This is a genomic window from Pseudidiomarina salinarum (genome assembly GCF_000753715.1).
Lineage (GTDB): Bacteria > Pseudomonadota > Gammaproteobacteria > Enterobacterales > Alteromonadaceae > Pseudidiomarina > Pseudidiomarina salinarum.
This window is the reverse complement of sequence record NZ_JPER01000001.1, coordinates 172,722-403,407: the sequence shown is the minus strand read 5'-3', so window position 1 is coordinate 403,407 and position 230,686 is coordinate 172,722. Positions and strand designations below refer to the sequence as shown.

The window sequence follows — 230,686 nt, the reverse complement described above, 5'->3', positions numbered from 1 at the left end:
GACAGTCGCTGTTCGTCGAACAGCTCATGAAAATCGTCCGAGCGGGTATTCAGCGCTGCAGCTATGGCTGCCACCAGCGTTTCACGACTGCGTTCCACCCGCCCCGCCATGCGACCATGCACCCGGAATGACAACGATGCCTGCTGTTGATCGAACAACAGATGAATATCCGATGCGTTGAGCGTCAATGCCTGCTGGACTAAGTCTTCGAGTGCCTGTTGCGCACGGGTATGATCCAGTTGCAGTTGATGTCCCTGATGCCTTTGCTGGCGCCTTTTTGCGTCCGCATCATGTAATAAGGTTCTCAACTCCCTGGCATCACCGAGCAGAAAAAAACGGCTGCTTAAGCCTTGCTGAGCCATCAGCATGGCCAGATTGCCAATGGCTAGCTGAGCGCTTTGCCAGGCAGCGGCCGATGCAATAATCAGCCCTTCTTTACTGACAATCACCGCGACGTCTTCACTGACCTCGCCTTCCGTAATCGCCAGACATGCATCCAACAGTGATTCCGGAACCTGACACTGGCGCAGTTCCAAAGGATCCATAATCTTCATGTCACCATCCTCTTGGCAGCGGTAACAGGCGATGTTTGCCTGCCTTGCTCAGTCGTACTGCGGTACCCGTAACCTCAGCGTAAAGCCCGCTGGCATCAGGAATACCGGTGGTTAACCTGATCAGTTGCTGATGCAGGCGCAATAACACCAGCGAAGATCCTTCGCCCTGCACCACCCCGACGAGCTCATAGTCGGTCAATCCCGGGCCGCTTGGCGTTACTGTGGCACCAGGCTGCTGCCCCAGCGAGCGAATCGAATGCTCGGCTTCAGCCACCTGTAGTTCATGCTGCATCTGCCGCGCTCGCGATGCCGCCTGAAGCTCCGCCAGCTCCTGCGCCCGCAAACTTTTAATCCGTTCGTATTGTTGTTGCAGCGCCACCGCCGGTGGCGGGCTGCCAGCAGTATCAGCCGCTCCGAGCAGCAGACTAAACAGGGCCGTTATCATGGGCGATTTCCTCCGGGATAATGTTGTCGGGCGATGAATTGCAGTTGAATGGTGGAGCGGGCCGGTGAGCCGGGATCAATATGCGCCTGGTGCAGGCGCACAGGCGCATCCCGCAGCAATAGCGCCAGTAGCTCGAGTTCCGGCAGCTTGAAATCGGTAATATTGAGCGTCAGATTTTGCCAGCGCCAGTGCTTATCGCTATCCGCTTCAGCAAGCTGCACCCGGACCGATGGCAAATAATCAGGCAATGCCGCACTAAACGCCCGCTGCGCTGCTTCGTAATCCTGTGCTGGCTGCGCAACCCCGGATTGGTCCGCTGATTTGGCTAATGGTAGTTGCAGTTGCGCTTCCTGGTGGCTGAAACTAACCTGCCAGCGCGCATCCAACTGGGCTGTTAGTTCCTGATTTAAACCATAGGTGCGTCCGATCGTTGCTTGCAGCCCCTGTTCAGTAAGCATGATCTGCTGTAATCGCCATCCCGCCAGCGCTGTAAGCTGGTGCATAGCATATTGCAGCTGGGTGAGCTGGCTTACCCCCAACCCGGGCAGTTCAACCTGGACTACCTGTGGTGCTACCGGTATCGCTGCCGGAGCAGGCCACCACAGCCATGTCAGATAAGCGCCAACAGAGAAAGCTGCTACCGCTGCGGTCAGCCATAATCGCTGCCGTTGCCAGCGCGGTAATTTACTTATGACCCGGAACCGTGCAGCAGCAGGTATCTTTTCCTCAAGATAAACCCCGGAGGAAATGTTTTCCCATGGCTCCCCTATCGCGCTGATCAGCTCGGTCAGGAAAGCGGGTGCCTTACCGGCCAGAAGCAGCTTGCCGGGGGTCTGTCCCGTCGTCTCTGTTTGTTCAGCCAGACCCTGGCACAACAAACGAAAGCGCGCTTGCCCCTGCTCATCAGTGCTCAAGGCAATACAGTTGCGCAGTTCGAAATCTTGCCAGCTGACACAGACCATTTGCGCCGCATCAAATTGCAGATAAAGTAACTGCGACTCCGTTTTAAATCGTTGCTGCAGCATAATTGCTATATCAACTGCTCCACCGGGCCGCATGCCCCCTGTAATGCAGCATAGCCAGTAGTGCTGACGAACCCGGTGCAGCGTGTAGCCGTTGAATCCGAGCTGCCGGGCCTCCGCCAGCCAACGCTCGATCTGCCGGCGATCGGTGGTCTGCTGCCGCCAGCCATTAATCACCACGCTGGCGCTCACAGCGTCTTGCTCCGGTTGACGATGCGCGGTGTCAGTAATAACAGGGTTTCACTACGACGATGCTGATGCCCCTGGCCGCCGCCAAGCAACAGGCTCAGCCAGGATTTTTGCTCAAGATGTTGATTCCGTTCATTTCGCAATCCCGTAAGCAGCAAGGTCTGGCCGTCTTCAATCAGCGCTTTCATAAAGAATTTTTTACGGTTCGTATGCGGGGTCTGAATCAGCTGATCGCCGGAGCGGATTTCATCAATCCGCTCAAGATCAGACAACTCAGTAGATAATTGCAGAATCACTTCACCGGCCCGGATACTGGGCAGCACATAGAGCTCGAAGCCAGTGGTTACGACACCTGGTTGCAGGGTTTCCGTGGTGCCGACATTGGGTGTGCTGGTGGAACCCGCAGCGGCCAGATAAGTTGCGTTGTCTTCCAGCACAATCTTGGCGATTTGATTATTCAGACTGATCAACCGCGGATGGTTGCTCATCTGCACCAGTCCCTGCTGTTCAAGTGCTTCAAGAAATACTTTTGAGCCGCGCGCCGACCCCGATTGTTGTTCCCATGTCAGCCTGGTGCCGGCAGTCCCTCCGATCGCACTGAACGAGGCTGAATCGAGGCCGAGTACGCCCTCACCACCAGCGGTGCGCAATAATGCCTGCCAGTCGACCGCAAATTGTTCTTCGTCATTAAAAGTGACATCGATAATCTGTACTTCGATGGAGACCTGACGCATCAGCCGTTCATTTTGCTGTTCCAGATAGGATTCAACCTGAGCGACATGGTGCGGCAGGTCGCGTACCAGTACCGAGGTAGAGCTTTGATTGATGCTCAGTTGGCCCTCTGGTGACAGCAATAAACCCAACGCACGCTGGAGGTCGTCCCATACCGACAGCTCTTTGCTGCTGAAATTAAGATATTGTTCGCTGCCGGCACTGGAATTCATTTGCTGCAGCGGCTGCCCGCTGCCGGACTGCATGACGCCAGCCTGCCCACTTCCCTGGTTATCACTATTGCCCATAAAAAAGTTGGTATTACCCGCCAGAAAAGCTACGTCAAACTCAGCAATACGATAACGGCTCCAGCTCACTTGCTCGCGGCTGATATCGACATGCCAGCCAGTCTGCGCGGTAATCAAATTGAGCAAACCGCCAACGGAACCGCTATAGGCAAGGCTCAGTTCCTGTTGCGCCAGATCCGGCTCCAGAAACTGAGCAATCACCTGATGCGGGCCTAATGTTTGTGTCAGCAAGGCGCGGGCAGACATCCCGTCCACTGCAACCTCAACCGGTCGTGAGTACCATCGCGGTCGTGTCTTCACTTCCTCAGCCAATGGCGGAATATAAAAATCATCACTGTAAACAACTGAATTCGTCGTGCTGGTCTGCATTTGCCGTTGCGCTTCCAGCAGACTATCCAACGCCTGTTGCCGTTGGCTGGCGAAGTCGCCGCCCGCGCTCTGACAGCCGCCTACCAGCAGCATCAGCAGCAGCCCGCTGAACCTCTTCATAGGGTTTCTCCGCCCGGTGGCTGATAAGCTATACGCGCCATGCGGTTGGGGTATAAAGTAATGGCCAGCCGATAGGGCCGCAGCAGCCGCTCGAGCAGTTCCGGCCAGCTCGGTGCCTGCAACCGGAAATCCGCGGGCCAGCGATGATGGGGCGACGCCTGCCAGTCCACCACATCAATCTGAAAGTGGCGGGCTAGCATGGCTTCGAGTTGGGGCTGCAGTAAACCTTCAGTTAGCTGCAGTGAAACGTCTTCAGTAACCGTGGGCGATACCACGGCACTGAAATTAAAAGGGGGGCAGATTACCTGTGCGGTTACCGCCGCCGACCACAAACAGCCAAACATCAGACTGCCTGCAGTGGCGAACAGATGGACTCGCGCCCGGACTGGTTGATTAACCATGTGACCTCCTTGTCAGATTCCCATCACCCTCCGTGGTGATGTTTTATCACTCTAGCGAATGCCTGAGTGACCGACAAGGCGCGAACATCCTCTTATGTTGTAGGCTTAATCCTCTATTCCTTTTTCTTTGTTTTTGCTGGCTTTTTTGCCGGCTTCTTCGCCGGTTTCTTCGCCGTTTTCTTAGCTGCGGAAACCTGCCACTGGCCGTCACGATAAAACGCCTGCCAACCCGTTGGCTTGCCGTTTTCCTCGGTGATCACATACTGCTCTTTCTGCTTGCGGCTGTAGCGGACAATAGCTTCGTTGCCGGCATCATCCGTAGCCGGCGCTTCAGTAAGATAATGAAACTTATCCGGCAGGCGCTCTTTAAACCGCTGCAGTTCCGCCACCTTAACCGCCCGGGTTTCGCGCGAACGTGGAAAGGTATTGGCCGACAAGAAGATACCGGACGCACCATCACGTAGCACAAAATGCGCGTTTGACTGTTCGCATTCAAGCTCAGGGAAAGGCACAGGATCTTCTTTGGGCGGCGCTGGCTGACCGTTTTTCAGCAACTTGCGGGTATTGCTACACTCGCTGTTGGTACAGTCAAAATATTTACCGAAGCGGCCGGTTTTCAGCTGCATTTCGCTACCACAACGATCGCATTCCAGTACCGGGCCATCATACCCTTTAATGCGAAACTCGCCTTTTTCTACCAACTGCCCGGAGCAGGCTGGATTGTTACCACAGACGTGCAACTTGCGTTCTTTATCAATCAGATAGCTGTCCATCGCCGTACCGCATTCGGGACAGCGCTTTTTCGACCGCAATACTTCGGTTTCCAGCTCATCTTCGTCGGTTACCTTGACAGCTTCGTCACCTGGTAACAGGTTGATGGTCTGAGTGCAGCGTTCCTTAGCGGGCAGCTCATAGCCTGAGCAACCCAGAAACACCCCGGTGCTGGCGGTACGGATACCCATCTTGCGACCGCAAGTCGGGCAATCGATCTCGGTCAGTACCATTTCATTGCCGCGCATACCGCCCTCTTCCGGCGGCTGCTCAGCGAGTTCCAGCTTCTGCTTGAACTCTTCATAAAAGGCATCCAGGGTTTCTTTCCAGTTCTTCTTACCTTCGGCGATATCGTCCAGCGCCTGTTCCATCTCAGCGGTGAAGTTGTAGTTCAGCAACCTAGAGAAGTTTTCAATCAGCCGGTCATTCACAATCTCGCCCATTTTTTCGGCATAGAAACGCCGACTCTCGACCCGCACATAACCGCGTTCCTGAATGGTCGAAATAATGGATGCATAAGTGGAAGGCCGGCCAATACCGCGTTTTTCCAGCTCTTTAACCAGCGACGCTTCGCCGAACCGGGCCGGTGGTTTGGTAAAGTGCTGTTGTGGATCCAGTTTCAGTAATTCCAGCGGCTCGCCTTTGCGCACATCCGGCAGGGTCGCATCTTCGGCATTTTTTGCACCCGCCGGCGGCTGGACTTTGGTCCACCCGGCAAAGCGTAATACCCGACCACGGGCTTTCAGTTCGTAATCGCCCGCCTGCACCGTAATGGTGGTGGCGTCATACTGGGCCGGCGTCATCTGGCAGGCCACAAACTGGCGCCAGATCAGCTCATACAAACGCTGGGCGTCACGTTCCATATCCCGCAGCTGCTCTGATTTCACCTTCACTTCAGACGGACGGATAGCTTCATGAGCTTCCTGCGCGCCCTGCTTGGAGCCATACATCATAGGTTTCGGTGGCAGGTAATCCTTACCGAACTGCTTGCCGATGTAGTCGCGACAGGCCGCGACTGCATCCTGACTCAGGTTGGTTGAATCGGTACGCATGTAGGTAATGTGGCCGGCTTCATAAAGTCGCTGGGCCATCATCATGGTTTTTTTCACGCCAAAACCTAAGCGGGTACTGGCAGCCTGCTGCAGCGTCGAGGTAATAAATGGCGCCGACGGCCGGCTGCTGGTGGGCTTATCTTCACGCTCAATCACAGTGTAATCAGCGTTTTTCAGCGCACCAACGGCTTTATCTGCAGCTTCTTTGTCGGTTGCTTTAAAGGTCTTACCCTGGTGCTTCTGCACCTGCATGCGCAGGGCAGCTTTAGTAGCGGTATTTAAATCAGCATAGATATCCCAGAACTCTTCCGGAACAAAAGCCTTAATTTCACGTTCGCGCTCGACCACCAGTCGCACTGCTACGGATTGCACCCGGCCGGCCGAGAGGCCCCGGGCAATTTTCTTCCATAACAACGGCGATACCATAAAGCCAACCACCCGATCGAGGAAGCGGCGGGTCTGCTGAGCGTTCACCCGGTCGATATTCAGCGATGAGGGCCGGGAGAATGCATCCTGTATGGCGTTTTTCGTAATTTCGTTGAATACTACCCGGTGAAACCGGCTATCGTCACCGCCAATGAGTTCCCGCAAGTGCCAGGCAATCGCCTCTCCCTCGCGGTCCAAATCCGTTGCCAGATAAATAGCATCAGCTTTACTGGCCAGCTTCTTCAGTTCATTAACCACTTTCTCTTTGCCGGGCAGCACTTCATATTCAGCGCGCCAGTTATGCTCAGGGTCAATGCCCATGCGCGCGACCAGCTTCTTTAATTCGCGCTCCTGCCGGTAGGCCTCTTTTTTCTCCGGCGACATTTTGCGGACTTCCGCCGGGGGCTTGGCTTTTATCGTAGCCGTCGAGCGGGTCGGCAGGTCACGGACGTGGCCGATACTGGATTTGACGATATAATCATTTCCGAGATATTTATTAATTGTCTTCGCTTTTGCGGGCGACTCAACAATAACCAGAGCTTTTGCCATGCGACTCTCTATATCGTAGTTAAATTCAGGGTTTCTTTTTTTAGATATATCTGTTCTGTAGCTACTTCACAACCGTCCAATTCAAAAATCATAAAAATTCGTACTCCCGCGATATCCATGCAGAATCCCGGGTCATGTCGCTACAGGCCGCTCTGTATCTGAACTGATAGCCTTACACCTGAACCAACTTTGTGCGTATAATAGCCGCGAAATAAATACTTGCAACCGCAGTGGAGGAATCAGTGAGCATTAAGCACCTGGAAGCTAACTTCGACGGCCTGGTCGGCCCGACCCATAATTACGCCGGCTTATCTTTTGGTAACGTCGCTTCACTGAGTAATGCCCGCGCGGTGTCCAGTCCGCGTTCCGCCGCGCGCCAGGGCCTGGAAAAAATGAAAGCGCTGCATGACATGGGCATGGTACAGGGCGTATTAGCCCCACAAGAGCGCCCTGACGTGTTCGCGCTGCGTCGCTTAGGCTTTACCGGCACCGACGGTGAAGTACTGGCTGCGGCGGCTCGTACGGCCCCGGCAATCTTCCAGGCCGTCTGCTCAGCATCGAGCATGTGGACAGCCAACGCTGCTACCGTGTCACCGGGTGCGGATACGGCCGACGGGAAAGTTCATTTTACGCCGGCCAACCTGACCAATAAGTACCACCGCTCACTGGAGCCGGCCACCAGTGGTCGCATCCTGCAGGCGATGTTCGCGAACCCGCGCTATTTTGCCCATCACCTGCATTTACCTGACAATGAACACTTTGGTGACGAAGGCGCTGCCAACCATACCCGCCTGTGCAACGAATACGGCCATGCCGGCATTGAACTCTTTACCTTTGGCCGTTACGCCTTTGACAGCAGCAAGCCGGCACCGACCCGCTATCCGGCCCGCCAGACCTTTGAAGCGTCCGCGGCCATCGCCCGCCTGCACGGGCTGTCTGAAGAGAATACGATTTTCATCCAGCAGAACCCGGGCGTGATTGATCAGGGCGTATTTCACAACGATGTGATTGCCGTCGGTAATAGAAACGTGCTGTTTTACCACGAGCAGGCATTTCTGGATACCGAAGCGAAAAAGCGTGAGATTCAGCGGAAATTCGGTGACCAGCCCGTGCATTTCATTGAAGTCAAAGACAGCGAAGTGTCCGTCGCCGATGCGGTACAGACGTACTTGTTTAATACCCAGCTGATCAGCCTGCCAGACGGCACTATGGTGATTATCGCGCCTACCGAATGTCAGGAAAACGAACGCGTCAGTGCCTACCTCGCTGATCTGGTAACCCGCGACACGCCGATCCGGCAGGTGCATTATTTTGATGTGAAACAAAGCATGCGCAATGGCGGCGGCCCGGCTTGTCTGCGCCTGCGCGTCGCTCTGACCGATGAGGAGCTGGCAGCGGTCAACCCGGCAGTGATTCTTGATGAGGTGCTGTTTAGCCGCTTAAACCAGTGGGTCGACAGTAATTACCGGGATGAACTGAGTGTCGATGACTTACGTGACCCGCAGTTACTGGAGGAGTCACGCACAGCCCTTGATGAGTTAACGCAGATCCTGAAGCTGGGATCGGTTTATAAGTTCCAGCTGTAACTTACAGATCAAAACTGAGCAACACTGAAAAAGTCCGCAACGATCGCGATGACTAGTCGTCATCGCTTTCGTTGTGCATTTCCAGGTTCGCGTCTTCGCTACTGGCATCCCCTGAACGGGCGATGTCATTGCGCGCCGCATCCAGCCGATCCAGATAGCTCTGATCGATATCGCCGGTGATGTATTCACCGCTGAATACCGAGGTTTCAAAACGCTGGATTGAAGGATTCTCTTCCCGCACGGCGGCAATCAAGTCATCCAGTTCCTGATAAATCAGGCCATCAGCCTTGATTAACGCATTGATTTCGTCCGCTTCACGACCATGTCCAATCAACTCATTGGCGCTTGGCATATCAATACCGTACACATTCGGGAACCGGATTTCCGGGGCCGCTGAGGCAAAGTAAACTTTCTTGGCACCGGCTTCGCGGGCCATCTCAATAATTTGCTCTGAGGTGGTGCCGCGAACAATCGAATCATCGACCAGCAGCACGTTCTTACCCCGGAACTCAGCACCAATCGCGTTCAGCTTACGCCGCACGGATTTCCGGCGCTGGGTCTGGCCAGGCATAATAAAGGTACGGCCAATGTAGCGGTTTTTCACAAACCCCTGACGATACGGAAGATTCAGCACGTTCGCCATTTCCAGCGCGATGTCGCAACTGGTCTCAGGGATCGGGATCACCACGTCGATGTCCAGATGGGCGTAGTCACGCTTAATTTTTTCGCCCAGCTTGCGGCCCATATTCACGCGTGACGCATACACCGAAATCTTATCGATAAAGGAGTCTGGCCGGGCGAAATAGACGTATTCAAAAATGCAGGGGCAATGCTGGGGATTATCGGCGCACTGACGTGAAAACAGCTCACCGTCTTCAGAAATATAAATGGCTTCGCCCGGCTCGATATCGCGGATATATTTAAAGCCGGTACCGTCAATCGCCACGCTTTCCGAGGCCACAATATACTCATTACCTTTAGCGGTTTCGCGTTGCCCCAGCACCAGCGGCCGGATACCCCAGGGGTCCCGGAATGCCAGCATGCCGTGGCCGATAATCATCGCGACCACCGCATAGGCGCCGCGAATTTTACGATGCACCCGGCTTACTGTGGCAAATACGTCATCCGCCGACAGACTCAGACTATTTTGCTGGTAGAGTTCGTGCGCCAGAATGTTCAGCAGAATCTCTGAATCGGAAGTGGTATTGATGTGGCGCCGCGCTGAATCAAACAAGCGTTCGTGCAGTTCCGCTGCGTTGGTCAGATTGCCGTTGTGCGACAAGGCTATACCAAACGGCGAGTTGACGTAAAACGGCTGGGCTTCAGCTGAACTGGAGCTTCCGGCAGTCGGATAACGCACATGGCCGATGCCGACATGGCCAGCTAAACGATGCATATGCCGGGTATGAAATACATCACGCACCAAACCGTTGGCTTTACGCAAACGCAGCGTGTTGTTATGAACTGTCATGATGCCAGCGGCATCTTGTCCCCGATGCTGTAACATCGTCAGGCTATCGTACAACGCCTGATTAACTGGATCCTTACCGACTATACCTACAATGCCACACATGCCTGAACAACCTCGTTACACTTGTTTAGGAAGAAAACTTGACGTTTGCTCCAGATACTCAAAAAACCACTGAATAAAAATACCGAAATGCGGGATCAGCGTAGAGTTCACCCACCAGTCGCTGCTTGCCAGCGCGGTAAATGAATCCATAAAGAATAATAATGCGCTGACGATCAATACGCCGCGTAATGCGCCGAATACGCCACCGAGCACACGATCAGTGCCAGTCAGCCCGGTTTTATCAACCAGTTGCCCCAGCACATAGTTCACCACCGCACCCACAATCAGGGTGGCGATAAATAGTGCCAGAATAGCGGCCGCGTTACGGACCATGGGATCATCAAGACGGGTAAACCAGGCAGCCAGGTCTTCATAATAGAAACTGGCGATCAGAAAAGCCGCAATCCAGACTGCCAGCGACATGGCTTCACGCACAAAACCGCGCGTCAGACTGACCAGCGTAGAGAACGCGATCACAATCAAAATAGCATAATCAACCCAGACCATAATGGGATTCCTAAGGCAGATTCAGAACGCGCGAAGTGTAGCAGAAATGACGATGGAATACGCTACTTTTTAATCGTCGTTTTGATCGCCATCAGGGGGTAAAACGGATAATCCGGCCTTCGGCGCCGACCAGTTTATTCAGCTCCGGTAACTGGCGTTCCAGCTCTTCCTGAGTGAGGGCGGGGCCAACCATGAGTTTAGTGAGATCGTCGCCATTAATACTGACTTGTTCCCGATAGGCGCGATAGCCACGCTGCCGCAGTCTTTCAATTAAGGTATCTACCGACTGCTGATTGCGGAACACGCCCAGCTGTATAACCCAACCGGCATCTTTAAGTGAGGTACCGGCGGGCGCGGCGGGCTCGTTCGCATCACCACTAGCATCGGAATCCAGCGCCGGTGCGTCATCAGCGGTTACCTGGAGATCGCTGTCCGCGTCATCACTCTGCTGCGTCAGCTTGTTATCTTCAGCGATCGTTTTCACCGGGATTTCAGCGACCTCAACCTGTGGCTGCAAGGGTATGGTTTCAAACTCTTCCTGGTTCTGAACCTGCTTGCCGTCCAGGAGTTCCGGTAAAATGATCACCGCCAGCGCGATTAGAATGACGCTTCCCACCAGTCGGTTCTGTAATTGCGATGCCATCTTATTGCTCCGTGCCGATTTTACCGACAGTGTAAAACGAGCCGCACACCAATACCAGAGGCCCGTTCGTGGTGCCCTCAGAAGTTGCCGCCAGCGCTTGCTGGCAGGCCGCCTCATAGGCGTCTGTTACTGTACCAAATTCCTGACTGGCAGCCGTTGCGTCTGCGCTGAGCGCCTGCTTTAATTCGCCGGCACGGGCCCCGCGTGGCTCGTGTAAATCAGCAAAATACCAGCGGCTTACAACACCAGCCAGTTCCGCCAGCGTGCCGGCAATATCTTTATCATTCAGCATGCCAACTACGGCGTACACAGGCCGGTACGGAAAGCGTGCCAGCAGGTAACTGGCCAGGTATTTTGCTGCATGAGGATTATGCGCCACATCGAGCAGCGTAGCGGGTTCGCCCGGTAACAACTGCAGACGGCCAGGCTCCCGGGCGCGACTCAGCCCCTCATCAATAGCCTCGCGACTTACCGGCAGGGATAACTGTGTCAGGGCCGCCAGCGCCGTTGCAGCATTTGGCAGGGGCAGTTGTGGCAACGGTAACGCGTTCATCTGCTGATTCTGGTCGCGCCAGAACCAGTCGCCGGCTTCGTTCATCCCATAATCAAATTCAAACCCCACCCGCTGCAGTTCAATACCGCGCTGCTGCAGTTCAGTACGCACCGGTTCAGGGAAGTCCGGTTCGCCGCACACCGAGGGTCTGCCAGAGCGGAAAATGCCTGCTTTTTCGCGGGCAATACCGGTGCGATCCGGGCCAAGAAAACCAATATGATCGATACCCACGCTGGTGAGTACGCCAACATCGGCATCGAGGATATTGACCGCGTCCAGCCGTCCGCCCAGCCCTACTTCAAGTATCCAGACATCCAGCTGCTGCTGTTTCAGCAACCAGAAGGCAGCCAGGGTGCCAAATTCAAAGTAAGTCAGGGATACATCGCCCCGCGCCGCCTCAATTGCCGCAAACGCGGCGACATGACGTTCAGCTGAAAGCTCCTCGCCCCCAACCCGTACCCGTTCCTGGTAGCGCTGCAGGTGGGGTGAGATATACACCCCGGTGCGATAGCCATCAGCACGCAAAATGGTCTCCAGATAACGCACGGTCGAGCCTTTGCCATTGGTACCAGCCACGGTAATCACTTTGGCATCCGTTGCCGTCAGCTGCAGCCGTTCGGCCACCAGTCTGATGCGATCCAGGCCGAGTTCGATAGGTTTGTGGTGAAGGTGTTCAAGATAGTCCAGCCAGGCATCAAGCCCGGCTGACTGGTCAGGAGGAGTAACCGCTGCGCCCATTAAAATTCATCAGCAAGTGCATTGTGATGTTGAAACTTCGCCAGCAATGCTGCAATCCGGTTACGTAACTGGCGGCGGTCGATGATCATATCGATAGCACCATGATCGACCAGAAACTCGGCGCGCTGGAAGCCTTCCGGCAAGGTTTCCCGAACCGTCTGTTCGATAACCCGGGGGCCGGCAAAGCCAATCAGCGCTTCAGGCTCGGCAATATTTACGTCACCGAGCATTGCCAGGCTGGCAGAAACGCCACCCATAGTAGGATCTGTCATTACCGAAATATAAGGGATGCCTTCTTCGCTCATCCGTGCCAGCGCCGCTGAGGTTTTTGCCATCTGCATCAGTGACATCAGTGCTTCCTGCATCCGCGCACCGCCTGAGGCTGAAAAACAAACCAGCGGGCAGCGCTCGCGCAGGCATTCTTCCACAGCCTTCACAAAACGGGCACCGACAACTGACGCCATCGAGCCACCCATAAACTCAAATTCAAACGCGGCAACCACAATGGGCATGCCTTTGAGCTTGCCCTTTTGCACCACCAGCGCATCTTTCTCGCCAGTGGCTTTCTGTGCTGCGGCCAGCCGATCTTTATACTTTTTCGAATCCCGGAATTTCAGGATATCTTTCGGCTCAAGTTCGGCACCAAGTTCGGTCGCTGAACCTGTGTCGAGAAAACTATCAAGCCGGCGCCGGGCAGGCAGGCGCATATGATGATCACATTTAGGGCATACGCCTAAGCTGCGTTCCAGATCCGCACCATACAGAATGGCATCGCAACTGGTGCATTTTGACCAGACCCCTTCGGGAATATTGCGACGTTTACCGCTCTTGGGTTTTGCAAGAATTCGCTCAATCCAGCTCATAAAATCTCATTAAGTTGATAGTTGATTGCAGCTATTTCAGCCTGAACATACCTTATATTAAAGCATATTAGCCCAACTGAAGGGAGTAAAAAGTGGTCTTAACTGTCGTCAGCCAGGGCAGCGTCCGGTAACCAGAGGGGGCCCGGTGGCATTAGCGGGATACCAAATGGCTCCGGATAATACACCTGCACCAGGTATAGCCCCTGTGCTTTTGCCGTTGCCGCGGCCAGATTACGGTCACGGCCGGCGAGTAGTTCGGCGGGCCAGGCGACGGGTCGCTCGCCCTTACCAACTTCCAGCAAACTGCCGACGATGTTGCGTACCATATGATGTAAAAAGGCGTTGGCGGTAATATCCACCACCAGGTAATCGCCGTAGCGGCTCACTTTGAGTTCGGTTACGCAGCGGTTCGGTGAATGCGACTGGCATTGCGCCGCGCGAAACGCGCTGAAGTCATGCTCGCCCAGCAACGCCTGCGCCGCCTGGTGCATTTTATCCGCGGCGAGCGGCTGGTGATAATGGCTAACGCCCCGCGATAAAATGGCCGGTCGCAAGCGGGTATTGCAGATAATATAACGGTAACGGCGGGCTGTTGCGCTAAAGCGGGCACTGAAGTCATCACTGACCTGCCGGGCCCAGCGTACGCCGACGCTATCCGGCAGGTTACTGTTAACACCCATGGTCCAGGCCGGCGTATTGCGTTCTTCAGTGGTATCAAAATGCACCACCTGCCCGGTCGCATGCACACCAGCATCCGTGCGGCCGGCGCAGGTCACTTCAATAGGCTGATTAGCAACTTTGCTAAGAGCCCGTTCAAGCACTTCCTGCACACAGACAACTTCACGCTGTCGCTGCCACCCGTAAAAACTACTGCCATCATACTCAATGCCGAGCGCTATGCGCGTACTACTCATCGACCTGCCTGACCGTCCAGTTGCTGCAATAGTTGCTGGGCTTCACGCTGCGCTTCTTCATCGTCGGCGTCGACAATCTTAACCAGCAAGTCGCGCGCATCATCCAGCTCACCCATATCGATATACGCCTGGGCTAAATCCAGCATCGCCGCCGGCGATTTACTGTCATCACCGGTGCGATCGGCCTGACTTTCATCATCACCCTGTTCATCACTGTCGATGTCCCCCAGGGCATCGCTCACGCGTTGCGGATTATAAGGATCTTCGTCATCCTCTTCCGCTTCACTGGCTTGTGCTTCATCAATAAGCTCATCAATAGAGACATAGCGGCTGCCTGCTTCTGGCGCGTCCTCATCTTCGAGCTTCAGGCCGCCAAACGAATCCAGACCGGCCAGATCCTCATCCAGCGAGGTTTCCTTTTTAGGCTCAGGTTCTTCTTTCTCCGGGGCTTCGGTTTCAGGCTCTGGTTCTTCTTCAGGCTCTGGCTCTTCTTCAGGTTCTTCTTCAGGCTCTGGTTCAACTTCTGGTTCCGTTTCCAGTTCAACTTCCGCCGCGGCCTCAGTATCAATCTCCGGCTCAATCTGCGTTTCGGCCTCAGCATCAAGCTCGAAATCGCTTTCCAGGTCGGCCAGCAGTTGTTCATCAATATCGCTTGCCGGCACATTCTCATCATCCGCCTTAAGCTGATGCTCGCCCCGCGCTTCAATTTCCGCTACAGCTTCAGCTTCGTCTTCTTGTGGTAGTTCTTTAGCGTCCACTTCAGGCTCACGGCGTTCCTCAACTTCTGCCAGCGAGTCAGCGTCGGTCTCAGTTTCCTCAACTGCCAGCTCTGCCGCTGCGCCCGGGCTTTGCTCTTCTGATTTGCTGCCGGCACGGTCGCGGGCGGCCGCTTCAACAGCGCCATTGTATGGTCCCGGCGTCTCACGGTTAAGCCGCCGCACGTAGAGCAAGTACCAGATGATTACTGCCAGTAACAAAGGCACCATCACAGCGAGTAACAACTGGAAAGGCTGTAACAGCCAGTCGATGAAATCACCGCTGGCAGATTGCTTCTTAGCTGGCGTAACGACTTCTTCAGCGACCGGAGCCGACACCGGTTCAGTAATAGCTTCGGTGGTCACTTCTGCGACCGGTTCAGCCTGCCCGTCCGCCTGGTCAGCTATCCGCTCTTCAGTGGCTTCCACTTCCGGATAATCGTTCTGTATTTCATCGGCCAGCTCAGCGATTTCGCGATCCATGGCGCGATCTTCGTCAACCTGAGCTTTAAGCTGTGCCAGTTCAGTAGTCACCTGTTCCAGCCGGTCTTGCAGGCTGGCATTTTGCGTCTGCAGTGATTCAATCAGATTGATCGAATCGGCTAACTGATCCCGTAACGCCCGTAATTCACCAATATCAAACTGCACCACCTGTGGGTCAGCAGCAGGTTCCGGCGCCGGGTCCGCAACGGGGCTGACGGGTTCGTCTGGCAACGCGGTTGCCGGTTCTTCTGCCGTGGTATCGGCAGCAGCCACCGGGCTACCGGGAATGGTCAGGAAGTAGCCATTCATCATGCGATCAGGCTGGTTATTAATAAAGGCCCGCGGGTTCGCCGCTACGATAGCGTCCATCATCTGATAGACCGTCATATCGCGCTGTCGGCCATAATAGGAAGCGATACTCCACAGGGTATCCGATGACACTATGGGGCCAAAGCGGTCCAGCTGCCAGCGCGAGGCCACTTGCCCCTGCAGCGTAAAGAGCGCACCCGCGCCGGTGGCGCTGGCCTGAGAATATCCGGCCATGCCGCTGCTTGTTGCCAATACAACGCCGATCAATGCTGCTTTTATTATCCTTGTCATGATCCTGCTTCCATAGTGCATGGCCCTGAAATGTAAGTTTATATATAGTCTTTTATCAGATGTTCAGCAATTTGCACACTGTTGGTGGCAGCGCCTTTACGAACATTATCACTGACAACCCACAGGTTCAGCCCCTGGGCGTGAGAAATATCGTTGCGTACCCGGCCCACAAAAACTTCATCGCGACCGGCCGCATTACCAACCTGCGTCGGAAAATCATCGTTATTCTCCAGCAGCACCACACCCGGCGCATTACGCAGCAACTCTTTTGCCTGCTCGGCCGCAATCGGCTGCTGGGTTTCAATATGCAGTGCCTCGGCGTGACCAAAAAACACCGGCACCCGCACCGCCGTCGCATTCACCCGGATGTTGCTGTCACCGAAGATCTTCTGAGTCTCCCAGAACATCTTCATTTCTTCTTTGGTGTAATCGTTATCTAAAAACACATCAATCTGGGGAATACAGTTAAAGGCAATCTGCCGCGAGAAGGTTTCCACTTCTACCGGACGCCCGTTCAGTAATGATGCGGTCTGGTGCGCCAGCTCATCAATGGCTTCCTTACCGGCTCCTGATACCGACTGGTAAGTTGCCACGTTAATCCGGTCAATACCAACGGCATCGTAAATCGGTTTAAGCGCCACCAGCATCTGAATGGTAGAGCAGTTGGGATTGGCGATAATGTTACGGTTGCGGAAGTCGGCCAGCGCGTGCGCGTTTACTTCCGGCACCACCAGCGGGATATCGTCTTCATAACGAAATTCCGAGGTATTGTCGATGACCACGCAGCCAGCCTCAGCTGCTCGTGGCGCGTAAATCCGCGAGATCGATCCACCCGCCGAGAAAAAACCTAACTCCACCTGGCTCCAGTCGAACTTCTCAGCATCCTGCACAACCACATCTTCGCCGCGGAACTTCACCGTGCCGCCGGCTGACCGGCTGCTGGCCAGAGGAAACAGCTCGCCAACCGGAAACTCACGTTTTTCCAGCAGTTCGATCATATGCTGGCCCACCAGGCCGGTAGCGCCCAGAACCGCGACATTAAAAGCTCGTGACATCTTTACTCCTCAGATTCAATTGGTGCAGACGTTGCTGCCAGAAAGGCTCATTGACCCATTGCCCGCCACTGACCAGGCCGCTGCTTAATTCGGCGCGGGGCTGATAGTTACGCCGCAGTGCGTCAAACGCTGCTGGCGTCGGCGGTGCCGCCCGTAGTTGGCGATCATCCTCTCGTATATCATAAATGGCCAGTACCCAGGATGCCAGTGTTTGCCAGTCCGGCGCTGCCAGCGACTGCAATTCACGATCACCGCTGACCCGGGGCCAGCGGCTTAATAATTCGGTTAGCGACGGTAATTGATCAGGCCAGCCCAGATGCGCCGCCAGTTTCGCGCAAAGCTGCCGGGTCCCGCCCAGTTTTCCAGCCAGACTGTGACCGGCAATATGTGGCGTCGCAAGTTCAATACAGGGTAGCAGATCTACAGCTATCTGTGGCTCATCTTCCCACACATCCAAAACCCAACGCAGCGATTGCTGCCGCTGCAACGCGCGTGCCACTGCCTGTTGGGCCACCACGGGTCCGCGGCTGGCATTGATAATCAGGGTGTCAGCAGCGAGCGCCTGTACGGCGCTATCATCCAGCAGATGGCGGGTTGCGTAAGGCCCACTCGTGGTTAGCGGCACATGACAGGAAATCACCGCTGAATTCAGCACCCGCTGCCAGTTACCGTGAACCGGCACCTGATTCGCGCCGCTTTCCACCAGCGGCGGATCATAATAATGCACCTGCAAGCCTAAGCCTTGCAGACGTTGTCCGGCGGCACGACCAGTATGACCGGCACCGATAATGGCGGCTTCGCCGGCCAGGAATTGCCCCCGGCGCAATGATGCTGCCGCCACCGCGCTCGCCACATAATCACCAACGGCGTTCGCGTTCACCCCGGGGGTATGCGTAAAAACCACACCCGCAGCGTCCAGAGCCGCCTGATCCACATGTTCGGTGCCAATGGTACCGCTGCCAACCCAGCGCAACCGCGGGGCTTGCTGCAGTAAATCAGCATCAACCCGGGTAACCGAACGAATCAGCAGCGCCTCCGCCGTGGCCAGTTGCGCCGCGGATGGCTGACGCGTGCTGTACAGCTCAACCTCCGCCGGGTAACCGGCAGCACGGCATAATTGGTCACAGAGTTCAGCGACCAGCGGTAAGTTCGCGTCGGCGAGTATATGCATAGTGTCTGAAATAGCGTCCGCAATAATGTCAGAGAGTGGTAAACAGATGAATTGAGCATACAAAAAGGTGCGCAATTGCGCACCTTTTTTATTAACAAATTATCGTAAAATCAACGACTATTCGTATTTACGCATCACCAGCGTCGCGTTGGTGCCGCCAAAGCCGAAACTGTTCGACATGACGGTGGTCAGCTTGGCTTCCTTCGTCGACGTAACGATGTTCATACCTTTAGCTGCCGGATCCAGGTTATCCACGTTAATAGAAGGAGCAATAAAGTTGTGCTCCAGCATCAGCAGTGAATAAATGGCTTCATGAACACCCGCCGCGCCCAGGGCATGGCCGGTCATCGACTTGGTCGAGCTCATCATTGGCGGATTGTCGCCAAATACGATATTAACCGCTTCAAGCTCTTTGGCATCCCCTACCGGGGTGCTGGTTCCGTGGGTATTGAGATAATCAATCGGCCCATCAACGGTTTCCATCGCCATCTGCATACAACGCACCGCGCCTTCACCAGACGGCGCAACCATGTCGTAACCATCTGAAGTCGCGCCGTAACCGACGATTTCACCGTAGATTTTGGCACCACGCGCCAGTGCTGTTTCCAGTTCTTCAATAACCAGAATGCCACCGCCGCCAGCAGGTACAAAGCCATCGCGATCCACATCATAGGTGCGCGAAGCCCGCTCCGGGGTATCGTTATACTTGGTGCTTAGCGCACCCATGGCATCAAATTCCATGCCCAGCGTCCAGTGTAGCTCTTCACCACCACCGGCAAATACGCGATCCTGCTTACCAAACTGAATCAATTCCATCGCATGGCCAATACAATGCGCTGAGGTCGCGCAGGCCGAGCTGATCGAATAGTTAACGCCTTTAATCTGGAACGGCGTGGCCAGACAGGCCGAAGTAGTAGAAGCCATGCAGCGCGGCACCATGTAAGGACCTACCCGCTTCACGCCTTTTTCCCGCAGCAAGTCAGCGGCTGCTACCTGATGTTCGCCGGAAGCGCCACCAGAGCCAACCACCAGACCGGTGCGCGGGTTAGATACTTCCGCGTCATTCAGACCAGCGTCTTCGATGGCCTGTGCCATTGCCATATAAGCATAGGCCGCAGAGTCGCCCATAAAGCGCAGTGCTTTGCGGTCGATGTGATCTGCCGGGTTGGTGCGTACCGGTCCCCAGACCTGGCACCGCAGCCCCATATCGGCAAATTCCTGAGAAAACTCGATACCCGAGCGCCCGTTCTGGAGCGACTCCAATACCTCTTGTTTGTTCACGCCGATACTCGACACAATGCCAAGTCCGGTAATCACTACTCTTCTCATGCTGATTTCCTGTCTTGCTGAGCGCCCGACTATGGTAGCCCACTTCCGTTAAAAAGTGGTCTGCTTTCCGCATTTTTTAACAAAATATTGTTACACTAGCGTGTAATTAACCTTCTTGTTTCGCAAACCCAATAGTCAAAGCGAGTTAAATGACGTGGCTAACCCTACTCCTGCGCAAGTTACCTTCAATGAATTTGGTTTGCCGGTATCAACTGCTTTTGATGATATCTATTTTACCAATGAAGATGGGTTAGCCGAAAGCCAATACGTATTCCTTCAGCATAACGATCTCCCCGGGCGCTGGCAAACGCATCCACGGGCGCGCTTCGTGATTGCTGAAAGCGGTTTTGGCACCGGCCTGAATTTACTGGCCACCTGGAAGCTACTATTGCAGCAGGCACCAGCATCGCTCCAGCTGCATTTTATTTCGTTTGAAAAATATCCGCTGCAACCCGCTGATCTGGCCCGGGCGCTGCGCCATTTTGCTGAGCTGAAACCGCTGGCCGACGAGCTGCTGGCGGTGTATCCGCCCGCTGAAGCTGGCTGTCACCGGTGTCTGCTGGCCGATGGCCGCATCACCCTGGATCTCTGGTTTGGTGATATTCACGAGCAACTGCCACAGTGGCTGCCTGGCGCACAAAGTCAGGTCGATGCCTGGTTTCTGGACGGCTTCGCCCCGGATAAAAATCCACAGATGTGGCAACCCGGGCTGTATCAGGCCATGGCCAGCAGCGCCGCTCCCGGCAGCACCTTTGCTACCTTCACTGCCGCCGGTGCGGTGCGTCGTGGGCTGCAACAGGCTGGTTACCATGTCAGTAAGTTACCGGGCTTTGGCCGCAAACGCGAGATGCTTGCTGGCCACTGGCCTACGGATGAACAGCAATTAAGTCCCCCGCCCGCTGACGAATCTGTGCTGATCATCGGCGGCGGCATTGCCGCAGCCACTATGGCGCACGCCTTAAAGCGCCGCCACTGGAAGGTTAAAGTAATCACCACAGACGTTGCCGACGGTGCCTCGGGCAACCCCCAGGGCGCGGTTTATCCACTGCTGCACGCCGAACTCAGTCCGCTGAGTGAATTTTATCTGAGCGCCTTCAGCTATGCCGCTCAGTTTTATCAGCGTTATTGTCCGCAGTCCTGGCATCCGACGGGTGTCTTACAGTTAGCCTACACCGGGGAGCGCGCGCAACGGGCGGCTAAAATTGCCGGTACTGACGATGCGCTTTATAGCGGCGCTACCGTGCGTTGGCTCAGCCCTGAGCAAACCCAGGCCTACTGGCACCAACTACCGGCTTGTCCGGCGCTGTTCTACCCGGCGGCAGGCTGGTTATCACCGGCTGCCATCGTCCGCCAGCTATTTGACGGCATTGAAATTGAAACAGGACTGAGCTTAAAGGGAATTGAAAAGCTGCCCGATGCGCGCTGGCGACTGCGCTTTGCCGATGGCACTGAGCAAACCGCCCGGCACGTGATCCTGGCGCTGGGCGCGGGCCTGAGCGCGATACTTGAGCCCTTTGGTATCAGCCTGCAGAATGTCCGCGGCCAGGTGACCCGGGTCGCCGCTACGGCGGCCAGCGAATCCTGCCCGGCGGTGATTTGTTATAAGGGGTATTTCACTCCGGTCGCCGATGGTCAGCATTGTGTGGGTGCCACTTATGCCCGGCAGTTCAGCGCCAGCGAAGCCCACCAGAACCGCGAGCGCGATGAACATGAAAACCTTGCCACCCTGCAGGATAACCTGCAACAGGACTGGACCAGCGAACTGAGCGCGACCGCGAACCGCACGTCGCTGCGCAATACCACCCGCGACCATATGCCGTTGGCCGGCACCCTTGATACCGGTCTGATGGTATTCGGCGGGCTGGGATCCCGGGGCTTTACCAGCGCGCCATTGCTGGCCGAACTGCTGGCGGCCGAGCTGCTGGCGGCCGAACCACTGCCACTGGCGGCCGACCTGCGCCGGCGTCTGGCACCGGCGCGGTTACAGACTAAGCCCGCTTAGCTGACCGCTTCGAGCTGACGCATCATTGCCTGGATATGCGCCTGATCCGCTGGCGCCAGCTCATGGCGGGTCTGCTCTACAGCACTGTAGAGCGCTGGCATGACTGCAGCCGGCTGCCTGTTCTGCTGCAGTTCCAGCTGCGCCACCACTAAATCAAAATGCCCGCGCAAATAGCCGCTGGCAAATAACTCGTCGTCGGTACCCTCTACCACCGCCTGGTCAAAGACCTGCTCAAGGCGTGCGACAAACTGATCAAACTCAAGCTGTGCAGACATCACTAAAAGACCCTTTCCTGCTCCGGTAATTTGGCCGCGCAGCATACCATAAGCGTGCCGGTTTCTGGTACACTACAGCTAACATTCACTCTGGTTAGCGTTATGACAAAACCAATCGGATTATTTTACGGCTCAACCACCTGCTATACCGAAATTGCCGCCGAAAAAATTCAGGCGCAGTTCCCGCCAGGTGCTGTCGAACTCTTTAATATCAAAGACGTGCCGCTGGCCGACAGCGAGCAGTTTGACGTGGTGATTTTTGGCCTGTCGACCTGGGATTTCGGGGAAATTCAGGAAGACTGGGAAAGCCGCTGGGACGAAATCAGCCAACTGAACCTGCAGGGTAAGATAGTAGCGCTCTTTGGTATGGGTGATCAGGTCGGCTATACCGACTGGTTCCAGGATGCCCTCGGCATGCTGCATGACGAACTGGCCGCCGGCGCCAATACCGCAGGTTGCACCCGTATTGGATTCTGGCCAAATCAGGGCTACGATTTTATGGCCTCCAAGGCGCTGACCGCCGATGGCGAATTCTTCGTCGGCCTGGCGCTGGATGAAGACAGCCAGTATGAGTTAAGCGATGAACGCATCAGCCAGTGGTGCGCCCAGTTGCAGCAAGAGTTGAGCGAGCTCGGCTAAGCCTTCAGCTGTAGCCGTTGCACCCAGCGGCCGGCGATGTCGGCCTGTTCATAAGCAGCGTAGCGAACTGCCGGCGAATGCCCCCACACCGGCCCCGGCCAGGCCGGATCCTGATCATGGCGCAACAGCAGATGCACGTGCAGTTGCTTAACCACATTGCCAAGCGCCCCCACATTCAGTTTGTCACCCCGTCCGGTTTTTTTGAGTACCCCGGCAACCTGCTGCACTTCGCCAGCCAACTGCTGTTGCTGTGCTGGTGATAAATCCAGAAACTCCACCGTATCAGCCACCGCCGGCACCAGGATCAGCCAGTCGTAACGGGCATCATCAAACAACAGCACCTCACACAATTGCAGCCGGCCAAGATAAATGGTGTCATTTACCAGCCGGTGATCCAGGCGGAAGGCTTCGCGATTGCTATTGCCTGTGTTACTTTCTGCCTCAGATTTGCTATAACCGCTGTTTGTCATTTGAACTCCTGTTACCAAAATAACGATGGATAAAACCTACATGAGAGCATTCATTGCAATCCTGCTGGTGGCCACTCTGAGCTGGACTCAGAGCACAGCCGCCGCGACCACAAGCCCGGCTCCGCTGGCGGAATTTACCGCTGACATGACTACCCATCAGGGCTTTTTTACCTTTTACCATGCCCCGGCGCAGGGCAATTACTACCTGCAGATCCCGCGCCAGAGCACGCCCTTTATTTTTCAGACCAGCCTGCCCTGGGGCTTAGGCTCCAACGACATCGGTCTGGATCGCGGTCAGCTTGGCGCCACCCGGCTGGCCAGCTTCCACATTGAAGGTAATAAAGTCTTGTTGCAACAGCACAACACCTATTACCGCGCCACCAGCGACAACCCGGCCGAGCGTGCCAGTGTCAGTGAAGCTTTCGCGGGCTCGGTGATTGCAGGTTTTGCCGTTGTGGCTGCCGACGATCAGCATGTACTGGTGGATTATACGCCCTTTCTGCTCAGCGATACCCACGGCGTAATCGAGCGCCTGCAACAAACTGAGCAGGGCAGTTACCGCCTCGCCGCCGACCGCTCGGTGATCTACCCGGCGCGCAGCAAAGCCTTTCCGGACAATACCGAACTGGAAGCAAAAATCACCTTCAGCGGTGAAGCTAAAGGTCAGTATGTACGCAGTGTAGCCGCTGATCCAGATCATCTGACCATGCATCTGCACCATTCCTTTATCCGGCTGCCTGATGATGGCTATCAGCCCCGCACGTTTCACCCGAACAGCGGCTTCTGGGCCGAGAATCATATGGATTATGCCGCCCCGCTGGGCGAGCCCATGCTGGTGCAATATATCCCCCGGCACCGGCTGCAGAAACAAGATCCCGACGCGGCTGTCAGTAAACCGGTAAAACCTATCATTTATTACCTTGACCCGGGCGTACCTGAGCCTGTGCGCAGCGCGCTGCTCGACGGCGGCCGCTGGTGGGATCAGGCGTTTCAGGCAATCGGCTATGAAGATGCCTTTCAGGTGCGTGAACTGCCCGCTGATGCGGATCCTATGGACGTGCGTTATAACGTGATCCAGTGGGTACACCGCTCTACCCGCGGCTGGTCATACGGCGCTTCGATTACCGATCCCCGCACCGGCGAAATCATCAAAGGCCATGTTACCTTAGGTTCATTGCGGGTTCGTCAGGACATGCTCATCGCCCAGGGTTTGCTGGCCCCTTTTGCCCGGCAGCTGGATGCCAACACGCGGCAGCAGCTCATGCAACAGGTCGAGGATATGGCGCTGGCGCGGATCCGTCAGCTGTCCGCCCATGAAATCGGCCATACGCTTGGTATCGCCCATAACTTTGCGGCCAGCGCCCGTGACCGTGCGTCAGTGATGGATTATCCCCATCCCCTGGTCAGCCTGGCGACCGATCATGACGGCCTGACCCTGGCTGAAGCCTATACCAATGAACTGGGCCTATGGGACAAGCAAGTTATCGCCTACGGCTACGGTGAGGCATCACCGGCAACCATCATCGAGCGCAATAAGCAGCTTGGCCTGGGGTTTATCTCGGATCGCGACGCCCGGGCTGCCGGTGGCGCCCATCCGGATGCGCATTTATGGGACAGCGGCAGTGATGCGGTGACGGAACTGGAACGGGTGCTGGCAGTGCGGCGCACGGCCCTGCAGCGCTTTGGGCTGGATAACCTGCCGGCAGGCGTACCGCTAAGCCGCCTGCATCAGGTACTGGTGCCTATGTATCTGCTCCACCGCTATCAGGTTGAAGCGGCAGTGAAGATGCTGGCTGGCGTGCATTACGACTATTACGTTACCGGTGAGGACACGCCCGATTATCGCCCGGTAAATGCCCAGCAGCAGCGCCGCGCCTTACAGCAACTCAGCCAGACCCTTAGCGCTGAGCAGCTGGCCCTGCCGGACACCATTAAAGCACTACTGGTGCCCACCGCTTATGGCGAGCCAGCCAGCCGCGAAACCTTCAGCGGTCTGACCGGCTTAATCCCGGATCCGGATTCAATGGCGGCCAGTGCCGCGCGCTTTACCCTTGAACTCATGTTGCATCCTGAGCGCCTGGAGCGCTTGCAGCAGCAACAACAGCAGGATGAAACCATTCCGGATGTCCGCCAGCTGCTAAGCGCCGTTGAACAACAGGCGATCGCACCGGCCTATCAGCCAGCGGCCAGTAGTCTTGAACAACGGCTGGCGTTTGAAGCGCTGACAGCTATTGCCGGCAGCTACCTGAATGCGCAACTGAGCAGCACGGCTAAAGCGCCGCTTCACGCGTTTTTACAGCAACAGCAGCAGTTGTGGGAAGGCGCTGCCGCCAGTGACCACCGGCAATTTGCGCTGGCGGCGCTGACGCAGCTGTTCAGCGAGCAGAGCTGGCCGGTTAAACCCGCACCAGCCCTGCCGCCGGGATCACCCATTTGATCAGTCGTTCAGCTGACCAAAGAATGAATCAGGCAGCCAACGCGGACGCTCGTCCGTGTTGGCGATTTGCTGGCCTATGGCGAAGTTGATATTGGTAAATACCACCCCGGCATCGTAGTTAATTGGCAAGTCCGGGCTGTCACTGGGGCGGTGATAGTGTTTTTCAAAAAACTCGCCCCAGATCTCCGCGCCGTTTTTATCGTCATCTTTTGCGGTAAAACCCGTCATCAGAAACACCGCCGGCACGCCCTTTTTCACAAAGGCATAATGATCCGAGCGGGTGAATATGGCCTGCTCAGGCATAGGGTCAGCGCTTAATTTAATGTCAAACTTACCAGCCGCGTCGGCTACGGTATCGCCCAGCGTCGAGTGGGTTGAACCAAAAGCCACTACATCAGCAAAATCATACAACAACACCGGCATATCCAGGTTCACGTTCGCGACGATCTGATTAATCGGTACCGTTGGATGGTGGGCATAATAATCGGCGCCCAGCAGCCCGCGCTCTTCCGCAGTTACCGCCAGAAACAGAATCGACCGTTTCGGAGCCTGCGCTGATTCGGCAAACATCCGCGCGGTCTCCAGCATCACCGCGACGCCCGAAGCATTATCCATAGCGCCGTTATTAATGTGGTCATCCTGACTCATATCCTTAGTGATCCCGATATGGTCGGAATGCGCCGTATAGAGCACATATTCGTTTTTCAGCTCAGCGTCGGTACCCGGCAGAATCGCCGCCACATTCGGGCTGGAAATCGCTTCATGCACCGACTCTTTGGCCAGCGTCACACTGGCGTTCAGCGCAAAACCACGCGGGCTCTCGCCGTTTTCTGTTTGTAACAATAACGCCGTCAGGTCAACCGGCGCCTGGCGAAACAGGTTCTCGGCCGCTTTGGTATCCACCGACCCCAGATTGGTAAAGCCCTTATACTTCTGATTCGGCTCCCCTTCGGCGTTCAGCCACACCACATTCGGTGCCCGCTGATAGAGGGCCGAAACTTTAAAGGGCCGCACTTTTTCGCGCGCCGGGGTATGTATGCTGAGCATGCCGACCGCACCGCGCTCGGCCGCAAATTTCGCTTTATTCCGGTTCAGGTGCGCGCCTTCTTCGCTGGGCAAAGATTCCGGCCGGCCAGCCAGGGTCACCACAATTTTCCCGCTGACATCCAGACCATCATAATCGTTGATATCAAAGGCATCAGAAATCAGCCCGTAGCCCACAAATACCATCGGGGCGCTAATATTGACCTGCTCATGGTAAGCACTCGGCGCCGTCAGGAATTCCTTCGGATAATCCAGCTCGACCACTTCATCGCCGTAGCTGATGGCTAACCGGGCGGTATTTTCCTTGAGCGTGCTACTGCGAAAACTGATGCGCTGAAAGTAACTGCCATTATCACCAGCGGGCTCCAGGCCCAGCTGCTTAAATTCACTGGCGATATATTTTGAGGCGATTTCGTGCCCGCGGCTACCGGTATCCCGGCCACGTAACTCATCACTGGCAAGAAACTCAAGATGGCCACGCAGCGCATTGGCCTCTGCACTCAGCGGCGGATTTTCGTCGCTCTGGGCAGCACCACCACAGCCAGACAGCGCAGTAATGATAAGCGAAAAGCTAATAACTGAAGGTAAACGCATAGTATCTGATGTCCGTTCTTATCGTTTTGATTGCCCGCTAGTCTATCCAACCCGGTCGCGGCAAACCAGCTTTTCGTCGCAATCGGCACTTCAATCGGCCGGCGCAGGCTTGCCAGCTTTAATTGCTGGTGATATTGTTATATTATAACATTACATAAGCCGTACTTAACTGAAACTGGAGTTGTCAGATGTTTCGTAAGACCCCTATCGCCATCCTTATTGCCGGCATACTGCCGAGCGTTGCCATGAGTGCTCCCGATGAACAGGAGCAACAGCATGAACACCAGGATACCGAGGTGATCACCATCACCGCGACGCCACTTACCCGTACCCAACTTAACTCGGCCCAGCCAGTCAGCGTTGTGGCCGGCGATGAGTTGCGTGAGCAGCAGGCCCACACCCTGGGCGAGACCCTGCAGAATGAGCCTGGCATCAGCGCCACCAACTTTGCCGGCGTTGCCAGCAGCCCGATTATCCGTGGCCTCGATGGCCCACGGGTGAAGATCACCCAGAATGGTCTGGACACCGGTGACGTCTCGCGCGGCAGTCCGGATCATGCGGTAACCACTGAAACATCCGTTGCCCAGCAAATTGAAATCCTGCGCGGCCCGGCAACCCTGCTCTATGGTAGCGGCGCCATCGGCGGCGTAGTCAACGTCGTCGATCAGCGCGTTCCCAGTGAATTCGTGGGCGGCAGCCAGGGCTTTTACGGCGTTAATGCGGATACCGCAAGTGACTTGCGCGATGCCAGCGCTGGCTTCACCGCCGATCATGAGCAGACGGTCTGGCACGCTGACGGCTTTATCCGTCGCAGTGATGATTACAGTGTTCCCCGCTTCACCAACGATGAAGGCGAAACCGCGACCGCAGTTGAAAACAGCTTTATCGATGCCCAGGGCGCGAATGTCGGCGTCAGTTATATGTTCGACCAGGGTTACCTCGGTGCCTCCTACGGTCGTCTGGAGCAAGAATATGGCATTCCCGGGCATGGCCATGGTGAAGAAGAAGAGCATGACGAAGAGGAAGCCCACGAAGAAGAGGCTGGCCCTTTCGCCAATCTGACGCAAAACCGCATCCAGATGCACGGCGGCTGGATAGCGCCGTATCAGGGCATTGAAAAACTCGAGCTGCGCTACGGTTTTACCGACTATCAGCACCAGGAAATTGAAGACAATATTGCGGCTACGACCTTCACCAACGAACAACATGAACTCCGGCTCACCGCCACCCACGCCCCCCTGGCCGGCTGGAAAGGTGCTTTCGGTTACCACCTGTTCGACCAGCAGCAAAATGCTGTGGGCGAAGAGGCGTATACCCCGGGCTCTGACGCTATCCGTCATGGTCTGTTCTGGTTAGTCGAGCAGCAGTTCGGTGCCTTTAACTGGCAGGCCGGCGCCCGCTATGAGCGCGTTGATATCGAAGCCCCGACGCTGACCGATATCCGTTATGCCGAACTGGACTTCGAGCCGGTCTCGGGCTCAGTGGGCTTTACCTGGCAATTCGCCCGCGATCTTCAGTTTGCGGTCAACTTCAGCCACGCGCAGCGCGCGCCGGCGGCCAACGAACTGTTTTCCAATGGTGAGCATCTGGCTACCCAAACCTACGAACTGGGTCTGGTTTATGAAGCCCATGAAGAAGGTGACCATGAATACCATATCGAGTCAGCTCAACAGCTGCCGGCAGTAGAGAAGTCCAATAACCTGGATATCGGCTTCCATATCGAGCAGCCCGGTTATCACATGGACTTCACGGTATTCTACAACCGTATTAATGACTATGTGTTCAGTGAGTTTACCGGTATTAACAGCGAAGACTTGCACCAGGAAGGGGATGACGAGGCCGAAGGTGGTCATGATCACGCCGAAGGCCTGCCGGTTATCGCCTTTACCCAGCGCGACGTCGAATTGTTCGGCTATGAGCTGAGCGGCGCCTGGCAGTTCAAACCGAACTGGGAAGTGACCGGCTTCAGCGATTACATTCGCGGCCGCGCCACTGATGGCGCCGGCGATCTGCCACGCATCCCGTCGCAGCGGATCGGCACCTCATTACGCTACAACCTGGGTAACTGGGAAGCCAAAGCCGGCTATATCTGGCATGCCAAACAAACCGACGTCGCGATCAATGAAACGCCGACCGATGGGTATGGCCTGCTGAGTGCGCAGGTGAACTTCTTCCCGCAAGCCTTTGCGGCACAGAATCTCAGCATTTACCTGAAGGCCGATAATCTGACCGATGAACTGGCATTCCCGCATACCTCATTCCTGAAAGAGGACGCACCACTGCGCGGCCGTAACTTCGGTATTGGTATACGCGGCGAATTTTAGCGCATTAGTCGCGCGCTTGGTCGCAGCCTGAAACCCTTCGCAGCCTGCTTTGTTACACTGTCCCAGTGAGCTCACTGAATACAGGAACAAAGCAGGTATGCGATTTTTAGGTGCACTGATGGCAGGTTTGATCGGCATTGGGATTTCTTTGCCGATAATGGCTGCCCCCCAAACCGAGTCCGCTGCCGAGCCTGACACCCTCACTATTGAACGAATTTTCTCGGCGCCCGATTTAACCACCATAGCGCCACAACAGCTTCGTTTTGCTCCGCACAGTAAGCATATTTCTTATCTCAAAGGCTCCGCTGCGCAGCCCGACATTTACGACCTCTGGCTTTACAGTGTCCGTGACGACACGCACCGCCTGCTGGTCGCTGCCGATGAATTAACTCCCGACCCAACCCAGATCTCAGCCGCCGAACAGGCCCGCCGTGAGCGCCAGCGCATTCGTGCGGCCGGCATCGTCGAATACCACTGGTCGCCCGATGGCAGTACCCTGTTATTCCCACTGGCTGGCCAGCTCTACCTGTACGATATCGAAACCGCGGCCATCACCAACTTAACCAACAGCGGCATGAGCGCCACCGACGCGAGGTTCTCTCCCGCGGGTCGCTTCGTCAGCTTCATTCACGACCATAACCTGTGGTTAGTGGATCTGGCGACCACCCATTTACGCCAGCTTACCAACGGCGGCTCGGCCGACCTCATGTACGGCACCGCTGAATTTGTCGCCCAGGAAGAAATGAAGCGCATGACCGGCTACTGGTGGAGCCCGGACGAACAACAAATTGCCCTCACCCGGGTCGATAATAAACCGGTAATCAGGGTCGTGCGTGCTGATATGACGGACAGCGGCACCGAGCTGGTCGAACAGCGCTATCCGTTTGCCGGCAGTGCCAATGCCATAGTCGACCTGGGCATTCTTAAATTGCCAGTCACTGATGAGCAACCGGCAGTCACCTGGCTGAATTTATCTGAGCGCCACGGCGATGGTTATCTGGCCCGCGTCGATTGGGTTGCCGACAGCAAGCGACTGGGCTATCAGTGGCAGAATCGCAGTCAGAATCAGCTGAGCCTGTATTTGCTGGATACTGACAAGCCCGGTGTCGGCAACAGTCCTATCGTGCAGGAATCCGCCCCAACCTGGGTCAACTTGCACGATGACCTGATTTTTCTCGATGACGCACGCCATTTTATCTGGGCCTCGGAGCGCAGCGGCTTTAAGCACCTGTACTTATACCGGCTGGATGGCAGCCTGATCCGCCAGCTGACCAGTGGCGACTGGATGGTTGATAAGGTCAGCCGGGTGGATGAAACCACCGGCTATATCTATTTTACCGGCCGCAAGGATACCCCGCTGGAGCGCCATCTTTACCGCGCCAGCATGAACACCACCAATCCCAGCCAGCCAACCCGCCTCAGTGAGCGTGACGGCCTGCATCAGATCACCTTTGCCGCTGATGCCCGCAGCTACATTGATTACTTCTCAAGCAGCACCCAGCCTCCCCAGGTGAGCCTGCATGGCCCCACGGGCGAGCGCATCAGCTGGCTGCACCAGAACCAGCTGGATGAAACCCATCCGTTGGCGCCCTATCTGGCTGACTGGCAATTTCCTGAGTTTGGCAATATCAGCGCTGAAGACGGCCAACGGCTTTACTACCGTCTGACCCGCCCGGCTCAGTTCGTTGATAATCAGCGTTATCCGGTTATTGTGATGGTCTACGGCGGCCCGCGCGCCCAACGCGTAACCAATAGCTGGGGTGATTATTTTACCCAATATCTGGCACAACAGGGCTATGTGGTATTCCAGCTGGATAATCGCGGCAGCGGTAACCGTGGCCGGCAGTTTGAAACCGGAATCTACCGCAAGCTGGGCATGCTGGAAGTGGAAGACCAGCGGCGCGGTGCCGAATTTGTTCGCCAGTTACCTTTTGTCGATCCAAAGCGCGTCGGTGTATTCGGACACAGCTACGGCGGCTACCTGGCGCTGCACCTCATTCTGCGCGCCGATGACCTTTTTGCCGCCGCGGTCGCCGGCGCCCCGGTAACCGACTGGAGCCTTTATGATACTCACTATACCGAGCGCTATCTGAGTAGCCCGCAAAATAACGCTGAAGGCTACCGGCAGGCTTCGGTACTCAACTACAGCGCTCAGCTAAAGAAACCCCTGCTGATTTATCACGGTATGGCCGATGACAACGTGCTTTTTGAACATACCGGTAAACTTATCAAAGCGCTGCAGGATCAGGCCCTGCCGTTTGAAATGATGGCCTACCCCGGTAAGCAGCATGGCCTGAGCGGACGCAATACCAGCATCCATCGCTATCAGCTGGTGGCAGACTTTTTTGCCCGTCACCTGTGATCGGCTATACTGGCGGTAACTTCCTCATTTGCTGGAGATAACTGCTAATGCATTTTTTATCGCGTCGTCTGGTTATGCCTAATGACCTGAACTTTGCCGGCTCGCTGTTTGGCGGGCGCATTTTAGAATGGATCGATGAAGAAGCGTACATCTTTGCTGCCTGCCAGCTGGATGCCAAAAGCTTGGTAACCAAGCACATTGGTGCTATCAGCTTTGAAACCTCTGCCTATCAGGGCGATGTCGTCGAGTTTGGCCTGGGCGTGAAAGCGGCCGGCCGCAGCTCGCTGACCGTAACCTGCGTGGTACGCAACAAGCAGACCAAGCAAACCATCTGTATTGCTGATGATATCGTCTTCGTCCATATTGATGCCGACACCCGTAAGCCACTGCCGCACGGGCGAACCAAAGAAGAGCTCGATGCGATTAAATTAGAAACGCCGACTTAAGTCGGCGTTTTTTTATTACATATCCTGGTATAAGGTTTTTATCCAGCGTTCCTCGGTAATAAAGCCCCAGGACCAGTCCGCCCACCGATCGCTGAGACCGCGTGCGACAGCCTCATCAACGCTCAGGCCTTCAACCTGCATCAGGCGCACTTCTTCGCGGGTGATGGTAATCATTGAGATCAGCCGCTGCCAGTCATCCTTATCGGACAAGCCACCATGACCGGGAATGATTTTGGTATTCTCATCGAGCTGCGCAATGACGCTGCTCGCATTATCAATATAACCCTGCACACTACCACCGGCGTTTAAGTCGATGAACGGAAAGCGATCGACAAAAAACAAGTCGCCGGCATGGATAACATTGGCGTCAGCAAACCAGACCACCAGGTCGCCGTCGGTGTGCCCCTGCGGATAATGCTGCAATCTGAGCGTGCCGTCGCCGGCGTTGAGCGCCAGGGATTCACCGAAGGTCAAATCCGGAATACCCGCCTGATCAAAGTCGGCGTTCCGGGCCAGACGCTCAGCCACGTTGTGATGCGCAATCACAGTAACCCCCTGACGGGCGAAAGCCGCGTTACCATCAGTATGGTCACCATGAAAATGCGTATTGATCAGCGTGCTCAGCTGCCGATCCGTCAGGGTGGCAATTTCAGCGCGGATCTTATCAGCCAGCGCCGCGTATTGGGCATCGACCATGTACACCCCGTCGTCGCCGACATAGACGCCAATATTGCCACCGGCGCCGGTCAACATATACACCCGCTCACTCAGTTGCACCGATTCGATTTGCACATCGTCAAACCGTGACTGCGCCTGAACAACTGCACTCAGGCCGGTAGTCAGGCTAAGTACGGCCAGCGCCGCTAACCATATCCTGATTTTACGCATTTTCACCGTACTCCATTAGGGGGTTCACCCCCCGGCCCTTAGCGATGCAGGTAACATCCTGCAAAGCAAGTCACCGGGGTGGCGGTTGGCTTACCATGCTGCCAGTCACCGCCTTCAACGCCGCTACCGGCAATATCCACATGCACATAAGGGAGCGGTTGCTCACTGTCCGTGCCATGCTGATCAAGGCCAGCGGCAATACTTAAAAATGCCATCGGGAACTGATGCCCGCGCCGGGTTGTGGCCGACGGGCCATTGTTACTCGAAAGCACATCATCTGACTTGGTCCGGGGCCGTACAAACGAGAAGTCTTCGCGGCGCGACCAGGAAATTTCCGTGGGGTCGCCATAGACTTCACCGGCTTCCCACAGCCGGTCAGTTATCTTATCTACGCGCGCCGGCCCGTTGGGGATCAACGCGGTATAAGGGCCTTTCGCCAGCGCGGCATGGCCGGTCAGGGTGGCTACTGAGAACAACTGTGGCTGCGGGTAATCGGCCGCCTCAGCGCGTAAATGGCTCAGCAGATCAGCCAGCAACAGCCGGCCTTCGGCATCGGTATTACCAATGCGCACCCGCACACCACTGTGGCCGGCAATAATTTCATCAGCGACAAAAGCATCAGCGCCAACGCTGTTGCGGACAATACCCAGCTCAGCGACAACGTTGACGGTTTCCGGCCGCATTTCGGCTACGGTTTTCAGAAAACCGGCCACGCCAGCCGCGCCGCCTTTATCCCGGCTCATGCCGGCCATATGGCCGCCGACCTTGAGATCGACGCCACCGGTATCATAAACAATCCCTTTACCGGCCATCATCAGGGTCTGTTCCGCCGCCGGTGCTTTGTATTCCAGTCGCACCACACAAGGCCAGTGACGTTCTACCCCCAACGAGGCCCGTGCTACCGCCATCAGTAGCGGGTATTCGTGCTGTAATTGCTGGATATCATCGATAACAGTGACCCGTACCGGCGACTGCGCAAAGGCCTGCTGGCAGTATTCGGCAAAACGCGGGGCTGCCATACGTTCAGGTTCAGTACCACAGAGATCCCGGGCAACCCGCTTACCGGCCTCAACAGCCTGCAGCCAGTCTTCGTTGACCACGCCGACCAGACCGACTTCGGTTACGGTTTCAATTTTGTCTTCGCCGAGCGCTTCGCGCGCTTCCAGCGGCTGATATAGTGCCTGGCAAAAACCCCAGTAAGCCACGGCTTCAGCCTGACCATAACGGGGATCTTCTTCCGGTACCCCAAACACCACCAGCAAGGGCTTGCTGCAACCGGCATCAGCAGCGATCCGGGCGCCAGCGGCAGCGGCGTCAGCGATTTGCCGCACATCATCGTAATCGCGGGTCAACGGCCCGGTTGGCGCCGTGATCAGGCGACCACCGGCGACCTCACAGGTCAGCAGCAACGCCTGCTCTCCGACACGACGATCAAACTGCCGGGCGCGCTCAACGTGAGACGAAAAGTCGTCAGGAATATATTGCTGATAGTCGCCAATTAAAATGACAGCATCGTAGCCACCACCTGCAGCAGCACTGTAGTCATTTACCACGGTCAGTTTTGGATATGCCATATTTTTTTACTCCTAGACGCGCCGCCAGCGCGTACCTTGTGGGGTATCTTCAAGTTCGATACCTAATTCAGTCAGTTTATCCCGGGCCGCATCGGCGCGGCTCCAGTCTCTTGCTTTGCGGGCCTCGTTGCGCTCCGCGATCAGTTCTTCAATTTCAGCAACATCCTCGCTCACGCCGGCGCCGCCCTGTAAAAATGCTTCGGGCTGTTGTTGCAGCAGCCCCAGTATGTCACCGAGCTTGCGCAACTGGGCTGCATAAACCGCTGCCTTGGCCGGCTCAGTGGCCAGGGTCCGGTTAATATCCCGGGCCAGGTCAAACAGCACCGGCAAGGCTTCAGGCACATTAAAATCTTCCTGCATAGCGGCATGAAACCGCTGTACCTGCACCTGGGTCAGTTCTTCTTCCACACCGTCATGGCCAAATGGCTCAGGGGCGTCCCGCAACGCAGTGTACAAACGCTCCAGTCCGGCCCGCGCCTGATCCAGGTTCTCTTTAGAATAGTTCAACTGCGAGCGGTAATGGCTGGATAACAAAAAATAACGCACGGTTTCGGCGTCATATTCCTTCAGGACTTCACGAATAGTGAAAAAGTTGCCCAGTGATTTGGACATCTTCACTTCGTCCACCTGCACCATGCCACTGTGCATCCAGTAATTCACATAGTTAGTCTGGTTGGCACAGCAGCTTTGCGCCACCTCATTTTCATGGTGGGGGAAAATCAGATCCGAGCCACCACCGTGAATATCAAAATGTTCACCAAGGTGCCGTTTGTTCATTGCCGAGCACTCGATGTGCCAGCCGGGCCGGCCCGCGCCCCAGGGTGATGGCCAGCTCGGCTCACCCTCTTTGGCTTGCTTCCACAGCACAAAGTCGAGCGGATCCTGTTTATTATCGGCCACGTCAACCCGCGCACCAGACTGCAACTGCTCAAGGTTCTGGCGGCTTAACTTACCGTAGGGCTCAAACGTGCTGACATCAAACAGCACATCGCCATCGGCGGCTTCATAGGCATGGCCTTTAGCAATCAGGGTGTCGATCATGGCGATGATATCATCCATATGATCCGTCACCGTCGGTTCAATATCCGGGCGCAGCAGGTTAAGCGCGTCAAAATCTTCATGCATCGCACTGGTGTAACGATCCGTCACCGCCTCAATGCTTTCCTTGTTTTCCGCTGCCCGGCGAATAATCTTGTCGTCGACATCGGTAATGTTGCGCACATAAGTGACCCGATAGCCCCGCGAACGCAGGTAGCGCACGATCACATCAAAAGCCACATAAGTACGGGCATGCCCGATATGACAGTAATCGTAAATGGTTACGCCGCACACGTAGAGTTTCACCTCACCCGGGGTCACTGGTACAAATTCTTCCCTGGCGCGGGTCAGCGTATTAAAAATGGTTAGCATTGCAGGTTACAACTCCTGTCAGACAGCACGGTGATTCGTTCATAAGGGCTAATCATAACGCATGCTGTAGCCTGGTAACAAACGGTGGTAAACTGATTGGGTAAATTTCTTAATTAAACGAAAACGGAGTATTAGTAATGAAGGTGACTTTACATACCAATCATGGCGATATCACCATGAAGCTCTTTGCTGACGAAGCGCCCAAAACTGTTGAGAATTTCCTGCGCTACGCCCGTGAAGGCTTTTACGACAACACCTTATTTCACCGTGTAATTAAGGGTTTTATGGTCCAGGGCGGAGGCTTTAACCTCGAAATGGTTCAGAAAGAAACCCATGAGCCGATCGAGAACGAAGCGGACAACGGCCTGAAAAATAAAAAAGGCACCGTGGCCATGGCCCGTACTCAGGATCCACACTCAGCCACCTCACAGTTTTTCATCAACTGCGCTGACAATGACTTCCTGGACTTTAAAAACAAGAGCGTCGGCGGCTGGGGCTACTGTGTATTTGCCGAAGTAACTGAAGGCATGACCGTGGTAAACGACATTGAGCAGATGCGTACCGAAGGCGCCGGCTGGCACCAGGACGTACCGGTTGATGATGTAATTATCGAACGGGTCAGCATCGACGACTAAGTCATTATGACCAGCTGGTTTATTTCTGATCTTCATCTGAGCCCGGCGCGGCCTGATATAACCCGCCTGTTCTTCGCGTTTCTGCAGGAACAGGCGGTTCATGCCGACGCCCTGTATATCCTCGGCGATCTCTTTGACGCCTGGATTGGCGATGATGATACCAGCGACTTTGCCGCGGCGCTGCAGGGCGCCCTGCGGCAACTAACCCAAACCGGCGTACCGGTGTTTTTTATCGCCGGCAACCGGGACTTCCTGATTGGCGCCCGCTTTGCCCGCGCTACCGGCGTGCGCCTGCTGACAGAGCCCGCGGTAATTGACCTGTACGGCACCCGTACCCTGCTCTTGCATGGTGACAGCCTCTGTACCGCCGACCGCAGCTACCAGCGCTTCCGTCGCATTATCCGGCAGCCGTGGCTGACCAGACTGCTGCTGGCATTACCACTGCGGGCGCGGATGCGCATCGCCAATAAGCTAAGAGCCTCCAGCGCCACCCAACAACCTTTATCTGCCGAACAACTGGCGATTATGGATGTGACGGAACAAGCCGTTATCGATACCTTTGTGCAGTACGATGTGCGCCATATGATTCACGGCCATACCCACCGGCCGGCCATTCATGAACACCAGCTGCCAGATGGCAGCACCGCCGAGCGCATTGTACTGGGTGACTGGTATGAGCAAGGCAGCTTCTTGCGGGTAACCCGCAACGAGCGCGAATTAATCAGTCAGCCACTGACGCTTTAGCTGGCGGGCCGCTGTGAAAGCGAAACTCAGTATCTGCTGAGGTAATGAGCTCAGCCTCCACCGCACCGAAAAACGCGACCCGCTCACTGATATCCCCGCCGGCAATCTGCTCCGCCAATTGCAGGTAATCCTCAAAATGCCGGGCCTCAGAGCGCAGCAGGCTGACATAGAACTTAGCCAGTTCAGGCTCCACCTGCGGCGCCAGTGCCGCGAACCGCTCACACGAGCGCGCCTCAATATAGGCCCCGCAAATCAACTTATCGACCAGGGCTTCCGGCTCGTAGGTGCGCACATGGCGCAGCAGGCCACTGGCGTAGCGGCTCGAGGTAATATTCCGGTAGGCAACCTGGCGTTTATCCATGATCTCCAGTACCTGGTAAAAATGGTGTAACTCTTCTTTAATCAGCAGCACCATCTTATCGATCAGTTCCTGGCTATAAGGCGCTGGCTTACGCGGCAGCATGGTTTTGGCCAGCCGGTTATGCCGGGGCAACTCCCGCCAGTCACCCTGGCGGCGATAGGCGAAATCTTCATAAGGCTGCAGCCAGGCCAGCAAAGCCTTGCCGCTGACTTCGTCCACGGCATATTTACGGATCAGGTACATGGCCGACTGGGCTGCTTTCAGCTCGCAAATCAAATGATCAATCAGCACCAGCTCAAGGTGTTCCGGCTTGACCGCTTCGGCTACCCAGGCAGCAGGGGTCTGGCAATGCAGAAAACGATGGATGGGCGCAAGTAAGGTATTCAAATCAGGATCCCTCAGGTTTTATCCGGCGGCTGGCGATCATGCCATAAATGCGTACCACAGGGGCAGGAAAAAGCCTTGACTACAGTCAAAAACTGACCAATATAGAGAGTAAGCCGAAAAAATAAACGGCGCTAACTATAATAAAATAAAAATCACACAGAACAGAGGCCAGTCATGATCCTGAACCACATCTGGGGGTTATACGCCCACCCGCTAGAAGAATGGAAAACCATAGATTCACGCCATGAGAGCATGACGTTTGCATTGACCCATATTTTGCTGGTCGCCTTAATACCCTGTGCCGCAGCTTATTACGCCTCGGCCTACCTCGGCTGGAGCATCGGCGCCCGTGAAGCCACCTTTTTAACCAAAAATAGTGCCATGACCATGGCTGTTGCCATGTACGTCGGTATTATCGTGGCCGTATTCGCACTTGCCTATCTGATCCACTGGATGGCGAAAACTTTTGGCGCCAGCCCCACCTTCACCCAGTCGCTGGAACTGGCCGCCTATACCGCGACCCCGGCAATTATGTCCGGCATTGCCGCACTGTATCCGGAGCTATGGTTTGTCACTATGGCGTTTCTGGCTGGTATCGCCTATTCGGTTTACCTGCTGTATTCGGGGGTACCCATACTGATGCATATTCCTGAAGAGCGCGGCTTCATTTATGCCAGCTCAGTGGTGACTGCCGGCCTGATTATGCTGGTGGTGCTCATGGTCGTTTCGGCCATGCTCTGGACCAATGGTCTCGGCCCGGCGTACATTTAACGCCTCTGACTATGGCCTTGAGCTGGAATCTGGTAGGCTTAGCAGATTCCAGCTCAACTTGATTCAACAGGACTACCAATGAGTGACAATAATAAAAAGCTAAGCCTCACCGCCCGCATTGTTATCGGCATGATTGCAGGTATTGCGGTCGGAGCCTTGCTGCAAATTTTTTTTAAGGGCAGCACAATTGTTGAAGATTACCTGACCAACGGCCTGTTTTTTATCATCGGCCAGATCTTTATCGCTTCCCTGCAAATGCTTGTGGTTCCCCTGGTTTTCGTTTCCCTGGTACTTGGTACCTGCTCATTAAGCGATCCGGCAAAGCTGGGGCGGCTGGGTGGCAAAGCGGTGGGCCTCTATCTGGTCACCACGGCAATCGCTATCAGCCTGGCTATTGCGGCCGCGGTTATTGTTCAGCCAGGTTCAGGGCTGGAACTTGAAACCGAAGCGGTATTTGAAGCGAAAGAGGCGCCGAGCCTGGCTCAGGTCATTATTGATCTGTTCCCCACCAACCCCTTCGATGCTTTTGCCAGTGGCAACATGCTGCAAATTATCGTATTTGCCCTGCTGTTTGGTATTGCCACCGCACTGGTTGGCGGTAAGCCCGGTGAGCGGGTAAAAGCCCTGTTTGAAGACTTCAACGAAGTCATTATGAAGCTGGTTATCATCCTGATGAACCTGGCTCCCTACGGTGTTTTTGCCCTGATGGCAAAATTATTCAGCGAAACCGAGTTCGGCGCTATTACCAGCCTGGGCACCTACTTTGTGCTGGTCATTGGGGTACTGCTCGCCCACGCGCTCATCACCTATCCGATTATTCTTAAGCTGCTAAGCCGTATGAACCCGGTCATGTTCCTGCGCAAAATGCGCGAAGTGCAGATATTTGGTTTCAGTACGGCCAGCAGTAACGCCACCATGCCGATCACCCTCGAAACCGTCACCAAGCGGCTGGGCGTTCATAACAGTGTAGGCTCGTTCACCGTGCCACTGGGTGCCACCATTAACATGGACGGTACCGCTATCATGCAGGGTGTCGCCACGGTCTTTATTGCCCAGGTTTACCTGGTCGATCTGTCGATCGCCGATTACCTGATGGTGGTGCTTACCGCAACCCTGGCTTCTATTGGTACGGCTGGCGTGCCCGGCGTGGGCATGATCATGCTGGCAATGGTACTGGGTCAGGTCGGCTTGCCGGTAGAAGGCATTGGCCTGATTATCGGTGTTGACCGCTTACTGGATATGACCCGCACCGCGGTGAACGTAACCGGCGATGCCATGGTCAGTGTGATTGTTGCGAAAAGCGAAGGCGCTCTGGATGAAGAGGTCTTTAATGATGCTAACGCTGACGTTAAAGAGCGGGATGTAGGGGATAAACTCTGACCCGCTGCAACTGAAAGCCTTTAAAACCCTACAAAAGCCTCACGCCACATAAACCCCATCAGGCGTGAGGCATCTACCGCCGCATCAAGGTCACCGTTACGAATCTGCCGCTGAACCTGATTCAGCAAAGGCACCAGCACCCGCGCAATATAATCATCGGCGTTATCCGTTGATGCCATCGGGGGCAGGGTCAGGGTGTCGAGCTGTACACTCAGAATCGGCAAACCGCTATCAAACAGGTTCACCACCACGTTATTCAGCTGCACCTCACCGAGTTCCCAGATCAGCCGCTCGGACGCCTTATAGACCGGCTGCTGCGCCATATAGGCATCATAGAGTGCATGCAGGTTCGACTTGCCTTTGCCGTAATAAGCAATCGTCAGCTGCGCATCACTGGCAACGATGCCATCCAGCACCAGTTGATTGCGGGTAGGTGTCAGCCAGTCGCCCTGAATAACCACCTCTCGCGCGCGCAAGACCTGATTCAGGCCGGCATCAAGTTCAGTCACCCGCGAGGCGAGCAGCACATCCGCCGCCGCCAGCTCAGCCGTGAGCGTATTAAGTTCAAACGCCCCAAAGCTCAGATCGGCCGCGAGCCGCTGCTCAACCTGCTGCTGTATCATCTCCCCTACCCGCTCTGACAGGGTCTGTTCATCTGGCGCAGACACTGCTGCAGCGCTGAAAGCCGAGGCAAGTAACAACGCACCACTGCCCGTAATCTGTGCTAAATAGTTCATAGAACTCCTGTACTAGCGTTTTTGATGGCGTTCACGGTTAAAGTCTTTTTGTTCAGGGTTTTTACGCAGCATCACGTACATAGAACCAACTCCGCCATGCTGCCGCTGCGCGCTGTGAAAGGCCATCACCGGGTCCAGTTGGCGTAGCCATTTATTCACATAGCTTTTGAGCAAGGCCGGGTGCGGTTTGGAGAACTTGCCGATGCCATGCACCACGATAGCCGTGCGCACGCCGCGGCGATGGCACAGCTGGATAAATTCGAACAAGGCCTTGCGCGCCTGACGCAGGCTGTGGTGATGCAGATCCAGCGCCGCCTCAATCGTATATCGACCCAGGCGTAACTGCTTATAGACGCCGTGCTGCACACCGTCACGGCGAAACTCGAGCACGTCCTCTGGCTGTACCAGATCGACAAACTCCATCGACAGGTAATTGAGATCATCCTCAGCCTGCTGCTCAGCAGCCTTGCGGCGCTCCACCTGAGCCAGGGTTGGCGCGAACGCGGTGCGGATATCCGCTACATCATCGCCTTCCAACGGCGTCACTCCAGTCATTTCGCGGCGAAACAACTCGAATTCATCGCTCATAACCGTTCTCCTCCCACTACGACTTACTGATAAACTCCCGCAAACTGCTGAGCACCGCATTCATATTGCGGCCAATGCGCTCACCCAAAGGCTTTTTACTGGTATAGCGTACACCAAAGATGGCGTGGTCCTTAGTACGCTCCACTAACCAGGCATCACTGGTCGTGAGACTATCCACCAGACCCAGTTCCAGTGCTTGTTGCGCGGTCCAGTATTCACCAGTCGCCACTTTATCGATATCCATGTCTGGCCGGTACTTCTGCACATGAGCCTTGAACTGCTCGTGGATATTTTCAATTTCTTCTTTAAATTTTTGCCGGCCTTCATCGGTATTGCGGCCAAACAAGGTGAGCGTGCGCTTATATTCGCCAGCGGTAACCTGCTCAAAGTCCACGTCGTGCTTTTTCAGCCAGCGATGAAAGTTAGGCAGCTGGGCTAATACGCCGATGGAGCCGATGATGGCAAAGGGCGCGGCCTGAATACTATTGGCCACACAGGCCATCATATAACCGCCACTGGCCGCTATCTTATCGACACTCACAATCAGCTCAAGTTCCGCATCGCGTAGCCGTTGCAGCTGCGCCGCACCAAGGCCATAGCCGTGTACCACGCCGCCACCACTTTCCAGTCTGACCATAACCTTATCGCCCTTTTCAGCCACAGCCACCACCGCGTTCACTTCGCGCCGCAGTTGATCAACTTCCTTGGCATCCATGCTGCCGTTGAAATCAAGCACAAAGAGTCGTGGCTTAGCTTCTTCCTTTGCCATTCTTTTACGTTGTTTCTTCAACGCTTTCTCAGCTTTTTTACGTTCGCCGCGATCCAGCAACTCCAGTTTCAGGTCATTGGCGGTATCGCGCAAATCGTCGGACAACCGCTCGACATGCAGTTCGCCCTTTTGTTTGCGCTGGCGCTGCGCGGCATTGGCGATGGCGCCAACCACGACCACCACAGCCACCACAATAATGGCCGCCTTCAGGGTGAATTCGCCAACGTTCAGTAAAAACTCCATATGAACTCCTGTGCATTTTGTTCGCGATGAAAATGAAGCGATAAAAAAAGGCTGCGAGAGCGCAGCCTTTTTATTCTAACGTATTTCCGGTCAGGCGTTATTGCTGAATAACGGCCGGGTTAAAGACCGGGATAGCAGTAGCGCCGGTGCTGAACCAGCCAGCAGCCTGCATCTGCATCTCGATAGTTGCCGCGGTTGAAGCTGCCGGGCTGACAATAGAGCTGTGGTCGCCTTCAGTGAAGCGTACCGCACCCGATACTGTGGTGCCGTCAGCACTGGCTGTAGTCGTGGTGATAGACTGCAGTTCCAGTTGCGCAATCAGCGGCTCAGTACCTGCAAGCGGCTTGCCTTCCACGCGGTTTGGCACTACCTGGTCAGGCAGCGAGTCACCATTACCCACCACTTCGATCAGGTGAATCGGGCTCTCCGTTGCGATCACATTGCGGGCATAGTTAATCGGATCCGCAGAATCCACAACCGTTTGAGCCGCGAAAGCGAACTGCTCAAACAAGGCGTTGATAGATGCGCGCTGGCTGTCGTTCAGACTACCCCAGAACTGCGTATACACATTAACCAACAAGCCCTGGAAGGCTGGGTCAGTTGGCGCTATGCCAGCATTTGCTGCGGCTTCATTTACCGCTGCGGCGAAGTCATCATTGGCAGCATACAGCAGCTGCGCTTTAATAACCGGACCGAAGGTAGGTGAACCCATCAGTAAATTAGCAATACTACCGCCAGGGGCCATCAGGCTGCTTGCCTGAACACTGAACAGGCCTGAAGCCGGTTGCAGTGCGCCACTCATTTCAGTGTTAGCCATGGCAGTAAACACAGTACCCGTAATACCACCCAGTGAGTGGCCGACCAGGAATACCCGTGAACCATCAACATCAGCACCCTGAGCAGCGTTCAGACTCAAACGCAGACCCAGCATGTCAGAAATTGACTGACGCATGTTATCGCGTGCCGTCAGCAGGCTACCCAGATTCATATAAGCTGTCGCTGAGCCAGTCGTTGCGTTAATCGCACCAAAACCACGATCACCGTGCAGCGGATGGTCAATCGCAACGGTTGCGAAACCAGACACCGACAGCGTACCAGCGATACCAAGGGCGTTCGTTTTCGCGCCAGTGATACCGTGCTGGAAGATCACAACCGGCCAGCCATTGGCAGGCTTGCTAATCGGATCCAGGCCTTGTGCAGCCCGCACCTGATTAACTGCGGCTTCATCCGGTACCGCCATAATGGCTGGTACGTTGGCCTGAGTTACCGTAGCAGGGAACGGATTGTACTTAGTCAGATGACGCTCAGGGTCGATTCCCGGGAAGTCATAACAGTTATTCGGTGGCAGTAACAGTGCTGGGTTCTCTAGTGCTGCCGGGTCGATACCAGCCGCTGCCGGATCAAGTGCACCGGCCTGAATCGCACCCAGAATTGAAGCCGGGCTGTCACACATTGCCGTCCAGCGACCGGTTAACGGCGCCGTTGGATTTTCAGCGGTAGGTACCGGTGAAAAATAAGGCAGGGTAACCTGGCCCTGATACAAGCTGGCAGTACTTGCCGCAGCATAGGCCGGATTCATCGGATCGGCAGGCAATTGCCCTGCACCAACTAACGCATCAGCAACGGACATGCCAGTATCCTGCACACCTAAAGCAGGTGTGCCGGTACCCATAAATTGCTGGGTCATCAGGCCTTTGATAGCAACAAAGACATCCGCAGTAGACTGCGTGGTGTAGTTGGACGTGTAGATGATACTTTCTTTATCCACACCGAACGCCTGCAGTGCGTTTTCATAGCTATTGATCAGCCGCTGTAAACCAACAGCTGACTGATCACCGGATACCGGATGGGTATCCGCATCACGCTTCATCAAACCGTAAGTCTGCGATGGCTGAACATCACGCCCCAGTGAATCCTGGATATTATTTGTCAGTACGATCAGGTAGCCGGTTTTTGGCTTCAGTGGCTGCAAAGGCACTACAGCAACGCCCGCAGGGCCAGTTGCCGCAACCATAAAGTCAACACCATGGGTTAGTTCAGCAACCACAGCACAGGTTGCTGCAGGGCTGGCGGCCGCGCATTCCGCGCTGACTGTGCTACCACCCATAATGGCTTGAAACACCCGGATTGAACCGGCTGCTTCCAGGCTCGCGCTATTCACAGTGACCCGGTCACCGTCTTCTTCCAGTGGCAGCGAGAAGCTGAAGGTCGAGGTGGAGTGCGTACCCCAGCCGTCCAGACCATTTAATGCAACTTGTGGATTACCACCATCAGTGGGATCCGCTACCGGAATATTTAAGGTGCCGTCAACTGAGCCGCTCAACAGGATGTTGGAGGGCACTGGTACCGCGCCATTACTGGGGTCAAAGACCACCCGCGTGGCATTGACCTGATATTCTTTTTCGGTTACCGGCGCTTCATCACCGCCACCACAAGCGACTAGCAGTGCGCTGCTAATTGCGGTTACAAGCAAGAGTTTTTTCATGAGGCTTCCCCAATCCTTGTTCGTGTTGTTATCTGTTGAGCACCTGCAGATGCTTTTCTAAAGTGTCGCCCTATCATCGCCTTTTCTAACTGGTAGGACAAGACAATCAATTAACAAAATTTTATACACTGCCAGCAGACAACATGAAAGTATTTTTCGAGATTTTCTTTGTGTCGGCTGAGAAATGATAAAAAAACCAGTACACTTGCAGCTACCTGTTTTCACCTAGTGTAAGCTTAAAATGACTTCAATGCACAACTACCCTATTACTGACTCAACTCTGGCCGGCAAAATCATTCTGGTGACCGGTGCCGGCGACGGTATTGGCCGAGAAGCTGCACTGACTTACGCCGGTGCCGGCGCCACCGTGATCCTGCTGGGACGCACCGTGAGCAAGCTCGAAGCTGTCTATGATGAGATTATCGCAGCGGGCAATCCGGAGCCGGCAATAGTCCCGCTGGATCTGAAAGGCGCAACCAAAACCCACTACCAGGGGCTTAACGCGACTATCGTCGATCAGTTTGGCAAACTCGACGGCTTGTTACATAACGCTGGCCTGCTTGGCGTGCTGTCACCCTTCGAGCACATCGACCACGATAGTTGGAATGATGTAATACAGGTCAATGTGACTGCGCAGTTTATGATGACCCAGGCATTGCTGCCCGCCCTGAAAAAATCTGCCAGTGCCAGCATCGTCTTTACCTCTTCCGGCGTTGGCCGCAAAGGCCGCGCATTCTGGGGCCCTTATGCCGTCAGCAAGTTTGCCACCGAAGGGCTCGCCCAGGTTATGGCTGATGAATATGAAGGCAGCAGCATTCGCGTCAACGTGATAAACCCCGGCGCTACCCGCACCAGCATGCGTGGTCGGGCTTATCCCGGCGAAGATGCTCAGAAACTCAAAACCCCGGCCGACCATATGCCCCTGTATGTTTATCTGATGAGCGATGACAGCCGCGCGGTAAATGGCGAGTCGGTGGACGCACAATAAGCAGGCGTTTCTGTTACACTCGATGCTAATTAATCAGCCATAGCGAGAGTTTAATGACCCTGCGTGCCTTCGTCCTGTTAGCAGCCACGGGTTTAACCACCAGCATCCAGGCAGCGGTACCCCTTGAGGTACTGCCGGCCAAATCCGACGTCAACTGGATCGGCGTAAGCGCCCCCAGTGCCAACGTGATCTGGCTGAGCGGTTCAGCATCAACTATTGCCCGCAGCACCGATGGCGGAGCCAGCTGGAATTATTTCCAACCCGCCAGCGCCGACCTTGAGTTCCGGGATATTGAAGCGACCAGTGCTGAGGAAGCCTATGCGCTGAGTATAGGCACCGGCGGTGCTTCACGCATTTACTTTACCAGCGACGGCGGCCGCAACTGGCAGCTACGCTATCGCGGCGATTCGAACCAGTTCCTCAATTGCCTGGCAATGTCAGCCACCGGCGAAGCCTGGGTATATGGCGACAGCGTTGAAAAACACTGGAGTATGGTCCGCGGGGCCGATGCCCGCAACTGGCTGACCGCCCGTAACGCGGTCGACAGTCAGCCCCTGGCTGGCGAAGGCGGACTCGCAGCCAGTGGTAGCTGTATTCGCTATAAAAACAACATCTGGGCTATTGGCACTGCTAACGCAGCGACCGCCCGCCTGTTAATCAAACGTGACTTCGGTATCCGCTTCGAAGCCATTGATACGCCCATGCCTGCTGGCCCTTCTGCCGGTATCGCCAGCGTCTGGCCGTTCAGTCAGAAACATGTGCTGCTAGCGGGCGGCGATCTGAATAACAGCGAGGCAAGGCCACGCCTGGTGCGCTATGAAGACGGCGACTTTACGCCACTGAGTGAACCGCCGCTTGAGGGCGCTTTATATAGTCTGACGGTATTGCCTGACGGGGCTATTCTGGTGAGTAATCCGGATGGCGCGGCTTTGTTACCGGGGGCAGATGAAGCCTGGTTGCGCCTCAGTGAAGAAAATATCTGGAACAGTGCCTGCGTGGCAGGCCACTGTTATCTGGCAGGAAAAGACGGCTATGTAGCAAAATTCAACTGGCCGGCCGCCGCAACGGATTAGTGAATGCGGTTTTCCTGCCACTGTTTCTCTTTCGCCATGCGTGCTTTTTTATCATCGCAAGGGTCATCGCAGTCACAGGCTTTGTCCATTCCCAGGTTGGCGATACCGCCACAGCTACCGGAAATTTCCTTATTCTGAAAAATAACCCCGACCGACATGGCTAACACCACGATCAGAAAGGTGGCAAATACTGCTAAAAATAAACCCATGGGGTACCTCCGGCTTTCCTGCTTACAACTACTGCTCAAAACGTTTAAATGCAGTACTAGTATACTCTTTAAACGTGTCATTTTCACGGACAATCAACAGCACCGCCAGCTGCTTCTGCTCAGCAAAGGCCAGCGCCCGCTCAGGGCCCATTACCGTTAATGCGGTCGCGTAGGCATCGGCGTCCATACACGTTTCAGTCAGTACAGTAACCGAAACCAGATTATGCTGAATGGGCTCGCCGGTGGTTGGATCAATAATATGTGAATAGCGCTGTCCCTGCTCTTCGTAATAATTACGATAATCGCCGGACGTTGCCACCGCGTAATTACCCGGCTCAATAGTGCGCTGCACTGCGCGCTCAGTCGTCACTGGCTTCTCAACGGCGATGCGCCATGCCTGGTCGCCCGGTTTATCGCCTTTCATGCGCATCTCACCACCAATTTCCACCAGGTAGTTATGAATGCCCATCTGCTCAAGTAATAAAGCCACCCGGTCAACACCATAGCCTTTCGCGATGGTCGACAGGTCAACATAGAGATCGGGAATGGCTTTTCGCAACTGGTGGTTATCAACCTGCAGATGCTGATAGCCTACTTTTGAGCGCGCATCACGTAACTCAGCCTCAGTGGGAATCACATTAGGCCGGGCCTGCGGACCGAATCCCCACAGATTGACCAGCGGCCCAACAGTAATATCCAGCAGTCCGTCGGTTTCTTTGGCTATTTCCAGCGCGCGCTGCACCACCTGTTCCAGCGCCCGGGAGATCACGACCGGCTCGGTAGTGCGACGCTGGTTAAACTGCGACAGCTCAGACTCAGGATCATAGGTCGACATCTGGCTGTTAATCTGCGCCAGCAGGCCATCCACCCGTTCCTTGAGGTTCTCGGTATCGTGGCGGGGGTTACCCGACACATAGCGAATATTGTAAGTGGTTCCCATAGTCTGGCCACTGATCGCACGTAGCTCCGGCGCCTGACTACATGAAACGAAAAAGGCCAGCCCTACAAGGGCCAGCCAGATTCGAAGGATAGATGAAAATGTCAGTTGCATGGTTGGTTAACCACCAAAGTCATCCAGCATGATATTTTCTTCTTCCACACCTAAATCATGCAGCATGTTAATGACCGCAGCGTTCATCACAGGTGGTCCACACATATAGTATTCACAGTCTTCCGGCGCTTCGTGATCCTTCAGATAGTTCTTATACAGTACGTTGTGGATAAAGCCCGTGTCACCTTCCCAGTCGTCTTCCGGTTGCGGATCAGACAGAGCAATGTGCCACTCAAAGTTATCGTTTTCTTTCGCCAGCATGTCGAAATCTTCAACATAGAACATTTCTTTCTTCGACCGTGCACCATACCAGAAGCTGATCTTACGATCGGTATTGATGCGGCGCAGCTGATCAAAGATATGCGAGCGCATTGGCGCCATGCCGGCACCACCGCCGATAAAGACCATCTCAGCATCGGTTTCTTTGGCATAGAACTCACCAAATGGACCAGCAATCGTCACTTTATCACCCGGACGCAGACTCCAGATGTAAGACGACATCTTACCAGCAGGCAGGCTCAGATCATTTGGCGGCGGCGTTGCGATCCGCACGTTCAGCATGATGATGCCTTTTTCTTCCGGATAGTTTGCCATTGAGTAGGCGCGGGTTACTTCTTCATCAACCCGTGACTCAATATCAAAGAACCCGAACCGCTCCCAGTCGCCATGAAACTTGGCTGGGATATCAAAATCTTTGTAGCGAACATGATGAGGTGGTGCCTCGATCTGAATATAACCGCCAGCTTTGAAAGGAACTTCTTCACCTTCAGGCAACTGCACGATAAATTCTTTGATAAAGGTCGCGACGTTTTCGTTTGATTTGACCACGCACTCCCACTTGCTGACACCGAATACTTCTTCCGGTACCTCAATTTTCATGTCTTGCTTGACGTTAACCTGGCATGAAAGACGAACACCTTCACGGGCTTCTTTACGGTTAATATGATCTTTTTCAGTTGGCAGAATATCGCCGCCGCCTTCTTTAACCTTTACCGTACACTGACCACATGAACCGCCACCACCACAGGCTGAAGACACGTAAATGCCCGCATTTGCCAGCGCGCCCAGCAGCTTGGTTCCAGGCTGGGTGGTGATTTTGTTATCTTCGTCTTCATTAACCGTAATCTGAACATCGCCCTGAGGAACCAGTTTTGATTTGGCGAACATAATGATCGCCACCAAAACCAGCACTATAAAGGTGAATGTGCCTACGCCGAGAATAATCTCTTGCATCGACTGTACCTCTCGTTAACCCGTTACTACCGTTACCGGTGCTTAAAGCGATACGCCGGAGAACGACATAAAGCCCAATCCAATGAGACCCGTGGAAATAAACGTGATACCCAGACCACGTAATCCATCCGGAACGTCCGCATACTTCAGTTTTTCACGCACCGCTGCCAGCGCGACAATCGCCAGCGCCCAGCCCACACCGCTACCAATACCGAAGACCACACTTTCAGTGAAGTTATAATCACGCTCAACCATGAAGGCAACGCCACCAAAGATTGCACAGTTTACTGTGATCAGGGGAAGGAAAATCCCCAGCGCGTTATACAGCGTAGGAACGTATTTATCTAAGGTCATTTCCAGAATCTGAACCAGTGCTGCAATAACACCGATAAAGGTGACAAAGCGCAGAAAGCTCAGGTCCGCATCCGGGAAACCGGCCCATGCCAGCGCACCCGGCGCCAGCAGATTGTGATAAATGACGTTATTTACCGGTACCGATAAACCCAATACCACGATAACGGCAACACCCAAACCAAAAGCGGTAGATACTTTCTTGGACACCGCCAGGAAGGTACACATTCCGAGGAAGAATGACAGCGCCAGGTTTTCTACAAAGACCGCTTTTACAAATAAACTAATATAGGCTTCCATGGTCTGCTCCTTAATCCTTCGGCTCGACTTGTTCCGGACGGTAGGTACGCAGTACCCAGATAAAGCCGCCGATAATAAAGAACGCGCTTGGTGGTAACACTAACAGGCCGATTGGCTGATACCAGCCGCCTTCAGAGGCCAGTTGCAGAATCTGGTAACCAAACAGGCTACCTGAACCAAAGAGTTCACGAATAAAACCAACAACCAGCAGCACCACCGAGTAGCCCAGACCGTTACCAATACCGTCCAGGAATGACATCCCTGGTGGGCTCTTCATGGCGTAAGCTTCAGCGCGGCCCATAACGATACAGTTGGTGATAATCAGGCCAACGAATACCGACAGTTCCTTAGCGATGCTGTAGGCGTATGCACGAAGCACCTCATCAACCACGATAACCAGACTGGCGATAATGGTCATTTGCACGATAATCCGCACATTCGAGGGAATGTGATTGCGGATAAGCGAAATGAAAAAGTTCGAGAAGGCCGTTACCAGGGTCAGTGCAATACACATAACCACGGTGTTTTCCATCTTCGACGTTACCGCCAGCGCCGAGCAGATTCCGAGAATCTGCAGCGCAATCGGGTTGTTCGCGAAAATCGGTCCAAACAGGACTTCTTTTATCTCCTTTGCACTAACCATTGGTCAGCTCCCCCTTACGAATTTTTTCTAACAGCGGGCCGTAGCCGTTTTCACCGAACCAGAACTCAATCAGATACTCGACGCCGTTACTGGTCAAGGTTGCACCAGAGAGCGCGTCAATATCATGAGTTTCATCGGTAACATTCTTGGTCACGTCAATTTGTACGTTTTCCAGTTCGTCGCCGTAGATTTCCTTGCCTTGCCAGGTCTGAACCCAGCGCGGATTGGTGATTTCACCACCTAAACCAGGAGTTTCAGAGTGCTCGTAAAAGTTAATGCCGCGTACGGTATTCAGGTCAGGCTGCAAGGCGATCAGGCCAAACATGGTACCCCAGAGGCCGTAGCCACGGATATGCAGCACCAGAGTTTCCAGGTTACCTTCTTCATCGTTGATGAAGTAAACCTTGGTGATGTCCTCACGACGACCAATACCGGCTGGATCGTTTTCTTTGCTCAGATTAGTGCTGAGCTCAGGATCCCGCGCCGCGGCGATAGGATCAAAAGCCACCACGTCCCGGCCTTCGACAACTTCCAGCGTCTTCAGATTGATCAGCTTGGTTTCCACCCGCTCTTCAAATAGCGCCACCACATCAGTACCCGGCTCCAGCAGACCTGCTGAATCCAATACGTTGCGCTGCATATCCAGCGCCGCGTTTTGTTTCTGCAGTGGTTTCAAGCCCACTGCCGCCCCTGATACGATTACCGCACACACTAAGCAGAGTGAGATGATAACGATCAGCGTCTTTTTCAGAGAATCATTGTTACTAGCCATGACGTGCCAGCCTCCGCTTTATGTTCGCCTGTACTACAAAGTGGTCAAACAGAGGGGCGAATACGTTAGCAAACAGAATCGCCAACATAATGCCTTCCGGATATGCCGGGTTTACCACGCGAATCAGCACCGTCAGAGCACCGATCAAAAAGCCGTAAGCAAATTTCGCCTTCGAGGTGAAAGATGCTGAAACCGGATCTGTCGCCATAAACATCATCGCAAAGGCGAAACCACCGGTAACCAGATGCCAGTACCAGGGCATAGCAAAGAGTACATTGGTATCGCTGCCGACAAAGTTAAACAGATAGGCCAGTGCTACCATACCCACGAACACACCGCTGACGATTAGCCAGGACGCGATGCGGAAATAAATCAGTGCCAGACCGCCAGCCAGAATCAGCAGGGTAGATACTTCGCCGACAGAACCCTGAATGTTACCCAGGAAGGCATCCCACCACAGTTGCATATCGCCGTAGAAGTTTACGCCATTGGCTGCCTGCCCGAGCAACGTTGCGCCCGAGAAGCCATCGACCGCTGTCCATACCTGGTTACCCGAAATCTGTGCCGGGAACGCAAAGTACAGGAACGCCCTACCAGTCAGTGCCGGGTTAAGGAAGTTACGGCCAGTACCGCCAAATACTTCTTTACCGATGACCACACCGAACGAAATACCCAGTGCCACCTGCCATAACGGAATAGTCGCTGGCAGAATCAGGGCAAAAAGTACCGAGGTAACAAAGAAACCTTCGTTTACTTCGTGTTTACGGACACTGGCAAAGACCACTTCCCAGAAGCCGCCGACAATAAAGGTCACCGCATAGATTGGCAGGAACCAGCAGGCGCCGTACCACATCTTGGTGCCCCAGCCGGCATCAGCGAAATCACCACCTAACAGATGGAACAGGCCAACCTGCCAGGCACCGGATAATTCGTAGCCATTTGCCAGCGCCATCGCCGCCTGGTTACCAACGTTATACATACCCCAGAACATCGCCGGGAATGTCATCAGCCAGACCAGGATCATGATGCGTTTTAAATCAACGTTATCTTTTACGTGCGTAGGGCCTTTGGTGACTTTGCCCGGGGTATACAGAATAGTCGCCACCGCTTCATACAGTGGATACCACTTCTCGTATTTGCCCCCTTTCTCAAAGTCCGGCTCAATCCGCTCAATATAATTTTTTAAGCCCATGATCAGCCCTCTTTCTCAATCGTGGTCAACATATTACGCAGTTCCGGGCCGTACTCGTATTTGCCGGGGCAAACATAGGTGCAAAGCGCCAGGTCTTCTTCGTCCAGTTCCAGCACGCCCAATTTGCGGGCTTGCTCCATATCACCGGACAGAATGTCACGTAACAGAATAGTCGGCAGGATATCTAACGGCATAACCCGCTCATAGTTGCCGATTGGTACCATGGCCCGGGTTGATCCATTGGTGGAGGTAGTCATCTTAAACTCATTGCCGCCCACGATATGGCCGGCAAAGGTACGGGTAACTGAGTGTTGTTTCACGCCAGGTTTCAGCCAGCCAAGGAACTCTTTTTCGTTCCCTTCCGGCAACACGCTCACCTGATTATGGAAACGACCCAGCCATTGGTGGGCATCATCAACGGTATGACCGTTCAGTACCGAACCAGAAATAATACGCTGCTGATCGTTCACCAGCTCGTCTTTGGTCAGGTCGGTCAGACTGGCGCCCATCCGGGTGCGCAGTAAACGCGGATTCTTCACGCCAGGGCCACCCAGAGCGACTACCCGGTCAGTGAAGATTTCGCCGGTAGTAAATAATTTACCGTAGGTGATGACGTCCTGATAACCGATGTGCCACACCTGTTTTTCAAAGTTGACTGGCTGCAGGAAGTGGATATGAGTGCCGACCAGGCCAGCAGGGTGCGGACCAGAGAAGCTCTCAACCTGAACCCTGGCATCGCCGGTATCGATTTCGGCATCACCTGCCTTGGTCACAAATACCTTGCCTTCAGTCAGGTTGGTCAGCACCTTCAGACCATCAATGAAGGCCTGCTTATTTTCTTCGATAACAGGAAGCGGATTGCCAGCCAGCGGATTGGTATCCATCACGGTGACAAAAATCGCTTCCGGCTTATCTTCGAGCTGAGGCGAACGGCTGTATGGACGACGACGCAGAGCAACCCATTGTCCGGAATTGTTCAGCTGCTCAACCACTTTGTCGCGATCGAGATCGGCCAGCTTAGCGCTGTCGTAAGATTCAAAGGTTTCCTGCTCGTCACCATCAACTTCGATAACAACGGCCTGCAAAACCCGCTGCGCGCCACGCACTATGTCTTTGACAACACCAGCGGCAGGTGCAGTGAATTTAACCCCGGGGTTTTTCTTGTCTTCGAAAAGTACCTGGCCTTTTTTGACGCGATCGTCGGCCTTCACATGCATCGTCGGACGCATGCCAATATACTCTTCACCCAGGACAGCAACGGTGGTGATGGACGGGCCATCTTCGATAGTTTGCTGGGGAGCTCCTTTAATCGGAATATCCAGCCCTTTCTTGATCGTTATCATACGCGTTTGCACTACTCGTTAGGGAAGATTAATCTCTTTTCAGCAACAGTATCAATCAACTCAAATAACGTGCTGAAACCTGATAAATCAAAAAGAAATTCTGTTTGTGTACGACTAGGGCCGGCATTTTAGCATTTTTATACCGCGCGTTACCACCTCGCGCGGTACAAAATTTACCTGCCAAAATTGGGGTTACCAGCGAACATCAGGATCAACGTCGGCATCGTAGTCCACCTCGTCAAGGCCAAATCCGAACAGCTTCAGAAAGTCCGCGTGGTAGCCTTCATAGTCGGCCAGTTCGTGAAAGTTATCCTGGGTGATCTGATTCCACAGTGCGGTGACTTTAGCCTGGGTGGCTTCATTGGTTTCTTTGGCGTCCATCCGCAGCCGGCCTGCTTCGTCCAGTTCAGGATCTTCAGCATAAAGGCCTTCAGTAAAGAGGCGATAAATCTGTTCAATACAGCCTTCATGGGTGCCCTCTTCTTTCATCACACCGTAAATCAGTGAGATATACAGCGGCATCACCGGAATCGCTGAACTGGCCTGGGTTACCAGCGCTTTCAGTGAGGACACATAAGCTTCCAGATTGAGATCCGAATAGCGGGCGCGCAGCGCCGCGGCAGCCCGATCCAGGTCTTCTTTGGCACGGCCAATAGTGGCATGCCCGTAAATTGGCCAGGTCAGCTGCTTACCTATATAAGTATAGGCAGTGGTTTTACAGTTCTCGGCCAGCACGCCGGCATCATGAAGCGCTGCGATCCAAAGTTCCCAGTCTTCGCCGCCCATGACTTTTACGGTATTCTGAATTTCATCGTCAGTAGCAGGCTCCAGTGAGATCTCTTTCACCTCATCCCGGTCGGTATCATAGGTTTTCGTGGTATATGCCTGGCCAACCGGCTTTAAGGTTGAACTGTAGACTTCACCAGTTACCGGATCTTTACGCTTAGGCGAAGCCAGACTGTAAATCACCAGATCAACCTTGCCCAAATCCTCTTTGATACGCTCAATAGTGGCTTCTTTTATCTCATCAGAGAAAGCATCACCATTGATGGTGTGGGCATAAAGCCCCTCTTTTTCTGCGGCTTCATGAAAAGCCGCGGTGTTGTACCAGCCGGCGGTGCCGGTGCGCTTTTCCGTCGGTTCTTTTTCAAAACAGACACCGAGTGTCTTAGCGCCGCCGCCAAAGGCTGCAGTAATACGTGAAGCCAGGCCGTAACCGGTCGAGCTGCCAATCACCAGTACCCGCTTGGGGGCATCATCCAGCGCTGGTTGCTTACGGATATAATCAATTTGTTGCTGCACGTGGACTGCACAGCCTACCGGGTGTGCATTAGTACAAATAAAACCACGGATTTTCGGGTGAATTACCATAATAAAGAATCCTGTCTGTAGCCCTGAGGGAAATAGTAACTTAAGTGTAACTGAGGCCCCGACGAAAACACATCAGAGTAGTTTAGCTTGATTCCTGCTTACTGCCACCACGGCAGGCCGGCGATTCCGGCACTGCGGACTGCTCCCATTCGGAGGGAGTATACAGATGCAGCGACAGCGCATGCACCGGCCCAGCCAGTTCATCGGCCAGAATTTTGTTCACCAGCCGATGCCGTTGCAGCAGGCGTAGCGATTCAAACTGGGCACTTACCGCCACAACTTTGAAGTGTGAATCGTCGCTTTGGGTGCCATGCATATGGCTCTCATTCATTACTTCAAGATGCTCTGGTTTGAGCTCTTCACGGAGTTTGTTCAGGATGGAGGTTGTCAGATTTGTCGTCATTAGTTCTGTTCCAGTGCGCTGTAACATACGCGCCGATCGCGGCCGATCCGGGCCAGCGCGTTAAATACATTGCCGCCGTTCTGACCTGCAGGCACGGCGACCCGGTAAAACTGTGAACTGACATTGCCGGACTGTTGCCACAGCATCACGTCATAGTCCTGGTAGAAATCGGCCAGAATCTCCAGCCCCTCGACGCGTCTGGATGGCATGGCACTGATTTCACCAACCAGTCGCCAACGGCGCAGTTCTTCCCGCTCGGCGAGCAAGGCATCATTGATACGGTCGCGACAAAAGCTCAGTTGCAGTACGCCACTGGATAATTCCCACTGGTCATTTGGCAGCGTTGAGATATCAACCTGCCGCACGGCTTCCAGCGCCGGCTGTTCTGACTCAGATTCGGCAGCTGGCTGACAAGCCGCCAGGCCCAGCAGACTGAGCAGCACCAGTACAAGACGAATTTGCATTGGCTGTTAGTATCCGAAAGTTCAGTTCATGGAAGGTAAAGCATATCACAAGGGCGAAGATTCGTAAGCGGTTCGGTAAAAGAGAGGGAGAGGAACATCCGTGTTCAAGTGAAGCTGGTCAAGTCCCTGATTCAACTTCAGACTCCATGGCAACCAATCTATAACAATAAATTTAATAGTTCAATTACATTTTTAACACATAATCGCAACTGGTTAATTTCCTTCGCTATTTTTTGCTGACTCGGTATCTTCTGAGACATTTGTATCCTCCCCGGTTACCAGAGCAATCAGTTGCCAGCCAGGCTGAGGTTCAAATTTCTGATCCCCCGTAAACACCCGGCAAAAATCCTGGTTATCTATCGCAAACAGGGGCGTTGCGCGGTTTTCATGGCGCTCCTGATAATCCTGATAGGTAAAGGATTCGGTCAGCGCCGTGGTTTTAACCTGCGCCCCCTGAAACGTCAGACTGGCGAGTTTCGAAAATGAAATTCCTTTGCCGAACAGTTTCAGGCGGTTACGGTAGTTCTCCGGCAACTGATGGCGTTTTGGCGCGTCATGTTCAGTGGTTTCCAGGCCAAATACTTTATTGCGGCCGAACAGGTCGAGAAAATGCAGTGCCACTACCGGATTCAGCTGGCGATAAGGCGAAATAATCAACGCCCGCCCGATGCCGGTCAGATCCATATTCTCTTCCGCATGCTTGGATGTTGGATTGCCAAAATAAGCCGGCAGGTTTTCCATCCGCGCCTGCGCAATATGCTCCCAGTTGGTATCCGCCACCATTACCTTAATATCTTGCTCCTGCAAGGCTTTGGCGATGTTCCGCGCGGCCGGGTTGGCGCCGAAAATCAAAAAACCCAGTGCCGGCGGTTCACGCAATTTCAGCGCCTGTGCCAGCGGCTTGGCGGTCAGGCTCTGCACCACCACGGTGCTCAGTATCACCGCAAACACCAGCGGTACCAGAATCCCGGCTTCTTCCCAACCAGCCTGCTGCAGTTTTAATGCAAACAGAGCCGAAATAGCTGCCGCAACGATACCGCGCGGCGCAATCCAGGAGACAAGTAATTTTTCTTTGAAATTCAGTGTGGTGCCGATCGCAGACAACCAGACACTAACCGGTCGCACCACGAAAATGACGGTCGCCAGCAGGAATGCCGTAGGCCAGCCCAGCGCGAAAAACTGCTCGGCATCAATTCGCGATGCCAGAATAATAAAGAGTGCGGATATCAGCAGTACGCTCAGGGTTTCTTTAAATTCCAGGATCTCATCCAGTTCCAGTCCTTTGATGTTACCCATCACGATACCCATCACAGTAACCGTCAGCAGCCCCGACTCATGCTGGATGGCATTGGACAACGCAAAGATGCCAATCACTATGGTCAGTGTGGCAACGCTCTGCAGATAACGGGGAAACCAGCCTTTTTTAAAGGCACGCGCCAGCAATACCGCGGCGATATAGCCTAAGATAAAACCAATCAGCACCGTCAGACCGAATGCCTGCAGCGAAGTGAGCCAGCCTTCGGCCTGCGTCGATGCCAGAATGAATTCAAACACCAGTACCGCCAGCACCGCGCCAATGGGATCAATCAGAATCCCTTCCCAACGCAAAATATTCGACAGCTTCGTGGTCGGCCGCACCGAGCGCAACATAGGTTTCACCACCGTCGGGCCGGTCACCACGATCAGGGCGCCAAATAAAGCGGCCAGCTGGATACTAAAGCCGATGAAATAAAGCGCCGCGGCGGCCGATCCAACCCAGGTGATCAACACGCCGATACTGAGCAAGTGGGTCACCATCCGGCCATGTTCACGAATTTCACTGAAACGTAGTGTCAGCGACCCTTCAAACAGGATAATTGCCACCGATAACGAAATAAACGGAAACAGAATATCGCCAAATACCGCGTCAGGCTGCAATACGCCAAGCCCGGGCCCCAGTGCCAGACCAACCAGGATCAGCGGCAGAATCGCCGGGATCCGCAACCGCCAGGCAGCCCACTGACAAAGTATGGACATTACCCCGATGAGCGCCATTATCGACAGATTAGACATAGAGTTAGCACACTCCCGTTATTTTTGTAGGCCCTTAAACCTAGACCAGAATTACCCAAAAGGTCTAATTTTTCTAAGGAAATAGTGGTAGTCCTATTGATAACGATTCTCATTTGAGCCAAACTAGGTGCATCCAAACATCCGCCAACCAGAGGTTGTTTTATCATGCGTAAATTACTTGTATTAAGTACTCTTATTCTGGCTTCGTTCACTACAGCGGTAAGCGCCGCTCAGGTGAATGTCTATTCTGCGCGCAAAGAAGCGCTGATTAAGCCGCTGCTGGATCAGTTTACTGCCGACACCGGTATTCAGGTGCGCCTGCTGACCGGCAGTGGTGATGCCCTGCTGGCCCGACTGACCAGCGAAGGTGAAAATACCCCGGCTGATTTATTCTTAACCGTTGATGCCGGTAACCTGTACCGCGCCTCTGAAGCCGGTGCCTTCCAGCCGTTAGGTTCGGCTGATGCCCTGGCAGCAGTCCCTGAGCAATGGCAAGGCGCTGACGGTGAGTGGGTTGCCTTGAGCCTGCGGGCACGCCCCATTTTTTATGCACCGGATCGGGTCGACCCAAGCCAACTAAGCGGCTACGGCGATTTAGCTGATCCGCGCTGGGACAACGAAGTCTGTATCCGCTCGTCAGATAATATCTATAACCAGTCGCTGGTTGCGGCCCTGATCGAACACTGGGGCGTCGAAAAAACTGAAACCTGGGCCAATGGCCTGGTTGAAAACTTTGCCCGCTCCCCGGTCGGCGGTGACCGTGATCAAATCAAGGCTGTCGCAGCCGGCGTCTGTGATCTGGCGGTAGCGAATACTTACTACCTGGGCCTTATGGAAGGCAGCGACAACGTGCAGGAGCGCACCGCGGCAGAACAGGTTGCCATCTTCTGGCCAAATCAGGATAGCTTTGGCACCCACGTCAACGTGTCAGGTATTGGCCTCACCAAATATGCCAAAAATGTGGAACCGGCCCGGCAACTGGTTGAGTTCCTGCTGTCGGAAGAAGCCCAGCAATGGTACGCCAAAACTAACAACGAATATCCGGCCGTTCCTGGCGTCCAGTGGAGCGAGCGCCTGCAGAACTGGGGTGAATTCAAAATGGACAAACTGCCCATGAAACACCTTGGCGAAAACAACACAGAAGCCGTTAAACTGATGAACCGGGCCGGCTGGCGTTAATGCAATCCCCTTGGCGACAAGGTTCCTTAGTACTGACGGCAGCCCTGCTGGGGCTGCCGTTATTCGTTATTTGCTGGGTTGGCCTGCAACTACTCGGCACCGGCGATACCAGCACCCTCAGCCATCTCTGGCAAACCGTTGTTCCTGAATATATCCGCCATTCGCTGTGGCTGATGTTCGGGGTCGCTTTCGGCGTCATTCTCATCGGTGTCAGCACCGCCTGGCTGACCACCTGTTGCCGTTTTCCCGGCCAGCGTATTCTGAGCTGGGCACTGTTATTGCCGCTGGCCATGCCCGCCTATATTACTGCCTATACCTATACCGGCATGCTGGATTTCAGTGGCCCCGTACAACGCGCCCTGCGTGAGATGACCGGCTGGGGCTACGGCGACTACTGGTTCCCGGAAATTCGCAGCCTGGGTGGCGCCATTCTGGTACTCAGTCTGGTGCTGTTTCCTTATGTCTATCTGATCACCCGCGCGACCTTCCTGCAGCAGTCAGCCACCACCATTGAAGCCGGCCGCAGCCTTGGCCTGAGCCCCTGGGCCTGTTTTCTGCGCCTGGCACTGCCACTGGCGCGCCCGGCCATTGTTACCGGCACCACGCTGGCGCTGATGGAAACCCTGGCCGATTACGGCACCGTACAATACTTCGGCGTGACCACCTTCACCACCGGCATTTTCCGCACCTGGTATGGCCTAGGCGACCTCGCCGGCGCGCTGCAACTGGCTGGCATGCTGCTGGTGGCGGTGATTGCCTTAATTCTGATAGAACGCTGGTCACGCAGTCAGGCGCGCTATGATCAGCCCCGCAGCCGCTCGGCCCTGCCTTTTGCATTGCGTGGTTGGCGCGCCTGGGCCGCCAGTGCCATCTGCTGGCTGCCGCTGGTCGCCGGCTTTATTCTGCCCGCCCTGCAACTGGCCAGCTGGTCACTGGATCGCTGGCAGGTGTGGACCCAGCCGGAGTTCTGGCAGCTCGCCTTCAATAGCTTTGGCCTGGCGCTTACCGCGGCACTGATTGTTGTCATTCTGGCACTCTGGCTGGCCTACGGCCGGCGGCAAATCCCGACACCACTGGTCAGGCTCAGCGTCGGCTTTGCCGGGCTTGGTTATGCCATTCCCGGCCTGGTTATCGCCGTTGGCCTGATGCTGCCGCTAAGCCAGCTCGACAGCTGGATTATCAACCTCAGCAAAGCCTGGTTTGATTACAATCCCGGGCTGCTGCTATCCGGTACCCTTTTTGCCCTGCTGTTTGCCTACACGGTGCGTTTTTTAAGCGTCTCGCTGCAAACCATCAACGCCGGGCTAACCGAAATCCGGCCCAGCATGGACGAAGCGGCCCGCATCCACGGCTATTCGCCACTACAGGTGCTCGCCCGGATCCATTTACCTTTATTGCGGCCCAGTGTCATCACCGCGCTGCTGCTGGTTGGCGTCGACGTACTCAAAGAACTGCCGGCCACACTGGTACTGCGCCCATTCGACTTTAATACGCTGGCGGTACGCGCCTATGAAATGGCCGGCGACGAGCGCCTGGCCGATGCCGGCCCGCCCGCTTTGATGATGGTCATGGTTGGCTTAATTCCCGTTATTTTATTGTCCCGGGCCATGCTAAAATCCCAGAAATCGGCACTGAAGGAGCAAGACTTTGTCCCTGTTACAGCTTGAGAACATCCAGGTCAGCTTTGGCGTACAGCCTATAGTGCAGAGCGTCAGCCTGCGCCTCGCTGCGGGTGAAATCGGCTGTCTGCTGGGCCCCAGCGGTTGCGGTAAAACCACCTTGTTGCGCAGCATCGCCGGCTTTCAGGCCATCCAGGACGGTCGCATCAGCATTGATAACATTGAAATGTCAGCCGCCGGTAAACAAATCCCCGCCGAACAACGCGGCGTGGGTATGGTCTTTCAGGATATCGCCCTGTTCCCGCATCTTACGGTAGCTGAAAATATCAGTTTCGGGATGCGCAAAACCCGCGCCAGCGAAAAACAGCAGCGCGTAGCTGAGCTACTCGAGCGAATTGGCCTGCCTGGCTACCAGAAGCGCTATCCCCATGAACTATCTGGCGGTCAGCAACAACGGGTTGCACTGGCCCGCGCACTGGCCCCCAAACCACGCCTGCTATTGCTGGATGAGCCTTTCTCCAGCCTGGATGCCGAACTGCGCGAAAAACTGGCCATCGAAGTCCGCCAATTGCTCAAACAGGAGCAAATTACCGCCCTGCTGGTTACGCATGACCAGCAGGAAGCCTTTGCCATGGCCGATAAAGCCGGGGTGATGTATCAGGGTGAGTTATTGCAGTGGGAAACGCCTTACCAGCTCTATCACACGCCGCGCCATCAACTGGTCGCTGATTTTATCGGCCATGGCGTGTTGTTGCAGGGCACAATTAACGCGAAAGGATCGCTGGCATCACCGTTGGGAATGCTTCAACACCAGAGCCTGGAACATATCGCGCCAGGCACACCGGTGAGTTTTCTGGTCCGCCCGGACGACATCGTCCCCGACGCGCAGGCGACCTTAAAAGGCCGGATCAAGTCACGCGGTTTCCGTGGCGCCTTTAACCTCTATACCGTCGAACTACCCAGCGGTATTGAGGTATTAACCTTAAGCCCCTCCCATGAACAGCTGGAAGTAGGCGCCACCATCGGCCTGCGTCCTGAGTTCGACCACCTGGTGGTATTTGCCTCAGATCACTGCGAGCTGCCGGGGCTGGAACAACAGCCTCCGACTGACAAGCCGATGCTGTTACCAGAAGCGCAGTCGGCGTAACAGCAGAAACTCGCAAAACGCAATCACCACCATTACCCCGGAAAAAATCCAGAAGGCATTGTCATTATCAACCCCCGGCATGCCCCCGATATTGATCCCGAATACACCGGATAAAAAGGTGATCGGCAGAAAAATCCCCGCCACCATAGATAACCAGTAAGTATTGCGGTTCATTTTCTCAGCCACTTCCTGCTGCAGATGTTCGCGCAGCATCCAGACCTGCTCCAGCAGCATCTCCAGCGACTCAAGTACACGATGCGCCGTGTCCCGCTCGTTGGTCAGCCATTGCACCAACTCCGGATCCAGCCAGCGGTGGCTTTCCGCCGACAACCGCTCCAGCGCGGTAAGCTGAGGCCGCACGAAGCGGGTCAGGCGCAACAGACGCCGGTGCAGTACCGTCAGTTCCCGCTGACGATCAGCAGTAACACCTTTTTCATCGTCTTCCAGTGCTTCCATCTGATCTTCAATGGTTGCCATCAGTTCTTCCAGGCGATTGTTCATTTCCTCAATCAGCATCACCAGAAAATCGTGCAGGCTTTCGGGTCCGGTACCCTGCTTCAGCTTCTCGCGGATGATCTGGATCGAACGGATAGGACGCCGCCGGAAACTGTACAGATTTCCTTTGTAATAGAGGATCCGGATGCTGATCATATCTTCAGGCCGGGCGCCCTCCCCCAGGTTAACTCCCCGCAGGATCAGCAGAAAACCATCTTCCATCCGCTCAAACCGCGGCCGGGTGTCTTCTGCCAGCACAGCGTCAATTAAGGGTTCGGGAATGTGCGACTGCCGCAACCAGTCGTCAATACCGGGCAAATCCCGCTGGAAATGAAACCAGCTTTGCTGTGCTTCATGCTCGCCTTCGGTAATCTTACGGGCCGGATGCGCGCTGAAGTTCCATTTGTCGATAATAAAATCGTCGCTTAACTGACTGGCTGTCATACTAATTATCCTGTTTCCGGTTTGTCTCTAGTCTAGCCCCGAAAAGCCGCGGTTCACAAGTGAAAGCATTTAGCGCTAAAATAGCAGCCACAGTTTTTCACAACCGTATCAAGGGCTTTTATGTTGCTTCCAGTAGTGGCAATCGTGTTTGGTCTTATCCTGTTAGTCTGGAGCGCCGACCGTTTTATCGACGGCGCCGCTGCTACCGCGGGGCATCTGGGCATGCCGCCCCTGCTTATCGGCATGCTGATTATCGGCTTCGGTACCTCAGCGCCTGAGTTGGTAGTATCGGTATTGGCCTCGGTGCAGGGCAATCCGGCGCTGGCCCTAGGTAACGCCTATGGTTCCAATATTACCAATATCGCGTTGGTGCTGGGCTTAACCGCCGTGCTGGCACCTATTGCCGTCAGCAGCCAGGTGCTCAAACGTGAAATGCCGTTACTGCTCATGGTTACTTTTGTTGCCATGTTCCCGCTGCTGGATTTTCAAATCACGACGCTCGAGGCCTGGTTCCTGCTGGCTGTCTTTGCTACGTACTTCGGCTGGAGCATTTATCAGGGCATGCGTGGCCAGACCGATGTGATGACGGTGGAAGTAGACGTTGAGCTCAAAGCTCATGCCATGCCGCTCAAACGCGCCATTATCTGGCTGCTCATCGGCCTGATATTGCTGGTGATCAGTTCACGCATGCTGGTGTGGGGCGCGGTTGATATCGCGACCGCGCTTGGCGTCAGTGATTTGGTTATCGGCCTTACCGTGGTGGCAGTAGGGACCTCGTTACCGGAACTGGCTTCGGCTATCGCTGCAGTGCGTAAAAACGAACATGACCTGGCCATAGGTAACGTCATCGGCTCCAATATGTTCAATACCCTGGCGGTAGTCGGCCTGGCCGGCGTCATCAACCCCATCCCGCTGGAGCCGCTGGTGCTTTACCGCGACTGGATCGCGATCGCCATATTAACCGTACTGCTGGCCATATTCGGCTTCCGCCGCGGCCGGCCGAACCGCATCAACCGGGTCCACGGTGCCATCTTTATATTGTGCTATATTGGCTACACGATTTATCTGTTACGGACCGGATTTCTGCAATGAACCTGAATTCACAGCATAGCGCTCAACGCCTTGGCTACCTTGGCCTGTTACCTTTTCTGGCACTGGCCATGGGCGGCTTGCTGGATATTTACGGCGAGCAGGCTATCACCCTGTTTATTCAGTACAGCGCCATCATTCTCGGCTTTTTGGGCGGTGTACACTGGGGCATGGCCATGCGCACCGGCGAAGCCGAATCCCGCCGGCTCGGCTGGGGCGTGGTGCCGGCATTAATTGGCTTTACCGCGTTAGTGCTTAGCTACTGGCTGTCTGAACTGGTGATCCTGAGCATTCTCGCGCTCATGCATTTGTTCTGGCTGAATTATGAGAAACGTCACCTGGGCCACCTGCTGTGGTATCTCGAACTGCGTAGCCGGTTAACCTTCACTGCCGTGGCGCTGCATATCATCCTGATTATCATATCAATTTAAACCGGCTGCATGCTATTGCAAATCGTTCGCATTTGCGTTAGTATTTTTATACTAACTAATGGAGCCAGCCCATGTACGTTTGTTTATGCAAAAGCGTAACTGATCACACCATTCGACGCGCTGTCGATAATGGTCTCAGTTCGATGCGTGAACTCCGCCAGGAATATGGCGTAGCGTCCCAGTGTGGATGCTGTAAACAGTGCGCTAAAGAAGTCCTCAGCGAAGCTGTCCAGAAACGTAATGCCCGCTTTGCCGAGCAAAGTATGTTGCCAACCACGGTGTGCTACACTTAAGCTACGATTTTGACGTACCCGCTTAAGGAGTAGCTCTGATGAAAGGTAATGCTAAAGTTCTGCAGGAACTGAACCGCATCCTCACCCGCAAGCTCACCGCCATTAACCAGTATTTTCTGCATGCCCGCATGTATAAAAACTGGGCCTTTCATGTGCTTAATGCCAAAGTCTACAAGGCATCCATTGAAGAAATGAAACACGCCGATGTCATTATCGAGCGTATTTTATTCCTCGAAGGCCTGCCTAATCTGCAGGATCTGGGCAAACTCTACATTGGCGAAGACCCGCACGAAATGCTTCAACTGGACCACAAAGTTCAGCACGCCGATGTGGTCGCTATCCGCGAAGCTATTGAAGAGTGTGAAAAGGCGCAGGATTACGTAACCCGTAATCAGCTGGCGGCGATCCTGGACGCCCAGGAAGAACACCTCGACTGGCTGGAAACCCAGCTTGAACTCGTGAGTAAACTCGGCAACAACGTTTACCTGCAAACCAAACTCGAGACGGAGTAAATCCAGTTATGAGCTTAGATACCCAGGCAATAGTGAAACAACTGAACCGGTTACTGGCATTCGAGCTGACCTCTATTGACCAGTACACCTCGCATTCACGTCAATACGAAGACATGGGGCTGGATAAACTCTATACCCGTATTAACCAGGAAATCGACGACGAGCGTGGCCATGCTGATCTGCTGATCCGCCGGATGCTGTTTTTAGGCGGTCAACCCGACATGGATACCCGTGAGCCGCATCAGATTGCGCACGAAGTGCCACAAATGCTGCGCAACGATCTCGAGCTGGAACACAATAACGCCCGTACCCTGCGCGAAGTGATCGACTTCTGTGAGGAAGCCGGCGACTACGTAACCCGCACCATGTTGGTCGGCATCCTGCAGGATACCGAAGAAGACCACGCCTACTGGCTGCGTCAGCAACTGGGGTTAATCGACCGTTTAGGTCTGGAGCTATACCTGCAGGCACAAATGGGCTGAATACGTGGAAGAAACACTCAATAATTTACTGGCAAGTGCCAAGTCCGCGTTCAGTTGGTTAGAAACCGAGCTTTTTAGCGCGGGTGAAACCGCGGTAACTTACGGATCTATCGTCAAGTTTCTGATCATTGTTATCGTGACCTATATCGCGTCGCGCCTGATCCAGAACGCCCTTGGCCGCTTTGCCGATTACCGCGGCACCATGACGCAGTCGTCGGTGTATGCGCTCAAACGCATTACCCACTACCTGATCATGGTGATCGGTTTCTTAATCGCCGTCGCCTCCGTAGGTATTGATCTGACCAAATTCGCCATCTTCGCCAGTGCCCTGGGTATTGGTGTGGGTTTCGGCTTACAGAACCTGATCAGCAACTTCACCGCCGGCATCATGCTGCTGTTTGATAAAACCCTTAAAGTGGGTGATTTCGTTGAGCTCGAGTCCGGCGTCACCGGCGAAGTTCAGGCCATCAATATCCGTAGCACCGTGATTACCACCAACGATAATATCGATATCGTGGTGCCCAACTCCGAGTTCGTGAACGGCCGTGTCACCAACTGGACCATGCGCGACACCTACCGTCGCATCCACGTCGAATTTGGCGTGGCCTATGGCTCAGACAAAGAAAAAGTCCGCGAGGCCGTGCTTGAGGCTGCCGATCGCGTACCTTATACGCTGAGCGGAACCAGCCACCGGCCACCACAGGTCTGGCTCAACGAATTTGGCGACAGCGCCCTGAATTTCGAACTGGTGGTCTGGCTCAAACCAGAAGCGGTTAACCGGCCAGGTGCGGTACACGCCGCCTTTATGTGGGAAATTCACTCCTCGCTGATGGAATACGATATCCAGATTCCATTCCCGCAGCGCGATATTCATGTGCGCAGCTGGATTAAAGATGAGGAAATGCAGAAGGATATCGAAAAGCAGAAAGGGGCGGCGGGCATACCGAACAAACATCCCGAAAATGACGCTGCCGACGACATTTAAGTCCTTGAACAAGCCGCAAAAGCGGTTGACGCAATCGCCGTAATTCCCTATGATGGCGCGCGTTTTACGGAGAGGTGTCCGAGTGGCTGAAGGAGCACGCCTGGAAAGTGTGTATACGGCAACGTATCGAGGGTTCGAATCCCTCTCTCTCCGCCAGATACAAAAAAACCGCCCCAGTGGCGGTTTTTTTGTATCTGTTGGACAGGGAGGCTTTGGTGAGAACCCTAAGGTTCGACAAAACGGCAGGACAGCCGTTTTGCACAGCGCGCCAGCGCTGCCCGAAGGGTGAGGCCCATGGATGGGCCGAATGAATCCCTCACCCCCCACGCTTCACCGAAGCAGCCTGAATCGCCGCCATATCCGCAGCCATCAGCGATGACGCCCGGGCTCGCTCAAGCGCGTCCTGTGCCATTTTTCTGGCGGGCACCGTAAACACCTCGGGCACCACCTCAGCAAGCGCTGCCAGCGTCTTCTGCAATCTTATCTGCACTTCCACAAAAGCAGCACCGTCGCGGGCTATAGGCCTGAATGCATCCTCGAACACATCCTGTACCGTGATTGGCGGCACAATAAGCCGTGAAAAACGTACCTCTGCGTCAGGCCGGTCACGCCAGTCCGACAGGATCCGGGTCAGCCGTCCCAATACATCAATCGCAGTACCAGGATCATTTACTGCCGGCGACAACGCCTTTGAAGCAATTTCCGTCATCACAATAAGGCCAAAGCGCGGGTCGCCTTCAAATGTCCGATGCGAGCCGGTTGTGACAGCCCGGCGCATGGCGTCAGCGGCTTGGTCTTTCACCTCAGCCGCAGCAACCGAAAGTAAAACCCTACCACGGTGCACGAAAGTCCCCGGCAGACACCGCACATAAATCTTTGTATCCAGCTTATCGGCGCACTTCTGCAGTTCCTGCATATCAATATGCTGAACGTAGCCCGTTTCAGTACTAACCACCGCAACACAGTCGTCCGGAACGGGTTCGGTCAGCGGCCGCCCGCCCAGAAAAGGATTCTCCAGCCGCTCATTTAATGAAGCTGCAGCCGCCTTCTCCACCCGGTCCAGCGTATCCCCCATGCGCCCGAACTCCATCAGGTGCCCGATCCAGCGGATCAGCGCCACCACCACCAACCCGATCACCGCCGCCGTGAACAGGAACACCACCACCTTGCCGGCCTCATTATAAAGCTCAGCATGCAGCGCAATCAGCCCCACCAGGCCGAACAAGAAAGCGCCGAGGAATGTGGCCAGCACATTCTGGGTGGTTCTGTCCTCCTGCAGCAGAATCGTTGCCCGGGGCGTGGCTGATTCAGTGGCAGCAGCAAAGGCCGATACGGCAATCGCCAGCGAGAAGGTGGTGACCGCGAGCATGGAAGAGGTCAATATGCTGAGCATATCCTCGACGGTTTTCTCGCCGATCTGCAGCGCGACGGCCTCCGGCAGATAGGGGGCCAGAACACGGGCAAGCACCACCGATAGCAGGGCTAACAGAGTGAAACTGATCACCCGTACCCAGACTTTCTTAAAAAGCTCATGCAACTGCCAGATATAGCGCGAAGTCATTGCGTCCCCTGTTATGTTGAAAATTGAAGTCGCATTGCGATCCTTCTACCTTATATATCACTATACTTATAAAAGTCGGCAAGTTACAAAAAGGGAGCCAGATTTGTTCAGATTCGTCGCCAGTTCTGCTGTGGTGTTACTGCTTGCCGTACTCTGGCTGTGCGCCTGCAGCTCGGCGCCGCGCGAAGTCAGCGCCCCCCACCATACCGAAGACGGTTTTCAGAATATTTATTCTGAACCCCACGACGCCAACGTATTCAGTTTTCTTAAGATGCGCTGGTTCGGTGATGATCCCTGGGCCGATCAGGCGGAGGAAGCCTGGCTGGTGCCGGTTATGTCCGCACAGCTGCCAACCATCCGGCAGCCCGGCAGCCAGCCCCAGGTGACCTGGCTGGGCCACGCCACCTTCTTGCTGCAGTATCAGGGGCTGAATATACTCACCGACCCCATCCTCAGTGACCGTGCGTCTCCGGTGAGCTTCGCCGGGCCGCAGCGGCTGACGCCTAAACCGCTGGAGCTTAGCGATCTACCTCCTATCGATGTCGTCGTCATCAGCCATAACCACTACGACCACCTGGATGAAAAAACCATTGAACAGCTGGGGTCAGACCCTAAATACCTGGTTCCCCTTGGCTTACGCGAGTGGTTCGTCGATCATGGCATTGACGCCCGTCAGATCACCGAACTCGACTGGTGGCAACAGCTGAAACTGGGCCCGGCCAGCTATACCGCCACGCCCAGTCAGCACTGGTCGTCGCGGGGCCTGTTTGATCGTAACGAAACCCTTTGGGCCAGCTGGCTTATAGAGCTGGATGACTGGACGGTCTGGTTTGGCGGGGATACCGGCTACAACCCGGTGCAGTTCAGGGAAATTGGCGATTATGCGGACCGGATCGATGTGGCCCTGATCCCCATCGGCGCCTATCAGCCGCGCTGGTTCATGGCCAAGAATCATGTCAATCCGGCCGAAGCCGTTATGATTCACCGCGATCTGAATGCCCGCCTGAGCCTGGCCATGCACTGGGGAACTTTTCAGCTGTCCGCCGAGGGCATTCAGGAAACTCTCGACGATCTGTTCACCGCCCGTGCAGAGCAGCGGGTAGCAGAAACTGACTTCTTAATTATGGCAATTGGTGCCACAATGGTGACACCGCTGAGCCCTGACATGGGCCCTGACAATAATTAACAGAACAAGGAGGATCTGAGCAGTGGATTTAATTCTGACGGCCCTGATTGCCAGCACCCTGACCGGCGCCTTAACTGTTGTCGGTGCCTTTCCGATTCTGTTAGGTACTAAGCCCTCAGAGCGCTTTAACGATACCCTGCTTGGCTTCGCCGCCGGAGTGATGCTGGCCGCCTCGTTTTTCTCGCTGATTGTGCCCGCCCTGGCGATTGCCGGCGAAACCTATGGCGAGGGCCCTATCCCCGGCGCTATCGCCGTGATCGGGATCCTGCTTGGCGCTATCGCTATCTCAGCGCTTGACCGGCTTATCCCCCATAAGCATTTCGTTACCGGCCATGAAGGCCCGGACAGCGCCAAAATCGCCGGCGTCTGGTTGTTTGTATTCGCCATCGCCATTCATAACTTTCCTGAAGGCATGGCTGTGGGCGTTGCCTATGGCAGTGGCGAAACCGAAAGCGCATTCGCTCTGGCACTGGGTATCGGCCTGCAAAACCTGCCGGAAGGCTTGGCGGTGGCAGTTGGCCTGCTTAGCGTGGGTTACAGTAAATTAAAATCTTTTACCGTAGCGGCGTTAACCGGCCTATTTGAACCTGTCGGTGGCCTGTTTGGCGGTATCTTTGTCAATATATCGGCCTTACTGCTGCCATGGGGCCTGGTGTTTGCCGCCGGCGCCATGCTGTTTGTTATCAGTCACGAAATCATCCCCGAAACCCACCGCCGCGGCCACCATCAACGTGCCACCGCAGGCTTGATGATCGGGCTGGTATTAATGCTTTTCCTTGATGTGTGGTTAGTTGCATGAAACGAATTCTGTTATTAGGTTACGGCGATATCGCCCAGCGCGTAGCACGGCTTATGGTGCGCAGAAACTGGCAGGCGGTCGGAGCCTGTCGTCACCCTGACGATAAAGAAGTGGTAGAAGGTGTTGAACTGGTTACTGCCGATGCTACCAATGAGCAGGACCTGCGCGAATTACTCCGGGAACCCTTCGATGCGGTGCTGGTTACCATGACACCTGACGGCCGTGACAAAGAAGCCTACCATAAGGGCTACGTGATCCCCTGTCGCCATCTGCAGCAGGTATTAAAGGATGTGGCTGAGCCGCCGCGGGTGTTTTATGTGTCCAGCACCGGGGTGTATGGCCAGCGCGATGGCGAATGGGTGGACGAAAACAGCCCCACTGAGCCCGACCGCGATACCGGCAAGATGTTACTGCAGGCCGAGCAGGCGATTGCCGGTTGTAACGCGCCGACGACCATATTGCGTTGTACGGGCATTTACGGGCCGGGCCGGGATCGGCTGCGGGAGATGATCCGCAACCGTGACGCCACCATTACCCCAGCCTGGAGCAATCGCATCCACGCCGACGACGTCGCCGGTTTTATCGTTTATTTATTAACGCAGATGGATGAGCCGGATGCTCTGTATCTGGTGACCGATGACGAGCCAGCACAGATGGAAACTGTGTATAGCTATATTGCCCGTCAGGAAGGGATTGAACCGGCTGAATTGCCCCGCAGCGATGAAGTCGGGCCGCGCGGCAGCAAGCGTTGTAGTAACAAGCGGCTGCGCGCGACCGGTTATGAACTGATTTACCCGACCTTTCGATCAGGCTTTAAAGTCTAGCATCCGGTTCAGCGGCTTCAGGGCGCGCTTAGCCAGATCCGGATCCACGAATATTTCGTGTTTCGGGCCGCCGGTTTCCAGCGCCTCAGCAATCGCTGCCAGCCCGTTCATTGCCATCCAGGGGCAATGGGCGCAGCTACGACAGGTAGCGCCGCTACCGGCCGTTGGGGCCTCAATAAAGTGCTTGTGCGGTGACAGTTGCTGCATCTTGTAGAAAATACCGCGATCCGTTGCCACGATGAAGGTTTCATTGGGAAGTTCCTGGCTGGCTTTGATCAGCTGCGAGGTTGAACCCACCGCATCCGCCAGGTTCACTACCTGCTCCGGTGATTCCGGGTGCACCAGGATAGCCGCTTCGGGGTACACCGCTTTTAAATCTTCCAGCGCTTTAGTCTTGAATTCATCATGCACAATACAGGCACCCTGCCACATCACCATGTCGGCGCCGGTCTTCTTGGCAATATAATTACCCAGATGCTTATCTGGTCCCCAGACGATCTTCTCGCCTTTGGCATCCAGATAGTCCACCAGCTCCAGGGCAATACTCGAAGTGACCACCCAGTCAGCGCGCGCTTTAACAGCCGCTGAGGTGTTGGCATAAACCACCACAGTGCGATCCGGGTACTCGTCACAGAACGCCGAGAACTCTTCAATCGGGCAGCCGATATCCAGCGAGCAGGTGGCATCCAGGGTTGGCATCAGTACGCGCTTGTTGGGGGTCAGAATCTTCGCGGTCTCGCCCATGAATTTAACCCCGGCAACAATCAGCGTCTCGGCCGGATGTTCGGCGCCAAAGCGGGCCATTTCAAGCGAATCAGAAACTTTACCGCCGGTGGCTTCAGCCAGCGCCTGAATTTCCGGATCCGTATAGTAATGCGCCACCAGCACCGCGTTTTTCTCGCGCAACAAATCTTTGATGCGGGCAATATACTCAGCCTGTTGGGCTTCGGTCAGCGGCTTGGGTTTGGCTGGAAACGAATAATCGAGATTCTCAATCAGCCGGGTCTGGATTAATTCTGCTTGGTTCATGAATACCACGTCAATTCACGGAGATAGTCTGGGTATTATACAGGAAAATTCAGGAATGATAGAACTTAGCAGGGAAATCGTGGTGGGTCGTGCAGGATTCGAACCTGCGACCAATTGATTAAAAGTCAACTGCTCTACCAACTGAGCTAACGACCCACGAACAAAAAATGCGGTGACAGAAGATTGGTGGGTCGTGCAGGATTCGAACCTGCGACCAATTGATTAAAAGTCAACTGCTCTACCAACTGAGCTAACGACCCAATCTGTCTGCTGCAACAGTATCAGCTGCAACGGCGGCATAGTTTACTTAAATCACCACACGTTGCAACCGTAAATTACAGTAAACCGGTGCGTTTGCTCAATTAACGAACATATGCCCGGGCTTTTCTACAGCGATTCTACAACTCGTTCAGCCGCTTCTGGGCCAGAGTCGCTTCAGTGGAACCCGAGTACTCGTTAAGTACCTTCTGAAAATAGCTACGCGCTTGCTGCGGCTGGTCCTGTTGCTGAGCAATAATGCCCAGTTTCAGCAGACAGTCGCCACGCTTATTGCTGTCAGGAAAATTCTCGACCACGGTGTTGAATTCTTTCTTTGCCGCATCGTATTTGCCGTCAGCAAACAATAACTGACCTAACCAGTAGTGCGCATTGGCAGCATAGGTTGAGTCAGGAAAACGCTCCAGGAATTGCTGAAAAGCCGGAATAGCCGCATCATAACGCTTGTCTTCCAGCACCAGCTTAATAGCCCGGTCATAAGCATCGTTTTCACTGACATCCGTTGAATAACCCTGCGAGCCACTTGCCGACCCTTCAGTAGCCACAGTAGGCATTGTTGGTTGCGCAGCCAGACGGCGGTCTATTTCCTGATAGATTTCCCGCTGACGCAGCAGAATCTGCTCCAGCTGATGCGCGTGCTCTTCAGTACGCCCACGGAGTTCAGCGACTTCATTCTGTAGTGTGTTCATTTGATCCAGCAACGCCATCTGGGCACTGTTACGTGCATCCATCACGCGTTCAAGCTGACTCAAGCGCTCTTCCACAGAGCCACTGCCTAACTTGGAAACCGGCGCCTGTGCAAGCACGACGCCGGGAATCAGAAAGGCCAACACGACGATAAGTTTTTGCATTGGCTTTACCAGTTATTAAAAAAGCTTATTAGTAAACCAGCACCGCGCGACGGTTTTTCGCGTAAGCAGCTGGGGTAGATTGCTTCACCATTGGCTTCTCTTCACCGTAAGAAACGGTGTTAATCTGGCTGTTGGATACGCCCAGGTTCTGCAGGTACTGCGCAACCGCTTTAGCACGACGTTCGCCCAGGGCGATGTTGTACTCAGGCGTACCACGTTCATCAGCATGACCTTCGATGGTTACGTTAGTGCCCGGGTTTTTCACCAGAAAATCAGCGTGTGCTTCAAGTTGCTCAGCAAATTCAGGTAAAACCCGTGACTCATCAAAAGTAAAGTAGATAATATTTTGCTGACGCAGTTCAGCGAATTTCGCTTCACGAACTTCTTCAGGAGTTTTTGGGCGTTCAGCTGCACCAAGATCAACACCGCTATCTTGCTGTTGCTGTTGAGCCTGATCCTGAGTACGTTGCTGTTCTGCTGTACCATCGGCATCAGGGCTGGTCGTACAAGCCGCTAAGGTCAGCATCGGCACCGCAATGAACAGGCCTTTAAGTAGTTGAGTTGTATTCATGTTCACGTTCCTTAATTTTAAAAGTGAATGACTGATGGTGTTCTTTTTCTAACGTAAAAATGGTGACCAGGACGGTGACTTTACCTCGCCCTGCCGCGCCGGCAGACGTGCTTTAAACCGGCCGTCTATCGAGACCAGCGCCAGCACCTGCTGGTTATTATGAGTGGTACTGTAAATGACCATACTGCCATTTGGCGCCAGACTCGGCGACTCATCAAGTGCCGTCTGCGTCAGTACCTGCATAGCGCCGCTCGGATAATCCTGCTTCGCTATATGATAATTACCCTGGGTGCGATTTACCAATACAACCTGACGGCCATCGGGGGTATAGGTTCCACCCAGATTCTGTTCACCGTCAAAAGTCACCCGTCGCACCTGACCTGAACCTAAATTTACGCTATATAGCTGTGGTCTGCCACCCCTTTCTGAGGTAAAAATCAAGGTTTTACCGTCCGGTGACCAGCTTGGCTCAGTATCTATGGCGTGATGATCCGTAATGCGCCGCAGGCTCTTGCTGCCCACATCCATCACATACACCTCAGGGTTACCGTCTTTCGACAGCACCATCGCCATTTGTGTGCCGTCCGGTGACCACACCGGGCTGCTGTTAATCCCGCGAAACGACGTCAGCTTCTCGCGGCGGGTGGTATAGATATCCTGCGCGAAAATTTCCGGCGTCTTATTCTCAAAGCTCACATAAGCCAGCTTGTTGCCGTCCGGCGACCAGGATGGCGACATCAGCGGCTCAGGGCTGCGTAACAATACCTTCTCATTGTAGCCGTCATAATCGGCTACTACCAGCTGGTAGGGCTTGTCTTCGTCATAGTTCACCGTGACATAGGCGATGCGGGTCATAAAGGCACCCCGTTCGCCGGTCATCACTTCATAAAATACATCCGAAATACGATGCGCGTACTGGCGGAACTGGCTGCCTTCAATCACGCTGCTGCGGGCATCCAGAATATGATCCTGGGTCGTGACCAGTTCGCCGCCCCGCAGAATCTTGGTACCGCCGGTAATCTGGCCGCGCAATACATCAACGATCTCAAACGACACTGTGTAACGGTCCACGGCGTAAGGCTCGATGGTTCCCACGATAATCGCTTCGACCCCTAAACTGGCCCAGCGCGGAAAATCGATTTCGCTGGCAATCGCTGGCCGTTGTGGCATCGCGTTCACCGGAATCGGATTAAATTTGCCACTACGCATTAAGTCTGCGGCAATCACATCGGTCAAGCCTTCAGGAGCCGGCCCGGTACCCTTCCAGCGGAACGGCACCACGGCGATCGGCCGGGCACTGTCAATCCCTTCGGTAATGACAATTTCCAGGGCGGCGTGCGCCGGGCGTAGCAACAGAACACAAGCTACTGCTGCGGTAAGTGCTAGTGCGGTTAATTTTTTCATCATAGTCATCACAGTTCAGGTGCCACCGTTAATTTAATAGTACTCATTTCCTTATACACCTCAGGGTCCTGCGATACCGGCAAGGTTCCCGCTTTGAGAACCGCGGCCCGCGCTGACTGGCAAACGCGTTGGTCGCCAGTGCCGGTATCCACTGATTTTACAAAACCACTGGGTGATAAGCTGATAGTCAGTTCACACTGTTTACCGCGCATGGATTCATCGACAATCCAGTTGCGCTGGATGGTTTGTGAGATAAGGCTCTTATATTTCTGGATTTCGCCCATCATCTGCTGTTGTCGCGCGCGGCGACGTTCTGCCGCCTCGCGGGCCATTTCTTCCTGCATTTGCCGCTCACGCTCTGCCTTTCGTGCTGCTTCTTCCTGGCGCTGCTTGCGTTCGGCTTCCTGGCGCCGTGCTTCTTCTTCCGCTTTTTTGCGCTCAGCCTCGGCTTTACGGGCAGCTTCTTCTTCACGCTTGCGGCGTTCAGCGGCTGCCGCTGCTGCTTTTTCTTCCTGCTCACGCACTTTCTGGGCTTCAGCTTTTTCCTGAGCCAGTTGCTGGCGGTCGCGTTCCTGCTGGGCCGCTAGTTCACGCTGCCGCTGCTGCTCGGCTTCGCGCTGCTTACGTGCTTCTTCGGCCCGCCGCTCCAGTTCCGCAATGCGGCGCTGCTCGGCTTGCTCCCGCTCGCGCTGTTGTTGCTGAATACGATCAACCTGCTGTTGCACCTTGGCCTGGTCAACCGCAACGGCTTCAACGATTTCCTGCTCTTCCATGTCGACCGCGTCCAGATCCACCTGCATCACCGCATTGGGATCAGGGGCCGGCTTCTGAAAGTTCAGACCGCCCAGCAACAAGCCAACAATACCCAGGTGTAATACCACCGATAGTAACAGTGGTACGGTAAGTTCCTGTGGCCATGTCCAGTTCTTTATCTTCACCCGTTGCCTCTCTTACTGCGTTTCCATGCCGGAGGAGTCCGTCATTAAACCAACTGAGGGTACTCCGGCACGTTGCAACAGGACCATTAACTGCACAATCTGGTTGTACGAAACCGCCCCATCGCCGTTCACGACCACCTGGCGATCAGGATCCATTTCGCGGTGCGCGGCAACCAGCGTCGCCAGCTCCTCAGCGCTCATCGGCTCAGTCGGGTTGTCCGCTTCGTTCAGAAAATACTGGCCATCGCGGTTTACCGACGCCACCAGCGGCGGCTTGGTATCAGGATCCATCTGTTCAGCAGCCGCTTTCGGCAACTCAACTTTGACCCCCTGCGTAATCAAAGGTGCCGTGACCATAAAAATAATCAACAGCACCAGCATCACGTCGATATAAGGAACCACGTTAATGTCGGACACCGGCTTCCGCCGGCGACGCATTATCGTCATCATCATGCGGCGCCTTCCTTCGCCGGAGCACTGCTCTGGCGCTGCAGAATAGCTAACAATTCATCCATAAAGTTCTGATACTGGTTATCTATCTTCTCAACCCGGGTAATAAAGCGGTTGTAGGCCATCACCGCCGGAATTGCTGCAAACAGACCCATGGCAGTGGCAATCAGTGCCTCGGCGATACCCGGAGCCACCATAGCCAGCGTGGCCTGTTGCACCGAGCCCAGGCCGATAAAGGCATTCATGATACCCCACACGGTACCGAACAGGCCGATGTAGGGGCTGATCGAGCCGATGGTCGCCAGCAACGACAGGTTGTTTTCCAGCTTGTCGATTTGCCGTGAATGCACCACCCGCATGGCCCGGTAAGAGGCTTCCAGTACCTGTTGCTGATTCAGCGAGGTATTGCTGCGTAGCCGGGCAAATTCTTTAAAGCCGGCATAGAAGAGCTTCTCCATGCCTGAGGCGTTCTGCGCCCGCGCGCCAATTTCCTGGTACAACCGCGCCAGATCCACGCCCGACCAGAACCGATCTTCGAATTTCAGCGCCTGCACGCTGGCTTCCTGAATAATCTTCCGGCGCTGGAATATCATCATCCAGCCAAATACCGAAAACGCTAATAGCAGCAGCATCACCAGCTGGACCACCAGACTGGCTTCGAGAATTAACGCGGTAATCGACAGATCAGCTTGCACCTTTTAACACCTCAAAAATTTCCGCTGGCATAGCTACGGCGCGAACGCCACTGCCAGCTTGTCCTAAATTCACACAGGCCGCCTTGATCTGCGCCTGACATAACAACACACCCTGCTGATTGTGCACAGACTGCGTAAAAACTACCGAGGCTTTCCCCAGCCTTTCGACCACAACAGTCACAGCCAGTTCATCATTAAAACGGGCCGGACTGATTAAATCCATTTGTACCTGCCGCACCACGAACCCAATCCGGTGCGCCAGCCAGGTGTCCTGTTCAATCCCCAGCGAGCGTAACCATTCCGTACGGGCTCTTTCAAGGAATTTGAGATAATTCGCATAATAAACGATACCGCCGGCATCTGTATCTTCGTAATACACCCGTACCGGCCAGACAAATGTCTTATTGTCATCCATGTTCTGGTCCCTTTATTCGCTACTGGTTAAAATAACGCCAGATTTTTATTTATATATCAGATTTTACCAATTCTTTACTTAACGCTGTTTTTTAACGATTTTTTTGGTCTTACCATTTTGTCGCTGTATAATTTATAAACAGTGGTAACAACACGATATTAGTTAAACTAATGCGAAAAACAATTTTTCTCGGTTGAAAGCTGGTCCGACCGCCGTATAATACGCCCCATATCAGATACGAAGAGACCGGTTGTCACTTTTACTGTTATATGTAGTTCCCCTGGATTTAACTTCCTTGTTGTTCTGTTTGCCCGCACCTTGTGCGGGCTTTTTTTTGCCTGCTTGTCAGCCCGGCTGCAGACCAAAATGGGCATAGGCGTGCGGGGTGGCAATACGGCCACGCGGGGTACGTTGTAAAAAGCCCTGCTGAATTAAGTAGGGTTCCAGCACATCCTCAATGGTTTCTTTCTCTTCGCCAATCGCTGCCGCCAGATTATCCAGCCCCACCGGGCCACCAAGAAACTTCTCAATAATCGCCAGCAACAGTTTACGGTCCATATAATCAAAGCCAGCTTCGTCAACATCCACCATAGTCAGCGCCGCGGCCGCCACCGGCTGATCAATCTGGCCATTACCTTTTACTTCGGCAAAATCCCGCACCCGGCGCAATAACCGGTTGGCAATGCGTGGTGTGCCGCGCGAACGGCGGGCTATTTCGATAGCGCCCTGATGATCCAGTTGCAGGTTCAGATAGCTGGCGGAGCGGCGGATAATGGTGGTCAGCTCTTCGACATTATAAAATTCCAGCCGCTGCACAATACCGAAGCGGTCGCGCAGCGGTGAGGTTAAGGCGCCGGCACGGGTGGTCGCGCCAATTAAGGTAAAGGGCGGCAGATCCAGTTTAATCGAGCGTGCCGCGGGGCCTTCCCCAATCATGATATCCAGCTGATAATCTTCCATCGCCGGGTACAGGATCTCTTCGACTACCGGGCTCAGCCGGTGAATCTCATCAATGAAGAGCACATCATGTGCTTCAAGATTGGTTAAGAGTGCAGCAAGATCACCGGCTTTTTCCAGTACCGGACCTGAGGTTTGCCGGATATTTACATTCAGTTCATTGGCGACAATGTTGGCGAGGGTGGTTTTACCTAAACCGGGCGGGCCGAAAATCAGCAGATGGTCCAGAGCTTCCTTACGCTGCCGCGCGGCCTGGATAAAAATGCCCATCTGTTCGACCACGTGCTTCTGGCCGGTATAGTCGGCCAGCGTCTTCGGCCGGATCGCGCGATCAATGACTTCATCTTCGGGCTGTGCCTGGGGCTGATTAATGCGATCCGGTTCTATCATGGGCTCGGTTGCTCACCTTAAATACGTAGAGATTGATCTGCGCACTACATAGCGCGCAGCGCCAGCCTGATTAATTCTTCACTTGAAACGCTGTCCGGCTGGCCTTTACGGGCTGTATTCACAGCCTTTTCAGCTACAGCCGGCTTGTAGCCCAGCGCAATCAGCGCACTTAAGGCATCGTCGCGCGGCGAACTGCTGCGCACCGTCGGATCCAGATCACCGAAGTCAATTGGTGCGGCATCGGTAGCCGGGGTCGCAAAGCCCCAGTTACTCAGCCGGTCGCGCATTTCAACCACCAGGCGTTCTGCCGTTTTACGACCCACACCCGGTAATTTGACCAGACTGCTGACATCATCATGGGTAACGGCCTGCACAAACTGGTGGGCAGTCATGCCCGACATAATGGTCAGTGCCAGCTTCGGTCCCACACCCTGCGCCTTGATGAGCTGCCGGAACAGGCTGCGTTCCGCAAAGGTATTAAAACCATACAGCAGCTGGGCATCTTCACGTACCACAAAATGGGTGATCACCCGCACCGGCTCGCCAAGTTCAGGTAATTCATAGATACAGGTCATTGGCATCTGCACTTCATAGCCAACGCCGTGCACGTCAATGAGTATTTCCGGCGGCTGCTTAGCCACCAGGATGCCGCTTAGCTGTCCTATCACCCTCGTCCCCTTGGTTGTGCCTGCAAAGTCTGAGCCTGCAAAATCTTACTGGTTCTGGTGTGAGCATGACACAAGGCCACTGCCAGCGCATCGGCTGCATCCGCCTGAGGCCGGTGCTGCAACTTGAGCATGGACATCACCATGTGCTGCACCTGCACTTTATCCGCCCCGCCAGTACCCACCACCGCCTGTTTGACCAGCCGCGCGGCATATTCAGCCACCGGTAAGCCGGCGCGGGCGGCGGCTACGATAGCGGCGCCGCGGGCCTGACCCAGTTTCAGGGCTGAGTCCGGATTACGCGCCATAAAAACCTGTTCAATGGCAAATTCGTCAGGCTGAAACTGGGTAATAAGCTCACTGATACCATCATGAATCACCCGCAGCTTATCGGCAAGGCTCAGGGGCGCCTTCGCGGTGCCCTGGGCATTGATGCAGCCACTGCCCAGATAAATCAGCTGGTTGCCCTGCTGGCGGATAATACCGTAGCCGGTCAGCCTTGAGCCGGGATCCACTCCCAGTATTATCGCCATTCAGTAGGTTACCTTTAAGAGTCATCCTCAGCGGATTTAGCAATCACGGCCACGCCCAATTCTTCCAGCGCGCCGGCATTAGCAAAGCCCGGGGCGTCGGTGAGCATACAGGCAGCGGTAGTGGTTTTCGGAAACGCAATCACTTCACGGATCGAACTGGCGCCAACCATCAGCATGACCAGCCGGTCCAGGCCAAACGCCAGACCCGCATGCGGCGGCGTGCCATACTTCAGAGCTTCCAGCAAGAAGCCAAATTTCTCGTTCGCTTCGTCCGGGCCGATGCCAAGTATTTCAAATACCGTCTGCTGCATTTTGCTGTCGTGAATACGGACGGAACCGCCACCCACTTCGACACCATTCAGTACCATATCATAAGCGTTAGACAGGGTTTCAGTCGGATTCGCTTTCAGCTGCTCAGGAGTTACCCCAACTGGCGCGGTAAACGGATGATGCAGTGCCGCCAGCCCGTTGTCATCGCCCTCGAACATCGGGAAGTCGACGACCCATAGCGGCCGCCATGCATCTTCTACCAGGTCAAAATCCTGGCCAACTTTCAGCCGCAGCGCGCCTAAGGCTTCGGCAACCACCATGCCGTTATCGGCACCAAAGAAAATAATGTCGCCACTGGCCGCATCGGTGCGTTCCAGAATCCCCTGCAGCGCCGCATCAGGAATGAACTTCAGTACCGGTGACTGAATACCGTCACGGCCGGCCGCCAGGTCATTCACCTTCATCCAGGCCAGGCCTTTGGCACCGTAAATACCAACAAAGTTGGTGTATTCATCAATATTCTTGCGTGAAATCGCTTCGGCTTTGCCCGGTACCTTCAGCGCCGCGACCCGGCCCTTAGGATCATTCGCCGGTCCGGCGAATACTTTAAACTCAACGTCAGTGAGTAAGTCGGCAACATCGATCAGTTCCAGCGGGTTACGTAGATCCGGCTTATCGCTGCCAAAGCGGCGCATAGCTTCGTGCCAGCTCATCCGCGGAAATTCACCCAGGTTCACTTCCATCAGCTCAACAAATAGCTGTTGCACCATCTGTTCGGTGATGGCCATGACCTGATCAGCGGTCATAAAGGAGGTCTCGATATCGATCTGGGTAAATTCCGGCTGCCGGTCGGCCCGTAAGTCTTCGTCACGGAAACATTTAACGATCTGATAGTAACGGTCAAAGCCGGACATCATCAGCAACTGCTTAAACAGCTGCGGCGACTGGGGTAAGGCGAAGAACTTACCTTTGTAGGTACGGCTGGGCACCAGATAGTCACGCGCCCCTTCCGGCGTAGCGCGGGTCAGCATCGGCGTTTCGATATCCAGAAAACCGGCAGCGTCCATAAAACGGCGTACCGCGCTGGTCACTTTGGCGCGGAACTGCAGATTATGGTTCATGTTGGGGCGGCGCAGATCCAGATAGCGGAAGCGCAGCCGCTGCTCTTCACTTACATGCTGATTAAAATCGATCGGTAAGGCGGCGGAGCGGTTGAGGATCTCCAGCCCGTCGGCCATCACTTCGATGGCGCCGGTGGCCATGCCGGTATTCACCTGGCTGCCAGGGCGTGCCCGCACCACACCGGTCAGCTTGATACAGAACTCCTGGCGCAGCGAGTTGGCTTGCTCGAACAGTTCGCTCTGATCCGGATCAAAGACCACCTGCACCAGACCAGTGCGATCGCGCATATCAATAAAAATCAGGCCGCCCAGATCACGGCGTTTATTCACCCAACCACATAAGGTTACGGGCTGATCAACAAGACTGGTTTCGAGCTGTCCACAATAATGGCTACGCATGGGATTTTCCCTACCACAGAAATCGGTTTAACAAAGCCAAACATTATAACGGACTGGCCGCAATTGTCAGCTATTGCCGGGGGATACTTCCATGATTTCTCTCCAGCTGCCGGTACAGCCACCAGCCGCCGATGAATCCGATCACGCTGCCCAGGGTAATATCCACCAACCGCGCCATGATCAGTTCATCCGGCGGCAGCCGGGCGAAGGCCGCATCGGCCAGCAATACCGTCAGCGGCGTAATGAAAACCATGGCCAGGCCATAGTTGCGCATCACAATAGATTCGATAATAAACGTCAGGCCGGTAACCAGCAGCACCAGCATCCAGGGGTCGATATCCAGGTTCAGGATAAACCAGGCGAACACCATCCCCAGGGCCGTGCCCACAATGCGATGGATCTGGCGATGACGAACCTGGCGGATATTCACCCCCTGCATGATGGCCAGACAGGATATCGGCACCCAGTAAGGATTATTCAGGCCCATCAGCATGGCAATAAGGTACGAGCCGCCGACAAACACACCGATTATCGCGGATTCGGTACGCAGGTACTCGCGGTTACGCTTCGGTGGCGCCGGCTGTTTCGGCTTATTCAGCCCTTCAGTGCGCACCGGCACCAACAGACTATAGATAAACGCCAGTAAGCAGGAAATCATACCGCCCAGGGCCAGCCAGCCGATCTGGCTGGGTATCATCAGCAAATCAAACGGCAGGGTACTGGCCAGCGCCGCGATCATAATAAAAAAGAAGCGCCCCGGTGGCGGCACCTGATAGCGCCGGCACAGATTATTGGCAACCATAGCGATCACCCCCACCGCCAGCGCCGATGACCACATATAGAGACTGGCCAGGCTGGCCAGGGTAAAACTCACCAGAAAGCCGAACAGGCAGACAATCAGCGTCACCATGCGCCGGGCGGTGCGGGCCTGGGGTGGCAGGTACATAATTACCAACCCGCCAATACTGCTAAGCACCGCCAGCCGTAATTGTCCGCTCAGCGCGCCCAGCGCCACCGGAATACCCGCGGCGAAGCAGGTCACCAGCGGGAAATGCCAGGGCCGATCCGACGGCTGCAATGACAGCAGGGTTTTAATATCTTCGTAAACCCGGCGTATCAGACCCGGCGCTTCGGCTTCATCGGACATTATTATTCCTCTTCGAGTTCGGCTAAACTATACACCCACAACTTATAGACGACTTAAACCACTATGATCAAACGCGATTCTCTGTTTGCTGAGCCACTGACCCAGGTCAGCGACTTTGTCTTTGATGAAAAGGTAGTGGAAGTTTTTCCCGATATGATCAATCGCTCGGTACCAGGCTACCAGAGCATATTACATGGTATCGGCCAGCTTGCCGCCCGTTTTGCCCAGCCTCACAGCAATCTGTATGACCTGGGCTGTTCACTGGGCGCCGCGACTCTGGCCATGCGCCAGAACGTTGCGCACATCGATGACGTCAAACTCATTGGCATTGATAATTCACCGGCCATGGTCGAGCGTTGTAAGCTGCACCTGCAGGGCTATCGCAGCGCAGTGCCGGCAGACATCCGCTGCGAAGACATCCGCGATACCCGCATTGAAGAGGCATCGGTGGTGGTGATGAATTTCACCCTGCAGTTTGTGCCGCCAGCGCAGCGTGATGCGCTGCTGGCCGCGATTTTTGCCGGCCTCAGGCCCGGTGGCGTGCTGTTACTGTCGGAGAAATTCAAAAGCCCGGATCCGGCCATGGACGAGGTGTTAATCGATCTGCACCATCAGTTTAAACGTGCCAACGGCTACAGCGAGCTGGAGATCAGCCAGAAACGCGCCGCCATCGAGAATGTGATGCAGCCCGACACCCTGAGCACCCATCAGCAGCGCCTGCAACGCCTTGGCTTCCATCAGCCCCAGGTCTGGTTCCAGTGTTATAACTTCGCTGCTATGCTGGCGGTTAAACCCTAAGGAAATCATTTGCCATGGATTTATTCAAAGATGACCTGATTGCCCTCGCCCGCTCACCGGTTTCCCCCTGGCTGGGCAGCCTCGCCGGTCAGCTGGATCAGTGGCAGCGCGACCAGCAGCACGGCGAACTGCATAAATGGTTGCGCTCGGTGGCGCAGCTGCCGCAGCTCGCTGCCGATCAGGTCGGTCTTGGCGATACGATATCGGTACAGTCAGAACAACGCGTCAGCGACGGCCAGCTCAATCGTATTCGCGGCCTGCTGCAGCAGCTCACGCCCTGGCGCAAGGGCCCCTTTAACCTGCATGGCGTGCACATTGATACCGAGTGGCGTTCTGATTTTAAATGGCAGCGCGTGGCCCCGCATCTGGGTGATCTGAGCGGCCAGCAGGTGCTGGATATCGGCTGCGGCAGCGGTTACCACCTGTGGCGCATGCTGGAAGCTGGTGCCGACCAGGCCTGGGGCATTGATCCCGGCCAGCTGTTTATGGCGCAGTTTTTAGCGGTGCGGCATTTTATGCCTGACGAACTCAAGGCCCGGGCGCACCTGTTCCCGGTTGGTGTCGACGACCTGCCCGAACTCAAGGCCTTTGATACGGTGTTCAGCATGGGCGTGCTCTATCACCGCCGCTCCCCCATAGATTTTCTGACCCAGCTGCGCGCCCAGCTCAAGCCCGGTGGCCAGTTGGTGCTCGAAACCCTGGTTATCGAAGGCGATGCACAACAGGTGCTGGTACCCGGCCAGACCTATGCCAAAATGCGGAACGTCTGGTTTATTCCCAGCACCGCCGCCTTGCTGCACTGGCTGGACCGTTGTGGCTTCAGCAGCGCCGTGGTGGTGGATGAGTCAGTGACGGATCTCAGTGAGCAGCGCGCCACCGACTGGATGACCGGCCAGTCACTGGTGGATTTTCTCGACCCCGATGATCGCAGTAAAACCATCGAAGGGTACCCGGCGCCGCTACGCGCCGTTATCATTGCGAAAGGATGAGCCCGATGAGCGCGATTTACCGTCAGAAAACGACCCTCGAACAGTGGCGCATTCTGCAGGCCGTGGTCGACCATGGCGGCTACGCCCATGCTGCCGAAGCACTAAATAAAAGCCAGTCGTCACTGAACCACGCTGTCGCCAAGTTGCAGGATCAGCTCGGCGTTGAGATGCTGACGGTCATTGGCCGCAAAGCCCATTTAACACCCATCGGTGAAGTCATGCTGCGCCGCTCGCGGCAGCTGACCACCCTGGTCACCGAACTCGAACAACTGGCGGATAACCTCAACAAAGGCTGGGAGCCACAGATCCGGCTGGCTCTGGAGATGTCCTTTGACCGGCAGCAAATCGTGCCGGCGCTGACCGAATTTCAGCTGCATAGCCGTGGCAGCCGCCTGATTATCGAAGACACCGTACTCACAGGTTCGGTCGAGCATATCCTTGAGCAGACCGCGGATATAGTCATCACCCATCAGCTGCCGAAAGGCGTGGTCGGTGAGCCCATTGCCAATTACCGCTTTGACCTGGTGGTCAGCGCTGACCATCCACTGGCCCGTGAAGCCCAGCCCGTCAGCCCGGACATCCTCAGCCAGCACCTGCAAATAGTTATTCGCGATACCGCGCGCAAACCAGTGGAAGCAGAAGGCTGGCTGAAAGCCGAGCAGCGCTGGACAGTAACCAACTTCGCCGAAGCCCTGCGCCTGGTACAGGCCGGTATCGGTTTTTGCTGGTTACCCGCATTTGCCACCCAGTCAGCGCCCGGTATCCAGCGGGTCGAGGTCAGCGGCAGTTCGCATCGCGCCGGCGCCCTCTATTTAGTGCTGCCCAAAAACGAAACAACCGGGCCTTGTGCCCGGTTGTTATACGATTTACTGCGTCAGCATCTGACCATTACAGAAACTACTGCGACAGATCCTTCAACCACGCTTTAAGCGGCTCCGCCAGTTGCGGATGCCGTAACGCGTGCTCAATAAACGCCTGGGTGTAGCCCAGCTTATTGCCGCAGTCGTGGCTGCGCCCTTTCATATAGTAAGCATTCACCTGTTGTTCCTTGAGTAGCATCGCCATGGCGTCGGTCAGCTGAATTTCGTTGCCCGCCCCCACCGGCGTCTGCTCCAGCATCGCCCACAGGCTGGCCGGGAATACATAACGTCCTACTACCGCCAAATCCGAAGGCGCTGAATCAACGGACGGCTTTTCAACCAGCTGGCTGATCGCAGTCTGCTCACCGGGTTTGAGTTCCACCCCGTCAAGATCGGCAATACCATACTGATTCACCAGCTCATGGGGGACCTTCTCCACCATCACCTGAGCGGCACCGGTTTCATTAAAGTTGCGCACCATCTCGGCCAGGTTATCGCGGCGCAGGTCACAGCTGACCGAATCCACCAGCACATCCGGCAACACCACCGCAAACGGCTGATCACCAATCAGCGGCCGCGCACAGAGTACCGCATGGCCCAGACCTTTGGGCACGCCCTGGCGCACTGACATAATAGTCACGCCGGCCGGACACAAGCCCTGCACTTCCGTCAGCAGCTGTTGCTTACTGCGGTGTTCCAGGGTGGCTTCCAGCTCAAAGTTGGTATCAAAATGATCTTCGATAGCACCTTTACTGGAATGGTTAACCAGAATAATGTCTGTCAGGCCTGCCGCAGCGCACTCTTCCACAATAAACTGGATCAGCGGCCGGTCGACCAGTGGCAGCATTTCTTTCGGTATCGCTTTGGTACCAGGCAGCATGCGGGTCCCAAGACCCGCAACCGGTATCACAACTTTCGTAACCATCAACAACAATCCTTATTTTTTAGCTTTATCACCGATACCTTCATGTTCGGCAACGGCTTCGAGTTCCTGCTCAATACCTTCCACAGTGGTTTCAGGTTGGGTACGCTCAGCGCCGTGCATCCAGCGCACCAGCATGCCGGATATCAGCCACAGCACGATAGCAAAAACCAGCAGCCCAACGCCTACCCCACCAAATACCACCAGCAGGCCGGAGTATTCAGCCTCCAGCCCGATAGCGCCGGCAATATTCTGCGAGAAGGTAAAGGTTTCAGCGTTCTCTGAGAATGCACCCACCATACCAGCGAGCTTGCTGGCAATAGCCGGCATCAGGAACCACACACCCATCACCAGTGATGCCAGGCGCAGCGGTGCCAGCTTGGTCATCAGCGACAGACCAACCGGTGAGATACAGAGTTCGCCCAGCGTATGGAACAGATAGGCCAGTACCAGCCAGATCATATTGGCTTTACCCGTGGCCTGAATTTCATACAAACCGAAGATCAGGAACAGGAAACCAATCGCGGTCAGTACCAGACCGGCGAAGATCTTGATTGGCGCATCCGGGCTACTGTCGCGCTTATGCAGCGTCACCCAGAGTACCGAGAAAATCGGCGCGAAGATCAGGATAAACAGCGGATTCAGTGACTGAAAGTAACCCGCCGGAATAATCGAATCGCCAAACGTACGATCAGTGTACTGGTCAGCGAAGATATTCATCAGACCACCGGCCTGCTCAAAGGCCAGCCAGAATACGGTGACGAATACGAACAGGAACAGAATAACCCGCAGGCGATCAAATTCGATTTTGGTCAGTGGCTTTTTCACGCCACCTGAGGCCAGCCGGTCACGCTTGGCGCCCGGTACTTTGCCGATATCGCCCAGAAAGCGCTGGAAGAACAGGCCCTGGGTAATAACCGCAAGCGTCATACCAATACCAGCAGCGAAGTAACCCCAGCGCCAGCCGTAGTCAGGGCTCTCACCCAGGGTTGAGGTGATCAGCGGGGCAATGAAGGCACCCAGGTTGATACCCATGTAGAAAATTGAAAACGCACTATCGCGGCGGGCGTCGCCCTGTGGATAGAGATCGCCGACAATGGTGGAAATATTCGGCTTGAACATACCGTTACCGGCAATCAGCAAACCCAGACCAACATAGAACAGGTCGATGCTGTGTGGCGTGGCGGCAAACAGCACGAACTGGCCGGCTGCCATTAAGATACCACCAAGCAGAATAGATAACCGCTGACCGAGGAAGTTGTCAGCTAACCAGCCACCAATCAGCGGCGTGAAATAAACCAGTGCCGTGTAGGTACCGTAGAGTGAGAGGGCATCGCCCTGGCTCATACCAAAACCCGGGTTTGCTTCTTCAGTAGCGGCAACCAGAGTCAGAACCAACAGGGCTCGCATGCCGTAGTAGGAAAAACGCTCCCACATTTCCGACGTAAATAACACATACAGACCTTTCGGGTGGCCCCAAAGGGTCGAATTGGATGGCGCCTGGCTCATACAATTTCCTCGTTGAATACTAGTTATAGTTATTATCAGTAAAGATAGTGAAATGGATTTATAACGCATGAGCCGCTGCAGGCGCAAGGCTCATGCGTTATTTAGATTAAACTCTGCGTTAAAACTGGTCGTAAAAATCTTCGTCCAGCTCTTCTTCCGCTTCCGTTGGTGGCGGATTACCGTCAAATACCTTATCGCGCCAGCGCTGGTAATAGGCTTCCCGCACAAAGGCATATGGATCCAGTGAGTTTTCCAGCAGTTCTTCCTGCTCCTGCAACTGCAGGCGGGTATCCAGGGCTTTTATGACAAAGCGGGCCACCGACACCGGGGTGCTCAGATCATCGAGCGGAAAATACAGGCCGTCGACCACGTCGCCGCCCCGGTCAGTGGGCACTGTGGGCCCGAGGGCAGGCAGCATCAGATAAGGACCATCGCCGACCCCCCAGAATGCCAGAGTCTCGCCGAAGCCTTCATCGCGACGGCTCAGCCCCATTGGCGAGGCCACGTCGAACACGCCAAAAATCCCGATAGTGCTGTTAATGGCGAAGCGCCAGAAACTAACGCCAGCATCGGTTACCTTGCCCTGCAACACGTTGTTGACCAGTGACGATGGCTCACTGAGGTTCTCGGCAGCGTTGAGCAGCCCGGTACGCACCGGCTGTGGCAATTTGCCGTAGGTACGCGCAGCAGGCCATAAAATGGCATCGTCTAACTCCCGGTTCAGATCCCAGAAGTCACGGTTCGTATCCTCAAACGGGTCCCGCGGATCCGCATACATATCTTCATCAGGCGAGGCCGCGCAAGCAGTCAGCACCAGAGACACGAAAACAACACCTATCATTCGCAGTTGCACAATAACCTCCTGTTATAATTCTAGCTTCAGGTCTTTAATCACCAGTTTGACCTGCTCGGTACCGGGCTCGACCACAACCGGCTCTGCGTCCAGATCGCCGGGCGCCTGATCAATCCGCTCATCATCAGAAATCCGTGCCATCACCTGCCATTGCTGCAATCCGCTCAGCCGGTAATCATCTAGCATAGCATCGGCATCTGACAGGGTTACCAGTACCGGAAACTCGCCAACCGGCTGCCGCACCACGGCCGCTGGTATGGGCGCGCCATCCGGATCCCGCACATACACAAAGAGCGTGCCATCAGGCGGCACCTGAGTGATCACCGACGGATGCACATCCACCAGCACCTCAAGGGTCATCTGCGCCCCGGCCAGCTGCTGCTCCGCGTCAGCCAGTGCCTGCTGTATCGCCTGATAACGCGGATCGGCTTCAGGTAGCTGCTGCAGCAATAAATTCCAAGCGCTTACCGCCTGCTCAAAATCACCGCGCTGATATGCGACCACCCCTAACAGCGATAACGCGTCCGCATTTTGCGGATCATCTGACAGCACCTGCGACAACAGGCGTGCGGCTTTGCCGAGGTATTGCTCATCGCCGGTACTGACCAACAGCTGGGCATAACTTAACTGGGTACTGGTGCGCTCCGGATCCAGCTGATAGGATTTTTCAAAGGCGTCAATCGCCTGCTCCATCTGCCCCAGTGCCAGCATCACCCGGCCATAAACCAGCCAGGCCACCGCATCATCCGGCGCCCGTAATAACTTTTGCCGTAAGCCCAGCGCAAAGGTTTCCAGCTCTTCCGGCGTGGTCTGGGCGGTATCATCGGATATCACCTTGCGGCCCAGCTCGGGCAATGCCTGCAAAGCTTCGTCGGCCTGCCGCTGTAAGCCCCAGCTACCGAATGCCATGTAACCGGCTATACCCAACACCATCACGATAACCGCCGGCAACCAGATGTCACTGCGGATACGCTCGTCATGGACCTGTTCAAGCTCAGCATTTTCATGCACAAAGCGCTTATCCAGCTCGCGCCGGCTGCGCTGCGCTGCATCTTCGCTGAGCAGCCCTTCGGCCACTTCCTGATCCAATTCCTGGATACGTTGCTCGTATAGTTCCCGGTTCACATCCAGCCGGGTGCGTTGCCGTTCGTGCTGCCGCCGGCCAGTGACCATCAGGAACACCCCGCCGGCAAGTACCACAACAGCTATCATTAGCAGGTTCATCCACATAGGCGGTTAGTCCTGTTCCTTATCGGTGCGGCGCAACCGCGCCAGTTGCTGCTCTTCTTCAACAGTAAGCTCGTCGGGTTCCACCCGGGCCCGCGCCCGGATGAATACCACCAGCAGACCTATCAGAATAATGCCAACGGGGCCCCACCATAAAATACTGGTGCTGATCTGCCAGGGCGGCTGATAGTGGACGAAATCGCCATAGCGCGCCACCATATAATTAATCACTTCCTGCTTGCTGGCTCCGTTCTGCAACATAATATAGGTACGATCGCGCAGGTCTTTGGCCAGCGGTGCATCAGATTCAGCGATACTCTGATTCTGGCATTTGGGGCAGCGTAATTCGTCAATCAGTTCGTGGAACAAGGCCTCTTTGCGCGGATCGTCAAATGCATAGGTTTCCAGGCTGGCGGCCGTTGCCACCGACCAGCCGCTCGCCGCCAATGACAGGGTGAATACCAGTACCAGCAGATTCAGCGTAGTGGTTCTCATGGTCTGGCTCCTTCAGCTGTCTCAGCAGCTCCGTCATATTCTGCCATCAGCGCATCGTAAAGTGGCTTCAGGGTATTCGCCCATACCCGTTCATTCACATCACCCACATGGCGATACTGAATATAGCCATCGGCATCAATAACGAAGGTTTCCGGCGCCCCGTAAACACCTAAATCAAGAGCCACCAGCCCACGCTCGTCAAACAAGTTGAGCTGGTAAGGGTCACCCAGGGTATTCAGCCAGTTCACCGCCTTGGCCCGCGAATCATCTTTGTAATTGAGCCCGACAATATATACGCCTTCCGCCGACAGCTGATTAAGATAATCATGCTCAGCACGGCAGGTCGGGCACCAGGTGGCCCATACATTCAGCAGCATTGGCCGGCCCTGCAGCACCTCTTCAGTATAGACAGTCTCAGGGTTGTAGATATCGGGTAGCTCAAACTGCGGCACCGGCTTACCCACCAGCGCCGAACTCAGTTCCGTCGGATCCGAGAACAAACCGCGCAGCAAAAAACCGACCAGCAACAGGAACACCAGTAGTGGCAGTGCTAACACCACCCAGCGTAACGACTTAGTTCCGGCCATTACAATCCTCCTGCCAGCTTGGGCGCTTTGCGGCGTGATGCCCGGTAGCGTTTATCCGTCATCGCCAACGCGCCACCCAGGGCCATCAGCAAGGCACCCAGCCAGATCCAGCGCACAAAAGGCTTCACATAAATACGTACCGCCCAGGCTTCGCTGTTATCGTCCAGCGGCTCACCCAGGGCCACATAAAGGTCACGGGTAAAGCCGGCATCCAGCCCCACTTCGGTCATGCTGGTGCGCTGCACCGTATAAAAACGTTTTTCGGTAACCAGCTCAGTCACCAGTCGGCCGTCGCGGCTCACGGTAAACTCCGCGTGATCGGCAATATAATTCGGGCCTCTGACCTGGCTCAGCGAATCAAAATGAAAGTCGTATCCCTGCACCTGGGCGGTTTCACCCGGCGCCAGCCGCAAATCACGCTCAATTTCATACTGGCTGACGGCGGCGATACCAATCAGGGTCACGGCAAAGCCCAGATGGCCCAGCACCATGCCCCAGTGGCTGCGTCCCAGCTTCACCAGGCCGTTAATACCCTGCCCGCGCTGCTGCACCCGCAGCCGCAGTTCATTAACCAGTGACAGCACAATCCAGAAGCTCAGCACCAGCCCCAGCACCGTCATGGCGTGGATCTGATCCGCCAGGATGGCCGGCAGTGCCCATGCCAGTAACAGCGCCAGAACCAACGTCAGCAATAACGAGCCAGCCAGCGGTTTAAGTTCCTGCCGGCGCCAGCGGAACAGCGGCCCCAGCCCCATCAGCAGCACAAAGGGCACAATCAGCCAGGTAAACATCTGATTAAAGAAAGGCACACCAATTGAGATGGAACCCATGCCCAGTTCTTTGTGTACCAGCGGTAACAGCGTACCCAGCAGCACCACCAGCGTAGCCGCCATTAATAGAATATTATTGCCCAGCAACATGACTTCACGGGAGGCCGTCTGATAGCGGGTATAGCTGCTGACCGCGCCAGCGCGCAGCATAAATAGCAGCAGCGAGCCACCGATCACCACCGCCAACAGGCCAAGAATAAAGAGTCCGCGGGCCGGGTCTGTGGCAAAGGCATGCACCGATACAATGACCCCGGAGCGCACCAGGAAGGTACCCAGCAAGCTCAGGCTAAAGGCCAGAATCGCCAGAAATACCGTCCAGGCCTTAAAGGTGCCGCGCTTTTCCGTCACCGCCAGTGAGTGAATTAACGCGGTACCCACTAACCAGGGCATAAAGCTGGCATTCTCAACCGGATCCCAGAACCACCAGCCGCCCCAGCCAAGTTCATAATAGGCCCACCAACTGCCCAACGCGATACCCAGCGTCAGGAACGACCAGGCAGCCGTGGCCCAGGGGCGTGACCAGCGAGCCCAGGAGGCATCCAGCCGCCCTGCCATCAGCGCTGCGATCGCAAAAGCAAAAGCGACCGAGAAACCCACGTACCCCATATACAGCAGCGGCGGGTGAATAATCATGCCCGGATCCTGCAGTAACGGGTTGAGATCGCGGCCATCGACCGGAATCAGCGGCAGCGCCCGATCAAAGGGATTAGAAACCGACAGCATAAACAGATAGAAGCCGATGCTGATGAGTCCCAGGATGGCGAGTACCCGCGCCATCATAGTCACCGGCATGCGCCGCGAGAACAGCGCCACGGCGGCAATCCAGCCAGCCTGCATCAGCATCCACAGCAAGAAGGACCCTTCATGTGAGCCCCACACCGCGGTAATCCGGTAAATCAGCGGCAGCTGGGTATTGGAATTCGCCGCCACGTAGGCAAGGGTAAAGTCGTTCTGAATGAAGGCCCAGGTCAGGGCGATATAGGACAGCAGGGTAAAGAAGAACTGCCCGTAAGCCAGCGGCCGTGCCAGCATCATGGCACCAACGTGACCGCGCTGCGCGCCCCACAGCGGATACACCGCCAGCAGGGCGGAAAAGGCCAGCGCCAGCGCCAGCGTGATTTGTCCGAATTCAGCTGTCATTGTTTGTCACCATCGCCGGCGGGTTCAGAATAGGCATCCGGGGCATTCGGGTTCACGTGCTTGATGCCCTTCATCGCTTCCGCCAGTTCCGGCGGCATATATTCTTCGTCATGTTTCGCCAGCACTTCTGTTGCCTGCAGCACATCGGGTTCAATCAGTATGCCCTGGGCGACAATGCCCTGCCCCTCACGGAACAGATCAGGCAGAATGCCGGTGTACAGAACCGTCATTTCCGGCCCGGTGTCGGTTACCCGAAAGTGCACCTGCAAGGTTTGCGGATCGCGCCGCACGGAATCTTCCACCACCATGCCGCCAACCCGGATCCGCTGGCCAACCTGCGGCCGCGTCAGATCTTTGCCTTTGCCGGCCAACACTTCGCTGGGCGTATAAAAGAGGTCAATGTTCTGATTCAGGGCATAAAGAATCAAACTTACAGCCACCGCCACACCGGCGATGAGTGAAATCACCCAGGTCAGACGTTTTTTACGGCGAGGGATCATCAGCGACTACGCTCCTGCTGTTTACGACGGGCCAGCCGTTGCTGGCGTTGTTGTTGCTGCTTGCTCTGCTGCTGCAAACTGCGACGGGTCAGTATGCCATGTACCATAAGGGCCGCCAGCGCCGCCAGCGAAATGCCAAACGACAACCAGACATAAAAGCCATACCCGCCCATACTAATTACTTCAGTCCAGCTTGAAAAGGCCATTAGTTTAACTCCTGCTGCGCCCAGTCGCGGTGCAATTCCTGCCGCAGAATCTCATTGCGCAGCCGCTGGCAGATAAAGGCAGCGGTCATCAGCGCAAAACCCAGCAGACAAATCAGCAAAGGAATCAACATGCTGGTGGCCATCGACGGCTTTTCAAATTTGGTAATAGTGGCGCCCTGATGCAAGGTATTCCACCAGTACACCGAGTAATGAATAATAGGCACGTTCACCACCCCCACCAGCGCCAGAATGCCGGCGGCTTTCGCACCGGTGCGGCTATCGCTGAAAGCATGGTAAAGCGCAATCACACCCAGATATAAAAACAGCAGGATCAGTTGCGACGTCAGCCGCGCGTCCCACTCCCACCAGGTGCCCCACATGGGTTTGCCCCACACCGCCCCGGTAAATAAGGCGATGAAGGTCAGTACCGCACCCACCGGCGCGATGGCGGCGATGGCCCACTCGGCGGTGCGGATCTGCCATACCAGCGCTATCAGCGCGGCAATAGCCATGGCGGTATAAGTGCCCATGGAGAAAATCGCCGCCGGCACATGGATATAAATAATCCGGTAGCTGTCGCCCTGCTGGTAATCCGGCGGCGCATAAAACAGGCCCCAGATCAGGCCCACCATCATCGTCAGCACCGCGCTGCCGGTTAGCCACGGCAGCCAGCGGCCTAACAGCCGGTAGCTCGCTTCGCCTTTTGCATAAGGATGTAACCATCGCCACATATCAGTTCACACTCACTCGTATCGCACCCGCCACCGCCAGCGGCGCCAGCGTCAGGGTTAACACCATCAGTCCGGCTAATAATACCACCTGACCCACTACCGGCGCACCCACCAGTGCGCCCTCAACTGCCGCCGCCGCAAAGATCAGCAGCGGGATAAATAAGGGTAGCAATAACAGGCTCAGTAACGCGCCACCGCGCCCTAAACTTACTGTCAGCGCCGCACCGATAGCGGTCAGCGCACTCAGAATCGGCGTCCCCAGCAATAAGGTCAGCAGCAAGGTGCTCCAGCCTTCCACCGGTAATTTCAGTAGTAAGGCGGCCAGCGGCGCCAGGATCACGAGCGGCAGGCCGCTCAGCAGCCAGTGAATAGCAATTTTTGCCAGCGCCAGCACCGGCAGCGGTACCGGCAACAAAATCATCTGCTCCAGGCTACCGTCCAGATAATCATCACGGAATAGCCGCTCCGAGCCCAGCAGCGCCGCCAGCAAGGCAGTCACCCAGATCACCCCGGCCGCAATACGCCCCAGCACATCAGGGCCAGGCCCCACGGCCAGCGGGAATAACGACACCACCATCAGCACGAACAACAGCGGATTGATGATATCGCTACGCCGGCGCAGCGCCACTTTCAGGTCGCGCCGCATCAGGGTTTTCACCACCTGCCAGGTTGAAGCCTTAATCATGCGCTTCCGGGCTCCGGATAATGAGCTGCTGAAGCTGTGGCGGTTGCCAGCTGAGTGGCTGATGGGAAGTAAGAATCAGGGTGCCGCCATGCCCGGTATGTTCGGCAAAGCGTTGCTGCAGCAGTTCGATGCCAGGCTGATCCAGCGCCGTGAACGGCTCATCCAGAATCCACAAGGGTGCCGGGCTGAACCATAACCGTGCCAGCGCGATACGGCGCTGCTGGCCGGCGGATAACTGCTGCGCGGAAATATCTTCCAGCCCGAGCAGGCCAACGGTTTCGGCCAACTGCCAGGGGTCATCGATAACAACCCCGTCAAAGCCAGCCTGTAATTCAAGGTTTTCAAGCGCGGTAAGTTCACTTTTAACGCCCGGCTTATGGCCGATAAACAACAAGCGCCGCTGCCACTGTTCCCGATCGACATCAGCCGGCTCACCAAACAGTTCCACCTGCCCCTGCAGCGGCTGCAGCAGCCCCGCGATAATACGTAACAGGGTTGATTTGCCAGCACCATTGGGGCCTTGCACATGCAATACGCCGCCGGCCTCTACCTGCACGTCTAAATCGGCAAATAAAGTACGGCCAGCACGCACTGAAGTTAACTGCTGGGCGTTGACAACCATGGTCATGGACGGCTCTGGCTCTGCTCTGGCAACATCAAATTAAGGCTGATCCTACCACAGGTTCACCCTGTGGTAGAACAATCAACGCTTAGTTTTCAGTCATCAGCACACTGTGTGTTTCATTGCTGCTGAGGTTAGTCACCTGAATCACTGACGGATTAAAGGTAAAGCCCGGCTTGCTGAAGTAAATATCCAGGTTGGTACCGGCGGGAACCCCGTTACAGGCGAAGTTGCCGGTATCGGCGCTGCCCTGCTTCGAATAGCTACAGGTCACATTGAGGTTCGAGGTAGTCACCTGCACATCTTTATACTGGTTCTGCTTACAGGCCTGCTGATAGATATCCAGACAGTTGACCTCACCGGTAACCGAGTACAGCGTAGTGCCATTGGAGTTGCTGTCATCATCAACAGTTACCGTCAGGCTACTGGTGAGGTCCGCCATCTCATCCGGATGAATGCTGATACTACCCAGCACGCTGGCGTTGCCTTCGCGGGCGGTAATGGTCATTACCGACTCGCCACCACTGGTGGCATTCACCCGGCCCCGGGAATAGGTACCGTAAAAGTCATTGATCGGGTCGACCAGGGTCTGAATCGGTTCATTGGTTACCTCGGCGACCGCCGGCTGCGAGGCCGACCAGTCTGCCAGTAGCGTCAGGTTCACTTCGTAGAAAGGCACCTTGGCCAGCCAGTCGGGTTCATTGTTGATAATGGCGGTCTGCACCGCCTGCAGATGATCAGGTGTCATATCATCAAGGTAAATGCCCCGGCCTATCAGCTGATAAGCGCCCGGCAATACCGTCATATCTCTGTCCGCAAGTGGCGCCGGCATACTTCCGCCGGTTACCAACGCCCGTACTACATCGCGCACGTAATCGGTGTAAGCAGCGGCTCCGGCACTGTCAATCAGGTAATCAGCACTGGTTGCGGTCAGGGCACGGAACTGCCAGTCCGGATACATGGCATAATAACCGCCGATGCGGCGCATCCGACACGACTCCTGATAGACATCGGTAAGTGCGGCCTGTACCAGTTGCCCGTTATCATAGCGGAAATGCCGGTGATCGCCGCTCGGCAACCGGTCAGATAAAGCCTCCTGCCGGTAAACCAGTCCGGCGTTCACCATCTCGTTGTTATCGTGATGATCGCGACAGCATTGGGCACAAAGTACCGGTTGATCGCCGTCAGCCGGCTCGCCCTGCATTTTATTATCTAGCTGCTCCCCGGCCTGCGGATCCAGCGCCAGGCGGCCATCCTGCAGTATCAGCCGGTTGGGCTCAAATCCTTCATTACCGATACCGGTAAAGCGACAACTGCAGTTTACCGTGACAAAGTCCTCCACCCGCTGGGTTTGCGTGGCTTCATCATAAGTCACCGTATTAAAAGTCACCTGCAACTTATCACCGCGACGCTCAACCTGGGGCGTCGGCTTGGTGGTTTCTTTGATTTGATAAGCGACCGCGGAGTCATCGTCAGTCAGCTTCACGGCAATAACTTCAGGTGCAGCCCCGGGATTATAGACCACTTTAGGGCCAGGTCTGGGCGCTGGTGATGTCACCACCAGACCACCATCACGGGCGGTAATGCGGCTTAACCAGGCTTCAAGTAACAAGCTTTGCCCCTCACCACCGCGGGCAACCCAGTCAACGTCTATGGTGATGGCTTTCGAGTCTGGCTGCGCCGGCAACGGATCAGGCAGGCCGGTGTCGCCGGTAGTCAGCCAGGCATCCGCGTAATAATAAGGGTCTACCTGCCAGTTCAGGGTGTAATTTTTGTTATCCCGGGAGACCGTAGTACTACCCGAACTGATGTTCGCGTATTCAGTAAAACGTAACTGCTCCAGCTGTTGCTGGGCAATTTCCAGCGCCGCCGTGCGTTCGGCCGCCCGGGTCGAACTCTGAATAAAGGTGCGCTGTAAACTGACCAGCCCGGCAACGCCTACCGCAATAATGAGCAGGGCCACCAGCAGTTCAACAAAAGTAAAGCCTCGTGTGCGTCGATCAGAAATCATGCCAGCTACCTCCCACCCGGTGAACACGCCGGAACGCACCGTTGGTTACCACGTTAGTTAATACTTGCCCGTTGTAACGAACCGTCAGGTTACCATTAGATAAATCCGGATCCCGGTTTGACATCACTGCGCCCTCAACCATGGCGCCGCCGTTCATCTTGAAATCATAAGGCGTGGTATTGCCGGGCGTATTAAAGCCGAATACCATGCCATAAATAGTGGCACCGCCGTTCATGGTCAGATCAGCATTCTGCACGATTAAAGCTACCGGCTCATCGGCACTCCCGATAACATCACCGGAACCCAGTGAGCAAGCACCGGTTACCCAGATCAAGCCAGTTGAAGCTGGTCCCAGATTGTCACAGCTGGTGTATTCCACTTCGGCCATTGCCCGCAGATCTTCCCAATTGGCTTCAGGCACGCCGAACAGATAATCCAGAAGATCGTCCGGAAAATTAGGATCGTTATCCAGTATGTCCATACCGTGGTCGCCGCGTTCGCTGAACGGCTGCGACGAGCAATTGCCAGCATCAAACTCCTGCTGGCCGCAAGTGGTGCCGTTACCATTAATATCCACGTTATCGCTGGTCCAGATCGACAACGGCACGCCATCGCCGCCGCCATCGGGGTTAGCCACAATCTGGAAGCTACCGGATACATTCATACTACCGCGAATCGCAACCGGGACATCCGGCGAGCGGCGCACCAACGGAATCACCGCCAGTTTCATGCCCAGGGATCGCACCCCGCGGCCATCGGCTGAATTAGCCGTTAAGTCCACATTGACAATATCCACGGCGCCACGCGGGGTATCCTCAAAGCGCTGGCCGCTAAGCGTGGCTGAATAAGTGGCAGCACCAATAACACCGGTCAGAGTGCGATTCAGATTAGTACGATCATCATTGACCCGCATCACTACTTGTTCCAGGGCGGCTTCAGCCACCATCATCGCTTCCTGACTGGCGATATGGTTGCGCATGATGCGCTGCTCCTGCACCTTAAAACGCGCGGTGTATAAGGTAACCAGAATAATGATCGCCAGCAGCAGTACCGTCAGAGTCAGCGTCGCGAACCCCCGGTTGGAGCCGGATAAAACCGTGACATCAGAACGCATTGCGGATTACCACCTGTGTTGACAGCTCGCGGGTAAGCGTAGGGTCATCTGCCAGCGCCAGTTGCAGATTCACATCAATCACTTGTTCATTAACCAAGTCGAGCATACGTTCGGTCAGCGTAAACGTCAGCCCGGTAACCCGCACCATATCGGTACTGGTCAGGCTCTGCCAACCATTTGAAGTACAACTGGCCGAACTCTGCCGCCGCTGCACCAGAGCGCCCTGCAAGCGATAGCCAAAGTTTTCTGCTGCGCCATCATGCAGGCCGTTTTTATTTTCATCGTAGCTGAAGCTAATGCAGCTGTTCGCTGGTTCGCCACTATAGTTGGTGATAGTAATTGAGTTATCAAAGGCCGTAATGGCGGCAGCGGGATCAGTAATCAGCAGTTCAGCATCGGCACGGTAGCCGGCCCGGCGTAAGTCCCCTGTCATCAGAGCCATCAGCGCGTTCGCTTCTTCATTCAGCTGGCTTTGCTGCAGACTTCGTGAATTCACGCCAAGCGTATTGGAAAATACGGCGGTCAGTGCCGCCATCAACAGCAGCCCCAGCGAAATCGTGATCATCAGTTCCACCAGCGACAAACCGCGCTGGCGGGAATGGCCTGATATCATGTGCATGTCGGATAACCCCCAATGTCGCCTAACTGGCAGTAGCGCACGCGCCCCAGCACACTTACAATAACCCGCACTTCGGCGTCCATTACCCCATTTTCGAGTAGCTGATAACGCACACTGCCGGCATGCCCTTCGGCTAACCCGCGAACAGCATCAAAGCGGGTATAGCTGCCGCTGCTGAAGTTGGCTCCGGCCAGCGTAACGCCAGTAAAATTATCGCTCGACTGCGCCCGCAATACCCCGTCAATACTGCAATTTTCTGTCAGACAATTGCAGTTATTGCGATCGGTTACCGCGGCGCACCAGTTGGTACCATCCTGTTGCCATACAACAAAGCGCTCTTCACCGCTGCGCAAAGCGTCCGAGCGGGCATACTGCAACAACGCATAGGAATCCTGAGCCGCGCTCTGCAGCCGCATCGTGCGGGCGATATCGAGCATTGCCGGCACCCCGGCGCCCAGTACCAGACTCAGGATGACCAGGGTTACCATAGCTTCAATTAAAGTGAAGCCGGCAACCCGGCCTAAGCCGCTGTTAACTGTATGTATAGTGCGCATTGCGTTCCATCTGAAAATAGCGTATCAAATAACAGAGCCCTTAAATGCTAGTCAGTTACATCATAGTGCAAAAAATCATCTTTTACGACAGGGGGAATAAATGCAAGTTAAAAAAACGTTGAAAGGTATAACCCTGATTGAATTAATGGTGGTGATTGCCATCATCGGCATTCTCGGCGCCATCGCCTATCCGTCTTATGTTGGCTACGTGCAGGAAGCGCGCCGCGCTGATGCTATCGCCCAGCTGCTTGAACTGCAAATGGCGCAGGAAGAGTGGCGCTTACGCAACAGCAGCTACGCTGACCTGGCCTCGCTGAATGTCACTCCCAGCAGCCAGTACTACAGCTTCAGTACCAGCAATGTCGGCATGGAAACTTACACGCTGACCGCAACCGCCACCGGTAGTCAGACGGGAGATGTGAACTGTACCAGCATCAGTCTTAACCATAATGACGAGAAAACGCCGGCCGAATGTTGGTAAGGTTTACCCGACGTTAGTTACGCGCAGCTCAGGCGGAATTGAAAAAGTGATGTTTTCCAGGCGACCACTGCGCTCACGTGCCGTGGTACCGCCCCATTCCTGCAGCTGGCGGATCACGTCCTGTACCAGCACCTCGGGGGCCGAGGCTCCCGCAGTAACGCCAACGCGCGCTTTATCGCTCAGCCAGTCGCGGTCAATACAAGAAGCATCATCAATCAGATAAGCGGTTGTGCCCATTTTTTCAGCCAGCTCACGCAGCCGGTTCGAGTTTGAACTATTGCGGGCGCCAACCACCAGCAATACATCCACTTCGCCGGCCAGTTCGCGTACGGCGTCCTGACGGTTCTGAGTGGCATAACAGATATCGTCCTTGCGCGGCCCCTGCACATCGGGAAATTTAGCCCGCAACGCGTCGATCACATCCGCGGTATCATCCACCGACAAGGTGGTCTGGCTCATATAATGCAGTTCCTGCGGATTTTTTACCTGCAGCTTTTCAACATCAGCGACCGATTCCACCAGGTAAATTCCACCACTGGCGTTATTGTACTGGCCCATAGTGCCTTCCACTTCGGGGTGGCCGGCATGGCCGATAAGCACGCACTCGTGCCCCTTCCGGCTGGCGCGGGTCACTTCCATATGCACCTTAGTTACCAGCGGACAGGTAGCGTCAAACACCCGCAGGCCACGGTCTTTGGCGGCCTGACGCACGGCCTGGGAAACGCCATGGGCAGAAAAGATAACAATATTGTCATCGGGAATTTCGTCGAGTTCTTCAACAAAAACGGCGCCGCGCTGACGCAGCGAATCCACTACGTATTTGTTATGCACCACTTCATGACGCACATAAATCGGCGGTTCAAAAATTTCCAGCGCACGCTCGACAATGGTGATCGCACGATCAACGCCGGCGCAAAAGCCCCGCGGATTAGCTAGTACAATCTCCATAGTCCCCTCCTTACGGGTTTACCTTACGGATTTACTTCAATAATTTCGACGGCAAACCGCACCCGCTGGCCAGCCAGCGGATGGTTAAAATCTATGGTCACAAACCGCTCGTTCACCGCCCGCACAATACCCGGTAAATCCGTGCCATCAGGTTGGGTAAAGGCGATAATAGCACCCACTTCCGGCTTGGTCTGGTCGGTGAACTTGGTGCGGTCGACCTGATAAATATTATCACGGTTCGGCTCACCAAAGGCATCTTCGGGTGCCAGCTCGAACTCACGCTCATCGCCGGCCCGCAGGCCCACCAGACAAGCTTCAAAATTATCCGTCAGCGAGCCATCGCCCATCCGGCATTTCGCCGGCTTACCGCTCATTTTGGTGCTGTCGGCAACCGAGTCATCACTGAGCTTAATAGTAAAATGCAGGACCACTTCACGGCCATGTTCAATTGGCAGACGCTTGATCATTTTGCCGGCTCCTGACGCTGTTCAAAAAAGGCTTCCAGTAACATCAATACCGCGCCCACAGAAATCGCCATATCGGCGATATTAAACGCTGGCCAGTGCCAACCGTTGGCGTGAACATCGATAAAATCAATAACGTAACCATACATCATGCGGTCCAGCACGTTGCCAAGGGCCCCGGCCAGGATCAGCGCAAACGCCAGGTTCTGACGCCATAAGCTGGCAGCATTACGCCGCAGCCAGATGATCAGCACAATACTCACCGCAATCGCCAGGCCAGTGAACAGCCAGCGCTGCCAGCCGCTCTGATCCGCCAGAAAGCTAAAAGCCGCACCGTAGTTACGCACGTAGGTGAAATCCACAAAAGGCATCACGTTGATGCTTTCGTAGAGATCAAACACCCGGATCACCCACTGCTTGGTCAACTGATCCAGCACAATCAGCGCCAGCGTCAGCCACAAAAAGCGCAGACCCGAAGCCTGCTTAATAGCTTTCATATCAGGCAAAATGACGTTCCTCACCGGCGCCGGCGACATTACTGACGCAACGCTTACACAGGGTTGGGTGGGAATCAATGGTGCCCACTTCCGGACGATGGTGCCAGCAGCGCTCGCACTTCACGTAAGGCGATTTGGCAACCTGTACCCACAGCCCTTCAATTTCAGTTTCTTTTGCTGTGGCCGGTGGCTTGGTGCTGACTTCCACCTTCACCGCAGACGTCAGCAGCGCAAAGCGCAGTTCCTCGCCCAGACTTTTCAGTTTGTCGGCCAGTTCCTGCTGTGCGTACAAGGTTAATTCCGCCTGCAGCGAGCCGCCAATCACTTCATCGCGACGGGCCTGCTCCAGCGCCCGGTTCACCTCATCACGGATCTCCAGCAGCTGCTGCCAGAACGCGTTGTCTTCGTCACTGACTTCGATGTTGTCGGCACCGCGGTACCAGACCTGCGCAAATACGTACTTATCACGCTTGCTGCCGTCGGCCAGGGTGGCCGGCAGCGCCTGCCAGATTTCCTGAGCGGTAAAGTTACAGATCGGCATCAGCCAGCGTACCAGCGCCTCGGCGATATGGTACATCGCCGTCTGACATGAACGCCGTGCCACACTGTCACGCTTAGCGGTGTACTGACGATCTTTAATTACGTCCAGATAGAAGCTGCCCAGCTCAATCGAGCAGAAGTGCATGATTTTCTGTACCACCACATGGAACTGGTAGTCATCATAAGCATTCAGCAACTCGTCCTGCAGCGCCATGGCACGGGCCACAATCCAGCGATCGATGTCGACCATATCGTCAGGCTCAACGGCGTGCTGCGACGGTTCAAATTCATTGATGTTCGACAGCAGGAAGCGCGCGGTATTGCGGATACGCCGGTAGCTGTCCGCCGCCCGCTTCAGGATCTCATCAGAAACTGTCATCTCCGCCGAGTAATCCGTCGCCGCAACCCACAGCCGCAGGATATCGCCACCCAGCTTGTTCATGACTTCCTGGGGCGCGACCACGTTACCGATAGACTTGGACATCTTGCGGCCCTGACCGTCAACGGTAAAACCGTGAGTAAGTACTTGCTTGTACGGCGCCTTTTCATACATGGCAACGCCGGTCAGCAGCGATGACTGGAACCAGCCGCGATGCTGATCCGAACCTTCCAGGTACAAATCCGCCGGCCACTGCAGGCCGTCGACCTTATTCAGCACGGCTTCATGGGTCACACCCGAGTCAAACCAGACATCCAGGGTATCGGTTACCTTGCGGTATTTTTTCGCTTCCTCTTCGCCCAGCAACTCCGCCGGCTCCAGGTCAAACCAGGCCTGCACGCCATCTTTTTCGATGCGCTGAGCAACCTGCTCCAGCAACTCCAGGGTACGCGGGTGCAGTTCATCGGTATCGCGGTTCACAAACACCGCAATCGGGTTGCCCCAGGTGCGCTGGCGTGAAATACACCAGTCGGGCCGGCCGTCGATCATGCTTTCAATGCGGCTCTGGCCCCATTCCGGCACCCAGCGAACCTGTTTGATTTCGTTCAGCGCTTTGCTGCGCAGGCCTTCTTTGTCCATGCTGATAAACCACTGCGGCGTGGCACGGAAAATAATTGGCGTTTTATGGCGCCAGCAATGCGGATACGAATGGTTATAAGCTTCATGGTGAACCAGCCGTCCGGCTTCCTGCAGCGCATCAACAATATTGGGGTTAGCTTTCATCACGTGCTGACCGGCAAACATCGGGGTGTCGTCTTTGTACACGCCGTTATCACCCACCGGGTTATAGACTTCGATGTTATAGCGCTTACCGACGATAAAGTCGTCCACACCATGGCCCGGCGCGGTATGCACACAGCCGGTACCTGATTCCGTCGTCACGTGCTCGCCCAGGATCACCGGCAGTTGGTGGTCAAACAGCGGATGGTGCAACTGCATCAGTTCCAGCGCTTCACCCTTGGCATAGCCCAGATTGTGATAATGGCTGATGTTCCAGCGCTCCATCACCGAAGTCACCAGATCGGTGGCGACAATCAGTCGCTGGGCCGGACGCTCGTCGGTCGCTTCAACCTGCACTAATGCGTAATCCAGACCCGGATGCACAGACACCGCGCGGCTGGCCGGAATCGTCCACGGCGTGGTGGTCCAGATCACCATGGCCACTTCGCCTTCACCGGCATGCTCCGCCGGATGGTCAAATGCGCTCAGCACCCGCGCTTCATCAACAACGCGGTAGCTGACATCAATCGCCGGCGAACGCTTGTCCTGATATTCCACTTCAGCTTCAGCCAACGCCGAGCCACAGTCGGTACACCAGTGCACCGGCTTAAAGCCTTGCTCCATATGGCCGTTGGCAATGATCTTGCCCAGCGCCCGCAGGCTGTCAGCTTCCTGCTGCGGGTTCATGGTCAGGTAAGGATTATCCCAGTCGCCGAACACGCCCAGCCGTTTAAAATCCTCGCGCTGCGCTTCAACCTGCGTCATCGCGTAATCCCGGCAATGCTGACGGAACTCAGCCACGGTCAGTTTCTTACCCGGCTTGCCGTATTTCTTCTCAACCTGCAGCTCAATCGGCAGGCCATGGCAGTCCCAGCCCGGCACGTAAGGCGCGTCAAAGTCACTGAGGGTTTTGGCCTTCACGATAATGTCTTTTAAGATCTTATTGACCGCATGGCCAATGTGGATCTGCCCGTTCGCATACGGAGGTCCGTCGTGCACTATAAACACCGGCTGGCCTGCCTTGGCATTGCGCACCAGGCCGTACACATCGTCGGCATACCACTGTTCCAGCATCTGCGGTTCACGCTGCGCCAGGTTACCGCGCATCGGAAACTCAGTGTCCGGCAAGTTAAGCGTGTGTTTATAGTCAGTCATCAGGCTTCCTGTTTGATCATCATCGGGCTGTTTGCGCCAGCGTATTAACAATAGGGGTATTCTACCTGCGCAGCAGGGATCGGGCTACCTCTGCATCGGCTTTAATTTGTTCACGTAAATCAGCAAAATCGGCAAATTTTTGTTCCGGGCGTATCGCCGCCACCGGAATCACTTCCAGCTGCCGGCCGTAGAGCTCACCCTCATAGTCAAACAAGTGTACTTCCAGCTGTTCGACTGTGCCTTTCACCGTAGGCCGGCGACCGACATTCGCTACACCATCCAGCAGCTCATCACCACCGGCAAGTCGCACCCGTACCGCAAATACGCCCTGCAAGGGGCTACGCAGCCGGTGTAAGCGGATATTCGCCGTGGGGAAGCCAATGGTACGGCCTTTCTTCTCGCCGTGTACTACCCGGCCGCAGAACGCGTAAGGCCGGCCCAGCATGGCTTCGGCTTCAGCAAAATCGCCGGCTTTCAGGGCAGTGCGGATAGCGGTGCTGCTGACCCGCTGTTGCTGCTGCCGGTAACTACGGGTATCCACCACCTCAAACCCCAGGTCCTTGCCGGCACGCTGCAACAGCGCAAAGTCGCCTTCGCGGTCTTTGCCGAAACGAAAATCATCGCCCACTACCAGAAACTCAACGCCCAGCTGTTCCACCAGAACCTTTTCAATAAAAGTACTGGCCGGCAGGTTGGCAAACTTGCGATTAAATTCGATCACAATATGGCGATCAATACCGCGCTCGCGCAGCGCCAGATGTTTTTCGCGGAAATTCGTCAGACGGGCCGGGGCTTTGTCGGGCTGAAACAATTCCTGGGGCTGTGGTTCAAAGGTCATCACCGCTGCGGCGGAAGCGCGCTGCCGGGCCTGCTCAGTCACCTGCGCCAGCACCGCCTGGTGGCCCAGGTGTACGCCGTCAAAGTTGCCAATAGTCAGCACGCAGCCGCGATGTTCGCGGCGAATGTTATGGATCCCACGAATGAGTTGCATAGTCGGGAATATAATCTCGTTATGTCGCTTCAGCTAAGCTGCCGATTATAGCAGCCTGACAACCGATAATGAATGCTTAGGCCACCGCGGGTTATTTCTTAATGACCGTTTTGGGTACCTTGACGCGGATCCGCAGCAGCAGCAGGGTCAGGCCGTAAGCACCGGCACCCGCGCCAATCAGCATGCTTAACTGGCCGATACGCGGCCAGATCTCAGCCGTGAGCCACCAGTCGCGCGACGGACTCAGATACCAGACCGCAGCCACAATGGCCGCGCAGCCAACCACCACTTTAGCGATATAAGTTAACGTGCCGGGGTAGCGTTTCAGCACGCCATCACGCCACAGGTTATAACCCAGTAAGCCGGCGTTAATCGCCGCCGATATCGAGGTCGCGATGGCCAGGCCAACGTAACCAAAGGGAATCGCAAACACCAGGTTCAGCACCATATTCGACACCATGGCGATAATGCCGTAGCGCACCGGACGTTTGGTGTCCTGGCGTGAATAAAAGCCCGTCGCCAGCACCTTCACCAGCATAAAGCTCAGCAACCCGCTGCCGTAGGCGTACAGACTGTAGGATGCCAGCCGCGCGTCTTCCGGAGTAAACTCGCCGCGCATAAACAGCACCATCAGCATCGGTTCGGCCAGCACCAGCAAGCCGGTCATGGCCGGCAGCCCCAGCAGGATCACGGTGCGGAGCCCCCAGTCGAGGGTGCGGCTGAATTCGTCGGATGACTTATCCACATGGCGGCTCGACAGCGCCGGCAGAATCACTGTGGCGATGGCGATGCCAAATAAGCCCAGGGGGAACTCCAGCAACCGGTCGGAGTAATACAGCCAGCTGATCGAACCGCTCATCAGAAAGCTGGCAATAAAGGTATCCAGCAGCAGGTTGATCTGGCTTACCGACACCCCGAACAACGCCGGGATCATCAGCTTGCGGATTTTGGTCACGCCGGGATCACGCCAGCCCCACTGGGGCCGGGTCAGCATGCCGGCGCGGCGGATAAACGGCAACTGGAATAAAAACTGCAGCAAGCCACCAAAGAACACACCCCAGGCCAGGGCGTACTCGGGCTGCTCAAAATACGGCGCCAGCCAGATAGCGGCGGCGATAATAGCAACGTTGAGAAACACCGGGGTAAAAGCCGCCACCGCGAACTTGCCCAGGGTATTTAATATAGCCCCGGCCAGTGCCGCGAAAGTAACAAACCACAGATACGGAAAGGTAATGCGCAGCAGGTCTGACGCCAGCACATACTTATGGCCCTGGGGCCCGTCGTGATACCAGTCCAGAAACCAGCCCATGCCGAACAGGGCCGCCACCACCGGCGACAAAATCACGCCAAGCAGGGTCACTATGGTGACTATAGTGCCTAAGGTGCCCGACACCCGGGCAATCAGCAGCCGCTGCACATCCAGCGGATGGCCCTGTTTGTATTCGGTGAGTACCGGCACAAAAGCCTGGGCAAAAGCCCCCTCTGCAAACAGCCGGCGTAAAAAATTCGGGATTTTATTGGCAAAGAAAAATACATCGGCAGCCGCACCGGCACCCATCAGGTTGGCAATGACCACATCGCGGGCCAGTCCCAGCACCCGCGAAACAAAGGTCATGGCGCTGACGACAACGCCTGACCGTGCCAGTTTACGACTCAAAGCGACTTAACCTGCTTTCTTGTCAGCGATGTAATCATCAATTAACCGCTCCAGCACATCCAGCGGCATACCGCCGCTGGTCAGCACCACGTCATGGAAGTCACGCAGGTCAAACGCATCGCCCAGTTCGGTCCGCGCTTTTTCGCGCAGCTCGACAAATTTCAGCATGCCAATCTTGTACGAGGTCGCCTGACCAGGCCAGACGATATAACGCTCAATTTCAGAGGTCACATCGGAAATCGTCATGCCGCCCTGCGACGCCATATAGTCAATGGCCTCTTCGCGGGTCCAGCGCTTGGCGTGGATACCGGTATCGACCACCAGCCGGATAGCGCGGAACAGTTCCGCCTGCAGCCGGCCCAGATCACCGTGGGGGTCGTTCTCATAAAAGCCCAGATCCGCCATCAGCTGCTCGGTATACAGCGCCCAGCCTTCGGCGTGAACTGAAAACGGCATAAAAGAACGGAAAATCGGCAGCCCGGTCATTTCCTGCTGCAACGCCAGCTGATAATGATGCCCCGGCACCCCTTCATGCACGGTCAGGGTTTTCATGCCGTATTTCGGCGTGGCCTTGATATCGTACAGGTTGGCATAAAAACGGCCCGGCCGGGAGCCGTCCAGCGCCGGCCGCTGGTAATAAGCGCCCGGTGCGTTCTTCTCAGCATACTGGGGTACCCGCACCACTTCCAGCCCGGCTTCTGGCTTACTGCGGAAGGCCGGATCAATATAGGTATAAATGTCATCCACAATAGCCGTGTAGTCGGCCAGGATCTGCTCGCGGCCGGCGTCGGTATCCGGATACAGGAACTGCGGGTCTTCATTCATCCGCTGTAATAACGCGCCGATGCTGACGTCCGCCGGATGCCCCAGCTGATCAAAAATAGCCCGCATTTCCGCATGAATACGCGCCACTTCACTCAGACCAATCTGATGCACTTCATCAGGGTTCAGATCCGTGGTGGTATTCTGCTTCAGCATATAAGCGTAATAGGCTTCGCCATCCGGCAATTTCCAGACGCCGGCGTCATTGGTCGCCAGCGGCGCCAGTTGCACGAAGTATGTATGCAAGCGACGGTAAGCCGGATACACAGATACTTCCATCGCAACTTCAGCCTGCTTCAGAAAATCCTGTTGCTCGGCCGCGGTCAGCTCAGTTTGTTCAAGCTTCTTAGCGAACGAGGTCACCATCATATTATCAGCCGGTGCCGGCTCCATGATGGTTTCCATCTGGCTAATCACCGCATCGATCACAAAGCGCGGCGGAATAATGCCTTTTTCAGTGCGTATTTCGAGATCTTCCAGCAGCTGTGAAAACTGCAGATCAACAGCATTGAGCCGGCTCACATAATGCTCAGCGTCAGTGTCATCGCTAACCTGATGCATGTCTGACAAAAACGATGGCAGGTTGGTATGCACACCACTTAGCTGGGTAATCGGATAGCCGTGCCACTGCCAGCGCTCGCCCTCAATCATGGTGCTGAGGAAGTAGTCAAAAATATCGTAGGAGATCAGATCCTGGCCGGTACGCCCTTCGCGATCATAAGAGCGGAAGGTTTCATAATTCTCGCGCAGCTTATCCATGCGTTCAGCGCGCACCGCCGGCGACAGGTTATCCAGCTCAGCGTTGTGACCACGAAAACCAAAGCCTTCCAGAATCCGCAGCTGGGTCAGCAACTGCGGTGAATTCATCGCGGTATCTAACATAGTGCGGTCATAAAACACGCGAATTGAAAACGGCTTAAACCAAATCGCATTAATAATGAGTATGGCGCCCACAACGACCACAGTCGCTAAGCCCCGTTTAGTCCATTTCCACATAAGAAACCCCGATAGTGACTGGCCGCAGCCGGATTATTATTATTTGTAGCGCCTGACGTTCGATAATAACCTAATCGGCCAGTAACTTGCATCTGTGTTTTAACGCGTAGCTTACTAAAACAGTCCAAATATCCAATCTCACGCTTGACTTTAAAGCCAAAAACAGGCATATTCCCCGCCCTAATAAACACACGCGATCTGATAACGAATTTTAGGAGTTCACCTTGGCTAACATTAAGTCTGCGAAAAAGCGCGCGGTGCAAGCGGAAAAAAACCGTCGCCATAACGCGAGCCGTCGCTCAATGATGCGTACCTTGTTGAAGAAAGTAACTGCTGCCATCGAGGCAGGCGATAAAGCTACTGCTGAACAGTCATTTACTAGTCTTCAACCAGTTCTGGATCGTTATGCGACCAAAGGCCTTATCGACAAAAATAAGGCTGCCCGGCACAAGAGCCGTTTGACTGCGAAAATCAAATCGCTTTAAGACGCTTCGTGTATCGAAACTAACTTCACAGTTAGTTACAAAAAAACCGGCCTGTGGCCGGTTTTTTTATACCTTTCAGCCCCGCCTGCCTTCTATTTGCCTACCTTTGTTGTCATAATGTTGCTCTCTAACAATAACGATAATAAACCTGCACCAGTGGAGACTTCCCAGCTATGACGCGCCTGACTCATTTTTTAACCCTGCTGTTCGCTCTGATGCTGAGCAGTGCTTCCCTCTCGGCCAACGCCCAACCGAAAGAGTTCCCAGTCGAGGATTTTTTTAGTAACGCGGTGTACAACGGCGTTCATATTTCGCCCGACGGCCGCCACTTTGCTATTAAATCCAGCGAAGGCAGTCGCGATAAAATCATCATCTTCGACCGCGAACAGCGCAAGGTGACCACCAGCTTTGCCTTTGGCGACAATATCCGCTTTAGCAATATTAACTGGGTTAATAACGAGCGAATTATTTTTGAGGGCTCTAAGTTTGTCGGTTTCCTGGATGAAAAAGGCGGCGTTCCCAGTCTCTACGGCGCCAATGTTGATGGCAGTAACCGTCGCGAACTCTTTAAATGGGGTCGGACAGGTTACCGTCTCCTGCATTTATGGCCTGAGGATCCGGAGCATATCCTGATCGGTAAATTTCATTATGCAGACGATGGCGAAATGAAGGCTCATCGAATGAACGTTAACGATGGCCGGCTTTACTATCTCGCTGATCAGCCCCCCCGCGCCAATAGCCTGATCACGGATAATAGCGGTGAACTGCGGGCAGCCTACGCTTATGAAGAAGAGCGTGACGACGAGTATGGCGATGGTTCACTGTGGCTGTACTACAAACCACTCGGATCAGCAGAATGGAAAGAATTCGATATCAGCAACTTCGAGAAAGGCAAAAACCTTAGCTTTGGTGGTTTCACCGAAGATGAGCGCTACGCCTACCTGATTTCTGATCACGACAGCAAAACCACGGCGATCTATAAATTCGACACCCTCACGGGCGATATGACGGCGGTAGCCGATGATCCCGTTTCCAACGTGATGGGCCCGGTGTATGGAATGAACGGCGCTATCGTAGGTTTTGAATTTATGCCTGACTATTTCCGCCGCGTGTATGTTGATGATAGTAAGTCGGCACAGCTACTAAAACGGCTGGAAGCATCATTTCCCGGACAGCGCGTAACACTCACCAGTCTGACCGAAGACAAGACCCAGGCTGTAGTAGCGGTAAGCTCCGATCGAAATGCGGGCGAATATTATCTGTTTAACACCGATACCCTGGAAGCCAGCTATATCGCCTCACCAAACCCTAAGCTTAACCCGGCCGATATGGCGGAAGTAACACCTTTTAACATCGAGGCCCGCGATGGTCTCCGGCTCAACGGCTATCTGACGATTCCGCAAGCGCATGATGAGGCTCAAGTTAAGCGATTAATCGTTAATGTTCATGGTGGCCCGCATGGCCCCTTTGATCGTTGGGGATTCAGCGCAGAGAATCAGTTCTTCGCTAACCGCGGCTTTGCCGTTCTGCAGGTGAACTTTCGTGGTTCCGGCGGTTACGGCCAGCTATTCGAAGAAGCCGGCTACCGTAAATGGGGCCGCGAAATGCAGAATGACGTGACGGATGCGACCTTGTGGGCGATTGAGCAGGGTTATGCGGATAAAGACCACATCTGTATTTATGGTGGCAGTTACGGCGGCTATGCATCAATGATGGGCGTTATACGTGAACCAGACCTCTATCAGTGTGCCGTTGGTTACGTGGGCGTGTATTCACTGCCGGTAATGAAAACGACCGGCGATATTCCGGGCCGGGAAAGCGGCAGAAAATATTTATCTCATGTCCTTGGCGATGATCAAGCCGAACTCCAAGCCAACTCACCGGCATTTAACGTCGACAAAATCAAAGCCGCGCTCTATATCGTGCATGGCGAAGACGACGTTCGGGTACCTATGGCGCAATATGAAGCCCTGACCGATGCCCTCGATAAAGCGAAGATCCCCTACCAATCCATGCTCCGTGACGAAGGCCACGGCTTTCAGCTCGAACCCAACAAGTTTGATCTGTATAATAGCCTCGATGTGTTCTTCACTAAACACTTAGGCGACGGCACCCGCTAAGCCGATACGGCCCCGCCAACCGGGGCCGTTCGTCCCCGTAGCTCAGCAGGATAGAGCAGCCCCCTCCTAAGGGGCAGGTCGCAGGTTCGACTCCTGCCGGGGACGCCATTTCCGAATACCAATAAAGAATATCAATAATTAAGGACTAAACAATGGAACACTGGAGTAAATACTGGCACACCAAAGGTGTGCTCAACAGCTTCGCTGAAGGTGAGGCTAATAAAGGCTATACCGGCGTAGTAAAAAAATTCTGGGATACGACGTTTGCTGAAATCCCCACCGGCGGTACTGTTATCGATGCCGGTTCTGGTAATGGCGCTTTGGCATTGCTGGCCTTCGACTACAGCCGCGCCAATCAGAAAGACTTTGTTATCCATGGTGTAGATGCGGCCAGGATCGACCCCGCCGCGCAGCTCAGTAAATCGTCCCCGGCTATAGCGAAAAAACTAAAGCAGATTACGTTCCATAGTGAGACTCCGGTCGAGCAAATGCCCTTCGTTGCCGGCAGTGTTGATGCGGTCGTCAGTCAGTTCGCTTTTGAATACGCTGACCGTAACCAGGCACTAAAATCAATTCTTGAATCACTAAAGGAAGGCGGTACCTTTACCGCAATGGCCCATCACGCCAGCAGCTCGCTTCTGAAAGACTCGAAGCAAGGCGTGGTTATCCTTACTGATATTCTTGAAAACAGCCCGCTGTTCCAGCAAGCCGATCTGCTTATTGACCTCGCAGCACAGGCCATTCCACAACTCGGTGAGAAGGGCTGGTCTGAATTCTCCCATAATCGGATTATCAGCCGCAGTATCCAGTGGACCATGCAAGCCCTGCAAGAACGATACAATAAAGCCGAACAGCAGATGTGGGTAAATGATGTAGTACGCCGCGTAGCCCGGGTTATGCAGGTGATGAAAGGTGACAATCTGGCAGAATGCCGCAAGCAACTGGCCTTTGAATACCATTTACTAAGTGACCACAAGCTGCGGCTTCAGGACCAGCTAAATGCCGCACTGGCGAAAAAGGATATTACTGCGCTGAAAAAGGCTGCCGAAAAATCAGGGGCAAAATTTGAAGCGGACGTAATCGAACACGATGGCGATACCTTTGCCTGGACACTTAAGATCCGGAAAAAGTAAGCCCTCTTCTTAAAAAAAATAATAAGACAAACATAAAAAAACGGGGCGCTAGGCCCCGTTTTTATTTGTCTTTCTAAGTGTTTCGTAACGAATCTTCTAAATTAGAAGTTTTGTTGGAAACGTACGTAGAATACACGACCCCAACCGTTGTACAGGTTGTAGTTGTAGTCACGACCACCGTAAGGCACTAACTCAGGTAACTTCTCAAACGCGTTCTGTACGCCCAGAGTAAGCTGGCTATCCCACTGTGTGGCATAGTTCACCTGGAAGTCATGCGTTACCCAGCTACCTACGCTACCAAGTTGTACGCCAGCGATAGTTTCGCGAGCAGTATCACCGATGTAGTTCAGGTTATAAGCGAAGGTCCAGTCACCGAAGCTATAGTCGTTATTGAAGTTAGCACGTTGCTGAGGGAAACCTAAGTCACCCACTGTGTCACGGCCACCATCAATTTTATAGTCCAGTACATGGCTGACTTGCAGGTTCTGTGACAGTGCGCCCATAGAACCGAAGTCCCAGTTTGCACGAAGGTTAAAGTCAAGACCTGAAGTTTCCAGTGTACCTTCGTTACCGTAACCAGCATTGATGCGCGTGATAACGCCATCAGCGTTACGAATTACGCCAAGACCAGCAGGAACCGGGTCACCAGCAAGTTCACGGTTGATCAGTGCTTGTGAACCGAACTGACGGATACGGTTGGTGATCTCAATGTCGTAGTAATCGATGGCGAAGCTGATTTGCTCAGTTACGTTCATCGCTAAACCAGTAGAGATCTGATCTGACTCTTCAGCACCCAGGTCGGCGTTCGCCTGGTAGTAAGCGCTGATTTGGCATGGCTTAGCAGGATCACCGGCTAACAGAGTACAGGTAGTAGGATCGTTTACTGAATCAGCTGAGAATGAAGTCTTCTGAGTCAGGATATCCAGTGACGGAGCACGGAAGCCCTGGCCCCAAGAACCACGCCAGATGATGTCTTCAGTTACTGACCACTTGAAGCTCACTTTAGGTGCAAAGTTGCTACCAAAGTCAGAGTAGCTATCGTAACGACCCGCAAAGTTCAGTTCGAAGTCATAAGTTACAGGAACTAATACTTCGAAGAACGCAGCGTTAACCTGACGAGTGCCGCCCGCAGAGTTACCTGCAGAACCACCTACCAGACCAGCTTCTGACTGTGAGTCATATTGGTCGCTGTAACGCTCTTGACGGTGTTCAAAGCCCAGGAAGCCCTGGATCATACCAGCGTCGGTAGACATAACATCAAACGCTGTATTTGCGTAGTACTCATCGATATCAAAATCAGAGATACGTGAGATAGTTACGTTAGAACCAGCCAGTACTTGCTCTGGGTTCGAGCTTGGAGACTGAATGTTATAACCCGTACGGCAGCTAGCGGCATCGAACGTGCCATCTTCGCAATAGCCTGGGTTAAAGTTATTAATGCTATCCCAGGCAAAGTTCGCTGCCAGGTAGCCACGACCGATGTCTGCAGTGTTGTTGCGAACACGACGGTAGCCGAAATCAATAGCCTGATCGCCGATCATACCTTCAAAACCAACCAGTAAATCTTCGCTTTTGTTGGTTACGGTACTATCACGGTTACCTACAGCGGCAAAGCGGTGCCACAGGTACACTGGAGCATTGTCACCGATAGCAGGATCATACGCGACCGCATCCGGGTTGTTTGGATCGTAGAACCAAGCATCAGGGTTAGTCGGGTTGTTGAAGCTATCAGCTGGCGTAGTTAGCGCGTCGCCATAGTAGAAGTTTGAATCAGGTACTGGTGCATAACGGCCAAATGATACGGTCTCAGCAACACTTGCGTTGGCGTAGAACATCCAGTCGTTATTGATTTGATGCGTACCTTTCAGGAACAGTGATTCGTTCGCTGAAGAAGCTTCATTCGCGTTAGTCGCGTTGAAGTTATAACGGCACAGGCCACCATCGATGTAGAAGTTGTCTTCAGCACATGCACCAGGGATACCCTGGAACGCGTATGTATCTTCTACAGCGAAGAAGTTAGCACCGAAAATCGAAGCACCTGGTTGTACCCATGGGTATGCGTTTTCGTATACGATTTCACGCTTGTTCCATGATACGCCACCTAACAGTGAGGTTTTCGCATCAGATGAACCGAACAGGATGCTACCTTGCTCACGGTCACCGCCTTCGCTTGGTACAGAAACTTCACCTTCACCTAAGGTCAGCTGAGCGCCGTTGTAATCTTTACGCGTAATAACGTTGATTACACCGCCGATAGCGTCAGAACCGTAGATTGCTGATGCACCGTCAGAAAGGATTTCGATACGCTCTACAGCACCGATTGGAATCGAGTTCAAATCCTGGCTAGAACCCGTTGAAGGGGACATAGTCAGACGACGACCATCGACCAGTACCAGCGTACGTGAAGCACCAAGGCCACGTAAGCTTACCTGAGAAACACCTTGTGCAGATGAACCAGACTGAGGACGGAATGAACCGGCTGAGTTGAAAGTAGTGTTACGGATGATGTCAGAAACTGACATGTCACCAGACAGGTCGATCGCTTCACGGTCGATAACAGTTACTGGAACTGCGCCTTCCATGTCAGTACGGCGAATACGTGAACCGGTAACCTGGATACGCTCCTGCACTTCTTCTTCGAGTTCTTCTACTGGCTCTTCTTCCTGGTTCTGCGCTGCCGCAGTACCAGAGAATGCCATTGAAGCAGCTCCGAACATAAGTGCTAAGCGGATAGACTTAGCTAATTTATTGTTAGTATACATATCTTCTCCCTGGATCACTTTTTAAGTGATTTACTAGGTTATAAACCTGCAGCTAATTGCTTAGCTTGCTTGTTCCGATCGGGGTCTGTTAACAAAAAATTGGTAAAGACTCCAACCGATCAGTACCCGATACTAATCAAAAAGAATGCATTGAGCAACCTTGTATAGCGTTAAAAACCAATATTTTTTGCTCTTTTAGGGAACTTTTTTGCGATAACAGTGTAAAGGATGGTCACATTTGTTTGGTTTTTGTTGCGCCAGGGGGTGCAAGCCAGTCGGGTCAGGCGCTGCGGGTCTGCCGGATAATTTCCCCGACACTGACTCTGGCCCGACCACCAAAATGATAAGCCTGCGCCAGAAATAACTCGCCACAACCTACGGCGTCATCGAAGGCATGATGGGCCTGATAAATCGGCAGTTGATAGCGTTGCCGGCAACTGGCCAGCGTCAGGCTGCCGCGCTCAATATGGTGCTGCTGCTTGCGCAGCCGCCTGGCGTCGAACTGCAGAGTATCAAACAGCGCCAGCGGTCGCAGCCTGATATCGTAACGGCTGGCCGCCGCTTTCAGAAACTGCCAGTCAAGCTGCACATGATGGCACACCAATACGGCACCATTTAATACCCCGGCTAATTCTTTCAGTGCCTGCTGCGGGTCGACCGGATCGGCAAAATGCTGCTGCCGCAGACCGTGCACCACCGGACTTTGTTTTAAATCCGTATCCTGCTGGCCCAGCAGATAATAGCGTGCGCTGCGGTAATCCAGTAGCGGCGGCTTCAGCTCAATCCAGGCCATGGCGAGCAGGCTGTCGGTTTGCGGATGCAGCCCGCTGGTTTCCAGATCCAGCGCGATATAGCGCACGGCCTGCCAGGGTCGCGCTAGCTGCCGCCTGCGCTTGAACCAATTGGTAATGCTGGAAAATACCATCAGCTTAACCCGTGCGTCCGAATTTGAGCCCCACGCCCTGCTGGGCTTCCTTAATAATACGGAACGCCGACTTCAGTTGTCGCCGGGTAAGCGTACTGAGTTCATCGGGATCCAGCGCGTTCTTCGGCTTATCCGTACCCCACACCTCCAGTTGATGCTGCAGCCGCAGTCCACTTAAAAACAGCCAGGCCTCGCCCAGCGCCTGGTTATCGCCCCGGTTCAGCAGGCGGCTGCCCTTCAGCTCCTGCAGCCGCGCCAGGGTGCCGGGCTCGGTCAGGCCGGCGTGTAAAGAATAGGTACGGACGATGTCATTAATGAGCGCAATACCATAACGTTTGATATTAATGAGATCGCTGTCCTTGCCCGATTCCGTGCTGCGAAAGCGGTTAAACAGCCCCAGCGGCACCGGCACATTCGACTGCAGCCGCGCCAGATTTCCAAGAAAAAACTCGCTCTGGCCCAGCTTCGCCACTTCCGCCCGGTATTTGTTGTATAACCGCTTATTACCCACCACCATGCGGCTGTCAAAAAAGATCTGGCAATACATAAGCGCCTTGGGCGTGGGGCTGGTGGTCCAGTTACTGAAGCGATCAAGCCAGCCGGACAGACTGCGCCGGCAATCCTGGTTACTGGCCATAATATCCCCGGGGCATAACGGGATGCCGCAGCGGTACAAGCCGTCACAGACGAAGTCGCCCAGCCCCTTAAACCAGTCCTGCTGCTGCGCGTTGAGATCATCCGCCAGCAGCAGGCCGTTGTCCTGATCCGAACTCAAGGTCTGGTCCTGGCGCCCCTGCGAGCCAAACGCCAGCCAGGCATACGCGGCCGGCGCCACCCCATGCTCGCGCTCATACAGCTCAATCAGGCGCCGGGTCATAGTATCGGTCAATGACGCCAGCAAGCGGCCGACGATAGTCGAATCGTGCACCCGCGCCGCAAAGGTCTGAATATAAGCCGGCATATGCTGGGCTTCATCGATGAGCTCGTCCAGGCTGGCAGCCTTATTCAGCGCGCTGATCAGCATCACCGGCTCGCTGCGCTGCTGCCGCATCAGGTCGGTGTTGGTGATCATGCCGATCGGCTCATCCTTGTCATTGAGCACCGGCAAATGGTGGATATTGTGCTGGGTCATCAGTGCCAGCGCATCCATCAGGCTCTGCCGCCCGTACACCGTGGCTGGTGCCGGCGTCATCACCGCGTTCACCTGCAGCTCATAGTCCAGCCCCTGGGCCACCACCCGGTTGCGCAGATCCCGGTCGGTCAGAATGCCGGCCAGGGTATCCGGCGGGTCAATAATCAGGATCGAGCTGACCTGCTCCTGACTCATCCGCTCAGCGGCACTGCGGATAGTCGCGTTACTGGGCATCTGCACCAGCTTACGCCTGAGCACATCGCTGATGGGTAGCTGCAGATGATGGCCGGTAGCACGGCTGCGTGAGGCGCCCCGCTCGCTCTTTTGTTCTTCCAGCAGGCGCTGGCCATGGGCCCGGATAAAATAATGCTCAAAGGCTTTTGACGCACGCCGCAGCTGGTTAAAGACTGGCTCCGGGCAAATATAGACAATGCCGTCGGCTTCTACCGCCAGCCGGTTCACCACTGGGCGGCCGCTCAGCAGCGACGGAAAACCAAATAAATCGTGGGATTCCAGACGTTCAATCACGGTATCGTCCGGCGCGATTAAATCAAACACGCCCGAGCGTACAATATAAAGCGCCGGGCTATGCTCCTTAAACAGTGACTCAACGTTATGCTTATTCAGATACACCGCCTGCATCTGCTCAATCGCAGCCAGGCGCTGTTCGGCATCCAGCTCATCAAAGGGCGGGCAGTCCAGCAGAAAACGTTGTAACTCAGCAAAATCCGGTTGCATCTGACTTACCTCCAACGATCAAAACCGCTGACAAAAAACCCGCCAGGTGGCGGGTTTTTACAGCCTGTCAGCTAGTAATTGGCTTTTAGTGATGGGTTGCCACACCCGCTCCTTTCGGATACCGGATAGACTCGACTAAGTCTTGTGTAGCCTGCGGCGCATCCCCTGTCAACTTATGCACAGTGTAAGCGGCGATGAAGTTAAAGATCATCCCCAGCGTACCTATGCCTTCAGGCGAAATACCAAACCACCAGTTGTCCGGCGTGTTCGCTGCCGGGTTCACAAACTTGAAGTAAATAATATAGGCCAGGGTAAAGCTGATACCCACCACCATACCGGCGATAGCACCTAAATTATTCATCCGCTTATAGAAGATACCCATGATAATGGCCGGGAAGAAACTCGCCGCGGCTAAGCCGAAGGCAAAGGCCACCACCTGGGCTACAAAGCCGGGCGGATTAATACCGAAGTAAGTGGAAATGGCCACCGCCAGGGCCGCCGAAATACGCGCCCACATCAATTCCTGCCGGTCGGTAATATTCGGTGTCAGGGTGCGTTTGAGCAAGTCGTGCGACACCGAGGCCGATATGACCAGCAATAAGCCCGCAGAAGTCGACAGTGCAGCGGCAACGCCACCGGCAGCCACCAGCGCCACTACCCATGCAGGCAGGTCGGCAATTTCCGGGTTCGCCAGTACCATGATGTCACGGTCAACGGTCATTTCGTTGCGCTCATCACCTGAGTAGAACATACGACCGTCGTTGTTTTTGTCTTCCCACTCAATCAGGCCGGTTTTTTCCCAGTTAGTTACCCAAGAAGGGGCTTCCTCATAAGGCACACCCTGCAGATCCGGGCCATTCACCGTATTGATCAGGTTTACTTTGGCAAAGCCCGCGATTGAAGGCGCAGTCAGGTATACCACCGAGATGAACACCAGTGCCCAGCCAGCAGACAGCCGTGCGTCACTCACTTTAGGTACAGTGAAAAAGCGAACGATAACGTGGGGCAGACCCGCGGTACCCACCATCAGCGCAAAAGTAATGGCAAAGACATCAATCTTACTGCGCGCGCCTTCGGTATAAGCCGTTAACCCCAACTGTTCAGACAGTCCGTCCAGTCGCTCCAGCAGATACTGGCCGGCACCCGGCTGGCCCTCCGCGATCGTCGCCCCGAAACCGGTTTGCGGCAGAATATGCCCGGTCATATAGAACGAGATAAACACCGCCGGTACCAGATAAGCGAACGCCAGTACCACGTACTGCGCTACCTGGGTGTAGGTAATGCCTTTCATGCCGCCCAGTACCGTATAGAAGAATACAATCACCGCACCGATAAATACCCCGGTGGCAATGTCGACTTCCAGGAACCGTGAGAACACCACGCCGACGCCACGCATCTGTCCGGCTATGTAGGTAAAGCTGATCAGAATTGCACAGATAACCGCAATGGTGCGGGCCGTTTGTGAGTAGTAGCGGTCGCCGATAAAGTCCGGCACGGTAAACTTACCGAACTTACGCAGGTAAGGTGCCAGGCACAGCGCCAGCAATACATAACCGCCGGTCCAGCCCATCAGGTACACACTACCGTCGTAACCGGCGAAAGCGATGATACCGGCCATAGAAATGAACGACGCCGCCGACATCCAGTCCGCTGCAGTGGCCATCCCGTTCAGTACCGGATGCACGCCACCACTGGCAACATAGAAATCACTGGTGGTGCCAGCCCGCGCCCAGATCGCAATGGCGATATAGAGGGCAAAGGTCGCTCCCACGATAATAAATGTTAAAGCTTGAATATCCATGGTCGCGCCCCTTAGTGCTCGTGAACTTCGTATTTATTGTCGAGCGCCGACATTCTGTTCACATAAATGAAGATCAGAATCACAAAGGTAATAATCGACCCCTGCTGCGCGAACCAGAAACCCAGTTTAAAGCCGAAAAAAGTAATCTCATTCAGCCAGTCCACCAGAATGATGCCAAACCCATATGACACGAGAAACCAGACTGCTAACAGCTTAAGTACCAGACCGATGTTCTCACGCCAGTAGGCTTTTGCGAGTTCTTCGCTTTTAAAAGCCATATGCCCTCCAGATTGTTCTGTTTTATTCATTGTTGGTTGTCGTCATAGCGCAATCTAATGTGCTTAGTACAAAGGGGGAATTGGACTTTGGTCGTACAGCAGTTTGCGCAAGCTGTGATAAAGTCCTGCACATCGATACGGAAGAGTTCGCTGCCATGACATTACTGCTGATCCTCGCATCCCTGGCTTACATCGCATTACTGTTCGCGGTGGCGCACTGGGGCGACAAAACCAGTTCCTGGGCCAACCGGCTCAGCTATAAACCCATGATCTACAGCATGTCGCTGGCGATTTACTGCACCAGCTGGACCTATTACGGTGCGGTCGGCAATGCCGCCACCTCGGGCTGGGCCTACATTCCGATCCTGCTTGGCCCGATACTTTTGTTTATTTTCGGCCTGCCGCTACTCGAGAAACTGGTATCGGTGAGCAAGCAGCAGAACATTACCTCGATTGCTGACTTTATCGCCTCGCGTTATGGCAAACGCCAGCGCCTGGCATTATTCGTGACCTTAATCGCCACCCTGGCGACGATTCCTTATATTGCGCTGCAACTGAAAGCGGTGGGGCTGAGCTTTGTGGTGCTGACCGAAAACACCACCGCCTTCACCGAGTTCTCACTGAATGAACTTATGGCGGCGGCGATGATGGCGGTATTTGCCATGCTATTCGGCACCCGGCACATCGAAGTCACTGAATACCGCAACGGCATGATCCTGACCATTGCTTTTGAGTCGGCAGTGAAACTGGTGGCGCTGATTGCCGCAGCATTCTTTGCCTGGTGGTTGTTCACGGACAGCTCGCCGGTGAGTATGTGGCAGCAACTACGTCGGCCAACCACCGCTGCGTGGTCCTGGCAGGCCCTTACCAGCTTTGAGTTCATCATGCAGACGTTCATGGCTGCCGCTGTGATCTTATGCCTGCCACGGCAGTTTCACGTGACGGTGGTTGATAACGTCAACGTACGCCACCTGAAAACCGCCCGCTGGGGCTTTCCGCTTTATCTGATACTCACCGCCGCGGCCATAGTGCCTATTGCGCTCAGCGGGCAATTCTTCTTTGGTAACGGCACGGGCGCTGCGGTAGACGGTTCAACCTACGCCCTGCGCCTGCCACTGCTGCAGGATCAGACCTGGCTGGCAGTATTTATCTTTATCGGCGGCTTCTCGGCCGCCACGGCCATGGTCATCATCGCCTCGGTAACCCTGAGCACCATGATCACCAACGATGTCATCATGCCGGTGCTGCTGCAGCGTCGCAGTCAGTTTCCCCTGCCCAGCTTCAAAGGCCGGTTGCTGCTGATCCGCCGCATCGCCATCGCGGTGATCATGCTGCTGGCCTATCTGTGCTATTACTTCTGGGCCGCAAAAACCGGTCTGGTCAGCATCGGCTTACTCGCCTTTTCCATGGTGCTGCAGTTGTTGCCGGGTATCGTCGGTGGCCTTTACTGGCGCCGTGGCCATGCCCGCGGTGTCTATGTTGGCACCGGACTGGGCCTGCTGGCGTGGCTGTTCAGCGTGGCGGTACCTATGTACCTGCCCCATGAGGCCACCGACAGCAGCATTATCACCCAGGGCACCGCCATCAGCCTGGTGGTTAACCTGTTCGGCTATATCCTGTTCTCACTGCTGGCCCGGCCGCAACTGGTCGATCGCATCCAGGCCACCGCTTTTGTGAAGCCACGCGCCACCCTACAGGAGCACACCATTGGCCGCCATCATCAGGCCACCAACGGCGATATGCTGTTGCTGCTGCGCACTTTTCTGGGCGATGAGCGCAGTGAACAGCTATTACACTACTTCGCCCAGGCGCACGGTGGCAGCCTGATCACCAGCGCCAACAGAGACGATATCGCCTCGCGTACCCTAATCGATTTCGTTGAGCGCTCGCTGGCCGGCGTATTAGGTGCCGCCACCGCCCGCTCACTGGTTGAGGCGGCGCTGCGTGATCGCCGTCTGCACCTCGAAGAAGTGGTGCATTTCTTTGACGACACCACCCAGGCGCTACAAACCCAGCAGTCGATTTTGTTCAGCTCGCTCGAGAACCTGGCCCAGGGGATCAGCGTGATCGACGCCGAACTGCGCCTGGTGGCCTGGAATAAACGCTATCTTGACCTGTTCGATTATCCCGAAGGTATGGTTAAACCCGGGCAGCCCATTGCCGCGCTGATCCGCTACAACGCCGAACGGGGCGAATGTGGTCCCGGCGAGATTGACGAGCTGGTAGCCAAGCGGCTTAAGTATATGCAGGAAGGCTCGCCCCACCGCTTTATTCGCCGCCGCGGTGATGGCCGGGTGATTGAAATGGTCGGCAACCCGCTGCCCACCGGTGGTTTTGTTACCAGCTTCACCGATATCACCGAGTACATTGAAACCCAGCAGGCACTCGAAGAAGCCAATATTGACCTGGAACAGCGCATCAGCGGCCGCCAGCGCAAGATCCGCGAGATCAATAACGAGCTGACCGAAGAGATCGAGCGCCGCCGGCAGGTCGAAGTTGAACTCAAACAGGCCAAGCGCGAGGCCGACGAAGCCAACGCCTCAAAAACCCGCTTCCTGGCGCTGGCCAGCCATGACATTCTGCAGCCCCTGAACGCCGCTCGCCTGTATCTGTCGGCGGTGGATGAAACGGCGATCGGCGAACACAATCAGCAACTGCTCGGCAAGCTGGATACCGCCCTGGGTTCGACCGAGCACTTGTTATCGACGCTGCTGCAAATTGCCAAAATGGATCAGGGCGCACTGCAGCCCCGCTTCCGCCATGTCCGGCTCAGCACCATCTTGCAGCCGTTATTAAATGAGTACAGCATGCTGGCCGCCCAGCGCGGTATTACTGTCAAAGCGCGTCTGCTGGATGTGGTGGTCTATACCGACCCGACCTATCTGCGCCGTATCATCCAGAACTTCCTGTCGAACGCCGTGAAATACAACAAAGAACAGGGCAAAGTGCTGCTGGGGGTGCGCCGTCGTGGCAGCGAATTAGTCATCGCGGTGTGGGATACGGGTCACGGCATTACCGCGCAGCAACGGCCAAAGGTATTTGATGCGTTCTATCGCGGTCAGAATACCCGTGCCGAGGGCGTCGGCCTGGGGCTGAGCGTGGCCAAACGCATGAGCGAGCAGCTGCACTGCGCGTTGCAGCTCGTGAGCGAAGAAGGCCGCGGCAGCTGCTTCTCGGTCACTATCCCGGAAGGCAATCCGGCGCTGGTTGAAGAACATGCGCCACAGGCCGAGGTGGCTACCCCAACCGGCAGCATGACGCTGATTTGCGTGGATGATGACCCGGAGAACCTGACCGCCATGCGGGCGCTGCTGGAAAAATGGGGCTGTACTGTGATGACGTTTACCAGCAGTAGCAGTGCGCTGGATTACGCATCCACTCACCCCCGCCCTGATGGCATGCTGCTGGACTATCAGCTGGGCGATGATGAACATGATGGCCTGAGCCTGGCTGATGCCCTGCGTAACATCTGGGGAGATAATGGGGAGCATATGCTGGAGGGCGCGCTGGTAACGGCCATGCGCGATGATAACCTGCGCCAGCAGGCACGCGAAAAACAGTTACATTTTCTGGCCAAGCCGGTGAAGCCGGCGGCGTTAAAAGCGCTGCTGAAACATATCCAGCAGCGCGGCTAACCAACTTTAACTTACAATGATTTACATCATTTCATTGGGGGTGGCGATACAAATGCCATCATTGATCGTCAGATTGGGTTCCGGCACCACTTCGCAGGTACCCATTACCTGATGCTCTTCGTGAAACCAGCTTTGCAACTCGGTGTAGCTGTTAACCAGTGGCTCGATCACATCCGGATCAACGGATTTGGTTGAATACGGCAGATAGTACTCAGGCCCGCCACAAGGGCGGCTGCCCACCGCAATCAGACGGCATTGCGACAGGTCATCGGCATAAGGCACACCAACCAGATCGCGGATATCCATATCGAGTTCACGCAAAGCCGCGGTTTTTTCTTCTACCGTCGCCTCGGTGCTACGCAGCACCTCTTCAACTTTGTTTATCACTTCAGAACTAAGCTGCTTACCTTCCTGCTGCAGCTCAGTCAGCGTTTCCTCCAGTTCGGCGTCACTGCCGTTCTCGTTGCCGCTCTGGTTACCAGAATCGGGCTGACCACAGGCGCTCAGCAAAAAAATCAGAGCCAGAGCAGAAAATAATGGTTTTAACATAGTCGTTTCTCCTTCCGTAAAGTTGAACGAAGTACCAGCGGCAGCAGCAACAGCGCTATCCAGAAGCCAAACTTGCCGGACGATCTTGGCAGGGCCTGCACACTAATGCTGGTGGTATCCGTACTGGTTTTATCGCCGTCAGATACTGTCAGCTGATAAGTCAGTGTAGTACTTTGCGCCAGACTTGGCGCAGTCAGTGACGGCGAGGCCGCGGTCGTGCTGCTCAGGGCCGTGGTCGGACCCGCGGTTTGCTGCCAGCTGTAAGTTAAGCTGTCGCCGTCGGGATCACTACTGGCGCTGCCATCCAGCGATACTCGTTGCCCCGCCGCGACCGGACCTGCAGGTGACGAAGCCCGCGCCACCGGCACCTGGTTTTCAACCAGCACAGTAACCTCTGCCGCCGTAGTATGCTGACCCGCGGTATCGGTAACCCGGTAACTGAAGCTGTCATTACCAATAAAGCCGGCGGCCGGTGTGTAGGTCAGCGCCAGGCCGTTGGTGGTGACGGTACCATTAGCGGGCCCGGTCGCAATATCGAGGCTGAGTGCGCCCTGCCCTTCAAAGTGCAGCGGCAATACCGCATCAAAGGAGGCGATACCGTCGGTCACGTTCATTAAAATCGCCTCATCGCGGCTGGGGCTGCCGACCAGATCCGTCAGATCCGAACTGACTGCGGCATTCCGGGTGGTCGCCAGTTCCGTAGCGGGTACCGTACCAAAGGTGGCAGCCAGCAGCTCAAAGTCCATGTCCACACCGGCAGGATCACCCGCCGTTATCGACGGGGTCAGGCTATCCGCGTTGACCGGCAAGGTACCGGTGGCATTGCCGCTGGTTGAATCAAAATAAGCCATAGCGCCGGCATTCCCGGCAAGATTCTCAACCCCAACCACAACGGGCCCCTGCGGTTTGTTGGCACTGACATCCCGGTAATTATAAATGGCCTTATCGGTACCCAGCTGCAGCCACACATTAAAGCTGTAGCGGTCGCCGGTAACATTGTTGTAGTTACGGGCTTCATGCCATTCCACTACCAGCCAGCTGTCGCCGTTCGCGTCCGCCGGAATACTGAACAGCCGGATTTCGCCACCCAGCGCACCGCCAATCTCAAGGTCGGCCCACAGCGGAGCGTACAGGCCATTCGGCTGTGCCAGGTTTGGCAGTGACTGCGGCGAAAAATTCGCGACCTGGGTGGTTTCGCCCAGCTCAATCAGGCCGTTGCTCGATACCGTTAGGGTACCAAACTGCTGGCCATCAAATAAAATGCCATCGCCGGGAAGCGTGACGCTGACCGATACATCATCGCAATACTCGCTGGCACCACAGACGGTCTGATAGTCATATCCCAGATCCGCCGGCGAGGTGGCGGAATGCTCGAAGCCAGCATCGGCAATAGTGGCCAGCGGCGGACTGTCCTGCTGCATCCCCACCCAGTTAATGGTATTGGTGGCCTGGTCGTAGCCTTTGCTGGTGGCCGTCGACAAGGTTTCGGTAAATACCAGGCTGTCTGCAACCAGCTCAACCTCTGCTGCATCGGGCAGCGCGGCAGAGAAAGTCACCTCTTTGTCGGCAGCGCCTAAGGCTGAGCGGAGTTTCACGGCTACCGGCTGCCCGGCCAGCTGCTCAGTTGAAGTAATACCGCCGCTGATCACCCCTGAACTGTCAGTAGTACTGGTGTAAATAACAATCGGTAATCGCGCTGGCGCGTATTCGCCGCCGGTGTGTTCAACTACAATCTCACCAAAGTTCCAGCCCTCGCCGGCAAAGGCCGCGTTCACATCAAGCGAGAAGCTTGCCGTGCCGTTAGCAGCCAGAGTCACGCTCTCAGTGCTTAAGGTTCCGGTCAGGTTCGGGTCAGCGAAATTCACTGAGAGGGTCCAGTCGCTGCTGACGTTCTTCAGATTCGTCAGCGTACGCTCAAAGCTACAGCTCACCGCGCAGAGGTTATCCGCCAGTGACGGCGTATCCACAGTAATGGCGGTAGCCAGGGCGTTGGCAAGATTCAGACGGCCGCTGCCGACATCAAAAGGATCCGCCGGCGTAACGCCGTCATCCTTAGTCACGCCGCCAACGGCTGAAGTCATCAGCACCGATTTCAGCTGGGCCGGGGTCAGATCACCATGGTGGGCCAGCATCAGGGCCGCCGCGCCCGCAACATGCGGTGCCGCCATCGAGGTTCCTGATATCACCGCGTACTGGGAGGCTGCGCCCGCATAGGCAGAAAGAATCTCATGGCCTGGCGCGGCGAGCTCCGGCTTCAGGAAAGTAGAATCCGCGTTCGGCCCGCGCGAACTAAAACCGGACAACACATCCACCTGGTCATCAATGATTTTTGCCATGATCGGATTTATTGTGGCCACATCGCCGGGCTGCCAGGCGTTCAGAATGATGGTCGCATCGTTCTGGGAAATAAAAACCGACGGCAAAGTCGCGCCATCCATGATCATCTCAACCAGGCCGTCTTCGGTATTAAACACCACCATACCGACGCCACCGGCGTTCTGCACCATGCTGGCTTTATCGGCAAAGGTACAGGAGCCGCGCCGGATCAGGGCAATATCACCGTCAAAAAAGTTGGCGGCAAAGGCACTGCAGCCTTCGGCGTTGACATTATCCACTACGGCGCTGGCGTTCAGCGGCGCAACGATAGGTGTGGTAATGGTAAAAGCACCCTCACCAATCTCGGTTGTAATGGCGCTGGCCAGGCCCGACACCTCAAGATCGCTGCCAAAAACGCGACCCGTGCGGGTACTGGCCACGGCGATGCCTTCTTCAATACAGGCAGGGCAACCAATAGTCTGCGGCCCAGGCCCGGCATTACCGGCTGAGGTCACGGTTAATATGCCGGCGGCATCAAGATTTTCAAAAATCGTGCGGTAGTAGCTATTATTCGGATCCTGGACCGTGTCGCTGCCCCATGAGTTATTAATCACATCAGCACCATCGGCCATGGCATCTTCAAGGGCCGCGGCCAATGCCAGGGTAGTACCGGTCGAGCCGCCGACGCTATTGCCATACAAGGCTTTATAAACCATCAGCGAAGCACCCGGTGCCACGCCGGAAAAATTCACGGTGACCCCGTCATAGGTAGCGGAAACCTGATTCCCTACCGCAATGCCGGCGACATGGCTGCCGTGTCCGTCAAAATCACGCGGCGAGTCAGGATACTCACCCGCAGCCAGATCGCTCGGCGCATCGTAGAAACGCGCGGCAATCAGCTTGTCGTTACAAAAGGTCGTATCGACAGTGGCACAGTAATCGTCGGTGGGCGCATCAGCGGGACGGCTATGCTGGACATCCTGAAACATCGCGTGATCCGGCTCAATGCCGGTGTCGATTACGGCCACTTTCACGCCGTTGCCGGCGCCAGCCCGGCCACCCAGAGCCTGCCATGCCGCGCTGCTGTTAATAAGTGCGTTGGAAGCATCCAGATGCACCCGGACGATGCTGTCGGGGTAGACCGCTTTGATGCCATCCATGCCGGCCAGCAGCTGCTGCAAATCATCGGTGCCATGATATTCAACAATGGCACCATTTAACGTCAGTAACAGCGAACGCTGAAACTTAAGCCCCTGCAGGCGTTGCTGAATCGAGCTGATAGTCGCTTTCTGGCGCTCTTGCAGAAACCCTGAATAGCGCTGAACCGCCGGGGCCTGCAGGTTAATTTGTTCAACGCCACTGGCGCGTGCGGTCGCGGCCAAACCCGCGAAACCACCTTTATAAGCGGCCACAGCCGGCTCTTTAAACTCGATTAAGAAGCGGCGCGGCGCATCCTGCTGACTGGCGCTCACAGTAGCCGTCGTAACGGTTGCCACGGCCACTGCGACGGCCAGGATCAGACGCCGCTTCAAAGTACAGAAGTTCATGATTTCTTCCTTATTATTGTAGGGAACCTGTTAAATTTAAACAGTTTTTTAGCAAATCGCCAACAACAAAATGCGTTATTAACTTACTTGTTAACTTACGGGCACTTCCAGCTGCAGACGTTCCGCCAGCAGCACCGCCTGAGTGCGGCTATACACGCCCAGCTTCCGGAAAATCGCGGTAATGTGCGCCTTCACCGTCGCTTCGGTAATATTCAACTGGTAAGCAACTTGTTTGTTTAACAGGCCTTCGTGCAATAAAAACAGCACGCGGTATTGTTGGGGGGTCAGGTCCGCCACTTTGCGGGCGATTTCCTGATCTTCGGTAGAAATGGTATCCAGCCGGCCCTGCACTGCTGGCGGTACCCAGGTATCGCCTTGCAGGATAGCGTCTATGGCTTCGGCGATGTTCGCCGATGGCAGGGATTTCGGAATAAAGCCCAGGGCGCCAAAGCCGATGCACTTAGCAATGACAGTAGCGTCTTCTGAGCCTGAAATAATCGCCACCGGCAGCAGCGGAAAGTCGTTACGGATGCGGATCAGGCCGTACAGGTCGCCGCTGCCCGGCATATGCAAATCGAGCAGCAGCAAGTCCAGATCCTGATCGGCCTGCAGCGCGGCCAGGGTTTCTTCAAGGTCACCGGCCTCGCGCAGTTCCAAATCCGGATAATGGTTCGCCAGGGCACCTTGCAGTGCCTCGCGAAACAACGGATGGTCATCAGCAATCAGAAATTTTGCCATGGCCGGGGTAACTAACCTCTACTTATTCAACCGATTCTCTATCAGTGAATCTACCACACCAGGATCGGCAAGCGTAGAAGTATCGCCAAGATTATCGTGCTCATTTGCAGCAATTTTACGCAAAATGCGGCGCATGATTTTGCCCGAGCGGGTTTTGGGTAAATCCGCGGCCCACTGAATAAAATCAGGCGTGGCAATGGGGCTGAGCTCAGAGCGTACCCAGTTACGCACTTCTTTGGTCAAATCGTCGGTGACCTCAGTGCCCGACATCGCACTAACATACACATAAATGCCCTGGCCTTTCACATCGTGCGGGTAGCCCACCACAGCAGCTTCAGAAATCGCTGGATGCTCCACCAGTACGCTTTCGATTTCCGCCGTACCCAGCCGGTGGCCCGACACGTTCAGTACATCGTCCACCCGGCCGGTGATCCAGTAATAGCCGTCTTCATCACGGCGCGCGCCGTCACCGGTGAAATACATGTTCTTGTAGGCCGAGAAGTAAGTCTGCTCAAAGCGCTCATGGTCGCCCCAGAGCGTGCGCGCCTGGCCCGGCCACGACGCCTTGATAACCAGATTGCCTTCAGCCTTGCCTTCCAGCTCTTTGCCATCGGCATCAACCAGCGCCGGCTGCACCCCAAAGAATGGATGGGTGGCGGAGCCTGGCTTAAGATCCGTGGCACCGGGCAGTGGCGTGATCATGATGCCACCGGTTTCCGTCTGCCACCAGGTATCCACAATCGGGCAGCGGCAGTCGCCGATGGTTTTGTAATACCACTCCCAGGCTTCAGGGTTGATGGGCTCGCCCACACTACCCAGAATCCGCAGCGACTCGCGGCTGCTGCCTTCAGCGGCCTTAGTGCCTTTGGCCATCAGCGCGCGGATGGCGGTCGGCGCGGTATAGAGAATCGAAACCGCATGCTTGTCGACAATCTGGCCGATCCGGCGCACGTCCGGATAGGTCGGTACGCCTTCATAAACTAAGGTGGTGGCACCATTGGCCAGCGGCCCGTACACAATATAACTGTGCCCGGTGATCCAGCCGACATCGGCCGCACACCAGTAGATATCTTCATCGTGGTAATCAAACACATACTGGTGGGTCATGGATACCCATACCATGTAGCCGCCGGTAGTGTGCAGCACGCCCTTCGGCTTACCCGTTGAACCTGAGGTATAAAGGATAAACAGCGGATCTTCGGCTTTCATCACTTCCGGCTGACACTCGGCCGGTACGTCTTTCACCAGCTGATGCCACCAGATATCGCGGCTGTCGTCCCAGCTCACATCACCATGGGTGACCTGACAAACCACCACATTGGTGACGCTCGGGCAGCGATCATTTTTTAAGGCTTCATCCACGTTGGCTTTCAGCGGCGTGCACTTGCCACCGCGGCGACCTTCATCGGCAGTGATGATGACTTTCACGCCACAGTCATTGACCCGGTCGGCAATGGCATTGGGCGAAAAGCCCGCGAAAATAACCGTATGCACCGCACCGATGCGGGCGCAGGCCAGCATGGCATAGACCGCACCCGGCACCATCGGCATATAAATCGCCACCCGGTCGCCTTTGCCCACGCCAAGTTTTTTCAGGCCGTTAGCGAAGCGCGATACTTCGGTGTGCAGTTCTTTGTAGCTGATCTCGTTGCTGATGCTGGGGTCATCGCCTTCCCAGATAATCGCGGTTTTATCCGCGCGCTCTGCCAGATGCCGGTCAATACAGTTGTACGAGGCATTCAGGGTGCCTTCCTCAAACCACTTAATATGTACATCGCCGTCCTTAAAACTGGTATCGCTGATGGTCTTGTAGGGGCTGAACCAGCTGATCCGCTGACCCTGCTCACGCCAGAACCCCTCAGGATCCTTCAGGCTCTCGCTGTACATCGCCTCATAGGTGCCATCATCGATAAAAGCGAGCGCCCGCGAATCGGCCGGCACCGGGTACGTATTATTTGGATGACTTTCGTGCTCCATGAAACCTCCTGAACATCATCAATTAGTCGTATTGTTATATGCCCGTTACCTTCACGGATAACGCCTCAGGGTACTATTAGACCATAGTCTAGATTGATTCTTTCGCCCATCCAACCGATGCTTTTTTGCGCAGAACGAAAACATAAGCAAGAACAGACCCGAACAGGAGCATCTTAATGCTGCATAACAAACTACAACAATCGCTGATTGCCGGCGCCGTAATCAGCACCCTGGGTGGGCTTGCCTTGGCCCCGGCACAAGCGGCCGAACCCGAGTGGGATTTCGGCGGCTACGTGAAGCTGGACGCCTTTGCCTCAGATTACAGTAACGGTATGGTCGCTGGCAGCGGCAATATCGGCCGCCAGTTTTATATTCCCAGTCTGACCCCGGTCGGCGGCACTGCCGATGATGTGGCAACCGATGTCCATGCCCGCCAGTCACGCTTCTTCTTTAATGTGAAGCAAGAGTTGGATAACGGCGAAACCATTTCCGGTCGCATCGAGCTCGATTTTATGACCATCCCCACCGGTGATGAGCGGGTGACCAACTCGTATGCGCCACGGCTGCGTCAGGCTTACTTCACCTACGGCAACTGGTTGCTGGGGCAGTCCTGGTCGAACTTCCAGGAGCTCAGCATACTGCCCGAGTCCGTTGATTTTATCGGCGCCACCGACGGCATGGTGTTTATGCGCCAGCCGCAAATTCGCTACACCTCAGGTGACTTCAGCGTATCGCTGGAAAACCCTGAAACAACGGTCACCCCCTTTGGCGGCGGCGCCCGCATTACCTCCAGCGACGGCGTACTGCCAGATCTGACAGTTAAATACAAAGCGAAAAGCGGTGATTTCAGCTATGCCTTAGCCGGTATTGTGCGCCAGCTGGCCCACGACACCGACAACGACGGCGATGATGAAACCGCCGGTGCTTATGGTGTGTCGCTGTCGGGTAAGTGGCAGCTGGGTAGCGATGACATCCGTGCCTCGGTTACCGCCGGTAGCGGTCTGGGCCGTTATCTGGGCCTCAACACCTTCAACGGTGCGGTGATCCAGGCCGATGGCTCGCTCGAAGCCATTGATTCTATGGGCCTGACCTTTGCCTGGCGCCATGCCTGGAGCGAAAAAGCCCGTTCCAGCCTGGTCTACAGCCGCGGCTGGGCCGATAACGACACCAACCTGGTTGGCACCGGTGTGACCGAATCAACGCAGCGCATCGGCGTGAACTACATGTATTCGCCGGCCAATAACCTGACCTTTGGCGGCGAAATCTCCCGCGCCACCCGCGAAATCGAAAGCGGCGTGGACGGTGACATGACGCGGCTGCAGTTTATGGCCATGTACAGCTTCTGAAACGGCCCTCGTCGCGTATAAACTTAAACCCGCCGCCCGGCGGGTTTCTTTTTTGATCCCGCCCGCCCATACTTAGCGTACTCTTTTCTACAGATGTGTGTTTACACGAGGTACTTTATGAAAAAGCTATTTACACCTGCACTGCTATTACTGGCCACCTTAGGTATAAGCGCTTGCACCAGCACCCACGCGCCGGAACTGGTGGGCGAGCCCCGCGAGCCAATCAAACGGGCTCAGGTGCTACTTGAAAAAGAACCGCCGGAAGGCGCTGAACTTATCGCCAATCTGTCGACGACCTATGCCATGGCGATTCGCAGTGACGAAGATCAGAAACTCGAGGACGCCATTGAACGGCTACGCGCACAGGCCGCCCAGTTTGGCGCCAATGTACTGGTGATTACTAAAGTTGAGAACGTACGTATGAGCGGCCAGTCAATCGGCGGCCTGTACGAAGGCCAGACCGCCACGGCTGTTGAAGCGTCCCCTTATAAAGAAGTGAACGCCGCTGCCTATTACAGATCGTCCAGAGGTACCGGCCGGCCGAAGTAATAGCCCTGCATATAGTTGGTGCCCAGTTCCGTCACGAACTGGGCCTGATGCGGCGTTTCCACCCCTTCTGCCACAACCGCGAAGTTCAGGCTCTGGGCAATCTTAATCACACTGCTGATCAGCACCCGGTCACTCTTATGCGAGCGGATACCGGCAATGAACGAGCGGTCAATCTTCACTTTATCAATCGGCAAGCGCTTGAGGTAACTCAGGCTTGAGAAGCCGGTACCAAAGTCATCCAGCGCAATGCTGATCCCGTGACTACGCAAGGTCTGCAACTGGCTGATCGCGTAATTGGTATTTTCCAGCAGAATCGACTCGGTCATCTCCAGCTCAATCCACTCCGGCTTGCAGTTGTATTCCTTAATGGTCTGCAGCACAAAGTCGATAAAGTTGGCGCGGTTAAAGTGCACCGCCGAAACATTCACCGCCACCCGGTAATCGCCGCGCTCGCGTAGCTTAATGGCATCGGCACAAGCCTGGCGTAATACCCATTCACTCAGCGGCACAATCTGGCCGGTCATCTCCGCCAGCGGGATAAACTCCGCCGGGCTGATGAACTCGCCGGGGGCGGTTTCCCAGCGCAGCAAGGCCTCAACGCCCACGGTATGTTCGTCGTTACAGCGCACAATCGGCTGGTAGTGCAGCTGCAGCTTGTCGTTCTCTATCGCTTCCTGCAAACCACTACGCATGCCGGCGCTGGCCTGTAGCCGCAGTGCCATACTCTTATCAAAGTACTGCACATGGTTATAGCCCAGCTTTTTGGCCTGATGCATGGCCATATCAGCACGCTGAATAAGCTCCAGCGGCATACGCTGGTCGGCCGTCTGATGCGCCACCCCGATACTGGCGGTGAGATAAATCTTCTGCGAGCCAATACGGTACGGCTGCGCCACAATGGCCATCATTTCGTTAGCCAGCTGCTCGATCCGCTCCGGCGAATCCGTCAGACCATGCAGCACCAGCAGGAACTCATCACTGGCAAAGCGCGCCAGCTCACTGCGTAACGGCTGATTGGCCTGCAGTCGCTGAGCCAGGGTGCGCAGCAGCTCATCGCCGACCTGCAGCCCCAGGCTGTCGTTAATTAGGGTAAAGCCATCAAGGTCAATAAAGAGCACCGTCAGCCCGGTCGGATCACCGAAATGGTCCGCCAGATGCTTCTCAATGCTGTTGCGGTTCAGCAACCCGGTAAGGGCGTCGTGTTCAGCCTGGTACTGCAGCTGATCGCCCTGTTCTTCCAGCGTGGTATTACGCTCTACCGCCAGCACCACCAGCAGCACCAGCCCCAGACCAGCGACCACGATCAGGATCTGCAGGTTGGCAATTGACTGCAGTTCGCTCAGATCATACAAATAGCTGTAAATCGGTGTACCACTGCTAAACCGGGTGGTCAGCTCGCTGCTGGTTAAAAACAGCGCGTGGTGCTCCAGGTACTCCTGGGTTTCATCGGTCACCCAGTGACCAAAATGATCCAGCAGCCGGCCATCGCGCATTTCAGTAAAAGTATAAATGTCTGACTCGTACAGCGTGGCAGAAGAGGCCAGCATAGTCTGCACGTCCAGCACGGCAACCAGTGAGTGCTCACTTTCTACCGGGGTATCATAAAAATGCACAGGCAGCCGCAGCAATAATTTGGCGCGCTGCTGCGTACTGTGGTGCTCAGGCACAATAAGTTGCACGGGGCCAGGGTCTTCGGTCAGCCGCGCCCGCACCTGCGGATCACTGGCGAGCAGATACAGATAATTTTCGCTTTCGTTTTTACGACGTTCCCACACCGGCGTACGCAACTCATCAAGCAAAATCAGCGCATCGAGAAAACGCACCTGCTCAAGATAGGTGCGCACGTCCAGCTCCATCAGCCGGTCGTGTTCATCGTGAGGATAATTCTCCCAGCGCTCAGCCAGGCGACGGAACAGGTTTATTGTGTCCTCGCCCTTGACGCGGCGACTGCTATTTAAGTTTTCGACGGCCTGTTCACCGCGCAACCGGATGTCATCCATCTCAGCATCGAACATGGTGAGACCGCCCGCCACCACTACCGTCACAATAAGGCCGGTAAATACCCCGGACGAACGCGCCAGAGCCGGAATTTCACGACGTCCGCTGTAATGGGTGGCGTACAGGGCAAAACCGGTCAGTGCCATGGTTACCGCAACCACCAGGCTTCCCATCGGGTGCCGCGCCAGTATCGGCTGTTCCAGCACAATATGCGGAATAAGCAGCAACAGGCCACTCGCCGCCAGCAGCAATCCAAAGCTGGCCGACGCGCGAATTACCCGGGTTTGAATATCAGAACGTTGTGCCGGAGCACATGAAGGCATTAACAATGTCAGCGCCGCTACCGCGAACAGCACAAAAGGTACCGGATGCAGGTCGCTTTCAAAGGGGTCAAAATAATGGAAGAAAATACCGTCAACGCAGGCCGCAAGAGCGACTACTGCCAGCACCCGCGCACCCCAGATACTCACCCGCGCCTTGACGCCATCGGCCATATGACCGGGACCAAAGCAGCGCAGCAGCATCGCCCCGCCCAGGCACACCATCACCATAGTATGGGACGAACTGACCGTATGATAAAGCAGCAGCTGAGTTGGCTCTACCAGACGATAAAGCAGTATAATCAGGCCAGCCAGCACCAGGGCCATGGCTGACACCAGATGCAGTACCGCACGCGCCTGAAGATCTGTTTTTATTATTCTCATGGGCTGACTCGCGATCCCGGTTTTTTGAATCTACCGGCAGTATAACCATAAAATAAGCCATCTGAACAGTAGCCCGTGGTTCCACCACGGGGATAACCTTGATCACACCCCACACCCATGATAATTGATCACAACCCACACCCGTGGTAGAACCACGGGCTACGTACCGATTCATGCCGGGGAACTACCTTGAACGAACTCGAACACCTCATCCGCGCCGCCGGCGCAGCAATTATGCGCATCTATACGAATGTAGCCCGTGGTTCCACCACGGGTAAAACCCAAACACTATCACCCAAACCCGACGGCTCCCCCATAACCCAAGCCGATCTCGCCGCGCACCAAATCATTGTCGCAGGTCTGGCTAAATTAAATGACCCGGAACTAGCCGCCCTGCCCGTGCTCTCAGAGGAATCCGCCGCCATCGACTGGAGCGAACGCCGCAACTGGCAGCGATACTGGCTGGTGGATCCGCTCGATGGCACCAAAGAGTTCATCAAGCGCAACGGCGAGTTCACCGTCAATATCGCCCTCATTGATAACGGCAAGCCGGTTCTGGGCATGGTCTATGCGCCGGTGCTGGATACACTCTATATAGGTGTGAACGGTTTCGCGGGGGTGGACAAAGCCTACAAGGTGTCAAATGACATATTTGAGATTCTGGACGTAACGAAACAGCCGCCCCTGATCGCGGGCGAAACCGTCCGTATTGTGGTGTCCCGTTCGCACCGCGGCGACGAATCGCTGAGCCCGTTTTTCCAGCAACCCCACGTAACCGTGCCCATGGGCAGCTCTCTGAAACTCTGTGCCATCGCGAACGGCAGCGCCGATATCTATCCGCGGCTGGGCCCGACCTCGGAATGGGACATCGCCGCCGGCCACGCCGTGGTGGAAGCGGCGGGCGGCACCGTGAAGACCATCGAAGGCGAAGCGCTGCGGTATAACCAGAAGGAATCGCTGCTTAATCCGCATTTTGTCGTCACGCGGTAAAACCCGCCACCCGTCCCCGTAGCCCGTGGTTCTACCACGGGTAAAACCCGCCATCACGCACATCGTTCATACCATCCGGCATGCCCCGTGGTAGAACCACGGGCTACACGGTGGGGGGCATCACCCGTGGTAGAACCACGGGCTACAAGTTTACAGCGCAGCGCGCAGCAGAATGTCCAGCTGGTCGAGAGCTTCGTCGAGAATAGCCGTTTCGATAGTCAGCGCCGGCAGCAGCCGGATCACGTTGCCGTAATAGCCGCAGGCCAGCAGAATCAGGCCATGCTCAGCGGCGCGTGAAATCACCTTCTGGGTGGTTTCAGCGTCGGGCTTCTCCGGGTCGCCATCGCGCACCAGCTCCAGCGCAATCATGGCGCCCACCTGCCGCACTTCCAGAATGCGATCATCAAAATCCTGCTGCAACGCCCGCAGCCGCGCCGCTACCTGCTCACCAATTTCATTGGCGCGTGCCACCAGCCCCTCTTCTTCGATAATATCCAGCACCGCCAGTGCCGCCGCGCAGGCTACCGGCGAGCCGCCGTAGGTACCACCCAGCCCGCCCGGCAGGCAGCCGTCCATGATATCGGCCTTGCCGACCACCGCCGCTATCGGCAAACCGCCGGCAATGCCCTTGGCCATGGTCATCAGATCCGGCTCCACCCCGCTGTATTCACAGCAGAACATGCGCCCGGTGCGGCCAAAACCAGTCTGGATTTCATCGGCTATCAGCAAAATGCCGTGTTCATCACAGAGCTTGCGCAGCGCCTGTAAAAACGCTGGTGAGGCCGCATAAAAGCCCCCCTCGCCCTGCACCGGCTCGACAATAATGGCTGCCACATCGCTGGCGGCAATACTGGCTTTAAAAATGGTCTTCACGCCCTGCAGCGCATCCTGCTCAGATACCCCATGGGACGCGATCGGAAACGGCGCATGATAAATATCCGCCGGAAAGGGCCCGAACAAATGCTTGTAGGGCGCCACTTTGCCGGTCAGCGCCATGGCTAAATTGGTGCGCCCATGAAAGCCGCCACTAAAGGCAATCACACCGCGCCGACCGGTATGGGCCCGCGCTATCTTGATACAGTTCTCCACCGCTTCGGCGCCGGTGGTCACAAACAGCGCTTTTTTCGCCGATGGCCCGGGCGCCAGACGCGTCAGGCGCTCCGCCAGTTCCACCGCCACTTTATAGGGGTTAATCATCACACAGGTATGTGAGAACAAACCCAGCTGCTCCTGCGCAGCAGCCACCACTCGCGGATGCGCATGGCCGGTATTACACACCGCAATGCCGGTACCCAGATCGATATAGCGGTTGCCCTCGACATCCCAGACCTCGGCGTTACGGGCCCGCTCCACATAAACCGGATACAGGTTGCCCTGGCCGCGCGCAAAAACCGCCTGCTTACGTTGCTGTAATTCACTGTTTAACATAGTCTTCTCCCGCTGCGAGCCGGCTTAAAGCCCGCCCATGCTCAGATATTTGATTTCCAGATAATCATCCAGGCCATAGCGCGAACCCTCGCGCCCGTAGCCACTTTGCTTCATGCCGCCAAAGGGCGCCGCGGCGTTTGAAATCGCCGCGTCATTCATTCCTACCATGCCAAACTGCAGGGCATCAGCAACCCGCCACAACCGTGCTGAGTCGCGGGTATAGAGATAACTTGCCAACCCGTATTCGGTGTCATTCGCCAGCCGTATGGCTTCTGCTTCACCGGTGAACGAAATCAGCGGCACCACGGGCCCAAAGATTTCCGACTGCGCAACTGCCATCGAGTTAGTCACATCTGCCAACAAAGTCGGTGTCACCCGGTTACCGCGACCCAGCCCATCAGCATGATCCGCCGGTGGCCACAACTGCCGGGCGCCAACAAAAAGCGCATCCGCCACCAGTTGCCGCACGGCGACCGCGGCGCGCTCATGAATTAACGGGCCAACCTGTAAGTCCATCATGCGCTGGCGCAGTCGTTCAGCAAATTCGTCATAGATTTCAGCCTGCACCAGCACCCGGTTGGCGCACACGCAGGTTTGTCCGGCGTTACGGAACTTGGCCAGCATCAGGCCATCCAGCGCCGCTTCTATATCTGCATCGGCAAACACAATAAAAGGTGCGTTACCACCCAGCTCCAGCGATACCCGCTTCACCGTGCTGCTGCACTGCGCCGCCAGCAAACGGCCGACCCGGGTCGAACCGGTAAAGCTGAACTTGGCAATCAGCGGATGCTGCGTCAGCACCTCACCAATTGCCGCGGAATCCGAACCTGTCACCAGCTCAAACACGCCCGCCGGAATGCCCGCCTGCAGGGCCAGCCGCTGCAGCGCCAGCGCCGATAATGGCGTTTCATGAGCGGGTTTACCAACAAAGGTACAACCCGCCGCCAGCGCCGCGCCGGCTTTACGTGCCAGCATGGCCATGGGGAAGTTCCAGGGCGTGATCGCCGCCACCACACCCACCGGCTGCTTAGTCACCATAATGCGCTTGCTGCGATCCGGCGCCGGAATGGTATCGCCGTATATCCGCGGCGCTTCCTCGGCAAACCACTGCAGGTACGAGGCGCTATATTCAATCTCGCCCAGGGCTTCAGCCAACGGCTTGCCCTGCTCGGCACTTAACTGTTCAGCCAGTGGCTGCTGCTCAGCACGCAGCAACGCCGCCCAGCGATACAGACAAGCGGAGCGCTCGCGCGCTGATAGCCCCGACCAGTCAGCAAAAGCGGCAGCAGCGCGCTCGACTGCCAGCCGCGCGTCTTCTGCATCGGCTTCGGGGAGCCAGTCGATGATTTCACCGTCGGCCGGGTTCAGCACCGTAAAAGATGGCGGGGGGGGACCCGTGGTAGAACCACGGGCTACGTTTGGGGGGCGGGCGACGAGGTCTGGGTTATGCATCGCGGGTGTGCTCCTGTTCGGTTAACTTCGATGCGCCTATTGCACCAGCCAGGCAAACAGCGTTAAATACCAAACTATCAACGCTTACGTTAGAGGCTATCAAACTTATGACCAAACCACATGTAGCCCGTGGTTCTACCACGGGTCCAACTCCCCCTTTCGCCCAACGCGAACTAACGGATTACGATCTGAAACTACTTCAGGTCTTCCGCACCGTGGTTGAGTGCGGCGGCTTCACCGCAGCCGAAACCGAACTCAGCCTCAGCCGCTCAACCATCAGTATTCATATGAGCAGCTTAGAGACGCGCCTTGGCATGCGCTTGTGCCAGCGCGGCCGGCAGGGCTTCTCGCTCACCCGCGAAGGCCAGGCGGTGTACAACGCCATCCTCAGCCTCACCGAAGCCCATGATGAGTTTCGCCACGCCGTCGCCCAGGTTAACCAGAGCCTCAGCGGCGAGCTGATTATCCTCGCCGCCGACCAGCTGGATCCGCCGCGCCAGCGCTCCCTGGCGCAAGCAATGGCCACTATCTACCGGCAGGCACCTGAGCTGCAAATCACCTTAGATTTACTGCCACTGCAACAAATCGAACTGGCGCTGCTGAAAAATCAGGCGCACGTGGCACTGATGCCCGGCTACCGCCGTATCGATGGCCTGCATTACGAACCGGCGTTCAGTACCCCGGTATATCTGTGCTGCAGCAATACCCATCCGCTATTCGGCCTTGCCGATAACAGAATAACCGAGGAGCTGCTGGCAGAGCACCCGGCGGTGCACCCCGGCGTCAATATCAATCCCGAGGGCCGCAAGCTGCTGCAAAAACTCAATACCCGGGCCCGCGCTTATCAGTTCGACACCCGTGTCAGCCTGATCCTGTCCGGCGCCTGGCTCGGCTTTTTGCCCGCAGCCATCGCCGAGCCCTACATACAAACCGGCGAACTGCGCTATCTGCAACCCGATACCTGGCAGTATCCCTTTCAGCAGTTTTTCGTAAGCCGCAAGCAGCCACGCGAGCCCGATAAAGTGAAGCTGGCACTTAAAGAGCTGATAAAAAGCAGCCAACTGGCTCCATGAAAACCGGCAAACTGGCGCTACCTGCAAACCAGTGTCAGGTTAAGCTGAATACCACAGGCTCAATCAAAACTATAAGAGAGCAGAATTTATGACCTACACAGTCGCCGCTAATGGCCACGCCGCCCGCGTTATGCTGGCCTTTCTGGCCACCGCCGGATTGTTTTACGTCAATATCATGCCCGCGCTGGTATCCGGCATGATTGAAGGCCTCGGTTTTTCCAACCGTGATGCCGGTCTGATTGGCTCCTTCAATATCTACGGCGCCGCCTTCGGTGCCTTTGTCGCTATTTTCCTAATCAAACGGATTCAGTGGAAGCCGGTGTGCGCCGGGCTGCTGGTGCTGCTGATGGCGCTGGATGCCCTTTCGATGCTGATCAGCCTTGAGCTGGTGATGATGGTAATGCGCGCCTTACATGGCTTTGTCGGCGGGCTGCTGGTTGGCGTGAGTTTTGCGGTCATTGCCCGCACCGCCGAAGTGCATAAAACCTTTGGCATGCTGCTACTGGTGCAGTTCGGCCTGGGCGGCCTCGGTGTAATGACGCTGCCACCACTAGTCCCCATACTTGGCAGCTGGATCCTCTTTATGGCGCTGATTGCCTTTAGCTTCACCGCGCTGGTAATGCTGAAATTTCTGCCGGGCTATCCGGTGGTCATCCCCGACCCCAGCGAACTGGTCGAGCCGGTCAAAAAGAAACCCCTGTTTGCCTCAGTATTTGCGGTGTTTCTGTTCCAGGCCGCCAACATGGCACTGTACGCCTACATTATTGATCTGGGCCAGCAGGCCGGGCTCACCATGTCGACGATTTCACCGGCCCTTGGCATCTCAGCCTGGATGGGCATTCTCGGCTCGGTCGCGGTTATTACCTTATCCACCCGCCTGGGCCGCACTTTGCCGATTCTGATCGGCATTCTGATCACCGCCGCCGCGACTTATGCCCTGCACTATGCCTTTAACCCGCTGGTGTTCTGGCTGGCCAATATTGCCGTGGGCATCACCTGGGCCTTCTCGATTGCCTATCTGCTGGGTGTGTGCAGCGAATTTGATAAAGCCGGGCAGATGGCTGCCCTTGGCGGTTTCGCCTCTAAAATGGGGCTGGCGTCGGGGCCGATGTTCGCCGCCTTCGTGGTCAGCAACAGCGATTACGGTGCGCTGATTAATACCGCCGTGGTGCTGCTGGTCATCGGCGCCCTGGTTACCCTGTATCCGTCACGGCTGCTGGACAAGGCAGCCTGAACCGCCATACACTGCTGCCATGATGCAACCCTTATTCGTCCTTGATACGGCTGGCAGTGCCAACTTACAGCAGCAACTGATGCAGAAGCTGGTGCAGGCCATCTGCAACGGCCACTTTGCCTGCGGCAGCAAAATGCCCTCATCGCGCAAGCTGGCCGAGCAGCTCAGCATCGGCCGCAACACCGTGGTGCATGCTTACGAGCAGCTCATCGACGAAGGCTATCTGGTCAGTCGCGAGCGCAGCGGCATTTACGTACGCGATGATATCTACGAACACCATGCCGAAGCCCGGACCGCAGAGCCCCAGAGCAGCACCACCAGCGCCAGCGAACAGGACTGGCAGCGCCGGCTGAATAAACTGCGGCTGGATTCGTTAGCGCCGCCCTATCCGCACAACTGGCAGCAATACCCCTACCCTTTTATCGACGGCCAGTTCGACCCCAGTTTATTTCCGGTCAATCAGTGGCGCGAATGCTCCAAGATCAGCCTCAACGTAAACGAAATCAAAAACTGGGCCTCGGACAGCGGCCAGGACGACGATTTACTGCTAATAGAAGAGATCCGCACCAAGGTACTGCCACGACGCGGGATTTTTGCCAGCGCCGATGAAATTCTCATTACCCTGGGCTCGCAGCACGGCCTGTACCTGCTGACCCGGCTGCTGTTTAATAACCAGACGCTGGTGACCGTTGAAGAGCCCGGCTATCCGGGGATCCGCCAGCTCGCGCAGCAGGCTTTCAGTCCGCTTAATTTTGCGGAGGTCAACGAGGACGGCATCATCCTGGAGCAGATCCCGGCCCAGACCGATGTGCTTTATATTACTCCCAGCCACCAGATGCCCACCGCCGTGACCATGCCGCTTAGCAACCGTCAGGCGATCATTGACCAGGCCAAAAAAGACGACTTCATCGTTATCGAAGATGACTACGAAAGCGAAAGTAACTTTATGAGCCAGCCCCACCCGGCGCTCAAGAGCATGGACACCGATGGCCGGGTGATTTATGTCAGCAGTTTTTCCAAAGTGGTCGCGCCCGGTCTGCGGCTTGGCTTTATGGTGGCGCCGGCACCACTGATAAGACAAGCGCGGCAGCTGCGCACCCTGATCTCACGCCACCCCCCGGCCAACAACCAGCGCGTGATGGGCCTGTTCTTATCCCTGGGCTATTACGATCAGACCCTGCGCCGCCTGAATCAGGAGATGGCCGCACGCTGGCAGGAAATGCGCGAGGCGCTGAACCATTACCTGTCGACCCGCATCGTCACCTCGCGCACCGTGGGTGGCAGCACCTGCTGGATTGAAGGCCCGCGCCATCTCGACAGCCAGCAGTTCGCCGCCGAAGCCGCCAAGCATGGCATCCTGATTGAGCCGGTGAACCGTTTCTATGGCAGCGGCGGCGACCGCCCGCGGCATTATTTCCGCCTCGGCGTCAGCAGTATTCCCTGCGACAAGATCCGCGAAGGCATCGAGCAACTGGCGGATCTGATGCGCCAGTGGGAGCCGGGCCAGAACAACAGCGATGCCAACCAGCAGCCCACCCACGCCTCCGTAAAACAGTGGGGCAAACGCCTTACCGGCAAAGCGCTGCAGGATTTCGCCAGTCGCTGTGAATTTATCGGCCAGACGGTATTCGGTGACCCGTATCGCATCCGGCTCTATGCCGATGGCAGCATGACCGGCTTTGAAGGCTATCAGGACGAACGCCAGGACGAGGGCCAGTGGTGGCTGGAAGGCGATCGCTGGTTCCGTCAGTGGCGCGCCTGGTCGTACGGCGAAACCCTGGGCTTTGAAATCTACACCAACACCAACCGCATCAACTGGGTGCGCGACGGCAAATTAGTCGACTCCGCTTTTTATATCCTGCACCCGGCCGGAACCCCAATCCCCGAATAACTGGACCCTGATCCCGACCTGAACTGGCTCTGTCCGCAAGCCAGTTGCGCTTCTAACCTTGATGACAACTCAGGTAATGGAGCATCTCATGAGTGTATTCACCATCGCCGGCCTGCAACTCAGCTTATCGGCCAGCGAAGACAACTTCAGTACAATCAAAAACCAGGTACTGGCGACCAAGCGCCGTTATCCGAATGTGGCGATGATCCTGCTACCGGAACTGGCTACCTTTGGCCCGGCGCCGCGCTTTGCCGCCGACTTCCCTAATCAGACCGACGACAATTTTCAGCAACTGGCCCGCGAAGCCGGTGTGTGGTTGTGTAACGGTTCGCTGTTTGAACGCGACGGCGACCACATCTACAACACCAGCTCGGTATATACCCCCGAAGGCGAGGTCGCCTGCCGCTACCGCAAAATCTATCCGTTTCTGCCCTACGAAGAAGGCATCTCTGCCGGCCATGAGCCGCAAACCTTCACCGTACCGGGTGTAGGCGTATTCGGCATCTCGATTTGTTACGACATGTGGTTTCCGGAAACTACCCGGGCGCTGGCCTGGCAGGGCGCTGAAGTGATCCTGCATCCAACGCTCACCAACACCATCGACCGCGACACCGAACTGGCCATCGCCCGCGCCAGCGCTGCCACCAATCAGTGCTACATGCTGGATATCAACTCCGCCAGCCCGCTGGGTGTAGGCCGCTCGATTATTGCCGGCCCCGGTGGCGAAGTCATTCACCAGGCCGGTGGCAACCAGGAAGCGATCGTCATCGACATCGACCTGGACTACCTGCGCCGGGTGCGCGAGCAGGGTTGGCACAGCCTGGGGCAGCCACTGAAAAGTTTTCGCGATACCCGGGTCACATTTTCGCAGTATCAAGGCCAGCGCTCAGCGGCCCTTGACGCATTAGGTCCACTGAGCAAACCCAAATCGAATTAAACCTGACATAATGAATAACAACAGGGGAATCCTGATGAGCCATATAAACAGAACCAAAATGACATTTAAAAAAGCACCTTTAGCGCTGGCCGTGAGCTCAGCGCTACTGATGAACGCCCAGCTGTATGCTCAGGAAGCCGCCGCTGAAACGCAGGCGACTGATGAAACGGTAGAGCGCATCACGGTTACCGCCACGCGCCGCAACCAGACCGTCAATGAGATCCCTTATAATATCTCGGTGGTGTCGGGTGAAGAGCTGGAAAACCGCCAGATCATCGACAGCATTGATGTAATGCGCGCCACGCCGGGCATTACCGTAGTCGATCGCGGCTACCGTAACTCCGGCGTTATTAACAACATCGTGATTCGCGGCATGAACGTGGATTCCGCCGGTAACGGCGATTTCGCCTTAAACGCCGTACCCACGGTCAGCACCTATGTGAATGACACGCCGCTGTTTGCCAACTTTATCCTCAAAGATATCGACGCGGTGGAGATCCTGCGCGGCCCGCAAGGCACCTTATATGGCTCCGGCTCGCTGGCAGGTACCGTACGCTACCGCCTGAACCGCCCGGATTTTTACGCCGGTTATGCCAAGGTCTCGGCTAGCTTAAGCCAGAGCGAAGGCTCGGACGGCTTTAACCAGAACTACGACGTGCTGGTGAACCAGCCGTTAAGCAGCACAGTGGCGGCGCGGGCCTTCTTTGGCCGCATCGATAATGCCGGCATCGTCGATTACCCCAACGTGTACGAACTCAACGCCCAGGGCGCACCTGTGGCTGAAGGCGGCGATATTGCCAACGGTGATCCGGTATTTCGCTCAGTCGAAGATGCCGACACCGTCAACATCAATTACGGCCGGGTCAGCGTACTGTGGGAACCCTCACAGGATTTCAGCGCCCTGCTGTCCCATCATTTCCAGGATGACGATATCGGCGGCCGCCGCCAGGTCACCACCGGCACCCATTGGGTCGACGGTACCGAGCAGCCATACGGCGAATACGAAAACGGTGCAGTGCACCGCGAGCCCAGCGAGCGCAACGTGCAAACCACCGCACTGGAGCTGGAATGGGATCTGGGCTTTGCGACTTTATCGTCCAGCAGTTCTGATTATGACCACGATGGTACTTCTACCAGCGACAACACCGGCTTTTACGCCCAGAACAACTGGTTCGCCTGGTACTACGGCGGCAGCCCGCGGCCTCTGGCCATCGCCAACCGCTTCTATGAAGAGTCAGGCTTCAGCCAGGAACTGCGCTTAGTGTCTAACGGCAGCCAGACATTTGACTGGATTGTCGGCGCCTTCTATCTGGACCAGGAAACCGCTGCCGGTCAGGACAGCCTGATGCCGGGCTTTGTTGATTGGGCCCAGGCCAGCGGCTTTGACGACACCCTGGAGAGCTGGGGCGGCACCCTGACCAATCAGGATTTCCGCTACCGCGACAACGGCTCGGTCACCGACAAATCCGTATACGGTGAAGTGACCTGGAATATCTCACCGGAATTTCGCACTACCTTAGGTATGCGGTATTTCCAGAACGAGGTGAGCAACAACACTTCGATTGAACTGCCAATTTATCCCGGCGCGTCGCTGGTCACCTCGGATTTTGACGACGACGGCACCCTGTTCAAACTCAACATGTCGTACGATCTGTCAAATGACATGATGTGGTACGCCACTATCTCGGAAGGTTATCGCCGCGGTGGTACCAGCGCCGTGCCTATTACCGGCGGCTTTGCCGAGAACCCGGCTTACCTGCGCTACGATGCCGACAGCGTAGTGAACTACGAAACCGGCCTCAAAGGCTCAGTCAATCGGCACAACTACTCAGTTACCGTATTTCGCATGGACTGGGATGATCCGCAGCTGAATATTGCCACACCCAACTGGGGCTTTTATGCCGCGGTTAACGGCGAAGCAGCCCGCAGTCAGGGCCTGGAAGCTGAATTCGGCGGCTTTTTAACCGACAGTGTGCGTTACTCACTGGGGTATTCCTGGGTCGATGCCGAGCTTACCAAAGATTTAGTGGTGCCATCAGGTAACGCCGCGAGCCCGTCGAGCTATGTGTACGCAGAAGCCGGCGAGCAACTACCCAGCATGGCCGAGCATACCTTCACCGGTAGCCTCAGCCACACCATGGACGTCGCCGGTGGCATGTATTTGTCGAGCAACGCCAACCTGTACTATCAGTCCGACTCGCGCAACGCGCTGGGCGATAATCCGAAGTTCGATATGGATTTACCGAGCTTCTGGATCGCCAATGCCAGCACCACGCTGAACGCCGACGACTGGAAAGTAACCCTGTTTGTGAAGAATATATTTAACGAAGAGGGGGTGACCGGGGTACTATCGGAGGCCTATATGGGAACCGATCCGGCCGAGAACTTCTATGGCAACAGCTCGAAACAATACATCAGCCAGCCACGCACCATCGGCCTGCAATTCACCTATGAATTCGGCTGGTAACCTGACCGTTGCCGACCTGGCGGCCGCAGCCCTGCGCTGCAGCCGCCAACAAGACTATCAACAAGCTGCGGCCCTGTACCAACAGGCGCTGCAGCTTGCGCCGTCTGACCCTACCCTGTTATTTAACTACGGCGCCATGCTGCGCATTGTCGGTGAGCTTGGTCTTGCTGAGGAGATGCTGGATCGCGCCATTGCGTTGCGGCCTGATGATTTTGAGGCGTTGCAGTTGCGTAGTGGCTTGCGCAGGTGGAGTGCTGAAGATAACCATGTTGCCGCGTTGCAGAAGCAGCTAGCGCAGCTGGAGGCTTTGGATAAACCTTCGCCGAAGGCTGTAGTGCATCTTTGTTATGCGCTGGCTAAAGAGCTTGAGGATTTGGGCCGCTATGATGAATCCTTTGCTGCCTTAAAGCGTGGTGCTTCGCTGCGCCGGCAGCATCTCAACTATAAGATCGATGACGATCTTGCCACTTTTGAGGCGCTGCTCAAGGTTCAGAAGCCATCGAAACCAGCCACGGCTGAACAGGGGCTCACTGAAAGAAGCCCTACCCCTGTGTTTGTGGTGAGCTTGCCGCGGGCCGGCTCAACCCTGCTCGAGCGTATGCTCGGCTGTGCCCCGGGCGTGCATCTGGCCGGTGAGCTGAATCAGTTCCCCCAGGCCATCGGCCGCAGCCTGAAAGCGAAGCTGAATACCCCTCCGGCATCCCGTGCTGAGATGGTTGAGGCAACTTCCATGCTGGATATGGCCGAAGTAGGTCATCACTATCTGGGCCAGCTACCGGCATTACCGGCCGGCACCACGCACGTGGTGGATAAGCTGCCACTGAACCTGCTGAACGTCGGTTTTATTGCCGCCGCCCTGCCCCGGGCCAGAATTATCTATGTGCGCCGCAACAAGCTCGACCACGGCTATGCCATGTACAAGCATCTGTTCGCCCAGGCTTACCCCTGGTCGTACGACTTAGCTGAAATCAGCCAGTATTACGATGCCAGCGCAAGGCTAATGGACCATTGGAGCGAACAATGGCCGGAGCGGATCTGCACCATCGACTACGAAGAACTCGTGGCGAACCCAGAGCAGGAATCCCGGCGCGCCTTTGCGCACTGTGGCCTGAACTGGTCGCCTGAGGTGCTCGATTTCCACAAAGCCAACAAAGCCGCCAGCACCACCGGCAGCGCCAGCCAGATCCGCCAGCCGCTGCACAGCCGCTCCGTCGGCCTCGCCGAACATTACCTAGAGCATTTGAAGGAATTGACGTATTGACGTAGCCCGTGGTTCTACCACGGGTAAAACCCGCCATCACGCACATCGCTCATATCATCATGAACATCGCTCATATCACCACGCACATCACTTATATCGTCAGGCACACCCCGTGGTAGAACCACGGGCTACCAAACGCGCCCTGCTCGGGATACAATCACCTAACAACAATAACATCGGACGCGCTAAGCCATGCTGACCCACCTGCAGCGCCTGGAAGCCGAGGCGATACATATTTTTCGTGAAGTGATGGCGGAGTTTCAGAAGCCGGTATTGCTCTATTCTGTCGGCAAAGATTCATCCGTGCTGCTGCACCTTGCGCGCAAAGCCTTTGCGCCCGGCCCCGTGCCCTTTCCGCTGCTGCATATTGATACCGGCTGGAAATTCCGCGAGATGATCGCCTTTCGCGACCGTATGGCCGCCGAACACCAGCTGCAACTTATCGTGCACACCAACGAAACCGGCCGCCAGAACAAGGTCAGCCCCTTTTCAATGGACCAGGCCACTTACACCGATATCATGAAAACCCAGGCACTACGGCAGGCGCTCAGCCAGCATCAGTTCGACGCCGCTTTCGGTGGCGCCCGGCGTGATGAAGAAATGTCCCGCGCCAAAGAACGCATCTACTCATTCCGCGACAAGAACCAGCGCTGGGACCCGCGTAATCAGCGACCTGAGCTCTGGAACCTGTACAACGGCCACATCCATAAAGGCGAAAGTATCCGCGTATTTCCGCTCAGTAACTGGACCGAACTGGATATCTGGCAGTACATCGCACAGGAGCAAATCGCCATCCCTGAGCTGTATTTCGTCAAACCGCGACCAATCGTTAAAAGAGGGCAGACCCTGATCATGCAGGACGATGATCGTATGGTGCTGGAGGAAGGCGAAAAAGTGACGGAGATGAAGGTACGCTTCCGTACGCTGGGCTGTTATCCGCTCACCGGCGCGATTGAGTCGGACGCCGATAGCCTGGATAAAATCATTGAAGAACTCAAGGCAACCCGCCGCAGCGAGCGCAGTGACCGCCTGATCGACAAAGACGCCCAGGCCAGCATGGAAAAGAAAAAAACCGAGGGGTACTTCTGATGGCAGAACACGCGACTCAGGACCTACTCCGCTTTATCACCTGTGGCAGCGTCGATGACGGCAAATCCACCCTTATCGGGCGTCTGCTGCATGACGCCGACGGCTTATTTGATGACGTCAGAAAAGACATAAACGCCACCAACCTCGCCCACATCACCGATGGCCTGCAGGCCGAGCGCGAGCAAGGCATTACCATTGATGTGGCCTACCGCTATTTCGCCAGCAGCAAGCGCAAGTTCATCATCGCCGATGTGCCCGGCCACGAGCAGTACACCCGCAATATGGCCACCGGCGCCAGCACCAGCGATCTGGCGGTGATACTGATCGACGCCCAGCACGGCGTACAGGCACAAACGCGCCGGCACAGCTTCATCGTCAGCCTGCTGGGTATCCGCAATGTGATCGTCGCCATCAATAAGCTGGATTTATTCGGCTTTGACCAGGCCCGCTACAAAGCCATTCAGCAGGACTACCTGCAGGTTGCAGCGCAGCTGGAGATCCCGGACATCCACTTTGTGCCGGTCTCGGCCCTGCACGGCGACAATATCGTCAATAAAAGCCCGAATACGCCCTGGTTCCGCGGCCGCACCCTGCTGGACTACCTTGAGCGGGCGCACATCGATCGCAGCCGCAACGATAAAGACTTCCGCTTTCCGGTGCAGTGGGTCAACCGTCCTCATGCAGACTTCCGTGGTTACGCCGGTACCATCGCATCAGGCCGCATCCGCAAGGGCGATGCCATCCGGGTCATGCCATCAGGCGTTATCAGCAGCATCGACAGCATCACCACCTTCGACGGCGAGCTGCCCCAAGCCGAAGCTGGCCAGGCCGTTACCCTTACCCTGAATGACAAAGTGGACGTCAGCCGCGGCGATATGCTGGTCAATACCAGCAGCCTCGCCCAGATGAGTGACCGGTTGCGCGCCCGGATAGTATGGCTAAGCCCGACACCGATGAACCGCGATAGTGACTACTTACTTAAATCCACCAGCCAGGAACTGCGCGCCTGGCCGGAGAAGATCCATCATCGCATCGACGTGCACACCTTCGCCGAACAAGCCACCGATGAGCTGCAGCTTAATGAAATCGGCCTGGTGGATTTTGGCCTGCATCAGCCGCTGGTGTTTGATCGCTACAAGAAGAACCGCCGGACCGGCGCCTTTATCCTGATTGACCGCATGACCAATGCCACTGTGGGCGCCGGCCTAATTGAACAGCCGCTGGCCACCAGTCCTGCGCTCGCGCAACGACAAGCGCCGGAGCAAGCTGCGAATAACCTGCACCCGCAGCCACCGCGGATCAGCGCCGCTAAACGCGCCGAGCAAAAACAGCAGCAGCCGGCAGTAATCTGGTTCACGGGGCTTTCCGGTTCAGGCAAGTCCAGCATCGCCAGCGCCCTCGATGAGCTGCTGACCGCGCACAACAAGCACAGCTATCTGCTGGATGGCGATACCATGCGGCAGGGATTAAACAGGGATTTGAGTTTTAGGGAAAGTGACCGGCGCGAGAACATCCGGCGCATTGGCGAAGTCGCGAAGCTGTTCAGCGATGCCGGACTCATTACCCTGGCGGCCTTTATCTCGCCGTTCCGGGAAGACCGTCAGCTGGTGCGCGAGCTATTGCCAGAGGGGCAGTTTATTGAGGTGTTTGTAGATACGCCGCTGGAGGTGTGTGAGCAGCGTGATGTGAAAGGCCTCTACGCCAAGGCGCGCAAAGGCGAAATCCGCCAGTTCACCGGCATCTCATCGCCCTACGAGGCGCCTGAGAAGCCAGACATTCATATTCGTACTGAGGAGATGAGTGTGGAGGATGCGGCGCGGGTGGTTTTTGAGTATTTGCTTAATCAAGTGCCGTTTAAGAAGCAGTAATGTCAGTGCATTATTGATGCTCTACAATGAGAGAGCAGTCAGACGCAACGCGCGACGGATATAATTTTGATCTCATCGCGACTTATTCTCGCGAGATTTAGCCCTACAGCGAACCACAAGTTACTACCTGGGAAATAATATTCAGTCAATTATAAAAAAAAGTCCCGTCAAACGAACATGAAGGATTTTTCTATGCGCAAATGAAGATATCCGGCGCAGGCTCCTTACGCTTCCTCTCGGCATGGCGCCGGTCGGGCATGCTAACAAATTGAAGCGAAGTTATGGCAGAGACTTGCGCATGAGCGCCGATATGCAGCTCCCAAATATCAAAAGCGATTGAACCTTCCGATCAGAAAATTACTTAACTTTATCCAGTCAGCATAAATTTTAACTAGTAAATACAGCAAGCTTCGAGCAAGTGCTTTTAGTTAATGGATTTTTTCAATCTACTTTTCTCAGCAACGACAATATTTCATCTGTTTTAGCACGCATCAGCGCCTCATTTGCGCGGGTCTCAATATTTAATCGCACCACAGGCTCAGTATTAGAGCAACGTAAGTTAAAACGCCAGTTTTCAAACTCAAGACTTATGCCGTCTGTTATATCTACGCTAAGTGCGTGCGGTTCATAAGCTTCTCGAACTCGTTTGATCGCAGCTTTAGCATCATTAAGTTTACTGTTGATCTCGCCGGGCGAAGGGTAAGCAGCCATGCGTTGTTCAACAAGTTGCTTAAGCGTCATCCCTTTTTTAGAAACAAGTTCTATCAAAAGCAACCAAGGAATCATACCACTATCGCAATAAGCGAAGTCGCGGAAGTAATGATGAGCACTCATCTCGCCACCATAAACCGCATCTTCTTTACGCATACGTTCTTTGATAAAAGCATGACCGGTTTTCGACATAATCGGCTCTCCGCCAGCTTTTTTGACCAAGTCTATGGTGTTCCAGGTTAAGCGCGGGTCGTGAATGATTTTAGCGCCTCGCTCTTTTTCCAAAAAAGCTTCGGCAAGCAAGCCGACAATGTAATACCCTTCAATAAAACCACCTTCGTGATCAAACAAAAAACAGCGGTCGAAGTCGCCATCAAAGGCTATGCCCATATCGGCGTTATGCTTTAAAACCGCCGCAACCGTATCTTGGCGATTTTCCGGCAGTAATGGGTTTGGAATGCCATTAGGAAAGGTACCATCAGGCTCGTGGTGTACTTTTATCAGCTCTACAGGCAACAAAAGTTGATCGAATTTGGCTTCCAGGGCGTCTACGACGTGGCCTGCAGCGCCGTTACCAGAGTTAATAACCAATTTAATTGGATTAAGCTTCTTAACGTCAATATATGTCATTAAATGCGCTATATAAGCATCCAAAACATTTACTTTCTCATAAGACCCACGCCTAATTTCATCAACAGGCGAAAACACATTTTCTTCAGCTAGCCGTTTTATTTCTGTTAAACCGGTATCGCTGCTAATGGGTCGCGAACCTTTACCCACTAACTTCATGCCATTATAATCCATAGGGTTATGACTGGCTGTAACTTCCACGCCGCCATCAACACCTAAGTGTGACGTAGCAAAGTAAACCTCTTCCGTTCCTGAGAGACCAATATCTAACACATCAACGCCGCTATCGCGCAGACCACAGGATAACGCCATCTTTAGTTCTTCAGAAGTTAAGCGTACATCGCCGCCCACAACAACAGTTTGGGGCTTCAAAAATTCTCCATAAGCACGGCCAATGCGGTAAGCGATATCTTCATTAAGTTCCGCACCCAACTGACCACGAATATCGTATGCTTTAAAGCAGGTTAATTCACTCATTCTCTTATTTTTACCTAAGATCGCCCGTACCAATCATCAAACCGCACAATGTCATCTTCGCCTAAATAAGCACCACTCTGCACCTCGATTAAATCAAGCGGAATTTTACCCGGATTCTCTAAACTATGAACACTCCCTATTGGGATATAAACCGATTCGTTTTCAGTGACCATTGTGGTTTCATCGTCAAGAGTGACATTGGCGGTACCAGAAACCACGACCCAGTGTTCAGCACGGTGGTGGTGCATCTGTATTGAGAGTTTTTCACCCGGCTTAACCGTAATGCGTTTGACCTGGTAGCGTGCTCCGTTGTCGATACAATCGTATTTGCCCCATGGGCGATACACTTCACGATGTAGCTGAAATTCGGTACGATTATCACGTTTTAGTGCTTCAACGATTTTTTTTACATCCTGAACTTGGTCTTTTTTGACGACAAGTACAGCATCTTTTGTTTGTACTACGACTACATCATCGATGCCGACGGTGGCGACCATACCTGTTTCCGCAAAAACATAATTATTGTACGAATTGTGCGACATTACATCCCCGTGGTGCACATTGCCGCTATCATCTTTGTCACTAACCTCCCACAGAGAGGACCACGAACCAACGTCGTTCCAGCCCGCATCCATAGGAACGACAATGGCATCCTTTGTCTTCTCCATTACTGCGTAGTCTACCGAATCTTCCGGACAATTTAAAAAAGCCTCTTTGTTCACCCGAACAAAATCTAAATCGCTGTTCAAGTCCATCATCGCCTCTTCGCAAGCCTTGTAAATATCCGGACGATGAGACTTCAGCTCTTTTAAATAACGGCTGGCTTTAAACATAAACATACCGCTATTCCAATAAAATTCACCGCTGTCGATATATTCTAGCGCGGTGTCTTCATCCGGTTTCTCGACGAAACGTGCGACATCAAAACCGCCTGCGCCCTGATCAACACCGCGTTCAATATATCCATATCCGGTTTCGGGACCCGTGGGCACTATGCCAAAGGTAACCAATTTATCCTGTTCGGCGAACCGCAACGCTTTTCTTACCGATTCCCGGAAAACTTCTGCATGTTGGATAATATGATCAGCAGCCAGTACCAACATCACCGGGTCATTTCCTTGCCCAATAGCGGCAAATGCCGCCAATGCAATCGCAGGGGCGGTATTACGGCCTGCTGGTTCCAGAATGATATTGTGATTCAGCTCGCCTAATTCTCGCAACTGCTCGGCAGCAATAAATCGATGTTCTTCATTACAAATAAGCATCGGGTCAGCACATTCAAGGCCCTGCAAACGTGTAATCGTATTCTGCAACATAGAGCCTGAACCATTTAGCCTTAAAAATTGCTTCGGGTACAATGCACGAGACAACGGCCATAAACGGCTACCGCTGCCGCCCGCCATAATTACCGGTAAAATCACTTTGTTTTCCTTCTCGCTAAAGTAAGGTAAGAATCGAGAATGTTTTAATAATAGTCGCTTACCAGGAAAATACTTATCGAATCTCTATACATATCTAAATAGTATATTTAGTAACAGTTTCATAGATTCAACCACGCATATTGCAATCGCTTTTATCAGCATATAGAGCTTTCTATCCAATTACTTTAGCTAGTGTGCGAAAAGCTATATTGCAGATAATTATTATTTAGTACGGATAAAAACGACCGCTCGCCGAGCATCGCGTGGTTAGAAAGTTAATATTTCTGACCAGCTACTAGCTACTTTTGAATCGCCAAAATGCAACGCTGCTTCGTCATACAACTGATTATGATCTATTTTTGCCTCGGACCGCTCAATCCTTACGATTTCATTACTTATCTCGATTATTGAAGAAGCTAATACCAAACCCTGATAGCTGTTTTTATCGACCAGAAACCTGAAAAAGTCTGTTTCAAGGGCAAATATACGCACTCCACAACTGGCACCAAAAAAGAAGCTTCCACTTACTATAGTGTTAGGGTGAGAGTGAGAAATTATTAGCCCTGAAGAATATTTTACGAGTTGCGCTGCCTCTAAATCCGATAAATTATTAGATATTACCCTAATATTCTTCCCATCAGTCAACGCTTTTATTTCAGAAAGATAAGCGCCATCGTCCGATGAGCCTGCAATAATCAGTCGATTCGGCGAGGCCCATTCCTTTATAACTCTATCTATATTTTTATAGCGTTCAATGCGTCCAAATATAACATAATAATCAAGCTCATTTTCTCCATACTCCGATGGAGCGCAGTTATTGTACAGCGGATGGGGCAAATAAAAATAGCCCGAGCTTTTTAAGTGCGGCGAAAGCGAGACCTTCCTATCAGCAAACCACTGTCCAAAATTAGTCAGGCGCTGCGCTAATTTAGAAGACCGATGCCGCATACCATGCGGATAAAAATTATGGCGGACGTAGACCAGCCTGGCACCATGAATTTTTATTACAAATATAGCCAAAAAGTATTTGAAAACACCAAGCATCGATAGTTTGCCACTTCTTGACTTTATCAAATTTTCGAGCCAGTTCACAATAACTACAGTCTTATTAAATCGCCGCTTCAAAAGCAAAGTAACGTTAAAAAAGTCCCGAAGTCCGACATCGTCGTCCATATAAAAACGCTCTAAACTAGATATTATCGATTTATTAATGGCGACATATTTATTAGCACCACTATCTTTCGGGAAATAGACAACTTCCACATTATCACCCATAGCACCCACAAATTATTGAAGAAAAAGGTAAACATCCTCGCGCTTCCAAAAATAAAACTAATAAATATCGATTGGAAAAGATTTTAAAAGCACTTTTGAATCAAATATAGCCTTGGACTCCCCTCCCATCTCTATAGCTGACATGAGATTCTTAGCTGGCTTATAGCTAGATCTTCCAGTGCCAAGATAATAGTCTTCGTACTTAAACGGCGACTCGGAAAATCCTTGGATCAATCTAGCAGGTATCCCAAAACTCTCAGCGACAACAATTGCGTGTAGGGAAGAACCGACAACAAACTTACTTTGAGCTATACGTGCAATAATAGAAAAAAATTCCCCACAGGGGTCGACTAAGTTGTCGCTATACTTCTCGAACAGCGATAAATCATTTAGGTTGGGTATAATAGTCAGATCATATTTTTTACTATAAGGCTTATGTCTAAACTCATCGAGCAGCTGCGGCAACAATAAAGCGGGGTCACCGTATATTTCTGGACATTCAATTCCTTTTTTAATTAGAAATTCACGCGTTAACGGACCCCTCACCGCCCTGACATCAAGATTTTTAAACCTATGTAAGCGCTCTGCTATCTTTCCGTTCTTTCCGGTTCCCCAAATCGTGTCTCGATCCTTTGCAAAGTGAAGAATTGAACCTACCGTTAGTAGCCGCTTACTGAATAAATAGTTTCCAGTATTAGTCATTCCCTTTTCTCGTAAAATATTTTTTACGAGCAATGGACCAATCAAATCACCGAAGTTATTCACTCGTTTAAGTGTTTTTACGCTAAATCTCGCGTTCCTTTTAAACAAGGTTTTCCTGGGGTTCCAATTAATTACTCTAACCATAAACGTCAAACCATCTTTTCGTCATCACGAATTCCTAGTTATACATTTTTAAATGAAGCCAATATAGCTCTAACATAACTGTTTTGCATCCACATTGACATTGCATCAGGAGAGGTGGGGGGCTCACCAAACTGATAGCTTACGGACTCAAAGGCCTCAACAAACGAATCTACTTCCGCAAAGCGCTCTTGGTTAAAACGTAACAGCTCATCCAGATCAATATTTTCTGGAAGATCTTCAAATTTAAACACACCGGGCGCATTCTCATAAGCTGCCGCCCCAAATATTATCACCGGTTTGCCTCTAAGCATTGACTCCAATCCGGCGCTGCCTGTTATACAAGCTGTTGCGTTAGTATCAATTTGGAGTCGCAACGATGAAACTGAAAGGTCAACCAATTTAACCTTTGGGATCCTTGCCAACCATTCATAGTAGTTATAGGGCCTGAAAGCTTTATTTACCTTGCTGCTTTCTGAGAATACGCTAGGATGCTCTTTCACATATATCGTTGCATTATCTGGTAGCTTATCGGAAAGTAGTTTAATCGCCTTTATTTGATTTACATATTCATATCCGAGAGGCATGGTCGTTAGTTCAGGCTGATAATGAAGAGGAAAATATATTGAGGGCGAACTAATATCTGAAACTGCGGATATCCTACGCAGATAACTCTTATACAAAGCGCGTTTAAAAATTGGGCCGGAGTTTCGATTAATAACGTAACTAGCAAATTTCCTCGGAGACTGAATCGATTTAATCAATGTCGAAGTGGCTTTTAATATCGTAACGCCGTTTACCTTATTTTTTTCATATGGAGGGATATAATTCTGGTCCAGCTTAGTTATCTCGTTAATATACTTCTTGGTGAGCGGTGAAACTTCGCTTATAGTTGAAGAAAGCTTATAAATATTATGGCTTATTTCACCATTAGCTGCCACCACGGGAGCTTCAATATCACTTGTAACTACCCTAGAATGAGTGAATAGCCCAAATCGCGTTAATCGGACCTCAATTGAATATTCTTTAGCAAGTAAATAGAGGAAATATTCTAAACCACTCTCTGGCTGCTTAGAAAAAATTATAATATCTGGTTGGTGTTTTTTTATTATTAACTCGGCAACCGAAAAGTCATATAACATTCTGAGCTCGACATCCATAGTCCCAGTGTTGAAAGGGCCGTACCTTTCGAACATAGGAAGTATCGTGGAATATTTATTATTTATTAACTTCTGGAATAACGAATAATTTACGTTGGCCGTCCAGTCAAGGCCTTGATTATAAGAATTCCAACTATACCAAGTTATTTTTGATCCCGTATTTTTTTCGATTTCAGGATCGTAATCGTGTGATGCTATTGCAACAACCTCATATCCAACCTCATGCAGCCCACGGTTCATTTTTACGAATAAATCTATTGGTAACTTAGAAAAACTAAACACTACTTTTTTCATAAAAGGAACCTTTCTGGCCTTCCAAAATAATAATTAATTCACCCAGCGCATGTCGCTTTGCACACGCCAGCTTTTATTTAATAACATACTTTTAATGAGTATAAGTTATGATTGGAATCAATAATTGACACAACACTCGGTCACTACGAGTTGTGACTGGTTTTTCCAAATTATCTTTGACTGATTAAAAGGCAACTAGTTGTCCGGTCCTTAGATTAAGGAGCTTCAGATACGTGGATAATTGTGCGTACCTGTGGTCCGTAAATAAGTGCGTTGGTCGCGCCTGCCACAGCAAGAAGCATAATTTTTCCCGGGGAGGGCCGACCGATATAATCTGGAATGTATCGATCTCCGAACTAAGGTCATCTTCAAACTCTTTAGGGCCATCTCGAGGCCTGCAGACGCATGTCTGCCATGAACTTATAAAATTAAGTCTTAACAAATATTGTATCGCTGCCTGAGCACCTGATTGAGTATGTTTACTCGTTAGTTTTTTCGTAATCTTAAGACGGCGAAATACGTTACAATTTGGCAGCACGGCTAGTTCGGCGCTTGCCGAGGACGGTATCAATTTAGCAGTCACTATAGCGAACTCACTGCTCAAGTACCTCATGTTGATAAGATCTATTATGTCCACCCTACTTACGCAGACGCTTTTTCTAACACTTTAAAAACACGCCCAGGACCTAATGGGCTGCAGCCAGCGTTAGAATCAGCCAGTGCTTCATTATAAACCCGCTCTTTACTTTTGACGGGTAACCCCGGTCTTGACGTGCCCGGTTAGATTTTGTTCCGAGCGTCACACCCATCAGGACCATAAGTCCTAGGTTCTGCCACTTTTTCGGTTGCTCTCGTAAATCCACGGCCTATCCGACTCCGTATGAGCGATAATACATTTTGGTGTACCATTCGAGGAGGTGTCCATTAGATCCACCTCAGTCTTTTAGTTATGTTTCCAATTCAGAAATGTACTAATAGCTTTCAACATCCTCTCAAACAGCGAACTACCATAAATGCTTCTGCCGCGCAAAAACCAACAGAATTCCCTCTATGTTTAGCTATAGCCTCTAGATGCTCTTTGCTTCTCGAGTGTGGAGTATTCCTCATTTCTAAAGAATAGGCTTCGATTCCATTCATTTTAATTTCTATATAAGGGGTAATATCAACAAAGTGATTTGGAGTAAAAGGTTGAAAAGAAGGAGTATTCCACTCTGTCGCAGAGAGAACCTCAAACGCATAGATTTCTCTCACACAAAAGTCAGGTTGCGGACGGCAAGCAGTCATAACAGCTTCATGAGTACGTCTATGATCTATGTTCAAATCACCGTTATGATGAGTATAAACCACTTGCGGCTGCAATTTAGATATCACTTTTTCGATCGATTGAATTATATCAAGCAAAGCAACATTATCTAATTGATTATCCGGAAAATCGTTATAGAAATATTCTTTGACGCCTAACGCATCTTTCGCCGCTTCCGCTGCTTCATTCCTAATTTCAGCATCCCTGCTAAAGGTACGCTGACGAGCGTCGACACCATTTGTCATAAATAGCGCGTAGACGGCATCCCCTTCGTTTATATGACGCGCGATTGTTCCGCCGCAACCAATCGCCTCATCATCGGGATGAGCCGCTATGACTAAAACAATCTTACTCATCCAATATATTCCCACTTCATAGCTGTACCAGCTCTAATATCTCGATTCACTTTCATCCCTAACAGAATATCGATATTTTTTGGAAGTAATCCATACCCCGGCCTGACAATTCTTAGATTTTCTGCCGTTAAAACCTCACCTTTAGTTATGTCTTTCGCGACGTAAAGGGAGCGTCTAAACTTTAGTGACTTTTTTTCTACCTCAGCACCACCATAGATAACATGGCCGACGCTTTCCCAAGATTGCTTACTTTCTCTTACTAACAACGCAAATTCATCAGGCTCCAATGAAAAAGAGGAATCAACTCCTCCTTCATCTCGATTAAGCGTAAAGTGTTTTTCTATTACTGTTGCCCCTATAGCGGCGGCAGCGCATGGTACACCTATACCTAACGTATGATCTGACAGGCCAACTTGAAGTCCGAACATGTCTCTCATATGGGGGATGGTCGAGATATTCGCGTCTAATGCTGTCGCTGGATAGCTTGAAGTACACTTCAATAAAATAATGTTTTCATTACCCACTTTTTTGGCTGCATCAACGGCATTATGGATATCTGCCACAGTAGCCATTCCTGTAGACATAATAATTGGCTTACCGGTTGCAGCTACTTTTCGTATTAGTGGTATATCGACTAGCTCGAAAGAAGCAATTTTATAACAGGGAACATTTAATTCTTCCAAGAAGTCGACTGCTCCCAACTCAAACGGTGAACTAAACACCGTAAGGCCCAGCTCATTACATCGTTCGAAAATTGGCTTATGAAATTCCCGAGGAGTCACCGCCTGTTGATATAATTCATAGAGGTTCCGCCCAAACCAAGGGCTATCGGGATCATCTATAAGAAAGTCTGGCGACTTAATATTTAATGTGAGCCCATCGGGAGTTGCTGTTTGTAATTTAAGAGCGTGAACTCCAGTTTTTGCGGCGGCTTCAACCAGCTCCATAGCTCTATCTAGTGATTGATTATGATTCCCAGACATTTCTGCAATGATAAATGGTGGGTATTGATCGCCAACTAAATGATTGCCTATACGTATTTCTTTCATGCTTTTAAAGCCTTATAAATAAAAGTGTCTGAATCTCCCATCTGAATGTACCAGTTGTCAGGATCCATTAGGTCGGCACCTCGCCATCTTTTGTCATAAATTTTTATCGAAAACGGTTGCGCAAACTCCTCACCCGTCTCTTCCAAATAACCGTCGGGACTCCAACATTCAACTTCCGGAAGCCCGTAATTAGCAGCTTTAAAATCGTCCGTAGTGAAAAGAAGTTGATAGACTGTGGAGTCGTTCTGTTTTTGATATTTACTCACTACTGGAGCAGTATCTTCGCCAAAACGCCATTTTAACCACGCAGCAGAATAATTAAAACGAAGGGGCCGATCCACAAAGTCTGAAAGAGAGAGTTCCGATTTTCTCACAAAGGAAGCAAAAAAAGGCGTGGTCCATTTAAATAGCTTAGTTTTAACAATAGTAAAATTGGGGTTCGCAAACCCCACTATAAAAGGAATGTTATTATCTATACAAAATTTATCAAGTGCCGACATTAAAGCTGAGATAACCGCCAAGCCGCGATGAGAAGAAGATACATGCGCATGTGCGCCCATGTATACCGCATGCTTACCTATTCTGACCGGGAACAGCCCGTAATGACCTATAATTTTACTTTCAGATTCAACTATAAAGGCGACAACATTGCCTTCCGTGTAATCTATATAGTAACGTTCCCATTTACCGATATCCCAGTTATGAGGGTTACCGTCTTCTGAAAATAGTGCTACAACACCTTCAGCGTCAGCTCTGCTGGCTTGTCTAACTGTAAAGCTCATGCTGTACTACCCGCATCAACAGTAACAATTGTCCCAGTAATCATCTTAGCTTCTTCCGACATCAGGTAATTGACTATACTAGCGACATCATCAACATTAACTAGTTCCCCTAAAGGGCTTCGGCGTTTTATAGACGCTAACTTATCTCCTTCAAGACCTTCGGTCATACTAGTAGCCATATATCCCGGCGCAACGCTATTAACTGTTATACCGGCTTTCCCAACTTCCCGGGAAAGAGACTTTGTAAATCCGTTTAAAGCGGCTTTTGTAGCACCATAAACGGCTAGTCCATTAAAACCTGTACTGCCAATAATTGATGAGATATTAATAACTCGCCCCCGACGATTAATCAGCATCGGCCTCAACAAATATTTCGTCAATAAGATAGGAGCTTCGACGTTAACCTTTATAACTTTTGATATTTCAGATTCATGCATGGTTGCTAAAACGCCATCTAAGCCAAGGGCTGCATTATTGACGACTCCATACAAGCGACCATACTTCTTAGTAATTAACTGACAGAACTCATGTATTTTTGACGTTTCTTGGAAATCAAACGGTTCAAAAGCGGCGCCTTCCTCCGACTTCAGCCAATTTTGACATTCTTCAGAACTTTTCCGACCAACAACAATCACTCGGTAACCTTGGCTAACGAGCTTTTTGGAGATTGAAAAACCTAAACCTTTTGTTCCGCCCGTTACTAATACTGTATCCATAATTATTATTAATTCCTTAGAACTTTACCCGCAGAATTAGATGCGATTTCTTCGACAAACCGGATCATTACTGGCACCTTATACGAATCTAACTCAGCCTTGCATCGTATTATAATTTCTGTTTTTAGGGTCGTCGTGTCCGCAATATATGAACACGCCCTCACGTCAGCCACTACAAGGCTTCCCATCATGCCACTGCGCTTCGCTTTTACTAACGCTTCTTCTACTCCAGGAACTGATCTTATAACTGATTCGACTTCTTCTGGTATAACTTTGTTGCCACCAACATTAATTGCGCCTGAGTCTCGGCCCAAGAAAAAAACTCTATCTGCGGTCTGTTCAACGAGGTCTCCAGTATCTATATACCCATCATCGTCTTGTAGGCAAGCTCCATTAACCATTTCTGGCACAAAGCCATTAGGTTTAATAAGTAACGTCCCATTAAGACCTATTTTTATTCTATTACCATTTACCCCATCAGTTATATAATCTAATGGGAAGCCTGCCAGTCCGTCGGTTACGGAAAAACCAACTCCAGCTTCAGTTGATGCGTAGATATGAGCGATACGTGACGATGGGAAGTTCGATTTTAAAGCAGTAAGCACGGCTTGATCGGTTGGCTCACCGCCTAATGTAATCTGTTTAAACTCATGTTTTTTTAATTCAGCTGACATAAGAAGCTTTCGCCAGTAACTTGGCGTCGCAGAAAGTGCGTTCACTCTATGTTCAACCATTTCAATAGCTTGATGCTTAATCGCTGCGTTAACATTCAAAAAAACTAGGCAGGAGCCGCTGGCAAGCGATTGCAAAACAACCTGAAGCCCAGCAAACCTTAAAGGATCATAGACCAGGCCCCAGATAAAGTCTTTGCCCCGGTCAGTATCATGCTTACTTGTTTTTGTAAGAGTTTCAGTTGTATGAGATATAAGTTTAGGTATCCCAGTGGTACCTGAGGTTGCTATAACCCACCGAGTACTGATAAATGCATTCTCTCCGGTTAATTCTTTTTCGACATTTTGTTCGATTTCATCTTGAATTATATGCGTATATTGGAACTCATTTATCAATCGTTGATAGTCATCAGCATTACTTTTTAAGCTTGCAGGAACAAGAAAGGCAGAATCCACACGGTTATCTAATGCTATCATCCATAGTATGCATTCAACTGGATCCTCACAAGCAACTACGACCCTTGCATTTCTAGATATAAACTTATTTTTGCGTAGTTCAGTTACCTTTTCATAGATATCATCGGCACTGAATCGTCTCTCGCTAGTCGCCCAGAGAGTTCGCTTGTCTTTAATCCTCGTTACGAAATCCTCCAACGCCACTACTTACTCCTGCGCTTCTCTGCGCTCGTAAATCGCAATAAAGTCACCAAAGGTAACCGGGTAAACTGCATCTTCCATTTCGACAAACGGATCAAATTCTAACTCTTCCTCTAATCGAGCGACTAAAATTGCAAAACCTAAAGAGTCTAAGCCACTATCTAAAAGAACCGTGTCATCTTTTAACTCATCAACTAACAGTTTTGAGTCTGTCGCATCCAGTGTTTCATGGAACTGTACAGTTATTTTTTGTCTAAGATCATTCATATACTCACCTACATCAAAATTAATTCAAACTACTATTTTTATCATACACGGAGAAAAATATCGTCCTTCGAAGTTACAAAGCAGTTTGCTTAGTGGAACTTCAATCAGTCATCTTCGATATCAGCCTGCTCTATTTTTAAAACATATTTTTTGCCATCATGATAAAAAAAAGCAGGATAATGTTGATTATCAACAACGCGCAACAAGTTAAACTGTGAAGACAAGGAGTCATGCACGTTTAGCTCGCTATCTATGGGAGTTCTCCTTGGATAAAATGTTTCTTCACCTTGCTGTTTAACGGGCTTAATATTTTGATAATCATCAACCGCTTTTAAACACAAGCAGATTGAACATTCGCCCTGTAACCTCCTCCATTCAGAGCAAAGCTCTGTTCCCTTAAGATATATCGAGTCCTGCAACCAGATGTTGCCAGCATCCGCTTTGTTGGGCAGAGCTTCAATTAAACTTACCGGAATTTCATGAGCGCCTTCAAGAATCTGCCAGGCAACCGGAGCAAATCCTTTACCTTTCGGTAGTGCACTTTCATGCACCACAAGATTATGTTGAGATTTCTTCAAATCCTTTTCTGATATAAGCTTTGTGCAACCAAGTAAGAAAGTAATCCACCCCTCACTTAGTGAAGCAGCGCTTCTACAAAGAAGTGCGTCAATCTTCCGTTCTTTAAGATCCCTAACCAATATCTCCGCATAAGGAAGTATCCAGGATTCATTGTCGACAAGCACGTTAACGCGCTTCATAATATTCCCTTTCATACATCGCTTTTACTGTCTCGGCGACCCGTTGTGATCCCAATCCGTCACACAATTTAGAACTGTTAACTGATAACCTAACCAACATATCAGGTCGCGCCTCCAAGTTATTCAGCGCTTGCGCTAACGACGAGGAAAAATGAAATTTATCCAGTACGATAACCGCATCTTCTTTTGCCAACTGCTCGGTGATAAACGCTTGGTTTTGAGCCTGCACTGCCATCAAGGTAGGTAGCCCCAACACACATCGTTCCCATGAAGTAGAGCCTGCAGCACCAATACATAAATCGGCCCTTACCATCCGTTGAGCCATATCTGTAATACCCATTTCACAGCTGCTTTTCTGCTCTAAGCGAGCAAGAGCACTCTTAATCGATTCAATATGAGGATTGCTTGCTCCAACAATTACTTCAACTTTCGCAGTTAAAAAGCTTCCACTATGCATTAGCCCTTCGATGGCCAGCTCAGTCAGGTTATTGATATCAGCCCCACCAAATGTAATTAAAATATGATCCACTTCTTTTCTTGGAATACGCTCTGGAAACTTCTCTCGCATCTGAAAAAACTCATCTCTCAACAATGCATATTCAACGCCACATAGCAGGCGAGTTTTTTTAGGCACCAAAGAGTGATAATGCGACGGTTTTCTCCCCAGAGTCTGATCGAGCAAAATATCAGCATGGTGAGGCCGATTTGCCAAGTCATCAATCACTGCGAGACAGTTCACTAATGGCTTTATTTCGCTTTCCCAATTCGAATCAATAGAATAATGATCCACTAGGACTGCATCGTAACCATGTTGCTGGATCAGCATTCTGGTTTGGCTCGCATCCTCCGCTTGAGATCCCCCCAACCAGCAACTTTCATCAGGCTCGTTCTCATGATTAGCTCCTGGCGAAAGTCTATAGACAGGAAATTCAGAGGCGATTAAATCAATTAAGTTTCCGGGGAAGGGTCTACAACAAAACGCAATCTCAGCACCTTTTGAAGTAAGTTTGCGAGCCAACGTTAAACAACGCATGACATGTCCGGATCCGATACGGGCAGAGGAGTCCACTCGCACCAATAACTTCATCCTATTATCCCTTTTCATTAATCGCAGATAATCGCTCTGCCATAACCCAATCTTCTTCGGTATCAATATCTTGAGCCCGGTAACGAGGTATCGGAATACCAATACTGGCAGCAGTGAAGAATGGTTTCTCTTCTCTCCAAGCTGATCTCTTTCCCCAATAAAATTGCCCTACATCATGCCATGCCTCTTCTAAATCTTGGGAACGGGTAAGCGCATGTTCTGGTTGAAACATATTTAAGCGGTTCGAATCACTAACCGTCAATGCTCTCTGGATAGGAAACGGGAAACTTGTTATTGATATTGCATAGTCGGCGTCTTCCTGGATAAGGAGTTCTAAACCGGCCGAAATGTCCTTAGCGTCGACAAAGGGAGCCGTTGCGTAGATACAACATAGCTGATCTACTTTGTTCCCTGTACTCTCGTACCATTCAAGAGCGTGCTTTACAACTTGAACGGTCGAAGCATAATCATCAGCTAATTCTTTAGGTCGCATAAATGGAACTACTGCTCCGTATTTTCGAGCAGTTTCAGCTATTTCATCATCATCGGTAGAGACAATGATCTCATCAAAACACTGGCTTTCAATAGCCGCCTTAATGGACCAGGCGATCATCGGTTTGCCGCTAAACATTCTTATGTTTTTTCGCGGAATTCTCTTGCTGCCCCCTCTGGCAGGAATCACGGCTATCCTCATACTCTTAAAGCCTTTTCCAGTGCTGTCACAACGTGCTCTTGTTCTACTGTAGTCAAACTGGGATACATAGGAAGAGTAATAGCCTCACGATAATACGCCATAGCTTCGGGAAAATCTTCGGTTTCAAACCCGAACTGTTGATAATAGGGTTGTACATGCACTGGAATATAGTGCAAGTTAACGCCAATATCCTGCGCTCTGAGTGATTCAAAAACTTCTCGATGACTAACAGAAATTTGACTCAGGTTTAAACGAATCACGTACAGATGCAAACCTGAATAGCTGTCTGGATGCTGCGAAGGCAGAGTTAAAGGAAGCGCACTAAGCAGCGAATCATAATGCGTAGCTATTGTGTGCCTTAGAGCAACGTATTCATCAAGACGATCTAGCTGACTTAAACCCAGTGCGGCCTGGAGTTCAGTCATCCGGTAGTTAAATCCCAGATCAATTTGTTGGTAGTACCATGGACCATCCGGAGCAATTGTCATCAAATGCGGGTCGCGCGTAATGCCGTGGCTTCTAAGCAAGTTCATTTTGTCAGCCAGTTCATCACTGTTGGTCAGAACCATGCCGCCTTCGGCAGTGGTAATAATTTTGACGGGATGAAAACTGAAAATAGTGATGTCACTGTACTTACAGTTACCGATGTAATCATTTTGGTATTTGCCTCCGATGGCATGTGAGGCATCCTCAATGACTTTAACACCGTATTTATCCGCCAGTAACTTTATTTCCTGCATTTCACACGGCTGCCCGCACAAATGTACAACCACTAATACTTTTGGCAATCGATTTTCAGAAGCTGATCTTTTAAGCTTATTTTCAAGCGCGCTGACACTGATATTATAAGTTTTCGCATCAATGTCGACAAAGTCGACCTGCGAGCCGCAATATAATCCACAGTTGGCTGATGCAACAAAAGTAACTGGCGTTGTCCAGAGCCAGTCGCCTTTACCGAGGCCAAGCGCTAAGCAAGCAATATGAAGTGCTGAGGTCGCACTATTTACCGCCAAGGCATACTTAGCGCCAACTTTTTGAGCAACCGCCATCTCAAATGCTGGGACTTTAGGGCCTTGCGTCAAAAAATCGGATCTTAAAACCTCGATAACGGCGTCAATATCGCTTTGCTGAATATCTTGTTTTCCGTAAGGTATCATCAGATCTTTCCAATCTGCTCATAGTTAGTATTTAGCCACTGTTGTAGTTGCTCGCCCGTCATCCATTCGTGGTTGCTATCGCTTGAATAGATAAAGCCTTCCGGAACTCTTTTACCATCTTTAATACGGTCAGAATCCTTATCCCAGTTATTTATCGCTGGTAGGATTTTAAAGTGTTCAGGGTATTCATAAGTATAAGGTGCATCCTCAAAACCAATCATCTGCTCGTGCAGCTTCTCGCCTGGGCGAATACCAACAACTTCCTGCTCTGCTTCTGGCGCAACGACCATGGCAACGTCAGTTACTTTCATCGATGGAATTTTCTTGACGTAAATTTCACCACCCACCATATCTTCAAACGCGTGCCAGACAAGTTCTACGCCCTGCTCTAAAGAGATCATAAAACGCGTCATACGAGCATCTGTGATAGGTAAGACGCCTTTATCACGAATAGACATAAAGAATGGAATAACGGAACCGCGGGAACCCATAACGTTCCCATAACGCACAACAGAAAATTTCGTTTTATGTCCACCAGCGTATGAATTTCCGGCAACAAATAATTTATCTGAGGCTAGCTTTGTTGCGCCATATAAATTTATTGGGCTGCTAGCCTTGTCCGTAGATAGAGCAACTACACCTCTTACACCTTTATCTATCGCCGCATCAATCACGTTCATTGCGCCGTGAATGTTAGTTTTCACACACTCAAACGGATTATATTCGGCAGTCGGAACAATTTTAGTAGCCGCCGCATGAACGACATAATCGACGCCATCTAACGCGCGGTACAATCTGTCTTTATCTCGGACATCACCAATAAAAAAGCGAAGACGATCATCATTCGGGAACATTTTCGCCATTTCCCATTGTTTCATCTCGTCCCGCGAGAAGATGATAATTTTCTTAGGGTTATACTTTGCAAGCGTCATGGGAATAAATTTGTGTCCAAAAGAACCCGTCCCGCCTGTAACTAAAATCGTTGAATTACTTAACATTACGTACCCTTACCTATAAATTATGCATGCTTGACCATTTTCTGGAAAATATCGCTTTTCTCAACCAAATCTTCATACCTGCCGTAATCTATAACCTTACCGTTATCTAATAAATAAATGCAGTCGCACTTTTTAACGGTTGCTAACCGATGGGCAATCATAATTATTGTTTTCTTACCCGAAAAGTCATGAATAGCGTCCATCACTAGCTTCTCGGTAATACCATCAAGAGCACTGGTAGCCTCGTCTAATACTAAAACTTCCGCATCATCGTATAAGGCGCGGGCTATACCAATTCTTTGACGCTGGCCTCCAGAAAGTTGAATTCCTCTTTCACCCACTCGCGTATTTAAACCGTCAGATAAACGGGCAAGTAATTCATCTAAGTGCGCCATTTCAGCGGCGCGGATTACTCGTTTTTCATCGATTTGCTCTGAAGGTACTCCAAAGGCGATATTTTCCCTAATACTAGAATCCGCTAAAAATATAGTCTGCGGAACAAACCCTACGTTGTTTTGCCAAGCTCTTTTTTTCTGATTTTTAATTTCTTCGCCATCGACTATCAAAGAACCCGTTTGAGGCTCTATTAGTCCAAGCAGAATATCGATAGCTGTTGACTTGCCAGATCCTGATGCGCCGACCAAGCCAATAACTTGGTTTACTGGTATATTCAATGTCAATTCGCGTAGTGCTTGTTCTTCTTTGCCTGGATAACTAAAACTGACGTTATCAAGCTTTATTAAGCTTTGCGGAGACATTTTACCAGCCTTAGTGGCAGGTCCTATATCTTCAACATTTTGGCTAGCCGCCAAGTCCTCTTCGATACTGTCGAAAGACGATATATTTCCTTTCACTTGCGCCAAGCTGGTATACATTTGCTGAAAGGCGGGGAGTAACTTAAAGCCCGCTAATGCATATACCGATAGGACCGGTAAAATATTTCCTAAGTTGCCATCATAGGCAGATAATAAATAAAGGACTAAGAATATTACGGCCGCAAACGCAACTAATTCCATCGCGTAGCGGGGCGCTTGAGATAAGGCTCTTGTCACTCCCTGTGCACACCCTAGAGTATCGCTCGATTTAGCAAAACGCTCGTTAAACTCGGCCTGACGGCCCAGCAGAAGTGTATCTTTTATACCACCAAATCCTTCGTTCATTAATTTAAACCGCTGTTGGTTAGATTTAGATATGTCTCGCCCATTACTTGCTAAGCGTTTACGAACGGTTTTATATAAAGCCACATAAGCCACTCCGAACAGCAGCAAGCCTATTAGAGCAACCAATGGATTGAAAATAAATATCGCCGTGGCCATTACTACAGCTAAAACACCTTTTGCGTTCATCTGCATTAATGGTTGAATCACAAGGTTTGTAATTCTGTTCGACTCTTGCGAGATTCTATTTGTCAACTGGCTGCTGCTACCACTGGCATGAAAAAGCCATGGTTGTGACATGTAATGCTTGTATAAGCGGGTTGAAATTTCGGCACCTACCTGCGCGGCATATAAAGACAATCGCCAAGTCGTAAACATTGCTATACCAGCGGCACAAGATAAAGCTAATAATACGGCGAGCCCTAACCAAAGCAGGAAGTCACGGGGACTTTCTAACCCGCTATGGGCGTAAACTTGTGCTAGAGCACCTTCCCCTTCCAATAAACTTATATCTCCAACTAAAGCCATGAACGGACCTATAGTGGCAACGCCAGCGACTTCAGCAAATGCCATCAAGACAACGAGAACCTGAAGCTTGACTAACCTTTTGCGTTGCTCAGCCGTTAATAAGCCAAAGAGTTTTTTTAACCGTTTAAACATACTTTTACTGTACTCATTATGTTAAGTGGGCTTTAAACTGGCCATCGATAACAAATATTTTTTTGATATGAGCAAGCTACTGCGGACAACTTGCCATTTGTATAAAATTAAAATAAGCCGGTTTTTGGGGGCTATTATTCCTTTTTTGTCGGCGACCAATGACACAATAGAAGAAACCATCACCAGAAAAAATATTTTACCAGAGTCCCGCATAGTCAAGCGCATTGCTTATATTACGGAGGGTACGCCCCACAATAAAGGGAATATCGACGATCGACTGTTCACCTTGTCATAGAATATATAACTGTTCTCCCAAATCGCTTTTGTCGTCAATGCGCTCTGGTTGGTAGCTTAGCGACGCATATTTTGTTTCATTATAATCTTCGTTCATCGTTTTTCCTTTTGGGTACGCTACCGCCCTTGGGTTACGGTTCCCACAGCCCAGTTTGATTGCGCTTTAACATTTTTTTATCAAGCATGTATTCTATCGCAGTGATGATCCTTGCTGCAATCACTGTTATGCCATATTTGAGCAAATTATATGCGATCAGTTTATACGGCGATGATGCCCAATAGTAACGATGTTGAGGGCGCTCGCCGCTCAGCAGAAAGTAGTCAGACTTTGCGTAATTGTGCGTATACGAAGCTGGCACGCACTTCTTTTTGCAACAAGTCAAGCAGAACTATGCAGCGCGAGTCTCCATCAAGTTGCACAACTTTTGCTATAAACCCAGCGAAGGGGCCATCACTAATTTCGACTTGATCGCCAGGCTGCACCGCCCCCTCACTGAGGGGCTGCTTCAAGAGTTCGTTGGTTTTGCTGATTTGTTTTAGTTCGTCAACCATGGCGTCCGGGACCGTCGCGGGTTGTCCACCGAACAGAATCATCTTAGTAACGCCATAAGTACTACGGATTTTGTGAAACTTACCTTCATAATCATCCAACTGCACAAATAAATACCCTGGGAACAGTGGTTCGGTAACTGGCGTGCGCTTCCCACGGCGCAGCTTAGTCAGGGTGATTTCCGGAAAGAAGGTGGTAATATCCTGATTTTTCAGATTTGCCAGTGCCCGACGCTCCTGTCTCGGCTTAGAACGGACGAGATACCATTTTACTGTCGTTTCGGCCTTAGTCATACTGACCTACATTCTTTTGATAATGGCGTCGGTGGAAGGGTCGAAACTTTGTTCAGCTTCACCATCAATCACTTTTAATACTTCGATAGCAACTTTTTTGCCAAGTTCCACACCAGGCTGATCAAAACTGTTGAGCTGCCAGATAACCCCCTGCGTGAATACTTTATGCTCATAGGCGGCAATCAGCGCACCAAAACTTTGCGGGGTGAGCTCATCCACGTAAAGCAGGTTGGATGGATGCTCGCCACTATAACAATCCCGCGGGCTGCGATTATTCTCACCACCGAACCACATCAGACGGCGGTGTGCCAGACAGTTAGAAACGGCTAGACATTGTTGTTCTATTAGTTCTTTTTGTACGGCCGGGTGGAAGCCCGGAGCTTTGCGGTGCAACACTGCAACAAAGTCCGCAGCGAACTTATCAAAGCCCTGATGCAAATGTTGAAAAAATGCGTGCTGCGCGTTCGGTCCAAAACCACCCCAAATGATGGGCCCGGTCGGATGCTCGATCTCTTCATTACGATAGGTTGCCTGCTTGCCGTTGGATTCCATATCCAGCTGCTGCAGATAATTAGGCAGATAACGGAGACGACCATCGTATGGCAATATCGCAAGATTATTGATGTTGCGCTCTTCGCGATTGTAAACACCGATGAGCGCCATTACGACCGGGATGTTTTCCATTAGTTCCGAACCGGCGAAGTGCTCGTCCATGGCTTTGGCACCGTCGAGCATTTTGCCGAACTGGTGACTGCCAATGGTGAGCGCTATGGGCAAGCCGATAGCGGACCACATCGAGAAACGACCGCCAACCGAATCCGCGAAGCTGAGCTGCTGGCTGGCAGGGATGCCGAAATCGTTCATAGCCTGGCTATTGGCCGACACGCCGATTACGTGTCGGCTGAGCCACTCTTTCTGACTGACGGCAGGTTCGACCCAAGTGCGTACAGTTCGCACGTTGGCCATGGTATCTGTGGTGCCAAAGCTTTTTGAGGCAATAATAAACAAAGTGGTTTCGGGGTCGATAATGGGCAACACGGCATAAAGCTGTCCACCATCCATGGAGCTTACAAAATGCACACTTAAATTATGCAGGCTATTATCGTCCGCAAATTCCTTTAATGCGAAGCTGCCCATCATGGGACCTAAATCAGAGCCACCCACTCCAATATTGACCACATCAGTGATCGGCTTACCCGTTGCGCCGAACCATTTGCCCGCTCGAAGCTCGCGTACAATCGTGCAAAATCGGTTTTTACCGTTACCTGCAGTAACCACGTTATGGATAGATCGATTAAGGCAGTGACTGACATACCTGTTTTCTGTGGCATTATAAAACTCACCACGCAACAACTGGCTACGTAGCTTATCAAAGTTTGACGGTAGCCGTTTGCCAGCAAAATCGCTCAGGGCGTCGATATCGACGCCCTGATAGGTTGTATCTAAATTCAGAAACTCACTTTCGATAATCATAACTTGTCCATGTTAATTACTAAACTTAGATTGCAGTCAGCGCTGCTAGGGCTACGCCAATTTGATATAGAATCTGCGTTGCGTCACGCCACAGCTCTATGTTGTTGGTGTACTCGGTATCTAGAGGCACAACCACCGTATCCCCCGGCTCTATACGGTTCTTAGTACCCAGACTAAACCAACCTCCGACTTCAACCATTTCAACCGCGCCATTTGCCTTCACAATAAAGATACGGTCTTCATCCGCTTTCTTGCGTGTGCCACCGGCTCGGCGCAAATAATCATCTACACTCAAGCTTCCATCGTACAAGAACGAGCTTGCAAGCTGGACTTCGCCAATGACATTTACCGTACTCCGCTGAGTCGGGATGACCAGTTTGTCACCATCTTTAAGCTGTATATCGGCGTTTAAGTTGCCGCTCAGTATATAAGGCAAATCGATGATTAAACGCCCGACCGGGTCAACAGCCATCAGGTCTTGTAAGAGCTGACGGATTTGCTGATAGCTCATGTCACTTTGATTATTACCAGTAATAATATTTGTTGCTATTTCATGCTGCAGTTCTCGCGCAAGCGAACGCATCCGTTGGCTTTCCAGCTTTTTGAGCTCCTCACGGGTAAATACCGCGCCACGAGGGAAGGCATATTCTGTTAAACCACCCGCCCTTTCAATCAGAGCCGCCAGCGTTTCACCGCGGCGAATAGTATATTTGCCTGGAAAGCGCACCTCGCCTTCAAGTGTCACTTCTAATGTGTTTTGCCAATCCGGAATGACAAATACATTTAAGCTGTCACGACTTTTAATAGGCACATTTGTTTCGCCCATTAAGACATCAAATAGATTAAAACTTACGTAATCTGTGACTGTTTCGCCGCTCTTAAGCTGAGTGCGCGTAATTTCTGCGCGCGCTAAATATGCAGAAGCTTTCAAGCCACCGGCTGCTGCGATGAGGTTCGATGCTGTAGCCCCTTCAACCAGAGGATAAACACCGGGATAATTCACTTCACCTTCTACATGTACTATCGGTAAACTACCGCTTTCGGTAAACTGGTGACGTAATTTAGCTAAAATCGGTTCAAGCATATTGTGGCGTGAGTACTCGGCATATTCCTGAATCTTCGATTCACCAAGCTCATCGTACACGCCTCGCTGAGTAAATAAACCTCGAAGCTCTTGCTGCGTCTCTGACGATTGCTGCTCTTGTGCTTCTTGATCCAGACGCTCTTGTTGAGCTGCCACCAAACCGCGCAGGTAATTCTGACGGTACTCTTTAAGTAGTTGAGTACGTTCACGACGCTCTTGTTCTGTCTCGCTAACGATCCAGTCCGTAAGCTGCAGCTCCTGTAACTTCGCATCTTCATAGCGCGAAAAAATTACCAGCTGGTCTTGGGCCTTTAGCCGTTTGTCGTGTTTGCTCTCCCCAGTAATAGCTGCTTCTACATCAAATTGATGCACTTCAATCTCGCGGCGTTGATCGCGCTCGCGAACAATCAGTCCATAGCCAAGATCAGCATAGCTTAAAAGACTCGTTTTTATATCTGTCAATACATCGCTGACGCGCATGCCTTCAGTGAATTCATAATAACCAGGACGGGTTACCGCACCTACCAGCATGACTGAATCAACGATTTCATTTGAGACGGCCGGAACCTCTATATTGTCACCGCCGTCTACTGTCAGTGATTTAGCGTTTGCCAGATCAACCGTATTTATTACACGACCACCTTTGCGTATACGTTCAATTCTTGTTGCTTTTGTATATGCAGTCGGCAATACACCGCCTGCCAACTCAAGTACTTCAGCAAGATTTTTCTCGTTTTTAAGTTCATAAATAGCCGGGCGAACAACTTCACCGTCTACGGTTACCATTTCACTGCGGGAAGGAATAAAAACCATATCGCCTGATTGCAACAAACGATCATTGGCCATATTGCCGTGAATAAGAAAGTCGTATAAATCGAGCGTGGCAATCGTTTCACCGCCGCGCTTTAATTGGATATTACGCAAAGAAGCAATATCCGATACGCCACCGCTAACAAAAAGGGCTTGCATGATCGTGGTAAGCGAACTTACCGTGTAGGCACCAGGTTTATAGGCTTCGCCCATTACGAAAATCTGGATGGAACGCAGTTCGCCCATACTCACAGCCGCCTGCATACCAATTAGGCGCTGGGAGACCTCTTGTTGTACCAGTTCACGCATTTTTTCAAATGTTAAACCTACAACCTGAAGTGGGCCTAGGTCTGGGATGGTGATCTGCCCCTGTCTACTGACTACGACTTGATGAGATCTGGATTCCTTACCATAAAGCTGAACCTGTATGGTATCACCAACACCAATAATGTAATTCGTAGGTACAGGCGCATCGGTAACCTGAGCGAATGTACTTGGTTCACCCGCAAATAACTTATAGCCAAATGGCTGTAGATCACCGTCCTCTTCCTGGAACTGTGCTGCGATGTCATCAGGAATCACAGGCTCGCCACTTTCATCAAAGGTAGTGCCGCGCGGAAAAACTGTTTGGGGATTTCTTGCACCTTTTCCTGCCGCCTCCCCCGAGCCGTCTAGCAATGACAAGTCAAATCCATACTGACGGGCAAGCATCTCTTGTTGCGCCCGTGGAAGCTTTTTAAACTGCTCTAGCTGCTGTGGTGTGATGCCTGCTACTTGAGCTTGAGCTGATTCCGAAAATATTAATAAACTAGTCATTATTATCGCTATAACTAGCCAAGTAGCTGAGATATTACGGGGCACTGCCGTCTCCTTCCTGTTATATTCGTGCGGCTATGTACATTCATTTGAGACATGAAGCCAACATGCTTCAGAGGCTTCGCTGAAGCCAATATACCGCATATACACTCAAGAACAAAAACAATGAAGCACGCTCAAGGTGTCCGACTGAACTAAAGCTATCCCGCTATTACTGGCAATTTTTGCGGTATTCAGATAGCGATTTTATACCATTATTACTCAGCTTTCTATCGGTTAAGCATACTGATATATAGGCTTACCCAGTCATGATGTCAGATCTGCATATAACTTTCCCCAGCTAAAGTTGCGCGCAACATGTGCACGAGCAACCGCCCCCAAATCCCCTCTTTCCTGCTCAGTCATATTCATGACCTTTTCCATTGCGCCGCTTAACTCGTATTCGGTAACGCTATTGCAATATATCGGAATATCAAGCAGAACCTCTTCCGTTGCAGTTCTAAAGTCAGGGAAGCTAACTTTACAGTTGTCGCTAAACGCAATTATCGGTAACTGAGATGCGGCCGCTTCCAATAGAGTTTGCCCCAGAGGTTCATATGTCGAACTCATAACAAAGCAATCCGCAATAGCGTAGTAAGTCTCTGGATCAGACACTTTCCCTACAAAGAGCACCAACTTCTCTAAATTATTGCTAGCGACATAATCTTTATAGGAACTAAGCTCAGGGCCATCACCTACAATTAATAATTTGAACTTGAATTTATTCTTGTTCTTGTTCTGCAGGGCATTGGCCGCTTCGAGAATATAACGGAAGCCCTTTGCGGAAACACAACGACCTAAAGCAAGGAATATAAATGCATCTGGTTCGAATCCGAATTTATTAGCTCTTAAATCAAACTTTTCCCCAGAAAATCGTTCAAAACGCATAACGTCAATGCCGGGTTTAACGATCAAAATTTCTCGACCACGGTTAAAACGCCCTAATACGTCCCTCGCTTGGACTTCCATATTATCCGAGAAAACATAAATTTTTTTGGTTGTCACCAACGCAAGCCAATCGACGCAACGACTAATAAACGATTTAATTTGGAAAACTTTTTTTTCTAACACCGGAAGCTTCTGTGCGTTAATATTCTTGAGCGTGTGCTGATTTTTGGCAAATCCAGGCGCTAAATAAACCGTTTGACCTTTAAATAAAATATTTACTACAAGCGCCACAAAATGGTTCCTTTGTACGATCTTTTCAAAGCTAATCTTAGAATTAATAGTCGAAACTAAACGAAGTAATCGAGTAAATGCAAATATGGTAGCCATCAACCCACCGCTGCCTCGCCCAAATGTAATATGTACAATGCCATTTCGCCGAAATACATCATTAGTACAGCTACCTTTTATACCGTATAGCAAATAAGGATAATCACCGTTCTTCTTACTAGCTTCGGACAGATGGTAAAGCGAATTCTCAACGCCGCCAACTTCCGGCAAATACGATATATTTGTAAACAATATTTTTTTTGGCGCCACCGAATATTCCTATAAATTATTAACTACCAAGATCCGGCAAAGTTTTCACGAATCTTCATTAATACTTGAAGCGATTAATCATAATCGCCGATTATCTCACTGATAACATGTACATTATAAAAATACCATATTATCAACGCGAAAAATGGTATTTAACGATTCCTTTCCAAGCCCATATAGATATATAGAAGCAGGATCGAACAATGCCCAAATTAGCTGCCCCGCGAATGGTTTGCCACTGCTCATGCATGATTTTCAGTTTATTTCGTGAAACCGATCCCGGCCTAATTCGATATGCGGCTAAGATCTGTCGATTGCAATACGCTTTTTCAGTTTTTTTTAAAATATTTAACCAACAGCCAAGGTCTTCTCGGCCATAATTTGGCATCGGCATTTTGCCAATAATTTTTGAATCGTAAATAGCTGTTAAGCACGAAATTTGACACTGCTTTAAGATACCATCGAAGGTAGCGTCGGCTGTGGGCATGAAATAGGATTTATTTCTATCAATTCCATCGTAAAATATTTCATAGCCCGAAAAAACAAAGTTAGCGCTAGTCGCGGCAAGAAACTCAAGCTGCGCTTCAAGAAAATTATCAAACCATAAATCATCCGAATCCAAGAATGCAATAAATCTACCTCTAGCCATTCTTAAAGCATTGTTACGCGCAACAGCGGGGCCGGAGTTAACATCATTTGATATTATTACTATTCGCTCCTCTGATTCTGCAATTTTTAAAGCCAGACTTACCGTTTCATCCTGAGAACAGTCATCACATATGATCAGTTCCCAATTCGAAAAAGACTGATCAATAACTGACTGAACCGATTCAGCAATGCTTCGAGCTGAGTTAAAGGATGGCATAATAATAGAAACTAACGGCTGCATTTGTAATTTCTTTCCTTTCCTTGGTGCATAATAATGCCAACCAACATAAAATAAATAAGCGTTATACGCATCTGATCGATGTTATTGTTAGCGATGCCACTAATAATAACGTTGCAAATGAATATCACGGCAGTCAACTTCGCTTCGGTATGTTCCTTTATCCAAAGCTTAAATGCCATTGCTAAGGGTACAAACAGCGAAAATATTAAAATTATTACACCTAATAGACCGTAGCGCACAATATATAGAACGTATAGATTTTCAAAATACATCCCAGCGCTTTTCATAGCACCAGCACCAAAGAGTATATGGGGGATACTAGACAGCCAAATTGAAAATCCATCTGCTATTTGCTGGGCGCGAATTTGGGTTGATTTATCCCCGCCTTCCAGTAATTTAGTTATACCGTGCGCTAGATACCTAATCTCATCGTAAAAGTAAAAAAAGCCTGCCGACGATAAAGCAATGAAGGTAAGCGGAACAAACGATAGGCGTATCTTTCGACGAAGGCAAGAAGAGCCGTCATGCCTCCCGCCAAAATACAAAAGCGTGCTTGTCAGAAATAAAGATGAAACAAGCAGAATAAAACCAATCTTGCTTTGAGATAGCGCGATCGTTAAAGCGACTAGTAAGCAGGTAACCGCATATACTTTGCGGCCTGAGTTTACAAAGCGAATATAGCTATACGTAAATAGTAAGCTGGCTATTAAAGCATAATCGTAAGGATTAACAAAAGTGCCGGCGGAGCGATTCATTATGATAAGCGTTGGTTTATTATAAAACGACGCAACGACTTCTCTTATTGCTTTTGGAGAAAAATAAAGGATGAGGCTAATTATGACGATTGCGAGTACGAACTGGCATAGAATTTTTAAAAACAACGTGTCTGCATCGTTGATTAGGCGGGAAAACTCATATCCAAACCAGAGCGATAAAAAAAATAGAGTTGGTCTCATGATTTCAAACAAATCTCTAACGGCTAAATCATTAGAGATATATGAGGTGTATAAAATATTAATAGTCATTAACATATATACGGCTAAATAGATCGAAACGGTTGCGGTTATTTTTCGACGAGAAACCAATAGGTAAGAAGTTAGCAACAGAAGAAGTAATGCACTATGAATAGCAAAACCCATACGCCCCGTAGGATCAAATAAATTGTTAAAGCTTGGAAAAAATAGGTTAAAAAAAAGGATCGCCACCGCCGAATGCAATGTAAATGACCGCAACCTTTTTTTCCGAAATTCTTCTTTAAGCATTAGCGAATCACTTGTCTTCCAAACAGATGTAAAAATAACGGATCGTCAAGATGAAAATTGAAATAGTTAAGCCCAGTATTATCCCTATCAGAACAATCAATGATCGTTTTGGGTGTACACGCTGGTCGGGGTAAATGGGCGGATCAATTATCTCAATAATATAGTCCTTACGCGCTTCGGTAAGCATAAGCCTTTTTGTTTGCTCTTCCATCAACGAGTAAAGTACGCCCTTGATTTCGGCGCTCGTTACAACAGATAATTTTTTTTCCAGAAAACGAATACTCTGGATTGCTTCCTCTTGATCTTTAAGGCGCAGTTCTTCATTAAGCGACAAAATTAAGGAATCAAGCCACTCTTTTGCCGTCACAGGCGATCGGCTACGCATAGATATATTGTACAAACCGGCATAACGAGCTTCTTCTATTTCAATTTTTTCTAAAAGAACCTTTACGGCTTTTTGATTGGTAGGTTCGGTACGCTCACCGGCGTTACCAACCCAAAGACCCGAATCCGATAGGTATAGCTCGGAGTCGAAAATAAAGTCGTTACGCACTGGATCCCAGCGATCCACCGCAAAAAGGATAGGCTTTAAATTGTTTTCGTTGATAAATTTAGATAGAAATTTATTAGATTGTAAGATAGCAAAAGCTAAATCTATATCATTAAGCGCACTTCCGGTGCCAATATTGATACCGGCCAAGCCCGCAAGACTTCCGATCTGTGAGTCAGCCAAGTTACTGAAGTGGTTACCACCTTTGTCTGCCGGGGCAACTAATACTGTAGACTCATAAAGCTCAGCTTCACTTAACGCATATAAGATGGATAGAGCTGTGAGACAAAGTGTAAATAAAATCACCTTCCACTTATGATTCCAGTAATAGCTTAGCATGCTCGGAAGAGAAAACTCTGTTTCAGCGGACATTAAACATCTCCAAATTTTTATTTAATCATTACCGAAGAGATCACGGGTATATACTTTATCAATAACATCACTAAGGTCATCATGGTGACGATTACTAATAATAATATCGCAGTTCCGCTTAAACTCATCTAAATCACGGACCACGGGGGATTGAAAAAATTGGTTTTCTTTAAGTACTGGTTCATAAACCACAACTTCAATTCCCTTGGCCTTCAAACGCTTCATAATGCCTTGTACAGCAGATGCGCGAAAGTTGTCGGAGCCTTGCTTCATCACCAAGCGGAATACACCTACCATTCCAGGTTTACGCTTTAATATGTCTTCTGCAATAAAGTCTTTGCGAGTGCGATTAGCATCTACTACGGCCCGAATCATGTTTTGTGGAATTTCTTCATAATTAGCAAGTAATTGCTTAGTATCTTTCGGTAGACAGTAGCCGCCGTATCCAAAACTTGGATTATTATAATGAGCGCCAATCCTGGGATCGAGACACACTCCTTCAATCACTTGTCTGCTATCCAAACCGTGCACAACTGAGTATGTATCGAGCTCATTAAAATACGCTACCCGCATGGCCAAATAGGTATTGGCAAAGAGCTTAATGGCTTCGGCTTCGGTGGAGCCAGTAAATAATAGAGGTACATCCTTTTTTATTGCACCGTTGAGCAATAAACCGCCGAAGATTTCAGCCCTCTCTGAACGTTCGCCAATAATAATCCGGGAAGGGTACAGGTTATCGTACAGTGCCTTGCCTTCGCGCAAAAATTCTGGCGAAAAAATGATATTTTCGGTGCTAAACTGATCCCGTAGTTGCTGCGTGTAGCCAACCGGTATGGTTGATTTGATAATCATCACTGCGTTGGGATTGCTTGCCAGGACATCGCTAATGACCGATTCGACGGACGAGGTATTAAAGCAATTGGTTACCGGGTCGTAGTCTGTCGGGGTAGCGATGATTACATAATCCGCATCGGCATAAGCTGACTTATCAAGCGTCGCGGTGAGGTTAAGGGCCTGATTAGCTAGGAATAAACTGATTTCCTTATCTTCGATCGGACTCTGTTTTGCGTTAATTTTTGCCACACGGTCTTCAACAATATCGACGGCCACCACTTCATTGTGCTGGGCCAGCAATACCGCGTTAGACAAGCCAACATACCCCGTTCCTGCTACCGCTATTTTCATAGTTTCCCTATCCGTTCTTATTCTGTGTAATAAGGACTGCGCTTGTCCGTAAAGCCAAACAGTGAGAACTCTCTGCGTAGCATTTGCCCACCGTCACGGGTGAGCGGCGACCAACTTATTGTGCCCCTTTTAGGGCTGTGCTGCAGCTGCAACAAGTCAAAAGGAATACTGATGTAAAACCCTTTTGTGAAGCTGCCTTCGCCGTAGTCTTCGGCTGATACGTTGGTCTTAGCAGCATAAGCGCCGGCGATAATACCGCTATCAAACTTATGCTCAAAGCTGACCTGAGCCCCTCGATCGCCAGCCAGGAACTGTCCTATCGCCAGCCGTATTTGACTATCCGGTAAAAATTCCGGCATCCAGTAACTGGTTGCATGGCCGGTGATCACGTCATAATCGCGGAAACCAGTGTGATTCTCAAAGCTACGCTGCCGGGCATAATTGATATCCATGCCAAAGGCCCAGTTGCTGTCCAGTTCGCGGTAGAGCACTTCGCCGCCAACGCCGCCGAACATAAGTTCGTAGTAGCCACCGTAGGCCATCGCGTACCAGTTATCCGTCAGCTGCTTCTGATAGACCAACTGCAGATTACGCAGCCAGACGTCCGACATAGTCACATATTCGCGCACATAAGTACGCACCCGCGGCAAAGGCCCATCTTCACGGCCAGCGATAAAATTGAATTTATCGTAATTATTGGCAACTTTTGTGCTCAGAGTGCCATAAACGAATAAATTCTCGGTCAGGCTCCAGCTTGAACGGACATCCAAGCTGATCTGATACATATAAAAGCCTTCCGGGCCACCAAAGCTCTGCTCCAGAAAAGGTTTGACGGTAAATCCCGGCCAGCTTATTTGGTGATCCGCCACAAATAGTTTCTGCTCACCTTCGCTGACTTCAGGTTTAGAACGGCTGTAACTCTGTGCGGTAGTGCTTTGTATGTCAGTACGAGAAATCGCTGCTTTAAACTGGCTGGCATCAATATTGGTCTGCGCCAGTAGCATGCCGTTTACTTCTTCTAAGAAGCTGTAGGTTTCAACTGTTGGCGGTAATTCACTGGCAAGCACACGGCCGGCTTTCTCGATGGCCAGCTCCTGTTCACGGTAGCGGTACTGGCCACCATAGAACCTGAGAGTTTTCTCATCGGCGCTGAGTGTCAACTTACCGGTCCAGATCCCCGCTTCTGCGTATAACGCATTGCGAATTTCCTGTACTGCTTCTTCATTCTTGAGTTGCTCTGTCGTTGGCCGTTTTGGTGCTTGCGGCGGACGGCTGCCAGGTGCGGCTTTCGGCTGCACCAGGTCATTAAAGTTGGTTCGTAACGTGAAACCAAACATCATGGTATTGCCGCGCTCAAAACTCAGCTTCACGTTAAACATATCGTTTACCTGATACTCAAAGCCTAGATTCCATGGTGAGTCCTGCTCTATAGCGACTATTGCTGGCTCGTTGCGGTAGTCGTTACCATCGTATTCCAGCTTGAGAGTAAGAGGATCCCACGGCGTATGGTATTCAATGCCGCCGAACAAAGACGTTGGCCCCCGAAACCACCTATCTGGCTCAAAATCGCCGCCGGATCCTACAAACCCCCGCGGACGCCGACAAAAATCATCGGTAATTTCACAAAACGGGTTGCTGATGTTGTCGTTTTTGCCCAGATAACCCCAGCCCATACCTAACGTCAGGTCGAGATCACCGAAACGTTTGTTTGCCGCAATAAACTCACCGGAAAAGAAGCCGGTGCCCGCAAGATCGCGGATGCCGACGCTCAGTTCAGGTACCCAGCGGCTTTCTTCCAGCAGACGGAATTTGAAGTCTACGCCACGGTCTTTGTAGGTCTGATCGCCACTGAACTCCGGGAACGGGCTGTAGCGCCGGGTACGAATATCGTTATAGCGGATGGTAGTTTCCAACCACGGAAAAACTTGAAGGCTCATTGCCCATCGCCGGTATTCTTCATTGTCGTAATAAGTGAAGCTGAATTCACCATGCTCGGCCATACGACCAGACGGCATTTGCAGTAAGCCGGTACCGCCGAAGTCGCTGGTAGTGGTGCGCGGCTTATCGTCCGCCTCACCAAGCCATAGCGTGGGTTCTTCCGGCAGTTGTTCTTGCACCAGTGGGCCCAACGTAGCGCTTCTGACCCGTGATGTGGTCGTCGTGCTCAGGTGTGGCTTTAACGGGTTCCAGTAGCGTGCCAGCTCAATAAGCTTCTCGTTGATATCGGCAAATTCGTTCGGTAGTTCGCTGGTTTCGAATTTCACAAATACTTTAGCGCCAGACGAGAATTTCTGGCTGTAGGCGTTATGCGGGTCAATGTAGATAGTTTCGGTAATACCATCAACGGTAATCTGCGTAACTTCGTAGGGCCGTGAGAGATCTTCCAGACGTTGTTTGAGTTTTTCCTGCTGAGCGGTTTCGCGGGCAGTCAGCTTTGGATTGTAATCCATCACAAAAGGCACCCAGACCGCACCGATAACTTGCAGGTTGTCATCCTGGTGCTGATCGATAGTGGGAACGACAAGCTGGTAGCGGTTTTTTTGTTCTTCGCTGGCCGGGAGCAAAGGGTTTGCGTCAATGCTGATACGAGCTTCATCCCAGATCGCACTGAGGCTACTTTTTTTGACCACGTTTTGGTTCATAGTATTGGCTTCAGGCGTCTGTACATGCCCGGGCCCAATAGGTTCGGCACCGATAACCGGCCAGCTTGCAACTTGCTCGGCAACGCGGCGGACGAACTGTTCGTTGGAATCATCGCCCTGTTCACGGTAATGCTTGCTCAACTGGTACAGTTGCTGAACCAGTTCGCGTTGTTCGTTAAGGCGCTGTTCCTGAGCATCCGCGCTAACCAGCCGGACGGCCGGCCAGTGCACGTTCTGCATATTGACGCCGCGCACCTGCAGCTCATTGTAGACCTGGCTCAGACGCGGGCTCCCGGCGAAGGTGATCACATCGTTCTGAATTTCCGGGCCATTTACTTTGATGGCGACTTGCTGTGCCTGATCTTGCTGCGCATGAGCCTGGTGGCTGCTAATCGTGAACGCGAGCGCCAGCGTTAGGGCTGTAATTCGTTGTTTCATTCTTTGCTGCCTCGCACATCGCCGGCGTAAGCCTTCACTTCGGTGATGTCAACGTAACCTATCGTTGGGGATACAAACTGACGGGATTTGAGCGTGCGACCGGTACCAGGATCGATCCAGAAGGTGTTCTCGAACGGAATCGGTTCCTGCCCTTGCACGGTAGGCATAACTTCACCCGATTCCGTGATCACCTGTGCGGCTATCTGCTCATCGTTCGGCATCAGGAGGGTTTCCTCGCCGCTGTGGCTGAATTCGCTTACCAGCGTGCAGGTAGTGTCGCGGCTGGTTGTCTCGGTGCGGTTGTTGATCCACAGGGTACGTTGCCATACCGATTCGCAGTTGCTTGTGACTGGCTCTTTGCGTTGCATGTTTTTGCTCATGCACAGCAGCGGATCCGGATTGTGTTCCTGTATTTGTATGGGAGCATTGGCAATGTTGACGCTGCCAATAAAACGACCGCGGCGAGTCATAACAACTTCCTCACCACCAGTGCGCCATTTAAGTACGCCCTGGTCATCGAAGTTCAGCGCCATTAATACTTGCGGTTGATCATCAAACTCAATGTACTGTGCGGCATGGGGATAGTCTTTTATCTCAGCAGCCGTCAGGACCACATCATCCGGCTCGTCCACGGCGAATTTCGCAATTTCGGCAAGATTTTTCACGCGCGTGCTGCAACCGGCGACGCTTAGTATTGCGCCGATCAGCATTACCACACCCATCCGGTGCAGTAGCGGCTTAAAATTGATCGTCATTAGTTTCCCGACAGTTCATTATTTTAATATGTTTGAAAGATGTGGAATCTTACCACAGGGAAGCCGGGCGCATAAACAGAAAAAAGCCGCGAACAGCAACCTGCTCGCGGCTTTTTGATACTTTTGACTAACCTAGCGGTTAATCACTGGCAATTAATTACCGGTTACAGTAGTAGTGCCAGTTTGAGTGCCGGTACCAGGACCAGGGCCAGGACCAGGACCAGGGCCGGGGCCAGGACCAGGAGGTAGTGGCTCGTCATCGCTGTCATCAGCAACTACAACAACTGCTGCTATAGCAACACCAGCGGCAACCATTGCACCGGTAGTCATTGCAAAGCCTGAACCTGATGCTGAGCCTTCGGCTGCAGTACCAGTTTCTTGCGCCATAGTTAATGGCGAAGCCGCCAATAATACAGCCGCAAGTAAAGCGGTTAATTTATTCATAATAAACACCTCTATTCCATTTTTTTCTTGATTGGCCAATCAGCTCGCGTCACTGCGAGTGATTACCTGTAAAGTTAGCACCTTGTTGCGCCTTTGTGAAGTGAAACTTCAATAAAGACCAGAACGAAACGGGCTAAATTATTCCTATCAGAGCTATTTTAACGCTCTGTTTTGAAATGCGTCTTTAAAATTCTGAACTGCTGAAAATACAGTGTATAAGCCGCTAAAAACAAGGCTAAACTGATAACCGCCGGGGCGTCAGCCCATTCGAGCAAAATGCCGATTGCTGCTAATATCATTGCGATGCCCACCAGGATAGCGAGTGTCCGCCGGGGGCTGAAGCCTGCACGCAAATAGAGATGATGGATATGATCACGATCCGGCGACGTCGGGTTACGCCCTGAAATTGCGCGGCGAATCATAACCGAGACCATGTCCATAATCGGCAGCGCCACCAGCCATAATGAGGTCACTGCCATAATTGATGCACCATCAGCATGTTGTGGTTGGGTGCTCTGCGATAATAACCAGACAACGGTAAGGCCCACGAACATAGAGCCTGCATCTCCCATAAATACTTTTCGGTAGCGGCTGGTGATTGTCATGTTGCAGATAATAAAAGGAATCAGCGCAAAAGCGGCCATTAGTGCGTACTGATAAACTTGCGCCTGATTGTTCAGCGCTGCCACGCTTGCTATACCTGTAAAAGCGATAAGCCCCATGGCGCCAAGGAGTCCGTCGATACCATCGATCATATTATAAGCATTCATCGCGGCCAGAATCGCAAGGTAGGTGAATGGAATACCCCATACCCCGAGATCAACAATACCAAAGCCAAACAGGTTACCCAGATTTGAGATATAGAGATGACCACCGAATATAATGACACTGGCGGCGAGGAACTGACCCAGTAGGCGCAGGCGCACACTTAAATCGAATTTATCATCAAGCATGCCAATGAAAACCATCATGGCTGAACTCACCAGAAATAATCGCGCCTGTAATTGCAGCTCGGCGCTAAATACCATAGATATAGCAACGCCTGAAAATACCGCGATGCCGCCAATAAGCGGCACAGCTCCCTGATGGCGCTTACGATTACAGGGTTTATCCAATAAGTCGACTAACTCTGCAACGGGATGCATCAGGCGCAGCATTAATGCTGTGGCACCTAACGCGATAAACAGAGGAATCATGGACATAAAGGGCTGCGCTCCGGGGCGATTAGTAATATTTCGTTGTTAATGTTTTGTTTTTTGAGCTGTGAAGCCCTTTTACTACGGGGGATTGTAATCGATCTGATGATTTACTGCAAAGGGGCTCGTAACATAATTTACACTTTAGCCTTATTTGCTTACAAAAACGTGAGAGCCGCAGACATAAAATGACTGCGGCTCTGACAAAAAACATTTGTGTTTTTTCGGGAAAAACCCGTGGTGGAACCACGGGCTACTGTTTGTAAACGTGTACGTCGCGCTGGGGGAACGGGATGCTAATGCCGTTTTTATCAAGGGCTAGCTTGATTTCGCGCAACAGGTCCCAGCGGGTTGGCCAGTAATCGTTGACGGCAACCCAGGGGCGGACGATGAAGTTGACTGACGAATCGGCCAGTTCATTTACCTGAATATTGATGCCTGGCTCGGGCAGCACGCGCGAGTCGGCCTGCACCACTTCCATCAGCACTTCTTTGGTTTTCAGCAGATCGGCACTGTACGACACGCCGATAACCAGGTCGATGCGGCGGGTGTCTTCACGGCTGTAGTTGATTGTCGGCTTGCTGGTGATCTGGGCGTTCGGCACGAACACAACCTTGTTGTCGGGGGTCTTCATGATGGTCTGGAAGATGTTCACTTCCTGGATGGTGCCCGACACGCCGCCTGCATCCACGTACTCACCAGCACGAAACGGACGGAAGATGATGATGAGCACACCCGATGCCATGTTCGCCAGCGAGCTTTGCAGCGATAATGCGATCGCCAGACCGGCGGCACCTAAGATGGCAATAAAGGAGGTGGTCTGCACGCCGACCTGCGACAACGCCATCAGCAGCGCTGCGATAAAAATCACGGCTTTGACGATAGCACTCAGGAAGGAAATCACCGCGCCATCCATTTCTTTGCGATGCATGGCGCGGCTCATCAGCCTGACCACGTTGTTGGCGACGATCAAGCCAACAATGATGATGACGATGGCGACTATGAAGCTCACCGTATAGCTGATGATGAGGTCGCGGTTCTCAGTAACCCATTGGGTAATCTGGTCCATGTTCTCGGTGTCCTATTTTATGACTTACAGATTAAAGCTGAATGTATAGCGGCCGGTGGCATCAGCCTGACCGATGAATACCAGCAGTTCGCTCACTTCGGCGGGCGTTTGCAGGGTCGGCTTGATGCTGCCCTGCAGGCGTACGCGCGGCACATTGCGGGTGCCGTGTAAGGCGGCGTTCACCTGCAGTCCCAGCCGGTTCTCTGGTGGAATACTAACATTTATCGTCTGCGGATCACCACATTCGAGGTCGGCGCGGAAATCACCCAGCGGCAGCCAGGCGTTATCCAGGCGTACGCGCACCTGCTCGGTGTTGATGTTCGCGTTCAGGGTATCGCACCAGCCGGGGGTGCTGAAATCACTGAGGCTGTATTCATTCAGATCAAGCTGCCAGGCGCCGTCGATGTTCAGCGGCAGCGGCAGATTAAGCGCCACTGATGACTGGGCTATTCCGCCGCTGAGGTTTGCCTCAAATACCGGCAGGCCCTGGCGGTTGACCTGGATCAGGCCGCTGCCACTAATCACGTTGCCCGCTTGCGGGATCTCAAAACTCAGGCCTAATTCGCCTTTTAGCAGCGACACGGGGTCGATTCCCCATTCAATATTTTCAAGTTTGACCGCGGTGCCGGTTGGCACGATCACCCGGGTCAGCCCCGCCTTGCCGTTCCAGATGGTGCCCGACAGGTTCTGCAACTGCGGGTTATTGCCAGCGAACTGTTGCAGGCCCCAGCCAATCAGTTGCGCCGGCGCCAGCACGATGAGCGCCGCCAGATAAACGGGGATTAACCAGAATACGTAACGCCAGCTCATGCGCCGCTCACCTGCAGTCGGCGCACCCGCACGATGCCCGGCTCAGCGCCTTCGGTTACATCCAGGCTTTCGATCGCCAGGCCGCCCTGTTGCTGCAATACCTCAAGCAGGGTCAGCAGCTGACTGAAGGTCACGCTGTCGATGACCACCAGCAGGCCGTCGCTTTGCGGCTGCATGCGGGTGATTTCAACGCCATTGGCCGCCGCCAGCTCGGTTACCCGCTGACTGATGCTGCCGGTGGCCTGCTGGCTTTTCGGGTCTGACCCTTTCTCTTTCGCGGCAAGGTAGATGCCGGTATTTTCGCGTGTCCATTGCAGCGTTTCCTGCTGGGCAGCGATAGCTTGCTTGCGTTGCTCAATGCCGCTGGCGAGCGGGTTCCACAACAACCAGTAAACGGCGGCTATCACCAGTAATACGCCGGCGACGCTTACAATAGCGCGCTCGCGCTGATTCAGGCGCTGCCAGTGCGGCCCGACGATGTGCTGGCCGCGGGTTTTGAATTCCTGAAATTTCGTTTTTAATGACTGGGTTGCTTTCATCAGTTCGCCCTCACCAGCAAAGTACCGGTTACGCCATTGGGTTGATTGCTCACCGGCCCCTGCTCTACTGTCACCAGCCCGCCGCTGTTGGCGACCGAGCGGAAGGTTTCCAGGCTGGCAAAATTATTTGCGCGCGTTTGTAGTCTGAGCTGACCTTTTTCGAAGCGCAGCAGCTCCAGCTGCACATCGCTGGCTGCCTTGAAGGCCGGCTCGAGCTGACTCAGCATCATCAGCGGCGAATTGATAAAGGGGCTGACCCCTTCAACTTCGTTCATTTGCGCGCGCAGCTGGGCACGTACGTTAACGATGCGCTGGGTATCAGGAAATGCGGTGCGGTAGGTTTGCTCAATGGCCTGTTCAAGCGCGGCTGATTGCTGGCCAAGCTTAATGTATTCAATAATCTGGCTGCTATAGCCGATGACCAGCAGCAGCGCGGCGGCCACAGCTGCGGGCTTCCACGGCAGGTTGGTGATGCTGGCTTTGCGTCGCTTGCGGGCGGAGCGGTACTGTTGCTGACGCAGGTTAATCGCCTGGCTACGGCCAGGGGTCAGCCCCATTTGCTGAGCCTGCTCTTTGGCGACTATGCTGAGCGGCACTTCGATATCGGCCTGCTCACAGGTCACTTCCGTAAAAAGGTCTGACCCTTTTGGGATTTGGCCGAAGCAGGTGAGCACGGGGGTTGTAGCAGACGGCAGCTCGGTAAAGCCGCTCAGGCCCATTTCGTGCAGGGTGCTGACATCGGTGGCGAAGCCATCCCAGGCGCCGGTGCGGACGATGATGTCATCGCCGAGTTGCAGCGCGAATAACTGGTTTTCCGCAGGCACGGGCAGCATAAATACATCGGGGTAAAACTCGTCGGCATCAATCCCGGTATCATCCAGCCACTTCAGCCAGGTCTGCATGGCGCTGTGGGCGACCACGGCGACCGGCAGCGGCTTCTCGACGCCGCCCGGTTTAGCACCAGCAGGCCAGGCAAAATGCAGGTCGTTGATGTCGCTGGCCAGTTCGTCTTCCAGCGCATTGGGCACCAGTTGCGGCAACAGCCGTTGCGAGCCGACCGGCAGTACAGCCTTGGTCAGCAGCACATCCTGGCCCGGTACGAACACGATGACATCGCGATGGCGCGCGCGCTCTTCGAGCTGGCTGAGCTCGTCCACGCCGGCCAGTTCACCGCTGGCGATAAGCTCGCGCTGCTGCGGATTCCAGATCAACCAGTAGCCCGTGGTTCTACCACGGGGATCGGCGTCCGTATCGACGTTGTAGCCCGTGGTTCTACCACGGGTGGAGGCATTGCCGTCGGGGGAGGTTTTACCCGTGGTAGAACCACGGGCTACATCGTCACCCGACGGCAACCGTATAAACAACTGTTCCATATTAATCTCCAAACCCGCGATAAACGGTGGTTACGCCCTCAGGCGTGACCAAAAACTGTGACCGGGCATGCAGGCGTAGCTCGCCAAACCGGATCTCTGCCTGTAAGCCAAAGTATTCACTGGTGACGTTCAGATCGTCAAGGGCGCCGCCAAGTTCGATGGTATCCGGGCGTACCCCGCCACCAAGATTCGGGTCAAGCTTTGCCGCCGCGGCACTGGTGAGCGCAGGTGCGGCGCGGGCGGCATCCAGCGAGTCATAGCCCGACTCAGGCCGGTTCTGCAAAAATCCCGCCGCATCACTCAGGCTCATGGCCCCCAGGGTGACCGCATACAGCAGCGCGCTCTGATCATCTTCTACTGTATTGACGTTAATCTGCAACTTGCTGTCGCGCGGCAGCACACAAATATAAGGTTTCAGCTCCAGAAACAATGCCTGGGACACGCCGCGCACAAGCCTGAACTCACTGATATGGGTCATCATGCCATTAGCCGCGCGATACGGGAACCGCAGCGACTCATAATCGGCATCTTCGGCGCCATAACTGCCGCCCAGCTCGCTGTCTTCATCCAGCCAGTCGGCGAGGCTGTCGACCACCACATCAATGGTGTAGCTGTCGGGCTCTTCCATAGCCTCGGTCATCAGCATGCGCAGCTGCGCTTTGCGCCGGGTTAGTAAATTCTGGTCTTCGGGCGCTGTTTTGAGCGCGTTAAGGTTAAAGCAGGCCTGCAGATCGCGGATGACCCCGCCGATGGCGCCGCCTTCAACCGGATACAACTGCGCGTTCTGGCTTTGCAGATACCATTGCTGCTGGCGATGCACCACGCCGTCGGCGTCTTTAAGCTCGGTAAGCAGCAGATCTTTGACGATTTCCTCGGCGCTTAAGGCATACCAGTAGGCTTGCTCGGCTTCCTGAAAGTTCGCCGTGCGCACCACGCTGGTCTGCATGCGGCCGCTCATGTTCACCGCGATCACCGACACCAGTGCCACCACCAGCATCACAATGATGAGCGCGACGCCGCGCTGCTGTTTCATGCTGCGCTGCTGCCTCATGAGCCGTCTCCGGCGTCGTCGCCTTCAGCCGGTGGCGGCGCTGCAACGCGCGCGACAAATTCCCCGCCATTCAGCAGAAACACCCGGCGCATCGCGCCCCAGCGCTCCGCATCCAGCGTAATCTCAATTGCCGCCGGCAGCGATTGCGGTTGATCCCACGTATCACTGTAGCCCGTGGTTCTACCACGGGTATCACCCGCCCCTTGCACCTGGCTCTGCCCTTGCGCACCCGCATAAAACCTTACGCTCAACGACCGAACCCCATCCATCACCACCTGACTAACCGGCTCTTCGCTGCCACTCACATCCACGTACAAAAAATGCTCGCGCACCAGTTTCTCGTCACGCACCGTATAAAACACCGGCTGCAGTTCGCTGCGTGGCAACAACATCGCCGGGTTAAACCAGCCGCCGCGCACAAAGGCCAGCCGCTCATCGTCATAAAACAAAAATTGGCCGGTGGCATTCTGGCGCGGCACGATCTGGCGGATATCCTGCTCGATGGTGAGCATGGCGTACTGCAACTGCTGCAGCCGCTCAATGGCTTCTTCGCTCTGCTCGCTGCTGCGCACCATGGTGTTGAGCACGTTCGATGATGCCAGCCCGATAATCGCCAGGATAGCGATGGTGACCATCACCTCAATCAGGGTAAAGCCGCGCTGAGTGTTTTTGCGTGTCATGGCGTTGCCCCTGGCGTCGGCGTCGGCGGCGGCCCAACATAACGCCCCACCTGATGCAAAATCTGCCCGCCCGGCTCCAGCCGCACCAGCACCGTCATCATCAGTACATCCTCGGTGGCGGTTTCGGTTACATCCAGGTGCCAGTGCCATTGCAGATCAGCGAACAGCTCGCTGCCGGTGGTGTTGTCTTTGGGCGGGTACTGCAGCGACTGCTCCGCCAGTACGTTGGACGCCACATAGCGCGCCAGGGTTTTATCCTGCATGTAGTTGAGGTTGGCCAGGTGGTTGCTGCTGGCATAGACCGCGGCGAGCGCGGCCAGCGCAAAAATCGCCAGCGCCGCCATCACCTCCACCAGCGTGAAACCCTTGTACCCGCCGCACCCGTAGCCCGTGGTTCTACCACGGGTCAAACCCTCAATCCACATCCGATCTCACCTGCAACTGATAACCATCAGTAGACTCCACCACCCAGCTCGCCGCAGTAGCATCCTGCATATTGATGAATTTCAGGCTGAACACCGGCAGCCCGCCACTACCAAAAATGTAGAGCATTTCGCCGGGCTGGCGTTGCTGTTTGTCTGCTTCATCTTCGTCATTTACTGGCTGGAACAGACCATCGCGGTCGGCGTCCTGAGCCAGCAGATCCACGCTGTCGACGTCCAGCTCAAAGCGCAGGTGTTCAGGTAATTCGTGCGCGGTCAGGCCCTTGGTGTTGATGGGCTGCCAGCGGCTGTCCTGCCATTGTACGAAGCGATAGTCCTGCTCCCACACTTCAAGCGCCAGCACCGCGTGGCGAACCATGGCATATTCACGCGCATATTGCAGTTGGGTGTGCAGGTCGCGCGCGCTTTTTGCCGCCTGGTCGTCGCGGTCGTCGGGAATAACAAAAGTCACTGCCATAGCCATCATGGCGATGATGACCATGACGACCATCATCTCAATCAGGCTGAAGCCCCGGGTTTGGCGGGGCTGGCGTTTAGTTCTCGTCACGTCCGTCCAGGTTCCAGTTGGCGATGTCATCTTCGGTGCCGGCCTGTGCATCCGGGCCAACTGAGAATATGTCCACGTCGCCATGCTCGCCCGGGCTCAGCAGCAGGTACTCGGCGCCCCACGGATCCGTTGGCAGACGCTTGATGTAGCCGCCGCGGCGGTAGTTGCGTGGCAGCGGGTCGACGGTTGGCTCACGCACCAGGGCTTCGAGGCCCTGCTCGGTGGTCGGGTAGCGGCTGTTATCCAGCCGGTACTGGTCCAGCGCGTTTTCCAGCTGGCCGATGTCGGTGATGGCTTTCTGCCGGTCAGCCTGTTCGCCCGCGCCAATCACGTTGGGCAGGATCAGCGACGCCAGCAACCCGATGATGGCGACTACGACCATGATTTCGAGTAGTGAAAAGCCTTGTTGTTTCTGTTTCATATTTGTACCTCGTTAAATATGTAGCCCGTGGTTCTACCACGGGGAAAATCATCAATATTCACCATTGTGCGTAATGGCGGATCATACCCGTGGTAGAACCACGGGCTACGGCGGTCGGGCTACAGCCCGACCGCCTGGTTCAACTGCAGGATCGGCTGGATGATGGCCATCACGATGAGCAGCACGATGGCGGCCATGACCACGATGAGCGCGGGCTCGAAGATTTTGAGCGACACGTTCATGGTGGTTTCAAAGTCGCGATCCTGGTTGTCGGCGGCGCGCTCGAGCATTTGCTCGAGTTCACCGCTTTTCTCGCCGGCGGCAATCATGTGCAGCATCATCGGCGGAAATAGTTTGGTCTCGGCCAGTGCTGCCCGTAGCGACGAGCCTTCACGAACCCGGGCCGCTGCATCTTCGACAGCAATTTGCATGGCTCGGTTCGTTAAAACCCGCCCGGTAATGCGTAAACCATCCAGCAGCGGCACGCCGGACGCCGACAAAATGCTTAACGTGCGGGCAAACCGCGCGGTATTTACGCCTTTGATCACGCTGCCAACTAGCGGCAGCTTCAGTATCAGGGCGTCGAACTTATCGCGCCGGCCGGGATCGCGCAGCAGCTGCTTGCCAATCACCAGCGCCAGCATAATAGCGATAAGCGCATAAATGCCGTAGGTCTGTAAAAAGTCGCTGACCACCAGCAGGAAGGTGGTGGTTGGCGGCAGCGTCTGATCCAGGGTCGAAAACTGCTCGACAATGTTCGGCACTACCGACACCAGCAGGAAAATAATGACGCTCAATGCTACGAAGGTAAGCACCATCGGGTACACCAGCGCCTGGATCAGCTGGCCTTTAAGCCGGTTGCGCTGCTCGGTGTAATCCGCCAGCCGCTCCAGCACTTTTTCCAGATGTCCCGAGCGCTCGCCGGCCGCCACCATTGAGGTGAACAGCTTATCAAAAACGTGGGGGTATTCGGCCATGGCCTCGGCCAGTGAGTAGCCTTCGACTACTTTGGAGCGAACCGCCATCAGCAGGTTCTGCAGGCGCGGCTTATCGGTTTGTTCGGCAACCGCCAGCAGGCATTGTTCAATGGGCATGGATGAGGCAATCAGGGTCGCCAGTTGGCGGGTGATGAGCGCCAGGTCGGACGCTTTGATGCGTCGCACCCGGCCCTGCTGCCACCATTTCTGGCCTTTGCTTGCGTCTGAGGCTTTGCGGGTTTCTTCGGCGATTTCGACCTGAAACGGGGTCAGACCCTGTTCGCGTAGTTGCTGGCGGATCTGGCGCTCGTTGTCGCCTTCCAGTACCCCGGATTTTTTGCGGCCGTTGGCGTCCAGCGCCTGATATGCATATGCGGCCACTGCTTACTCCTCGCGCGTTACGCGCAATACTTCTTCGAGCGTGGTGAGGCCGGCGGCGACTTTGGCCAGGCCGTCATCGCGAATGCTGGGCGTATGCTTGCGGATGTATTTTTCGATGGCCTGTTCGCCATGCCCGGTGTGCACCAGGTCGCGCACCTTCTCGTCCACCACCAGCACCTCGTGGATGCCGGTCCGGCCGCGATAGCCGGTCTGGTTGCATTTGTCGCAACCGCGCGCGCGATACAACGTACCCACGCCGCCATCCGCATCGTCGCCCGCACCGGCCTTGTAGCCCGTGGTTCTACCACGGGGGGAGGCATTGCCGTCGGGGGTGGTTTTACCCGTGGTAGAACCACGGGCTACATTTTGCAGCAGCGCCAGTTCTTCCGCGGTGGGCTCGTAGGCTTCGCGGCAGTGGGTGCAGAGGGTGCGGACGAGGCGCTGGGAGAGCACGGCGAGCAGCGACGAGCTGAGCAGGAAGGGCTCGATGCCCATGTCTTCGAGGCGGGTGATGGCGCCCGAGGCTGTGTTGGTGTGCAGGGTCGACATCACCAGATGGCCGGTTAAGCTGGCCTGCACGCCGATTTGCGCGGTCTCGACGTCGCGGATCTCACCGACCATCACCACATCCGGATCCTGACGCAAGATGGCGCGCAGCCCGCGGGCGAAGGTCATATTCACTTTCGGGTTGACCTGCATCTGGCCGATGCCGTCAATCGCATACTCGATCGGGTCTTCAACCGTCAGTATGTTGCGGTCACGCGAGTTGATCTCAGCGAGGCCGGCGTACAAGGTCGTACTTTTACCCGAGCCCGTGGGCCCGGTAACCAGAATAATACCGTGGGGCTTTTTAATCAGCTCGGCGAAGACTTTACGATTAGCCTCGGTCATGCCCAGCTGCGCCAGATTCAGGCGCGCGTTATTTTTATCAAGCAAGCGCAGCACCACCCGCTCGCCGTGGTTCGACGGCATGGTCGATACCCGCACATCAACGGCGCGACCGGCAATCAGCAGGCTGATGCGACCATCCTGGGGTACGCGTTTTTCCGCGATATCCAGCTGCGCCATGACCTTGATCCGCGACACCAGCAGCGAGCTCAGCTTACGGTTAGGGCGAATCACTTCGCGCAGCACGCCGTCGATACGAAAACGCACTAATAATTCTTTTTCGAAGGTCTCAATGTGGATATCCGAGGCACCCTCTTTGATGGCCTCGCTCAGCATCGCGTTAATCAGCTTGATGATGGGCGCGTCGTCTTCGCTTTCCAGCAAATCTTCGGTCTGCGGCATTTCATCGGCCAGCGAGAACAGGTTCGGCTCGTTGCCGATATCTTCCATCAGCTGCTTGGCTTCGGACGAGCCGCGCTGATAAGCCTGGGTCAGGATGGCTTCGAAATTTTCATTACTGTGGCGCTGCACCGTAAATGGCTGACCGAGCACGCGCCGCACTTCCCGCAACGCCTGCGGCGTCACGCTCTCGCGGCAATGCACCACGTACCGTTCTTCCTCGATCGCCACCACCACCCCAAACCGCTTGGCAAAAGCAAACGGCAGGCGCCGGGGCGCGACACTGGCAGCGACTTCAGCGATCTCAGTCATTACCTGAACCTTCGTTCATTTCTTGCTTGCTGTTATCGTCCATGTACTTTTCAAATTCTGGCGGCAGCGTCAGCGGGCCATCCCACTCCGGCAGTACCGGCGTTGAGGTGCGCGGCATCAGTTCAACACCCTCTTCCTGGCGCAGCAGCTGCTCGGCGCGGATGTAGTTGTACTTGCGACTGCTCATACCCAGCGCGGTAGCGCGGTCGCGCACAATCGTCGGTTTCAGGAACACCATCAGGTTGCGTTTCTGCCGCGAGGTCGAGGTGGAGCGGAACAAATGGCCCAGCACCGGGATATCCCCCAGCAGTGGCACCTTGGACACACTCTCCTGCACATCTTCATCAATCAGGCCGCCCAGCACTATGGTTTCGCCGTCATCCGCCATCACCACAGTTTTCAGCTGGCGTTTGTTGATCGTGATATCCACCGAGGTGGCGCCGCTTAAGCTCGACACTTCCTGCTCGATAATCAATTGCACCGCGTTGCCTTCGTTGATCTGCGGCGTGACTTTGAGCTTGATACCTATGTCTTCGCGCTGCACCGTCTGGAACGGATTGGAATTGTTATCGCCGGCGGTCGATCCCGTGATAGTGGGTACTGACTGACCGACCAGGAACTCGGCCGATTCATTATCCAGCGTCATGATGCTGGGCGTGGCCAGGATGTTTGAATTGGTGTTGGTCGAGACCGCCTGCAAAATCGCGCCCCAGTCGTTTTTGACCACGCCGATCATCATGCCGTTCACGTTGCCCAGCAGTTGTGCCAGCAAATCCACATTGCCACGCTCGGGCGGCTGTTCGGTGGTCACCACGTTGCCATCGACGATAGTGGTGGTAGTGCCGCGCTCGCGTTCCTGCGCCATATAAGCACCTGCGGCCAGCTGGCCGATGGGTACCTGGCGGCCGTTGTTATACTGCACCATGCCGCCGTCTTCGGAAATCCACTGCAGGCCTAAATCAATACCATCGCCCTCCATCAGCTCAACGATAATGGCTTCCACGTGCACCTGGGCGCGGCGGATATCCAGCTGCCGGATCACGTTCTCCAGATTGGCGAGCATATCCGGCTGCGCGGTGATGACCAGAGAATTGCTGGATTCGTGTGCGGTAATGCTGATTTCCTTACCGCTACGACGCTGCCCTGCGCCGGCCGCACCGGTTGCGACGCCGCTTTCTGCGGCAACGGTGTCGCTGACGCCGGTTAATACGCCAACAAGGTTTTCAGCCTTGGCGTACTTGAGGTAATACACCCGGGTGTTGCCCTGGGTTTTGAGATCTTTATCCAGCTGCTTGATCAGTTTGACCACCCGCTCACGGGCGCGTGGATCGCCGCTGATAATCACCCGGTTGGTGCGCTCATCGGCGACCACTTTGGGAATGAGCAGCGCTGGCGTGCCATCGGTGCTTTTTTCATACAGGGTCATGGCGATGCGCACCACTTCCGAAGCGGACGCGTATTCGAGGTTGACGATGTCGACATCCTGGTTACCGGCCCGGTCGACCCGTTCAATGATTTCCACCAGCCGCTGGATGGTTTCGCTGCGGCCGGTCAGCATGATGACGTTGGACGGGTCATAGCTGACCACGTTGCCGCCACCGGCCTGATCGTTCAGCAGACGCAGCAACGGCGCCAGTTCGCGCACGCTGACGTTCGCAACCGGTACCACGCGGGTGACCAGGGTGTCGCCGGCCAGGCTGTTATCGTCCACCACCGGCAGCGCGCCGTTGCGGGCGTCTTTGTCGCGCATGACCTTCACCACGCCCGACTCCATGGTCACTGTGGCGAAGCCGTACACGTCCAGCACGTTCAGGAAAAACTGCCAGTACTGGCTTTCGGTCATCACATCGTAGCTGCGCACATCAATGCGCCCGCGCACATCCGGGTCGATAATCATGGTCTTGCCAAGGTTGCGCCCCACCACCTGGATGAACTCGCTGATGTCGGTGTTCTTGAAGCTGGCGGTATATTCAACCGGGCCCGTGCCTTGCGGAGGGCTTTGCTGCTGCGGAGCCGCTTCGGCAATGCCGACGGTGCCGGCTGTGCCAAGGATCAGCGCCAGGCTCATCGCCACTGTGGTTGTCAGAAAAATTGTGCGCATGCTTGTTCCTTTTATTCTAATTGCCCCGGGCTTCAGCTGGAACGGTGAGCTCGAGGTCGATATACTGGCCGTCACGAGTTACGGTCACTGTGATGCTGTCCATGGTGGCCAGATCGCGGGTCATGCTCATAGCGGTGCGGATATCCGTGAGATCCTGGCCATTGATGGCTACCGCTAAATCGCCGGCAAGAAAACCGGCTTCGTTAAAGAGTTCAGGTTGCGGCCCGGGCCGTAGCCGGTAACCGATAATTTTCGCGCCATCGCGCGCCGGCGCAATCGCCACATATTCGAGAATATTGGCCGGATCCGCGCTCACCGCTTCAGCCACCTCTTCCGCCACCTCAACCGCCGCATCGTCGCCCGCCGCCGCACTGTAGCCCGTGGTTCTACCACGGGGAATCTCACCCACCGTCAACGACAACCCCGGCCCAAGCTCCCCAATCCCCTCCATTTCGAGGGTTTCCAGGCGCCCCTGGTTATTCAGAATAACCCGGTCGGCGTAAATTTCTTCGACGGTAACCTGCGAGCCACTCAGCTGTTCGCCGACTACATAGACTTCCTGCTGGCCGCTGCGTTCAATGATGGCGGCGGAATGCTGCGGATAATTACTGGCGGACACGCCCAGCAGGCGCACGTTCAGGCTGGTTTTTGGCGCACTGGCCACCCGCTGCTGGTCCGGCGCGGCGGCGTTGCCGAATAAATTCAGGCCCGCTATAGCATTTACATTAATCTGCGCTTTGCCGGCCTGCCGGGCAGGCGGTATCGGCCCGCTGACGGGCTCAGCCACAGGTGTCAGCAACTGCCAGGTCAGGCGTGCCAGCAACAGGGTCGCCAGCACCGCCGCCAGGGCGGTCAGCGTCCACAGCCCATAGCGCCAGAGGGTTGGCTGTCGCATGCGGTTAATCAATTGATTCATTGTTTGTCTGATGATCAGTTTTCGCTTTCGTTATAATTTTGTGAAGTAGCAATCCGATCCCCATTCTAGCCCTTTCGCCCCTACCTGAACAGATCAAATTGGTCGAAATCTGATATAATCATGGCACCTTTATACCCGCTCCATTTGACCAAAAGATGACAGCCTATGAATTATCCCACAGACCAACTTCTTCGCTACACTTTCATTGACCGCGATGTGCGCGGCGAGCTGGTGCAACTGAGCAGCAGCTACCAGCGGATGTTGCTGGGCCATTCCTATCCGGCGCCGGTACAGCGGCTGTTGGGCGAGCTGATGGCGGCGACTTCGTTGCTGGTCGCTACCCTTAAGTTTGAAGGGCATATCGCGATTCAGTTGCAGGGCGATGGTCCGGTTAATTTTATCGCGGTTAACGGCGAGCATGATCAGCAACTGCGTGGCATTGCCCGGATGCGCGGCGAACTGGAGCCGCAGCAGGAAGATTTGCGCAGCCTGATGGGCAAGGCGCAACTGGTGATTACCTTAACGCCAACCCGTGGCGAGCGCTATCAGGGCGTGGTCAGCGGCGAAGGCGACAGCATCGCTGAGATTATTGAAGGCTATTTTACCCAGTCTGAACAGTTGCACACGCGGCTGTGGCTTTATGCTGACGGTGAGCATGCCGCTGGTATGTTTCTGCAGGTGATGCCGTCGGCCGGGCTTGATCTTGAGGGCTTTCAGCATCTGGAGACGCTGACCGACACCATCACCCCGGCGGAGCTCTTCACCCTGCCCGGCGAAGAGGTGCTGGTGCGTTTGTATCATGAGGAGCAGGTGGAGCTCTATCCCGCGCAAGCCGTCAGCTTCCGCTGCGGCTGCTCGCGCGAGCGCACCCTCGAGGCCCTCGCCAGCGTGCCCGCCGCCGAGCTGCAGGAAATCCTCGCCGCCGAAGGCGTCATCACCATGACCTGCGAATACTGCCGCACCGAATACCGCTTCACCCCCGACGATTTGTAAACGGTGCCGTACGCCACCATGTAGCCCGTGGTTCTACCACGGGTAAAACCTGCCATCACGCACACCGCAAATACCATCGGGCATTGCCCCGTGGTAGAACCACGGGCTACATCATTACGGCGATTTCGTACAACGATATAAGGTGGCGGGATGATTGGCCTTGCGGCATGATTTTCCGATGCGCAGGGTTCGTCGATACTACGAAGGCGGCTATTATTTTTTCACGGTAGTCACCTACAAACGCCAGAAATTTCTCACGGAGCCTGATGTTATCCAGGCGCTGCGCCACGCCATTGCCGAAACCATGAAAACCCACCCGTTCGAGATCGAAGCCTGGGTGGTCATGCCCGACCACATGCACTGCGTGTGGATTGTCGACGACGACAAAATCCCGCTACGCTGGTCGAAAATCAAAGCCCTCACGACCAAAGCCTTATCGCGCTTCAGCCACGAGTCCGGCTCTGATCTCATCAACTGCAGCTCACGCAAACGCCGCAAATACGGCAAGCTCTGGCAGCACAGCTATTGGGAACATACCATCCGCAACGAAACCGAGCATGAGCTGTATATGCTGTATTGCTGCTATAATCCGGTTAAACACGGCTATGTTGAAAATGCCCTCGACTGGCCTTATTCAACATTGAAGCGGTATCTGGCCAGCGGCAAATACCCGGAAGAATGGGCGCATATTGATGTAAGCTGGCTGGATGATGTTTTCGGATCTCATGAGCGGTAATTATGGATAATGTCAGATTAGATAAATGGCTGTGGGCGGCGCGTTTTTTCAAAACGCGGAGTCTGGCGCGGCAAGTTGTGCAGGCCGGTAAAGTTCAGGTTGATGCACAGAAAGCCAAACCTGCCAAAACCATCACCGTGGGTCAGCAGATAAAGCTGCCGCGCGGCTATGATGTGATGGATGTTGAGGTGCTGGAATTGAGCGAGCAGCGCCGCGGTGCGCCCGAGGCGGAGAAGTTGTACCGCGAAACCGAAGAATCGGCCGAGCGCCGCGCAAAAGCCGCCGAGCTGCGCAAAATGAACGCCCTGCTAAGCCCCCATCCAGACCACAAACCCGACAAGCGCGAACGCCGCCAATTGATGAAGTTTAAAGACCAGGATTAACGTGTAGTGTAGCCCGTGGTTCTACCACGGGAAAAACCCGCCATTACACACATCGTTTATATCATCAGGCGTGCCCCGTGGTAGAACCACGGGCTACATGGGGATCGCGTATACCGTCCGGTATGCCCCGTGGTAGAACCACGGGCTACATCGGTGCGCGCGGGTTACTTTTTCTTGATGTAGCGCATGAGGCGTTTGCGCTTGCGGACCTGGGAGTCGCTGAGCTTGTTTTTGCGGCCGGCGAAGGGGTTTTCGGCGTCGCGGAATTCGACTTTGATGGGCGTGCCCATGATGCCGAGTGCTTTGCGGAAGAAGTTGATCAGGTAGCGCTGGTACGAGCCGGGCAGGCGCGTGACCTGGTTGCCGTGGATGATGATGCGCGGCGGGTTATAACCACCGGCGTGGGCGTATTTCAGCTTCACGCGACGGCCACTGACCAGCGGCGGCTGATGCTCATCGGCTGCCATTTCCAGAATCTGGGTCAGCTTCGAGGTATTGATCCGCTGTGTAGCGCTCTCGTAAGCTTCCCGCACTGAATCAAACAGATTGCCGACGCCGGTACCATGCAGTGCCGAGATAAAGTGCAACCGGGCAAAATCCACAAAGCCCAGGCGGCGATCCAGCTCGCGCTTGATTTCATCGCGATGATCAGGCGACAAGCCATCCCACTTATTCACCGCGATCACAATCGAGCGGCCGGCGTTTAGCGCAAAGCCAATCAGGTTCAGATCCTGGTCGGAAATCGTCTCGCGCGCATCGACGATACACAACACCACGTTGGCATCTTCAATCGCCTGCAGGGTTTTGATCACCGAGAACTTCTCAACGGTTTCATCAATCTTGCCGCGGCGACGAACGCCGGCGGTGTCGATCAGAATATACTGGTGGCCATCGCGTTCCATCGGAATATAGATTGAATCGCGCGTGGTGCCTGGCATGTCAAACACCACCACCCGCTCCTCGCCGAGGATACGGTTAGTCAGTGTTGACTTACCTACGTTGGGGCGACCGACAATAGCCAGTTTCAGCGGCAGGGATTCGTAGTCGATCTCATCGTGGGCGAGATCTTCAGAAACGGCTTGCTCCGCGTCTGCAACAAGCAATTCGGGGTAGTCATCCAGCAGCGGCCGAAAGCATTTATCCAGCAGTTGCTCAACACCGCGGCCATGGGCAGCGGCAATACCGTACACATCGCCCAGGCCCATTTCAAAGAAATCGGACTGCGCCACTTCGGCATCGATGCCGTCGATTTTATTGGCGACCACGTAGGTTTTCTTATCGACCTTACGCAGGTATTCAGCCAGCGCGCTGTCGGCTACAGTGATGCCGTCGCGGGCATCGACCATAAACAGCACCACATCGGCTTCGTCGATGGCGCGCAAAGACTGCCCGGCCATCGCCGCGTCCACGCCTTCTTCGTCGCCGTGAATACCAGCGGTGTCGATAACAATAAACTGATAGCCGTCGTAGTTGGCCTGACCGTATTTACGATCCCGGGTTAAGCCGGGAAAGTCAGCGACCAGAGCATCCCGGGTACGGGTAAGCCGGTTGAACAGGGTTGATTTGCCCACATTGGGGCGGCCGACCAGGGCCACAACGGGTAACATAACTGATTAAATCCTTACCGCGAGTAAACTGCCGTCGCGTAGTTGTACATAGAGTGTATCGCCCGCCACAATTGGCGCCACGTACACAGAATTGCCGACTTCAAGCCGGCCGGCCATTTCGCCGGTATTCGCGTTCAGAAAATGCAGGTAACCAAAGGCATCACCAACCACCACGTAGTTACCAAAGCGCACCGGCCCGGTAACCTGACGGCCGGTCAGATCGTTATTGCTCCAGATCTCGACGCCATTGTCGCTGTCCAGTGAATACACGCTGTCATAGGTGTCGGTCAGAAATAACCGGTTGACGCTCAGATCAAAGTTATTAAACGAAGCGTACTCGCGCTGCCACATAATGCGGCCACTGGTGAGCTCAACCGCTGCCACCTGACCATTGTAAGCAATACTGTATACCGCGTTGCCACGCACCAGCGGCTGCACGTCGGCATCCACCAGACGCTGCAGTTCGGTCGCGCCCTGGGGTATGGCCAATGGCGCTACCCAGGCTTGCTGGCCATTGTTCAGTACCGCCACGGTTAATTTACCGGTCGCTGTACCAAAAATAGCGCCACCTGAAGCGATAGTCGGTGCTGAGGTGCCACGCAGGCTGAGTGCCGGTACTTCGGTCGACATCTCCCATTGCTGCTCGCCGCTGTCTTCCAGCAGGCCAATCAGCTTACCAGCGCTGGTATTCACCACCACGTAGCCTTCGCCAACAGCCGGGTCAGCCAATACTTCGCCACCAATTTCGGTGCGCCAGATAAGGCTGCCATCAGCCATGCTCAGCGCCACGACTTCGCCGTTTTCGGTACCGAAAAACAGGCGGCCATCGTTGGCAACCAGACCGCCGGAAATACGCGCGGTATCGCCCGGCATCAGCCAGCCGCCGGCATCGCCGCCAGTCAGATCACGCACGTCAACGCGCCACAAGTTGGCGCCATCAGCACGGTTAAAGGCCTTTACCACGCCACGACGGTCAGCCGCGACAATCACGTCGCCAACCACAACCGGGTTCAGCCGCGAGAAATATTCGCCCACGCCCTTGCCCACTGAGCCTTCCCAGACCACAGACGGCGACACTGTCGCATCAAATGGCTGCAGCTCGTTATAGGTGATTTCGTCATCACCGAAAATCGAGCAGCCGCTTGCGAGCAGGGCTGCCAGCGCCAGGGCGCTATATTTTACGCCGGTAGTGAAGAAAATATTACTAAAGCTCATGATTCCGCCGGAATGCTGTTGAGTTTGATTTCAGCCAGTGGCGCGTTGTTGTCGCTGGCATCCAGTGCTGCCTGATAGGCAGTACGGGCACCGGCGTGATCGCCCTGGGCTAAGAGAATATCGCCACGCAGCTCGGCTACCATAGCCGCAAAACCTTCTTCGGTGATGTTGGCAATGGCACTCAGCGCCGCGTCGTGCTGATCCTGCGCCAGTAATACCCGCGCCTGACGCACATCGGCTATAGCTTTAAGCTCAGCGCTGCCATTATCACGCACTATTTGTAAGGCGGTGACGGCAGTGGCCGGCTCACCGGCTACCACCGCCTGCTTTGCCAGTTCAAAGGCGAGCAGATGCGCGTACACATCACCGCTGTTGTTCTGGATGAAGTTTTGCGCGTCCACCTGAGCCTGTTCGCCGCCGGCTTCCAGTTGCGCAACAATCACTTCAAATTGCTCTGAGGCCGCTTCTTTCTGCGCCATGGTATGGGCATCGTAATAGCGCCAGCCGTAGAACAGGCCAAAACCGATCACCAGACCGGCGATAATGCCTTTGCCGTGCTCGTGCCAGAAATCCTTGATCCGCTGAATTTGTTGGTCTTCAGTATCCACGCGCTTAATCCTCTGTTAAAAATCGTTAGTCAAGCAACCCGGCCAGTTCAGCCAGGTCGGTAAAATTCTTGTCTTCGTCCCGCTTACGCAGATGCTTATACTGATATTCCAGCCGGCCGTTTACATCACAGTCAACAATCAGGGCATAAGTGGCGCCCGATTTATCCGCTTTCATCAGTTTTTTCTTCAGATTCTGTGTGCCTGAGTGCAGCATCACCTTCAACCCGGGATGCTTATCACGAACTTTTTCGGCAACAGCCGGCAGTTTTAGTTCCGCCCGCTCATCGCCTGCCATCAGATACAGATCCACCGCCGTTACCGACGGAATGCGATCCTGGCTTTCCAGTAGCAATACCAGCCGCTCAATGCCCATAGCAAAACCAACCGCCGGGGTGGCTTTACCGCCAAGCTGCTCCACCAGACCATCGTAACGGCCGCCGGCACAAACCGTGCCCTGGGCGCCGAGTTCTGTGGTCACCCACTCAAACACAGTGCGGTTGTAATAGTCCAGCCCGCGCACCAGCTTCTCGTTCAGCACGCACTTCACGCCAGCTGCTGCCAGGCGTTCGGTCAAGCCTTCAAAGTGGGCCCGAGATTCTTCATCCCAGTAATCCGACAGCCGCGGTGCATCCACCAGCAGCGCCTGGGTTTCCGGCGACTTGCTGTCAAGAATACGCAACACGTTGCTGTCTAACCGGCGTTTGGAGTCTTCATCCAGTGCCTCTTCGTGCTGCCGCAGGTAATCCCGCAGCGCATCACGATAGCGGCCGCGTGCTTCGTTGGACGCCAGCGAGTTGATCTGCAATTCGAGCTGCTCGGCAATGCCAAATTCCTGCCACAGGCGGGCCGACAGCAGAATCACTTCAGCGTCGATTTCCGGGCCGTCCATGCCAAAGGCTTCAATACCGAACTGATGGAACTGACGATAGCGGCCTTTCTGCGGACGCTCGTGGCGGAACATGGGACCCATGTACCACAACCGCGGCGTCTGATTATACAGCAGGCCGTGTTCATTGCCGGCGCGCACACAGCTGGCGGTGCCTTCGGGACGCAGCGTCAGACTGTCGCCGTTGCGGTCATCAAAGGTGTACATTTCTTTTTCGACGATATCCGTGACTTCGCCAATCGAACGCTTGAACAGCTCAGTGCTTTCCAGCACCGGCATCCGGATTTCCTGGTAGCTGTACTGCGCCGCGACCTTACGGATCACGCCTTCAACATACTGCCACGCGGGGCTTTGCCCGGGCAGGATGTCGTTCATTCCACGAATTGCCTGAATCGTTTTTGCCACAGTAATTACATCTACTATTTTTGGTTTGTCACAACCGGGTTAAAAATCGGGACTAGTATAGCGCAGCTTTAGCTTTGCTTCACCGGAATCTGCTCGGCTTCAAGCCGTTTGACCTTGGCGCGGATATGCCGCTCAAGCTGATCAACTAAGTTGGTATTATCAAGGCGCTCTTTCTGGCGCTCGCCATCAAGATAGAAGCCACTTTTGCCTTTGGCGCCGGCCAGACCGATTTGCGATATCAATGCCTCGCCCGGGCCGTTGACCACGCAACCAATAATGGACACATCCATTGGCACTACTACGTCTTCAAGACGCTGCTCGAGGGCATTAACGGTAGCAATCACATCGAACTCCTGGCGCGAGCAGCTGGGGCAGGCAATAAAGTTAATGCCGCGGCTGCGAATGCGAAGGGACTTTAAGATATCAAAACCGACCTTCACTTCTTCAACGGGATCCGCGGCCAGCGACACCCTCAGGGTATCGCCGATGCCGTCCGCCAGCAGCATGCCCAGGCCGATGGCTGACTTCACCGAGCCACTGCGCAGGCCACCGGCTTCGGTGATGCCAAGGTGCAGCGGCTGGTCAATCTGTTTGGCCAGCAAGCGGTAGGATTCCACCGCCAGAAACACGTCCGAAGCTTTCACACTGACTTTGAAGTCATGGAAGTTCAGGCGATCCAGAATATCCACATGCCGCATAGCGGATTCCACCAGCGCCGCTGGCGTAGGTTCGCCGTATTTTTCCTGCAGGTCTTTTTCCAGCGAGCCGCCGTTCACACCGATGCGGATCGGAATGCCGCGATCACGGGCTGCGTCCACCACCTGGCGGATGCGTTGTTCGTTGCCGATGTTGCCCGGATTAATGCGCAGGCAATCGACGCCGTATTCGGCCACTTTCAGGGCGATACGGTAGTCAAAGTGAATATCCGCAACCAGCGGCACCGGGCTTTGTTGTTTGATTAATTTAAAGGCTTCAGCAGCATCCATGGTGGGCACGGATACGCGCACGATATCGGCACCAGCGTCGGCAATGGCTCTGATTTGCTTAACGGTCGCATCCACATCGCAGGTTTCGGTGTTCGTCATCGACTGCACGGCAATAGGCGCGCCATCGCCAATGGGCACGTTACCGACATAGATACGGCGTGACGGACGGCGTTTTATTGGTGATTCATGCATGGGGTACGACTCACTTTATTGCTGCTTTAATGCTTTAATTCAGGGTAAGGGTGACCGAGCGATTACGACGGTAGGCGCTAAGATCAATTTCTTCGCCCTGATAGGTTAGTTCAACTGCTTCTGGTTTACACAGAATGATATCAAATGGTGGCTGTCCCGTCAGCGGCATGTGGTAGCCAGCCTGCTTTACGCCGATGGCAATGTCTTCGCCGGTGGCGTCAGTGACCTTGATCCAGCAGGAGTCGCTGAAGGTCAGCGCCAGGCTGGCTTCGTCCACATCGGTTAAGCCGGCTTCGACTGCCGGATCATCGGTGGCGCTGACATCGGCCGGAGTCGAACCCGGAATATCGGCTGAGGGGACCGGCGTGGGTGAAATGATCACCGGCTCGGGCACCACTTCGGCGGTGGATACATCAGCGGCCGACACCTCAGATTCGGGTATCCGCTCAACACCGACGGGCGTGTAGCCCGTGGTTCCACCACGGGTTTCCGGTAACGTTACCGAATCATCGCTTCTGTCGGTGATTTCGATACGGTTTCGGGTTTCCCCCGTGGTAGAACCACGGGCTACGTCACTTTGCGGGCTGCCCGAGCCAAAGATTGAATCCATGCTGAAATCACTATCCTGCCACCACCAGATCACGGCCAGTGCCAGTACGATGGCGATAATCAGGTAGCTGAACCATTTCAGCCGGCTATCCTCGCGGTCTAAGACCTGGCGCTTGGAAAAGCTCTGCATGCTCAGGTTAGGCTTAGTACTGGCCCCGTAACCCATTTGTTCGTACGCATGCAGTACTTCGGCCAGGTCCGCTTCAACGGCTTTCGCGAACGAGCGCAGATACCCCCGGACAAAAGCCGGCGCGGCCAGCTTCTCGTATTCGTCGGCCTCGATCATATCGATGATCGTAAACCGCAGGCGCAGGCTATCGGCCACCTGCTGTGTCGTCAGACCTTTTTCCTCACGCGCCGCACGCAGCAATTGACCCGGGGTCGTCCCGGTATATTTTGGTTTTGCGTCCTGCTCTTGTTCCGCGTCCTGCGGTGTAAAAAGGTCTTTATCTGCTGTCATCGGCTTACCGTAAGGTTAAAACTCATGAATTTTTCAGGAATCGCTGCGCTTGCTCTGACTGGGGGAAACGCGACATCAACAGTTCACCATAAGTCAGCGCTTTTGCTTGATTTCCAAGCGCCCGGGCCAGTTGTATTTCCAGCCACAGGTACTGCGGTGTGAACTGCGGCAATTGGGCTCGCTGTGCTAACACCCGCTGCGCATCAATATAGCGTTGCTGGCGTAACAATAACCCAGCGTAGCTCTCAAGAATAGTGCTATTTTGCGGGTCATGATTGATTGCCAGCTGGTAATATCTGTTGGCTGCGTCAAAGTCGCCCTGCCGCATCGCACAGGTCGCGGCATTCTGCCAGGTACTTGCCACTTTCACATATTCTGGCTGCTCAACGGCTTTGTGAAAGTATTCCAGCGCGTCTTTAAACTTGCCCTGCGAACACAGCAACACCGCCAGATTGTTCAGGGTATCGCCATCGTTCGGATTTAGTTTGATAGCGCTGCGGTAATATTGTTCCGCCCGCTCGTAATCTTTTACATTCTGATAGTAATACGCCAGGCCGGTATGCACCGCCGGATCATTGGGCGCATAGTCGCGGGCGCGCTCCAAGTTGGCCTTAGCCAGCCGGTAGTTTTGACTGCGAAGATACTGAAGCCCCAGCGCTAAGCGTGACTTGGCAGCTTCCTGCGGATTGAATTTCGGAGCTGGTTCCGACTCGCCGTCGACGGTGCGCTGATTCACACAACCGGTCAATAATACGCTGGTTGCTAGTAGGGTCAGTAATAATGAACGCATGCCCGGCTCCTGTAAAACATCATGTAGCTATCTGATCGTACTTACTGATAGTACCGCAGCCTGACGAATTAAACAGCCTTTACGTCAATACCGCTGCCGCCGCGGCTGGCCTGCTGCTTTTTAAGGATACGCTTAGTACGATCCACTACATCGCCAACCAGCTGACCACAGGCGGCATCAATATCATCGCCACGGGTTTTGCGTACCATCACTATAAAGCCCTTTTCTATCAGAACTTTAGCAAAGCGGTCAATACGCGAGTTGCTGGAACGGCCGTAATCTGAACCAGGAAAGGGATTAAATGGGATCAGGTTGATCTTGCACGGAGTATCTTTCAGGGTCTCAGCCAGCGCATGGGCCTGATCGGTGGAATCATTCACGTGATCCAACATCACGTACTCGATCGTCACCTTGTTCTGCGCATGGGAGACTTCAACATAGCGGCGGCTGGCCGCCAGCAGTTCACTGATCGGATACTTCTTGTTAATAGGGACGATTTCGTTACGCAGTTCGTCATCTGGTGCGTGCAGTGAAATCGCCAGGGCAACATCAATCTGGTCACGCAGTTTTTCTAAAGCCGGTACCACGCCAGAAGTACTCAGGGTAACGCGACGCTTGGACAAGCCAAAGGCGTTATCGTCCATCATGAGTTCCATCGCCGGTACCACGTTGGCAACGTTCAGCAAAGGTTCACCCATGCCCATCATCACCACGTTGGTTACTGCTTTAACACCGGTATCACCGACTGCGCCCAGCAGTTTATTCACCCGCCATACCTGGCCGATGATTTCCGCCACCCGCAGGTTGCGGTTAAAGCCCTGCTGACCGGTCGAACAAAACGTACATTCAAGGGCGCAACCCACCTGCGAAGACACGCAGAGGGTGGCGCGATCTTTTTCCGGGATCCAGACGGCTTCGACGTCCTGGGCATCAAATAAGGTCAGCGAAAATTTGATGGTGCCATCGGCAGACTGCTGCTGTTCGCGCACTTCTGGTGCGCGAATCTCAGCGATCTGCTTCAGCTTTTCCCGTAAGCCTTTATTCAGGTTGGTCATCTGATCGAAATCGTCGACACAATAGTGATACACCCACTTCATCACCTGGTCGGCACGAAAGGGTTTTTCCCCAAGCTCGTTAAAGAAATCGCGCATACCCTGGCGATTCAGGTCGAGCAGGTTCACTTTTTTGTCAATTGAATTCATTCAGTTCCACCTAAAAAGACGTTTATTAGCGGGTGCGCGAGCAGATTTCTTCGTCAGCGAAGAAGTAAGCAATTTCGCGGGCCGCAGATTCTACAGAATCAGAGCCGTGTACCGCATTTTCGTCGATAGTTTCAGCATAGTCTGCACGCAGCGTTCCTGCCAGCGCATCAGCCGGGTTGGTCGCGCCCATGATGTCACGGTGCTTACGTACTGCGTTTTCTGCTTCCAGAGCCTGAACCATAACAGGGCCTGAAGTCATGAAATCAACCAGGGCACGGAAGAACGGACGCTCTGAGTGTTCAGCGTAGAAACCTTCAGCCTGTTCAGTGCTCAGGTGCATCATTTTCGCTGCGACAATACGGAAGCCCGCAGTTTCAAAGCGGTTGTAGATAGCGCCGATCAGGTTTTTGCCAACCGCGTCAGGTTTGATAATTGATAAAGTACGTTCTAAGGCCATTTTTGGTCTCCGTTGTATAGATTCGGCATAGGTTTGAGTCGCGCGGATTATACGCAAAACAGGCTCTGATGTACACTGGTCTACACTGATGGACAGGCGTTAGCTCCCATGTCATCATATGGATGTTTAGACGTCTATTCACTCAGACGGATCACTCAAACGGAGTAACATCGAATGACCCAAAAAATTACCCTTGCCGGCGGCTGCTTCTGGTGCATTGAAGGCGCCTTTAAGCAGGTGCGCGGTGTGCTGAAAGCCGAGTCCGGCTATGCCGGCGGCCATAAAGAAAACCCGACCTATGAAGATGTCTGCAAAGGCGAAACCGGCCATGCCGAAGTAGTGCAGCTGACTTATGACCCGCAGGCCATCAGCATCCGTGAGATTTACGAGATCTTCTTCGCCCTGCATGACCCGACCCAGCTTAACCGCCAGGGCAATGACGTCGGCACCCAGTACCGCTCAGCGATTTTCTACCATACCGACGAGCAACGTCAGCAGGCCTACGACATCATCGCTGATATGCAGGCAGACAAAACCTGGGCCAATGAAATTGTGACTGAAGTCGAGCCCCTGGAAAAATTCTGGCCGGCCGAGGACTACCACGAAAACTACATCGAGCGGAATCCGGAAAACGCCTACTGCCAGGCCGTAGTGTCACCCAAACTGGCAAAATTCCGGCGAACTTTCGCTGATCGTCTAGAATAAATAGGGACACTCAGCAAAAAACGGAGGAATTAATGTCTTTGAAGCTTGTCCGACTTTCTGGTTTGATCGCTTCAGCAGTGATAGGCACCGCCCTCACAACAGGTTCAGCTGTAGCTAATGAATGGCATCTGGCTTACGCCCATTCTGAAGATGATGTGCGCGGCTTGCGCGCTGGCTACCGCTGGACTGATTTACCTTACCGTATGCCCGACTGGCTGGGCCGACCTGAGTTGCAGGTCGAAACCAGCCTCAACTACTGGCAGTACAATGCGGATCACAGTGAAAATCTGGCGGCAGTGACGCTAAGTCCGCTATTGCAATGGCAGTTTACTGAAGGTTCGGAACCGATATTTTTTGAGTTTGGTGTGGGGGCTGCGCTCATGGATGATACAGCCATAGCGGATCGGGATTTATCCACCCATTTTCAGTTTGAAGACCGCCTGGCGGTAAGCTGGCAGTACAACCAGGAAACTGATGCCCGGGTAAGCCTCACCCTGTCACACTATTCCAATCTGGATTTTGAGCACCCCAACGATGGCCTGGATTTTATCAGCCTGCGCTGGGAGCGCCCGTTCTGATTAGTGGTTTTCACTTACCATATTGATGGTGTATTTGGGTATTTCGACTACCAGGTCTTCATCTTTGATGTGAGCCTGACAGCCAAGACGTGAGTCAGGCTCAAGTCCCCAGGCTTTATCTAACATGTCGTCTTCACATTCACTGCTTTCATCCAGCGACTCGAAGCCTTCGCGGATCACCACGTGGCAGGTGGTACAGGCACAGGACTTCTCACAGGCATGCTCGATGCCGATACCGTTTTTCAGCGCCACATCCAGTACGGTTTCGCCGGTTTTAGCTTCAATTGCGGCGCCTTCCGGGCACAGCTCTGGATGGGGCAGAAATATAATCTTGGGCATTCGTTATCTCCGTCTGTTTATAGCTGATCGACGCGTTGACCCGACAAGGCCTTGCGAATCGATTTGTCCATGCGCCGGGCGGCAAATTCATCGCTGGCCGCATCGACCTTTTTGATGGCCGCTTCAATGGCGTCCGTATCAGTGCCTGCCCGCGCTTTGCGCAGTTCGGCCATGGCCGCATCCAGTCGCGCGCGCTCGTCTTTATCGAGCAGTTCGCCGTCGACCGCCAGGGCGCTGCTTAGGGCTTCAATCACCCGATCCGCTTCTACCTGCTGCTCGCGTAACATGCGCGCCGCCATATCGCCCTTGGCGTGGCTCATCGAGGCGCTAATCATTTTGGTAATATCTTCATCGGCCAGGCCATAAGATGGCTTGACCTGAATAGAGGCGCTGACGCCACTGGATTTTTCCATAGCGGTCACGCTCAGCAGGCCATCGGCATCAACCTGGAAGGTTACGCGGATATGCGCGGCACCAGCTGCCATCGGCGGAATATCCGTCAGCACAAAGCGCGCCAGTGAGCGACAATCGTCAACCAGCTCGCGTTCGCCCTGCACCACGTGGATCATCATCGCGCTCTGGCCGTCTTTAAAGGTGGTAAATTCCTGCGCTTTGGCTACCGGTATGGTGGTGTTGCGCTCAATAACTTTCTCCACCAGGCCGCCCATGGTCTCCAGCCCCAGCGACAGCGGGATCACGTCCAGCAGCAGCATGTCGGAATCCGGCTTATTGCCGGCCAGCACATCGGCCTGAATGGCGGCGCCAACGGCAACCACCTGATCCGGGTCAATCGAGGTTAACGGCTCACGGCCAAAAAATTCGCCTACTGTCGCGCGCACTTTCGGCACCCGGGTAGAGCCACCGACCATGACCACTTGCTGCACTTCATCAGCCGTTACGCCGGCGTCTTTTAACGCGCGCCGACAGTTGCTCAGGGTTTTGCGGATAAGCGGCTCAATCAGGCCATTAAACTCATCAAGAGTAAGTGCATACTTACGCTCAGTGCCTTCTAGATCAATGGTAATGGTATAAGTGGAAGCAGTACTCAGGGCTTCTTTGGCCTGCTTCGCGGCATTAATCAAATCGCGCTCAAGCCGCGCTGCTACCTGCTCCGGCAACTGCCATTCCTGCTTCAGCCGGTTGACAATCAGCTGGTCAAAATCATCGCCGCCCAAGGCACTGTCGCCGCCGGTGGCCAGCACTTCGAATACGCCGCCCTGCAGTCGCAGTAATGAAATATCAAAGGTGCCGCCGCCCAGATCGTACACCGCGATCAGGCCTTCCTGGCCGGAATCCAGGCCATAGGCAACCGCCGCTGCGGTCGGCTCGTTCAGCAGCCGCAATACATTGAGCCCGGCCAGCTGCGCCGCATCTTTGGTGCTCTGGCGCTGGGCGTCATCAAAATAGGCCGGCACGGTAATCACCACGCCGGTCAGCTCGCCACCTAAGGCCGCTTCAGCGCGCACCGCCAGGGTGCGCAGGATATCAGCTGATACTTCCACCGCGTTTTTATCGCCGGCAGCCGTTTCAAATACCGGCACGCCGTTTTCGGTTTCGCTCAGTTTATAAGGCAGGTTATGAAAGTTGCGCTGTACATCGGCGATGGTGCGGCCGATAAAGCGTTTGACTGAGACGATGGTGTTTTCGGTTTCCACCGAGGCATCGCTATGTTTGGCCAGGGCTTCGTGGCCGGTCAGGATCTCGTCTGCGCCGTAATAGACTACCGACGGCAGTATAGCGCGGCCATCTTCATCGGGCAGCACCTGCGGCTCGCCGCTGCGTACGGTGGCAACCAGCGAGTTAGTAGTGCCCAGATCAATACCCGCCGCCAGGCGATGTTCATGGGGGGCAGTGCTTTGCCCGGGTTCAGCTATTTGCAATAACGCCATAATATTAAATCCGTTGTTAGTTAGTCGGCGCTGTCTTCGACGCGCTCGATTTCGCTCCGCAGCTTGTGCATAAATTTGAGTTTACGCACCGCAATGGCTGCCGCTTCGTTCTCGTCAGCGGCGATATGCCGTTCAAGTTCGTGCTGCAGTTCGCGGGTCTGGGCTTCCAGATCGCGGTAGGCGCTGTCGATGGCGGCGAAGTTATCCGCTGCCTGCTTTAGTTCTTCAATACGCTCACGCCACTCCATCTGCGCCATCAGAAAGTCCGGATCGCGGATGGTCTGCTGCTCGTGCTGCAGATCAATACCGCGCAGCTGCAATATATACTCAGCGCGGTAGAGAGGCGTCTTCAGGGTCTGATAGGCGTCGTTCAGCTGCGCCGAGTGCTGTACCGCGAGTAATTTGTCGCGTTCGCTGCCACGGGCAAAACGATCAGGATGCAGCTGCTGCTGCAGTTTGCGGTAGCGCTGTTGCAAATCCGCCGCATCGATTTCGAATGCGGCGGGCAGGTCAAACAGTTCAAAATGATTCATAGAACCCTTTTATACGTTGAAGCTTTCGCCACAACCACACTCGCCTTTGGCGTTCGGGTTTTTAAACTCAAAGCCTTCGTTCAGGCCTTCTTTGACGAAATCCAGCTCAGTACCGTCAAGGTAGCTGAGGCTCTTGCCGTCGATGATGATTTTGATGCCTTTCTCTTCAAACACGGTGTCCGTGCTATCCATGTCGTCAACAAATTCCATCACGTAGGCAAGGCCCGAGCAGCCCGTGGTGCGCACACCTAAACGGATGCCGAGACCTTTACCGCGTTTCTCCAGAAATGACTGCGCTCGTTTGGCAGCCGCGTCTGTCATGGTAATTGCCATTTGTTACCCTGCGTGTCTGCTTTTGTAATCTTCAATTGCTGCTTTGATGGCGTCTTCGGCCAGAATCGAGCAGTGAATCTTCACCGGTGGCAGTGCCAGCTCTTCAGCGATCTGGGTGTTTTTCAGCTGCCCCGCTTCTTCCAGCGATTTGCCTTTAACCCACTCGGTGACCAGTGAACTGGATGCGATTGCTGAACCACAACCATAGGTTTTGAACTTGGCATCTTCGATGATGCCCTGCGCGTTCACCTTGAGTTGCAGTTTCATCACGTCACCACAAGCTGGTGCGCCGACCATACCGGTGGCGATGCTCGGGTCGTTCTTGTCGAAGCCACCTACGTTGCGTGGATTCTCATAATGGTCGATTACTTTTTCGCTATATGCCATAACACTTTACCTCTCATGATTTTGCTCGTCTGTTTGTGCGCTGCCTGTAACTGTTGCCAGTACTAATGAGCAGCCCACTCCACTGTATCGAGATCGACACCATCTTTGTACATTTCCCAAAGTGGCGACATATCCCGCAGACGACCAATAGATTTCTGAATTTGTTCAACCGCGTGGTCAACTTCTTCTTCGGTTGTAAAGCGGCCAAAGCTGAAACGAATTGAGCTATGCGCTAATTCGTCATTGCGACCCAGCGCACGCAGTACGTACGATGGCTCAAGGCTGGCTGAGGTACAGGCCGAGCCTGATGATACCGCTAAATCTTTCAACGCCATGATCAGTGACTCGCCTTCAACAAAGTTAAAGCTGATGTTGAAGATATGCGGTACGCCCTGTTCCTGGTTGCCGTTGATATAAACTTCTTCGATGTCTTTTACGCCATTCCACAGCCGCTCGGCCAGCGCGTGAAAACGCTCGCGCTCGGCAGCCATTTCCTGTTTCGCGATGGCAGCAGCTTCGCCAAAGCCCACGATCTGGTGGGTTGGCAGGGTACCGGAGCGCATGCCGCGCTCATGGCCGCCACCGTGGATTTGCGCGTTCAGGCGAATCCGTGGCTTACGCTGCACATACAGCGCACCAATACCTTTGGGGCCGTACATTTTATGCGCTGAGAAGGACATCAGATCGACCGGCAGGTTCGCCAGGTCGATGTCGACTTTTCCGGCGCTTTGCGCGGCATCGACATGGAAAATCGTTTTGTTGGCACGGCACAGGTTACCTATGGTTTCGATATCCTGAATCACGCCGATTTCGTTGTTCACGTGCATGATGCTCACCAGTACGGTGTCTTCACGCAGCGCCGCTTTGAATGCTTCGATATCGATCAGGCCGTCTTCCTGCACATCAAGGTAAGTTACCTCAAAGCCCTGACGTTCCATCTGGCGACAGGTATCCAATACCGCTTTGTGCTCGGTTTTGGCGGTGATGATGTGCTTGCCTTTTTTCTGGTAGAACTCAGCCGCACCACGGATAGCCAGGTTGTCTGACTCGGTTGCGCCTGAGGTGAATACGATTTCACGGGGATCAGCATTGACCAGATCAGCGATCTGATTACGGGCGATATCAATGGCTTCTTCAGCCTGCCAGCCAAACCGGTGTGACCGCGACGCGGCATTACCAAACTGACCGTCTGGGGTCAGAAACTGCATCATTTTTTCCGCCACACGAGGGTCAACAGGGGTGGTCGCGGCGTAATCAAAATAAATCGGTAATTTCATCTGCTCTATTTCCTCCGGTTCGCGTCAAATGTCACAGTTGAGAGCGATACGTTGAGCGCGCTTCTTCTGTTCCGCGATTTGTGCATTCTGGCGTAGCGCAACGCTCGCCACATCTCGCTGGCTGACTAATTCGGCCAGACTGATATTTGCTAAAAAGTCTTCAATTCGGTCGCTCAGGTTTTCCCACAGCGAATGGGTCAGACAGCGACTGCCACCCTGGCAACCGCCCTTACCCTGACAGCGGGTGGCGTCTATCGACTCATCCACCGCCTGAATTACAGCACTGACAGAAATCGCATCGGGCGTATGCCCAAGCCGGTAACCGCCACCGGGACCACGGACACTGTTCACCAACCCGTGTTTACGCAGCCGGGCGAACAATTGTTCAAGATAGCTTAGCGAAATACCCTGACGTTCAGATATATCGGCTAAAGATACCGGTCCCTGTTCTGTATGTAGCGCAACGTCGAGCATGGCAGTAACGGCGTAGCGCCCTTTCGAGGTTAACCTCATAGCTGCTGAATCTCCTTAGTTATTACCAGAGATTCTTCCATACCTGACTAAAACAGTCAAGTATTATGCGTCGTCCTGCTTCTTGTCCGCGGCCTTAACAACGGCCTTATCAAACGAGGTTAAAATACCCCGTAGTATATTCAGTTCCATGGTTTCTGGCCGGGCTCTGGTGTACAGCCGGCGTAACTTGGCCATCACCTGACCGGGGTGCTGTTTTACAATAAAACCGGTCTGCGTCAGGGTTTGTTCCAGATGGGTATAAAAGCGTTCAAGGTCGCCAGCCAGAGGGTATTGGGTATCATCGGTGGCAGGCACCGCATCGGCTTCCAGAAACTGCATCCGTACTTCATAGGCCAGGGTCTGCACCGCCATCGCCAGATTCAGCGAACTGTATTCAGGATTAGCCGGAATATGCACATGGAAGCTGCACTGCTGCAACTCGTCGTTGGTGAGGCCGCTGCTTTCACGGCCAAACACCAGCGCTACCGGGTACGAGGGGCTTTCCGACAGCAATTTAGCAGCGCATTCACGCGGATTCAGCAGGGGCCAGTCAAGGGTACGGCTGCGGGCGCTGGTACCAATGACCAGGCCGCAGTCGGCAATGGCTTCGGCCAGCGTCGGCACGATTTTAGCACCGTGCAGTACATCGGTGGCACCGGCCGCCAGTGCTGAGGCATGGCTGTCGGGTGCCTGCACCGGGTCCACCAGCGTCAGCTGGCTCAAGCCCATGGTTTTCATTGCCCGCGCCACCGAGCCGATATTGCCGGTGTGCGAGGTATTCACCAGTACTATCCGGATGTTTCCTAACATGGTCGCTCCTGCAGTACTTATTTCTTCATGCTGGCCGGCAGGTGCGGACGCGCCTTAGCTAAGATGCCCTGCACCACTTTCGGGTTACCGGCCACCACATGCCCGCTGTCCATAAAGCCATGGCCACCGGCGAAGTCCGTTACCAGGCCGCCTGCTTCCCGCACCATGAGCGCGCCCGCGGCAATATCCCACGGCTGCAGACTAAATTCCCAGAAACCATCCATCCGGCCGGCCGCGACATAGGCCAGATCCAGTGCCGCCGAACCAGCGCGACGCATGTCGGACACCTGCGCGAACAGATCGCTGAACACAGCCTGGTATTGCGGAGCCAAATCTTTACGTTTGAACGGGAAGCCGGTGCCCAACAGGGCGCCGTTGAGGTCACGCTGGTTTTTTACGCGCAGACGTTTGCCGTTTAACTGCACGCCGGCACCTCTGGTGGCGGTGAACAGCTCTTCGCGCAACGGATCATAGATGACCGCTGCCTGCACTGAACCTTTGTACTGATACGCGATGGAGATCGCAAAATGAGGGATACCGCGCAGGTAATTGGTGGTGCCATCCAGCGGGTCAATAATCCACTGGTGGTCCGCATCTTTGCCGATGATCTCGCCGCCTTCCTCAGCCAGGATGCTGTGGTCGGGGTAGACTTTAAGAATGTTACGAACAATCGCGTTCTCTGCCGCTTTATCAAGCTCGGTCACGAAATCGTGCTGGCTTTTCACCTGCACATTGAGGTCCACTTCGACCCCGAAATCTTTGACCAAAATTTTACCGGCCACACGCGCTGCGCGCACCGCGATGTTTAACATGGGATGCATACCAATTACCTGTACTGTGAAAGAACATTTGTGGGCGCGGATTATAGGCTAAATTTTACCAGCAGGCAATTATCTGTTCTGATCCGGCATTGCCCGATCGATCATTGCTTGACCGGATGTTTGCTCTGTGTTATCTAGATGTTGCGCTAAAAACTTAATCTAATAAGAAACATAAGAGCCAGGAGGGTCCCGTGGATCATTCAGACGAGCTATCTCAAAATGAATCTAAAGCGGATAAAGCAAGTGCAGGTAAGCGCAAATGGCGGGAAATTGAAGCGATAAAAGAAAAATATCGTTTGCGCCAGGAGCTACAGGAAATGGATTTCGGACTGGATCTCGAACTCGACCAACTGGAATACTAGCTTACCAACGAATCGGCTCATCCAGCAGCCGGTTGGTTTCAGCAAAGTGACCACAGGTCAGAAAACCCCGATGCGCCGATAGCGGTGACGGGTGCACTGTCGTCAGTACATGGTGACGGTTGCCGTCAACAAAGTCGGCCTTCTTCTGCGCATAATTGCCCCAGAGTAAAAACACGACGCCTTCACAGTGGCGATCGATTTGCTCAATGACCTTGTCAGTAAAACGCTCCCAGCCCCAACCGACATGGGAATGCGCTTTGCCTTGTTCAACCGTCAGCACCGCGTTGAGCAATAGTACGCCCTGCTCCGCCCAGTGCTCGAGATTGCCATGGGTGGGTTCTTCATAATCGGGGAAATCATGCTTCAGGGCTTTGAATATATTGCGCAGCGAGGGCGGCTTTTTGACGCCTTTGGGCACCGAAAAGCACAGGCCGTGGGCCTGGCCAGGGCCGTGATACGGATCCTGACCAATTATTACCACGTTCACTTTGTGCAAAGGCGTGAGCTTAAAGGCATTAAAGACTTTATCGGGCGGCGGATAGATGGTTTTGCCTGCCGCCCGTTCGGCGCCGACACGGTCCAGCAGATCTTTAAAATACTGTTTCTGCTTTTCCGCGCCGATTAAATCCGACCAGTCTTTCATGTGTGCCCTTACTTATCTTCTGCTTTCGGATATTTTTCAAACCAGTGCAGAATGTAGGCCACTTTACCCATCAGGTTACTCGGCCGGGTGTAGATGCCATGCGGAGCATCCGGAACACGGACCATGGCGGTTTCCACGCCCGCTAGTTTCAGCGCCTGGTAATACTGTTCAGACTCAGAAATCGGGGTGCGGTAATCCGACTCACCGGTCAGTAGCATGGTGGGCGTAGTCACATTACCCACGTAGCTGATCGGTGAATGCTTCATGTAGTGCTCGGTATGCTCCCATGGCACGCCAGGGAACCAGTACTTGGTGAAGTAGTTATAGGCATCAGCGGTCAGCACAAAGCTGTACCAGTTGATGGCCGGCTTGGCGACCACGGCTGCCGCGAAGCGATCCGTATGACCGACAATCCAGGCCGTCAGAACGCCACCGCCGCTGCCGCCGGTTACATAGAGTTTGTCTTCATCAATAAAGCCTTTTTCGATCACCGCGTCGACGCCGTCCATCAGATCCGTGTAATCGTGGCTCGGATAGTTGTGATGGATTTCCTGGGCGAAGGCTTCACCGTAGCTGGTACTGCCTCGTGGGTTGGTGTAGAGCACCACATTGCCTTTGGCCGCCATCAGCTGAATCTCAGCCGCAAACGAGCCGGCATAAGCGGTGTGCGGACCACCGTGAATTTCCAGGATCAGCGGATATTTTTTGGTTGGATCAAAGCCCGGCGGATAAGCGATCCAGCCCTGGATTTGCTTGCCATCGTGGCTGGATTCGTACCAGATCTCCTCGATCCGGGCCAGTTCCTTGAAGTTAAGCAGATCATCGTTAAGGCTGGTCAGCTTGCGCTTGAGCTTGCTGGTTTGCAGCATCAGGTCAGCCGGCCGCTGCGGATGCGCCAGGGTGTACACCAGGCTGCCGTCATCGGCGACATCATAGCTGCCACCACTGTACGGACGTGAGTAGCTCAGGCCACCCATGTTGTCGGTCAGCACGCTGTGCTTACCGCTCAGGTTCTGATAAGCAATATGCCCTTTGCCGTGCTTGTCATACGCAAAGTACAGGCCGCGGCTGTCCGCTGCCCACTGGATATCGCCGACGCTGTAATCCAGCTCGCCGGTCAGCAGGCGCGGTTTGTCGCCGCCCAGATCCATTACGTACAACTGGGTCAGCTGATAGCTCATTTTCTCATCGTCAAAGCCCAGCCAGGCGATACGCTTGCCATCAGGGCTCACCTGCGGCGAGTGATCCGGCCCGAAGCGGGTGGTCAGCTGGCTGACCGTGCGATCATCAATGGTCACCGCGTAAAGTTCTGAGTTCAGCGGCTGGTCAAAGGCATCCTCGCGGCGGTTGGCCGAGAAGATGATCTGGCTGGAATCGCCGTTCCAAGCCAGAGTGCCACCATGATTGTAATCAGCAAAGGTCAGTTGGCGGGGTGAGCCGCCGCTGGCCGGCATCACATAGATCTGGGTGTAGCCTTCAGGCGCATAGCCGGCGCCGTCATAGCGATAATTGGCTTTATCAATATAACGCGGTGGCTCTGCCCATTCGGCGCCTTTGGGCTTGCCTGGCAGGCTCACCGGTGTTTTCGCCGGGCGTGGCGTAAACATGCTGAAGGCGATCCATTTACCATCCGGTGACCAGCTTAAATTGGAAGGCGAGCTGGTCAGCCGGGTGACGGGTGCGTGCTCACCGCTATCAGCCCAGTACAGGTGAACCTGCATGCTACCGCTGCGGTTCGACACAAAGGCCAGCTGCTTGCCATCGGGCGACCAGACCGGCGAGTGATCGATAAACTGACCGCCGGTCAGCGGCCGCAGTTCGCCTTTATTATCCACCCGCCACAGGTTCCCCACGCGACGATCGTCCATAATGTCCATGTAGTTGCGGACAAACACCGTGTAGCCGCCGGCCGGGTGAACCGCCGGGCTGCTGGCATATTCCAGTTGGAAAACATCATCAAGCTGTAATTTGTTCGACTGCTGTTTGGCGCTCTCAGCCGCGTTTGCTGGCAGCGCGTAACTTGCGGTGGCAGTTGCAGCAGCAAGCAACGCCGTAATAAGGATACGTTTCATGGTTGAATTCCCTTGTTATCGTTCGCTAAAACGTTTTTATCTGAGCCGAGGATTGCGCAGCCTGACCCATTTCGCAAGATCAAATCGATAAGCTGCTGGTTGTTGCTGTTAAACAGAACGAAAAATGGCTAGATTGTAGACAAGGGCTATATAGTCTACAATTTATTACTAATAACGTAATTAAATGTTGGTCACATGACGAAAACAGAAAAATTATTATCTGCGTTTGCGAGCTCTGTAAAAGCCGGTGGCGGAATTCATACCGCGCCGGAACTGGCTTTTATGATGGGCGAGCCATTCACGCCAGCATTCACTAAGTTTCTCACTGATTGTGTAAAAAAGGGCGTTGTTCGCAGATTAGCGCAGGGAATATTTGAAAGTACTCTAACCCCGCCCGATCCTTCCACCGCCATCTACAAGATTGTTAAGAAACTACGAGGCGGCGTGCTGAACTATATCAGTCTGGAAAGCCAGCTCAGTTATACCGGCGACATATCCCAGGTAGTTATAGACAGGCTCACCGTGGTTACCAAGGGGCGGAGTGGGGTATTTTCAACACCTTACGGAGTCATTGAACTCACGCATACCGAGAAGCCGATCGCCAGAATCGAGCCAAACCTTTATTTCGATGCAAATATCAACATGTACCGCGCCAGGACGCAGCAAGCCATTGCGGATCTCAAGGACTGTAAACGAAATCTGTCCATGCTGGAGAGCTAAATGCTTAATGAATATATAAAACAAATCGTCGATTCGGATCAAGATTACGCCGCCGTCGCGCCGGTGATCGAAAAAGAAATTCTCCATCACGACATCATGGCGGTGATGGTAAAGCAAGGGCTCATGCACTCGCTCACTTTCATTGGTGGTACCTCGCTTCGTTTGTGTTACAACAGCTCCCGGCTATCCGAAGATTTGGATTTCAACGCTGGGCATGCCTTCCGCCCCCCTGACTTCGATGGGCTGGAAACTGAACTTCAAAAATACATACAAGAAAAATACGAGACTGAGGTATGGGTAAATAAACCAAACGCAGGCAAGCAGGGAGACACCTCTTCCTGGAAAATCAGCATTGAGAAAGCGGCGAACCGACCTGATTTACCCCGTCAGAAGATGCATGTCGACGTGTGCGCTATTCCGTCTTTCGATATTCAGAAGAGGCCGTTGATAAACCATTACAATATAGTGGTCCCAACTGAAGGCTTGCTCATTCCCGTCCAGTCGCTGGAAGAAATTCTGGCCGATAAATTTATCGCGCTGGCTTATCGGGGGCGGCGCATCAAGCCGCGTGATGTGTGGGATATTGCCTGGATCAACCAAAGAGGCGTGAGCGTTTCAAATGAACTAATCGATAAAAAGCTCGAAGCAAGAAATAAAACCAGGGAAAACTTTACTCAGGCTCTTACTATTCAGGTTGATAAATTATTGCGGGATGACGAGGTCCGCAAAGACTTTCATAGCGAGATGAGCCGTTTCGTGCCTGGCAAAATCAGACAAAGAACTCTCGATAATCCAGAGTACTGGGCTTATGTGCGGTCCGAAATTAAGGCTATGTCAGCTTTGGTACTGGCCGCAGATAACTCTAAAACCAGATTTGATATGGGGTTTTGACCTGCTATACAGATAATTACCTAAAATGTAATAATGTGTAGACCGATGCGCTACTCTTTTATCTCAATAAAAAAAAGTGCCAGTCAGTTTAACTGACTGGCACTCGTTAGCTATCTCCGCGCTGAGCTTAGAAGCTGTAGCTGAAGCTTATTGCGGCGAAGTCACGATCCGAAGCCGGCTCGTAATCGCTGCCGCTATTGATGTTGTAACCAACGCCGATTTTGTAGGTGCTCAGATAGTCAAAGTCGACACTCAGGCCAACTGTTTTACGGCCTTCAAGGAAGTTCGCGTTTGACGAATAACCGTTCACGTCATGACCAAAAGCTATGGTCGGGACCATGTTCCAGCCCTGGAATACGTTTGAGTACTGACCTACCACGCGCGCCCGGTAACCCCATGAGCTTGACGTCACAAAGCCTTCACAGTTGATGTCGGCAGTTGGCGACGGATTACCCAGTTGCATCTGATCAGCCATCGTCAGGCACTTACCATAAACCGGGTTACGGCCATAGCGTTGCTCATCAAGACCTGGTAATGAATGGACCTTGCTCACGCCAGCTTCAGCAATGAAGGTGATCCGCTCAGCGGCCAGGACATTTTCAAAGAACCGAATGGTCGTGACCTGGAACTGGCTGACATCCTGCTCATCGTAACCGCTTTGCAGTTCGCCTAAGTTAGTAATAGCACCAGTGCTGTCGCGCTCAATCCGGTTACTGAAGGTGCTGGGTACGCCTGCGCGTAAACCAGCAGTCAGGATTTCAGTGGTATTGATCTGAATCGGATGATCAGGACGGAAGCTATATTCACCGGCTAAGGCCCACAGACCAACGTTGGTACTGAAGCTGGCACCCATGATTTCATTGTCTTCCGGGTATTCAAGCAGATAGTTTGGACCGGCAATCGGATAACCATCCGGATGCGTCATACCAGCAGACGGCTGCTCAACCCAGTTAACCGCCGATACGATAGGCGTCTGGTTATGGATGTTCATATAGTAAGCGCCGAACTCAACATCGAGGTCCATTGAATAATGACGCAGCGCGAAACCATACTGGCCGCCGTCATCAGGCTCGATGTTCGGTGAACGGTCAAGATAGGCACCGAACTGCACCGATTCACGGTCGCTCAGTGACGAACCCGGATTGCCCGGAACCAGAGTTGGGTTCAGGGTGACTTTGTTACAGCCCGGTCCACCTAAAATATCAACGGTTGAGAAGAAGGTACCACAACCATCAAGCTTGGTGTTGTCCCACTCATATTGATAGAAGAGCTCTAAGCTGGTGCCACCGGTCAGGCCGATGTTCGCACTCAGCATGCCAACCGGCAGCAGCGCTTCTTTAATTTCTACGCCAGGACGGCGAATCGCATTCACATCGACCGGGTTAATGGCGTTAATACCACTGAACAGGAAGGTGCTTTCGCCCCAGCTCAGTACCTGACGGCCCAAACGGACGTTAACCGGCAGCTTACCTAAATCAAAGTAGCTATAAACAAAGGCATCAAGTAACTCAAAGCCAGAGCCGGTGGAATAATCATCCAGGCCGTCGTTGTCTAAGGTTACATCAGGGAAATAGTTGGTGGCCGTATGGCCGTGCGGCACTTCCTGGTTTTTAATGACATCGTCATACCAGTATTTAAAACGAACAAAGGCGCCGTAATCGCCGCCGTCAATGCTTAAATCATGCACACCTTTGATAACGGACGAAACCAAATCGCCGTTGTCATAGTTCAGGTTGCCGTCATCAGCCACACCCGACTGACCCATGCCACCGTCCATATTACCCGGATGGATCAGGCGCATATCCCGATCTTCCATCCGCCAGGCGGCACCATAGGAGATAATAGAGTCGAACTTAATACGGAAATCGCCGGCAGTGAATTCAGCGGCCTGTACGGCTGCGGTTCCTGAAAATGCCAGCGCTATTGCTGTCGCGAGTGGTAATTTTTTTAGCATAGTTGTTCTTCTTTTCATGTTAGCCACCTAATCCCGGGAGCTTGCTTGGCTCGTTCTTTAAACGTTATAAAACACGTGATGCGTTCAATCATGTCCGATGAGTTACAAATATGCAAGTAGTCGATCAAGAAAAGTTAACCAAAAAAAAGGGCGCCGACTACTGTCAGGCGCCCTTTTCAAACAGGTCATGCAGCCGCGCTTACAGCTGCTTCTCGAGTTCCGGCAATACATCAAACAAATCAGCGACTAAACCGTAGTCGGCAACCTGGAAGATGGGGGCTTCTTCATCTTTGTTGATAGCAACAATGATTTTGGAATCTTTCATACCCGCCAGATGCTGAATAGCACCGCTGATACCTACGGCGATATAAAGGTCCGGCGCGACGATTTTACCGGTCTGGCCAACCTGCATGTCGTTTGGCACAAAACCCGCATCAACTGCAGCCCGCGACGCGCCAACGGCAGCGCCCAGTTTGTCGGCGACTTTTTCCAGCAAGTGGAAGTTTTCGCCGTTCTGCATACCGCGGCCGCCGGAAATAACGACCCGTGCCGAAGTCAGGTCAGGCCGCTCAGATTCAGCCACCTGCTCGCCAACAAATTCCGCTTTGTCGTTATCAATGACGATATCAACCGCTTCAGTGGTCGCGTCGCCGCCTTCTGCTGCCACCGCATCAAAGGCCGTGGCGCGCACGGTGATTACTTTAATGGCGTCTTCTGACTGCACAGTGGCGATAGCGTTACCGGCATAAATCGGCCGCTTAAAGGTATCGCCGCTTTCCACGCCGATGATGTCCGAGATCTGCGCGACATCCAGCAGCGCTGCGGTACGGGGCATAAAGTTTTTACCGGTAGTGGTCGCCGGCGCCAGGATGTGGCTGTAGTCTTTGCCCAGCTGCGCCACCAGCTCACCCAGGTTTTCCGCCATAAAATGCCCGTAAGCGGCGTTGTCAGCCACCAGCACTTTCTTCACCCCGGCAACTTTAGCGACAGCGTCGGCAACGCCCTGACAGTCTGCGCCAGCTACCAGTACATTAATATCATCACCAATCTGCTGGGCGGCGGTCAGGGTTTTCAGCGTGGCGGTGCTCAGTTCTTTATTGTCGTGTTCTGCGATAACGAGGATGCTCATATTACTTTCGCCTCATTTTTCAGTTTATCCAGCAGTTCAGCCACGTCTGCTACTTTCACGCCGGCACTGCGTTCTGCCGGTGGCTCAACATTCAGTAATTTCACGCTGCGGGTTACGCTCACACCCAACTCGTCGGTGGTCAGCACATCCAGCTGCTTGCGCTTGGCTTTCATGATGTTTGGCAGCGACGCATAACGGGGTTCGTTTAGACGCAGGTCGGTGGTAACAATAGCCGGAAGCTTCAGCTTCACGGTCTGCAGGCCGCCGTCAACTTCACGGGTAACCTGCACGCTACCATCGGCAACTTCAACCTTAGAAGCAAAAGTGCCCTGCGGCATGCCGGTCAGCGCGCCCAGCATCTGGCCGGTCTGATTGTTATCCGAATCGATTGCCTGTTTGCCCAGGATCACCAGTTGCGGCTGCTCTTTTTCAACGACTGCTTTTAGCAGCTTGGCTACGGCCAGTGAATCTGGCATCTCGTCGGTTTCAACCTGAATAGCGCGGTCGGCGCCCAGTGCCAGCGCGGTGCGTAACTGTTCCTGCACGGCTTTGGGGCCAATAGATACCACCACCACTTCATCGGCGATGTTGTTTTCTTTCAGTCGCACCGCTTCTTCTACGGCGATTTCACAGAACGGATTCAGTGCCATTTTTACATTGGCCAGATCAACGTCTGAACGGTCCGCTTTTACGCGAACTTTCACGTTGTAATCAATGACCCGTTTGACTGCCACTAATACTTTCATCGTTGTGGTTCCTGTACTTTTTAAAATCGGGAGTGCACGCAGATTAACATTTTTTTCGGTAAAAATGGTACTCTTGCCGCATGATTTTGGCTGTTTTCAGCGTAAATTTTGAGGAGCATCATGTGTACGGTGTACTGACGGAATCCGATCTTGAGCAACTCAGAACGGCCATGGGTGGCCGTGAGCAGCGAATGCGCTTTCTGGTGCAACAAGCCGCCACCCTGCCCACCTTCAGCGCGGTTGAGCGCGATATGGCGCAGGAAGTATTTGGCTGCGAAGCGCGGGTGTGGCTGCTGCTGAACCTGCGCCCTGACGATACCGCTGAAGATAGCATTGAAGTGCGCTTTGACAGCGAATCACGGGTGGTTAAAGGCTTGCTGGCATTAATTCAGCAAGCGGTTGATGGCGCTTCAGCGCAACAGGTAGCGGATTACGATCTCGATGCCCATCTGGCGGCACTGGGGCTGACGGATTTTGTCAGCAGCTCGCGCCGCAACGGCCTGCGTGCTGCTGTCACGCTGCTAAAGGAGTCAGCCGCGCGCCCTGGCTGAAGCGATTTTTTTCAGCAGTAAGGCAGTCGCGTGCATGGCGAAGGTAGCAGTTACCGGC

Annotated in this window: 208 protein-coding genes and 4 tRNA genes (2 of these 212 only partly in view); 55 read left to right on the top strand and 157 right to left on the bottom strand. The window is 53.7% G+C overall.

Annotated elements, in window-relative coordinates; genetic code table 11:
• The 6 genes from IDSA_RS01840 to topA form a co-directional block, all read right to left on the bottom strand.
• Nucleotides 1–554, bottom strand: partial view of a GspE/PulE family protein gene (locus tag IDSA_RS01840; RefSeq protein ID WP_034773806.1) — the 5' portion only. The gene continues 844 nt to the left of window position 1, outside the view; 554 of the gene's 1,398 nt are visible here — the first part of the coding sequence; it begins with the start codon at nucleotides 552–554; its stop codon lies beyond the left edge, outside the window.
• A 1-nt stretch (nucleotide 555) separates the two neighbouring features.
• Nucleotides 556–999 carry a hypothetical protein gene (locus IDSA_RS01835; protein ID WP_051986003.1) on the bottom strand — a complete coding sequence of 148 codons (444 nt, stop codon included), beginning with the start codon at nucleotides 997–999 and terminating at the stop codon, nucleotides 556–558.
• Entirely contained in the window at nucleotides 996–2,213 is a 1,218-nt protein-coding gene (locus IDSA_RS01825; protein WP_034773803.1) for a hypothetical protein, read from the bottom strand. Before IDSA_RS01825 ends, IDSA_RS01835 begins: the two co-directional genes overlap by 4 nt.
• Nucleotides 2,210–3,718, bottom strand: a complete 1,509-nt coding sequence (locus IDSA_RS01820; protein WP_034773802.1) for a hypothetical protein — start codon at nucleotides 3,716–3,718, stop codon at nucleotides 2,210–2,212. The genes IDSA_RS01825 and IDSA_RS01820 overlap by 4 nt, the downstream gene beginning before the upstream one ends.
• The gene (locus IDSA_RS01815) at nucleotides 3,715–4,119 is read right to left on the bottom strand and encodes a hypothetical protein (RefSeq protein ID WP_034773801.1); all 405 of its coding nucleotides are present in this window, start codon (nucleotides 4,117–4,119) and stop codon (nucleotides 3,715–3,717) included. The genes IDSA_RS01820 and IDSA_RS01815 overlap by 4 nt, the downstream gene beginning before the upstream one ends.
• A 113-nt stretch (nucleotides 4,120–4,232) precedes the next feature.
• On the bottom strand, nucleotides 4,233–6,917 hold the full coding sequence (topA, locus tag IDSA_RS01810; RefSeq protein ID WP_034773800.1) for a type I DNA topoisomerase: 2,685 nt from the start codon (nucleotides 6,915–6,917) through the stop codon (nucleotides 4,233–4,235).
• Nucleotides 6,918–7,165: 248 nt separating this feature from the next.
• Between topA and astB the strand changes: the two genes are divergently transcribed.
• Complete coding sequence (astB, locus tag IDSA_RS01805; protein ID WP_034774948.1) at nucleotides 7,166–8,503, top strand: N-succinylarginine dihydrolase; 1,338 nt, start codon at nucleotides 7,166–7,168, stop codon at nucleotides 8,501–8,503.
• Nucleotides 8,504–8,555: 52 nt separating this feature from the next.
• On the opposite strand, the gene purF is transcribed toward astB, so the two are convergent.
• From purF to fabB, 10 genes are all read right to left on the bottom strand, one after another.
• Nucleotides 8,556–10,076, bottom strand: a complete 1,521-nt coding sequence (purF, locus tag IDSA_RS01800; RefSeq protein WP_034773799.1) for an amidophosphoribosyltransferase — start codon at nucleotides 10,074–10,076, stop codon at nucleotides 8,556–8,558.
• A 15-nt stretch (nucleotides 10,077–10,091) separates the two neighbouring features.
• Nucleotides 10,092–10,583 carry a CvpA family protein gene (locus tag IDSA_RS01795; protein WP_034773798.1) on the bottom strand — a complete coding sequence of 164 codons (492 nt, stop codon included), beginning with the start codon at nucleotides 10,581–10,583 and terminating at the stop codon, nucleotides 10,092–10,094.
• 91 nt (nucleotides 10,584–10,674) lie between these two features.
• A complete protein-coding gene (locus tag IDSA_RS01790) occupies nucleotides 10,675–11,226 on the bottom strand; it encodes an SPOR domain-containing protein (protein WP_034773797.1) in 552 nt (183 codons plus the stop codon).
• A 1-nt stretch (nucleotide 11,227) separates the two neighbouring features.
• The gene (folC, locus tag IDSA_RS01785; protein ID WP_034773796.1) at nucleotides 11,228–12,517 is read right to left on the bottom strand and encodes a bifunctional tetrahydrofolate synthase/dihydrofolate synthase; all 1,290 of its coding nucleotides are present in this window, start codon (nucleotides 12,515–12,517) and stop codon (nucleotides 11,228–11,230) included.
• On the bottom strand, nucleotides 12,517–13,380 hold the full coding sequence (accD, locus tag IDSA_RS01780; RefSeq protein ID WP_034773795.1) for an acetyl-CoA carboxylase, carboxyltransferase subunit beta: 864 nt from the start codon (nucleotides 13,378–13,380) through the stop codon (nucleotides 12,517–12,519). Before accD ends, folC begins: the two co-directional genes overlap by 1 nt.
• Before the next feature lie 98 nt (nucleotides 13,381–13,478).
• Nucleotides 13,479–14,294, bottom strand: a complete 816-nt coding sequence (gene truA / locus IDSA_RS01775) for a tRNA pseudouridine(38-40) synthase TruA (protein ID WP_034773794.1) — start codon at nucleotides 14,292–14,294, stop codon at nucleotides 13,479–13,481.
• Nucleotides 14,291–16,132: a FimV/HubP family polar landmark protein gene (locus IDSA_RS01770; protein ID WP_198024028.1), complete on the bottom strand. Its 1,842-nt coding sequence runs from the start codon at nucleotides 16,130–16,132 to the stop codon at nucleotides 14,291–14,293. The genes truA and IDSA_RS01770 overlap by 4 nt, the downstream gene beginning before the upstream one ends.
• A gap of 38 nt (nucleotides 16,133–16,170) precedes the next feature.
• Nucleotides 16,171–17,187 (bottom strand): aspartate-semialdehyde dehydrogenase, encoded by a 1,017-nt coding sequence (locus tag IDSA_RS01765; protein ID WP_034773792.1) that lies wholly within the window; start codon nucleotides 17,185–17,187, stop codon nucleotides 16,171–16,173.
• On the bottom strand, nucleotides 17,171–18,358 hold the full coding sequence (locus IDSA_RS01760; RefSeq protein WP_126760542.1) for a 4-phosphoerythronate dehydrogenase: 1,188 nt from the start codon (nucleotides 18,356–18,358) through the stop codon (nucleotides 17,171–17,173). Before IDSA_RS01760 ends, IDSA_RS01765 begins: the two co-directional genes overlap by 17 nt.
• 117 nt (nucleotides 18,359–18,475) lie before the next feature.
• On the bottom strand, nucleotides 18,476–19,687 hold the full coding sequence (gene fabB / locus IDSA_RS01755; RefSeq protein ID WP_034773791.1) for a beta-ketoacyl-ACP synthase I: 1,212 nt from the start codon (nucleotides 19,685–19,687) through the stop codon (nucleotides 18,476–18,478).
• A 154-nt stretch (nucleotides 19,688–19,841) separates the two neighbouring features.
• Here fabB and mnmC point away from each other — a divergent pair, with 154 nt between their 5' ends.
• Nucleotides 19,842–21,689, top strand: a complete 1,848-nt coding sequence (gene mnmC / locus IDSA_RS01750; RefSeq protein WP_034773790.1) for a bifunctional tRNA (5-methylaminomethyl-2-thiouridine)(34)-methyltransferase MnmC2/FAD-dependent 5-carboxymethylaminomethyl-2-thiouridine(34) oxidoreductase MnmC1 — start codon at nucleotides 19,842–19,844, stop codon at nucleotides 21,687–21,689.
• Here the strand turns inward: mnmC and IDSA_RS01745 are convergent.
• Complete coding sequence (locus IDSA_RS01745) at nucleotides 21,686–21,964, bottom strand: YfcL family protein (protein WP_034773789.1); 279 nt, start codon at nucleotides 21,962–21,964, stop codon at nucleotides 21,686–21,688. The two genes, mnmC and IDSA_RS01745, sit on opposite strands and share 4 nt — an antisense overlap.
• A 102-nt stretch (nucleotides 21,965–22,066) precedes the next feature.
• Here IDSA_RS01745 and fldB point away from each other — a divergent pair, with 102 nt between their 5' ends.
• Entirely contained in the window at nucleotides 22,067–22,603 is a 537-nt protein-coding gene (fldB, locus tag IDSA_RS01740; protein WP_034773788.1) for a flavodoxin FldB, read from the top strand.
• Here fldB and IDSA_RS01735 read toward each other — a convergent pair.
• Complete coding sequence (locus IDSA_RS01735; protein WP_084694009.1) at nucleotides 22,600–23,073, bottom strand: HIT domain-containing protein; 474 nt, start codon at nucleotides 23,071–23,073, stop codon at nucleotides 22,600–22,602. The two genes, fldB and IDSA_RS01735, sit on opposite strands and share 4 nt — an antisense overlap.
• Nucleotides 23,074–23,113: 40 nt before the next feature.
• Between IDSA_RS01735 and IDSA_RS01730 the strand changes: the two genes are divergently transcribed.
• The gene (locus tag IDSA_RS01730; RefSeq protein WP_034773787.1) at nucleotides 23,114–25,510 is read left to right on the top strand and encodes a zinc-dependent metalloprotease; all 2,397 of its coding nucleotides are present in this window, start codon (nucleotides 23,114–23,116) and stop codon (nucleotides 25,508–25,510) included.
• On the opposite strand, the gene IDSA_RS01725 is transcribed toward IDSA_RS01730, so the two are convergent.
• Nucleotides 25,511–27,148, bottom strand: a complete 1,638-nt coding sequence (locus tag IDSA_RS01725) for a M28 family metallopeptidase (protein WP_034773786.1) — start codon at nucleotides 27,146–27,148, stop codon at nucleotides 25,511–25,513.
• A 188-nt stretch (nucleotides 27,149–27,336) separates the two neighbouring features.
• Between IDSA_RS01725 and IDSA_RS01720 the strand changes: the two genes are divergently transcribed.
• The 3 genes from IDSA_RS01720 to IDSA_RS01710 all read left to right on the top strand — a co-directional run bounded on the left by IDSA_RS01720 (nucleotide 27,337) and on the right by IDSA_RS01710 (nucleotide 32,280).
• Nucleotides 27,337–29,472 (top strand): TonB-dependent receptor, encoded by a 2,136-nt coding sequence (locus tag IDSA_RS01720; protein WP_051986001.1) that lies wholly within the window; start codon nucleotides 27,337–27,339, stop codon nucleotides 29,470–29,472.
• 97 nt (nucleotides 29,473–29,569) lie between these two features.
• Nucleotides 29,570–31,834 (top strand): S9 family peptidase, encoded by a 2,265-nt coding sequence (locus IDSA_RS01715; protein ID WP_084694008.1) that lies wholly within the window; start codon nucleotides 29,570–29,572, stop codon nucleotides 31,832–31,834.
• Between the two features lie 47 nt (nucleotides 31,835–31,881).
• Nucleotides 31,882–32,280: an acyl-CoA thioesterase gene (locus tag IDSA_RS01710; RefSeq protein ID WP_034773785.1), complete on the top strand. Its 399-nt coding sequence runs from the start codon at nucleotides 31,882–31,884 to the stop codon at nucleotides 32,278–32,280.
• A gap of 15 nt (nucleotides 32,281–32,295) precedes the next feature.
• On the opposite strand, the gene IDSA_RS01705 is transcribed toward IDSA_RS01710, so the two are convergent.
• From IDSA_RS01705 to cysS, 3 genes are read right to left on the bottom strand one after another with little or no spacing between them, the layout of a single operon-like run.
• On the bottom strand, nucleotides 32,296–33,168 hold the full coding sequence (locus IDSA_RS01705) for an MBL fold metallo-hydrolase (RefSeq protein WP_051986000.1): 873 nt from the start codon (nucleotides 33,166–33,168) through the stop codon (nucleotides 32,296–32,298).
• Nucleotides 33,169–33,206: 38 nt separating this feature from the next.
• A complete protein-coding gene (locus IDSA_RS01700) occupies nucleotides 33,207–34,742 on the bottom strand; it encodes a M17 family metallopeptidase (protein ID WP_034773784.1) in 1,536 nt (511 codons plus the stop codon).
• Between the two features lie 12 nt (nucleotides 34,743–34,754).
• Nucleotides 34,755–36,152 carry a cysteine--tRNA ligase gene (cysS, locus tag IDSA_RS01695; RefSeq protein ID WP_034773783.1) on the bottom strand — a complete coding sequence of 466 codons (1,398 nt, stop codon included), beginning with the start codon at nucleotides 36,150–36,152 and terminating at the stop codon, nucleotides 34,755–34,757.
• 137 nt (nucleotides 36,153–36,289) lie between these two features.
• Between cysS and IDSA_RS01690 the strand changes: the two genes are divergently transcribed.
• Nucleotides 36,290–36,787 (top strand): peptidylprolyl isomerase, encoded by a 498-nt coding sequence (locus IDSA_RS01690; protein WP_034773782.1) that lies wholly within the window; start codon nucleotides 36,290–36,292, stop codon nucleotides 36,785–36,787.
• Between the two features lie 6 nt (nucleotides 36,788–36,793).
• Nucleotides 36,794–37,531: a UDP-2,3-diacylglucosamine diphosphatase gene (lpxH, locus tag IDSA_RS01685; RefSeq protein ID WP_034773781.1), complete on the top strand. Its 738-nt coding sequence runs from the start codon at nucleotides 36,794–36,796 to the stop codon at nucleotides 37,529–37,531.
• Here lpxH and miaE read toward each other — a convergent pair.
• Entirely contained in the window at nucleotides 37,509–38,279 is a 771-nt protein-coding gene (gene miaE / locus IDSA_RS01680) for a tRNA isopentenyl-2-thiomethyl-A-37 hydroxylase MiaE (protein WP_034773780.1), read from the bottom strand. The two genes, lpxH and miaE, sit on opposite strands and share 23 nt — an antisense overlap.
• Nucleotides 38,280–38,453: 174 nt before the next feature.
• Between miaE and IDSA_RS01675 the strand changes: the two genes are divergently transcribed.
• Both IDSA_RS01675 and IDSA_RS01670 read left to right on the top strand, forming a co-directional pair.
• The gene (locus tag IDSA_RS01675) at nucleotides 38,454–39,050 is read left to right on the top strand and encodes a Yip1 family protein (protein ID WP_034773779.1); all 597 of its coding nucleotides are present in this window, start codon (nucleotides 38,454–38,456) and stop codon (nucleotides 39,048–39,050) included.
• A 78-nt stretch (nucleotides 39,051–39,128) separates the two neighbouring features.
• The gene (locus IDSA_RS01670) at nucleotides 39,129–40,430 is read left to right on the top strand and encodes a dicarboxylate/amino acid:cation symporter (RefSeq protein WP_034773778.1); all 1,302 of its coding nucleotides are present in this window, start codon (nucleotides 39,129–39,131) and stop codon (nucleotides 40,428–40,430) included.
• A gap of 20 nt (nucleotides 40,431–40,450) precedes the next feature.
• On the opposite strand, the gene IDSA_RS01665 is transcribed toward IDSA_RS01670, so the two are convergent.
• The 4 genes from IDSA_RS01665 to IDSA_RS01650 form a co-directional block, all read right to left on the bottom strand.
• The gene (locus tag IDSA_RS01665) at nucleotides 40,451–41,167 is read right to left on the bottom strand and encodes a hypothetical protein (RefSeq protein ID WP_034773777.1); all 717 of its coding nucleotides are present in this window, start codon (nucleotides 41,165–41,167) and stop codon (nucleotides 40,451–40,453) included.
• Nucleotides 41,168–41,179: 12 nt separating this feature from the next.
• Complete coding sequence (gene smrA / locus IDSA_RS01660; protein WP_034773776.1) at nucleotides 41,180–41,755, bottom strand: DNA endonuclease SmrA; 576 nt, start codon at nucleotides 41,753–41,755, stop codon at nucleotides 41,180–41,182.
• 16 nt (nucleotides 41,756–41,771) lie between these two features.
• Entirely contained in the window at nucleotides 41,772–42,767 is a 996-nt protein-coding gene (sohB, locus tag IDSA_RS01655) for a protease SohB (protein WP_034773775.1), read from the bottom strand.
• A gap of 97 nt (nucleotides 42,768–42,864) precedes the next feature.
• Complete coding sequence (locus IDSA_RS01650; RefSeq protein ID WP_034773774.1) at nucleotides 42,865–45,252, bottom strand: VolA/Pla-1 family phospholipase; 2,388 nt, start codon at nucleotides 45,250–45,252, stop codon at nucleotides 42,865–42,867.
• Nucleotides 45,253–45,502: 250 nt separating this feature from the next.
• On the opposite strand from IDSA_RS01650, the gene IDSA_RS01645 reads away from it, so the two are divergent.
• A complete protein-coding gene (locus IDSA_RS01645; protein WP_034773773.1) occupies nucleotides 45,503–46,240 on the top strand; it encodes a YciK family oxidoreductase in 738 nt (245 codons plus the stop codon).
• 53 nt (nucleotides 46,241–46,293) lie between these two features.
• Complete coding sequence (locus IDSA_RS01640) at nucleotides 46,294–47,313, top strand: WD40/YVTN/BNR-like repeat-containing protein (protein WP_034773772.1); 1,020 nt, start codon at nucleotides 46,294–46,296, stop codon at nucleotides 47,311–47,313.
• Here IDSA_RS01640 and nqrM read toward each other — a convergent pair.
• The 12 genes from nqrM to IDSA_RS01580 all read right to left on the bottom strand — a co-directional run bounded on the left by nqrM (nucleotide 47,310) and on the right by IDSA_RS01580 (nucleotide 58,697).
• On the bottom strand, nucleotides 47,310–47,522 hold the full coding sequence (nqrM, locus tag IDSA_RS01635; RefSeq protein WP_034773771.1) for a (Na+)-NQR maturation NqrM: 213 nt from the start codon (nucleotides 47,520–47,522) through the stop codon (nucleotides 47,310–47,312). The two genes, IDSA_RS01640 and nqrM, sit on opposite strands and share 4 nt — an antisense overlap.
• Nucleotides 47,523–47,550: 28 nt before the next feature.
• Complete coding sequence (locus tag IDSA_RS01630; protein ID WP_034773770.1) at nucleotides 47,551–48,573, bottom strand: FAD:protein FMN transferase; 1,023 nt, start codon at nucleotides 48,571–48,573, stop codon at nucleotides 47,551–47,553.
• Between the two features lie 6 nt (nucleotides 48,574–48,579).
• Nucleotides 48,580–49,806 carry an NADH:ubiquinone reductase (Na(+)-transporting) subunit F gene (gene nqrF / locus IDSA_RS01625; protein ID WP_034773769.1) on the bottom strand — a complete coding sequence of 409 codons (1,227 nt, stop codon included), beginning with the start codon at nucleotides 49,804–49,806 and terminating at the stop codon, nucleotides 48,580–48,582.
• A gap of 42 nt (nucleotides 49,807–49,848) precedes the next feature.
• Nucleotides 49,849–50,457, bottom strand: coding sequence for an NADH:ubiquinone reductase (Na(+)-transporting) subunit E (nqrE, locus tag IDSA_RS01620; RefSeq protein ID WP_034773768.1), 609 nt, complete (start codon nucleotides 50,455–50,457; stop codon nucleotides 49,849–49,851).
• A gap of 10 nt (nucleotides 50,458–50,467) precedes the next feature.
• On the bottom strand, nucleotides 50,468–51,100 hold the full coding sequence (locus IDSA_RS01615; RefSeq protein ID WP_034773767.1) for an NADH:ubiquinone reductase (Na(+)-transporting) subunit D: 633 nt from the start codon (nucleotides 51,098–51,100) through the stop codon (nucleotides 50,468–50,470).
• Nucleotides 51,093–51,872, bottom strand: coding sequence for a Na(+)-translocating NADH-quinone reductase subunit C (locus tag IDSA_RS01610; protein WP_034773766.1), 780 nt, complete (start codon nucleotides 51,870–51,872; stop codon nucleotides 51,093–51,095). Before IDSA_RS01610 ends, IDSA_RS01615 begins: the two co-directional genes overlap by 8 nt.
• Nucleotides 51,865–53,064, bottom strand: coding sequence for an NADH:ubiquinone reductase (Na(+)-transporting) subunit B (locus tag IDSA_RS01605; protein ID WP_034773765.1), 1,200 nt, complete (start codon nucleotides 53,062–53,064; stop codon nucleotides 51,865–51,867). Before IDSA_RS01605 ends, IDSA_RS01610 begins: the two co-directional genes overlap by 8 nt.
• A gap of 2 nt (nucleotides 53,065–53,066) precedes the next feature.
• Nucleotides 53,067–54,407, bottom strand: coding sequence for a Na(+)-translocating NADH-quinone reductase subunit A (locus tag IDSA_RS01600; RefSeq protein ID WP_034773764.1), 1,341 nt, complete (start codon nucleotides 54,405–54,407; stop codon nucleotides 53,067–53,069).
• 192 nt (nucleotides 54,408–54,599) lie between these two features.
• Entirely contained in the window at nucleotides 54,600–55,778 is a 1,179-nt protein-coding gene (gene fabV / locus IDSA_RS01595; RefSeq protein WP_034773763.1) for an enoyl-ACP reductase FabV, read from the bottom strand.
• A gap of 82 nt (nucleotides 55,779–55,860) precedes the next feature.
• Complete coding sequence (locus IDSA_RS01590) at nucleotides 55,861–56,181, bottom strand: BolA family protein (protein WP_034773762.1); 321 nt, start codon at nucleotides 56,179–56,181, stop codon at nucleotides 55,861–55,863.
• Nucleotides 56,181–56,645 carry a hypothetical protein gene (locus tag IDSA_RS01585; protein ID WP_034773761.1) on the bottom strand — a complete coding sequence of 155 codons (465 nt, stop codon included), beginning with the start codon at nucleotides 56,643–56,645 and terminating at the stop codon, nucleotides 56,181–56,183. Before IDSA_RS01585 ends, IDSA_RS01590 begins: the two co-directional genes overlap by 1 nt.
• 213 nt (nucleotides 56,646–56,858) lie before the next feature.
• Nucleotides 56,859–58,697 carry a cation:proton antiporter gene (locus IDSA_RS01580; protein ID WP_034773760.1) on the bottom strand — a complete coding sequence of 613 codons (1,839 nt, stop codon included), beginning with the start codon at nucleotides 58,695–58,697 and terminating at the stop codon, nucleotides 56,859–56,861.
• Between the two features lie 165 nt (nucleotides 58,698–58,862).
• Between IDSA_RS01580 and IDSA_RS01575 the strand changes: the two genes are divergently transcribed.
• From IDSA_RS01575 to IDSA_RS01565, 3 genes are read left to right on the top strand one after another with little or no spacing between them, the layout of a single operon-like run.
• Complete coding sequence (locus tag IDSA_RS01575) at nucleotides 58,863–59,876, top strand: Fe(3+) ABC transporter substrate-binding protein (RefSeq protein WP_034773759.1); 1,014 nt, start codon at nucleotides 58,863–58,865, stop codon at nucleotides 59,874–59,876.
• On the top strand, nucleotides 59,876–61,543 hold the full coding sequence (locus IDSA_RS01570; protein WP_051985998.1) for an ABC transporter permease: 1,668 nt from the start codon (nucleotides 59,876–59,878) through the stop codon (nucleotides 61,541–61,543). The genes IDSA_RS01575 and IDSA_RS01570 overlap by 1 nt, the downstream gene beginning before the upstream one ends.
• Nucleotides 61,530–62,642 (top strand): ABC transporter ATP-binding protein, encoded by a 1,113-nt coding sequence (locus IDSA_RS01565; protein ID WP_198024041.1) that lies wholly within the window; start codon nucleotides 61,530–61,532, stop codon nucleotides 62,640–62,642. Before IDSA_RS01570 ends, IDSA_RS01565 begins: the two co-directional genes overlap by 14 nt.
• On the opposite strand, the gene IDSA_RS01560 is transcribed toward IDSA_RS01565, so the two are convergent.
• The gene (locus IDSA_RS01560; RefSeq protein WP_034773758.1) at nucleotides 62,619–63,581 is read right to left on the bottom strand and encodes a CorA family divalent cation transporter; all 963 of its coding nucleotides are present in this window, start codon (nucleotides 63,579–63,581) and stop codon (nucleotides 62,619–62,621) included. The two genes, IDSA_RS01565 and IDSA_RS01560, sit on opposite strands and share 24 nt — an antisense overlap.
• A 120-nt stretch (nucleotides 63,582–63,701) precedes the next feature.
• Here IDSA_RS01560 and IDSA_RS01555 point away from each other — a divergent pair, with 120 nt between their 5' ends.
• The 7 genes from IDSA_RS01555 to IDSA_RS01530 all read left to right on the top strand — a co-directional run bounded on the left by IDSA_RS01555 (nucleotide 63,702) and on the right by IDSA_RS01530 (nucleotide 67,529).
• Nucleotides 63,702–64,673 (top strand): calcium/sodium antiporter, encoded by a 972-nt coding sequence (locus tag IDSA_RS01555; protein WP_034773757.1) that lies wholly within the window; start codon nucleotides 63,702–63,704, stop codon nucleotides 64,671–64,673.
• The gene (locus tag IDSA_RS01550) at nucleotides 64,670–65,101 is read left to right on the top strand and encodes a DUF3429 domain-containing protein (RefSeq protein WP_034773756.1); all 432 of its coding nucleotides are present in this window, start codon (nucleotides 64,670–64,672) and stop codon (nucleotides 65,099–65,101) included. The genes IDSA_RS01555 and IDSA_RS01550 overlap by 4 nt, the downstream gene beginning before the upstream one ends.
• 71 nt (nucleotides 65,102–65,172) lie before the next feature.
• On the top strand, nucleotides 65,173–65,394 hold the full coding sequence (locus IDSA_RS11960) for a bacterioferritin-associated ferredoxin (protein WP_084694006.1): 222 nt from the start codon (nucleotides 65,173–65,175) through the stop codon (nucleotides 65,392–65,394).
• 38 nt (nucleotides 65,395–65,432) lie between these two features.
• Nucleotides 65,433–65,906, top strand: coding sequence for a bacterioferritin (gene bfr, locus IDSA_RS01545; RefSeq protein WP_034773755.1), 474 nt, complete (start codon nucleotides 65,433–65,435; stop codon nucleotides 65,904–65,906).
• 8 nt (nucleotides 65,907–65,914) lie between these two features.
• Nucleotides 65,915–66,388, top strand: a complete 474-nt coding sequence (locus IDSA_RS01540) for a bacterioferritin (protein ID WP_034773754.1) — start codon at nucleotides 65,915–65,917, stop codon at nucleotides 66,386–66,388.
• Between the two features lie 4 nt (nucleotides 66,389–66,392).
• Nucleotides 66,393–67,373 (top strand): mechanosensitive ion channel family protein, encoded by a 981-nt coding sequence (locus tag IDSA_RS01535; RefSeq protein WP_051985997.1) that lies wholly within the window; start codon nucleotides 66,393–66,395, stop codon nucleotides 67,371–67,373.
• A gap of 68 nt (nucleotides 67,374–67,441) precedes the next feature.
• Nucleotides 67,442–67,529, top strand: a tRNA-Ser gene (locus IDSA_RS01530).
• Nucleotides 67,530–67,689: 160 nt separating this feature from the next.
• Here the strand turns inward: IDSA_RS01530 and IDSA_RS01525 are convergent.
• On the bottom strand, nucleotides 67,690–68,934 hold the full coding sequence (locus IDSA_RS01525; protein WP_034773753.1) for a DUF2254 domain-containing protein: 1,245 nt from the start codon (nucleotides 68,932–68,934) through the stop codon (nucleotides 67,690–67,692).
• Between the two features lie 103 nt (nucleotides 68,935–69,037).
• On the opposite strand from IDSA_RS01525, the gene IDSA_RS01520 reads away from it, so the two are divergent.
• The 3 genes from IDSA_RS01520 to IDSA_RS01510 are packed head-to-tail and all read left to right on the top strand — an operon-like array spanning nucleotide 69,038 to nucleotide 71,743.
• Complete coding sequence (locus tag IDSA_RS01520; protein WP_051985996.1) at nucleotides 69,038–70,120, top strand: MBL fold metallo-hydrolase; 1,083 nt, start codon at nucleotides 69,038–69,040, stop codon at nucleotides 70,118–70,120.
• A gap of 22 nt (nucleotides 70,121–70,142) precedes the next feature.
• Nucleotides 70,143–70,919, top strand: a complete 777-nt coding sequence (locus IDSA_RS01515; protein WP_084694004.1) for a ZIP family metal transporter — start codon at nucleotides 70,143–70,145, stop codon at nucleotides 70,917–70,919.
• A complete protein-coding gene (locus IDSA_RS01510) occupies nucleotides 70,916–71,743 on the top strand; it encodes an SDR family oxidoreductase (protein WP_034773752.1) in 828 nt (275 codons plus the stop codon). The genes IDSA_RS01515 and IDSA_RS01510 overlap by 4 nt, the downstream gene beginning before the upstream one ends.
• Here the strand turns inward: IDSA_RS01510 and nadA are convergent.
• The 15 genes from nadA to IDSA_RS01435 all read right to left on the bottom strand — a co-directional run bounded on the left by nadA (nucleotide 71,726) and on the right by IDSA_RS01435 (nucleotide 83,854).
• A complete protein-coding gene (gene nadA, locus IDSA_RS01505) occupies nucleotides 71,726–72,772 on the bottom strand; it encodes a quinolinate synthase NadA (protein ID WP_051985995.1) in 1,047 nt (348 codons plus the stop codon). The two genes, IDSA_RS01510 and nadA, sit on opposite strands and share 18 nt — an antisense overlap.
• A gap of 80 nt (nucleotides 72,773–72,852) precedes the next feature.
• Nucleotides 72,853–72,928 (bottom strand) — tRNA-Lys (locus IDSA_RS01500).
• A 28-nt stretch (nucleotides 72,929–72,956) separates the two neighbouring features.
• A tRNA-Lys gene (locus tag IDSA_RS01495) sits at nucleotides 72,957–73,032 on the bottom strand.
• Between the two features lie 138 nt (nucleotides 73,033–73,170).
• The gene (gene ybgF, locus IDSA_RS01490; RefSeq protein WP_034773751.1) at nucleotides 73,171–73,899 is read right to left on the bottom strand and encodes a tol-pal system protein YbgF; all 729 of its coding nucleotides are present in this window, start codon (nucleotides 73,897–73,899) and stop codon (nucleotides 73,171–73,173) included.
• Between the two features lie 28 nt (nucleotides 73,900–73,927).
• Nucleotides 73,928–74,470: a peptidoglycan-associated lipoprotein Pal gene (gene pal / locus IDSA_RS01485; protein WP_034773750.1), complete on the bottom strand. Its 543-nt coding sequence runs from the start codon at nucleotides 74,468–74,470 to the stop codon at nucleotides 73,928–73,930.
• A 48-nt stretch (nucleotides 74,471–74,518) separates the two neighbouring features.
• On the bottom strand, nucleotides 74,519–75,877 hold the full coding sequence (tolB, locus tag IDSA_RS01480; protein ID WP_415752590.1) for a Tol-Pal system beta propeller repeat protein TolB: 1,359 nt from the start codon (nucleotides 75,875–75,877) through the stop codon (nucleotides 74,519–74,521).
• Nucleotides 75,878–75,882: 5 nt separating this feature from the next.
• Nucleotides 75,883–76,812 (bottom strand): cell envelope integrity protein TolA, encoded by a 930-nt coding sequence (gene tolA / locus IDSA_RS01475; RefSeq protein ID WP_232221247.1) that lies wholly within the window; start codon nucleotides 76,810–76,812, stop codon nucleotides 75,883–75,885.
• A 12-nt stretch (nucleotides 76,813–76,824) separates the two neighbouring features.
• The gene (gene tolR, locus IDSA_RS01470; RefSeq protein ID WP_034774915.1) at nucleotides 76,825–77,262 is read right to left on the bottom strand and encodes a protein TolR; all 438 of its coding nucleotides are present in this window, start codon (nucleotides 77,260–77,262) and stop codon (nucleotides 76,825–76,827) included.
• Nucleotides 77,262–77,957, bottom strand: coding sequence for a protein TolQ (gene tolQ, locus IDSA_RS01465; RefSeq protein ID WP_034773749.1), 696 nt, complete (start codon nucleotides 77,955–77,957; stop codon nucleotides 77,262–77,264). The genes tolR and tolQ overlap by 1 nt, the downstream gene beginning before the upstream one ends.
• Entirely contained in the window at nucleotides 77,947–78,372 is a 426-nt protein-coding gene (ybgC, locus tag IDSA_RS01460) for a tol-pal system-associated acyl-CoA thioesterase (RefSeq protein ID WP_034773748.1), read from the bottom strand. The genes tolQ and ybgC overlap by 11 nt, the downstream gene beginning before the upstream one ends.
• A gap of 345 nt (nucleotides 78,373–78,717) precedes the next feature.
• Nucleotides 78,718–79,719: a Holliday junction branch migration DNA helicase RuvB gene (gene ruvB / locus IDSA_RS01455; protein ID WP_034773747.1), complete on the bottom strand. Its 1,002-nt coding sequence runs from the start codon at nucleotides 79,717–79,719 to the stop codon at nucleotides 78,718–78,720.
• A gap of 44 nt (nucleotides 79,720–79,763) precedes the next feature.
• Nucleotides 79,764–80,387 (bottom strand): Holliday junction branch migration protein RuvA, encoded by a 624-nt coding sequence (gene ruvA / locus IDSA_RS01450; RefSeq protein WP_034773746.1) that lies wholly within the window; start codon nucleotides 80,385–80,387, stop codon nucleotides 79,764–79,766.
• The gene (gene ruvC, locus IDSA_RS01445) at nucleotides 80,384–80,917 is read right to left on the bottom strand and encodes a crossover junction endodeoxyribonuclease RuvC (RefSeq protein ID WP_034773745.1); all 534 of its coding nucleotides are present in this window, start codon (nucleotides 80,915–80,917) and stop codon (nucleotides 80,384–80,386) included. The genes ruvA and ruvC overlap by 4 nt, the downstream gene beginning before the upstream one ends.
• Nucleotides 80,918–80,931: 14 nt before the next feature.
• A complete protein-coding gene (gene aspS / locus IDSA_RS01440; protein WP_034773744.1) occupies nucleotides 80,932–82,707 on the bottom strand; it encodes an aspartate--tRNA ligase in 1,776 nt (591 codons plus the stop codon).
• A 70-nt stretch (nucleotides 82,708–82,777) separates the two neighbouring features.
• On the bottom strand, nucleotides 82,778–83,854 hold the full coding sequence (locus IDSA_RS01435) for an FUSC family protein (protein WP_034773743.1): 1,077 nt from the start codon (nucleotides 83,852–83,854) through the stop codon (nucleotides 82,778–82,780).
• Nucleotides 83,855–83,917: 63 nt separating this feature from the next.
• Here IDSA_RS01435 and cmoA point away from each other — a divergent pair, with 63 nt between their 5' ends.
• From cmoA to IDSA_RS01420, 3 genes are read left to right on the top strand one after another with little or no spacing between them, the layout of a single operon-like run.
• Nucleotides 83,918–84,652 carry a carboxy-S-adenosyl-L-methionine synthase CmoA gene (gene cmoA / locus IDSA_RS01430; protein WP_034773742.1) on the top strand — a complete coding sequence of 245 codons (735 nt, stop codon included), beginning with the start codon at nucleotides 83,918–83,920 and terminating at the stop codon, nucleotides 84,650–84,652.
• Between the two features lie 14 nt (nucleotides 84,653–84,666).
• Nucleotides 84,667–85,641 carry a tRNA 5-methoxyuridine(34)/uridine 5-oxyacetic acid(34) synthase CmoB gene (gene cmoB / locus IDSA_RS01425; protein ID WP_034773741.1) on the top strand — a complete coding sequence of 325 codons (975 nt, stop codon included), beginning with the start codon at nucleotides 84,667–84,669 and terminating at the stop codon, nucleotides 85,639–85,641.
• A 5-nt stretch (nucleotides 85,642–85,646) separates the two neighbouring features.
• The gene (locus tag IDSA_RS01420; RefSeq protein WP_051985994.1) at nucleotides 85,647–86,570 is read left to right on the top strand and encodes a LysR family transcriptional regulator; all 924 of its coding nucleotides are present in this window, start codon (nucleotides 85,647–85,649) and stop codon (nucleotides 86,568–86,570) included.
• Here the strand turns inward: IDSA_RS01420 and galU are convergent.
• The 16 genes from galU to IDSA_RS01340 all read right to left on the bottom strand — a co-directional run bounded on the left by galU (nucleotide 86,539) and on the right by IDSA_RS01340 (nucleotide 101,106).
• Nucleotides 86,539–87,426 (bottom strand): UTP--glucose-1-phosphate uridylyltransferase GalU, encoded by an 888-nt coding sequence (galU, locus tag IDSA_RS01415; RefSeq protein ID WP_034773740.1) that lies wholly within the window; start codon nucleotides 87,424–87,426, stop codon nucleotides 86,539–86,541. The two genes, IDSA_RS01420 and galU, sit on opposite strands and share 32 nt — an antisense overlap.
• Before the next feature lie 12 nt (nucleotides 87,427–87,438).
• Nucleotides 87,439–88,932: a peptide MFS transporter gene (locus IDSA_RS01410; protein ID WP_034773739.1), complete on the bottom strand. Its 1,494-nt coding sequence runs from the start codon at nucleotides 88,930–88,932 to the stop codon at nucleotides 87,439–87,441.
• 118 nt (nucleotides 88,933–89,050) lie between these two features.
• Complete coding sequence (locus IDSA_RS01405; RefSeq protein WP_232221246.1) at nucleotides 89,051–89,785, bottom strand: MlaA family lipoprotein; 735 nt, start codon at nucleotides 89,783–89,785, stop codon at nucleotides 89,051–89,053.
• Nucleotides 89,786–89,797: 12 nt separating this feature from the next.
• Nucleotides 89,798–91,015: a c-type cytochrome biogenesis protein CcmI gene (gene ccmI, locus IDSA_RS01400; protein ID WP_034773738.1), complete on the bottom strand. Its 1,218-nt coding sequence runs from the start codon at nucleotides 91,013–91,015 to the stop codon at nucleotides 89,798–89,800.
• 6 nt (nucleotides 91,016–91,021) lie between these two features.
• Nucleotides 91,022–91,507, bottom strand: coding sequence for a cytochrome c-type biogenesis protein (locus IDSA_RS01395; protein WP_034773737.1), 486 nt, complete (start codon nucleotides 91,505–91,507; stop codon nucleotides 91,022–91,024).
• Nucleotides 91,504–92,094, bottom strand: a complete 591-nt coding sequence (locus IDSA_RS01390) for a DsbE family thiol:disulfide interchange protein (RefSeq protein WP_051985993.1) — start codon at nucleotides 92,092–92,094, stop codon at nucleotides 91,504–91,506. Before IDSA_RS01390 ends, IDSA_RS01395 begins: the two co-directional genes overlap by 4 nt.
• Nucleotides 92,094–94,064 (bottom strand): heme lyase CcmF/NrfE family subunit, encoded by a 1,971-nt coding sequence (locus IDSA_RS01385; protein ID WP_034773736.1) that lies wholly within the window; start codon nucleotides 94,062–94,064, stop codon nucleotides 92,094–92,096. The genes IDSA_RS01390 and IDSA_RS01385 overlap by 1 nt, the downstream gene beginning before the upstream one ends.
• Nucleotides 94,061–94,564, bottom strand: a complete 504-nt coding sequence (gene ccmE, locus IDSA_RS01380) for a cytochrome c maturation protein CcmE (RefSeq protein ID WP_034773735.1) — start codon at nucleotides 94,562–94,564, stop codon at nucleotides 94,061–94,063. The genes IDSA_RS01385 and ccmE overlap by 4 nt, the downstream gene beginning before the upstream one ends.
• Nucleotides 94,564–94,770 carry a heme exporter protein CcmD gene (gene ccmD / locus IDSA_RS01375; RefSeq protein ID WP_034773734.1) on the bottom strand — a complete coding sequence of 69 codons (207 nt, stop codon included), beginning with the start codon at nucleotides 94,768–94,770 and terminating at the stop codon, nucleotides 94,564–94,566. Before ccmD ends, ccmE begins: the two co-directional genes overlap by 1 nt.
• On the bottom strand, nucleotides 94,770–95,501 hold the full coding sequence (locus IDSA_RS01370; protein ID WP_034773733.1) for a heme ABC transporter permease: 732 nt from the start codon (nucleotides 95,499–95,501) through the stop codon (nucleotides 94,770–94,772). The genes ccmD and IDSA_RS01370 overlap by 1 nt, the downstream gene beginning before the upstream one ends.
• Nucleotide 95,502: 1 nt before the next feature.
• Nucleotides 95,503–96,186 carry a heme exporter protein CcmB gene (gene ccmB, locus IDSA_RS01365; protein ID WP_034773732.1) on the bottom strand — a complete coding sequence of 228 codons (684 nt, stop codon included), beginning with the start codon at nucleotides 96,184–96,186 and terminating at the stop codon, nucleotides 95,503–95,505.
• Nucleotides 96,179–96,814, bottom strand: a complete 636-nt coding sequence (gene ccmA, locus IDSA_RS01360) for a cytochrome c biogenesis heme-transporting ATPase CcmA (RefSeq protein ID WP_034773731.1) — start codon at nucleotides 96,812–96,814, stop codon at nucleotides 96,179–96,181. The genes ccmB and ccmA overlap by 8 nt, the downstream gene beginning before the upstream one ends.
• Before the next feature lie 82 nt (nucleotides 96,815–96,896).
• The gene (locus IDSA_RS01355; protein WP_034773730.1) at nucleotides 96,897–98,819 is read right to left on the bottom strand and encodes a type IV pilus modification PilV family protein; all 1,923 of its coding nucleotides are present in this window, start codon (nucleotides 98,817–98,819) and stop codon (nucleotides 96,897–96,899) included.
• Nucleotides 98,809–99,933, bottom strand: coding sequence for a PilX N-terminal domain-containing pilus assembly protein (locus IDSA_RS01350; RefSeq protein ID WP_051985992.1), 1,125 nt, complete (start codon nucleotides 99,931–99,933; stop codon nucleotides 98,809–98,811). The genes IDSA_RS01355 and IDSA_RS01350 overlap by 11 nt, the downstream gene beginning before the upstream one ends.
• Nucleotides 99,923–100,552, bottom strand: coding sequence for a prepilin-type N-terminal cleavage/methylation domain-containing protein (locus IDSA_RS01345; protein WP_084694002.1), 630 nt, complete (start codon nucleotides 100,550–100,552; stop codon nucleotides 99,923–99,925). The genes IDSA_RS01350 and IDSA_RS01345 overlap by 11 nt, the downstream gene beginning before the upstream one ends.
• Nucleotides 100,543–101,106: a GspH/FimT family pseudopilin gene (locus IDSA_RS01340; protein ID WP_034773728.1), complete on the bottom strand. Its 564-nt coding sequence runs from the start codon at nucleotides 101,104–101,106 to the stop codon at nucleotides 100,543–100,545. Before IDSA_RS01340 ends, IDSA_RS01345 begins: the two co-directional genes overlap by 10 nt.
• Nucleotides 101,107–101,206: 100 nt before the next feature.
• Between IDSA_RS01340 and IDSA_RS01335 the strand changes: the two genes are divergently transcribed.
• Entirely contained in the window at nucleotides 101,207–101,587 is a 381-nt protein-coding gene (locus IDSA_RS01335) for a type IV pilin protein (protein ID WP_034773727.1), read from the top strand.
• A gap of 3 nt (nucleotides 101,588–101,590) precedes the next feature.
• On the opposite strand, the gene ispH is transcribed toward IDSA_RS01335, so the two are convergent.
• From ispH to IDSA_RS01300, 7 genes are all read right to left on the bottom strand, one after another.
• Entirely contained in the window at nucleotides 101,591–102,535 is a 945-nt protein-coding gene (gene ispH / locus IDSA_RS01330; protein ID WP_034773726.1) for a 4-hydroxy-3-methylbut-2-enyl diphosphate reductase, read from the bottom strand.
• A gap of 23 nt (nucleotides 102,536–102,558) precedes the next feature.
• Nucleotides 102,559–103,002 carry an FKBP-type peptidyl-prolyl cis-trans isomerase gene (fkpB, locus tag IDSA_RS01325; RefSeq protein WP_034773725.1) on the bottom strand — a complete coding sequence of 148 codons (444 nt, stop codon included), beginning with the start codon at nucleotides 103,000–103,002 and terminating at the stop codon, nucleotides 102,559–102,561.
• Entirely contained in the window at nucleotides 102,999–103,496 is a 498-nt protein-coding gene (gene lspA, locus IDSA_RS01320) for a signal peptidase II (protein WP_034773724.1), read from the bottom strand. The genes fkpB and lspA overlap by 4 nt, the downstream gene beginning before the upstream one ends.
• Nucleotide 103,497: 1 nt before the next feature.
• Nucleotides 103,498–106,350, bottom strand: coding sequence for an isoleucine--tRNA ligase (gene ileS / locus IDSA_RS01315; RefSeq protein WP_034773723.1), 2,853 nt, complete (start codon nucleotides 106,348–106,350; stop codon nucleotides 103,498–103,500).
• 61 nt (nucleotides 106,351–106,411) lie between these two features.
• Nucleotides 106,412–107,341, bottom strand: a complete 930-nt coding sequence (ribF, locus tag IDSA_RS01310; RefSeq protein WP_034773722.1) for a bifunctional riboflavin kinase/FAD synthetase — start codon at nucleotides 107,339–107,341, stop codon at nucleotides 106,412–106,414.
• A 91-nt stretch (nucleotides 107,342–107,432) separates the two neighbouring features.
• Nucleotides 107,433–108,998, bottom strand: a complete 1,566-nt coding sequence (gene murJ, locus IDSA_RS01305; protein ID WP_084694001.1) for a murein biosynthesis integral membrane protein MurJ — start codon at nucleotides 108,996–108,998, stop codon at nucleotides 107,433–107,435.
• Nucleotides 108,999–109,004: 6 nt separating this feature from the next.
• Nucleotides 109,005–110,816 carry a DUF885 domain-containing protein gene (locus IDSA_RS01300; protein WP_034773720.1) on the bottom strand — a complete coding sequence of 604 codons (1,812 nt, stop codon included), beginning with the start codon at nucleotides 110,814–110,816 and terminating at the stop codon, nucleotides 109,005–109,007.
• A 224-nt stretch (nucleotides 110,817–111,040) separates the two neighbouring features.
• Here IDSA_RS01300 and rpsT point away from each other — a divergent pair, with 224 nt between their 5' ends.
• The 4 genes from rpsT to IDSA_RS01280 all read left to right on the top strand — a co-directional run bounded on the left by rpsT (nucleotide 111,041) and on the right by IDSA_RS01280 (nucleotide 114,554).
• Nucleotides 111,041–111,301: a 30S ribosomal protein S20 gene (rpsT, locus tag IDSA_RS01295; protein ID WP_034773718.1), complete on the top strand. Its 261-nt coding sequence runs from the start codon at nucleotides 111,041–111,043 to the stop codon at nucleotides 111,299–111,301.
• Between the two features lie 173 nt (nucleotides 111,302–111,474).
• Nucleotides 111,475–113,421, top strand: coding sequence for a S9 family peptidase (locus IDSA_RS01290; RefSeq protein ID WP_034773716.1), 1,947 nt, complete (start codon nucleotides 111,475–111,477; stop codon nucleotides 113,419–113,421).
• 31 nt (nucleotides 113,422–113,452) lie between these two features.
• Nucleotides 113,453–113,529 (top strand) — tRNA-Arg (locus tag IDSA_RS01285).
• Nucleotides 113,530–113,573: 44 nt separating this feature from the next.
• Nucleotides 113,574–114,554 (top strand): class I SAM-dependent methyltransferase, encoded by a 981-nt coding sequence (locus IDSA_RS01280; RefSeq protein WP_034773714.1) that lies wholly within the window; start codon nucleotides 113,574–113,576, stop codon nucleotides 114,552–114,554.
• Nucleotides 114,555–114,655: 101 nt separating this feature from the next.
• On the opposite strand, the gene IDSA_RS01275 is transcribed toward IDSA_RS01280, so the two are convergent.
• The 5 genes from IDSA_RS01275 to IDSA_RS01255 form a co-directional block, all read right to left on the bottom strand.
• Nucleotides 114,656–117,316, bottom strand: a complete 2,661-nt coding sequence (locus tag IDSA_RS01275) for a TonB-dependent receptor plug domain-containing protein (RefSeq protein WP_034773712.1) — start codon at nucleotides 117,314–117,316, stop codon at nucleotides 114,656–114,658.
• Between the two features lie 280 nt (nucleotides 117,317–117,596).
• Entirely contained in the window at nucleotides 117,597–118,241 is a 645-nt protein-coding gene (locus IDSA_RS01270; protein WP_034773710.1) for a 3'-5' exonuclease, read from the bottom strand.
• 4 nt (nucleotides 118,242–118,245) lie between these two features.
• The gene (locus IDSA_RS01265; protein WP_034773708.1) at nucleotides 118,246–120,111 is read right to left on the bottom strand and encodes a DUF294 nucleotidyltransferase-like domain-containing protein; all 1,866 of its coding nucleotides are present in this window, start codon (nucleotides 120,109–120,111) and stop codon (nucleotides 118,246–118,248) included.
• A gap of 85 nt (nucleotides 120,112–120,196) precedes the next feature.
• Nucleotides 120,197–121,912 carry a sodium:solute symporter family protein gene (locus IDSA_RS01260; protein ID WP_034773707.1) on the bottom strand — a complete coding sequence of 572 codons (1,716 nt, stop codon included), beginning with the start codon at nucleotides 121,910–121,912 and terminating at the stop codon, nucleotides 120,197–120,199.
• 11 nt (nucleotides 121,913–121,923) lie between these two features.
• Entirely contained in the window at nucleotides 121,924–122,190 is a 267-nt protein-coding gene (locus tag IDSA_RS01255) for a DUF4212 domain-containing protein (protein ID WP_034773705.1), read from the bottom strand.
• A gap of 155 nt (nucleotides 122,191–122,345) precedes the next feature.
• On the opposite strand from IDSA_RS01255, the gene IDSA_RS01250 reads away from it, so the two are divergent.
• Nucleotides 122,346–125,825: a PAS domain-containing hybrid sensor histidine kinase/response regulator gene (locus IDSA_RS01250; RefSeq protein WP_034773703.1), complete on the top strand. Its 3,480-nt coding sequence runs from the start codon at nucleotides 122,346–122,348 to the stop codon at nucleotides 125,823–125,825.
• Between the two features lie 21 nt (nucleotides 125,826–125,846).
• Here the strand turns inward: IDSA_RS01250 and IDSA_RS01245 are convergent, their stop codons facing one another.
• From IDSA_RS01245 to acs, 4 genes are all read right to left on the bottom strand, one after another.
• On the bottom strand, nucleotides 125,847–126,374 hold the full coding sequence (locus tag IDSA_RS01245; RefSeq protein WP_034773702.1) for an FtsB/FtsL family cell division protein: 528 nt from the start codon (nucleotides 126,372–126,374) through the stop codon (nucleotides 125,847–125,849).
• A complete protein-coding gene (locus IDSA_RS12235) occupies nucleotides 126,368–130,237 on the bottom strand; it encodes a S8 family serine peptidase (protein ID WP_034773701.1) in 3,870 nt (1,289 codons plus the stop codon). Before IDSA_RS12235 ends, IDSA_RS01245 begins: the two co-directional genes overlap by 7 nt.
• Nucleotides 130,238–130,327: 90 nt before the next feature.
• A complete protein-coding gene (locus tag IDSA_RS01235) occupies nucleotides 130,328–130,975 on the bottom strand; it encodes a response regulator transcription factor (RefSeq protein ID WP_034773700.1) in 648 nt (215 codons plus the stop codon).
• A gap of 18 nt (nucleotides 130,976–130,993) precedes the next feature.
• Nucleotides 130,994–132,952, bottom strand: a complete 1,959-nt coding sequence (gene acs / locus IDSA_RS01230) for an acetate--CoA ligase (protein ID WP_034773699.1) — start codon at nucleotides 132,950–132,952, stop codon at nucleotides 130,994–130,996.
• A gap of 176 nt (nucleotides 132,953–133,128) precedes the next feature.
• Between acs and IDSA_RS01225 the strand changes: the two genes are divergently transcribed.
• Nucleotides 133,129–134,298, top strand: coding sequence for a DcaP family trimeric outer membrane transporter (locus IDSA_RS01225; RefSeq protein WP_051985991.1), 1,170 nt, complete (start codon nucleotides 133,129–133,131; stop codon nucleotides 134,296–134,298).
• A gap of 117 nt (nucleotides 134,299–134,415) precedes the next feature.
• Nucleotides 134,416–134,847: a hypothetical protein gene (locus IDSA_RS01220; protein WP_034773697.1), complete on the top strand. Its 432-nt coding sequence runs from the start codon at nucleotides 134,416–134,418 to the stop codon at nucleotides 134,845–134,847.
• Here the strand turns inward: IDSA_RS01220 and IDSA_RS11780 are convergent.
• Nucleotides 134,811–137,549: a putative bifunctional diguanylate cyclase/phosphodiesterase gene (locus IDSA_RS11780; RefSeq protein ID WP_084694000.1), complete on the bottom strand. Its 2,739-nt coding sequence runs from the start codon at nucleotides 137,547–137,549 to the stop codon at nucleotides 134,811–134,813. The genes IDSA_RS01220 and IDSA_RS11780 overlap by 37 nt on opposite strands.
• Before the next feature lie 189 nt (nucleotides 137,550–137,738).
• On the opposite strand from IDSA_RS11780, the gene cysQ reads away from it, so the two are divergent.
• Nucleotides 137,739–138,539 carry a 3'(2'),5'-bisphosphate nucleotidase CysQ gene (gene cysQ, locus IDSA_RS01210; RefSeq protein ID WP_034773696.1) on the top strand — a complete coding sequence of 267 codons (801 nt, stop codon included), beginning with the start codon at nucleotides 137,739–137,741 and terminating at the stop codon, nucleotides 138,537–138,539.
• A gap of 150 nt (nucleotides 138,540–138,689) precedes the next feature.
• Here the strand turns inward: cysQ and gabT are convergent, their stop codons facing one another.
• Both gabT and IDSA_RS01200 read right to left on the bottom strand, forming a co-directional pair.
• A complete protein-coding gene (gabT, locus tag IDSA_RS01205) occupies nucleotides 138,690–139,967 on the bottom strand; it encodes a 4-aminobutyrate--2-oxoglutarate transaminase (RefSeq protein WP_034773693.1) in 1,278 nt (425 codons plus the stop codon).
• A 24-nt stretch (nucleotides 139,968–139,991) separates the two neighbouring features.
• The gene (locus IDSA_RS01200) at nucleotides 139,992–141,419 is read right to left on the bottom strand and encodes an NAD-dependent succinate-semialdehyde dehydrogenase (protein ID WP_051985989.1); all 1,428 of its coding nucleotides are present in this window, start codon (nucleotides 141,417–141,419) and stop codon (nucleotides 139,992–139,994) included.
• A gap of 107 nt (nucleotides 141,420–141,526) precedes the next feature.
• Here IDSA_RS01200 and IDSA_RS01195 point away from each other — a divergent pair, with 107 nt between their 5' ends.
• The 8 genes from IDSA_RS01195 (at nucleotide 141,527) to cysN (ending at nucleotide 153,239) form a co-directional block, all read left to right on the top strand.
• Nucleotides 141,527–142,492 (top strand): LysR family transcriptional regulator, encoded by a 966-nt coding sequence (locus IDSA_RS01195; RefSeq protein ID WP_051985988.1) that lies wholly within the window; start codon nucleotides 141,527–141,529, stop codon nucleotides 142,490–142,492.
• 88 nt (nucleotides 142,493–142,580) lie between these two features.
• Nucleotides 142,581–143,726, top strand: coding sequence for an MFS transporter (locus tag IDSA_RS01190; protein ID WP_034773692.1), 1,146 nt, complete (start codon nucleotides 142,581–142,583; stop codon nucleotides 143,724–143,726).
• Nucleotides 143,727–143,745: 19 nt separating this feature from the next.
• On the top strand, nucleotides 143,746–145,617 hold the full coding sequence (gene pdxR, locus IDSA_RS01185) for a MocR-like pyridoxine biosynthesis transcription factor PdxR (protein WP_198675480.1): 1,872 nt from the start codon (nucleotides 143,746–143,748) through the stop codon (nucleotides 145,615–145,617).
• An 88-nt stretch (nucleotides 145,618–145,705) separates the two neighbouring features.
• A complete protein-coding gene (locus tag IDSA_RS01180) occupies nucleotides 145,706–146,554 on the top strand; it encodes a carbon-nitrogen hydrolase family protein (protein WP_034773686.1) in 849 nt (282 codons plus the stop codon).
• A 34-nt stretch (nucleotides 146,555–146,588) separates the two neighbouring features.
• Nucleotides 146,589–149,021 (top strand): TonB-dependent receptor, encoded by a 2,433-nt coding sequence (locus IDSA_RS01175; protein WP_034773684.1) that lies wholly within the window; start codon nucleotides 146,589–146,591, stop codon nucleotides 149,019–149,021.
• On the top strand, nucleotides 149,005–150,282 hold the full coding sequence (locus IDSA_RS01170; protein WP_051985987.1) for a tetratricopeptide repeat-containing sulfotransferase family protein: 1,278 nt from the start codon (nucleotides 149,005–149,007) through the stop codon (nucleotides 150,280–150,282). Before IDSA_RS01175 ends, IDSA_RS01170 begins: the two co-directional genes overlap by 17 nt.
• Before the next feature lie 192 nt (nucleotides 150,283–150,474).
• Nucleotides 150,475–151,371 carry a sulfate adenylyltransferase subunit CysD gene (cysD, locus tag IDSA_RS01165; RefSeq protein WP_034773682.1) on the top strand — a complete coding sequence of 299 codons (897 nt, stop codon included), beginning with the start codon at nucleotides 150,475–150,477 and terminating at the stop codon, nucleotides 151,369–151,371.
• A complete protein-coding gene (cysN, locus tag IDSA_RS01160; protein ID WP_051985986.1) occupies nucleotides 151,371–153,239 on the top strand; it encodes a sulfate adenylyltransferase subunit CysN in 1,869 nt (622 codons plus the stop codon). The genes cysD and cysN overlap by 1 nt, the downstream gene beginning before the upstream one ends.
• A gap of 441 nt (nucleotides 153,240–153,680) precedes the next feature.
• On the opposite strand, the gene cpsG is transcribed toward cysN, so the two are convergent.
• The 42 genes from cpsG to gspC form a co-directional block, all read right to left on the bottom strand.
• On the bottom strand, nucleotides 153,681–155,057 hold the full coding sequence (gene cpsG / locus IDSA_RS01155) for a phosphomannomutase CpsG (protein WP_034773678.1): 1,377 nt from the start codon (nucleotides 155,055–155,057) through the stop codon (nucleotides 153,681–153,683).
• Between the two features lie 14 nt (nucleotides 155,058–155,071).
• The gene (locus IDSA_RS01150) at nucleotides 155,072–156,478 is read right to left on the bottom strand and encodes a mannose-1-phosphate guanylyltransferase/mannose-6-phosphate isomerase (protein ID WP_269623028.1); all 1,407 of its coding nucleotides are present in this window, start codon (nucleotides 156,476–156,478) and stop codon (nucleotides 155,072–155,074) included.
• 267 nt (nucleotides 156,479–156,745) lie between these two features.
• The gene (locus IDSA_RS01145) at nucleotides 156,746–157,753 is read right to left on the bottom strand and encodes a hypothetical protein (protein WP_034773676.1); all 1,008 of its coding nucleotides are present in this window, start codon (nucleotides 157,751–157,753) and stop codon (nucleotides 156,746–156,748) included.
• Between the two features lie 57 nt (nucleotides 157,754–157,810).
• Nucleotides 157,811–158,599, bottom strand: coding sequence for a polysaccharide pyruvyl transferase family protein (locus IDSA_RS01140; protein WP_051985985.1), 789 nt, complete (start codon nucleotides 158,597–158,599; stop codon nucleotides 157,811–157,813).
• 38 nt (nucleotides 158,600–158,637) lie between these two features.
• Nucleotides 158,638–160,050, bottom strand: a complete 1,413-nt coding sequence (locus IDSA_RS01135; protein WP_034773673.1) for a capsular polysaccharide export protein, LipB/KpsS family — start codon at nucleotides 160,048–160,050, stop codon at nucleotides 158,638–158,640.
• A 981-nt stretch (nucleotides 160,051–161,031) separates the two neighbouring features.
• Nucleotides 161,032–161,709, bottom strand: a complete 678-nt coding sequence (locus IDSA_RS01130; protein ID WP_034773671.1) for a PIG-L deacetylase family protein — start codon at nucleotides 161,707–161,709, stop codon at nucleotides 161,032–161,034.
• Nucleotides 161,706–162,758: a pseudaminic acid synthase gene (gene pseI, locus IDSA_RS01125; RefSeq protein WP_034773670.1), complete on the bottom strand. Its 1,053-nt coding sequence runs from the start codon at nucleotides 162,756–162,758 to the stop codon at nucleotides 161,706–161,708. The genes IDSA_RS01130 and pseI overlap by 4 nt, the downstream gene beginning before the upstream one ends.
• Nucleotides 162,755–163,540 (bottom strand): GNAT family protein, encoded by a 786-nt coding sequence (locus IDSA_RS01120; protein ID WP_034773668.1) that lies wholly within the window; start codon nucleotides 163,538–163,540, stop codon nucleotides 162,755–162,757. The genes pseI and IDSA_RS01120 overlap by 4 nt, the downstream gene beginning before the upstream one ends.
• Complete coding sequence (locus IDSA_RS01115; protein ID WP_126760543.1) at nucleotides 163,537–164,259, bottom strand: SDR family NAD(P)-dependent oxidoreductase; 723 nt, start codon at nucleotides 164,257–164,259, stop codon at nucleotides 163,537–163,539. The genes IDSA_RS01120 and IDSA_RS01115 overlap by 4 nt, the downstream gene beginning before the upstream one ends.
• Nucleotides 164,260–164,264: 5 nt before the next feature.
• Nucleotides 164,265–165,587 (bottom strand): AMP-binding protein, encoded by a 1,323-nt coding sequence (locus IDSA_RS01110; protein WP_051985984.1) that lies wholly within the window; start codon nucleotides 165,585–165,587, stop codon nucleotides 164,265–164,267.
• A gap of 3 nt (nucleotides 165,588–165,590) precedes the next feature.
• A complete protein-coding gene (locus tag IDSA_RS01105) occupies nucleotides 165,591–165,851 on the bottom strand; it encodes an acyl carrier protein (RefSeq protein WP_034773666.1) in 261 nt (86 codons plus the stop codon).
• 104 nt (nucleotides 165,852–165,955) lie between these two features.
• Nucleotides 165,956–166,609, bottom strand: a complete 654-nt coding sequence (locus IDSA_RS01100) for a formyl transferase (RefSeq protein WP_034773657.1) — start codon at nucleotides 166,607–166,609, stop codon at nucleotides 165,956–165,958.
• The gene (gene pseG / locus IDSA_RS01095) at nucleotides 166,596–167,696 is read right to left on the bottom strand and encodes a UDP-2,4-diacetamido-2,4,6-trideoxy-beta-L-altropyranose hydrolase (protein WP_051985983.1); all 1,101 of its coding nucleotides are present in this window, start codon (nucleotides 167,694–167,696) and stop codon (nucleotides 166,596–166,598) included. The genes IDSA_RS01100 and pseG overlap by 14 nt, the downstream gene beginning before the upstream one ends.
• A gap of 4 nt (nucleotides 167,697–167,700) precedes the next feature.
• Nucleotides 167,701–168,390 carry a pseudaminic acid cytidylyltransferase gene (gene pseF, locus IDSA_RS01090; RefSeq protein WP_034773653.1) on the bottom strand — a complete coding sequence of 230 codons (690 nt, stop codon included), beginning with the start codon at nucleotides 168,388–168,390 and terminating at the stop codon, nucleotides 167,701–167,703.
• Nucleotides 168,387–169,547: a UDP-4-amino-4,6-dideoxy-N-acetyl-beta-L-altrosamine transaminase gene (pseC, locus tag IDSA_RS01085; RefSeq protein WP_034773651.1), complete on the bottom strand. Its 1,161-nt coding sequence runs from the start codon at nucleotides 169,545–169,547 to the stop codon at nucleotides 168,387–168,389. The genes pseF and pseC overlap by 4 nt, the downstream gene beginning before the upstream one ends.
• A complete protein-coding gene (pseB, locus tag IDSA_RS01080) occupies nucleotides 169,547–170,545 on the bottom strand; it encodes a UDP-N-acetylglucosamine 4,6-dehydratase (inverting) (RefSeq protein ID WP_034773649.1) in 999 nt (332 codons plus the stop codon). The genes pseC and pseB overlap by 1 nt, the downstream gene beginning before the upstream one ends.
• Before the next feature lie 20 nt (nucleotides 170,546–170,565).
• A complete protein-coding gene (locus IDSA_RS01075; protein ID WP_034773647.1) occupies nucleotides 170,566–172,362 on the bottom strand; it encodes an ABC transporter ATP-binding protein in 1,797 nt (598 codons plus the stop codon).
• 615 nt (nucleotides 172,363–172,977) lie between these two features.
• Entirely contained in the window at nucleotides 172,978–173,499 is a 522-nt protein-coding gene (gene rfaH / locus IDSA_RS01070; protein ID WP_034773645.1) for a transcription/translation regulatory transformer protein RfaH, read from the bottom strand.
• Between the two features lie 6 nt (nucleotides 173,500–173,505).
• On the bottom strand, nucleotides 173,506–174,972 hold the full coding sequence (gene pgi, locus IDSA_RS01065; protein WP_034773643.1) for a glucose-6-phosphate isomerase: 1,467 nt from the start codon (nucleotides 174,970–174,972) through the stop codon (nucleotides 173,506–173,508).
• Between the two features lie 25 nt (nucleotides 174,973–174,997).
• Nucleotides 174,998–177,727 carry an SLBB domain-containing protein gene (locus IDSA_RS01060; RefSeq protein WP_232221245.1) on the bottom strand — a complete coding sequence of 910 codons (2,730 nt, stop codon included), beginning with the start codon at nucleotides 177,725–177,727 and terminating at the stop codon, nucleotides 174,998–175,000.
• A gap of 261 nt (nucleotides 177,728–177,988) precedes the next feature.
• Nucleotides 177,989–179,206, bottom strand: a complete 1,218-nt coding sequence (locus IDSA_RS01055) for a glycosyltransferase family 4 protein (protein WP_034773637.1) — start codon at nucleotides 179,204–179,206, stop codon at nucleotides 177,989–177,991.
• A gap of 133 nt (nucleotides 179,207–179,339) precedes the next feature.
• On the bottom strand, nucleotides 179,340–180,095 hold the full coding sequence (locus IDSA_RS01050) for a glycosyltransferase family 2 protein (protein ID WP_034773634.1): 756 nt from the start codon (nucleotides 180,093–180,095) through the stop codon (nucleotides 179,340–179,342).
• Entirely contained in the window at nucleotides 180,083–181,357 is a 1,275-nt protein-coding gene (locus tag IDSA_RS01045) for a hypothetical protein (RefSeq protein WP_034773632.1), read from the bottom strand. The genes IDSA_RS01050 and IDSA_RS01045 overlap by 13 nt, the downstream gene beginning before the upstream one ends.
• 7 nt (nucleotides 181,358–181,364) lie before the next feature.
• Nucleotides 181,365–182,279: a Wzz/FepE/Etk N-terminal domain-containing protein gene (locus IDSA_RS01040; protein WP_034773630.1), complete on the bottom strand. Its 915-nt coding sequence runs from the start codon at nucleotides 182,277–182,279 to the stop codon at nucleotides 181,365–181,367.
• A gap of 21 nt (nucleotides 182,280–182,300) precedes the next feature.
• Entirely contained in the window at nucleotides 182,301–183,464 is a 1,164-nt protein-coding gene (locus IDSA_RS01035) for a nucleotide sugar dehydrogenase (RefSeq protein ID WP_034773627.1), read from the bottom strand.
• Nucleotides 183,465–183,481: 17 nt separating this feature from the next.
• Nucleotides 183,482–186,544, bottom strand: a complete 3,063-nt coding sequence (locus tag IDSA_RS01030; RefSeq protein WP_051985982.1) for a YjbH domain-containing protein — start codon at nucleotides 186,542–186,544, stop codon at nucleotides 183,482–183,484.
• Complete coding sequence (locus IDSA_RS01025; protein WP_034773624.1) at nucleotides 186,541–187,299, bottom strand: YjbF family lipoprotein; 759 nt, start codon at nucleotides 187,297–187,299, stop codon at nucleotides 186,541–186,543. Before IDSA_RS01025 ends, IDSA_RS01030 begins: the two co-directional genes overlap by 4 nt.
• Before the next feature lie 153 nt (nucleotides 187,300–187,452).
• Nucleotides 187,453–187,743: a hypothetical protein gene (locus tag IDSA_RS12080; RefSeq protein WP_034773621.1), complete on the bottom strand. Its 291-nt coding sequence runs from the start codon at nucleotides 187,741–187,743 to the stop codon at nucleotides 187,453–187,455.
• Between the two features lie 158 nt (nucleotides 187,744–187,901).
• Complete coding sequence (gene wecA / locus IDSA_RS01015; protein WP_051985981.1) at nucleotides 187,902–188,945, bottom strand: UDP-N-acetylglucosamine--undecaprenyl-phosphate N-acetylglucosaminephosphotransferase; 1,044 nt, start codon at nucleotides 188,943–188,945, stop codon at nucleotides 187,902–187,904.
• A gap of 247 nt (nucleotides 188,946–189,192) precedes the next feature.
• The gene (locus IDSA_RS01010) at nucleotides 189,193–190,008 is read right to left on the bottom strand and encodes a mechanosensitive ion channel family protein (RefSeq protein WP_034773618.1); all 816 of its coding nucleotides are present in this window, start codon (nucleotides 190,006–190,008) and stop codon (nucleotides 189,193–189,195) included.
• Nucleotides 190,009–190,032: 24 nt separating this feature from the next.
• Nucleotides 190,033–190,818 (bottom strand): type II secretion system protein N, encoded by a 786-nt coding sequence (locus IDSA_RS01005; protein WP_034773616.1) that lies wholly within the window; start codon nucleotides 190,816–190,818, stop codon nucleotides 190,033–190,035.
• Complete coding sequence (gene gspM, locus IDSA_RS01000) at nucleotides 190,815–191,357, bottom strand: type II secretion system protein GspM (RefSeq protein ID WP_051985980.1); 543 nt, start codon at nucleotides 191,355–191,357, stop codon at nucleotides 190,815–190,817. Before gspM ends, IDSA_RS01005 begins: the two co-directional genes overlap by 4 nt.
• Nucleotides 191,357–192,730 (bottom strand): type II secretion system protein GspL, encoded by a 1,374-nt coding sequence (gspL, locus tag IDSA_RS00995; protein ID WP_051985979.1) that lies wholly within the window; start codon nucleotides 192,728–192,730, stop codon nucleotides 191,357–191,359. The genes gspM and gspL overlap by 1 nt, the downstream gene beginning before the upstream one ends.
• A gap of 1 nt (nucleotide 192,731) precedes the next feature.
• Nucleotides 192,732–193,781, bottom strand: coding sequence for a type II secretion system minor pseudopilin GspK (gspK, locus tag IDSA_RS00990; RefSeq protein WP_034773614.1), 1,050 nt, complete (start codon nucleotides 193,779–193,781; stop codon nucleotides 192,732–192,734).
• Nucleotides 193,778–194,461, bottom strand: coding sequence for a type II secretion system minor pseudopilin GspJ (gene gspJ, locus IDSA_RS00985; RefSeq protein ID WP_051985978.1), 684 nt, complete (start codon nucleotides 194,459–194,461; stop codon nucleotides 193,778–193,780). The genes gspK and gspJ overlap by 4 nt, the downstream gene beginning before the upstream one ends.
• Nucleotides 194,458–194,886, bottom strand: coding sequence for a type II secretion system minor pseudopilin GspI (gene gspI / locus IDSA_RS00980; RefSeq protein ID WP_051985977.1), 429 nt, complete (start codon nucleotides 194,884–194,886; stop codon nucleotides 194,458–194,460). Before gspI ends, gspJ begins: the two co-directional genes overlap by 4 nt.
• The gene (locus IDSA_RS00975) at nucleotides 194,876–195,451 is read right to left on the bottom strand and encodes a pilus assembly FimT family protein (protein ID WP_051985976.1); all 576 of its coding nucleotides are present in this window, start codon (nucleotides 195,449–195,451) and stop codon (nucleotides 194,876–194,878) included. The genes gspI and IDSA_RS00975 overlap by 11 nt, the downstream gene beginning before the upstream one ends.
• A complete protein-coding gene (gspG, locus tag IDSA_RS00970; RefSeq protein WP_034773612.1) occupies nucleotides 195,438–195,872 on the bottom strand; it encodes a type II secretion system major pseudopilin GspG in 435 nt (144 codons plus the stop codon). The genes IDSA_RS00975 and gspG overlap by 14 nt, the downstream gene beginning before the upstream one ends.
• 119 nt (nucleotides 195,873–195,991) lie before the next feature.
• Nucleotides 195,992–197,230 carry a type II secretion system inner membrane protein GspF gene (gene gspF / locus IDSA_RS00965; protein WP_034773610.1) on the bottom strand — a complete coding sequence of 413 codons (1,239 nt, stop codon included), beginning with the start codon at nucleotides 197,228–197,230 and terminating at the stop codon, nucleotides 195,992–195,994.
• Between the two features lie 3 nt (nucleotides 197,231–197,233).
• Nucleotides 197,234–198,829: a type II secretion system ATPase GspE gene (gspE, locus tag IDSA_RS00960; protein ID WP_034773608.1), complete on the bottom strand. Its 1,596-nt coding sequence runs from the start codon at nucleotides 198,827–198,829 to the stop codon at nucleotides 197,234–197,236.
• Nucleotides 198,822–200,930 carry a type II secretion system secretin GspD gene (gene gspD / locus IDSA_RS00955; protein ID WP_034773605.1) on the bottom strand — a complete coding sequence of 703 codons (2,109 nt, stop codon included), beginning with the start codon at nucleotides 200,928–200,930 and terminating at the stop codon, nucleotides 198,822–198,824. Before gspD ends, gspE begins: the two co-directional genes overlap by 8 nt.
• Before the next feature lie 16 nt (nucleotides 200,931–200,946).
• Nucleotides 200,947–201,846: a type II secretion system protein GspC gene (gene gspC, locus IDSA_RS00950; RefSeq protein ID WP_051985975.1), complete on the bottom strand. Its 900-nt coding sequence runs from the start codon at nucleotides 201,844–201,846 to the stop codon at nucleotides 200,947–200,949.
• Nucleotides 201,847–202,011: 165 nt separating this feature from the next.
• On the opposite strand from gspC, the gene hslO reads away from it, so the two are divergent.
• The 3 genes from hslO (at nucleotide 202,012) to IDSA_RS00935 (ending at nucleotide 203,958) form a co-directional block, all read left to right on the top strand.
• Nucleotides 202,012–202,839: an Hsp33 family molecular chaperone HslO gene (gene hslO, locus IDSA_RS00945; protein ID WP_034773604.1), complete on the top strand. Its 828-nt coding sequence runs from the start codon at nucleotides 202,012–202,014 to the stop codon at nucleotides 202,837–202,839.
• Nucleotides 202,840–203,017: 178 nt separating this feature from the next.
• Nucleotides 203,018–203,575 (top strand): REP-associated tyrosine transposase, encoded by a 558-nt coding sequence (locus IDSA_RS00940; RefSeq protein ID WP_084693996.1) that lies wholly within the window; start codon nucleotides 203,018–203,020, stop codon nucleotides 203,573–203,575.
• 2 nt (nucleotides 203,576–203,577) lie between these two features.
• Entirely contained in the window at nucleotides 203,578–203,958 is a 381-nt protein-coding gene (locus IDSA_RS00935) for an RNA-binding S4 domain-containing protein (RefSeq protein WP_034773602.1), read from the top strand.
• Between the two features lie 164 nt (nucleotides 203,959–204,122).
• Here the strand turns inward: IDSA_RS00935 and der are convergent, their stop codons facing one another.
• From der to ndk, 9 genes are all read right to left on the bottom strand, one after another.
• Complete coding sequence (der, locus tag IDSA_RS00930) at nucleotides 204,123–205,565, bottom strand: ribosome biogenesis GTPase Der (RefSeq protein WP_034773600.1); 1,443 nt, start codon at nucleotides 205,563–205,565, stop codon at nucleotides 204,123–204,125.
• A 6-nt stretch (nucleotides 205,566–205,571) separates the two neighbouring features.
• Nucleotides 205,572–206,780: an outer membrane protein assembly factor BamB gene (gene bamB, locus IDSA_RS00925; RefSeq protein WP_051985974.1), complete on the bottom strand. Its 1,209-nt coding sequence runs from the start codon at nucleotides 206,778–206,780 to the stop codon at nucleotides 205,572–205,574.
• The gene (locus tag IDSA_RS00920) at nucleotides 206,777–207,388 is read right to left on the bottom strand and encodes a YfgM family protein (protein ID WP_051985973.1); all 612 of its coding nucleotides are present in this window, start codon (nucleotides 207,386–207,388) and stop codon (nucleotides 206,777–206,779) included. The genes bamB and IDSA_RS00920 overlap by 4 nt, the downstream gene beginning before the upstream one ends.
• A gap of 25 nt (nucleotides 207,389–207,413) precedes the next feature.
• The gene (gene hisS, locus IDSA_RS00915; RefSeq protein WP_051985972.1) at nucleotides 207,414–208,679 is read right to left on the bottom strand and encodes a histidine--tRNA ligase; all 1,266 of its coding nucleotides are present in this window, start codon (nucleotides 208,677–208,679) and stop codon (nucleotides 207,414–207,416) included.
• A gap of 68 nt (nucleotides 208,680–208,747) precedes the next feature.
• Nucleotides 208,748–209,857, bottom strand: a complete 1,110-nt coding sequence (gene ispG, locus IDSA_RS00910; protein ID WP_034773596.1) for a flavodoxin-dependent (E)-4-hydroxy-3-methylbut-2-enyl-diphosphate synthase — start codon at nucleotides 209,855–209,857, stop codon at nucleotides 208,748–208,750.
• 34 nt (nucleotides 209,858–209,891) lie between these two features.
• On the bottom strand, nucleotides 209,892–210,926 hold the full coding sequence (locus IDSA_RS00905; RefSeq protein ID WP_034773594.1) for a RodZ domain-containing protein: 1,035 nt from the start codon (nucleotides 210,924–210,926) through the stop codon (nucleotides 209,892–209,894).
• A 22-nt stretch (nucleotides 210,927–210,948) separates the two neighbouring features.
• Entirely contained in the window at nucleotides 210,949–211,716 is a 768-nt protein-coding gene (gene pilW, locus IDSA_RS00900; RefSeq protein WP_034773591.1) for a type IV pilus biogenesis/stability protein PilW, read from the bottom strand.
• A 68-nt stretch (nucleotides 211,717–211,784) separates the two neighbouring features.
• Nucleotides 211,785–212,918: a dual-specificity RNA methyltransferase RlmN gene (rlmN, locus tag IDSA_RS00895; RefSeq protein ID WP_034773589.1), complete on the bottom strand. Its 1,134-nt coding sequence runs from the start codon at nucleotides 212,916–212,918 to the stop codon at nucleotides 211,785–211,787.
• Nucleotides 212,919–212,943: 25 nt separating this feature from the next.
• Nucleotides 212,944–213,375: a nucleoside-diphosphate kinase gene (ndk, locus tag IDSA_RS00890; RefSeq protein ID WP_034773586.1), complete on the bottom strand. Its 432-nt coding sequence runs from the start codon at nucleotides 213,373–213,375 to the stop codon at nucleotides 212,944–212,946.
• 174 nt (nucleotides 213,376–213,549) lie between these two features.
• Between ndk and msrA the strand changes: the two genes are divergently transcribed.
• A complete protein-coding gene (msrA, locus tag IDSA_RS00885) occupies nucleotides 213,550–214,080 on the top strand; it encodes a peptide-methionine (S)-S-oxide reductase MsrA (protein ID WP_034773583.1) in 531 nt (176 codons plus the stop codon).
• Between the two features lie 32 nt (nucleotides 214,081–214,112).
• Nucleotides 214,113–214,658 (top strand): acyloxyacyl hydrolase, encoded by a 546-nt coding sequence (locus IDSA_RS00880; protein ID WP_034773581.1) that lies wholly within the window; start codon nucleotides 214,113–214,115, stop codon nucleotides 214,656–214,658.
• Here the strand turns inward: IDSA_RS00880 and fdx are convergent, their stop codons facing one another.
• The 9 genes from fdx to suhB form a co-directional block, all read right to left on the bottom strand.
• On the bottom strand, nucleotides 214,659–214,997 hold the full coding sequence (gene fdx, locus IDSA_RS00875; RefSeq protein ID WP_034773580.1) for an ISC system 2Fe-2S type ferredoxin: 339 nt from the start codon (nucleotides 214,995–214,997) through the stop codon (nucleotides 214,659–214,661).
• 17 nt (nucleotides 214,998–215,014) lie between these two features.
• On the bottom strand, nucleotides 215,015–216,886 hold the full coding sequence (hscA, locus tag IDSA_RS00870) for a Fe-S protein assembly chaperone HscA (protein WP_034773579.1): 1,872 nt from the start codon (nucleotides 216,884–216,886) through the stop codon (nucleotides 215,015–215,017).
• A gap of 20 nt (nucleotides 216,887–216,906) precedes the next feature.
• Nucleotides 216,907–217,419, bottom strand: coding sequence for a co-chaperone HscB (hscB, locus tag IDSA_RS00865; RefSeq protein ID WP_034773577.1), 513 nt, complete (start codon nucleotides 217,417–217,419; stop codon nucleotides 216,907–216,909).
• Nucleotides 217,420–217,428: 9 nt separating this feature from the next.
• On the bottom strand, nucleotides 217,429–217,752 hold the full coding sequence (iscA, locus tag IDSA_RS00860; RefSeq protein WP_034773575.1) for an iron-sulfur cluster assembly protein IscA: 324 nt from the start codon (nucleotides 217,750–217,752) through the stop codon (nucleotides 217,429–217,431).
• A gap of 3 nt (nucleotides 217,753–217,755) precedes the next feature.
• Nucleotides 217,756–218,139: a Fe-S cluster assembly scaffold IscU gene (gene iscU, locus IDSA_RS00855; RefSeq protein ID WP_034773572.1), complete on the bottom strand. Its 384-nt coding sequence runs from the start codon at nucleotides 218,137–218,139 to the stop codon at nucleotides 217,756–217,758.
• 62 nt (nucleotides 218,140–218,201) lie between these two features.
• Entirely contained in the window at nucleotides 218,202–219,416 is a 1,215-nt protein-coding gene (locus tag IDSA_RS00850; protein WP_034773570.1) for an IscS subfamily cysteine desulfurase, read from the bottom strand.
• Nucleotides 219,417–219,440: 24 nt separating this feature from the next.
• Nucleotides 219,441–219,929, bottom strand: coding sequence for a Fe-S cluster assembly transcriptional regulator IscR (iscR, locus tag IDSA_RS00845; protein ID WP_034773568.1), 489 nt, complete (start codon nucleotides 219,927–219,929; stop codon nucleotides 219,441–219,443).
• Between the two features lie 63 nt (nucleotides 219,930–219,992).
• Entirely contained in the window at nucleotides 219,993–220,739 is a 747-nt protein-coding gene (trmJ, locus tag IDSA_RS00840; protein WP_034773565.1) for a tRNA (cytosine(32)/uridine(32)-2'-O)-methyltransferase TrmJ, read from the bottom strand.
• 17 nt (nucleotides 220,740–220,756) lie between these two features.
• Nucleotides 220,757–221,560, bottom strand: a complete 804-nt coding sequence (gene suhB, locus IDSA_RS00835) for an inositol-1-monophosphatase (protein ID WP_034773562.1) — start codon at nucleotides 221,558–221,560, stop codon at nucleotides 220,757–220,759.
• Between the two features lie 191 nt (nucleotides 221,561–221,751).
• Here suhB and IDSA_RS11950 point away from each other — a divergent pair, with 191 nt between their 5' ends.
• Complete coding sequence (locus tag IDSA_RS11950; RefSeq protein ID WP_084693995.1) at nucleotides 221,752–221,922, top strand: DUF3545 family protein; 171 nt, start codon at nucleotides 221,752–221,754, stop codon at nucleotides 221,920–221,922.
• A gap of 1 nt (nucleotide 221,923) precedes the next feature.
• Here the strand turns inward: IDSA_RS11950 and ung are convergent, their stop codons facing one another.
• Both ung and IDSA_RS00825 read right to left on the bottom strand, forming a co-directional pair.
• Nucleotides 221,924–222,565 carry a uracil-DNA glycosylase gene (gene ung / locus IDSA_RS00830; protein ID WP_034773560.1) on the bottom strand — a complete coding sequence of 214 codons (642 nt, stop codon included), beginning with the start codon at nucleotides 222,563–222,565 and terminating at the stop codon, nucleotides 221,924–221,926.
• Between the two features lie 8 nt (nucleotides 222,566–222,573).
• Nucleotides 222,574–224,637, bottom strand: coding sequence for a S9 family peptidase (locus tag IDSA_RS00825; RefSeq protein ID WP_034773558.1), 2,064 nt, complete (start codon nucleotides 224,635–224,637; stop codon nucleotides 222,574–222,576).
• A gap of 195 nt (nucleotides 224,638–224,832) precedes the next feature.
• Here IDSA_RS00825 and abiEi point away from each other — a divergent pair, with 195 nt between their 5' ends.
• A complete protein-coding gene (gene abiEi / locus IDSA_RS00820) occupies nucleotides 224,833–225,357 on the top strand; it encodes a type IV toxin-antitoxin system AbiEi family antitoxin (RefSeq protein ID WP_034773556.1) in 525 nt (174 codons plus the stop codon).
• Nucleotides 225,358–226,248: a nucleotidyl transferase AbiEii/AbiGii toxin family protein gene (locus IDSA_RS00815; protein ID WP_034773554.1), complete on the top strand. Its 891-nt coding sequence runs from the start codon at nucleotides 225,358–225,360 to the stop codon at nucleotides 226,246–226,248.
• Nucleotides 226,249–226,375: 127 nt separating this feature from the next.
• Here the strand turns inward: IDSA_RS00815 and IDSA_RS00810 are convergent, their stop codons facing one another.
• The 3 genes from IDSA_RS00810 to IDSA_RS00800 all read right to left on the bottom strand — a co-directional run bounded on the left by IDSA_RS00810 (nucleotide 226,376) and on the right by IDSA_RS00800 (nucleotide 230,077).
• Nucleotides 226,376–228,202 (bottom strand): DUF1302 domain-containing protein, encoded by a 1,827-nt coding sequence (locus IDSA_RS00810; RefSeq protein WP_034773552.1) that lies wholly within the window; start codon nucleotides 228,200–228,202, stop codon nucleotides 226,376–226,378.
• 199 nt (nucleotides 228,203–228,401) lie between these two features.
• Complete coding sequence (locus IDSA_RS00805) at nucleotides 228,402–229,331, bottom strand: electron transfer flavoprotein subunit alpha/FixB family protein (protein WP_034773550.1); 930 nt, start codon at nucleotides 229,329–229,331, stop codon at nucleotides 228,402–228,404.
• The gene (locus IDSA_RS00800; protein ID WP_034773548.1) at nucleotides 229,328–230,077 is read right to left on the bottom strand and encodes an electron transfer flavoprotein subunit beta/FixA family protein; all 750 of its coding nucleotides are present in this window, start codon (nucleotides 230,075–230,077) and stop codon (nucleotides 229,328–229,330) included. The genes IDSA_RS00805 and IDSA_RS00800 overlap by 4 nt, the downstream gene beginning before the upstream one ends.
• Before the next feature lie 122 nt (nucleotides 230,078–230,199).
• Here IDSA_RS00800 and IDSA_RS00795 point away from each other — a divergent pair, with 122 nt between their 5' ends.
• Nucleotides 230,200–230,628, top strand: a complete 429-nt coding sequence (locus IDSA_RS00795) for a SufE family protein (protein WP_232221244.1) — start codon at nucleotides 230,200–230,202, stop codon at nucleotides 230,626–230,628.
• Here the strand turns inward: IDSA_RS00795 and tcdA are convergent.
• Nucleotides 230,608–230,686: the 3' portion of a tRNA cyclic N6-threonylcarbamoyladenosine(37) synthase TcdA gene (tcdA, locus tag IDSA_RS00790; protein WP_034773546.1), read on the bottom strand. The gene runs 701 nt beyond the window's last position; only the last 79 of its 780 coding nucleotides appear in the window; the start codon falls outside the window, past its right edge; it ends in the stop codon at nucleotides 230,608–230,610. The two genes, IDSA_RS00795 and tcdA, sit on opposite strands and share 21 nt — an antisense overlap.

Excerpts from the sequence above, each read along its gene's own strand:
- IDSA_RS01835 (WP_051986003.1), bottom strand. The coding sequence starts at position 999 with ATGATAACGGCCCTGTTTAGTCTGCTGCTCGGAGCGGCTGATACTGCT.
- IDSA_RS01820 (WP_034773802.1), bottom strand. The coding sequence starts at position 3,718 with ATGAAGAGGTTCAGCGGGCTGCTGCTGATGCTGCTGGTAGGCGGCTGT.
- IDSA_RS01815 (WP_034773801.1), bottom strand. The coding sequence starts at position 4,119 with ATGGTTAATCAACCAGTCCGGGCGCGAGTCCATCTGTTCGCCACTGCA.
- topA (WP_034773800.1), bottom strand. The coding sequence starts at position 6,917 with ATGGCAAAAGCTCTGGTTATTGTTGAGTCGCCCGCAAAAGCGAAGACA.
- purF (WP_034773799.1), bottom strand. The coding sequence starts at position 10,076 with ATGTGTGGCATTGTAGGTATAGTCGGTAAGGATCCAGTTAATCAGGCG.
- IDSA_RS01795 (WP_034773798.1), bottom strand. The coding sequence starts at position 10,583 with ATGGTCTGGGTTGATTATGCTATTTTGATTGTGATCGCGTTCTCTACG.
- IDSA_RS01790 (WP_034773797.1), bottom strand. The coding sequence starts at position 11,226 with ATGGCATCGCAATTACAGAACCGACTGGTGGGAAGCGTCATTCTAATC.
- folC (WP_034773796.1), bottom strand. The coding sequence starts at position 12,517 with ATGGGCGCAGCGGTTACTCCTCCTGACCAGTCAGCCGGGCTTGATGCC.
- accD (WP_034773795.1), bottom strand. The coding sequence starts at position 13,380 with ATGAGCTGGATTGAGCGAATTCTTGCAAAACCCAAGAGCGGTAAACGT.
- truA (WP_034773794.1), bottom strand. The coding sequence starts at position 14,294 with ATGAGTAGTACGCGCATAGCGCTCGGCATTGAGTATGATGGCAGTAGT.
- IDSA_RS01770 (WP_198024028.1), bottom strand. The coding sequence starts at position 16,132 with ATGACAAGGATAATAAAAGCAGCATTGATCGGCGTTGTATTGGCAACA.
- IDSA_RS01765 (WP_034773792.1), bottom strand. The coding sequence starts at position 17,187 with ATGTCACGAGCTTTTAATGTCGCGGTTCTGGGCGCTACCGGCCTGGTG.
- IDSA_RS01760 (WP_126760542.1), bottom strand. The coding sequence starts at position 18,358 with ATGCATATACTCGCCGACGCGAACTTACCGCTGGTCGCTGAACTCTGT.
- fabB (WP_034773791.1), bottom strand. The coding sequence starts at position 19,687 with ATGAGAAGAGTAGTGATTACCGGACTTGGCATTGTGTCGAGTATCGGC.
- IDSA_RS01745 (WP_034773789.1), bottom strand. The coding sequence starts at position 21,964 with ATGTCTGCACAGCTTGAGTTTGATCAGTTTGTCGCACGCCTTGAGCAG.
- fldB (WP_034773788.1), top strand. The coding sequence starts at position 22,067 with ATGACAAAACCAATCGGATTATTTTACGGCTCAACCACCTGCTATACC.
- IDSA_RS01735 (WP_084694009.1), bottom strand. The coding sequence starts at position 23,073 with ATGACAAACAGCGGTTATAGCAAATCTGAGGCAGAAAGTAACACAGGC.
- IDSA_RS01730 (WP_034773787.1), top strand. The coding sequence starts at position 23,114 with ATGAGAGCATTCATTGCAATCCTGCTGGTGGCCACTCTGAGCTGGACT.
- IDSA_RS01725 (WP_034773786.1), bottom strand. The coding sequence starts at position 27,148 with ATGCGTTTACCTTCAGTTATTAGCTTTTCGCTTATCATTACTGCGCTG.
- IDSA_RS01720 (WP_051986001.1), top strand. The coding sequence starts at position 27,337 with ATGTTTCGTAAGACCCCTATCGCCATCCTTATTGCCGGCATACTGCCG.
- IDSA_RS01715 (WP_084694008.1), top strand. The coding sequence starts at position 29,570 with ATGCGATTTTTAGGTGCACTGATGGCAGGTTTGATCGGCATTGGGATT.
- IDSA_RS01710 (WP_034773785.1), top strand. The coding sequence starts at position 31,882 with ATGCATTTTTTATCGCGTCGTCTGGTTATGCCTAATGACCTGAACTTT.
- IDSA_RS01705 (WP_051986000.1), bottom strand. The coding sequence starts at position 33,168 with ATGCGTAAAATCAGGATATGGTTAGCGGCGCTGGCCGTACTTAGCCTG.
- IDSA_RS01700 (WP_034773784.1), bottom strand. The coding sequence starts at position 34,742 with ATGGCATATCCAAAACTGACCGTGGTAAATGACTACAGTGCTGCTGCA.
- cysS (WP_034773783.1), bottom strand. The coding sequence starts at position 36,152 with ATGCTAACCATTTTTAATACGCTGACCCGCGCCAGGGAAGAATTTGTA.
- IDSA_RS01690 (WP_034773782.1), top strand. The coding sequence starts at position 36,290 with ATGAAGGTGACTTTACATACCAATCATGGCGATATCACCATGAAGCTC.
- lpxH (WP_034773781.1), top strand. The coding sequence starts at position 36,794 with ATGACCAGCTGGTTTATTTCTGATCTTCATCTGAGCCCGGCGCGGCCT.
- IDSA_RS01675 (WP_034773779.1), top strand. The coding sequence starts at position 38,454 with ATGATCCTGAACCACATCTGGGGGTTATACGCCCACCCGCTAGAAGAA.
- IDSA_RS01670 (WP_034773778.1), top strand. The coding sequence starts at position 39,129 with ATGAGTGACAATAATAAAAAGCTAAGCCTCACCGCCCGCATTGTTATC.
- IDSA_RS01665 (WP_034773777.1), bottom strand. The coding sequence starts at position 41,167 with ATGAACTATTTAGCACAGATTACGGGCAGTGGTGCGTTGTTACTTGCC.
- smrA (WP_034773776.1), bottom strand. The coding sequence starts at position 41,755 with ATGAGCGATGAATTCGAGTTGTTTCGCCGCGAAATGACTGGAGTGACG.
- sohB (WP_034773775.1), bottom strand. The coding sequence starts at position 42,767 with ATGGAGTTTTTACTGAACGTTGGCGAATTCACCCTGAAGGCGGCCATT.
- IDSA_RS01650 (WP_034773774.1), bottom strand. The coding sequence starts at position 45,252 with ATGAAAAAACTCTTGCTTGTAACCGCAATTAGCAGCGCACTGCTAGTC.
- IDSA_RS01645 (WP_034773773.1), top strand. The coding sequence starts at position 45,503 with ATGCACAACTACCCTATTACTGACTCAACTCTGGCCGGCAAAATCATT.
- IDSA_RS01640 (WP_034773772.1), top strand. The coding sequence starts at position 46,294 with ATGACCCTGCGTGCCTTCGTCCTGTTAGCAGCCACGGGTTTAACCACC.
- nqrM (WP_034773771.1), bottom strand. The coding sequence starts at position 47,522 with ATGGGTTTATTTTTAGCAGTATTTGCCACCTTTCTGATCGTGGTGTTA.
- IDSA_RS01630 (WP_034773770.1), bottom strand. The coding sequence starts at position 48,573 with ATGCAACTGACATTTTCATCTATCCTTCGAATCTGGCTGGCCCTTGTA.
- nqrF (WP_034773769.1), bottom strand. The coding sequence starts at position 49,806 with ATGCAAGAGATTATTCTCGGCGTAGGCACATTCACCTTTATAGTGCTG.
- nqrE (WP_034773768.1), bottom strand. The coding sequence starts at position 50,457 with ATGGAAGCCTATATTAGTTTATTTGTAAAAGCGGTCTTTGTAGAAAAC.
- IDSA_RS01615 (WP_034773767.1), bottom strand. The coding sequence starts at position 51,100 with ATGGTTAGTGCAAAGGAGATAAAAGAAGTCCTGTTTGGACCGATTTTC.
- IDSA_RS01610 (WP_034773766.1), bottom strand. The coding sequence starts at position 51,872 with ATGGCTAGTAACAATGATTCTCTGAAAAAGACGCTGATCGTTATCATC.
- IDSA_RS01605 (WP_034773765.1), bottom strand. The coding sequence starts at position 53,064 with ATGGGCTTAAAAAATTATATTGAGCGGATTGAGCCGGACTTTGAGAAA.
- IDSA_RS01600 (WP_034773764.1), bottom strand. The coding sequence starts at position 54,407 with ATGATAACGATCAAGAAAGGGCTGGATATTCCGATTAAAGGAGCTCCC.
- fabV (WP_034773763.1), bottom strand. The coding sequence starts at position 55,778 with ATGGTAATTCACCCGAAAATCCGTGGTTTTATTTGTACTAATGCACAC.
- IDSA_RS01590 (WP_034773762.1), bottom strand. The coding sequence starts at position 56,181 with ATGACGACAAATCTGACAACCTCCATCCTGAACAAACTCCGTGAAGAG.
- IDSA_RS01585 (WP_034773761.1), bottom strand. The coding sequence starts at position 56,645 with ATGCAAATTCGTCTTGTACTGGTGCTGCTCAGTCTGCTGGGCCTGGCG.
- IDSA_RS01580 (WP_034773760.1), bottom strand. The coding sequence starts at position 58,697 with ATGTCTAATCTGTCGATAATGGCGCTCATCGGGGTAATGTCCATACTT.
- IDSA_RS01575 (WP_034773759.1), top strand. The coding sequence starts at position 58,863 with ATGCGTAAATTACTTGTATTAAGTACTCTTATTCTGGCTTCGTTCACT.
- IDSA_RS01570 (WP_051985998.1), top strand. The coding sequence starts at position 59,876 with ATGCAATCCCCTTGGCGACAAGGTTCCTTAGTACTGACGGCAGCCCTG.
- IDSA_RS01560 (WP_034773758.1), bottom strand. The coding sequence starts at position 63,581 with ATGACAGCCAGTCAGTTAAGCGACGATTTTATTATCGACAAATGGAAC.
- IDSA_RS01555 (WP_034773757.1), top strand. The coding sequence starts at position 63,702 with ATGTTGCTTCCAGTAGTGGCAATCGTGTTTGGTCTTATCCTGTTAGTC.
- IDSA_RS01550 (WP_034773756.1), top strand. The coding sequence starts at position 64,670 with ATGAACCTGAATTCACAGCATAGCGCTCAACGCCTTGGCTACCTTGGC.
- IDSA_RS11960 (WP_084694006.1), top strand. The coding sequence starts at position 65,173 with ATGTACGTTTGTTTATGCAAAAGCGTAACTGATCACACCATTCGACGC.
- bfr (WP_034773755.1), top strand. The coding sequence starts at position 65,433 with ATGAAAGGTAATGCTAAAGTTCTGCAGGAACTGAACCGCATCCTCACC.
- IDSA_RS01540 (WP_034773754.1), top strand. The coding sequence starts at position 65,915 with ATGAGCTTAGATACCCAGGCAATAGTGAAACAACTGAACCGGTTACTG.
- IDSA_RS01525 (WP_034773753.1), bottom strand. The coding sequence starts at position 68,934 with ATGACTTCGCGCTATATCTGGCAGTTGCATGAGCTTTTTAAGAAAGTC.
- IDSA_RS01510 (WP_034773752.1), top strand. The coding sequence starts at position 70,916 with ATGAAACGAATTCTGTTATTAGGTTACGGCGATATCGCCCAGCGCGTA.
- nadA (WP_051985995.1), bottom strand. The coding sequence starts at position 72,772 with ATGAACCAAGCAGAATTAATCCAGACCCGGCTGATTGAGAATCTCGAT.
- ybgF (WP_034773751.1), bottom strand. The coding sequence starts at position 73,899 with ATGCAAAAACTTATCGTCGTGTTGGCCTTTCTGATTCCCGGCGTCGTG.
- pal (WP_034773750.1), bottom strand. The coding sequence starts at position 74,470 with ATGAATACAACTCAACTACTTAAAGGCCTGTTCATTGCGGTGCCGATG.
- tolB (WP_415752590.1), bottom strand. The coding sequence starts at position 75,877 with ATGATGAAAAAATTAACCGCACTAGCACTTACCGCAGCAGTAGCTTGT.
- tolR (WP_034774915.1), bottom strand. The coding sequence starts at position 77,262 with ATGATGACGATAATGCGTCGCCGGCGGAAGCCGGTGTCCGACATTAAC.
- ybgC (WP_034773748.1), bottom strand. The coding sequence starts at position 78,372 with ATGGATGACAATAAGACATTTGTCTGGCCGGTACGGGTGTATTACGAA.
- ruvB (WP_034773747.1), bottom strand. The coding sequence starts at position 79,719 with ATGATAGAACCGGATCGCATTAATCAGCCCCAGGCACAGCCCGAAGAT.
- ruvC (WP_034773745.1), bottom strand. The coding sequence starts at position 80,917 with ATGGCGATAATACTGGGAGTGGATCCCGGCTCAAGGCTGACCGGCTAC.
- aspS (WP_034773744.1), bottom strand. The coding sequence starts at position 82,707 with ATGCGTAGCCATTATTGTGGACAGCTCGAAACCAGTCTTGTTGATCAG.
- IDSA_RS01435 (WP_034773743.1), bottom strand. The coding sequence starts at position 83,854 with ATGTCCGATGAAGCCGAAGCGCCGGGTCTGATACGCCGGGTTTACGAA.
- cmoA (WP_034773742.1), top strand. The coding sequence starts at position 83,918 with ATGATCAAACGCGATTCTCTGTTTGCTGAGCCACTGACCCAGGTCAGC.
- cmoB (WP_034773741.1), top strand. The coding sequence starts at position 84,667 with ATGGATTTATTCAAAGATGACCTGATTGCCCTCGCCCGCTCACCGGTT.
- IDSA_RS01420 (WP_051985994.1), top strand. The coding sequence starts at position 85,647 with ATGAGCGCGATTTACCGTCAGAAAACGACCCTCGAACAGTGGCGCATT.
- galU (WP_034773740.1), bottom strand. The coding sequence starts at position 87,426 with ATGGTTACGAAAGTTGTGATACCGGTTGCGGGTCTTGGGACCCGCATG.
- IDSA_RS01410 (WP_034773739.1), bottom strand. The coding sequence starts at position 88,932 with ATGAGCCAGGCGCCATCCAATTCGACCCTTTGGGGCCACCCGAAAGGT.
- ccmI (WP_034773738.1), bottom strand. The coding sequence starts at position 91,015 with ATGTGGATGAACCTGCTAATGATAGCTGTTGTGGTACTTGCCGGCGGG.
- IDSA_RS01395 (WP_034773737.1), bottom strand. The coding sequence starts at position 91,507 with ATGAGAACCACTACGCTGAATCTGCTGGTACTGGTATTCACCCTGTCA.
- IDSA_RS01390 (WP_051985993.1), bottom strand. The coding sequence starts at position 92,094 with ATGGCCGGAACTAAGTCGTTACGCTGGGTGGTGTTAGCACTGCCACTA.
- IDSA_RS01385 (WP_034773736.1), bottom strand. The coding sequence starts at position 94,064 with ATGACAGCTGAATTCGGACAAATCACGCTGGCGCTGGCGCTGGCCTTT.
- ccmE (WP_034773735.1), bottom strand. The coding sequence starts at position 94,564 with ATGATCCCTCGCCGTAAAAAACGTCTGACCTGGGTGATTTCACTCATC.
- ccmD (WP_034773734.1), bottom strand. The coding sequence starts at position 94,770 with ATGGCCTTTTCAAGCTGGACTGAAGTAATTAGTATGGGCGGGTATGGC.
- IDSA_RS01370 (WP_034773733.1), bottom strand. The coding sequence starts at position 95,501 with ATGTGGCGATGGTTACATCCTTATGCAAAAGGCGAAGCGAGCTACCGG.
- ccmB (WP_034773732.1), bottom strand. The coding sequence starts at position 96,186 with ATGATTAAGGCTTCAACCTGGCAGGTGGTGAAAACCCTGATGCGGCGC.
- ccmA (WP_034773731.1), bottom strand. The coding sequence starts at position 96,814 with ATGACCATGGTTGTCAACGCCCAGCAGTTAACTTCAGTGCGTGCTGGC.
- IDSA_RS01355 (WP_034773730.1), bottom strand. The coding sequence starts at position 98,819 with ATGATTTCTGATCGACGCACACGAGGCTTTACTTTTGTTGAACTGCTG.
- IDSA_RS01350 (WP_051985992.1), bottom strand. The coding sequence starts at position 99,933 with ATGCGTTCTGATGTCACGGTTTTATCCGGCTCCAACCGGGGGTTCGCG.
- IDSA_RS01345 (WP_084694002.1), bottom strand. The coding sequence starts at position 100,552 with ATGCACATGATATCAGGCCATTCCCGCCAGCGCGGTTTGTCGCTGGTG.
- IDSA_RS01340 (WP_034773728.1), bottom strand. The coding sequence starts at position 101,106 with ATGCGCACTATACATACAGTTAACAGCGGCTTAGGCCGGGTTGCCGGC.
- IDSA_RS01335 (WP_034773727.1), top strand. The coding sequence starts at position 101,207 with ATGCAAGTTAAAAAAACGTTGAAAGGTATAACCCTGATTGAATTAATG.
- ispH (WP_034773726.1), bottom strand. The coding sequence starts at position 102,535 with ATGGAGATTGTACTAGCTAATCCGCGGGGCTTTTGCGCCGGCGTTGAT.
- fkpB (WP_034773725.1), bottom strand. The coding sequence starts at position 103,002 with ATGATCAAGCGTCTGCCAATTGAACATGGCCGTGAAGTGGTCCTGCAT.
- lspA (WP_034773724.1), bottom strand. The coding sequence starts at position 103,496 with ATGAAAGCTATTAAGCAGGCTTCGGGTCTGCGCTTTTTGTGGCTGACG.
- ileS (WP_034773723.1), bottom strand. The coding sequence starts at position 106,350 with ATGACTGACTATAAACACACGCTTAACTTGCCGGACACTGAGTTTCCG.
- ribF (WP_034773722.1), bottom strand. The coding sequence starts at position 107,341 with ATGCAACTCATTCGTGGGATCCATAACATTCGCCGCGAACATCGCGGC.
- IDSA_RS01300 (WP_034773720.1), bottom strand. The coding sequence starts at position 110,816 with ATGTGGAAATGGACTAAACGGGGCTTAGCGACTGTGGTCGTTGTGGGC.
- IDSA_RS01290 (WP_034773716.1), top strand. The coding sequence starts at position 111,475 with ATGACGCGCCTGACTCATTTTTTAACCCTGCTGTTCGCTCTGATGCTG.
- IDSA_RS01280 (WP_034773714.1), top strand. The coding sequence starts at position 113,574 with ATGGAACACTGGAGTAAATACTGGCACACCAAAGGTGTGCTCAACAGC.
- IDSA_RS01275 (WP_034773712.1), bottom strand. The coding sequence starts at position 117,316 with ATGTATACTAACAATAAATTAGCTAAGTCTATCCGCTTAGCACTTATG.
- IDSA_RS01270 (WP_034773710.1), bottom strand. The coding sequence starts at position 118,241 with ATGGTATTTTCCAGCATTACCAATTGGTTCAAGCGCAGGCGGCAGCTA.
- IDSA_RS01265 (WP_034773708.1), bottom strand. The coding sequence starts at position 120,111 with ATGCAACCGGATTTTGCTGAGTTACAACGTTTTCTGCTGGACTGCCCG.
- IDSA_RS01260 (WP_034773707.1), bottom strand. The coding sequence starts at position 121,912 with ATGGATATTCAAGCTTTAACATTTATTATCGTGGGAGCGACCTTTGCC.
- IDSA_RS01255 (WP_034773705.1), bottom strand. The coding sequence starts at position 122,190 with ATGGCTTTTAAAAGCGAAGAACTCGCAAAAGCCTACTGGCGTGAGAAC.
- IDSA_RS01250 (WP_034773703.1), top strand. The coding sequence starts at position 122,346 with ATGACATTACTGCTGATCCTCGCATCCCTGGCTTACATCGCATTACTG.
- IDSA_RS01245 (WP_034773702.1), bottom strand. The coding sequence starts at position 126,374 with ATGTTAAAACCATTATTTTCTGCTCTGGCTCTGATTTTTTTGCTGAGC.
- IDSA_RS12235 (WP_034773701.1), bottom strand. The coding sequence starts at position 130,237 with ATGAACTTCTGTACTTTGAAGCGGCGTCTGATCCTGGCCGTCGCAGTG.
- IDSA_RS01235 (WP_034773700.1), bottom strand. The coding sequence starts at position 130,975 with ATGGCAAAATTTCTGATTGCTGATGACCATCCGTTGTTTCGCGAGGCA.
- acs (WP_034773699.1), bottom strand. The coding sequence starts at position 132,952 with ATGGAGCACGAAAGTCATCCAAATAATACGTACCCGGTGCCGGCCGAT.
- IDSA_RS01225 (WP_051985991.1), top strand. The coding sequence starts at position 133,129 with ATGCTGCATAACAAACTACAACAATCGCTGATTGCCGGCGCCGTAATC.
- IDSA_RS01220 (WP_034773697.1), top strand. The coding sequence starts at position 134,416 with ATGAAAAAGCTATTTACACCTGCACTGCTATTACTGGCCACCTTAGGT.
- IDSA_RS11780 (WP_084694000.1), bottom strand. The coding sequence starts at position 137,549 with ATGAGAATAATAAAAACAGATCTTCAGGCGCGTGCGGTACTGCATCTG.
- gabT (WP_034773693.1), bottom strand. The coding sequence starts at position 139,967 with ATGTTAAACAGTGAATTACAGCAACGTAAGCAGGCGGTTTTTGCGCGC.
- IDSA_RS01200 (WP_051985989.1), bottom strand. The coding sequence starts at position 141,419 with ATGCATAACCCAGACCTCGTCGCCCGCCCCCCAAACGTAGCCCGTGGT.
- IDSA_RS01195 (WP_051985988.1), top strand. The coding sequence starts at position 141,527 with ATGACCAAACCACATGTAGCCCGTGGTTCTACCACGGGTCCAACTCCC.
- IDSA_RS01190 (WP_034773692.1), top strand. The coding sequence starts at position 142,581 with ATGACCTACACAGTCGCCGCTAATGGCCACGCCGCCCGCGTTATGCTG.
- pdxR (WP_198675480.1), top strand. The coding sequence starts at position 143,746 with ATGATGCAACCCTTATTCGTCCTTGATACGGCTGGCAGTGCCAACTTA.
- IDSA_RS01180 (WP_034773686.1), top strand. The coding sequence starts at position 145,706 with ATGAGTGTATTCACCATCGCCGGCCTGCAACTCAGCTTATCGGCCAGC.
- IDSA_RS01175 (WP_034773684.1), top strand. The coding sequence starts at position 146,589 with ATGAGCCATATAAACAGAACCAAAATGACATTTAAAAAAGCACCTTTA.
- IDSA_RS01170 (WP_051985987.1), top strand. The coding sequence starts at position 149,005 with ATGAATTCGGCTGGTAACCTGACCGTTGCCGACCTGGCGGCCGCAGCC.
- cysD (WP_034773682.1), top strand. The coding sequence starts at position 150,475 with ATGCTGACCCACCTGCAGCGCCTGGAAGCCGAGGCGATACATATTTTT.
- cysN (WP_051985986.1), top strand. The coding sequence starts at position 151,371 with ATGGCAGAACACGCGACTCAGGACCTACTCCGCTTTATCACCTGTGGC.
- cpsG (WP_034773678.1), bottom strand. The coding sequence starts at position 155,057 with ATGAGTGAATTAACCTGCTTTAAAGCATACGATATTCGTGGTCAGTTG.
- IDSA_RS01145 (WP_034773676.1), bottom strand. The coding sequence starts at position 157,753 with ATGGGTGATAATGTGGAAGTTGTCTATTTCCCGAAAGATAGTGGTGCT.
- IDSA_RS01140 (WP_051985985.1), bottom strand. The coding sequence starts at position 158,599 with ATGGTTAGAGTAATTAATTGGAACCCCAGGAAAACCTTGTTTAAAAGG.
- IDSA_RS01135 (WP_034773673.1), bottom strand. The coding sequence starts at position 160,050 with ATGAAAAAAGTAGTGTTTAGTTTTTCTAAGTTACCAATAGATTTATTC.
- IDSA_RS01130 (WP_034773671.1), bottom strand. The coding sequence starts at position 161,709 with ATGAGTAAGATTGTTTTAGTCATAGCGGCTCATCCCGATGATGAGGCG.
- pseI (WP_034773670.1), bottom strand. The coding sequence starts at position 162,758 with ATGAAAGAAATACGTATAGGCAATCATTTAGTTGGCGATCAATACCCA.
- IDSA_RS01120 (WP_034773668.1), bottom strand. The coding sequence starts at position 163,540 with ATGAGCTTTACAGTTAGACAAGCCAGCAGAGCTGACGCTGAAGGTGTT.
- IDSA_RS01105 (WP_034773666.1), bottom strand. The coding sequence starts at position 165,851 with ATGAATGATCTTAGACAAAAAATAACTGTACAGTTCCATGAAACACTG.
- IDSA_RS01100 (WP_034773657.1), bottom strand. The coding sequence starts at position 166,609 with ATGAAGCGCGTTAACGTGCTTGTCGACAATGAATCCTGGATACTTCCT.
- pseG (WP_051985983.1), bottom strand. The coding sequence starts at position 167,696 with ATGAAGTTATTGGTGCGAGTGGACTCCTCTGCCCGTATCGGATCCGGA.
- pseF (WP_034773653.1), bottom strand. The coding sequence starts at position 168,390 with ATGAGGATAGCCGTGATTCCTGCCAGAGGGGGCAGCAAGAGAATTCCG.
- pseC (WP_034773651.1), bottom strand. The coding sequence starts at position 169,547 with ATGATACCTTACGGAAAACAAGATATTCAGCAAAGCGATATTGACGCC.
- pseB (WP_034773649.1), bottom strand. The coding sequence starts at position 170,545 with ATGTTAAGTAATTCAACGATTTTAGTTACAGGCGGGACGGGTTCTTTT.
- IDSA_RS01075 (WP_034773647.1), bottom strand. The coding sequence starts at position 172,362 with ATGTTTAAACGGTTAAAAAAACTCTTTGGCTTATTAACGGCTGAGCAA.
- rfaH (WP_034773645.1), bottom strand. The coding sequence starts at position 173,499 with ATGACTAAGGCCGAAACGACAGTAAAATGGTATCTCGTCCGTTCTAAG.
- pgi (WP_034773643.1), bottom strand. The coding sequence starts at position 174,972 with ATGATTATCGAAAGTGAGTTTCTGAATTTAGATACAACCTATCAGGGC.
- IDSA_RS01050 (WP_034773634.1), bottom strand. The coding sequence starts at position 180,095 with ATGCAGCCGTTAGTTTCTATTATTATGCCATCCTTTAACTCAGCTCGA.
- IDSA_RS01045 (WP_034773632.1), bottom strand. The coding sequence starts at position 181,357 with ATGCTTAAAGAAGAATTTCGGAAAAAAAGGTTGCGGTCATTTACATTG.
- IDSA_RS01040 (WP_034773630.1), bottom strand. The coding sequence starts at position 182,279 with ATGTCCGCTGAAACAGAGTTTTCTCTTCCGAGCATGCTAAGCTATTAC.
- IDSA_RS01035 (WP_034773627.1), bottom strand. The coding sequence starts at position 183,464 with ATGAAAATAGCGGTAGCAGGAACGGGGTATGTTGGCTTGTCTAACGCG.
- IDSA_RS01030 (WP_051985982.1), bottom strand. The coding sequence starts at position 186,544 with ATGAAACAACGAATTACAGCCCTAACGCTGGCGCTCGCGTTCACGATT.
- IDSA_RS01025 (WP_034773624.1), bottom strand. The coding sequence starts at position 187,299 with ATGACGATCAATTTTAAGCCGCTACTGCACCGGATGGGTGTGGTAATG.
- IDSA_RS12080 (WP_034773621.1), bottom strand. The coding sequence starts at position 187,743 with ATGAATAAATTAACCGCTTTACTTGCGGCTGTATTATTGGCGGCTTCG.
- wecA (WP_051985981.1), bottom strand. The coding sequence starts at position 188,945 with ATGTCCATGATTCCTCTGTTTATCGCGTTAGGTGCCACAGCATTAATG.
- IDSA_RS01010 (WP_034773618.1), bottom strand. The coding sequence starts at position 190,008 with ATGGACCAGATTACCCAATGGGTTACTGAGAACCGCGACCTCATCATC.
- IDSA_RS01005 (WP_034773616.1), bottom strand. The coding sequence starts at position 190,818 with ATGAGCTGGCGTTACGTATTCTGGTTAATCCCCGTTTATCTGGCGGCG.
- gspM (WP_051985980.1), bottom strand. The coding sequence starts at position 191,357 with ATGAAAGCAACCCAGTCATTAAAAACGAAATTTCAGGAATTCAAAACC.
- gspL (WP_051985979.1), bottom strand. The coding sequence starts at position 192,730 with ATGGAACAGTTGTTTATACGGTTGCCGTCGGGTGACGATGTAGCCCGT.
- gspK (WP_034773614.1), bottom strand. The coding sequence starts at position 193,781 with ATGAGGCAGCAGCGCAGCATGAAACAGCAGCGCGGCGTCGCGCTCATC.
- gspJ (WP_051985978.1), bottom strand. The coding sequence starts at position 194,461 with ATGACACGCAAAAACACTCAGCGCGGCTTTACCCTGATTGAGGTGATG.
- gspI (WP_051985977.1), bottom strand. The coding sequence starts at position 194,886 with ATGTGGATTGAGGGTTTGACCCGTGGTAGAACCACGGGCTACGGGTGC.
- gspG (WP_034773612.1), bottom strand. The coding sequence starts at position 195,872 with ATGAAACAGAAACAACAAGGCTTTTCACTACTCGAAATCATGGTCGTA.
- gspE (WP_034773608.1), bottom strand. The coding sequence starts at position 198,829 with ATGACTGAGATCGCTGAAGTCGCTGCCAGTGTCGCGCCCCGGCGCCTG.
- gspD (WP_034773605.1), bottom strand. The coding sequence starts at position 200,930 with ATGCGCACAATTTTTCTGACAACCACAGTGGCGATGAGCCTGGCGCTG.
- gspC (WP_051985975.1), bottom strand. The coding sequence starts at position 201,846 with ATGAATCAATTGATTAACCGCATGCGACAGCCAACCCTCTGGCGCTAT.
- hslO (WP_034773604.1), top strand. The coding sequence starts at position 202,012 with ATGAATTATCCCACAGACCAACTTCTTCGCTACACTTTCATTGACCGC.
- IDSA_RS00940 (WP_084693996.1), top strand. The coding sequence starts at position 203,018 with ATGCGCAGGGTTCGTCGATACTACGAAGGCGGCTATTATTTTTTCACG.
- IDSA_RS00935 (WP_034773602.1), top strand. The coding sequence starts at position 203,578 with ATGGATAATGTCAGATTAGATAAATGGCTGTGGGCGGCGCGTTTTTTC.
- der (WP_034773600.1), bottom strand. The coding sequence starts at position 205,565 with ATGTTACCCGTTGTGGCCCTGGTCGGCCGCCCCAATGTGGGCAAATCA.
- bamB (WP_051985974.1), bottom strand. The coding sequence starts at position 206,780 with ATGAGCTTTAGTAATATTTTCTTCACTACCGGCGTAAAATATAGCGCC.
- ispG (WP_034773596.1), bottom strand. The coding sequence starts at position 209,857 with ATGCATGAATCACCAATAAAACGCCGTCCGTCACGCCGTATCTATGTC.
- IDSA_RS00905 (WP_034773594.1), bottom strand. The coding sequence starts at position 210,926 with ATGACAGCAGATAAAGACCTTTTTACACCGCAGGACGCGGAACAAGAG.
- pilW (WP_034773591.1), bottom strand. The coding sequence starts at position 211,716 with ATGCGTTCATTATTACTGACCCTACTAGCAACCAGCGTATTATTGACC.
- rlmN (WP_034773589.1), bottom strand. The coding sequence starts at position 212,918 with ATGAATTCAATTGACAAAAAAGTGAACCTGCTCGACCTGAATCGCCAG.
- ndk (WP_034773586.1), bottom strand. The coding sequence starts at position 213,375 with ATGGCCTTAGAACGTACTTTATCAATTATCAAACCTGACGCGGTTGGC.
- msrA (WP_034773583.1), top strand. The coding sequence starts at position 213,550 with ATGACCCAAAAAATTACCCTTGCCGGCGGCTGCTTCTGGTGCATTGAA.
- IDSA_RS00880 (WP_034773581.1), top strand. The coding sequence starts at position 214,113 with ATGTCTTTGAAGCTTGTCCGACTTTCTGGTTTGATCGCTTCAGCAGTG.
- fdx (WP_034773580.1), bottom strand. The coding sequence starts at position 214,997 with ATGCCCAAGATTATATTTCTGCCCCATCCAGAGCTGTGCCCGGAAGGC.
- hscA (WP_034773579.1), bottom strand. The coding sequence starts at position 216,886 with ATGGCGTTATTGCAAATAGCTGAACCCGGGCAAAGCACTGCCCCCCAT.
- hscB (WP_034773577.1), bottom strand. The coding sequence starts at position 217,419 with ATGAATCATTTTGAACTGTTTGACCTGCCCGCCGCATTCGAAATCGAT.
- iscA (WP_034773575.1), bottom strand. The coding sequence starts at position 217,752 with ATGGCAATTACCATGACAGACGCGGCTGCCAAACGAGCGCAGTCATTT.
- iscU (WP_034773572.1), bottom strand. The coding sequence starts at position 218,139 with ATGGCATATAGCGAAAAAGTAATCGACCATTATGAGAATCCACGCAAC.
- IDSA_RS00850 (WP_034773570.1), bottom strand. The coding sequence starts at position 219,416 with ATGAAATTACCGATTTATTTTGATTACGCCGCGACCACCCCTGTTGAC.
- iscR (WP_034773568.1), bottom strand. The coding sequence starts at position 219,929 with ATGAGGTTAACCTCGAAAGGGCGCTACGCCGTTACTGCCATGCTCGAC.
- trmJ (WP_034773565.1), bottom strand. The coding sequence starts at position 220,739 with ATGTTAGGAAACATCCGGATAGTACTGGTGAATACCTCGCACACCGGC.
- suhB (WP_034773562.1), bottom strand. The coding sequence starts at position 221,560 with ATGCATCCCATGTTAAACATCGCGGTGCGCGCAGCGCGTGTGGCCGGT.
- ung (WP_034773560.1), bottom strand. The coding sequence starts at position 222,565 with ATGAAAGACTGGTCGGATTTAATCGGCGCGGAAAAGCAGAAACAGTAT.
- IDSA_RS00825 (WP_034773558.1), bottom strand. The coding sequence starts at position 224,637 with ATGAAACGTATCCTTATTACGGCGTTGCTTGCTGCTGCAACTGCCACC.
- abiEi (WP_034773556.1), top strand. The coding sequence starts at position 224,833 with ATGACGAAAACAGAAAAATTATTATCTGCGTTTGCGAGCTCTGTAAAA.
- IDSA_RS00815 (WP_034773554.1), top strand. The coding sequence starts at position 225,358 with ATGCTTAATGAATATATAAAACAAATCGTCGATTCGGATCAAGATTAC.
- IDSA_RS00810 (WP_034773552.1), bottom strand. The coding sequence starts at position 228,202 with ATGCTAAAAAAATTACCACTCGCGACAGCAATAGCGCTGGCATTTTCA.
- IDSA_RS00805 (WP_034773550.1), bottom strand. The coding sequence starts at position 229,331 with ATGAGCATCCTCGTTATCGCAGAACACGACAATAAAGAACTGAGCACC.
- IDSA_RS00800 (WP_034773548.1), bottom strand. The coding sequence starts at position 230,077 with ATGAAAGTATTAGTGGCAGTCAAACGGGTCATTGATTACAACGTGAAA.